Raw genomic sequence first — 222,640 nt, 5'->3', positions numbered from 1 at the left:
GAGGCATCCGTCGCCGCGCGGGAACGGGGCAGCGCGGCCTCCGTGCGGCGGATCCTCGGCGCCGAGCTGGCCGGGTCCCCGGGGCTGGTGCGCGCCGCCGACCTGACCACCAAGGCCGCGACGAGCGCGCCCACGGCGGGCCGGGTGATGTACGCCGGGATGCGCGGGCTGGCGGTGCCGAGCGACCCGGTCGCCCGGTTGTGGCACTCCGCGACGATGTTGCGCGAGCACCGCGCCGACGGACACATCGCCGCTCTCGTCGGGGCGGGCATCGGCGGCACGGAGGCACACGTGCTGTCCGCGCTGGAGATGGGCATCCACCCACCGGAGTCGTTCGGGCGCATCCACCATCTGCCGAAGGAGCGCCTGGCCGCGGTCATGGACGGCTTGCGCGAGCGCGGGCTCGTCGACACGGACGGCCGGTTCACCGACACCGGCCGCGAGACCAAGCAGCGCATCGAAGCCCTGACCGACGAACTCGCCCTGCCGCCGTACGAAGCTCTTTCGACGGCGGAACTCGGCGAACTGGTCGCCGAGCTCGAACCCATCACCGAGACGCTGGTGGCCGCAGGATCCCAGTGACGAGGAGCCACACTGCGCGGACTACGACGCGGCGCCGACAGGCACCCTTTCCAGAGCCGGACGCTCGATCTCCGTCAGAAAGTCGAGCGTGTCGATCGGCTGGTCGGTGAAGTAGTCCGCGATGAGCCGGGAGAACTCCTTGCCCCGTTCGAGGTTGGGCAGATGGTCGGACTCGCGGATCAGGGCGAACTGCCCGTGCTGAATCGTTGCGGCAACTTCGCGTACGCGGTCGGGGGTGGAGAACTCGTCGTACTCACCGGTGAAGCACAGGGCGGGTACGTCGGGAATGCCACCAGGAGGAAGACCGGGCGTGGCCAGGACACGCTCCAGGATGGCGACGTGCCGGGGCACATCGGCGTCGGTGATGGCGCTCATCGTGCACGCCAGCAGCCGGGCCGTCACGGCACGCTTGCGCACGGGACGGTCCGGGTGCGCCATGAGCGCCTCGACCGTCACCCGGCCGTAGGCGCTCGAAATGTCTCCGGAGGCGAGGCTGTCGACCATGGCCCGGAGCGCGGTCCGGCATTCCGCCGGGTACTCCATGGAAGCCCCCGCGAGGATCAGGCGCTTGACGCGCTCGGGACGCCGTTGGACCAGCCGGTACGCGATGGGAACGCCGTAGGAAGCGGCGAACAGATTTACGGAGTCCAGCTCCAGCCGCCCGAGCAGATCGCCCAGCACCTCGGCGAGGAAGTCGAAGCCGTACTCCGCCGGCAGATCGTCGGCCTTGCCCGACCCCGGCAGGTCGACGGTGATGACCGTCGCGACCTCCGTCCAGGGCTTCTCCAGTCGCCGGAAGGCGTACATGTCCTGGAAGGAGCCGCCCAGCAGAACGATGGGCTCTGTCCGAGGAGCGGGGTTCTCGACGATCCGGCAGTCATAGTCGAACCCTTTGAAATGCATCCGACGCACGAATTCCTCAGGCATGAGCAGGTGACTCCTCGTAGCAGGGCAACGGTCACCAAGCCCAACGAACATCGGCTGACGGGGTAATGGATCAGCAGGTGGATCAACAGAAGACGTACATAAGGCGGGTTGTCCGAGACGGCCCGGTCGGTCGCTCAGCGTGGTTGCTCAGGGTGTGGGAGGCGCGTCGTGGTCGCTCAGAGCGAAGTGCACCGCGGCCGGGCGCGGCAGCCCGGCGCCCTGGCGGTGCAGCGCCTCGTAGCGCTGGTCGCCGAGTGCCTGCCGCGCCGCGGCATCGAACCGGGCGTGCAACGCCCCCAGTTTCGGATTGCCGACGAACGGGGCCGAGCCCGCCAGCTCCTCCACCGCGCGCACCGCGCCGAACAGCCAGGCCGAGCGGGAGTGTCGTCCGTCCCGGGCGGCGACCCACGCCAAGAGGCTGAGGGAGGCCGCCTGGCCGAGCAAGTCGTCGCGCGTGTACTGCAGTTCAAGGGCGCGGCGCCCCGCCCGGTCCGCGGCAGCCGTGTCCCCGGTGAGAATGTGGGCGATGCCGCCGGCGATGAGGATGAACGCCGTGAAGTAGCTCTCCTCACTGCCTTCGCCGAACAGGTCGAGCGCTTCGTCGAAGTCGGCGAGCGCGGCGCCGGGGTCGCCGGCCATCGTATGGGCGACCCCACGGCGGATGGCGGCCAGACATGTGCCGGAGGCGTCGTCGACCTCGCGGAAGATCTCGGTCGCCCGACGCAGCAGATCCAGGCCCGTGCCGGGTTCACCGGAGTAGGCCAGTGCCATCCCGCGGCTCATGGCGGCGTATCCGGCGAGCCTTCGGTCGGCGAGCCGGTCGGCGTCCTCCTGCGCCGCATCCGCGAACCGCCGTGCCGCCGTGTGCTCGCCCCGGTACGTCGCGAAGGTGCAGCTCCACACCAGCGTCGTGAACCGGTCGACCGACGGCCCGGGCGCGTGCTCGAGTGCGAGCTCCATCCAGTGGCCCGCCTCGCGGGGCTGCCCGGCACACACCCAGTACGCCCACATCGCCGCCGTCACGGCCACGGCCTCATTGCCTTCGTCGGCGTCGAGGGCATAGCCGAGGGCGGCACGGAGGTTCTCCCGCTCGGGGACAAGTCCCCAGTACAACGGCACCTGTTCGGAGGTGAGGAAGCGGTCGGCGAAGTGGCGCAGCAACGCCGCGTAGTGGCCGACGTGGCGACGGCGGTGGTCCTCGCGCTCGCCGATGGCCTCCAGCCACCCGGCGCCGTACTCACGGATGGTGTCGAGCATCCGGTATCGCTCGGTGCAACCGGTCGGCTGCCAGTTCAGGATGGACTTGTCGATGAGCGCGTCCAGGAGGGCCTGGATTCCGGTGCCCGGCAGGTGCGCGTCGGTACACACCTGCCGGGCCGTCTCGGCGTCGAAGCCGCCCGCGAAGACGGAAAGGCGTGCCCAGAGCAGTCGCTCCGCCGGGGTGCACAGTTCGTGACTCCAGCCGATCGCGGTGCGCAGCGCCCGGTGCCACGGCGGGGCGGCGTCGCGCACCACCTTCTCGGCACTGCTCAAGGCCTCGTAGCGGTCCTCCAGACGTTCGGTCAGTTCCGCCAGGGACAGTTCGCGCAGTCGTGCGGCGGCCAGCTCGATGGCGAGCGGCAGACCGTCGAGGCGCCGGCACAGCCGTACCAGGTCCGGCCGGTTGGCATCGGTCATGGCGAAACCGGGGGCCACTTCGGCCGCGCGGGCGGACAGCAGGACGACCGCGTCCGTCGCCGCCCCGGTCACGTCCTCGTCGCTCTCCGGCACGGCCAGCGGCGCGACGGTCAACGTCTGCTCCGCGGCCATGCCCAGCGGGCGGCGGCTCGTCACCAGAACCCTCAGTGTCGGCGCCCCCCGCAGCAACGCCTCGACCACCAGCCCGCAAGGGCCCACCAGATGCTCGCAAGTGTCCAGTACCAGCAGCATCTCGCGTTCCGCGAGATAGTCGACCAGCACATCGAGCATCGGGCGCGTCGTCTGATCCGCCAGCGGCAGCTCCTCCGCGATGGCGAGAGCCAGCACGGATCCGTACCGCACGGGGGACAGCTCCACCCACCACGCGCCGTCCCGGAAGGACTCCTGCGCCTCGTGCGCGGCCTGCAGCGCCAGCCGCGTCTTGCCCACCCCACCGACCCCCGTCAGGGTCACCAGGCGCGCATCCCCGAACAGCCTCCGGATCTCCGCCAGTTCCGGCCGCCGCCCGACCAGCTCCGGCGTCGCCGCGGGAAGATTCCCCGTGCGCTGCTTCCGCGTGGTCACATCGTCCCTCTCCGCCCCTGCCGACCCGTCACCAGGAAATGCCGGACAGTCTGGCGGAGCTCGTCACACGGCGTGACGGCGAGCCGCAAAGCGATCGGAAATGGCCGCAACTCCCCTGAAGAACAGCGACCGACGGCCCACCTTTGCCCGAGACCGCACCGCTTCGGTGCCCGCGCCACGTCGGCCTCCGCCGCGCGGGGAGCCGCTGCTCCGCAGGCCGCCGACCAGAGCGGTCATCGGTCTACGAGAACACGATGAGGACGTACAGAAGGAACGTCATCAGGTGGGCGGCGCCGTGCACGGCGGTGATCTTCTTGCTGAAGAAGGACGTGACCGTCAGGAGCAGGGTGACGCCCAGCAGGGCGATGTTCGCGGGCGATTCGGCGAGGTGGACGGTCTGGCCGGTGATGAGTCCGATGACAAGGACGGCAGGGATGGTCAGACCGACGGTGGAGACCAGGGCGCCGTGGCACAGGTTGCTCACGCGCTGGATCTCTCCCGTGTGGGCGGCGCGGATCGTGGTGATCGTCTCGGGCAGGAAGACGATCATCGAGATCAGGATGCCGGACAGTTCCACCGGGGCGCCGATCCTGGCCACTCCTTCGTCGAGGAGGGCGGCCATGTCGTGGGACAGCAGCACGATCGGGATGACGGTCAGCACCAGCACGACCGCGCGTGACAGCACCTCGGTCCGGTGGGCCGACAGGACTTCGAGGATGCTCGACCGGGATCGGTGCCCCTCGGATGTCGTGGTCGCGCCCGGAGCGGAGGGGGCGGCGGTGACTTCTTGGAAGTCGTCGCGTTGAGGGCCCATCTGGCGGTAGAGGAAGAAGGCGTACAACACCAGGGTGGTGATCAGGATCGGCACGGCCTGGCCGGACTCGTACGCGCCCTCGGAGCCGATCAGGCCCGGCAGCACGAACGCCGCCGGGAGAAGGACGACCAGCAGGGACAGGTAGGAGGAGACGCCGGCGCTGTTGGGTTCCAGGGCACGGTGTCGCACACCGGCGACCAGCAGTGCGATGCCGATGACGAGGTTGAGAATGATCATCGACACGGCCATCACCGAGTCACGGGCGATCGTCGAGTGGTCTCCCGGCCCGAGCATGACGGCGGAGATCAGGACGACCTCGATCACCACGATCGACAGTGTCAGAACCAGAGTCCCGTAGGGGTCTCCCAGTCGGTGGGCCAGGCGCTCGGCCTGGGTGACCACCCCGAACGCGCACACCACGATCACCACGACGATCGCGGCGAGCAATGCGAACAGCGCCGGCGTCGAAAGCGGGCCCTTCAATACGGGATGCGCGATGAGCAGCACGACGAAGGCGATCCAGCCCAGCAGTAGCTGCGTCAGTGCCCGGGGAGTCAGGACGTTTCGTACACCAGAGACGACCGACACGGTCATGTCTCCCAATCCGCGGGCCGTCCCGGCGATCGCCTCTCACGCACGGGCCGTCCCGAACGCACCTTCCACATCGGATTCTACTGGCACGTGTCATGTGAAGCCTCCGGGGCGGGCTCGTGAGGCCGAGTGTCCGGTGCCGGTACGTTGGCCCGATGGACGAGGCGTGGAGCGAGTTCCGTGACCGGCTGCGGGCGGAAGTGGCCGGTATGCGCGAGAGGGACACCCTGGTGGTCTCCGAGCCCGACCCGGAGCCGCCGCCGGTGCCCGACGCCCCGGGGCGACGCTGGTGGCAGCGGCGCCCCAAGCCCCGGCAGGAGACCGGGCGATACGTGCAGTTCATGAGGTGGCACGACGGGTTCGGCGCCGAATGCGTCTCGTCGGCGTACCGGAAGACGACCGAGGCGCAGAAGCAGCGGCTGCTGTCGCTCGGCTGGTCCGACCCGGACACCCACCCGCCGCGCAGCGGGCGCTCGGAGAATCACGAGATGTGGTTCGGCCTCGACGAGGTCGACCGGCTTGCCCGGATCTCCACCGACGCGCTCCGCGTACTGGGCGAGGAGCCGCCCGACGCGCGGTGGACCTGGCGGAAGGACCCGCCGGCGTGAGCGGCCGGAGCGACCCGGGAGCTTCGCCTGGAGCACCTCGCTGACCAGCCACGCGACTGTTCGCCGACCTAGGAGTGTGTGGTCCAGTGGGGTGCGGTGCGGGCCCAGGCCGTGTCCCACTGGCCAAGGTTGTGGCGGTGGATGCGTCGGCTTGTGGCGGCGTGCGCCGCGAGGCCGGTGAGCGGCACCGAGAGGAAGGCGAGCATGGCCCAGCCCATGGTGTGGTTGCGGACCTGTTCCGCGGTCAAGGGCGGTTCGGTGAGCTTGCCGTCGGCACCGGTCCAGATCCGGACGGTGGTGCCGGCCGGCAGCGATGGTTCGACATTGGTCTTCCCGGTCCGTGTCGCGCCGCTCGGGTCGGTGTAGCGGACGGGGACGGGGTAGCGGGCCCGTTTCGCTTCCTCGGATCCGGGTTCGGGGTGGCGCGGGGCGTCGTGGGTGAGGGTGGCGGACTGCTGGGTGCGGGTGAGCGCTTCGTGCTGGGCGGTGCTGCGGTAATGGCGGTGCGCGCGGTCTCCCGCGGCGAACATCGCGGCTGGTGTGGTGATCAGTACGGCGAGTGCGAGGGTGAGGGTGACCCAGGCCTGGAGTCGGTCGCTGGGGCGCCGGAGCGGGTTGCGCCTCCACCGCCACAGAAGGCAGTGGACACGGGGCCGGCGGGCGGGTTCGGGGTCGGTGGGTGGTGGCTGGGCCGGCGGGATCTCGCGGGCCATGGTGTGCCTCCTTCCTGACGGCAGGAGCTGTCGTACGGGCACGGCAGGGCGCCCTCGCCCGTTGAACTGGGTCTCGGGCGCCGGGAGTTGGTAGGTCGGGTGTGGAGCTAGCGGGGCGGGCCCGGCCGGTGGGTGTGTGCGGTGGTGGGGTGGTTGTGCGCGGCTTTCAGGAGTTGTGCGGCGCCTCGGACGGCGGCGGTGTGGGGTGCGGGGACGGGGTGGAGCGGCGTGTGCAGCCGGTCGGCGAGGCGGTGGGTGATCTCGGGGTGCAGGGCGCCGCCGCCCGCGAGGAGGGGGCCCCGGGCGAGTGCGTCGTGGGTGAGGGAGGTGGGGTCCTGGCGCAGCATCGAGGCCGTCATGTCGGCCAGCGCCCCGCCGATCTGTGCGGGTCCGGTCGTCTGGTCACGGATGTCTTCGGTCCCCAGCGCGGTGCGGCGTGCGTCGTGCACGGCTCCGTCGACCAGGAGGACCACCTCGGTGAGGTGGGCGCCGATGTCGATGACGATCAGTGGCCGGGACAGGTCGGCGCCTGCGGAGTGGGCCACGGCGCGGGCGGCGGGAATGGTCAGCACGCTGCGCGGACGCAGGGCCTGGACGGCGACGTGGGCCTGGGAGCGGTAGGTGATCCCGTCGAGGACCGGTGCGGCCACCACGATCAGCGGGCGGGCGAGGCGGGGCAGCCGGTGGGCGAGGAGCCGCTCGAGCATCCGTGCCGTGCCGGGCGCGTCGATGATGGTGCCGCGCTGGATGGGATGGATGGCGCCGGTACCGGGGAAGGTCACGGTCGGCACGTCGAGGACGAGCCCCCGTCCTGCGATCCATGCGCGAGTGCGTGCGCTGCCCATGTCGAGGGCGATCCCGCTGCACTGCCGGGGCCAGGGCCGGAGACGGAGCGGGGTCATAGGCCGGCCTCCGGTGTTTGTGGGCAGCGGGCGCAGTAGCGGGCCTGCGGCACGATCATCAGGCGCTCGCGGTCGATGGCGCGCCGGCAGCGCCGGCAATGCCCGAAGCGGCCCTCGGCGAGGCGGTCGAGGGCCGCTTCCACGTCGATGAGGACCATGCGCGCGCAGGCCGCGAGCGTGTCGTGGACCTGAGTGTGCGCGGGGGAGCGCTGCTGGAGCGGCTGACCGGTGCGGGTGTCCGCCGCGGTGAGCCGGCGCAGCTGCTCCTCGCGGAAGCGCTGCTGCTCGTGGAGGCTCTCGCGCAGAGCCGTGAGGTCCTGGAGCGACAGCTGCGTGGTGTGGTCGCTGATGGTGTGGTGTTTCACCACTTCACCCCTTGAGGCAGGGCGGGAGGGACGGGATCGGAAGATGCGAGTGGAGAGGAGGGGGACAGTGAGGCGGTGAGTGTCAGGCGGTGGTGCGGTGTCGGCAGGTGACGCAGTAGGAGGTGTAGGGGAGGATCTCGAGGCGCTCTTCGGGGATGGAGGTCCCGCAGGTCCGACAGGTGCCGTAGGTGCCGGCCTCGAGGCGGGCGAAGGCGGTGTCGATGTCCTGGAGGGTCTGCCGGATCGCGGACGTCTGGGTGCTCATCAGCTGCTCGTTGGTGTGGGTGTTCTCGGTGAGCGCGTGGAGTTGGGTGAGACTGGTGGTGCGGGCGTGTTCGAGACGTCGGCGGGTCTCGTGGGTGGCGGCGGGTTCTGGGTGGGGTTCGGTGCGGGATGTGTCGAGGGGCATGGTGGCGGGGTCCTCTCAGGGAGCGGGTGTGCCGATGGCCGGGCCGTCGGGCCCGTGCACCGTCCACCCTCGCCGGGTCGCCAGGGCAATCCCATCGGGCGCGGGCCCCATTTCGGTGGGGCGCGGGCTCCATTCGTCGGCCGTGTGTGCCGCGCCGGGCCGGGGTGGGGGAAGCTGGACGGACGCGGGGTCGCTCATCAGGACCGCGGTTCCCGCCGGGGGCGCGCGATGACCGACAGTGGAGCCGTAGTGGGGTCGGTGCGTTGAACCGATGCGTGGAACCGATGCGTTGAATCGGTGTGTTGAACCGGTGTGTTGGCTTGGTGTGTTGAAGGAGGAGGCCTGCGGTGTCGCTGTTCTGGCGGATCTTCGGGCTCAACACGGTGGTGTTGGGCTTGGCGACGGGGTTGTTGTTGTGGGCCCCGGTGACCGTCTCCGTACCGATCCTGCTCACCGAGGCCGTCGTCCTCGTGGTCGGCATGGGCGTCATGCTGGTCACCAACGGTGCGCTGCTGCGCTGGGGGCTGGCACCGCTGGCGCGCCTCACCACTCTGATGACGACCGTCGACCTGCTGCGCCCCGGCCAGCGGCTTCCGGCGACCGGCAGCGGCGAGGTCCCCGAACTGATCCGCGGCTTCAACGCCATGCTGGAACGGCTGGAGAGCGAGCGGGCCACGAGCAGTGCCCGCGTCCTGCTCGCCCAGGAGGCGGAACGGCGCCGGATCGCCCAGGAGTTGCACGACGAGGTCGGTCAGAGCATGACCGCGATCCTTCTGGTGTTGGGACGGGCCGCGGACGAGGCCGACGGAACGCTGCGGGAGGACCTGCAGCAGGCGCAGGAGATCACCCGGGAGAGCCTGGACGAGGTCCGGCGCCTGGTGCGGCGGCTGCGCCCCGGCGTGCTGGAAGATCTCGGTCTGGTCAGTGCGCTGTCCTCGCTGACGAACGACTTCTCCACCCATACCGGGCTGCGGGTGGTACGGCGTTTCGATGCCGATCTGCCCGCCCTGGACCACGAGAGGGAGTTGGTCCTGTATCGGGTGGTGCAGGAGAGTTTGACGAATGTCGCCCGACACGCGGATGCGAAGCGTGTCGAGGTCGCTCTGGAGGATGCCGACGGCGCGGTGACACTCACCGTCACCGACGATGGGCGTGGCATGGAGTCGGCGTGCGAGGGCGCGGGCATCCGTGGCATGCGCGAGCGGGCCCTGTTGATCGGGGGCACCCTCGACATCACCTCACCGTCCGGAGCCGGCACCTGTGTCCGGCTCACCGCCCCCCTTTCCGGAAAGCAGCTGTGATCATGCACGACCCGTCCGAGGCCACCCCGAACGAGCGTCCCGAGCGTCCTGATCCCGCCGGGCCATCGGCGCCCATGGGGTCCGGGGTGTCGCCGATCCGGATCCTGCTCGCCGACGACCATGCGTTGGTACGCCGCGGGGTGCGCCTGATCCTGGACCGCGAGCCGGACCTCGAAGTGGTCGCGGAGGCGGGGGACGGGGCGGAGGCCATCGACATGGCGCGGGACCGCGAGGTGGATCTCGCCGTGCTGGACATCACGATGCCGCGTCTGACGGGGTTGCAGGCGGCCCGTGAACTGGCCGCGCGGCATCCGGGGTTGCGCATCCTGATGCTGACGATGCACGACAACGAGCAGTACCTGTTCCAGGCGTTGAAGTCGGGGGCGTGCGGGTACGTCCTGAAGTCGGTCGCCGACCGGGACCTGGTCGCCGCGTGCCGGGCGGCCATGCGGGACGAGCCGTTCCTGTATCCGGGGGCGGTGACGGCGCTCATCCGCAACTATCTGGACCGCGTGCGGCACGGCGAGGAGGCGTCCGGTGACCTTCTGACCCCGCGTGAGGAGGAGGTCCTGAAACTGGTGGCCGAGGGCCATTCCTCGAAGGCGATCGCCGAGTTGTTGTTCATCAGCATCAAGACGGTGCACCGGCACCGGGCCAACCTCCTGCAGAAGCTGGGGCTCCACGATCGTCTGGAGCTGACCCGGTACGCGATCCGGTCCGGGTTGATCGAGCCCTGACCGCCACTGGCCGGGCGTCCGACCGGAACGGTCGCGCGGTGCGGGTCCGGTCCTGGAGGGGATGGGCAGTCCGTGCCCCGGGAAATGGGTACGGGGCCCGATCGAGCGGGCGGGCCGGTGTGGGGCAGGCTGGCGGGAGCGGATGGGCCGCGCCTGATCACCGTCGTACGGCACACAGCACGGAGCACCACGCGGCACGCGATGGGGAAGGGAGGCGGCGCATGCGCCCCGCCGTCCCTGTCGTTCGGGCCGCGTCTGCTGTCGGCCGAGCCCGGGCCGCGGGGTTGCTGGTCGCGCTACTGGCTGTCGTACTGAACCTGCTCCCTTCGACGTCTGTGTCCGGCGAGCTCGGCGCATCGGTGGAGAGGGCCGGCGCCCGTTCCACGCTCGTTCCGTCCGGGGCGGCTGCCGAGGTGGCTGAGCGCCATGGGGGCTCGGGCCCAGGGGCGGTTCCCGGTGGGCTCATGGGGGTCGAGGCCTCGCCATCTGTCGCCGGTGACCGGGCTGTTGACGCCGCACCAGCTCTTGATGCTGCACCGGCCCTTGACGGTGATCCGGTGTTCTCTCTGCATGCGGATGACGCCTGCACGTTGGGTGCTGCTCAGTTGCGGGCCCGGCACGACTGCGGGGCCGAACGTCCGGTGGTGTCGGGCTCACAGGCGGGGGCCGCGGGTTCCAGCGGCCCGGCCCGGGCCGCCTTCGCCTGCGACGCCCTTTTGCCGTGCGCGCCGGCGGCCTCGCCGGGCCGCACCGGCCATGACGGCAACCGGGCTCCCCCCTCTCCCTCCGGCACCTGAGACCCGACCTGCATCACCCCCTTCTCGCACTCCAGCCGCGTTCGACGGCTGGTGTGGTGCGCCCTGCCGGAGGCCCGTGTTGACCCGCTCCCGTCCCCATTCCGATCCTGGTACCAGTGCTGGTGCCCGATCTGACGCGCGCTCGGAGGCCGGCGCGCGCTCCCGCTCTGGACCGCGTTCGCGTCCGAGGTCGCGTCCACGTCCCCGTAAGCGTGGACAGCTCGTCCGGGCGCTGGTTGCGCTGGCCGTGCTCGCCGCGTCCGTGGCGATCGCGTTGACGATGCCGGTGCGCCTCGGGCTCGATCTGCGCGGTGGTACCCAGATCGTGCTGGAGACGAAGTCCACCACCACCCGGGCCGACCGGGAGGCCACCGACCGCACCCTGGAGGTGCTGCGCGGACGCATCGACGCGCTGGGGGTCGCCGAACCGGGCATTGTCCGCTCCGGTGACAAGCGCATCGTGGTCGAACTGCCGGGAGTCCAGGACCCGAAGAAGGCAGCCGCTGTGCTGGGCCGCACCGCGCAGCTCACCGTCCACCCGGTCCTCGGCGAGGCCGACACCCCCTCCGACAAGGCCGGCACCGGCGCCGGAGGATCCCAGGACGTCTCCGACGCGCACGGCGGACAGACTCTGCCCGACGAGTCCGGACGGCCCCTGCGTCTGGCGGCCGCCGCCCTGACCGGACAGGACGTGAAGGGCGCCGACGCCCGCTTCGACCAGCAGAACGGTGCCGGCTGGCACGTGGGCGTGGACTTCAAGGACGCGGGCAGCGACCGCTGGCAACAGGTGACGGGCCGGGCGGCCTGTCACGCGCCCGGCGATGCCCAGCGCCGGGTCGCGATCGTCCTCGACAACAAGATCATCTCGTCGCCGCAGGTCGACCCCTCCGTCGCCTGCGAGACCGGCATCACCGGCGGCTCCACACAGATCACCGGCTCCTTCGACGACACCCGGGCCCGCGAACTGGCCCTGCTGATCGAGGGCGGCGCCCTGCCCGTCCCGGTCGAGACCATCGAGCAGCGCACTGTGGGCGCCACACTGGGCGATGCGGCCATCGCGGCTGCCGCGCACGCCGCCGTGATCGGAACGGTGCTGACGGCGGTGTTCATCATGGCCGTGTACCGGCTGATGGGTGTGCTGGCGACGTTCGCGCTGCTCTGTTACGGCCTGATCTCCTACGCCGCGTTGGCCGCGTTGGGGGCGACGTTGACGCTGCCGGGGTTGGCGGGGTTCGTGCTGGCGATCGGGATGGCGGTGGACGCCAATGTGCTGGTCTTCGAGCGGGCGCGGGAGGAGCGTGCCGCCCGCGCGAAGGCCGGTGGTGGGGCGGGGGTGCGCCCAGCGCTGCGGGCTGGGTTCCGGGGCGCGTTCTCCGCGATCGCGGATTCCAACATCACGACGCTGATCGCTGCGGCGCTGCTGTTCTTCCTGGCCTCGGGCCCGGTCAAGGGTTTCGGCGTCACGCTGGGCATCGGGGTGCTGGCCTCCATGGTCAGTGCCCTGGTGATCACCCGGGTGCTCGCCGAGTTCGCGGTGAACCGGCCGTCGGTGCGCCGCCGCCCGCGCCTGACCGGCGTCGGCTCGACCGGCCCGGTCCGCGATGGACTGCTGCGCCGCAACCCGTTCCTGCTGCGCCGCCCGCGCCGCTGGCTGGCCGCCGGCCTGCTCGCCGTGGTGCTGGCGGGCGCCGGGATCCTGGTGCGCGGCCTCAACGTCGGCATCGAGTTCACCGGAGGCCGCCTGATCGAGTACGCCACCGCCGCCCCCGTCGACCCGGACCGGGCCCGCGGCGCGCTCGCGGACGCAGGGCTGCCCCGCGCCGTCGTCCAGTCCTCCGGTGACAGCCGCCTCACCGTGCGCACCCAGGAACTGACCGACGCCCGGGCCGGGACGGTCGGCGACACCATCGCGCGCCTGGGCGGCGGGGCCGACAAGGTCCGCGACGAGCGGATCGGCCCGAGCCTGGGCCAGGAACTGCGCCAGGGCGCCCTGATCGCTCTCGCGCTCGCCCTGGGCGCCCAACTCCTCTACCTGGCCGCCCGGTTCCGGCTGCGTTATGCCACGGCCGCCGTCTCCGCCCTCGTCCACGACGTGATCATTCTGGTCGGGGTGTTCGCGTGGCTGGGCAAGCCGATCGACGGGGTGTTCCTGGCCTCCCTGCTCACGGTGATCGGCTACTCGGTCAACGACTCGGTGGTCCTCTTCGACCGCATCCGGGAACTGCTGCGCCGCACCCCCGAGGCACCCCTGGGCCGCCTCACCAACGACGCGGTCCTGCAGACCCTGCCCCGCACCGTCAACACCGGCATGGGCGCGCTGCTCATCCTCGCCACCCTGGCCGTGCTCGCGGACGCGTCCCTCACCGATTTCGCCCTCGCCCTGCTGATCGGCGTGGGGGTGGGCACGTACTCCTCGGTGTTCACCGCCGCCCCGTTGGCCGTCGAACTCCACGACCGCGCCGGCCGCACCGGCCGGGTGCGGAAGCTGGATCAGGTGTCGGGCACGTGTGTCTCGATTCTGCGTGAGGGAGTCAGCGGTCCTGGGCCAGGGCGACGAGTTCGGCGAACAGGCCGCCGCCGTTGACGAGTTCGTCGTATCGGCCCTGTTCGATGACGCGGCCCTTGTCCATGACGAGGATGCGGTCGGCGAGGCGGGTGTTCTCGAGTTGGTGGGTCACGACGATCGTCATGCGTTCGGCGGCGATCCTCTTGATCTCCAGGAAGATCGCGTGCTCGCCCCGGGCGTCCATCTGCGAGGTCGGCTCGTCCAGGATCAGCAGCGGCGTCCGCCGGTAGAGAGCGCGGCCGCACACGAGGCGCTGCCACTGGCCGCCGGAGAGTTCGGCGCCGCCCCAGAGTTCCTTGGCGAGGAGGGTGTCCAGTTGGTGCGGCAGCTTCTCGATCGCCTCGCGCATGCCGACGGCGTCGACGACGTCCCACACCGGGCCGTCGTCGAACGTCTTCGGCTGGCCGAGGGTGATGTTCTCGCGGGTGCGCAGGGGCCAGCACGCGAAGTTCTGCGGGACGAGCGAGGTGCGCTTCCAAACGGCGTCGGGGTCGGCCTGGGCGAGGTCGACGCCGTCCCACAGGATGCGGCCCTTGTCGGCGAGGAGAATGCCGGTGATGAGCTTGGCGAGGGTCGACTTCCCGGAGCCGTTCTCGCCGACGATCGCCAGGATCTCGCCGCGGCGCAACGTCAGGGACACCCCGGCGACCGCCGGCTCGTCCTTGCCGGGGTAGCGGTACACGACTTCGTCGAGGCGGATCTCGTCGACCCGCTCGGGGATGGTCAATCGGCCGCGTTTGGGGGCGCGTTCGGTGGCCAGGTCGAGGAAGGAGCGCATGTCGGCGAGATAGAGGGAGGTGTGGAACATCGCGGCTCCGTGGATGACGAACTGGCTGAGTGCCGCCAGGGTGGTCTGCACGGCGACCACCGCGGTCGCCGCGACCGGCAGTGCGACGCGGCCGGTGGTGGCCAGCCACGCGAGCGTGCCCCAGGTGCCCAGCAGGAAGGCGCCGCCCAGGGCGCTGGTGGCCAGGACGATGCGCAGCATCCGCGGGGCCGCGGTCAGGGTGCGTCGGTCGATGCGGTCCGACAGGGCGCGGTACCAGTAGATGAGGTAACCGGTCATTCCGTTGGCGCGGACCTCGTCGCCGTAGCGGGAGTAGGTGGCCCACCAGCGCATCATGGAGCGGACGTTGCGGTCGCCCACGTTGAGGTAATGGGTCTCGTAGTCCACGCGCGCGGACAGTACGGCTCCGGCGCCGGCGGGCAGCACGGCCAGCAGGAGGAGCGGCAGCATCAGCGGGTGCAGCGCGGTGATGACGCCGCTCGCGGCGATCATGCGGATGAGCGCGGACAGGAAACGCTGGGCGTCCTGCACCATCAAACGCGTGCGGGTGACGCCGACTTCGGCGGCCTCCTGGCGGTCGGCGAAGCCGTTCTCGCCGTAGGCGGCCGACTCCACCCGGCAGACGGCCGCGACGAGCGCGATATCCGCCTCGGTGAGCAGCAGCGGCGTGATGCGCCCGTCCGCGTAGGAGGACAGGGCGCTGCTGATCCGGCCGACGCCCGCGGCTGCCGTCACCACGATCAGGGCGGGCAGCGCCGCGTGCAGCCGTTCGGATACGGCCCCGGAGCCGAGGATGTGCGTCATGGCCCGGGCCGTGAAGGTGAGGACCACGGCGGCGGCGAGACCGGTGAGGAGCTGACAGACCAGGAGGAGCACGGCCCCGGTCCTGTCGACGCCCCACGCCTTGCGTGCGGTCTGGCCGAGGACGGCCGGCAGGCGCCTGCACATGGCGGAGAAACTGGCGTCTGCCAGCGGATTCTTGCCGTACTTGCCTTCAAAGGTAAGCACGGCCGGAGGGGGAGGAGGCGGTGTCTTCTCGTTTGCGGACGAGGCGTCAGTAACAGTCACCCGAGTTCCTCCATGAGGTCGATGCCGTGCCTGGGAGCTTCGGCGGTGCACGGCATAACGACGCGATGTTGGAATCGAACGCGCTCGATTCCGGACGCGCTGGAGGCCTTGAGTCGTCAGGGATCGAACGTGTGGGGACTGTGCTGAGGCCGTTTTCCGGGGACATCGTTTGGCCGAATCGCCGATGTCCGGGGCGCCTGACGGGCAATAGCCCGGTTCAGGCGCCCCTCACCACGTACCCAGTACCTAGAAGAACCCGAGCTTCTGCGCCGAGTAGCTCACCAGCAGGTTCTTCGTCTGCTGGTAGTGGTCCAGCATCATCTTGTGGTTCTCGCGGCCGATGCCGGACTGCTTGTAGCCGCCGAACGCCGCGTGTGCCGGGTACGCGTGGTAGCAGTTGGTCCAGACGCGGCCCGCCTGGATCGAACGGCCCGCCCGGTACGCCGTGTTGATGTCGCGGGTCCACACCCCGGCGCCGAGGCCGTACAGTGTGTCGTTGGCGATCTTGATGGCGTCGTCGTAGTCGGCGAAGGAGGCCACGGAGACGACCGGGCCGAAGATCTCCTCCTGGAAGATCCGCATGCGGTTCTGGCCCTCGAAGATGGTGGGCTGGACGTAGTAGCCGCCCGCCAACTCGCCGTCGTACTCGATGCGTTGGCCGCCCGTGAGGACCTTCGCGCCCTCCTGCTGGCCGATGTCCAGGTACGAGAGGATCTTCTGGAGCTGGTCGTTGGAGGCCTGGGCGCCGATCATCGTGTCGGTGTCCAGGGGGTGGCCGGGCTTGATGGCCTCGGTGCGGGCGACGGCCGCCTCGATGAACTCGCTGTAGTGGCCCTGCTGGATGAGCGCGCGGGACGGGCAGGTGCAGACCTCGCCCTGGTTCAGGGCGAACATCGTGAAGCCCTCGAGGGCCTTGTCGCGGAAGTCGTCGTCCTTCGCCCAGACGTCGTCGAAGAAGATGTTCGGGCTCTTGCCGCCCAACTCCAACGTCACCGGTTTGATGTTCTCCGAGGCGTACTGCATGATCAGGCGGCCCGTCGTGGTCTCGCCGGTGAACGCGACCTTCGCCACGCGGGACGACGAGGCCAGGGGCTTGCCCGCCTCCACGCCGAAGCCGTTGACGACGTTGACCACACCCGGCGGAATCAGGTCCTTGACCAGGTCCAGCCAGACGTGGATCGACGCCGGGGTCTGCTCGGCCGGCTTGATGACCACAGCGTTGCCTGCGGCGAGTGCCGGGGCGAGCTTCCATGTCGCCATCAGGATCGGGAAGTTCCACGGGATGATCTGCGCGACGACGCCCAGCGGCTCGTGGAAGTGGTACGCGACCGTGTCGTCGTCGATCTCGGAGAGGGAGCCCTCCTGCGCGCGGACCGCGCCCGCGAAGTAGCGGAAGTGGTCGATCGCCAGGGGGATGTCGGCGGCCAGGGTCTCGCGGACCGGCTTGCCGTTCTCCCAGCTCTCCGCGACGGCGAGGAGTTCGAGGTTCTGCTCCATGCGGTCGGCGATCTTGAGGAGGATGTCCGCGCGGGCCCCGGGCGCCGTGCGGCCCCAGGAGGGTGCGGCGGCGTGCGCGGCGTCGAGGGCGCGCTCGACGTCCTCGGCGGTGCCGCGGGCGATCTCGGTGAACGGCTGTCCGTTGACGGGGCTCGGGTTCTCGAAGTACTGGCCGCGGGCGGGCGGCGCGTACTCGCCGCCGATGAAGTGGTCGTAGCGGGCCTCGTAGGAGACGACGGAGCCCTGGGTGCCGGGCGCTGCGTAGCGGGTCATGGTGAGTGGCCTCCTGTGCGGCTGCCCGCCTTTGGGCAGCGTTCGCTCGGGAGGCTAGGAGCCCGGACGTTGCAGTTACGTTGCGTACGGGGCCGGGGAGCGCAGCTCGTCGTCGAGCGCGGCGAGGCGGGCAAGGACCGGCGGCGTCGGCCGGATCGCCGCGAGCGCGCGCCAGACGTCCAGGTCGTCCTCGCCCCACGGAGCGTGCACCCAGTCGGCCAGCAGGTCGGGGTCGGCGCGGGCGATGAGCGCGGCCCGGAGTTCGTCGGCGATGCGGTGCCGGATCCGGGCCACGGCGGGCGCCTGCGACATGGGGAGGAGCGGGCCGGTGTAGGCGGAGGCCGCCGCCGTGACCGCGCCGGAGGCGAGGCGGCGCTCGACCGTGGTGAGGTCCGAGTCGACCGGCGTCGACAGCCGGTAGGGGCGCGAGCGCAGCACGTCGGGGCCCAGCACCCGGCGCAGCCGGGCCAGTTCGGCGCGCAGCGTCACCGGCGTCACGGACTCGTCCTCGTACAGGAAGCAGAGGAGCTCGTCGCCGGTCAGGCCCTCCGGGTGGCGGGCGAGCAGGACGAGGAGCTCGCTGTGGCGGCGGCTGAGGCGCAACTTGTGGCCGTCCGGCGTGAGGAGAAGGGCCTCGTCGCGGCCGAGTACGGTCAGGCGCAGGGCCGGCTCGGCTGCGGGCGGCGGTGTCAGGAGGGCGAGTTGGGACTCCGCCGCGCGCGCCACGGCCTGTACGAACGCCAGGCTGTGCGGGTGCGCGAGGCGGTCGCCGCCCGTGATGTCGATGGCGCCGAGCAGCCGCCCGGTGTGCGGGTCGTGCACGGGGGCCGCCGCGCAGGTCCACGGCTGTACCTTGCGGATGAAGTGCTCGGCCGCGAAGACCTGCACCGGGCGGTCGACGGCGACGGCCGTGCCCGGCGCGTTCGTCCCCATCGCCGACTCCGACCAGCGGGCGCCCGGCACGAAGTTCATCCGGCCCGCCGCCTGCCGCGTACGCGCGTGCCCCTCCACCCACAGCAGCCTGCCGTTCGCGTCGCACACCGCGAGCAGATGCTCGCCGTCCGCTGCGAACGTGCCCATCAACTCGCGGAACAGAGGCATCACACGGGCCAGCGGATGCTCCGCCCGGTAGCTGCCGAGATCGCCCTCCGGCATCTCCACCGACGCCGACGCGTCCGGGCTGACGTGCGCGCCCGCCGAGCGGCGCCAGGACGCGGCGACGACGGGGCGCACGGGGCGGACCACGGTGCCGGCCGCGGTGAACCGGTCGTGCGCGCGGCGCAGCGCCCGGACCCGCTCGGACGGATCGGTGCCCGGCTCCAGGGCGACCCACTGTTCGGTCAACGCGGCCTCCAGGCGGGATCCTTCGCGACGGTGCGGTGGCGCGACCATCGTCACCCCGAGCGCGCGGGCCGACAAGAAGCGGAACACGGATCGGGCGATTCGGCACATGCCACTCACGGGTGTGGAGACGGCCGCGCCCCGGTATCAGGAAGCGGCGACCAGCCGCATGTACCGGTCCCAGTCCCAGTTCGGGCCCGGGTCCGTGTGATCCGCGCCGGGCACCTCCACGTGGCCGATGATCCGCTCGCGGGTCTTCGGAATGCCGTAGCGCGTGCAGATCGACGCGGTCAGCGCCGCCGACTCCCGGTACATCGCCTCGGTGAAGTACTCCGGTTTGTCGACCCACCCTTCGTGTTCGATGCCGATGCTGCGCGTGTTGTAGTCCCAGTTCCCCGCGTGCCAGGCGACGTTCTTCTCGCGCACCATCTGGGCGATGTGCCCGTCGGAGGAGCGGACGACGTAGTGCGCGGAGACCTGCTTGGCCGGGTTCTTGAAGATGTCGAGCGTCGTCGCGTACGACTCCTGCGTCACGTGGACGATCACGAACTCGACCGGGTACGACAACGGGCGCCCGGACTGTGTGTAGTTGGACTTGCTCGCCGGGACGGACTGCGCCTTCGGATAGTCCACCGTCGCCAGCGGCAGGGCGTCGGCCCGGCCCGTGGCCAGCAGTGCGGTGGGCGCCGCGGCGAGCGCGCCGAGTTGGAGCAGTCGGCGGCGGCTCGGGAATGATCCATGTGCTCGGTCCATGTCAATCCTGCCTCTCGGGTCACCGGTGGGGCGGAACTCAGTGGGGCGGGTGCGGTGCTGGTGCTGTGGGGGTGAGGGAGCGGGGGAGCGGAGGGATGGGGGGATCGCGGGATTGGTGGTTGGGGCGAGGGCTCAGAGTTCGGGGCGTGGCAGAGTCGCCGCGCTCTCGCGCAGCCGCGTGTGCAGCCCGCGGTGCGTCTCGCGTGCGGGCAGCCATTCCTTGCGGAGCTTGGCGACGCATGTGTAGTTGGTGTCGCAGACGTTCGCCAGCGGCGACTCCACGGTCTGCGTCACGAACTGGTACGCGTCCAACTCGCTGAAGCCGTAGTCCCGTACGAGCCACTGCACCAGGTCGAGCTGGGATATCCGGAAGGCGTCCTCCAGCGGGCGGGCCGAACCCGTCGAGACGATGTGCGTGTCCGACTCGATGCGCGGCCACGGCGTCGCCACGCCCTTGAGGAGCTCCACGATGACGACGGTCCGCATGGCGCACTCCACGGCCACGCCGCAGGTCTCGCCCTCGCCCTGCCGCGCGTGCCCGTCGCCGAGGCTCAGGAGCGCGCCCTCCACGTTCACGCCGAGGTAGCAGGTGACGCCCGCTCGCATCTCCGGCGTGTCCATGTTCCCGCCGTGCGCGTCCGGCACGAGCGCCGAACGGACCTCCAGATTCGCGGGCGCGACACCGACCGTGCCGTGCATCGGGTCCATCGGCAGCTCGGCGGTGAACTCGCTGTCCCGCGCCGAGAACAGGGCGGTTCGGCGCGCACGGTCGAGCTGCCATATCCAGACGGTCTCGGGGAGCGGCGGCTGAAGTGTCGCTGTGGCGTGCGTCGACGTGAGCGCCCCGAAGAGTGGCACCGTCGTGGACGCCGCCCAGTCGCGCGCGGGCTCCACCGACACGAAATGCACGGCCACGGTGTCGCCCGGTTCGGCGCCCTCGATGTGGAACGGGCCGGTCTGCGGGTTGAGGAAAGGGAACTCGCAGACCTCCGAGACCAGATCTTTCTCCGAGCGCACCCGACCCGCGAAACAGTCCTCCGTGAACAGGTCGAGTGCCGTGCCCGGAGCGATGCGTGCGACGGGCGGCGCACCGCCGAACGTCCAGGCGTACTCGCCGGGCCCCGGCCGGACGGTCAGCATCCGGAGATCGCTCATGAGGACTGCGCTCCGCTCTGTGGGCAGTGGGTGAGGGGCGTAGGGGTGCCGATGACGCCGAGCACCAGCGATATGCCCACGACGGAACACGCGTAGACCTGGCCCGGCCTCGATGGCGGCTCGATACTCTCCATGACATCCCCCGACACAGGAATCCCCCTTCCCGTGCGCGCGCCGCCACCCGTCGGACGGACGGGAGTGCGGCGCCTCGCGTGAATCACGGTACGGGCCCCGCAGGTTGGGGCGGAAGGGGGCACGGAAGATCTGTGGACAACCGGCGCAATGTGAACAACCGCATGTCACGCCGCATGCCAGAGGTCCGAACCAGTGGTGATCAGAGGTCCGAACCGGTGGTGACGGTGGCGCCCACCCGCCCTCGGCGCGCCCACCCGCCCTCAGGCGGCGACCGCTCCCACCGGATCGTCGAGTACCGCCCGCACCACCGAGTGCGCCGCCCCCAGCAGCGGCCCGTCCGAACCCAGGCCGGAGGTGATGACGCCGTCCTCCGGGGATGCCGTGCGGCGGGTCAACTCCCGCTCCAACGACGGCAGAAGCCACGGCGCGAGGCGCGACAGCGCGCCGCCGAGGACCACCGCACGCGGGTCCACGAGGTTGACCGCGCCGGTCAGCGCGATGCCGAGTGCGGTGCCCGCCGAGCGCAGCGCCCGGCGCGTCGCGGCGTCACCGTCGGCGGCCCGCTCGGCGAGCAGTGACACCCGGTCGGGGCCGGGTTCGATGCCCGCGGCGCGCAGTACCGCCTCCTCACCCGCGTACTGCTCGAGGCAGCCACGCCCGCCGCACGGGCACGCGGGCCCCTCCGGGCGCACCGGCATGTGGCCCAGCTCGCCCGCGAACCCCCGTGTGCCGCGCAGGAGTTGACCGTCCACGACGAGGGCCGCGCCGATGCCGATCTCCGCCGACACGTGGAGGAAGTCGGCGGGGGAGTCCTCGGCGAGCCACAGTTCGGCCAGGGCACCGAAGTTCGCCTCGTTCTCGACGGTGACCGGCACGTCGCCCGGGAGCAGGGCCGCGACATCCGCGTCGTGCCAGTCGAGGTTGGGGGCGCGCACGACGGTCGTGGTGTCGCGCGCGACCAGGCCCGGCACGGCGATCGCGAGCCCCGCGGGCCGCAGCCCGGCCGCCTCCGCCTCGTCGGTCACCTCCCGTACCAGTTCCGCGAGTTCGTCCAGTACGGGCTTCGGCGCGCGCTCCCGATTGCTCACCCGGCGCCGTGCCCGCGCCCGCACCTCGCCCCGCAGGTCCACCGCGCACACCGCGAGATGGTCGACGCCCACCTCGGCGCCAAGACCGGCAGGCCCCCTACCGCTGACGGCGAGCGCCGAGCCCGGCCGCCCTACGCCCCCCGGCCGCTGCGGCCCCAGCTCCTCCAGGAGCCCCGCCCGGATCAACTCGTCGACCAGCGTGGACACGGCTGCCCGGGTCAGGCCGATGTGCTGCGCCACCGCGGCCCGCGAGAGCGGCCCCTCGGCGGCGACGGCGTGCATGACGCGGGACAGGTTGCGGCGGCGCATGGCCTGCTGAGTGTCGGACGTGCCCGGTCGCGGCCGGTGCAGGGGTGCGGTCATACGCTCATGCTCCCAGGGACGGTGAGGTGGCATCTTCCGGAGGTGGGTCCACGGGGCGGCTGGCCCCAGTCGTCGGTGTGGGCCCGTTCATCGGTCGGGCTCACACCGACGAGTGGGCGGGCCCATTTGTCGGGTGGGCCCACCCGGTGGGCGGGCTCACACGACGGCGGGCGGTCCCACCTATCGGATGGGACAACTCGTCGGTGGGCGGGCCCACCCGTCGGGCGGACCCACTCATCGAGCGGACACTCATCGAGAGGCCCGCACTTGTCGACCGCCCTCACTCGTTCCCGAGCAGCGCCCCCGCCCCCGCCAGCACCCCCGAGATCCGCTCCAGCGTGGCCTCGTCCCGGCGCTCCACCGGGTCGAGGAGCGGGCCGCGTGCCGTGTCCCAGCGGCGGGCCACCGCCCCCGCGTCCTCGCCGGTCAGTACGCCCGCGGCCTGCGCCGCCGCGCCCAGCGCCACCAGTTCGCCGGCCTCGGGCACCTGCACCGCACGCCCCGAAAGCCGCCGCACCGTCTCCTGCCAGGCCGTCCCGCGCGCCCCGCCGCCGATGAGCAGCAGGGGAGCCGCGGGGTCGGCGTCCGCGTCGAGCACCCGGTCGAGCGCCCCGAGCAGCGCGTGCACCGCACCGTCGTACGCCGCCTGCAACAGCTGGCCGCCGGTCGTGTCGTGCCGCAGACCCGTCAACAGGCCTGAGGCGTCCGGGAGGTTGGGGGTCCGCTCGCCGTCCAGGTACGGCAGGATCGTCGCCGTGCCGCCCGCCTCGACGGCCTCCCGGTCCAGGCCGAGCAGCGCGGCGATCCGGTCCACCGCGAGCGTGCAGTTCAGCGTGCAGGCCAGCGGCAGCCAGTCGCCGCGCGCGTCCGCGAAACCGGCGACGGTGCCGGAGGGGTCGGCCGGCCGGTTCCGCGACACCGCGTACACCGTGCCCGATGTGCCGAGGCTCAGCACGGGTGTCCCCGGCAGCAGGCCGAGGCCGAGCGCGGCGGCCGCGTTGTCACCGGTGCCGCCCGCCACCAACGTGCCCTCCGCGAAGGGCAGGTCGGATCCCGCGCGCACCGTGCCCGCGACCTCGCCGGGTGCCACCACCCGCGGCAGCAGCGCCGGATCGAGCCCCACGCGCCCGAGCACGTCCTCGTCGTACGCCTCGGTCGCCGATGCCCACCACCCCGTACCGGACGCATCGCCCCGGTCCGTGGTGCCCTCACCGGTCAGCCTGCCGGTGAGGTAGTCGTGCGGCAGCCGGACCGCGGCCGTGGCGCGCGCCGCGTCCGGCTCATGTTCGGCCAGCCACGCCCACTTCGACACGGTGAAGGAGGCCGCCGGCACGATGCCGAACCGCTCCGCCCACGCCTTCGCCCCGCCCAGCTCGTCCACGAGGCGGCGGGCCTGCGGCGCGGAGCGCACGTCGTTCCACAGCAGCGCGGGCCGCACCGGGCGCCCCTGCGCGTCCAGCGTCACCAGACCGTGCTGCTGACCGCCCACCGACACCGCGGAGGCGCGCCGGGCCGCGTCGCCGCACTGGGCCAGCGCCGCGCGCAGGGCCCGATACCACTCCTCGGGGTCGCTCTCGCGGCCCGCGCCCGAGGTCACGGTGTGCGGTGCCTGCCCGCTCGCCACGGTCGCGCCCGTCGCGACATCGACGACCAACACCTTCGTGGACTGCGTGGAACTGTCGACTCCTACGACGAGGGGTCCATCGGCAGCTGACATGCGGCTCTCCTGAAATCTCGGGAAATCTGTGTCTGTAAGGCGGTCGGCTCTTCCCAGCGGCGTCCCCGCATACTAATTTGTAAAGCGCCATGACGAAATAGTCGGCGAGGAGCCGCAAGATGACGTACCAGCCCACCCCTGAAGACAAGTTCACCTTCGGTCTGTGGACCGTCGGCTGGCAGGGCCGTGACCCGTTCGGCGACGCCACCCGTCCGGCGCTCGACCCGGTCGAGTCCGTGCAGCGCCTGTCCGAGCTCGGCGCCCACGGTGTGACCTTCCACGACGACGACCTGATCCCCTTCGGCGCCTCCGAGACCGAGCGCGAGTCGCACATCAAGCGCTTCCGGCAGGCCCTCGACGCCGCCGGCATGGTCGTCCCGATGGCCACCACGAACCTGTTCACGCACCCGGTCTTCAAGGACGGCGGCTTCACCGCCAACGACCGTGACGTGCGCCGCTATGCCCTGCGCAAGACCATCCGCAACATCGACCTCGCCGCCGAGCTCGGCGCCAAGACCTATGTCGCGTGGGGCGGTCGCGAGGGCTCCGAGTCCGGTGGCGCCAAGGACGTCCGTGACGCGCTCGACCGCATGAAGGAGGCCTTCGACCTCCTCGGCGAGTACGTCATCGAGCAGGGCTACGACCTCAAGTTCGCCATCGAGCCCAAGCCGAACGAGCCGCGCGGCGACATCCTGCTGCCCACCGTCGGCCACGCCCTCGCGTTCATCGAGCGCCTGGAGCGGCCCGAGATGTACGGCGTGAACCCCGAGGTCGGCCACGAGCAGATGGCGGGCCTCAACTTCCCGCACGGCATCGCCCAGGCCCTGTGGGCGGGCAAGCTCTTCCACATCGACCTCAACGGCCAGTCCGGCATCAAGTACGACCAGGACCTGCGGTTCGGCGCCGGCGACCTGCGCGCCGCGTTCTGGCTCGTCGACCTGCTGGAGCAGGCCGGCTACGAGGGCCCGCGGCACTTCGACTTCAAGCCGCCGCGGACCGAGGACTTCGACGGCGTGTGGGCCTCGGCCGCCGGCTGCATGCGCAACTACCTGATCCTCAAGGACCGGGCCGCCGCCTTCCGCGACGACCCCGAGGTCCAGGCGGCCCTGGCCGCCTCCCGCCTGGACGAGCTCGCCAAGCCGACCGCCGCCGACGGCCTGTCCGCGCTGCTCGCCGACAAGAGCGCTTTCGAGGAGTTCGACGTGAACGCCGCCGCCGAGCGCGGCATGGCGTTCGAGCACCTCGACCAGCTGGCGATGGACCACCTGCTGGGCGTACGCGGCTGACGCAGCCCGTACGAAGGTGAGGTAGGACCGCGACCGACCGGACGTACGCCGTCCGGTCGGTCAACTTCCCCCAGGGGCTCGCGCGTTGGGCCCGATGCGGCAATTCTGGAGGGGTGTCCTCACCCCCGATGCCGCCGCAGCCGCCCCCGCCGCCGAACGACGCCCCGCCGCCTGGTGGCTTCGGTGCGCCGCCGCCCGACGGGCCGCGCCGTCCCGACCGGCGCAAGTCCCTGGTGATCGCGACGCTCGTCGCCCTCGTGGTGATCGTGGGCGCCGTCGTCCTGCTGACGACCCGCGGCGGCTCCTCGGGCGGCGACAAGAAGTCCCCCGACGAGAGCAGCGAACAGGCCACGCGCTCGTCCTCGCCCCGCATCCCGAGCAAGCTGCCGTCCTCGCTGCCGAGCAACCTGCCGAGCGAGCTCCCCAGCGGACTGCCGAGCGAACTGCCCTCGGACATCCCCAGCGAGCTGCCGAGCGAGTTGCCCAGCGAGCTGGGCGGCTGATTTCGCCGACCCGACGGCGGCGAGGTGCTCCTACAGGGCGCACCGATGGCCGAGAGGTGCGCCTACAGGGCGCCCTTGGGCAGCTTCACGTGTGTCACCTTCGTCTCGACGCCGCTGTCCACCAGCCGCCCGTCCGCGTCGAACGCCTTGTCGCCGTCGGTCATCCCGAAGTCGTTGTCGTTGATCAGGGCGAGGGTGTCGCGGCCCGCGAGCGCGATGCCCTCGATCTTGTCCGGGACACCGTCGACCTTGCCGAGGTCCACCACGAGGCGCTTGTCGAGGACCGGAACGCCGCTCGCCGCCGGGTCGTCGAGCTGCTCCAGGGACGGGGACGTGGCGTCGTCGTCCCAGCGCCCACCGAGGATGTCGGCGCCGCGCGTGAGCCGCACCTCCTGAAGGCGGGCCGCCTTGTCGGTGCGCTCCTCCACGAGCAGCCGGTCGTGGCCGACGGCGACGACGGAGGAGATCTTCAGCTCGGAGGGGTCGTCCTCGCCGGGATCCACCACGTCCACCGGGTCGAAGCGGTACGCGTACTCCGCCGTGACTGCCTGGCTCTTCGGTGAGAACCGCAGCAGACGCGTCGTCCGCGACGCCTCGCCCGCGTCCTCGTCAGGCAGCGACAGCGGGCTCTGCACCGCAAGCACCAGGTCCCCGCCGGGCAGTTGGGCGAGCCCCTCGAAGCCCCGGTTGACCTTGCGGTGCAGCAGCACGGCCGGCAGCGACTCGACGACCGGGTAGTCGGCGCCCTTCAGGTTCAGCCCCTTCGGCACGTGCCGGGCGAGGACCCGGCCGTCCGCGGAGACGTGCACGAGCGAGGGGCCGTACTCGTCGACGAGCCAGAAACTGCCGTCCGCCGCGCGCACGATGCCCTCAGTGTCGAGACCGTTCGGGTTGTACGAGAGCGGGGACTTGGCGTCGTACGAATACGGCTTCTCGTCGCGGCCCTCCTGGTTCGACAGGCCGGTGACGGGCTTGCCGGACCTCGTGGTGAGCGGGATCGCGTCGAGCACCTTGACCTTGTCCCCGGTCACGCGGATCTTGACGATCGCCGGGTCGAAGCCGGGCACGGGGAACGTGCGGCGCTTCGTGCCGTCGACCTTGATCTGGCCGTTCGGGCCGCGGTCGGTCACCGTCCAGAACTCGCCCTTCCTGCCGGCCGGATAGAGGTCCGAGCCGATGCCGCCGAGGTCCACGCCCCGGTCGTCGTCGACCGTGCCCGGCAGCAGGGCGTTGCTGAACTCGCCCAAGGGTACGTCGCCGAGTGTCGCGCTCCCGGTGACCTCGGCCGCCGCGGCCCCGGTGGGCGCGCCCGTCGCGGCCGGCGCCACACCGAGCGCCACGAGGGCGGCGAGCGGCACACCCGCGGCGACGGAACGGCCGAGGGTGCGGCGCTTGCCGGGGACGAGCGGGGACATGGGGCCTCCTGAGGGGCGGCTGACGTGTACAGCGCACACGTTCGGCCCCCGCCCCGAACGCGGAGTGACGCCAGGGTGAACAGGGCGGCTCAGGAAGGCGACTTGATCTCCACCGGGAAGGTCAGCCGCATCGACAGCCACGCGTACACAGGGCCGAGCGCGTTCATGGCGACCACGCACACCCAGGCCGCCCACGGGTTGCCCGCCTCGAAGCCGAACCCGCCGAAGAACGTCGCGAAGTAGCTGGCGAAACCGAAGAACATGCCGGGAACGAGCGAGAAGAACCGGACCCGGCCCGTGTACATCAGCGCGCTGTTCAGGACGAGGATGCACAGCGCCCCGAACGTGTTCCGGGCCAGCTGGCTCTCGCCGAACGCCGTGCCCGCGTGGGTCTCCAGGAGCACGATGAGCAGCGCGTACGTGGAACCCACCGGCATGGCGCACCACAGCCGTCGTGCGCCGGCCAGGTTCGGGCCGCCCATCAGGAACATGCCCGCCCACGAAATGAAGATCGCCCAAGGTGGCAGATGCAGTGCGGTCCCGCCCACGAACGCGGTCGTCGCGGCGAGCACTGACGCCACGATCTCGTGCGGAATCCGCTCCCGGACCACGGGTGTCACCGGAGCGGCCGTGCTCGTCCCTGTCGTCGCCTCGGCCATGTCAGACCACCCCGCCCGCGACGAGGGACCCGTCGAGTTCCGCGGAGACCGTCGAACGGGCCACCACCCGCCCCGACTTGACGACCGCGGTGCGCGCCGGGCGGTCCAGGAGCAGCGTGGCGTACTCGTGGGTGTCCAGGACGACCAGGTCCGCCACGGCGCCCTCGCGCACTCCATAGTCCGGTTCCGGAATGCCGATCACGCGCGCGGCGTCGTACGTCACCATGCGCAGCACCCGTCGCAGGTCGGCGGGGCCCGACAGGTGCGCGATCCGGGCGAGCAGCAGCGCGGTCTCCAGGACGTCGCCGGTGCCGTACGGGGTGAACGCGTTGCGGATGTTGTTGGTGGCGCAGGCGGTGAGGACGTCCGCGTCCCAGAGTTCGCGCACGGGGGCCAGGCCCCGGCGCGGCGCCGTGTCGTCGCCGCGACCGCCCAGGAAGAGATCCGTGGCGGGCAGCGGCACGACCGCGACCCCGGCGGCCGCGAGCGCCGCGAGGACCGCGCGCCGTTCGGCCGGCGGGCGCCCGGCGAGCGAGGTGGCGTGGCCGAGGGTCACCCGCCCCTGGAGGCCGCGCTCGGCGGTGCGGGCGGCGATGAACTCGGCGAGGGCGAAGCGGCTGTCGCCGTGGTCGTCGCCGAAGTCCGCGTGCAGATCGGCCGGGACGCCGTACTCGGCGGCGAGATCGAGGACCAGCTCCACGTGCCGGTGACAGTCGGCGAGGGAGGCCTCGTTGTAGGTGCAACCACCGACGACGTCGGCGCCCGAGTCGAGCGCCTCACGCAGCAGCTTCTCCGTGCCGGGCGCCTTGAAGATGCCCTCCTGGGGGAACGCGACGACCTGGAGGGTGACCAGGGCCGCCCACCTCTCGCGCAGTTCCAGCAGGACGTTGAGCCCGGTCAGCCCCGCCACCGGGTCGACGTCGGGATGGGCGCGGATCGCGGTGGTGCCGTTCAGGACGCACATCCTGAGCACCTGCTCGGCACGCGCGCGTACCTCGTCGTACGTGAATCCCGCCTTGAGCAGCGCGGTGATCCGGATGGCGTCCGCGAGGGAGCCGGTGCCCTCCGGCGTCAATCCGTCGAGCAGGGCCTTGTCCGGGTGCAGATGGGCCTCGATCAGACCGGGCACGACGACACGGCCCGCGCAGTCGAGGACCTCGGCGCCGATGTCGTCCGGCGGGGTGAGACCGGGGCCGATGGCCTCGATCCGTCCGCCGCGGACACGGATGTCGGTCGGGTCGGGCGAGTCCTCCACACGCGCGTGGCGCAGCAGCAGAGCGGTCACGGTGGTTCTCCTTCGGTCGAGAGATGCGTGACGGGCAAGTGCGGGTGCGGTGCGTGCGGGCGCGACCTGGGGTGGGTGGTGGATCGCTGGTTACGTCTCGGCGGGGAAGTCCGCCTTGCGGATCAGGCAGTGGACGCCCTTTATCTGGTCGACCACCTGCGAGACCTCGAAGTCGGCCGCCGCGCTGAGATACGCGTACGCGGTGGCCCGGTCCATGCCGGTGCGCCCCGTGAGGAAGCCCAGCGCGGAGCGCACGCACTGGCGCATCGCCTCGTCGAGGTCGGCGTCGAGCCCGAGCGCGATCCAGTGCGTACGTGTCTCGGCGAACGGCTCCGCGAGCAGCCCGGTCACCCGGCGTGCCGCCGCACCGCGCACCACCGACAGCTGCACCGTCGCCCGCAGCGGCGCCTCAAGCGCGGTGAGTGCCACCTCCCCGTTGCCCTGCGCGAAGTGCGGGTCACCCGCGTAGAAGCCCGCGCCGTCGGTAAGTATCGGCAGGTACAGGTTCGAGCCGCAGGTCAGGTGCTTGATGTCGAGGTTGCCGCCGAAGGAGCCCGGCGGCACCGAACTGCGCGTGTCCGCGCCGTCGTCCGTCACGCCCATGATCCCGACGAACGGGCCGAGCGGGAAGCGCGCGCTCAGCGTCGGCGTGCAGCGCAGCACGCCGAACTCGGCGCCGTCGCCGCCGCGTTCGACCGTGCAGAAGGAAGAGACCGTGCCCTCCGCGGCGCGCTTGGTGTCCGGGCTCGTGAACTCTGCTGCTGGGTCCGGGAGTTCATCGGGCAGGGAGCCACGGGTGTGCCGGTTGGAGACGATGCCGTAGTGCGTACGCCGGTGCAGACTCAGGGTACGTACGCACAGCAGATCACCGGGGCGTGCGCCGCGCACCGCGACGGGGCCTGTGACGATGTGCGGGCCGATCGGGACTTCCGGCTCGCGCCCGAGGTCGGACGCCGCGATCTCCTGTGCGTCGCGGGGCACTTGGTGGGCCGGCACTCCGTAGCCGCCGAAGAACTCCACCGGGTCGCGGCCCTGGTCGGGCAGGATTCCCTCGTGGGAGACGAGGTCGAACGTGACCGTGTCACCGTCGTCGACCTTCAGCACCGGGGCGCTGTCCGCGCGGGGGAGCACGCCCCAGCGGGCGGTGTCGGGCGTGGTGGCGAGGTGGTGGCGGCCGTCGACGGGCATGGCGTCGGGGGAGGGGGCGGCGGAGGTCAGCGTCATATGGGGTCCTTCGGGAAGCGGGGGAACCGCGACAGGAATGGTCCGGCCTTCGTCGTCGTGTTACGGCTCCGAAGCCATCGTGTTGCCGTCGGGGATTCGGGCCATCCGGGCCGTCGGGGCGATGCGCGTGCCGGTTGCGCCGCGCAGCGCCTCGCTCAGCGCGCCCGGCGACGTGATCAGCACACGGTGGCCGCCGGACGCGAGGAAGTCCAGGGCCGAGCGCACCTTCGGCCCCATGCTGCCCTCGGGGAACTGCCCCTCCGCCAGATATCGGTGGGCCTGCGTCGCGTCCATGCGGTCGAGGTCGCGGTGGCGCGGGGTGCCCCAGTCGAGGGCGATCCGCTCGACCCCGGTCGTCACGATCAACTCGTCCGCGCCGAGCGCGGATGCGAGCAGCGCGGAGGTCGCGTCCTTGTCGACGACCGCCTCCACCCCGCACAGCGCCCCGTCGGGCCCGCGGGTGACGGGGATGCCGCCGCCCCCGCCCGCCACCACGACATGCCCGGCGTCCAACAGGGCGGCGACGGCGTCGAGTTCGACTACGGCCTGCGGCGCCGGTGAGGGAACGACGCGGCGCCAGCCGCGCCCCGCGTCATCGGCGACGGTCCACCCGTGACGGGCGGCGAGCCGCTCCGCCTCGGCGCGCTCGTAGTGGGTGCCGATGGGCTTGGTGGGCCGGGCGAACGCCGGGTCGTCCGGGTCGACGACGGTGTGCGTGAGCAGCGCGACGGGCCGGGACCCGGCCGACAGCGCGTCCGACAGGCCGCGTACGAGGATGTAACCGATGCTGCCCTGCGAGTCGGCGACGCACATGTCGAGGTCGAGCAGCGGGAGTTCGGGGGCGAGCTCGGCCGCGAGATCGGCGCGCCGCTTGATGAAGCCCACTTGTGGTCCGTTGCCGTGCGTGACGACCACGCGGTGCCCCGCACGGACGAGTTCGGCCACCGGGCGCGCCAACTGCCGGGCGGCGGCGAACTGTTCCGCGATGGTGGCGCGCGGGCCGCCGCTGAGGAGTGCGTTGCCACCGATGGCGAGGACGGTGACAGGGGCGGCGGGGCGTGTCACGGCCGGCGGCCTGACGGGGGAAGCGGCTGGTGGGGGCGCGGTTCCTGGAGGCATGTCAGGACGATAGGAACGCCCGGCGCGGCGGTCATGGGCAGCCGGTGCCAGCGTGTGCGTGGGGGCGTTGACGTTCGCTGACAGTGCTTCGGGGGCGACCGGGTGGGGGCGGACGGCGGCACCGTCACAGCATCGAGGAATCGTATACAACCTCGTGTCACGAGCGTTTACAGCCCCCGCGAGGGCGCCCATAGTGAGCGGCGTGACCCTTGTTCCGCACGCCGTGACGGCACCCCGTCCCGCCGGCGCCGCGGGCCTGACCGTGGCCCAGGCGCTGGAGCTGCCCGCGCTCGCGGGCGCCCGTCTGGCGGCGGGGGAGGCGGGCGCGCGTCGCGGCATCAGGGTCGCCAACATCATGGAAGTGCCGGACATCATCCGCTGGATGCGCGGGGGCGAGTTCCTGCTCACCACCGCCTACGCCGTCCGCGACGACGAGCAGGCGCTCACCGGCCTGGTGCCCGAACTCGCCGCTCGCGGCCTCGCGGCCCTCGGCGTGAAGGTCGGCCCCTATCTGCCGAGGCTGCCCGCCCCGATGCTGCGCCGCGCCGACGAACTGGGCTTCCCCATCGTGGAGTTGCCCGGCGACGTCATGCTCAACGACATCCTCTCCGAGGTCATCGGCACCGTACTCAACCGGCAGGCGCTGAGTCTGGAGCGCTCGCAGGCGCTGCGCGACCGGCTCTCCCAGGCCGTCCTCGGGGGCGGGTCCTACGGCGAACTCGTCGTCCTGCTGGCGGGGGAGACCGGCTGCGCCGCCGCGATCCGCGGACCGGACGGGGGCCTGCTCGCGGCCGCGGGTGACGTGCCCGACGGCGTCCCCGCCTCCGTGTCCCAGCCGATCACCGTCGGGCACCGAAGCGGCGGCGAGGTCGCCCTGTGGGCGGGGCCCGGTTGCGTACCCGACGAGGAGTGGGGCACCGCCGCCGACCACGTCGCCAGCCTCGCCGGGATGCTCGCCGTACAGGAACGCGTACTGGCCGAGCGTGAACGCCGTTACCGCACCCTGTTGTTGACCGAACTCGTCTCCCACCCGCCGCGCGACCGCGCCGAATCGGCGCGCCGGGCCGCGGCCCTCGGCTGGGACCTGGAGCGGCCGCGTGCCGCGGTGGTCGTCGAAGCCGCAGCGACCCCGGACGGCGGCGGTGTTCGCCTCACCGAGGAACGCCTGCTCGCCGCCGCCCGCACCGCACTCGGCGCCGACACCCCTGCCTGGGGCACCCCCGGCGGCCTCACCGCGCTGGTGGCGCCGGGCGGCGCCGAACTGCGCAGCCGCTGCGAGGAGTTGCGCCGCGCGGTCGCCGCCGCCTGCCCAGGGCGCGCCGTGGCCGTCGCGGCGGGCACGATCCGCGCCGACTTCACCGAACTGCACCTCAGCCACAGCGAGGCGCTCAGCGCGCTCGCCCTTGGCCGTGAACTGGAGGGCCCCGCCCACTCGTTCGTCCGGCTCCACGAGGAGAGCGGGGTGTACCGGCTCCTCGACCAGCTGCCCGCGGGCGAACTCCAGGCACTGGTCGACGACGCCCTCGGCCCGCTGCTGACGTACGACGCCGGGCACGACGGCAGCCTCGTGCACAGCCTCACCGTGTATCTGCGGCACGACCGCAACGGCGTCGAGGCGGCCGAGGAACTCCACGTGCACTACAACACGCTGCGCTACCGCCTCAAGCAGATCGAACGGCTCACCGGCGCACCCGACAAGGACCCGATGCGCCGGCTCCAGACGGAACTGGCCGTCCACGCCCACCGGTTGCTCAGCGCGCGCGCTCACTGACACCGGACGCCGAGGCGAGGAGCCCCCGACCATGCTGGTGCGTGCCCGGCCGCCCGGTCACTGTCAGCCGCTGCCGGTGATCCACACCCGCGCGCTGGCACCGCTCGCCGAAGACCGCGCCCGGGGCGCGGCCGTAGCGTCGAAGCCATGGAGCCCACCCCGCCCGCCACCGACGGCCACCCCGCCCCGGACACCCTGACGTCGAACTCCGTGCGGCGCGACGCCTACGCCGACTCCGTCGCCCTGATGCGCGCGGCCCAGCACCTCACCGGACTGCCCGGCATCCTGGCCGCCAGCCTCGTCATGGCGACCGAACCCAACCTGCGGCTGCTCGCCGACGCCCGACTCCTCACCGACGAGGGCCGTGCCGCGCGCCCCGCCGACCTGATCGTCGCGCTGCGCGGCACCGCAGAGGCCATCGAACACGCTCGGGCCGAGGTGCCCGCGCTGCTGGAACAGCCCGCCGCCTCGGAGAGCTCCGAGCCCGATGCATGGGTGCCGCGCGCCCTCGGCGAGACGGACCCGGCAACGGCCCTCGCGCTGATCTCCACCCCCGGCCCGTACGCGGCGGCCGAAGCACTCAAGGCGCTCCGCCGCGGCATGCACGCCTTCGTGTTCAGCGACAACGTCCCCGTCGAGCAGGAGATCCGCATCAAGGACGAGGCCCACCGTCGGGGCCTGCTCGCCATGGGACCCGACTGCGGAACCGGCGTCCTGGACGGCGTACCGCTCGGCTTCGCCAATGTGCTCCGCCCCGGCCGCATCGGCCTGATCGGCGCCTCCGGAACGGGACTTCAGCAGGTGTCGTGCCTTCTGGACGCGGCCGGCGAAGGAGTCCGGCAAATGATCGGGACCGGCGGCCGCGACCTCAGTGTGGAGGTCGGCGCGCGCACCACGCTCGACGCGCTCGACCTGCTCGCCGCCGACGCCGGCTGCGAGTTGATCGTGCTGGTGTCGAAGCCGCCCGCGCCCGAGGTGGCCGAACGCGTCATCGCCCGCGCGGGGCGTTCCGGCAAGCCGGTCGTGGTCGCGTTCCTCGGCACCGAGAGGCCTGCCGCGCTCGGCGATCTCGCGGGCGCCGATCGGCCGGACGGGGCGGGCGGTGTCACCGTCGTCGGCACACTGCGCGACGCGGCCCGCGCGGTCGTGCGCACCCTCGGCGGTGTTCCGGCATCCCCCTGGGCGCCGCCCGCGGTGGACGCGATACCCGGCCGGTACCTCCGCGCCCTGTACGCGGGCGGAACCTTCGCGTACGAGGCACGGCAGCTGCTGCCGGGGGCGGTCACTGCGGTGGACCCCTACGTTCCCGGACGTGAAATCGCTCTGCCAGAGCGCCACTTGGTGCTCGACCTCGGCGACGACGCCTATACCGCGGGCCGCCCCCACCCGATGATCGACCCCACCGTGCGCGCCGCCCATCTGCGCGCCGCGCTGTCCGACCCGGGCACCGCGGCCGTGGTCCTGGACGTCGTCCTCGGACACGGCGCTGGCCCCGACCCGGTGGCGGCGCTCGCGACAGAGCTGGCACGGGTGGGGGAGCGGAGGCGGGCGCCCGTCATCGCCTTCGTCGTCGGCACGCCCGGCGACCCGCAGGACGTCGACGCGGTGCGGGCGCGCCTGGAGAAGGCGGGCGCCGTGCTGGCCCCCACCAGTACGGATGCGGCCGAGTGGGCGGTGTCGCTGGTGACCGGGGTCGGCGAACCCCGCCGGGATGCGGTCGAGTTGACGCCGACGGGGAGGGCGGTGCGGTGTCCGTGATGCCGCCTCCGTGGCGCACGGGGGCGCCGACATGCGCCGCCCGGTGCGACGTGCACGTCGAGGCCGTCGCACCCGCCCACCCCAACCACCGCTCAGGAGCCCGCACATGACCCCTCACCTCGTTCCCGACCTGCCCGACCTGCTCGGCGCGGGCGACGCCGCGCCGCGGATCGCCGCCGTCGGCGTGGCCGACTTCGCCGATGTGCCCCGCACCGCAGGCGCCCACGTCAGCACCCTCGACTGGCGGCCGCCCGCGGGCGGCGACCCCGACCTCGCCTGGAAGCTGGCCGAACTCACCGGCCATGACGCCGTCGAGGCCGCGAACCGCACCGCCGTCGAGCGGCTGCTCGCCGTGCGACCCGTGTGGCGCGACGTACGCGCTGCCCGGGACGTCCTGCCGGTGCTCGACGACCGGACCACCGGCGAACGCGTCCTGCTGCACGCCGGGCCGCCCGTCGACTGGGCCGACATGTGCGGCCCGATGCGCGCGGGTGTCATCGGCGCCGCACTGCTCGAGGGCTGGGCCGACACCCCGGAGCAGGCCGAACTCCTCGCTGGATCGGGCGCGTTGCGCTTCGAGCCGTGCCACCACCACGAGGCCGTCGGACCCATGGGCGGCATCACCTCCCCGTCCATGCCCGTGCTCGTCGTCGAGGACCCGGGCACCGGGCGCCGCGCCTACGCCAACCTCAACGAGGGCGCGGGACGCTGTCTGCGCTACGGGGCGCTCGGCGACGACGTGCTGGAGCGGCTGCGCTGGATGGCCGACGTACTCGCCCCCGTGCTGCGCGCCGCCCTCGCCGACCGGCCCGACGGCGTTGACCTGCGCTCCGTCGTCGCCCAGGCGCTCCAGATGGGCGACGAGTGCCACAGCCGCAACACCGCCGCCTCCGCCCTGCTGCTGCGGGAACTCGCCGCGCCGCTCGCCCGCGTACAACACGGCCCGGACGTCCTGGAGTTCCTCGCCGAGAACCACTACTGGTTCCTCAACTTCTCGATGGCGGCCGCCAAACTCGCCACTTCCGCAGCGCACGGCGTTCCCCACTCCACCCTGGTCACGGCATTCGCCCGCAACGGCGTCGAGGTCGGCATCCGCGTCAGCGGCCTCGGCGACGCCTGGTTCACGGCGCCCGCCGCCGAGGTGCGGGGACTGTACTTCGCCGGATACGGGCCCGAGGACGCCAACCCCGACATCGGCGACAGCGCCATCACCGAGACCAACGGCCTCGGCGGCTTCGCCCTCGCCGCCGCGCCCGCCATCACCGGCTTCGTCGGCGGCACCGTGCGGGAGGCGCTGCGCACCAGCCGCGACATGGCCCGCATCACGCTGGCCCGGCACGAGGCCTACCGGCTTCCGGCCCTCGGCGGCATCGGCTCCCCGGTCGGCATCGACGTGCGCGCCGTCCTCGACACCGGCATCGAACCCGTCGTCACCACGGGCATCGCCCACCGCGAACCCGGCATCGGACAGATCGGAGCGGGCCTGGCCCACGCACCACTGGAGTGCTTCCGAAAGGCGCTGGAGGCGTTCGCGGTCCCGGAGACGCCCGACGACATCGCTGCCCCCACGGCATGAGCCCCGCCCAACTTCGGTGCACGGTCAGCACCTTGGCCCACGTCCTGTTGGCCGGGCCGCCACGTCCCGCCCGCGTCGTGGCCGTCGCCCGGCAGGCGCTGTATCTGCTGCCGGGCGACAGCGGCACCCCGCTCGCGGTGGTCGTGCCGGGGGCCGTGCGCGTGCCGACCGCCGTGGTGCTGCCGCGCGCGGCGGGGGAGCGGCCGTTCGACGGTGTGGCGGTCGGGGGCGCGGGGCGGGTCGGGGGCGGGTGCGTCGCGGTCGGTCATCTGCGCCTGGCCGTCGGGGAGCTCTGGGCGCCGCCCCGCGTCCAGGACCTCCCGCGCGGCCCGGCCCTCGACCGGCTGGCGCGCCTTCGTCCGCCGCGCCCCCTGGCGGCCGAGGCACGAACCGCCGCGACCGCCCTCGTCCGCGCCCTCGCGCACGGAGCACCGAGCACGGGACGTCGCGCCGCCGAGGCCCTGGTGGGGCTCGGCCCCGGGGCCACCCCGTCCGGCGACGACTTCCTGTGCGGCCTGCTGCTCGCCGCCCGCCTGTCCCCGCTGCCACCTACCTGGCTGCCCGCTCTCGTAGCCACCGCCGAACAGGCCGGGACACGTACCCCCCCGGTCTCGGCCGCGCTCCTGCGGCACGCCGCCAACGGCCACTGCATTCCGCAGGTGGCGGCGGTACTGCACGCGGCAGCGACCTGCGCGGATCTCGCCGCACCGGTCGCCGCCCTGTTGGCCGTGGGCCACAGCTCCGGGAGCGACCTGCTGCACGGGCTGTGCGCGGGGGCGCGGATCGACCGGCCCTCGCACCGCCAAGGTCTCGCGGCTGCTGTCAGGCCCCGAACCACACCGTGGTGATGTTGCAGAACTCCTTGATGCCGTGGTCCGACAGCTCACGTCCGTAGCCGGAACGCTTCGCGCCGCCGAAGGGGAGGGCCGGGTGCGAGGCCGTCATGCCGTTGACGAAGACACCGCCCGCCTGGCTGTCGCGCACGAAGCGCTCGATCTCGTCCTCGTCGCGGGACCACAGGTTGGAACTCAGGCCGAAGGGCGTGTCGTTGGCGACGGCGACCGCCTCGTCCAGATCCGCGACCCGGTACAGGGTCGCCACCGGTCCGAACGTCTCCTCCTTGTGGATACGCATCTCGGGCGTCACATCGGCGATGACGGTCGGCTCGTAGAACCAGCCGCGGTCGGCGAAGTCCTTGGGCCGCTGCCCGCCGCACAGTACGGTCGCGCCGCTCTCCACGGCGTCGTCGACCAGCTCCTCCAGATCGCTGCGCCCCTGCTCGCTGGAGAGCGGCCCCACGTCCGTGTCCTCGTCGAGCGGATCGCCCACCCGCAGTTCCCGCATGCCGGCCACGAACGCGTCCCGGAACTCCTCGAACACCGACTCGTGCACGATGAACCGCTTGGCCGCGATGCACGACTGCCCGTTGTTCTGCACGCGCGCCGTGACGGCCGTCTTCGCCGCCTTCGCCACGTCCGCCGACGGCAGCACCACATACGGGTCGCTGCCGCCCAGCTCCAGGACCGTCTTCTTCACCTCGTCGCCCGCGATCGCCGCCACGGAACGGCCGGCCGGTTCGCTGCCGGTGAGCGTCGCCGCCTCCACCCGCTCGTCGCGCAGGATGCCCTCGACCGCGCCCGACCCGATGAGCAGCGTCTGGAAGCAGCCCTCGGGGAAACCGGCACGGCGGAAGAGATCCTCCAGGTAGAGGGCCGTCTGCGGCACGTTCGACGCGTGCTTGAGCAGGCCCACGTTCCCGGCCATCAGGGCGGGCGCCGCGAACCGGACGACCTGCCACAGCGGGAAGTTCCACGGCATCACCGCGAGCACCGGGCCGAGCGGCCGATAGCGCACATGCGCCCGCACCGCGCCCGAGTCCCGCACGTCCGACTCCGCGGGATGCTCGTCCGCGAGCAGGTCCGCGGCGTGCTCCGCGTACCAGCGCATCGTCTTCACGCACTTCAACGCCTCGGCACGGGCCGCCGCGACCGGCTTGCCCATCTCGGTCGTCATCACGCGTGCGATGTCCGGCGCGTCCGCCTCCAGCAGGTCCGCGGCCCGCTGCAGCAGCCTCGCCCGGTCGAAGAACGTCGTCGTCCGGTACGAGTCGAAGGCGCTCGCCGCGAGGGCGAGCCTGCGCTCGATCTCCTCAGGGGACAGGGCCTCGTACGTCTTGAGGGTCTCGCCGTTCGCCGGGTTGACCGTCGCGATGGGCATGCTGCCGACCTCCTCTGCGCGGTTCCTTCGACCTTCCCGCGCGCAACGAGCGTGCGCAACGCGGGCTGCGGGGCGAGCGCCGGGTACCCGCGGGGAGGTCCGTCAGACGTCGACCGGTCGGATCACTGTCCGCAGGCGCACTCCGCTTGCGCGCTCTCGCCGAGCGGGGCGGTGTCTTGTGCGCTCTTGCCGAGTGTGGCGGCGTCGGCCTTGACCACGTACACCTCCCAGGGCTCCTTGCCCGGACCGTGGACCCACACCTTGTCCTGGAGGGCGTAACAGCAGGAGGTGTCGTTCTCCTCGAACGTCGCGAGGCCCGCGTCCTTGAGCCGGCCGGTGGCGGCACCGACCTGGTCGGTGGACTCGACCTCGACGCCGAGGTGGTCGAGGCGAGTCTCCTGTCCGGGCTCGCCCTCGATGAGGACGAGCTTCAGCGGGGGCTCGGTGATGGCGAAGTTGGCGTAGCCCTCGCGGCGCTTGGCCGGTTCGGTGCCGAACAGCTTCGAGTAGAAGGTGATCGACGCTTCCAGGTCGCTGACCCGCAGGGCGAGCTGAGCACGGGACATGGCGGTCTCCCCATTCGCTTGATTCGAATTCTTGTATTGATGTCTGTCGATGCAACATTGCGCCCTGGATCGAAGGCTGTCAACATAGAAGTATGTCGAAGCAAGAACTTGTGGTGTTGGGGCAGGACGGCGCGGCCGACGCCTGCTGTCCCGGGTTGCTGACCGCCCCGTTGGACGAGGAACAAGCCGTTGACCTGGCGAAGGTCTTCAAGGCGCTGGGTGACCCGGTGCGTCTGAGGCTGCTGTCGATGATCGCTTCGCGGGACGGCGGGGACATCTGCGTCTGCGATCTGACCCCGGCCTTCGACCTGTCGCAGCCGACCATCTCGCACCACCTCAAGCTGCTGCGGCAGGCCGGACTGATCGACTGCGAGCGGCGCGGCACCTGGGTCTACTACTGGCTGCTGCCGGAGATGACCGACCGCCTGGCCGGCATCCTGACCCGCCCGGCCGGCGCGCCGGTGCGCGGCCACGACGAGACGGCCGGAGCCGCCTCGTGAGCATGGACGCACCCGAACGGAGCGTGGCCGGACGCCTTTCGTTCCTGGACCGCTACCTCGCCCTGTGGATCCTCGCCGCGATGGCGGTCGGCCTGGGTCTCGGGCGCCTGATCCCTGGCCTCGGGGACGCACTGGCCACGGTGACCGTCAGCGGGGTGTCCCTGCCGATCGCGCTGGGCCTGCTCGTGATGATGTACCCGGTACTCGCCAAGGTCCGCTACGACCGTCTCAACACCGTGACCCGCGACCGGCGCATGCTGCTGCCCTCGCTGCTGCTGAACTGGATCGTCGGCCCTGCGCTCATGTTCGCCCTGGCCTGGCTGTTCCTGCCGGACCTGCCCGAGTACCGCACAGGGCTGATCATCGTCGGTCTCGCGCGCTGCATCGCCATAGTGATCATCTGGAACGACCTGGCCTGTGGGCACCGCGAGGCCGCCGCCGTGCTCGTCGCGCTCAACTCGGTCTTCCAGGTGATCGCGTTCTCCGCGCTCGGCTGGTTCTACCTCCAGGTGCTGCCCGGCTGGCTCGGCCTGGAACAGACCAGCCTGGACGTGTCGGTGTGGGAGATCGCCCGCAGCGTGCTCATCTTCCTGGGCATCCCGCTCGCGGCCGGCTACCTGACCCGCCGCATCGGCGAGAAGGTCAAGGGCCGCACCTGGTACGAGGCGAAGCTGATCCCGCGCATCGGCCCGTTCGCCCTGTACGGGCTGCTGTTCACCATCGTCATCCTCTTCGCCCTCCAGGGCGACGCCATCACCAGCCGCCCCGTGGACGTGCTCCGTATCGCGCTGCCGCTGCTCGTCTACTTCGCGCTCATGTGGGCCGGATCGATGCTGCTGGGCAGGGCGGTCGGGCTCGACTACCCGCGTGCCACCACCCTCGCCTTCACCGCCGCGGGCAACAACTTCGAGCTGGCGATCGCCGTGTCCATCGCGACCTTCGGCGCCTCCTCCGGACAGGCGCTCGCCGGCGTCGTCGGCCCGCTCATCGAGGTGCCCGTGTTGATCGGCCTGGTCTACGTCGCCTTGTACGCGCGCCGCTACTTCCCCGCCCCCGCTGGTGCCGCCACCGGCACCGCCGTTCCGCAGGAAGAGGCAACCCGTGTCTGACACCCCGCAGCAGCCGTCGGTGCTGTTCGTCTGCGTCCACAACGCCGGGCGCTCGCAGATGGCAGCCGCCTTCCTCACCCACCTCGCGGGCGACCGCGTCCACGTACGCTCGGCGGGCTCGGCCCCGGCGGAGACCGTCAACGCGGCCGTGGTCGAAGCACTCGCCGAGGTCGGCATCGACATCTCCGCCGAGGTCCCCAAGGTCCTCACCGCCGACGCGGTCCAGGCTTCCGACGTCGTCATCACCATGGGCTGCGGCGACACCTGCCCCGTCTTCCCCGGCAAGCGCTACCTGGACTGGCAACTCCCGGACCCCGCAGGCCAGGGCGTCGCTGCCGTGCGCCCCATCCGCGACGAGATCGAACAACGCGTCCGCGCCCTGATCGACGACATCGCGGCGACGGCCGAGGCCTGAGGACCCAGCGGCTCGGCGGCTCGCGGCACGGCGAAATCGGTGACTCGGTGAATCGGTGACTCGGTGGTTCGGCGCCGGCGAAGGAGGGCCCTCGGCTCGCGGCTCAGGACAGCTGAGTCGCGAGCCGGTCGAGGAAGACCGCCTGCGCCTTCACGATCCGGTCCCGTGCCGGGGCCAGGCCGAACCAGGCCACCCGGTCCAGTTCGGGAAACTCCTGTGTGCGACCGGAACCCCGCGGCCACTCCATCGTGAACGTCCCAGGCACCATCTCCGCCGGATCCAGATCCGCCTCCACCGCCCACACGGTCACGTGCTTGCCGCCGGACTGCACCGTCTCACCCAGCGGCAACGCGGTCCCCTCCGGCGGCGGCAGCCCCAGCTCCTCCTGGAACTCGCGCCGCGCCGCCTCCCACGCCGTCTCGCCCTGCTCGTACTCGCCCTTCGGCACACCCCACGCGCCCGCGTCCCTGCGCGCCCAGAACGGGCCGCCCATGTGCCCCAGCAGCACCTCGACCCTGCCCGACGCGCGCCGGAAGAGAAGCAGGCCCGCGCTGCGCTTCGTTCGCCTCGTCCCGTCAGCCATGCGTCAAGTCTCGGTGCAGGAAGCGGATGACCGCGAGTACACGACGATTGTGATCCTCCGACGCCGGCAGCCCCAGCTTCCCGAAGACCGCTGCGACGTGCTTCTCCACCGTGCCCGCCGACACGTGCAGCGACTCGGCGATCGCCGCGTTCGACCGGCCCTCCGCCATCAGCTCCAGCACGTCCCGCTCCCGCTCCGTGAGCGAGCTCAGCTCCTCGGTCGCCCGGCCCCCACCGGCGAGCTGGGTCACCACCTCCGGGTCCAGCGCGGTGCCGCCCGCCGCGACCCGGGCGAGCGCGTCCGTGAACTCCGCGACGTTCGCCACCCGTTCCTTGAGCAGATATCCGACGCCCGCCGAGCCCTCGGCGAGCAGCCGCGTCGCGTACTTCGTCTCCACGTACTGCGAGAACAGCAGCACACCGGTCCCCGGATGCTCGCGCCGGATGTCGATCGCCGCACGCAGCCCGTCGTCGGTGTGCGTCGGAGGCATCCGGATGTCGACGACCGTCACATCGGGCCGGTGCTCCGCCACGGCCGCCCGCAGCGCATCCGCGTCGCTCACCGCGGCCACCACCTCGTGCCCCCGCATGGACAGCATCTGGGCCAGCAACTCCCGCAGCACGGCGGCGTCCTCGGCGATGACTACACGCATGGCCGGGATCGTCTCATGGGCCCTCTCCTCGTTCACTTCGCTCCCTCGCCTCCGCCCGCTTCCACCCGCGCCTACGTGTGCAGCGGCAGCGACACCGTCACCACGGTCGGTCCGCCCGGCGGACTCGTCACCTCCAACGACCCGTCCACCGTCCGCGCCCGCTGCACAAGACCCGCCAGCCCGCCACCCGGCTCCATCCGTGCACCACCCTTCCCGTCGTCCGTCACCCGCAGCCGCAACGTGCCGTCCCCCGCGGCCAGTTCCACCCCGCAGCGCCGCGCCCCGCTGTGCTTTATCGCGTTGGCCAGCAGCTCCGCCACGCAGAAGTACGCCAGGCTCTCCATCGCGGGCGCCGGCCGTTCCGGCAGATCCACGCTGACGTCCACCGGCAGCGTGCTGCGCGCCGCGAGCGTGCTCAACGCGTCGCCGAGCCCGCCGTCGAGCGCGGGCGGATGCAGGCCCCGTGAGAGGTCGCGCAGCTCCGTGAGGACCTCCGTCGCGTTGTCCCGCGCCGTCTCCACCATGCGATGCAGCTCCGGCCGGTCCCGGTCGTCCAGTTGCTCGCGCACCATGTCGAGGCTCATCGCGAGTGCCACCAGGCGGACCTGCGCCCCGTCGTGCAGATCCCGCTCGAGCCGGCGCAACCGCTCATTGGCCTCCTCCACCGCCAGCGCCCGCTTCTCCTCCAGGTCACGGACCCGGTCGGCCAGCTCACCGGGTCCGAGCAGCGCCGGCATCAGCGTGCGATCCGCCTTGACGGCGATCCGGACCAGCCATGGTGCGACCACGACGATCAGGAGCCCCCGCAGCGCGACACCGAACGCCCCGGCCGGCGAGTGCACCTGCGGCTCACCGCCCCACGGCAACGGCGTCACCAGCGTCAGATCCTCGGGCGTGAACAACCACCGCACCGGCGCCGCGATGTTCACCGCGCCGATCACCCACCACGTCACCCCGTACAGCCCCACCGTCGCCAGCGGCAGCTTCACCAGCACATACGCGACCGCCCGCCACGCAGCCCCGTCCCGCAGCCGCGCCTCCACGCGCGCGAACATCCCGCCCTCGGCCGACGGCGGGCCCGGCGCCGCCACCCGCTCACCCAGCAGCGCGCCCGCAAGGCGTCGGTGCAGGGCGCCGAGGCCGCGGGCCAGGCCGAGCCCGGCCAGCAGGAACACCGCGCCGAGAACCGCCCCGACGACCGTCAGCGTCAGCGCCGACCCCAGGGCCAGTGCGACCACGACGAGAAGGAAACCCGCGAGTGCGGGGACGTAGGAGAGCAGGCAGTACGCCGCCTCCACCCACGCCCGCCGCGTCACGCACGCCGTCAACGCCGCACGTACGCTCGGTAGGCCGGGGAGGGGGAAATCAGGCATCGCGACGCGCCAGCAGCCGGTCGCCCACGGCGAGGAACGCCGCCGTGTACAGGCACAGCACCCCGAACCCGGCCCAGGGCGACAGCATCCCGTCGACCGGCACCGTCACCGCCAGCGAATTGCCCGCGATCATCGTCGGGAAGAACTTCGCGACCACCGTCCCCGTGGTCCCGGCCAGCAGCGCGGGCAGCACATACGTGATGCCGACCAGGACACCTATCGCGCTCGCCGTGTGCCGGGTTATCGCGCCGATCCCGAGACCCATCAGGCCGACCATCGCCAGATAAGCGCCCGACATGAGCACGGCCCGCAGTACCGCGGGGTCCCCGAGCGAGGGCCGCGGCACCCCAGGGGAGAGCGCCGCGGTCCCCGCGAGGAACGTCACGAACGTGACCACCTCGCCGATGACCAGCGCGAGACCGCCGAACACCGCCGCCTTCGCCGCCAGCGCGAGCCGCCGGTCCGGCACCGCGGCCAGCGTCGAGCGGATCGTCCCCGACGAGTACTCGCCGGATATCACGAGGACACCCAGCACGCCGATGATGAGCTGCCCGAGGGCCACACCTGCCAGGACATTGTTCGTCGGGTCGAAGGAGGCCACCCTCGAAGCGCCCAGCGGCGCCTTGGTGTTGGCCATCGTCACGACCCCCATGGCGATCATGCCGACCACGGTGAGGAGCAGCGCGTACATCGTCGACCGCAGGCTCCGCAGCTTTATCCACTCCATCCGGGCGGCCTGCCGGAAGCCGTGGTGCCCCGTCAGGGCGGGCGCGTACGTCACGGTGCTCATCGGGCTCCTCCTGCCTGGTACACGGCCGCGCCCCCGGTGAGCGCGAAGAACGACTCCTCCAACGACCCTCCGCCCGCCGTGAGTTCGGCGACCGAGGTGTCCGCGAGCAGCCTGCCCTGGCCGATCACCAGGAGATGGTCGGCCGTCAGGGCCATCTCGCTGATCAAATGGCTCGACAGCAGGACCGTACGTCCCTCCGCGGCCAGCGAGCGCAGCAACTCCCGTATCCAGCGCACGCCTTCGGGGTCCAGACCGTTCACCGGCTCGTCGAACAGCAGCACCGCCGGGTCGCCCAGGAGCGCCGACGCGATCCCGAGGCGCTGCGCCATGCCGAGCGAGAACGAACCCGCCCGCTTGTGCGCGACCGACGCCAGGCCGACGGTCTCAAGGACCGCGTCCACCCGCGCCGGGTCGATGCCGCCGCCCGCGGCCAGCGCCGCGAGATGGCTGCGCGCGCTGCGACCCGGATGGAACGTGCGGGCCTCGAGGAGCGCGCCGACGCGGCGCAGTGGCCAGTCCAGCTCGGCGTACGGGCGGCCGTCGATCGTGGCGCGCCCGGCGTCCGGCCGGTCGAGGCCCATGATCATGCGCATGGTCGTGGACTTCCCCGACCCGTTCGGCCCGAGGAACCCCGTGACGCTCCCGGGGCGCACCCGAAAGCTCAGGTCCTCCACGGCGACCGTCTCGCCGTACCGCTTGGTGAGACCCCTGGCCTCGATCATCACGACTCCCTCTGCCGGCGCGCTCTGCCGTCGCGTCCTTCGTGTGACATCCACGCTATGAACCGGGACGTTCCGCCGGAACGAGGTTGTCCTCCGACCCTGCTGGGGGAAAACCCCCAGGCCGCGGATGTGGGGGAGCAGTTCCGAGCTGGAGCTGGAGCTGGAGCCGGAGCTTGGGCCGAGGCCATGGCCAGGGCTGGGCTCAGGGCCGAGCCGAAGCAGGCGTTCGTTCAGGCCCGCCCCCGCGGCACGACCCCCAACGCCGTCGCGTCCGCGAGATGCTGCCCCAGGCGCAACCGCTCCGGCCCGATCGGCCCCGACAGCTCCGACAGCAGGCTCAGCGAGCCCACCGCCCGGTCCGCGGCCCGCAACGGCACCGCCACCACACACGCGAAGCCCATACTGCGCGCCATCGCCGTGTACGACGGCCAGTTGGCGCGCGCGTACGGATGCGCGAGCGGGACGCCGCTGATGGCCGTCGCGGAGCTGCGACAGTCCACGCCGGGACCCTCGCCCCACGTCAGCGCGGCCCGCTCCAGACGCAGACCGCGTGGATCGGACGCCGCGACCTCGACCCGGGCCGCGGGCGGATTCAGCACCGCCACCGCCGATGCCACCCCGAGCAGTGACACGCAACTGCCGACGAGTGCGCCGAGGGCCTGAGTGCCACCCCGTACGGCGGCGTCGGCCACTTCCACGAACGCTGTCGCCAGCCGCTCGCTGTCCACCTGGTACGGCTCGTACGGCACGCCACGCATGACGGCCCCCTCGCCCCTGTCCTGTCCGCCCCGCACGGCGCAGCCATCCGCCCTGCCACCTGCCCGTAGGGCGGACTGTGCTCAGGGGGTATGCCCCCTGAATGGGCCGCGCGAACCACACCCACGCCGACCAGACCCGAGCCGACACAAGCCGCGCGTACCGGCTCACATGTGCACGGCCCCCTCGCCGGACATCACCTTCGGCCGCCCCGGCCGGTACAGCAGCAGCGTCACGACGAAGCCGACGCCGAAGAACGCGGCCGACCACCAGTAGGCGGTCGAATAGCTCTCGATCGCCGCCTGCGCCCGCACCAGCGGAGTGGGCCGCTTGCCGACGAGGTAGTTGGTCGCCGCGGTGGTGGCCAGGGTGTTCAGCAGCGCCGTGCCGATCGAACCACCCACCTGCTGACTGGTGTTGACCATCGCGGAGGCCACGCCCGCGTCGTGCGTCGCGATACCGGACGTGGCGAGGTTCATGGCCGTGGCGAAGATCATGCCCATGCCGATTCCCATCACCAGCGTGGGCGGCAGCACATGGGCGGCGTAACTGCTGTCGAGGTCGAGGAAGGTCAGCCAGATCATCGCCAGCACAGCCAGGGCCATGCCCAGCGGGACGATCGGCTTCGGCCCGAACTTCGGCGCGAGCACGTTCTGCGTGACGATCGACGAGAAGATCATGCAGGCGACCATCGGCAGGAACGCCACACCGGTCGACACCGGCGAGAACTCCAGGATCTGCTGCAGGTAGTACGTCAGGAAGAGGAACACGCCGAACATGCCCGCACCGGCGATGAACATCGCCAGGTACGACGCACCGCGGTCCCGGTCGAGGGGCACGCGCAGCGGCAGCAGCGGATGCGCGGCCCGCGTCTCGAACCAGGCGAACGCGGCGAGCAGGATCGCGCCGATCACCAGGAAGCCCCAGGTCGCGAACTCGCCCCAGTCGTGAGTCTCGGCGTTGGAGAACCCGTACACGATGCAGAACAGGCCCGCAGACACCAGGATCGTGCCCGGCACATCCAGCTTCGGCCGGTCCACGGGGCGCCCGCCGTGCAGCAGGCGCAGGCCACCGAGGAACGCGAAGGCGGCGAAGGCCAGGTTGACGAACAGGCACCAGCGCCAGTCCAGGTACTCGGTCAGCACACCGCCGAGCAGCAGCCCGACCGCGCCACCCGCACCGGCGATGGCGCCGTAGATGCCGAAGGCCTTGGCCCGCTCCTTGGGGTCGGTGAACGTCGTCGTCAGCAGGGAGAGCGCGGCCGGCGCGAGCAGCGCGCCGAAAGCGCCCTGCAGGGCGCGCGCCGCGACCAGCATCTCGAAGCTGCTCGCGGCGCCACCCAGCGCGGAGGCCACCGCGAAGCCGACCAGGCCCGTGAGGAAGACGGCCTTGCGGCCGACGAGGTCGGCGATCCGCCCGCCGAGCAGCAGCAGGCTGCCGAACGCGAGGGAGTAGGCGGTGACGATCCACTGCCGGTTGCCGTCGGAGAACCCGAGGTCCTGTTGGGCCGAAGGCAGCGCGATGTTCACGATGGTGGCGTCGAGGACGACCATCAGCTGTGCCAGGCCGATCACGGCGAGGATCACCCAGCGGTGCTCGTGCTTGCCCCCGCCCGCGTACGGCACGGAGCCGCCGCCTGGAGGGGAGCTCTGTATGCCGGGTTCGGCGCCTGCCGGGGTGGTGTCGGGCGAGCGATCCATCGTGGCCTCCAAACCACCAGACCCCCCGATCGACTTCGCCCACCACGCTAAGCGCCCTGGTCATCGCGGGCGACTGGAGAGAGAACGGGGCCGTTCTCCATGCCTGGAGAACGGCCCCGTCGGATGCCGGGTTCGGCGGCGTGCGCCGAGGATCGGCGCTGGATCGGCGTGCGCCGAGGATCAGCGGTGGATCGTCAGCGGCTGTGCTCGTCCACGGCGGCCGGTCGGTCGTCGGGCTTCTCGCCCGGCTTCTCGTCCGCCTGGACGGCCGGTACCGCCTCCGCGCCCTGCTCGGCCGCACGCGGCTCGGGAATCCCGCTCACGGCCGCTGCCGCGGGCTGCGGGAACAGCCGCTGTGCGAGGGGTTGCACGAACCGCGCGGTCAGCGGGCCCACGATCACCAGGATCAGCACGTACGCGGTGGCCAGCGGGCCGAGCCGGGGCTCGATGCCGGATGTCACGGCGAGGCCCGCGATCACGATGGAGAACTCTCCGCGCGCGACCAGAGCGCCACCGGCCCGCCAGCGTCCCTTGACGGAGATCCCGGCACGGCGCGCCGCCCAGTACCCCGTCGCGATCTTCGTGCAGGCCGTGACGACGGCGAGCAGGAGCGCGGGCAGCAGCACCGGCGGAATGCTCGCAGGGTCGGTGTGCAGGCCGAAGAAGACGAAGAACACGGCCGCGAACAGGTCCCGCAGCGGCGACAGCAGTGTGTGCGTGTTCTCGGCGACCTCACCGGACAGCGCGATGCCCACGAGGAACGCGCCCACGGCCGCGGACACCTGGAGCTGCTGCGCGAGTCCTGCGACCAGGATGGTCAGGCCGAGCACCACGAGGAGCAGCTTCTCCGGGTCGTCGCTCGACACGAACTTCGAGATGTGCCGCCCGAACCGCACGGCGATGAACAGCACCAGACCCGCCGCGCCGAGCGCGATGGCGAGCGTGAGCCCACCGGCCGCCCAGCCGACACCGGCGAGCAGCGCGGTGATGATGGGCAGATACACGGCCATCGCCAGGTCCTCGAGCACCAGGATGCTGAGGATCACCGGCGTCTCGCGGTTGCCGAGCCGGCCCAGGTCCCCGAGCACCTTGGCGATCACGCCCGAGGATGAGATCCAGGTGACACCGGCGAGCACCACGGCTGCCACCGGGCCCCACCCCATGAGCAGCGCGGCGACGGCACCGGGCAGCGCGTTGAACGTCATGTCGACAAGGCCGGCCGGATACTGCGTCTTCAGATTGGTGACGAGATCGCTGGCCGTGTACTCCAGGCCCAGCATCAACAGCAGCAGGATCACGCCTATTTCGGAGCCGATGGCCACGAATTCCTCGCTGGCGCCGAGCGGCAGCAGACCGCCCTCGCCGAACGCGAGCCCTGCCAGCAGATACAGCGGGATCGGTGAGAACCGCAGGCGCCCCGCGAGCCGCCCGAGCAGCCCGAGCGCCAGCGTGATGGCACCGAATTCGATCAGAAAGAGAGCACTGTGCATACGGTCACTCCCGCCCCAGAATCGCGGCCGCCGCGTCGACGCCCTCGCGGGTACCGATGACGATGACCGTGTCGCCGCCCGCGAGCCGGAAGTCCGGCGTCGGCGACGGAATCGCGTCGGCGCGGCGCAGCACGGCCACGATCGACGCGCCGGTATCGGTCCGCATCTTCGTCTCGCCGAGCAGCCGCCCGTTCCAGATCGAGGTGCCCGGCACCTCGATGCGCTCGGCGACGAGTCCCAGGTCGGTGGTGTGCAACAGGTTCGGGCTGTGGTGCGAAGGCGTCAACGCGTCGATGAGATACGCCGCTTCCCCCGACGTCAGCTTCAGCGACAGGTCGCAGGCGTCCGGGTCGTCCGCCCGGTACGCGCTGAGGGTGCGGCCCCCGTCCCGATGGGCGACGACCGAGAGCTGACGCTGCTCGCGGGTCGTGAGGTCATAGCGGTAGCCGATCCCCGGCAATGGTGTCCTGCTCAGGCGTGAAGCGGGCACGTCTCTCCCCTTGTCCGTGCGTGGCCGCTGTCCCGGCGGCCAATAGGTGGCAGATGCAACTTTAGATGGATGTCCGTCACCCTATACGCGCCAAGCTTTGGCAAAAAAACGGTCAGGCGTTGAAAAGGTCATACGTCGATCGACGGATGAGCGGCGAGCACCGCCTCCACCGTGTCCGCCTGAGCGGCCGACTTGTCCTCCCGGTACCGCACCACGCGCGCGAAGCGGAGCGTCACGCCCGCCGGGTAGCGCGTCGAGCGCTGCAACCCGTCGTAGGCGATCTCCACGACCAACTCGGGCCGCACGGTCACGACATGACCATCGTCACTGACGGCCAACTCCTGCAGACGCTCCGTCTGCCAGGTGAGCAGCGCGTCGGTGAGTCCCTTGAACGTCTTGCCGAGCATCGCGTACGTACCGTCGGGACGGCGCGCGCCCAGGTGCAGGTTGGACAGCTTGCCGGTGCGCCGCCCGTGCCCCCACTCGGCGGCGAGCACGACCAGGTCCAGCGTGTGCACGGGCTTGACCTTCAACCAGGACGCGCCGCGGCGGCCCGCGCTGTACGGAGCCTCGAGGCCCTTGAGTACGACACCTTCGTGGCCGCGCGCGAGGGTGTCGGCGAAGAACGCCTCGGCGGCGCCCCGCTGTTCGGTGGCGCCCTCGCCCTCTTCCTCATCGACCACGACGCGCCGTACCCGCATCGGCTCCGGCACGAGCCGGGACAGTTGCTCGTGCCGCCTGGCGAACGGCAGGTCCAGCAGATCCCGCCCGTCGACGTACAGCACGTCGAAGAACACGGGGGAGACCGGCAGCGCCTCCGCGGCCCGCGCGACGTCCACCCGCGAGCCGACCCGCCCCGCGACATCCTGGAACGCCCGCGGCCGCCCGTCCGCATCGAGCGCGATGACCTCCCCGTCGAGAATGAACCGCTCACCGGGGAACTCCCGTACCGCGTCGGTCACTTCGGGAAGCCGATCGGTGATGTCGTCGAGCGTCCGCGTGTAGATGTGCACGGCATCGCCGTCCCGGTGAACCTGCACGCGGATGCCGTCGAGCTTCTCCTCCACGGCGCAGGCGCCCAGCTTGTCGAGCGCCTCGCCGACACCACCCGCGCTGTGCGCGAGCATCGGCAGTACGGGCCGGCCGACGGTGAGCCGGAACTCGTCGAGCGCCTCGGTCCCGCGCGCGAGCAGCGCCTGCGCGACGTCCTGCAGCCCACCCGCCAGCATCACGGCGCGCCGTACGTCTGCGGGGGCGGCGCCCGTCGCCTGCGCGAGCCCCTCGGTCGCGACGGCGTCCAGCGCGCCCTGCCGCACCTCACCGGTCACGAGCCCGAACAGAAACCGCTGCTCGCTTTCGGTGGCCGCCCCCATCAGCTCCCCGACAAGCCGCTTCCGCTCGGCCTGGGAGCCGGCGCCGGACACATCCCCGAGCTCGGTCATCAGCGCATCGACGTCCTGCACGCTCAGCCGCGGCTCCGGCGCCGCCTCCACCTGCTCACTCAGCACCCGCCACCCGACCCCGAGCCGCCCCTGGGGCAGCCGCCCCGCCAGATACGGGATGACGATCGGCACGTCGTCCGGATCGGCATCCCGGAACAACTCGGCGAGCAACGCGATCTTCCGCGACCGCGCGGAGGCGGCGGCGACGTCCTGGGACACCTGAGCGAGCCGGGCGAACAGCATGTAGCCATGGTGCTACGGGGGGAGTGGAGGCGCAGCGGGGCGGGCGCTGGGCGCGGGGGTTGCCCAGCCCCCACCGCCCGCTCCCGGCGCTAGCTCTGCGCCGCGAGCTCCCGCTCGATGGCCGCCACGACCTCCGGGGCGTCCGGAGTCGTCTGCGGCGAGAAGCGGGCGACGACCTCGCCGGAGCGCCCCACCAGGAACTTCTCGAAGTTCCAACGGATGTCGCCGGTGTGCCCTTCCGCGTCCGCCGTGTCGACGAGGTTCGCGTACAGCGGGTGCCGCGCCTCACCGTTGACGTCGACCTTCTCGGTCATGGGGAACGTGACGCCGTACGTGGCCGAGCAGAACTCGGAGATCTCGTCGGCGGTGCCGGGCTCCTGCCCCATGAACTGATTGCACGGCACGCCGAGAACCGTGAACCCACGGTCCGCGTACTGCTTCTGGAGCTCCTCCAGGGCGGTGTACTGCGGTGTGAGCCCGCACTTCGAGGCAACGTTGACGATCAGGACGGCCTTGCCCTGGTACTGGGGCAGGTCGGCGGCGCCGCCCTGAAGGTTGTCGATCTGCACTGCGTCGTAAATGGTCATGCCGCGGAGCCTACGCCGGGGCTGTGACAGCGACGTGACCTGAGGTCTCAGGGGACGGCACGCGCACCGTGCGTTTCGCGTGTCAGCTTGCACGGAAAATCGAACATGCGATCTAATCTGTCTCATGCGGAACACGATCACTGAAGATCTCGTGCAGTCACGGCGGGGCCCCACCGGCGGGGCGAAGGCTGGGGCGGCTCGGTGGGCGTATGGCGACTGAGGTAGTCGTGCACCGTCCGTCGCCGTCGGGTGGAGGGCGGCGGGTCACGGTCGGCGGTGTGGACTTCGGTCTTGCCCGTGACGATCACGACCTGGTCGAGTTCCTGCGTCGGGCCGGGCTCGATGAGGCCGATCAACTGGTGTCCGGGGACTCGCCGATCATCCAGTGGCGCGGCGGGCCCGCGCACGAGTACGAGGCTGCCGGGGGATAACCCCACCCCGATCCGGATGACCGCCCCAGTGTGCGGCGCGTCCCGCGCGGGGATCATGCTGTGAAACCGCACTTCGCGCCCCTTAGGGGCAGCGCCCAGAGGTTTCCCCGAGATACGTCAACTCCTCTCGTTTTCTTAACCTTTGTTCCGTTATCTGTAGGTATGCCCGACTACTTGATTTACGGCCTTCTTGTTTTGTGCGTCATGCCGCCGCTGGTGCCCAATTCATGGCTGCTCGTCAGCGCCGGGGCGATGGCGGCCGATGGCCGCCTCCAACTCGCCCTTGTGCTGCTGGTGGTGTCGGGCGCGGCCATCCTCGGGGACCTGCTGGTGTACCGGTCCACGCGGCGGTTCGGCGGGCCGGTGCTGCGGCGAGTGCGACGCAAACGGCGACGTGCCGCGCTGCTCGATTGGGCTTCTGTACGGGCGCGTCGGCACGGGATCCCGTTCATCATCGGGATCCGGTTCCTGCCCACCGGGCGGTTCGTCGGCGCGGTGGCGGCCGGGCTCGCCGACTTTCGGCCGGGCCGGTTCCTTGTGGCCTCGGGCGTCGCGGAGGTGGTCTGGGCCTCGTACTCGACAGGTGTGGGCCTGCTGGGCGGGATCGCCGCCGGCGGTCCGTTCACCGGCGCGCTGCTCGGGATGGCCATCTCGGGCGCCGTCGCGGCCCTGGTCGGATGCGTGCGGTTCACATGCCGCGCAAGGACTCCGCGAGTGCCTGGTTGAAGGCCTCCGGATGCTCCATGTTCGGGTAGTGGGCGGCGTCGGGGATCGAGACCGACCGGCCGTCGGGGACGCTGCTCGTGAGGCGCTCCGCCATGCCGATGTGGTCGGGGGAGTCGAGCGCGCCGTTGATGGCGCGGACCGGGACCGTGATCTCGGCGGCGCGAGTCCAGGTGTCCTTGAGCGGGACGCTCCAGTCGGGTTCGTCCGCGGTGTGTTTCGACATCGTGCCCCACGTCATCGTCCGCAGGCGCTCGACGACTTGGGGGTCCAGGTCGTCCAGGGTGCGGTGCGGGCCCGACGCGAAAGTGGTGAACGCCTCCACCGCCGCGGTCACGTCGCCCGCGGCCATCGCCGACTGCCACGTGGTCCAGAGCCCGGTCGTCCAGGGGTCCGTGAAGTACGGCTCGCTGGTGCCGGCGCCGCTGGTCACCACGCCGCTGACCAGTTCCGGATGCTCGATCGCCGTGTCGATCGCGATGCCGGCGCCCATCGAGACGCCCACCAGGACGGCTGGGCCGGTGTCCAAGTGGCGCAGCAGCGCGGCGAGATCGTCCGTGTGCCGGAACGGCCCCGTGGCGTTGGGGGAGCGGCCGTGGCCGCGGGCGTCGGGTGCGATGACGCGGTGGTCCGACACGAGGTGCCGGATCTGGTCGTCCCACATGTGATGGTCGAGGAAGCCGCCGTGCAGCAGAACCAGGGGGCGGCCGGTGCCTTTGTCGATCCAGAAGAGGTCGGACATGACAACCAGGTTGTCATCCTCACCGTTCACTGACAAGCAGAATGACAACCCAGGTGTCATGATGGTGGGGTGAGCGAGAAGGCGGGGCGCGGTCCGGTGTCCGCAGATGTGGCAGACCGGCTCTCCGAGGTGTTCGACCTCGTGGGGCCGCTGTACCGGCGCGCGTACGTGAGAGTCGAGCGGGACGTCGCCGCCGAAGGGCTGTCGGTGGGCGTGCGGGCCGTGCTCAGCATGCTGCACGGGCGGGGGCCCATGACGGTTCCTCAGATGGGGCGGTTCCAGGCGCTCAGCCGACAGTTCGTGCAGCGCATGGTGAACGACGCCGCCGCGCGGGGACTCGTCGAGACCGCCCCCAACCCCGCCCACAAGAGGTCCTCACTGATCCGGCTGACCGAGGAGGGGCGCACCGTCATCGGCGCCGTGCTCGACCGCGAGCGCGAAACCCTGCGCGGGGTCGACGGCGATCTCACCGAGGACGACATCGACACCTGCCTGCGCGTCCTCTCCGGCCTCCTCGCGGTCATGGACGATTGAGCCGCCTTGCCCTTATGGACGACTGAGCCGCCCCCGCCCCTACGGACGACTGAGCCGCCCCCGCGCCACCAGCTCCACCGTCGTCGCCACCGCGATCGCCTGTACGGCCATCAGTGCCACCAGGACGAAGAGTTGTACCGCCCCGGCGGTCACCGGTGACGCCCCGCCCAGGAGCATGCCGACGAACGCGCCCGGAAGCGTGACCAGGCCCACCGTCCGGGTCTGGTCGAGCCCGGGGAGGAGGGCGTCGGAGGCGGACGGGCGGACGATTTCGAGGCGGGCCTCGTGGGGGAGCAGGCCGAGGGCCAGGCACGCCTCCACCTCGCCCTTGCGCGCGGTCAGCTCGTCGAGGGCGCGACGCCCCGCCAGCACGGTCGCCGTGAGCGCGCCGCCGATGAGGATGCCGGCCACCGGGATCACGGCGATGCCGCGCAGCGGGAGCAGGCCGCAGACGATGAGCGCCGCCACGAGCGGGGTCACCGGCGCCACGATCGGCAGGGCCGCCCAGATCCAGGTCCGGTTGGAGGTGAGGCGGCGGCCCGCCGTGCGCGCGGCCACCGCCAGCATGAGCAGCAGAAAGGCGAGCAGCGCCGCTCCGTGGCGCACCACCCAGCCGATCAGGAGCGACACCACGGCCAGTTGGACCGTCGCCCGGACCCCGGCGATCGCGATGTCCCGGGCCCGGCGGCGCGACCCGTCCGGGGAGAGGCGGTACACCGCCGCCACCGCTGTCGCGATCACGAGGAGAACGACGAGCACCGCCGCGAGGGTTCCGTTGACGGGGAGGAGGGTGGCCGCTGCCTGGGTTCGAACGTGCACGGGAACACAGTAGGGCGCCCCGACCTGGGCACCGGTGCTGTTCTCCGGTTGACCGGTGAGCGAGGATGGGCGGGCAACAAAGCGTGAAGTTACCGCGATTCAGAAAGAGGGCTGACCGTCATGGCACAGCAGGTGCAGGGCGTGATCGCGCGGGCCAAGGGTGCCCCCGTGGAGATCGCGACGATCACGGTGCCGGACCCGGGTCCGGGCGAGGCCGTCGTGAAGATCCAGGCGTGCGGGGTCTGCCACACCGATCTGCACTACCGGGAGGGCGGGATCAACGATGAATTCCCGTTCCTGCTCGGACACGAGGCGGCGGGTGTCGTCGAATCGGTGGGTGACGGGGTGAGCGAGGTCGCCCCCGGTGACTTCGTGATTCTCAACTGGCGTGCGGTGTGCGGGCAGTGCCGTGCCTGTCAGCGCGGGCGCGCCCAGTACTGCTTCAACACCCACAATGCCAAGCAGAAGATGACCTTGGCGGACGGCACCGAGCTGTCGCCCGCGCTGGGTATCGGGGCCTTCGCCGAAAAGACCCTGGTGGCCGCCGGCCAGTGCACCAAGGTGGACCCGGCCGCCTCGCCGGCCGCCGCGGGCCTGCTGGGCTGCGGTGTGATGGCGGGGCTCGGTGCCGCGATCAACACGGGCAATGTGGGCCGTGGCGACTCCGTGGCCGTGATCGGCTGCGGTGGCGTGGGCAATGCCTCTGTCGTCGGGGCCCGGCTCGCCGGCGCCGCGAAGATCATCGCCGTCGACATCGACGACGCGAAGCTCGCCACCGCGCGGGAGCTGGGCGCCACCCACACCGTCAACTCCCGCTCCACCGACCCGATCGAGGCCGTGCGCCAGCTGACCGGCGGCTTCGGGGCCGACGTCGTCATCGAGGCCGTCGGCCGCCCGGAGACGTACGAGCAGGCCTTCTACGCGCGCGACCTGGCCGGCACGGTCGTTCTCGTCGGAGTGCCGACGCCGGAGATGAAGATCGAGCTGCCGCTGCTCGACGTGTTCGGGCGCGGAGGCGCGCTCAAGTCGTCCTGGTACGGCGACTGCCTGCCCTCGCGCGACTTCCCGATGCTCATCGACCTGTATCTGCAGGGACGCCTCGACCTCGACGCGTTCGTGACGGAGACGATCGCGTTGGACGACGTGGAGAAGGCGTTCGAGCGGATGCACCACGGCGACGTGCTGCGTTCGGTGGTGGTGTTCTGATGACCGACTCCACCCCCACCACCGCGCGGATCGACCACCTCGTCACCTCCGGCACGTTCTCCCTCGACGGGGGCACGTGGGACGTCGACAACAATGTGTGGATCGTCGGGGACGACCGTGAGGCGATCGTGATCGACGCCGCCCACGACGCCGACGCCATCGCCGAGGCCGTCGGCGACCGGCGGCTCGTCGCGATCGTGTGCACGCACGCCCACGACGACCACATCGACGCCGCGCCCGCGCTCGCCGCGCGCACCGGCGCGCCGATCCTGCTGCACCCGGCCGACACTGAACTGTGGAAGCGCACGCACCCGGACCGCGCGCCGGACGGGGAGCTGGCCGACGGGCAGCGGATCGCCGTCGCGGGCGTGGAGCTGACCGTGCTGCACACGCCGGGGCACTGCCACGGCGCGGTCAGTCTGTACGCTCCCGCGCTCGGCACCGTGTTCACAGGGGACACCCTCTTCCAGGGCGGCCCCGGCGCCACCGGGCGGACCTTCAGCGACTTCCCGACCATCGTGGAGTCGATCAAGGACCGGCTGCTCACGCTGCCTGCCGAGACCGTCGTACGCACCGGACACGGTGACAGCACGACGATCGGCGCGGAGGCGCCGAGTCTCGACGAGTGGATCGCGCGCGGGCACTGATCCCAGGTCCCGGCCGGGGCGGCGTGACCGTCGTCCCGGCCGGGACGTGGTTCAGTTCGGCAGGGTGTCGGTACCCGGTCAGCAGGGTGTCAGCACCGCCAGCACCGTCTTGCCGCCCCTCGGATCGGTCCGCACGCTCCAGCGGCGGGCGAGCGCCTGGACCAGCGCGATGCCCCGGCCCGACTCGGCGGTCCGCGACTCGGGCGCCACGCGGGGGACCCCGGGCGCGTCGTCGTGCACGGCCACGGTCAGCTCGCCCGACTGCAGACGCAGGCTCATCCGGCAGCTGCCGCTGTGCGCCTCGGCGGCGTTGGCGACCAGCTCCGACACCACCAGCTCGGCGTCCGTCACCCCCTCGCCCGCACGTCCGGCGAGAAACCTTCGGGTCAGCCGCCGGGCCCAACGGGCGGCGCCCGATCCCTGCGGCATCAGGAATTCCACGCGCGCGGCACGCCGGTCGGCGTCCCTTGACGCACGCATGACGACCACTTCCTCTCCTGGTGGATTGTGCGCGGGTCGTGCCTCGGTGACGGTCCCCATGCCCACCGTGCCGCGGCGTCACCCTCGCTGCGGTGCACCGAGTGCCCCGCACCGGTCGGATCAGGCCGTGTCAGCCGCTTTCCGTGGGGTGCGGGTGGGCCAGCGTGTCGAGGAACCGGTCGATGGCGGGCGAAGAGGCCCCGTCGGCGCAGGGGGAGCGCTCCACCTGCGGTATCGGCAACTTGCCCAGATGCGGTGCGCGGGCCTCCAGGGCCCGCGTCAAATGGAGCCGCTCCAGGGCCCGTTCGGCGGCTGAGGAGCGTACGTACTCGACCAGGGTGACGCCCAGATGGTCCGCATGACTGCGTACCGCGGCGTACTCATCCGGCGTGAAGAGCTCCCGTAGGAGCGCAGTACTACCGTCCATGTCGGCATGATGCCGCCCGGCGTCGCGCCGCGTGGGCGGTTGGCATATTCACCCCCCGTTCGCGTGGAGTTGGCGTTGTTCGATGGCGCTCGCGGGGGAGAGCCGCACTAGGGCCCTTCTGACGGATCTTGCTGGAGTCGCGGGCCCTGGCACGCACATCTGCTGCGTTGTCGTCGGTTGCCAACGCTCCGCGTTGACGCCCTCCTCCGCCTTGCAGCTGCACGCACCAGACCCCACTCGCCTGCACCGCACATGGACGCCGCCCGCATCCAGCCTGATCCGTCAGAAGGGCCCTAGAAGCGGTCGGGGTCCGCGGCCGTCCAGTCCGCCGCCCAGGTCGCGGGCGGCTCCCCGGTCAACCGGCCCGGCTCCAGCCAGTCGTGGAGATGCGCGTAGGAGACCGGCAGGTCCGCCGTGGTGCGCCGCATGAGCTGGGTCGGGCGCAGCTCGCGCGGATCCCGCACGCCCATCGCCGCCATGATCTGCGCCGCGCCGCGCACGGTCGCCTCTTGGTAGTGGCGTACGCGTTCGGCCTTGTCGGCGACGTCCAGGGCGCGTACGCGGCGCGGATCCTGCGTCGCGACCCCGACCGGGCAGGTGTTGGTGTGGCAGCGCTGGGCCTGGATGCAGCCGACCGCGAACATCATCGCGCGGGCGGCGTTGGTGAAGTCGGCGCCCTGGACGAGGCGTTTGACGATGTCGGCGCCGGTGGCGACCTTGCCGCTGGCCCCGATCCGGATGGTCTCGCGCAGCTCCGTGCCGACGAGCGCGTTGTGGACCGTGATCAGCCCCTCGGTGAGCGGCGTGCCGAGGTGGTCGGCGAACTCCAGCGGCGCGGCGCCCGTGCCGCCCTCCGAGCCGTCCACGATCACGAAGTCCGGCGTCACGCCCTCCGCGAGCATCGCCTTGCACACGGCGAGGAACTGCGTGCGCGAGCCCAGGCACAGCTTGAACCCGACGGGCTTGCCGCCCGCGAGCCGCCGCAACTCGGCCAGGAACAGCACCAGTTGGCGCGGCGTCTCGAACTCCGGGTGGTACGGCGGCGACACCACCGTCTGCCCCTCGGGTACGTCCCGTACGCGCGCGATCTCCGCGTTGACCTTGCCGCCCGGCAGCACGCCGCCGATGCCCGGCTTCGCCCCCTGCGACAGTTTCAGGGAGACGCACTTGACGTGCTCGTGCGCCGCCTTGTCGGCGAACTCCGCGGGGTCGAAGCGGCCCTCGCGCGTGCGGCAGCCGAAGTAGCCGGTGCCGATCTCCCACACCAGGTCGCCGCCGTGCGCCAGGTGGTGGTCGGACAGGCCGCCCTCTCCGGTGTCGTGGGCGAAACCCCCGAGCGCCGCGCCCTTGTTGAGCGCGCGGATCGCGTTGCCGGACAGGGCTCCGAAGCTCATCGCCGACACGTTGAGCAGCGCCATGTCGTACGTCCGGGTGCAGTCGGGGCCGCCGATGCGGACGGCGGGCAGTTGCTCGGGCGGGTCGACCGGGCGCAGCGACGGCACCAGGAACTCGTGCCCCGAGGCGTACACGTCGCGCTCGGTGCCGAACGGCTCCTCGGCCTCCTGCTGCTTCGCCCGCTCGTAGACGATGCTGCGCACGTCCCGGTCGTAGGGCCGGCCGTCGTAGTTGCGCTCGACGAAGTACTGCTGCATTTCGGGGCGCAGGGACTCCATCAGGAAGCGCAGATGCCCGAGGACCGGATAGTTGCGCAGCACGGAGTGGCGCGACTGGACGAGGTCCCACACACCCAGCGCCGCAAGGGCGAGGAGAGGTCCGGCGGCGAACCACCACCACGGGGAGAGCAGCAGCGAGAGGGCCAGGGCGGCGACCGCTGCGGCGACGGCGACGAGGAACACGACGAATCTGCGCACCCGTCGAGTCAATCGCACCGGACCGCTCGCGGCGGCGGGCGACACAGGAAGACGGAAGGCGGGTGGGGTGGACCGCCGTCGATCATCTCGGTTAAGTTAGGCAAGGCTTACCTAATGGAGGTTCGGGATGGGTGTCCGACAGATCGCTGCCGCCGTGCCCAGCACGGCGGCCCACGCACGCTCCGTGCTCACCGCCGCATGGACCTGCGGCGTCACCACCGATGTGGGGCAGGACGACCTCGTCGGCGCGCACCGCGTCGACGACGACGGCACGGTGCGCATCTCGCCGCCGCCCGACAGTGTGCTGGCCGCCGCCGTGCTGTGCTCACCGCACGGACGGCCCACCACGCTCCTGGAGTTCGCAGACGCGGCGCCCGTCCCCGTACGCGACCGGGTGCGCGCGCGGGTGTGGCTGTCGGGCGAGCTGGTCCCGGACGGCGAGGAGTTGGTGCTGCGGCCCGAACGGGCGGTCCTGCAGACCCGCGCCGGGCGCACCGGCATCGACCTCGACGAACTCGCCGCCACCGCGCCCGACCCGCTCGCGCTCGCCGAGCCCCGGCTGCTCACCCATCTCGCCGACGCCCACCCCGAGGCCGTCGAACAGCTCACCCGGCTCATCGCCCCCGACAGCCTGCACGGCGTCGTCCGGGTCCAGCCGCTCGCCGTCGACCGGCACGGCCTGACGCTGCGTCTGGAGCGCTTGCGCGGCCAGGCCGACGTGCGGCTCGCCTTCCACCGGCCCGCCGACGACCTGGGCTCGCTCACCGAGCGCATGCACCACCTGCTGGCCTCTGCGCAGTCCGTCAGCCGCCGCCGGAGGTGACCCTCTCGCGGGCCGTCGTCTGTTCGGGCAGGGACCGTTGTCCTGTCGGCCGCCGGAACGCCCAGTCCATCCGGGGCTCGACGACGTAACGGAACACCCGCCGCACCGGTTCCGTGCACAGCACGGTGATGAGCGCGACCGCCGCAGCCGTCACGGCCAGCTCGCCGAGCGGGCTGTGCAGCCACGGGTGGTCGTACCAGCCCCAGAACCGGGAGGACTTGATGACGAAGCCGTGCAGCAGATACGCGTAGATCGTCCCCGTGCCCAGGGCCGTGAACCACAGCCTGCGGCCCGGCACCCACGCCAGGAAGCACGCGGTCAGTGCGAGCGCGAGCACGAACAGGGCGGGCGTCGCGAACAGCCCCGCCCACCCCGGCACGCCCCGCCCCTGGACGGCGCCCCGGTGGTAGAACCAGCCCGCGTCGAACCACGGCGCCACCCAGTACGCGGCGAGCAGCGCCGCGCCCGAGACCCCCAGTGCCACCCATCGCACGTTCCACGTCCGTAGCCGCGCGAAGTGCTCGGGGCGCAGCACCAGGCCCGCCACGAAGAACGGCAGGAACTGCAGCACCCGTTGGAGCGCCAGGTCGCCGCCCGCGCCCGGCCACATCGACACGGCCGTGCCCACGGCCAGCGACACGGCCACGGGGTGGCGCAACTGCAGCCACAGCGGCGTCGACAGCCGCCAGATGAACAGGGCCGCCAGGAACCACATCAGATACCAGGGGTCCAGCAGGCTGATCGGATATCCCGGGTCGTCCTGCGCCCACCGGTAGAACAGCGTGTATGCCACCTCGAAGACGAGGTACGGCACGACGACCCCGGTGACCAGGCGCCGCAGGCGGTGCGGCGCCATGTCGAAACTGCGCGAGAAATAGCCCGACACCAAGGCGAACGCCGGCATGTGGAAGGCGTAGACGGCGAGGTACACAGCCGTCACCGCACGGGAGCCGTAGGTCAGCGGCTCCCACGCGTGCCCGCAGGCCACGAGGACGATCGTCAGAAATTTGACGTTGTCGAAGTACGACTCGCGTGCCTGCCCTGCCATCGCGTTCGCTGCACCCTCCACATCGGGACGGTCCGGGTCTGCTGCCCGGTACCCCTCGCAGACCGTTCCATGAGTGGAGGTGTGACACAAGTGGCGTATGCGGCGTGGTGGGTCAGACCGCCGTGTATGCGCCATCCACGAGGTGGTAGCTGCCGGCGATGAACGAGGCGCGGTCCGAGAGCAGGAACGCGATCAGCTCGGCGACCTCCTCGGAGGTGCCCAGGCGGCCCGCCGGGTGCAGCGAGACCAGACCGTCGTAGGCGGCCTTGTCCATCTCCTTGAGGAGCGGGGTCTCGATGAAGCCCGGGCCCACCGCATTGACGCGGATGCCCTTCGCGGCGTACTCGGCGGCGGCCGTCTTCGTCAGGCCGACCACGCCGTGCTTCGCGGCGACGTACGCGGGGGAGCCGGCGAAGCCGACCGAGCCGAGGATCGAGGCGACGTTCACGATGGCGCCGCCGTTGCCCGCGGCCTGCATGGCGGGGAGTTCGTAGCGCATCGAGTAGAAGACGCCGTCGAGGTTCGTGCGGATCACACGGTTGTACGCCTCGATGTCGTACTCGCCCGTGGGCGTGCTCGGGCCGCCGATACCGGCGTTGTTCACGGCCAGGTCGAGCCCGCCGAACGTGTCGACGGCGAACCGGACGGCCGCCTCGACCGAGGCAGGCTCGGTCACGTCGACGGCGACCGCGGCGGCCTTCAGGCCCTCCGCCTTCAGCGTCTCAGCCGCTTCCTGGGCGCCCTTCTCGTTGTAGTCCGCGATGACGACGTTCGCGCCGCCGCGGCCGAGGCGGCGGGCGGTGGCCAGGCCGATGCCGGAGGCGGAGCCGGTGACGAGCGCGGTCTTCCCGGCGAACTCGGCGGCGTAGTCGGTCACGGCGGGGGTAGTGGGGGTGGTGCTCATGGTGCGATTCACTTTCTGGTAGCGACGTCGGGGGCCGCCGCGCCGGCGGCCTCCTCTATGAGGGCGTCGTAGGCCCGCGCCACCAGATCGGCGAGGTCTTCGGCGTCCGTGCCCGCGGCGCCGCGCGCCCACGTGCGCAGCGCGGCGGTCAGCACTCCGGCGGCGGCCCCGACGACGACCTCGGGACGCGGGTCCCGGGCCGGGTCGGTGCCGAGCCGGTCGGCGATGATGCGTACGGACTCGTCCTGGGCGTCGACCCGGATGCGTTCGTACGCGGCGAAGAGGGCGGGCTCCGCGTCCACGGCGGCGTACAGCTCGCGCAGCCGCGGACGGTGGTGCCAGCCGGGCGTCCGTCGGTCGGAGAGGTAGTCCGCGACCGCGCCCCGGTAGGCGAGCAGTGGTGGCTCGGCGGCGGGGCGGGCGCGCAGCGCCGCGTTGATCCCCGCGCCGTCGGCGCGAGTGAAGTCGAGCGCCGCGTCCTCCTTGCCGGCGAAGTGCCGGCTGAAGGTGCGGCGGGTGACGTCCGCGCGGTCGGCTATCGCCTCGACGGTCACGTCGCCGAGCCCGCGCTCGAGCACCAGCTCGACCGCGGCCTCCGCGAGCGCCTCACGTGTCCGGCGGGCCTTGGCCTGCCGGCGGTCGCCGGCGGGCCCGGAGCTGGTGGACTCGTTCGCCTTCATGTCTTCGACGGTACACCTTGATGTCCCAATGGGACACATGTCCCGGAGGGACATTTTTTCGGGCGGCCGTGGCCCGTCGGGTCAGGCGTGCCAGTGCCCGTGCAGCGCGGCGGTCGTGAAGCCGGGCCCGTACGCGACCATCGTCCCGCGGGCGCCCGCGGGCGGCGGCTCCTGGTGGGTGCGCTCCAGGACGCGGAGGACGCTCACGCCGCCCAGATTCCCCTCGTCGGTGAGCGTGGCCGTGGAGTGGCGGGCGTCGTGCGCTGTCAGCCCCAGGGCCGTGGCCGTGTCCGCGATGATCCGCGGGCTGCCCGGGTGGATCAGGGGGAAGTCGGTGGGGCGCGAGCCGAGCCAGCCGGTGAGACTCGGCAGGGTCACGCCGAAGGCCGCGCGGCCCTGCTTCGTGGCGTCGAAGTGCAGACCGTCGGCGGTGATCCGGCCGCCCAACTGACCGGCGGTGTCCGGAAGGACGTGCTCGAAGCTGTCCTCGTACGCGAAGCCGGGGCCGAGCGGCCGGTCACTGACCACGGCCGCGCCGGCCGAGTCGCCGAACAGCGCCTTGTAGATCATCGCGTCGATGCCGGTGTCGCTGTGGTGGTAGACGGCGGAGATCACTTCAGCGGCGACCACGAGCACCTTGCTCCCGGGGCGGGCCGCCACCATGTCCGCCGCTCTGATCAGGCACTTGGTGCCGCCGGTGCAGGCCAGCGTCGTGTGGGCGAGGGAGCGGGCGGTGGGGCGCAGGCCGAGCCGGGTCATGAGGTGGACGTCCAGGTTGGGCGCCGCCCATCCGGTGGAGTGCGTGGTGACCAGGCCGTCCAGGTCCTCCGCTCTCAGGCCCGCCGCCGCGATGGCCCCGACGGCCGCCTGCTCGGCGAGGTCGAGCGCGTCCGTGAACGCGGTACGCGCGCGCTCGGCGATGCCCGCCCCGCCCGCGACGGTGGGGGAGTCGAGCGGACGGGCGAAGTAGCGGGTGCGCACGCCGCATCCCTGAACGGCGCGCACCGCGGCGGCTATTCGCGGATGGCCCGGGTGGCGGGCGCGTATGTCGTCCGCGATCTCGTCGGTGGACACCTTGTGGGCGCCGAGGACGGTGTGCGGCATCGAGACGTAGGCAGGCATGGGTGTCTCCCACGGGGCTGAAGGGGCTGTGGGGGGCCCGCTCAATCTACGTGGCGGCGACGTGTCCGCCATGGGGAGGTGTGGTGGGAGTGGCTGAAATCAGCCCGCGCGCAGGGCGGGCTTCCTGGGGTGCGCGCGGCGCGTCCCCGGGTGGAAGACCAGGATCATCAGGCGCGCACCCGGCGTGGTGAGCGGCTGGGCCGCGCACATCGTCGCCCAGCCGGGCCCCAGGCGGGCGTGCAGCAGCGGCCGTTCGTCGCCGTCGGGGTGCATGGCGGATCCGCCCGACTCGTAGATCGGGGCGGCGTCCGGGTCGGCCAGCACCTCCTTCTCGATCTGCGCGAGCGTGTCGTCGTCGGGGCGCGCGGCGAGGGCGGCGCGCAACTGGGGGAGCAGGAGCGGCGCCCACGCGTTCTGCCAGTCCACCAGCATGTGGCGGGCGTGCGGATCCAGCAGCATCCAGCGCATCGTGTTCGCCGGGGGCCGGTGGTCGGGGAACAGCTCCGTGAACGCGCGGTTGCACGCCAGCAGGTCCCAGGACGAGTCCGAGAGGTACGCGATGTGGTCGATGCCGTCGACCGCCTCCTGCCACACGCCGGGGATCTCCTTGCCCGACGTCGGGTACAGCGGCCCCGGCGGGTCCTGGAGCAGCGCGTAGCGGCACAGCAGCACCCACTCCTGCTCATTGAGCCCGAACAGCCGCGCCACATCGCGCAGCAGTTCCGCGGGGGCGTTGGGGTACGTCCCCGACTCCAGCCGGTGGTACGTGCCGAGCGTGCGGTGCAGCAGTTGGTCGACCTGGTGCTGGGAGAGGCCGGGGGCGCGGCGGCCTTGCCCCGTCGGTCTGGTGAAGCCATGGGATTCCGGGGCTATGAGGGCGCGCCGTTCACGGAGCAGAGCGCGAAGCGCCGTCTTGTTCATGGTGGGTAATCCCTCGTTGTTCACGCCGAGTTGAGCGTGAGCAGTCTAAATAGTCCCAAGGTCTTTGGTAATAAACATTGCCCGAAGAAAACGATCAGCCGGTGCGCCATGATGGGTTGAGTTGGGTTTCCCACCTGCTGGTTTCCTCGTTCGCGCGCATGTGGGCGCGGCGTAGCGGCACCTGTGCCGGGCCACTCGAAAATGGCTGAAATTTCCCGCTGCGGGTCACCCACAAGCCTCTGCGACCGTTCAGGCAAGTGCGAGTGGGGCCGGGCCACCAATTGCGTTCGATGTGGCCGGAAAATGCGTTGCGAGACGCAAACGTCCACACTCGTCCGGGCGGCCGGTGGAGGTCACTGGCTGCGGTCGGTGCCGTCACTCGCCATCACGTAGCGGCCACGGCACCGGCCGCGCCCGGTCCCGCGCCCCGTCACCGGCCGGCCTTGTGCACATTCCGTACGTAGTCGTCGGCCGCCGCGTCGAGGCCGATGTCGTGCTGGGCGCGCTCGGACAAGTACCAGCGGTGCTCCAGGAGTTGGTGGTACAGCTCGGCCGGGTCCATCGGCGTGGGCACCCGGTCGCGGACGGCGCGCACCGTGGGGCGGAACACGTCACGGACCCAGCGGTGGGCGAGGACCTCGGGGCGGGCGTCCGCCGCGTCCTCCTGCGTCGCCATCCAGCTCTCCAGGTCGCCGAGGAGGCGACGAGCCTGGTTCTCCTCGGCGTCCATGCCGGTCAGGCGCAGGAGTTGACGCTGATGGTGGCCCGCGTCGACGACCTTCGGCACGAACGTGACGGTGTCACCGTGCGGCGAGCGGGAGATCTGCATCTCGGCCACGTCGAAGCCCAGATCGTTGAGGCGGCGGATGCGGCGCTCCATGTAGTGGTGCTTGCCGGCCGGATACACCGACGTACGGGTCAGCTCGGACCACAGGTCCGTGTACCGCTGCACGATCTCCGTACCGAACTCGATCGGGTCGATCGACGGGTGCAGCGCGCCCGACGCCTCCAGGTCGAGCATTTCGCCCGCGATGTTCACCCGCGCCAGATCGATGTCGTACTCCCGCTGCCCGTCGCTCAACTGCGGGTGCAGCTCCCCGGTCTCGGCGTCCACGAGGTAGGCGGCGTACGCGCCCGCGTCCCGGCGGAAGAGGGTGTTGGACAGCGAGCAGTCGCCCCAGGCGAAGCCGCTGAGATGCAGACGCACCAGGAGCACGGCGAGCGCGTCCATCAGCCGGTGCACGGTCGTCGGCCGCAGCGTCGTCTCGAACATCGAGCGGTACGGCAGCGAACCGCCCAGGTGCCGGGTGATGAGCACGGGTTCCAGCGGGGAACCGTCGGGCTGCTCGCGGCCCGTGACCACGGCGAGCGGATCGACCGCGGGGATCGCCAACCGGTCGAGCGTGCGCAGCAGTTCGTACTCGTTCAGCGCCGGGCGCTGGGCCAGCTCCTTCACGGCGACGACCTCGTCCCCGGCGCGCGCGTAGCGCACCACGTGCCGCGAGATGCCGCGCGGGAGCGGCACCAGGTACTCCTCGGGCCACTCCTCCAGCGGGATGTGCCAGGGCAGGGCGAGCAGGAGCACCGGGTGCTCGGGGTTGGTGGCGCTGATCTCGAGCGGCATGACCACCAGCGTAAAGGGGCCCCGGCGTCGCCTCCTCGCCTACTGACCCGGGACCGGTTCCGCCCGCCCCGACGCCAGGGAGCGTTCGGCCGCCGCGAGGGTCTCCGTGAGCCGCAGGCCGAACCGGGCGTCGCACGGGTGCGCCGTGCCGCCGCGCGCCGCCACCAGCAGCGTGTCGACGGCTGCGGCCAGCGCCTCCTGGGCCGTGCCGGTGCCCGTCGGCATCGTCGACACGCCCTGCGTGCCGCGCAGTTCGACCGTGGTGCCGGCCGCCGCCGGGGGAGTGGTCAGGCTGAGCGCCGCCGTGCTGGTGGCGCCGCCCGCGTGCGCGAGCACGAGATGCACGGTGTCGCCGGGGCCGCCGTGCGCTGCCACCGTCCGCACGTCGCCCAGGATCGGCAGCAGCACCGACAGGGCGTGCGGACCGACGTCCCACAGGGCGCCCTTCTCCGCCCGCCACGGCGTCGTGGCCCGCACGTGCACGTCGTCACCGGGCGTGTACAGCGCGCCGTACCAGTCGGCGCGGCCCGTGAACCAGCCGTCCGCCCCGGCCTGTTCGGCGATCCACGCCGCGGTGACCGGCGCGTGCCGCAGCGTGCAGAAGACGGTCGACGCGACGCCCGCGGTGTCGGCGGCCTCGACGACGGCGCGGGCCCCGTCGGGGCGGGTGGCGAGGGGTTTGTCGAGGAGCAGATGGCAGCCCGCCGCGGCGGCCCGCGCGGCGAGCGGCGCCTGGACGTCCGGCGGCACCGCGAACGCCACGACGTCGCTCGCCGCGAACAGGGCGTCCACGTCGTCGTACGCGGTCGTGCCGTGCGCGGCGGCGAGCTCGGCGGCCGCCTGTGGCCTGCGCCCCCAGATCCCGACGAGGTCCACGGACTTGTGGGCCTCGAGCGTCGGGGCGTACGTCCGCCCGGCCCAGGAGCCGGTGCCGACGAGACCGAAGCGCGCGGGGCCGGAATCGGCGGCCGGGGTGGAAGAGGTCATGAGCGGCAGTATCGGCCGGATGGATGCCCCCTGCACAGAGGGCGGGCCGAGCGGTGCAGACAGGGCGCGGAGTTAGGTGAATAATGCACCGAACCGTCGAACCGCGTTCACCCCGAACGGCACCGCCCGCCGCGACCGGAGACACATGAGCCCTGCCCCGATATCGGCGACGCCGCTGCGCGAGCGGCTCGCCGTGCCCGTGCTCGCCTTCGGCGGCATCCTCATGGCGGTCATGCAGACCGTCGTCGTCCCGCTCCTGCCCGACCTGCCGCGGCTGACCGGCGCCTCGCCCGCCGCCGTGTCGTGGATGGTCACCGCGACCCTGCTCGCCGGGGCCGTCCTCACCCCGGTCCTCGGCCGGGCAGGCGACATGTACGGCAAGCGCCGCGTGCTGCTCGGCGCGCTCGCCCTGATGACGGCCGGGTCGGTGCTGTGCGCGCTGACCTCCGACATCCATCTGCTCATCGCCGCGCGCGCGTTGCAGGGCGCCGCGGCCGCCGTCGTGCCGCTGTCCATCAGCATCCTGCGCGACGAACTCCCGCCGCACCGCACCGGATCCGCCGTCGCCCTGATGAGCTCGACGGTCGGTATCGGCGCCGGGCTCGGCCTGCCGCTCGCCGCGCTCATCGTCCAGTACGCCGACTGGCACGTCATGTTCTGGGCGACCAGCGCCCTCGGCGGGCTCGGCCTGGGACTCGCCTGGTGGGCGGTGCGCGAGTCACCGGTCCGCTCCCCGGGCCGCTTCGACGCGCTCGGCACACTGGGTCTCGCCGCCGGCCTCGTCTGCCTGCTGCTCGGCGTCTCGCAGGGCGGCCAGTGGGGCTGGGGGAGTCCGGCGGTGCTCGGCCTGTTCGCGGGCGCCGTCGTGATCCTCGGACTGTGGGCATGGCAGCAACTGCGCACCGAGGGGCCCCTCGTGGACCTGCGCCTGGCCGTCGGCCGCCGCGTCGGGCTTCCGCACCTCGCGGCGCTGCTCACCGGCTTCGCGTTCTACGCCAACTCGCTCGTCACCGCACAGCTCGTGCAGGCCCCCGTCGCCACCGGCTACGGGCTCGGCCTGTCCATCGTCGCCACCGGCCTGTGCATGCTGCCCAGCGGCGTCATCATGCTGCTGTTCTCGCCGGTCTCGGCCCGTATCTCCGCCGCGCGCGGCCCCAGGATCACGCTCGCCATCGGCGGCGTGGTGCTCGCCCTCGGCTACGTGGTCCGCATCGTCGACAGCACCGACCTGTGGGTGATCCTCGTCGGCGCCGCCGTCGTCTCCACCGGCACCACGCTCGCGTACTCGGCGCTGCCCACCCTGATCCTGCGCGCCGTCCCGGCCGGCGCGACGGCCTCCGCGAACGGCGTCAACGTCCTTATGCGCACCATCGGTCAGGCCGTCTCCAGCGCCGCCGTCGCCGCCGTGCTCGTCCACCACACGACCCGTCTCGGCGGCGCCGACGTCCCGTCCCTGCACGGCTACCAGATGGCCTTCGCCATGGCGGGTGCGGTCGCCTTGGTCGCCACGGCGGTCGCCCTGGTCGTCCCCTCCGACGGCGCGCAGGGCCGTGCCGTCACGGGCGCTCCCGCTCCGGTGACCACCGCGAAGGGAACGTGAGGCGACGGTGGCGGCCCGACCTTGCGGGCCGCCGAACGGCCCCGCTCAGCCGTGCTGAACGTGCAGCGGCTCGAACCCGACAACCGTGCGCGCGCCGTCGCTCCAGCGCACCGTCAACTCCCCGTCCAGGACCGCGACATCGGACACGGCGTCCGCGAGCGGCGTCTGCGGCGGCCGCGCGCCGAGTGAGGCCAGTGCCACGAACATTGCCGTGCCCTCCACATCCGCCGCGAGACGCGGCACCCGCACCCACGGCTCGTACGCCGTGCCCTGCGGCGCGCGCACCTCGTCCCGCAGCTCCCAGCCGTGCAGGCCGACCAGCTCCGAGTGCAACGCGTCCGTGGCCCAGCCGGTGAGCGTCACCCGCGCTCCGTGCGGGGCGCCGACCACGCGGTGCATCCGCAGCTCGTACGCGCCGCGTGCCACGGTCAGGCTCTCCACACGCAGCCCCGGCACCATCGGCGGACCCGACGTGAACACCGGCCGGTGCCAGGACGCCGCCCAGCCCCAGCCGTCGCCCTGGCCCGCCCCCAGCGGATGGATGCGGCACCGGGCGCTGCCGACGCCGTCGCGCTCGACCGACAGATGGTTGTCCGCCGGGTTGGCCTGGGACGTGGGCCCGGTGTGCGTGGAGTAGGCCTGGTGGCTGTAGAGGGCGTCGGCCCCGGCCGCGCTCTCGCCCTCGAACGGACGGACGTGGTCGCTGCCGTGGTTGTGCAGCCGTACGATCCCGTCCGCCTGCGTGGACTGCACCAGCAGGCCCGGCGCGGGCAGTGCGAGCACCCGGTCGGGGCCTTCGCTCGGCGCCGCCTCCTCGGTCGCCGTCCACAGCGGATCGTCCTCGCCCGCCAGCAGCGAGACGAAGCCCTTCGACGCCCAGTACGGGGACGCCGGGCCCGAGTAGTGCTGCAGCGTCGCGTCGTGCGGGCCATGCCAGCCGAGGCTGAGCAGACCCTCGTCCGTGACGCCGCCACGGTCCAGGAAGTAGCGCAGGTTCCCGCTGATCAGACGGCGTGACGCGCCCGGGGACAGTGGCGTGTGCCCGGTGACCGCGCCGATGCCGACGGCCGCCGAAGCCGCGAATCGGTAGGTGAGCGAACGCCCGAAGTGGATCGGTGCCCCGTCGCCGCCAAAGAGAAGTGAGAAGCCCTCGAGGTGCTCGCGCAGGCGCGGACCCACCCGCTCCGACAGGGCGGAGTCGCCCATCAGATGCGCGTGCAGCATCGGGTACAGGTGCAGTGCCCACCCGTTGTAGTGGTCGAAGGCCCGCCCGTCGCCGTCGCGGTACCAGCCGTCGCCCTCGTACCAGGTCTCCAGCAGGTCCAGCGCCCGCTGAATGGCGCGCGTCGTCGCCGCGTCGGCGCGGCCGACGGACTCCAGGAACGAGGCCACCATGAACGGGAAGAGGTACCAGTTGTTCGGCGCGGGCGTGTGCGTGATCGCGCCGCGCAGCCACTTCTCCGCACGGTCCTGCACGTCACTGTCGAGGCGGTCCCACAGCCACGGCCGGGTCAGCGACAGGCCGAGCGCCACCGAGGCGGACTCCACCATCGGCTGGCCCTGGACGTGGTGGTCGAGGATCAGCGGCCAGGACTCCGCGTCGTCGCGCCCGGGGGTCCGGGTGCCCGCCGCCAGGCCGCTCGCGTACCGGTCGAGCCAGCCGTGCGGGTCCTTGCCCTGCGCGCCCGCGACCCGGAAGCCGGCCGCGAGGAACGTACGGGCATAGCCCTCAAGGCCGTCCGAGCGGACACCGGACCCCGAGGGCCGGCCAGGCAGATCGAGCAGTGCGCCCTCGGGTGTCGCCCACCGCCAGGCCGCCCCGAGCAGCCCGTCGGCGACGGCTTCCCAGTGCGCGCGGGTGAAGCCGGTGTGCGGGCTGAGCTCCCGGTCTTCGGCGGGGAGGTCGAACGGGATCCTGTTCATGCGAGGTACGCCAGCCTTTCGCGTCGTACGGGATGGGCGAAGCCTTCGCCCGTGGACCAGCGCGCCACCTCGCCGACCGCGGTGTCGGCGAGGCGCTGCCACTCGTTGCCCTGGGAGCCGGCCAGATGGGGGGTGATCAGCGCGTTCGGGCAGTCCCACAGCGGGTGGTCCGCAGGCAGCACCTCCGGGTCCGTGACGTCGAGGACCACGCGGATGCGGCCCGCGCGGACCACGTCGGTCAGGGCGTCCTGGTCGACGACGGCACCCCGCGCGGTGTTGATGAGCGTGGCGCCCGGCCGCATCGAACTGAGCAGCTCCCTGCTGACCAGCCCGATCGTGGTGGGCAGCAGCGGCGTGTGGACGCTCAACAGGTCGCTACGGGTGAACAGTTCGGGCAGTTCGACGCGCTCCACGCCGAGCTCGGCAGCCTCCTCGTCGGAGACGTACGGGTCGTGCAGCAGCACCTCGAAGTCGAAGGGGCGCAGCAGTTCGATCACCCGGCGGCCGATGAGCGAGGCGGACAGGATGCCCACCGTGCGGCGGTAGTTGCCCACCTCGTGGGAGGTGAGCAGCCAGTCGCCGCGCTCGCGCTCGCGGTGGAACTCGCGGGCCCGTTCCAGGACGTGCTTGCCGTGCAGAAGGATCATCGCGAGGGTGTACTCGGCGACCGGCAGCGCGTTGGCCGCGGCCGCGGAGGACACCGCGATACCGCGCTTCCAGCAGGCCTCGGTGACGTGCCCGCGAACCGAACCGGCCGAGTGCACGACGGCCTTGAGGGAGGGCGCGGCCGCCAGCACGTCGGCGTCGAGCGGCGGGCAGCCCCAGCCGGTGACGAGTACCTCGACGCCTGCCAGGACCTTCTTGGCCCGGTCGGACGTGAGGTCGTCGAGCACGGGCAGCGGTGCGAGGTCGCAGACCTCCGTGAGCGCGGCCATGGACCGCGGCGTGAAGACGGCCGCCGCGGCCTGGGGGGACATGGCCAACGCCACGCGGGGCTTGCTCACTTGACCGCCCCCGCCGTGAGGCCGGAGCGCCAGAAGCGCTGAAGGAAGATGAACGCGAGGACGAGAGGGAGGACCGCGAGGAGCGAGCCCATGATCACCACCGGGTAGTACTCGGGCGAGACGGTCGCCTGGCTGTTCCATTGGAACAGGCCGAGGCTGACGGGATACAGATCCTGGTTCGACAGCATCACCATCGGCAGGAAGAAGTTGTTCCAGATCGTGGTGAGCTGGAAGAGGAAGACCGTGACCAGGCCGGGGCCCAGCATCCGCAGCGCGACCTTGAAGTACGTCGCGAGTTCGCTCGCGCCGTCGACGCGCGCGGCCTCCAGGACCTCGTTCGGCACGTAGCCCTGGGCGAAGATGCGGCCGAGGTACACGCCGAACGGGTTGAACAGGACCGGGATGAACACGGACCAGAAGGTGTTCACGACGCCGGTCGCCGACGCGATCAGGTACAGCGGCAGCGCGAGCACCGTCTGCGGCACCATGACCGCCGCGAGCACCAGGCCGAACAGCTTCTCCTTGTGCCGGAAGTGGTACTTGTCGAAGGCGTAGCCGCAAGCGACGCTGATCAGCGCGCCGATCGCCGCGCCCAGGACCGCGTACAGCAGGCTGTTGCCGTACCAGCGGCTGTAGAGGCCGCCGTCCATCGCGAACAGGTCCTTGAGGTTCTGCACGAGGGAGAAGTCACTGAACGACAGGATGCTGCTGCTGAACAGGGCGTCGCGGGACTTGGCCGAGGCGAGGACCAGCCACAGGACCGGAAGCAGCGTGTACAGAACGGAGATCGCGACGACGACGTTGACCGTCGCGCGCCCCAGCATCCGGGGGCGAAGGAGGGTGGAGTCGGTGGCGCTCATCGGGCGTCCTCCTCGGCCGAGTTGACGCGGTTGGTCCAGCGGGTGACCCCGTAGGAGACGGCGATGGTGATGATCAGCAGGATCACCGACGCGGCGGCCGCGAGGGAGTAGTTGTTGCGGCTGAAGGCCGCGTCGTAGATGTACATGCTCGGCGAGAACCGGGTGTCCACCATCTGCGAGGACTGGTGCAGCAGCATCGGCTCGGTGAACAGCTGCAGCGCCCAGATCAGCGTGAACATCGCGACCATGACCACGGAGGAGCGCACCAGCGGCGTCTTCACCTGAAGCGCGGTGCGCACCGGCCCCGCGCCGTCGACGACGGACGCCTCCAGGACCTCGCGGGGGACCGCCTGCAGGGCCGCGTAGAAGATGACCATGTTGTAGCCGAGGTTCGACCACAGGGCGATGTTCACGATCGACGGCAGCGTGGTGTGCAGACCGAGGAAGTCGATCTGGATGTCCGCCTTGCCGAGCACCTCGACGACCGGGCTGATGCCCGGCGTGTAGAGGTAAAGCCAGATCAGGGCGGCGATGATGCCCGGCACCGCGTGCGGCAGGAACAGGCCCAACTGGGCCCAGGACCGCAGCCGTACGACACCGGAGTCGAGCAGCAGCGCCAGCGTGAGCGAGCCGATCACCATCAGCGGGATGTAGATCACGCAGTACAGCGCGACCGTGCCGAGCCCGGACAGGAACGTCGGGTCGGTGAGCACGGCGGCGTACGAGCGCAGGCCCACGAACACGGTGCGCTCGGGGCCGAAGCCGAGGCCCGGCTGGTCGTCGCTGAAGAAGCTCAGCCACACCGCGGTGCCGACCGGGATGAGGAAGACCAGGGTGAGCAGGACGAAGAACGGCGCCATCAGGACGCCGGCCGCACCGCCGCGGCGGCGCTTGGCCGCCCGCTGCGCCTTGCGCGCGGAGTGGCTGCCCGCCTCCTGTGGGGCGGGCGCGGCCGTGGGGGCATGGGTTGTCGCGGTCATGGGTCACCTGCCTTTCGGGGTGCGGGCGTTCACGTGGAACGGGTGGTGGTCTTGAGGCCGAGCGCCTTCAGGTCGGGCATCGTGCCGTCCTGCGCCGCGCGCGCGGCGGACAGGAGAGTGCCGGAACCTGCGCCGGCCCGGGCGAAGGCGTCCTGCATGACATAGCCGGTCGCGGTCATGCGCGGACCCCAGACCCAGCCGTCACGGATCTTGTGCGCCTCCTCCTCGAAGAGCCGGTAGATGTCCTGCCCGCCGTAGTACGCCTTGTCGAACGCCTTGCTGCCGACCGGGACCAGATCGCCGACGGTCGGGTACTGGCTGCTCGCGCCGCTGGAAAGACGGGCCTTGAGGGCATCGGGGTGCGACACCTGCCACTCGATGAACTCCATGGCGGCCTCGGGCTTCTTGCTGTCCTTCGTCACGGCGAACGTGGAGCCGCCGTGGGTGCCGAGGGACGGCTTGTCCGGTGTCCACTGGGGAAGCGGTGCGATGCGCCACAGGCCCTTCTGCTCGGGGCGCGCGTTCATCTGCGCGCCCGCGTCCCAGGCCCCGCTGAGCCGGGTCAGGACCAGACCGTTGCCGATCTGCGCGTCGGCGATGCGGGCGCTCGAGGCGTTGGTGTAGACGAGTCCCTCGTCGATGAGGCGCTGCCAGTACGCGGCGACCTTCCGGGTCGGGGCGTCCACCATGGAGACGTTCCACGCGCCGTGCGAGGTGTCGAACCACTGGGCGCCCGCCTGGCAGGCCCAGGCGGCGAACTGCGTCATCCCGTCGGTGGGGAACAGCGTGAGCCTGCGCCCGCCGCCGGTACGCCGCACCTTCCGCGCAAGCTCCGCGAACTCGTCCCAGGTGGTGGGGGTTTCGAAGCCGTACTTGTCGAAGAGGTCCTTGCGGTAGTGCATCACCATCGGCTCGATGTCCAGCGGCACGCTGAAGGTGTGCCCCTCGAACGTGGTCAGGCCGAGCGCCTGTGGAAGCAGCTTGCGGCGCAGCTTGTCGCTGACGAGGTCGGTGATGTCGCGTGCGACACCGTCGATGGCGAAGCCCGGCAGCTGGGGGTACTCGATGGTGGCGACATCGGGGGCGTTGCCCGCGCGCGCCGCGTTGCTCAGTTTCAGATAGCCGCCCTGCGTGCCGGACGGGACCTGCTGGTAGTCGACCTGGATGTGATCGTGCGTCTTGTTGAACTCGTCCACCACCTCCTGGCTGCCCCGAAGGGCGGACCAGAAGGTGATGGTCGTCTTGCCTGTCCTGCTTGAGCTAGAGCTTGCCGACGCCGCGCTGTCGTTCCCGCTGCAGGCGCCAAGGGCGCCCGTCAGGGGCAGCGCGGTGATCGCGGCGAGCACCGATCGACGGCTCTGTCGACCAGGCATGGGCGCCTCCCGCGGCTCCTGCGTGTTCGAGTCACGGGAATCCTGATCGGTTCACGAGATGCGGTCAATAGATCGATCAGAAGAAAATGAAACGGTCAAACGCTCAGTGTGCGGCGCGGGTTGAGGGCAGCGGGTCGCGATACGGGGCGGAACGGGTGGAACCGCGCACCTTGAGCGTCGGCAGCAGCTCGACCCGGTGCGCGGGACCGGCACCCGCGCCCCGTCCCAGGCGGTGCAGCAGCAGCTCGGCCGCCGCCCGTCCGACCTCCGCCTTCGGCGGGGACACGGCCGTCAGGGGAGTGCTGCCGAGCCCGGCGACCACGTCGTCGTACGCGATCGCGGAGCAGTCCTCCGGGACGCGCACCCCCGCGTCGCGCAGCGACTGGACGAGCATCAGCGCGTCGACGTCGCCGTGCAGAAGGACGCCCGTGGCACTCAACTCCTCCAACAGTGGCGGTAGTTCGAGCGGCTTCTCGCCGGCCTCCGCCTCCGGCTCGGGAACGGCGTGGGGGGAGCTGAGGGCGACCGCCCACTTGTCCACCTGCGGGTGGTCCGCCGCGATCTCGGTGAACGCGGCACGCACCGCGCGAGCCGTCGGGCTGTCGTCGCGCGCCGCGAGCACGATACGGCGGTGGCCGAGGCCCGTGAGGTGCTCGACGGCGAGGTGCACGCCGTACCAGTGGTCGGTGCACACCGTGTCCACGGCGTGCACCGCGCTGCCCCTGCGCGGCCGGCGCTCCATCACCACCGTGGGCACGTCGACCCGAGCGAGCCAGGCGTAGTCGGCCTCCTCGGTGGCGAGGCTGCGCCAGCGCGGGGCGATGAGCAGGCCGCGCGCCCCGTCCGCCAACGCCCGCTCCACAAGGGGCTGTTCGGCGCCAGGGGCGGCTGGGGCGATGTGCAGGGCGATCCGGACCCCGGCCTCCTCGAAGGCGGTGCGGGCGCCGTGCAGCATCTCGTACAGGTACGCGTGCCGCTCGGGGACGACGACGGCGATGGGGCCGCCGTCCGGGCCGCCGTCCAGATCGACGTTCGGGGCCGTCGCCCGGGCTTCGCGCCGCTCCTGTCGCTGATCGTGTCCCTCGTCCTGCTCGGGCAAGATCGGTCGGGCGACTCCGTGTCCGCGGCGCAGCTTGCCCGCGCGTGCGAGTTCCTCCACGTCGCGGCGGAGCGTCACCACCGACACGGCGAGCTCCGTGGCCAGATCGCTGACCCGCGTCGCGCCGCGCGCCTGCACGGCGGCAAGGATTCGCTGCCGCCTGAGATCGACCGGTTCGCGCATGCTGATGGCCCCCTCGTGTCCCGCTGGTACCGCTGTTCGTTTGAGCGTTTTGCTGAACGCTTCGGCCGAGCATAACCAGCGGGCGGCGTCGGGCGTCAGCCCTCCGCCGGATTCGGCTCCGGCGGTACGTGATCGAGGAGGATGTCGAAGTGCTGGTCGTAGGCCTCGAGGACGGAGGCGTCGGTGGGGAGCTCGGTGACGGTGCGGTCGTCGCCGACGGTGGTGGTGAGCGTATGACCGCTGAGGGTGATCCGGCCGTCCTCGGTGAGCCGCGAACAGACCAGGGACTGTGTGAAGTGGGAGGCGGGTGAGGTGCGGTGGTACCAGGCGCCCGCCTCGAAGTCCCGCAGCGTGCGCGGGCGTTGCTCGAGCAGATACTGGGGCTCGCCGTCCCGCAGCACGAGGAGGTCGCCCTCGGCGGCGGTGGCATCGGCGGCGGTGTCGGTGTCCTCGATCCTGAACACGCCGCCCGGGTCCGGCTGTTCGCCCCGCTCGCCGAAGGCCAGCGGATAGTGCGTGTGCGTGCCGAACCCGACGTCCGCGAGCCACGTCGTCCCCTCGGCCGTGCGCACGCGCAGCGCCATGTGGTCGTACGGGATGCCGAGCCGGCCGTCCTGGCCCACGACCCGCGCCTGGAGCGGCGTCACCTCGAAGCCGAGGGCGGAGAGCAGGGTGCCGAACGCGCCGTTGAGTTCATAGCAGAAGCCCCCGCGACGGCGGTCCACCAGCTTCGCGACCAGCGCGTCCGCGTCGAGGACGATCTCCTCGCCCAGGTGCACGGAGAGGTTCTCGAACGGCACGGCGAGCAGATGCGCCAGGTGCAGCGTGCGCAGCGCGTCCGCGGTCGGCGCCGAGGGGCGGTCGGCGCCGATGCGGCGGAGGTAGGCATCGGTGCGGGGGCGATCCATGACGCCAGTGTCGCAGCGGTGCGGTGGGCGACCCGGCGTCGGGTGCGGGCGTCCGGCGTGGCTGTCAGGCCTGAGGGGTGGGCGTCAGCCGTGGCGGGCGTCAGGGCCCGGCCGCACCGGGAGCTCGATCACGCTGTTGCCCACGAAACTCGCGTTCACGGGCAACTCCTCCTCGCGCACGGCCAGGTCGAGCGCGGGGAACCGGGTGAAGAGGCGCTCCAGGGCCACCGTCGCCTCGAGCCGGGCAAGCGGGGCGCCCAGGCAGTAGTGCGCCCCGTGCCCGAGCGAGAGATGCCGGCCCGGCTGGGCGCGCGTGACGTCGAAGCGGTCGGCGTCCGGGCCGTGCGCCGCCGGATCGCGGCCCGCGCTCGTGTAACCGGCGAGCACGGGCGTGCCCTTCGGTATCAGCGTGCCGTCGACCGTGAGGTCCCGGGTCGGGTAGCGGAACGGGAAGTAGCTGACCGGGCTGTCCCAGCGCAGCGTCTCCTCCACGACATCCGCCCAGCTCGCCGCGCCGTCGCGCACGAGGGCCAGCTGCTCGCGGTGGGCACACAGCGCGCGCACCGCGTTCGTGATCAGGTTCAGCGTCGTCTCGTGCCCGGCGACGACGAACAGGATGAGCGTGCCGATCAACTCCTCGCGGCTGAGCCGGTCCCCGTCCGCCTCCTGGGCCGCGAGCAGGGCGCTCGTCAGATCGTCGCCCGGCTCCCGCGTGCGGGCGGCGACCACCTGGGCGAGCACCGACACCATCTCCTGGTTGGCGGCCACGGCTCTTGCCGGTGCGATGTTCGTGGCCACGACCTCGCTGGAGAGTTGGTGCAGCCTGCCCCTGAACTCCGCGTCCACGCCGAAGAGTTCGCAGATCACCCCCATGGGCAGCGGCAGCGCGAAGTGCCGTCGCAGATCGGCCACGCCGTCCCCGTCCCGCGCCGCCGCGGCCAGCCCGTCCAGCAGTTCGTCCGTCAGCGCCTCCACCCGCGGCCGCAGCGCCTCGACCCGCCGCGCCGTGAACGCCCGGCTCACCAGGGACCGCAGCCGCCGGTGGTCCTCTCCGTCGGCCGTCGTCATCCCGCGCACCGTCGCGAACGTACGCAGCGGCCACCCCTCGGGTATCCGGCCCTCGGCGAGCGCCGCGAAGTGCCGGGCATCCTTGGCGACATCGCTGTGCCCGAGGAACTCCTTCAGCGCCTCGTGGCCCAGCACGAGCATGCCCTGTACGTCATCGGGCAGCACCACGGCGGCCACCGCGCCCTCCGCGCGCAACCGGGCGTTGCGCGCGTGCGGGCAGCCGCCGGACGGGTCGATGCGGTGCGGCTGGTCCGAGGGGACAGTCGTCACGTCGAGCTCCTTGCAAGCCGGAGGAGTGGCGATGCGCCGGATCACGACCGGCGCACCGGATGTGGATCAGGGCCGATGCTAGGCCCTGTCTTCAAACTCCCGTCTGCCCGGCGGCGTCTGGCACGCACGCTCGCGGCGTTGCCGAGAAGCCCGAGTAGCTCCGCTACTAGGACTCTCCGGCGCCTTGCGATCGCACGCTTCCCCAAGCTCTCGGCTCCGCTCGAGCAGGGGAGGCCCCACTACGCCGCCGGGCCGCCCTTCGGGCGACGACGGGAGTTTGACGACAGGACCTAGGGCGCCTCGGCCTCCAGGCCCAGCCCATAGATCCGCTCGAGCAACCACGCCTCGTTTCCCGCGAGGCCCGCCCTGCTCAGCGCCTCGTCGGCCTCGGCGATCGGCACGGTGAGCACCGCGGCCGTGGCCGGTGGTTCGGATGAGGAGAGCGCCGCGCGTGCCGTGTGCATGAGGCGCAGGCAGGCCTGCGCCGCGGCCAACTCGGGGTTCATGGTCAGCTGTCCGTGATTCCTGGTCCCGTTCATGACTCCACTCTTGCGCATGGGTCTGACAATCCGGCCGAGCGGACGCGGGACTACCCTCGGGAAGATCAATCCGATGGAGAGGAGGGTCCCGCTCTTGTCGTCCTCGCTCGCGTTCTCCCTGTTCGACCCGGACGCCGGGCAAGGCCTGCGGCAGCTGGCCGAGTTGGGTCTCGCCCTGGTGCTCTCCACGCTGATCGGGGCGGAGCGCGCCGTCCAGCAGAAGAGTGCTGGGCTGCGCACGCACACCCTCGTCGGCGTGGGAAGCGCGCTGTTCATGGAGGTGTCGCAGCACGGGTTCAACTCCGTGCTCGGCATGGACAGCGTGTCCTTCGATCCGTCACGCGTCGCCGCGCAGATCGTCTCCGGTATCGGCTTCATCGGCGGCGGCCTCATCTTCGTGCGGCGCGACGCGGTGCGGGGACTGACCACCGCGGCGACCGTCTGGCTGACGTGTGCCATAGGGATGGCCTGCGGCGGCGGCCTGCCGTTGCTCGCGTTCGCCGCGACGGCCTGTCACTTCCTGGTCGTCCGCGGCTACCCCTGGCTGACGCGGCGCGTGCCGGCCCTGGCCACGGAGCGGCGCTCGGGCCTGCACCTCGCCTACCGGGTCGGCTCCAGCGTCCTCACCCGCGTCCTCGAGGAGTGCACGAGCCGCGGGTTCCGGGTCGTCGAGCTGCGCAACGACAGCGCCGACTGGGAGCCGGGCCGGGGACGGATCGGGACGATGGCCGTACGCATGGAGATCGAGGGCGCGTCCGACGTGCCGGAACTCGTGGCCGTGCTCGCGGAGTTGGACGGGGTGCTGGACGTCGCGTCGCTGGCGGCGGCGCCGGACGAGTAGCCCGGCATGCTCCATACGGTCGGCCCTACGCCCCCGTCCCGTGCCACGACCGCCACAGTGCCGCGTACGCGCCGTCCGCCGCCACCAGCTCCGCGTGCGGGCCGATTTCGGTCAGCCGGCCGTCCTCCATGACCGCGACCCGGTCCGCGTCGTGCGCCGTGTGGAGGCGGTGGGCGACGGCGATGACGGTGCGGCCATGAAGCACCGCGGCGAGGGCCCGTTCGGTGTGGCGGGCCGTCGTCGGGTCGAGCAGGGCGGTCGCCTCGTCGAGGACCACGGTGTGCGGGTCCGCCAGCACCACGCGGGCCAGCGCCAGTTGCTGCGCCTGCGGGCCTTCGAGGCGCACGCCGCCGGCGCCGAGTTCCGTGTCCAGGCCCTGGGGGAGCGCGTCCGCCCAGTGGTCGGCTCCGACCGCCGCGAGCGCCGCGCTCAGGTCCGCGTCGTCCGCCTCGGGCGCGGCGATGCGCAGGTTGTCGCGGACCGAGCCGAGGAAGACGTGGTGCTCCTGCGTGACCAGGACGATGTGCCGGCGCAGTTCTTCGGGCGCGAGCTCCGTGACCGGGACGCCGCCGACGCTGACCGTCCCGGTGTGTGGCGCGTCGATCGCCGCGAGGAGCTTGCTCAGGGTGGTCTTGCCCGCGCCGGACGGGCCGACCACGGCGAGCCGTTCGCCCGCCCGCACGGTCAGGTCCACGCCGTGGACGACATCGCCGCCGCCCTCGTACGCGTAGTGCACCGAGCGGAGTTGTATCGCGTCGCCGGACGGAACGGCCGCCTCGCGCGCGGGTGCGCGTGACGGCGCCCCGCCGATGCCTTCGACGCGGGCGAACGAGGCTCCGCTGCTCTGTAGTTGCTCCACCCAGAACAGGATCGTGTCCAGCGGCCCCGACAGCTGGCGCAGATACAGGGCGCACGTGACGATCGCGCCGAGGCTCGGGCCGCCGTGCGCGTGGAGGGTGCCGCCCACAAGGAGGACGGCGGCGACCGGCAGGGCGTACGAGAAGTCGACCGAGGGAAACAGGACGCTACGTAGGGAGAGGGTGCGCATACGGGTGCGGTAGCTGTGCCGGATGCCGCGCTCGCACGCCTCGATGCGCTGCTCCTGGAGGCGGAACGCTTCGACGGTGCGGGCACCCGACGCCGTCGCCGCGAGCTGCTCGGCGAGGTGCGAGTCGGCCTCACCTTGGGCGAGATACGCGGCGCGGGCCCGGCGCAGATACCAGCGCACCGCCACCGGGATGCCCGCCAGGCAGCACAGGGCGACCAGGCCGAGCACCGGCTCGACCACGACGACGGCGGCCGCGAGGAACACCGCCTGCGCCGCCGACACGAACACGTCGGGACCCGCGTCGCGCAGCGCGCCGGCGACGGCCGCGACGTCGTTCGTGCCCCGGTTGGTGAGGTCACCCGGCCCCGCCCTGTCGACCACGGAGGCGGGCAGCCCGAGCGCCCGGTCCACGAACCGGTCCCGCACCCGCGCGGCGGTCCGCTCCCCGAACCGGTGCCCCACCAGGCGCGCCCAGCGCAGCAGCAGGAGTTGCGCCACGGCGCAGCACAGAATCACCAGGGCCGCCCGGTCGACGTGCGCCACACTCGTGCCGCCCCGGACATCGTCGATGATCCGGCCGAGCAGCCAGGGCCCGACGATCCCGGCGCCCGCCGCGAGGCAGTTGAGAACCAGCGTCGCGCCGAAGCCACGCCGGTCCGCGCGCACGAGTTCGACCGCGGCACGACGCACGGTGGCCCGGTCGGCGACGGGCAGCGAGAAACGGGATGCACTCATGACTCGGCTCCTGCCGCGGGGACGACTCCGGTGTCCGGAACGGCGTCCGTGTCCGGGACGGCGTCCGTGTCCGGAACGGCGTCCGGGTCTGGGACGGCTTTCGGGGTTGGTCCGGCTCCCGGGGCCGGGGCCACCCCCGAGTCCGACCCGGCGGCGTCCGTGCCGCGCGCCACCAAGCGCCGGTATTCGTCGTCGTGGGCCAGCAGGTCGCGGTGGGTGCCCGTGGAGCGGAGCGTGCCGGCGTGCAGGAAGTGCACCTCGTCCGCCCGGTCGAGCAGGAGTGGGGACGTGCCCGTGACCACGGTGGTGCGCCCGCGGCGCGCCGCCCGGAGCCGGTCCGCGGCGCGGGCCTCCGTGTGGGCGTCGAGGGCCGATGTCGGTTCGACGGCGAGGAGGATCTCGGGGTCGGCGTGCAACGCACGGGCCAGGCGCACCCGTTGCCGCTGGCCGCCGGAGAGGTTGCGGCCCTGGGCCAGGAGGGTCCCGGTCGGCACGTCGTCGGCCGCCGCCGCGTGCAGGGCGGCCGCCACCGCCCCGTCGTCCGGTGCGCACCGGCCCGCGACCGCCTCCCGCACCGTCCCCGCGAACAGATCCGCCTCGGGCGCCGCGAGCAGGATCCGGCGCCGCACCTCCGCCAGGTCCACCGCTTCCAACGCGACGTCACCCCAGGTGGCCGGCGTCGGCGTGAACCGGCCCAACCGGTCGACCACGGCCTCCGCCTCCCCGGGCCGCGCCGACACCAGCGCCGTGAGCCGCCCCGGTTCGACCGTCACGCCGGACACGGGATCGTGCAGCGCCGAGCCCGGCGGGGGGCCCGGAACGGGGGAGCGGTGTCCGCCCGACTCGGGTTCCAGGGACAGGAACCGCAGCACCCGCCGCGCCGCGACGAGGCCGCGGCCCAAGTCGTAGCCGCCCTCGATGAACGCCTCGACCGGCACGACCAGCATCGCCACATACCCGTACACGGCCACCAACTCGCCGATGGACAGCTCCCCTTGGGCCGCCATCCGGGCACCCAGCCACGTCACGACGGCGAGGAAGACCGCGGGAAGGCCGACGGCGAGCGCCTGGATCCAGCTGATCACGCGCGCCACCCGGTACCCCTCCGCGCGCAGCCCGGCGGTGTCCTGCCGCAGCCGGCCCGCGTACACGTCCTTGCCGCCGAGCCCCGCGAGCACCCCGAGACCGCCGACGAGGTCGGCGAGCCGCGACGCCAGCACACCCTGCCGCTCCCGGTAGCCGGACTCGGCGCCCTGCAGCCGCGTGAGCAGCGGCCCGAGCACGCCTGCGAGCAGCGGCACGCCCAGCAGGATGACCGCGGCGAGCAGGCCAGAGATCGACAGGAGCAGCCCGGCCACCACCGCGTACGCGACGACCGCGCCGACGCCGGGGCCCGCGATCGTCAGCGTCTGGCTGATCCGCTGGACGTCGCCGACGCCGATGGTGACGACCTCGCCCGCCGCGACGCGCCGCGGCAGCGCGGCCCCGAGCACGGTGGCGTGCCGCGTGACGAGCCGGGTCGTACGGAAGGTGGCGTCGAGGCGCACCCGCGTCATCGTGCGGTGCCGCATGATCGCGAGCCACGCGTTGACCCCGCCCAGCACGACGAGGGCGCCGCACCACCCGTACAGCGCCCGGGAGTCACCGGCCCGCAGCCCGTCGTCGACGGCGCGCGACAGGACGTAGGGCGGAAGCGCGAGTCCCACCATCCACAGGCTGCCGAACAGCGCCCCGGCGGCGACCCGGCCGCGTTGGCGCGCGATGAGCCACCCCAAGTAACGAGCCGGACCGCGCAGTTCCGGTACGCCGGGATCGACCCCCGAAGGTCTGTCGTGGGGCAGGTCAGTGGTGGTGGCACTCATTGACGCACCCTATGTGGGGCGTCGGGCCTCCGGGTAGATCACCTGCGGGTCAGGTGCAGCCGCAGGCCGCGCGGCATCAGCGTGAGCCGCTCCGTGATCGCGAGCCGGTATCCGGGCTCGGGGGCCAGGTCGTAGCGGCGCAGCAGCAGGCCGAGCACCAGCGTGGCCTCGTGCAGCGCGAACTGGCGGCCGATGCAGGCGCGGGCGCCCGTGCCGAACGGCTTGAAGACATGCGCGGGCCGGGCGCGCACCGCCTGCGGGGTGAACCGCTCCGGGTCGAAGGCCTCCGGATCCTCACCCCACGCGGCCTTGTCGCGGTGCAGCATCGTCGTCAGGACCAGCGCCCACGCGCCGCGCCGCATCGGGTGCGTGCCGCCGAGCGTCGTGTCCGCGAGCGCCTCGCGGGCGAACGCCGGCGCGGTCGGCCACAGCCGCAGCGACTCGTCGAGGACCCGCCGCAGATAACGCAACTTGGCGACCTGCTCGTACACCGGGACGTCGACATCGCCCCAGACCCGGTCGACCTCGTCGCGCGCCTTGGCGAGCACCTCGGGGTTCTGCGCGAGGTAGTGCAGAGCGAACGACAGCGCGCCCGACGTCGTCTCGTGCCCGGCCACCAGGAACGTGATCACCTGGCGGCGGATGTTCTCCGGCGAGAGCCGCTCACCGGTCTCCGGGTGCGTCACCTCCAGCATCCGGTCGAGCAGGTCTCCGGGCCCGCCTTCGGAGGCACGGCGCGCCGCGACCACCTCGTCGACCGTGCGGTTCAGATACGCGCGGTCCGCCGCGTTGCGCTTCTCGGCGCCGCGCAGCAGTACGGACGACAGCAGCGGAGGCACCACGTTGCGGCGCTGCGCGAAGGTCAGGGCGCCGACCATCGCCGTGACGAACGGGTGCGGCCGCTCGCGCTCGAACGACCCGAAGTCGTGCCCGAACCCGGTCCGGGAGATCGTCTCCAGGGTCAGCTTGGTCATGTCGGCGGGCACGTCGACCGCCCGCCCCGCGGCCTCGCTCGTGTCCCAGGAGTTCATCAACTGACTCACCACGTCCAGCATCAGCGGGTGGTAGCCCGCCATCGCGTCGCGGCTGAAGCCAGGCGCCAGAATGTCGTGCGCCAGCTGCCAGTTGGGCTCGTGGTTGTACGCGGTGAACAGGCCGTCGCCCGCCACCGGGCGCAGATTCGCGACGCCGAGCCCGACGTGCTTGGCGAACCGCGACTCGTCGGCCAGCTCCGCCGCGAGGTCCGCGCCCGCGACGAACACGATCTCCTTGCCGAACCCCTTGCGCCGGAAGATCGGCCCCAGTTCGGCGGCGAGCTTCATCGAATCCTGCAGCGGGGAGCGGACGTTCGCGCCGACCACATCGCCGATGAAAGGGACCCGGCGGGACGGACGCGGGATGCGGTCCAGGCGCGGCCACCCCTGCTCGGCACTGCGAAAACCTCGCGGCAGTGGGGTTCCCGCAGTCTGCGTCACCTGCGGCGTCGTCGTCATCGTGTCCATCTCCCTTGCACCGATGCCCTGTTGGGACACCCGGACCACACTGTTAGACGTGGATTCAATAACGCGGCACAGTCTGATCCTGTTATTGAACTCACGTCAAGTAAGGAGCGGGATGTCCAGTAGGGTGCGCCCCATGACCAGGGAGCGAGGGGGAGTGTCGGCGCCGGGGGAGCGCACCCGGCGCAGACTCAGCACGCAGGAGCGTCGCGAGCAACTGCTCGCCGTGGGCGCCAGGCTGTTCGCGCAGGCCCCCTACGGCGACGTATGGATCGAGGAGGTCGCGGAGATCGCCGGCGTCTCGCGCGGGCTGCTGTACCACTACTTCCCGAACAAACGGGACTTCTTCGCCGCCGTCGTGCAGCGGGAGAGCCGGCGGATGCTGCGCCTCACGGCCGCCGAACCCGGCATCCCCGTCCACGACCAGCTGGGCACGGGCCTCGACACCTTCCTCGAGTACGTCACCACGCACGCGCACGGCTTCCGCGCCTTCCACCGCGCGGAGGCGGCGGGCGACCCGGCCGTGCGCGCGGCGTACCAGGAGGGGCTCGCCGCGCACGAGGCGCAGATCATGGCCGCCCTCGCGGCGGACCCGCACATCGCCGACCGGCTCCCCGCGCCGGACGTGCTGCGGCTCGCCGTACGCGGCTGGCTCGCGTTCCTCGTCGCCGTCTGCCTCGACTGGCTGGACGCCTCGGAACTCACGCGGGAGCAGGTACGGGATCTGTGTGCGCGGGCACTGGTGGGAGCGATCGGCCTGTGACGGGTTCAGGGTCCGTCCCTGCGCGACGCGGAGATTCATAAGGGTAACTTGCAAGGCTTCCTGTCTACCTCGTACGGTGGCGACATGTCAGGAACGCAGTCAGCAGCAGGGGACGAGCCACCCACCGAGCAGGTCGCCGCCGACCTCGCCACCGTCGTCGGCCGGCTCTCGCGCCGGCTGCGCACCGCGTCGCCGGACAGCCTGCTCACGCCCACCCAGCGCACCGTGCTCGCCCGCCTGGAGACCGAGGGCCCGGGCACGACCGCGGCGCTCGCCCGCGGCGAGTACGTACGGCCGCAGTCCATGCGGCTCACGCTCGGCGCCCTGGAGGAACAGGGCTTCGTGGCCCGTGAGCCGGACCCGAACGACGGGCGGCAGTCCGTCGTGTCCATCACCGACAGCGGCCGCGCCACCCTGGACGCCGTCCGGGCCGCCAAGCACGGCTGGCTCACGCAGGCGCTCACCGAGGAACTCGACGTCGCCGAGCGGCGCACTCTCGCCGAGGCCACCGCGCTCCTCGAACGGCTGGTGCGCAAGTGACACAAGGCGTGGGAGACGAAGCCGTCCTCACCGGCGAAGGCGAGACTCCCGCGCGGCAGGAGGGGTTCAGGGCCCGGCTGACCGCGCCCCTGCTCCTCGGCTCGGTGCTCAACCCGCTCAACACCACGATGATCTCCACCGCCCTGGTGGCCATCGGACACGACTTCGGGATCGGCGCCGCCGACACGGCCTGGCTGATCTCCGTCCTCTACCTGGCGAGCGCCGTCGCCCAGCCCGTGCTCGGCAAGCTCGCCGACACCCTCGGCCCGCGCCGCGTGTTCCTCGCGGGACTCGTCGTCGTGTGCGTCTCCGGGATCGTCGGCGCCCTCGCCCCCGCCTTCGGCTGGCTCATCGTCTCCCGGCTGCTCCTCGGCATCGGCACCTCCGCCGCCTACCCGGCCGCGATGGCCGTGCTGCGCGACGAGGGCCGCCGGGTGGGCCGCCGCCCGCCGCGCCCCGTCATGGCCCGCCTCTCCTTCGCGTCGCTCGGCAGCGCGGCGGTAGGCCCGACGCTGGGCGGACTGCTCGTCATGGTCGTCGGCTGGCGCGGCATCTTCGCGGTCAACGTGCCGGTCGCGGCGATCGCGTTCGCCTCCGCCCTGCTGTGGATCCCGCGCGACCCTCCGCGCTCCACGGACGGGGAACCGGCACCGCGCCCCGCCCTCGACCCCCTCGGCATCGGCCTGTTCACCACGGCCCTGACGGTCCTCGTCTTCTTCCTGCTCGATCTGTCCGACCCCATGTGGTGGCTGCTCGCCCCCTTCGTCGCGCTCGTCGGCGTGCTGGTGTGGTGGCAGCTGCGCAGCAGGGCGCCGTTCATCGACGTGCGCATGCTCGCCGGGAACGGCCCGCTGGCCCGCACCTACCTCCGCCACGGCCTCAGCTATCTGCTCATCTACTGCGTGATGTACGGCTTCACCCAGTGGCTGGAGGAGGGCCGCGGCTTCTCCTCCGGACACACCGGGCTTCTGATGCTGCCGATGTCGCTCACGGCGCTGGTCTGCTCGCTGCTCGGCGCCCGCACCAAGAGCATCCGCGGCCCGCTCATCACCGCGTGCGTGCTGCTCACCGCGGGCGCGGGGCTGCTCGTGTTCCTCGACGGCGACACGCCGCTGGCGCTGCTGCTGCTCGCGGGCGCGTGCTTCGGCATCCCGCAGGGCTTCGTCGGCACCTGCAACCAGGCGGCCGTGCAGGAGTACGCCCCCGCCGCCGACATCGGCTCCGCCGCGGGACTCCAGCGCACCGCCCAGTACATCGGCGCCATCACCGCCTCCAGCCTGATCGCCCTCGCGTACGGGCAGCGCGCCAGTGACAGCGGGCTGCACCTGATGGCCGGCGTCTCCGTCGTCCTCGGTGTCCTCCTGGCGGTTCTGACGGTGACGGACCGGGCGCTGCGCAGGAGTTGAGGCACGGGCTCCCGGCTTGGCGCCATAATGCGCTCATGGATCATGTGACCGCGCGGACGTTCGTCGACTCCTGGGTGACGGCGTGGAACGCGCACGACCTGGACGCCCTGCTGGCCCACTTCGCGGACGACGTGACGTTCCGCTCGCCGGTGGCCGCCCAACTGCTCGGCGGTGACGGAGTCATGCGCGGCAAGGACGCGCTGCGCGCCTACTGGACGGAGGGGCTGCGGCGCATCCCGGACCTGCGGTTCGAGGTGGTGGGCAGCTACGTCGGTGTGAACAGCCTGGTCATCAACTACCGCAACCAGAAGGGCGGTCTGGTGAACGAGGTGCTCATCTTCGACGGCCCGCTCGTCACCGACGGATACGGCACGTACCTCGGTGAGGACGTCAACCCGGCCGGGGCCCGCTGAGCCACTCATTCCGCGTCGTGGAACACGAGCCCCAGTGTGTGGCGCCGGCCCGAGCGGACCGTGCTCACGCCGTGCCGCATCGGGCCGTTCGACCAGCCGCGCACCGAGCGCACCGGCCGGTCACGCGTCGTGAACACCAGGGCGTGCCCCTGGAGGAGCGTCGTCGAGTAACCGCGGGACTGGGCGCGCGCCCGTTGCTCGGTCATCAGGAACTCGCCGCCGGTGAAGTCGCCGCCCGGCTCGTCCAGCCCGATCACGACCTGGAGCGGAAACACCAACTCTCCGTAGATGTCGCGGTGCAGCGCGTTCCAGTCGCCGGGCCCGTAGCGCAGCAGGATCGGCGTCGGCCGCTTCTGGCCCGCCGCATGGCACCGGTCGAGCCAGCCGTCGAGGGTGTCGGGCCACGGCGCGGCCCTGTCCATGCGCCGCGCCCACTCCTGGGCAACCGGCAGCAGCCGCGGATAGAAGGCCGCGCGCAGCTCCCGTACGAGCTCCGGCAGCGGGTGGTCGAAGTAGCGGTACTGTCCGCGGCCGAACCGGTAGCGCTCCATGTCGATCGTCGACCGGAACCGCTGCACGTCGTCGTAGAGCGCGGCGACGGACCGGCACTCGTCGGCGGTGAGGACCGGTCGAGGGGTGAGGGCGTGGCCGAAGGAGTCGAGCTCCGCGCCCAGGGCGGCCCAGTCGAGGGCCTCCACGCGCGCGTGCGGGGCGGTGGTGGTGCCGGTCATCGCTGTGCATCTCCGTAGGTGGGCGGTATCGGCGAGGACTCCAGCCTCGTCGGCTCCCGCGCGGTGTGCTGGCGGCAATCGGACGCGGTGTTCGGTGCGGTACTGTGTGCGATCCGTGCAGCACCGCGAGGGAACGAGGAGGTGAGTCCGATCACCGTTGTGTCAGGTCGGGAGCTCCCTTCTCGCGCCGTACGCCCCGCCCGCTCGCGCTGAGCGAGGCCCCGGCCGTCCGGTGACCGGGAGCCCGCTCGGCATCCCGAGAGGCCACCCCTTATGACGCTTTCCCCGTCGACCGGCTCCCCCCTCCCGCTCGATTCCACGTCCGTGGTCGAGTCCCTGCGCGCCGCCGGCTGTGTCTTCGCCGAGGACGAGGCGCGCATCCTGCTGTCCACCGCCCGCGACGCCGTTGAACTGGCCGCCATGGTCGAGCGCCGCGCGAGCGGGCTGCCCCTGGAACACGTCGTCGGCTGGGCCGAGTTCTGCGGGCTGCGGGTCGCCGTCGATCCCAGCGTCTTCGTGCCGCGCCGCCGCACCGAGTTCCTGGCCCGACAGGCACTCGGCCACACGCCGCCCGGCGCCGTCGTCGTCGACCTGTGCTGCGGCACGGGCGCCGTGGCCGCCGTCCTGGCCGGCCGCCGCCCCTCCCGGCTGCACGCGGCCGACCTGGACCCCGCGGCCGTGCGCTGCGCCCGCCGCAACCTCGCACCGCTCGACGGCGAGGTCCACGAAGGCGACCTGTACGCGCCGCTGCCCGCCGACCTCAAGGGCCACGTCGACACCCTGGTGGCCAACGGGCCCTACGTCCCCACCGGCGACGTCCCGCTGCTGCCGCCCGAGGCCCGCGAACACGAACGCCGCATCGCCCTCGACGGCGGGCACGACGGCCTCGACGTGCTGCGCAGGGTCGCGGGCGGGGCCCCGGAGTGGCTCGCGCCCGGCGGACACCTCTTCGTCGAGACGAGCGAGCGCCAGGCCGCCGCGGCACAGGCGGCCGTGCGCTCGGCGGGCCTGCACGCGCGCGTGGTGGCCGACGAGGACCTGTACGCCACCGTCGTCATCGGAACGCGCATCTCCTGACCTCGGGGTTTGACCCGGCGCGTCGCCGGTACCCGGAAGATCAGGACACCGGCGACGCAGAGGGAGCAGCCACCATGACCGACACGACTCCCGTCCACGGCTACGCCCCCACAGTGGTGGGCGTGGCACTCAGCGACTGCACACCACAGGACGCCGAGACGGCCCTGCGCATGCTGTCCACGGCCTTCCGCTCGGACCGCGCACCGAGCGAGCGCCCCGACGGCGACGCGACGGTCTGGCTCACCACGGTGGACACCGCGTCCCAGCCGGCGCCCAGCGAGGCGGAGCCCCTCACCGGGACGGTCACCGCGGACCTCCAGGGCGGCCACGAGGCCCTGGACCGTGTGCGCGGGGCGCTGGAGACCGCGTTCACCGTCACCGAGGCGACCGCCGCCTCCGGCGACCAGGAGGAGGAGCTTCATCTGCGGCTGACGACGCGGCACTGACCGGGGAATTCGGCGTGGGGCGACGGGCGTTCGTCAGGGAGACCGGCCCCGGACAGCACCGCCCGTGTGAAAGGCTCTGCCTCCATGACGAACACCGCGCCGACCCCGGCCTCCGAAGTGCTGCACTACACCGCGTTCTCGACGACCCCGGAGGGTGGCAACGGCGCCGGTGTCGTACTCGACGCGGCCTCGCTCGGTGACCAGGAGATGGTCGGGATCGCCGCCGAACTCGGCTATTCCGAGTCCGCGTTCCTCACGCCGGGACCCGACCCGCAGGACAAGCGGTCCTTCACGCTCCGGTACTTCAGCCCCAAGGCGGAGGTCGACTTCTGCGGCCACGCCACCGTCGCCGCCGCGGTCGCACTCGGCGAGCACTACGGCACCGGGGACTTCGACTTCCACACCGCCGCGGGACGTGTGCCGGTCGCCGTCCGCCGCGAGGACGGCATCCTCAAGGCCACGCTCACCAGCGTGGAACCACGTGTGCACGAAGTGGCCCAGGAGGACGTGCAGGAGGCGCTCGCCGCCCTGGGCTGGCAGGCCGGCGAACTGGACTCCGCGCTGCCCCCGAGGATCGCCTACGCGGGCGTGCGCCACCTCGTCCTCGCCGCCGCCACCCGCGACCGGCTGGCCGATCTGGACTATGACTTCGACGCCCTGCTGACCCTCATGCGCCGGCTCGACCTGACGACCGTGCAACTGGTGTGGCGCGAGAACGCGACCACCTTCCACGTACGCGACCCGTTCCCGGTCGGCGGCGTCGTGGAGGACGCCGCCACAGGCGCGGCGGCCGCCGCCTTCGGCGCCTACGCCCGCGAACTCGGCCTTGTCCCCGACGACGCGCACCTGACGCTGCACCAGGGCCACGACATGGGCCGCCCGTCGCTGCTGGAGGTCGACCTGCGCGCGGGGGACCGGCGGGTACGGGTGTCCGGCGCGGCGGTCCGTGTCCAGTGCTAGCCTTTCGGAGGCCGTGCGAGAGAACGAGGAGGTGGTACCCGTGAACGAATCGACATGGGTGCTCTCCTCCGGGGTCACGGTCGGGCGATAGGTCGTCGTCCGGGAGCGCCGTCTGTGAGCTCTCCCGAAAGGCACGACCATGCACTTCACCTCTGAACAACGCCTCGACGACGGTGTCGTCGAGCGCGCTTTCACCCTCGGCGACGTCCCCGGCATCCTGTGGACGCCCGCATCCGCCTCGGCCGCCGCACCGGTCCCGCTCATCCTGCTCGGCCACCCGCCGCTCGGGCTGCAGAAGATGTACCCCCGCCTCGCGGCCCGGGCCCGGCGCTCCGCGGCGGAGGGCTACGCCGCGGCCACCATCGAGCTCCCCGGGAGCGGCGACCGGCCCCGCCTGGCCGCCGTCGACGAGGCACGCGCCGACCTGCGCCGGACCTTGCAGGCCGGCGAGCCGGTCGGCGACGAGATCATCGACGCCGTCATCCTCCCGCTCGTCGAACAGTCGGTCCCGGAATGGCGGGCCGCCCTCGACGCTCTGCTGGCACTGCCCGAGATCGGCGGTCCGGTCGCGTACTCGGGAGGCGTGATCTCCATCGGCGTCCGGCTCGCGGTCGTCGAGCCGCGCATCGTGGCCGCCGGCCTCTTCGCCGGCAGCTTCGTGCCCCGCACCATGTTCGAGGAGGCCCGCCGGGTCACCATCCCGCTGCATGTCCTGCTGCAGTGGGACGACGAGGGGAACGACCGGCAGGCCGCCCTGGACCTGTTCGACGCCTTCGGCTCCAAGGAGAAGACGCTGCTCGCCAACATGGGCGGACACACGGGCGTCCCGCAGTCCGCGGGGGAGGACGCGGCCGGGTTCTTCGCCCGGCATCTGCGCTAGGGCCTGATCCAAACGACAGGCCCTAGGCGCTACGGGCTCGTCACGTCCCGTAGGTGACCTTCACGTCGCGGAACCCCAGGGACCGCAGCAGGCCGTGCAGCATCTCCGTCGTGTTCCGCTCGGCGCGGCCCGTGAGTTTGCTGTCCCGCGCGGCCTCGCCGATGTGCCGGGCGGCGAGTTGGCGTACCGCCCGCTCGTCGCCCGGGTTGTCGGAGAAGAGGTCGCCGAGCCGGTCGAGCAGTCCGCGCTGCTTCGACACGGCGTACGAGCGGTCCGTGTCGAGAGTGGGCTTGGCGAGCCGGGCGTGCGGCAGGCGCAGCGTCGCGGACGTGCGCTCGTCGTTCACCCGCACGTCGCCCGGGCCGAGCTCGCCCAGGTCCACATACGAGTTGACCGTGCCCGCGCCGATGTACAGCGTGCGCGTGCCTTGGATGGCGTCCGGCAGATACTTGGAGTCCTTGTCCAGGTCGACGACCACCTGGTAGTTGCCGGCCGCCGCCTCGTAACGGCTCAGGTCCCGCACGGACTTGAGCAGCGCCGGCCCCGAGCGGTCGTGCGTCTCGGTGCCGAACATGTCGTCAAGGCGGTGCACCAGGCCAAGTCCGGTGAGCACGACCACGAGCACGACGAACAGCGCGACCGCCGCCTTCGTCCACAGGGGTATGCGCGCGACCCTCGCCCACCGGGGCAGTGCGGTCCTCGGCGTCATGGGGACCTCCTTCCCATGACTACCAAATGCCACGGGAAGCGCTGATCACGCTTCTTTCAGGAAGTTGCGAACCGCCGTACGTACCGCTTCTGCCACGGTGTCTCAACCGCCCCACGGGCATAGTGCTCGCGTACGTAGGTGACGGCCCCGTCGGCCGGTACTCCGTCCAGCACCGCTAGACACGCGAGCGCCGTCCCCGTACGACCGCGCCCGCCCGCGCACGCCACTTCCACCCGCTCGTCCGCACAGCGCCGCCACGCCTCGGCGAGCACGGCACGCGCGCGTGCACGGTCGGCGGGCAGCCGGAAGTCCGGCCAGCGCAGCCACGTCGACTCCCAGTCCGTGGGCGGGGGTTCGGCGCCCAGGAGGTAGATGCCGTACGTCGGCGGGGGACCGGCGGGCAGGGGATTACGCAGCCCCCTGCCGCGCACGAGCCGCCCCGAAGGCAGCCGCAGCACACCCGGCGCCCCCTCCTCCCACGCCTGTGCCGTCACCGCGCGTCCTTCGCCGCCGACAGCAGGAACGCCGCCATCCTGCGCGCCCGGCCGAAGGCGTCCGGGAACACATCCAGTCCGTCCGAGACCAGCGCGCCCTCGTGCAACAGCATCAGTGAACGCCCCAACTCCCTTGCGGAGTCCGGCGCCACGCCACCCGCGAGCCGGGTGAACAGCTCCAGCATCCACCGCTTCTGGCCGGTGATCACCGCGTACGCGGGGTGCGCGGGGTCGCTGATCTCCGCGTGCGCGTTGACCATGCTGCAGCCCTTGCCGCTGTTGGCGCGCATCCACTCCTGGGAGGCGTCGAAGACAGCCAGCACCCGCTCGGTGGGGGAGAGTTCGGCATCCTCGTGGTGGCCGGCGAGGTAGGCGCGCCAGCGGGCGTCGCGGGTCGCCAGATAGTCGACGACGATCTGCTCCTTGGAGCCGAAGCGGTCGTAGAGCGTCTTCTTCGTGACACCCGACTCGGCCGCGATCAGATCCACGCCGACCGCGTGGATGCCGCGCTCGTAGAACAGTCGCGAGGCGGTCTCCAGGACCTTGCGCGCGGCCGGTGTGAGGTCGGGCCGGTCCGGGTCGACGGCCGGCGGGGCGGGGTTCGTCGTCGTACGCATGCCTCCAGGGTATACCGATCTGTATAGTGGAGCCAGGTAGACAGATCTGTATACCTCTGTTCCTGAACCCGATCACGCGAGGCGGTGGCCGCGCCATGAACGTCCTTTTGTCCATCGGATTCGTCCTGACCTGGAGCTCCGGCTTCATCGGAGCCAAGCTCGGCGCCGGCGACGCGAGCGCCGTGACCACGCTGATGTGGCGGTTCCTGCCGCTGGCGCTGGTCCTTGGCGCCGTCGCGGCGGCGGCCGGCAGGAAGCGATGGCGCGGGCTTGGCAGGCGCGCCGTCGGACGGCAGGTCGTCATCGGCGCCCTCTCGCAGAGCGGCTACCTGCTGACCGTCTACTACGCCATCCAACTCGGCGTCTCCAGCGGCACGACCGCCCTCATCGACGGCACCCAGCCCCTGGTCGCGGGCGCCCTCGCCGGACCGCTGTTGCGGCAGTACGTCACCGGGCGGCAGTGGCTCGGCCTGTGCCTGGGGCTTGCCGGGGTCGTCGTCGTCACCACGGCCGACGCCGGCGCCGTCGCGGGCGTGCCCTGGTGGGCGTACGGCGTCCCGTTCCTCGGGATGCTGTCGCTGGTCGCGGCCACCTTCGTGGAGAGCCGCTCGCGCACCCGGGTCGAGCCGATGGTCGCGCTGACCGTGCACTGCGCCACCAGCGCCGTCGTCTTCAGCGGACTCGCCGTCGCGCTCGGCGAGGCCGCGCCGCCCGCCGCGCCGTCCTTCTGGGTCTCGATCGCCTGGCTCGTCGGCCTGTCGACATTCGGCGGCTACGGCCTCTACTGGATCGTGCTGCGGCGCGGCGGCCTCACGCAGGTCAACACGTTGATGTTCCTGATGGCGCCCGTCACCGCCGTGTGGGGAGCGCTGATGTTCGGCGAACCCTTCGGGATACGCACCGCGCTGGGGCTCGTCCTCGGCCTCTCGGCCGTCGTGGTCGTGCGGCTCGGTACGCGCGCGTACCCGCTACGGAGCGGCCGCGACAAGGTGGCGGTTGGGGAGCACGGCCGCGTCGGCCAGCTCCGGGACCTCCACCACGGTGACGCCCGCTGACGCGAGCACCCCGATTCCGTCGGCGCCGGGCACGAACGTGTCCGGCTCCCGCCACGCCGTCACCACGCGGCGCACCCCCGCGTCGACGATGAGCCGGGCGCACGGCTTCGGCCGCGAGGCCCGGTGGGCGCACGGCTCCAGGCTGCTGTAGACGGTGGCCGTGGCGAGGCGCGGGTCGTCGGCGGCGAGCTTGCCGAGCGCGGACTCCTCGGCGTGCACCACCGGGTCCTCGCCCTCACGCGAGTGACCGCGCGCCAGCTCCGTGCCGTCGTCGGCGACGACCACGGCGCCGACGCTGAACGCGGTCCGCGACGGCGGGCACTCGGCGGCCAGTTCGCAGGCCAGCCGCAGCCAGTGCCGGTCCGCCGCGGTGGCCGCCGCGCCGGGGCCCGGGACGGTCGGCGCGTACCGTGTGACGATCACGTCCCCGACCCGCTCCGTGGCCAGCACCCGCATCCGGCTGCGCGGCCCGCCCGGATAGGAACCGGGCCCGAACAGGCGCGGCGCACCCGGCTCACCGACCACCAACGGGGCGACGGCGAGCCGCAGTTCGTCCGCCAGCCCCAGTTGCAACAGCTGCGTGTGCACGCGCGCGCCGCCCTCGACGAGTAGCCGCCGCACACCGCGCGCACCGAGGTCGTCGAGGAGCGCCGCCCAGTCCAGGTGCCGGCCGAGCGACACGACGTCCGCCGCGCCACCCACGCGCGTGCGGGCGCGCGTGGCACCCGATTCGGTCGTGTAGACGAGCCGTTCGCCGCCCGTCGTCCAGAAGGGGTCACCCGGATCCAGGTCCCCGGAGGCGGTGACCGCCACCTTCAACGGGTAGGCGGGCAGCCCGTCGTCGACCCGCTTGGCGCGCCGCCGCGGCGAATTGACGAGCAGCCGGGGTCGGTCCGCGCGCAGCGTCCCCGCCCCGACGAGGATCGCGTCGCTCGCCGCCCGCACCGCGTCCACGCGCTCGAAGTCCTCCGCCCCGGAGAGCAGGAGCCGCTCGGGACCGGTGTCGTCGAGGCATCCGTCGAGCGACACCGCGGCGGACAACAACACGTGGGGGCGGGGCATGGCGACTCCGTGACCGGGCGGAACGTACGCCCCGACCCTATCGAGGCGCCGGCGGCGTGCCGTCCCCGAAGGGGCGCCCGCCCAGCTTCTCGCGGCCGTGCGGGGTCAGCCAGCCGGACGGATCGGGGCCGAGCGGCACGATCCGCGTGGGGTTGATGCCGGTGTGCACCTGGTAGTAGTGCCGCTTGATGTGGTCGAAGTCGACCGTGTCCCCGAAGCCGGGCGTCTGGAACAGGTCCCGCGCGTACGCCCACAGGACCGGGTCCTCGGCCAGCTTGTTGCGGTTGCATTTGAAGTGGCCGTGGTAGACGGCGTCGAAGCGGACCAGCGTCGTGAACAGCCGGACGTCGGCCTCCGTGATCGTGTCGCCGACGAGATACCGCTGCCCGGCGAGCCGCCGCGACACCGTGTCGAGCCGCGCGAACACGTCCCCGTACGCCTCCTCGTACGCGTCCTGCTCGCTGGCGAATCCGGCCCGGTACACGCCGTTGTTCACGTCCCGGTAGATGCCCTCCATCACCTCGTCGATCTCGTCGCGCAGCGGCTCCGGATACAGGTCGGGCGCGCCGTCCCGGTGCAGCGCCGTCCACTCGGTCTCCAGGTCGAGCGTCAGCTGCTGGTAGTCGTTGGTGACGAGCTTCCCGGACGGTACGTCGACGATCGCGGGCACGCTGACACCGCCCGGATAGCCGGTCTCCCGCGCGTCGTACGCCTCACTGAGGAAGCGGATGCCGAGCACCGGGTCGCGGTCGTCCGGGTCGAGCGTGAAGCGCCAACTGCGGTCGTCCTGGATCGGATCGGCGACCGCGAGCGACAGCGCGTCCTCCAGGCCGAGGAGGCGGCGCACCACCAGGGCGCGGCTCGCCCAGGGGCAGGCCTTGCTCACGACGAGCCGGTAGCGGCCCGCCTCCACCGGCCAGCCGTCCCGGCCGTCGGCGGTGATCCGGTCGGTGAAATGACTGCGGGACCGTTTGAAGGCCTTCTTGCCGTACGAGGCGTTGCCGGGCACGTGGGTCTCCCTCCGGGGTCGGACACGATCGTGCGCCCCGAGCCTGCCCGAGGAACGGCCCGCGCACCACCGCGGCGGAGGCGGCTGTCGGTGGCCGATGAGAGGCTCGGAGTGAGCACTGACCGCGATGGCATGGAAGGCGCAGGCATGACGACCACGACCGGCAGCTACCTCACTCTGGACGACGGCCGTCCCGGCGTCCGGTTCACCCGCACGTACGAGAAGCCGATCGACCGCGTCTGGCGCTATGTCACCGACCCGGCCGACCTCGCGCACTGGTTCCCGTCCAGGTTCGAGGCGCAGGAGCTGGCCCCCGGCGCGACGATCCGCTTCTTCGGCGATCCGAACATGCCGGAGTCCGAGGGCACGGTCGTCGCCGCCGAGCCCCCACGCCACTTCTCCTTCATGTGGGGAGGCGACGAGCTGCAGTACGACCTGGAGGAGCGCGGGGACGGCGGCACGCACCTGACGCTCACCAACGTGCTGGTGACCGCGGACACCGCGGCGCGCAACGCGGCGGGCTGGGAGGTCTGCCTGCTCGCCCTCGACGCGGCCGACCGCGGCGAGCCCCTGTCCGAGGAGCACACGGGGGCGACGCCGCGCTGGAAGGAGCTGTACGACGCCTACACGGCGGCCGGCTTCCCCTCCGGCGCGCCCGTGCCCGGCCTGGACGAGGCGTCCTGAGGCCGCCGCACCGCGTGTGCGTACGGTCACAGCCTGAATAGCGGGATCCCACGAACGGGCGCAAAATCGGACACATGTCCTTTATGTCCGCGAGTGTGACGTGGCTCGGACTCGGCCTCACGGTCGGTACCGCGGGACTGGTGACCTACGGTCTTGCGGCGCTCCCGTGCGGGGCCTCGGTCCGGCAGGAGGAGGCCGAGGCGGTCTGCCGCCCGGCCAGGCGGACGGCGCTCGCCCTCGGTGCGCTCGGCATCGCGGCGTTCGTCGTCGGGACGGTGTTCCTTTTTCTGGACGTGACGAACTTCGGCTGAGCGCGGCCGGGGAACGCTTCCGGAATTTCTTCGCGGAAGCCGTCACACATCCGCCCTGGCGCGTGTCGTAGCAGTGAGAGCCACGTAACGAGTGAAGGAGTACTCCATGACCAGCGGTCAGCAAACGATCATCGCCCCCGTCCGGGACCTCGCCGCCGCCAAGGCCGTCTACACCAAGCTGCTCGGCGTGGAGCCGTCCTCCGACGAGGCGTACTACGTGGGCTACGACGTGGCGGGACAGCACTTCGGCCTGAATCCGAACGGGCACCAGCAGGGCATGACGGGACCTGTGGGCTACTGGACCGTCGACGACATCCAGGGGATGGTCAAGTCCCTGGTCGAGTCCGGTGCCGAAGTGGTCCAGGACGTCACGGAGGTCGGTCCGGGCCGCCGGATCGCTTCGCTGAAGGACGCGGACGGAAATGTCTTCGGGGTGCTGCAGGACAGCTGAGCGGACGACACGACGAGCAGTGGGGCCGCGGCCCGAAGGCCACGGCCCCACTCGATCCCGCCGCTACTGGTCACCGCCCCCGTAGGGGCGCGTGATCACTTCCATGCCGTGGTCCGCGGGGTCCATGAAGTACACGCCACGACCCCCGTCGTTGTGGTTGATCTCGCCCGGCTGCTTGCGGTGCGGATCGGCGTAGTACGTGAGCCCCGCGTCCTTGATGCGCCCGAAGATCCCGTCGAACTCCTCCTCGGTGACGAGGAAGGCGTAGTGCTGCGTGACGATGGACTCGGCGGGGATCGTCGCGAAGTCCAGGGTCACGCCGTTGCTCAGGTCGAGCGGGATGAACGGGCCCCAGGCATCGCCCACTTCGAGCCCCAGGATGTGCGCGAGGAACTCGGCGGACTCCCGGCTGTCCCGGGAGTGGACGATGGTGTGATTGAGCTGAACTGCCATGGTGGATTGCCTCCAGAAGGCAACTCCGGCACCTCCATGCCTCACCCGGTCGGTGACCGGCACGCGATGCTGTCCGGGATCTTAGACATGGGGCCGGGTCCGGGGCCAGTCCCTTTCCGGCTTCGGCTCCGGCGTCAGTCCAGGACCAGTTCCGGGTCGTACATGTCGAGCCAGAGCGCCAGGTCCAGCGTGCGCTCCAGGCCGCGCCGCGAGGCCTGCGTGATCTGCGGGGTCTCGCGGTGGGCGGCGGCACTGAGCCGCTCCCTGTCGACGATCTCGAAGACCCGGTGCGAGGGCTTCGCGAGCAGGTCCTTCGCGTGCTCCTGCAGCGCGAGCGCGTACTTCGGATCCTGTGTCGACGGGTAGGGGCTCTTGACCCGGTCGTACACCGACGTCGGCAGCACGTCCGCCGTCGCCTCGCGCAGCAGGCTCTTCTCACGCCCGTCGAACGACTTCAGCGCCCACGGTGTGTTGTAGACGTACTCGACGAGCCGGTGGTCGCAGAACGGGACCCGCACCTCGAGGCCCACCGCCATGCTCGCCCGGTCCTTGCGGTCGAGCAGGACCCGCACGAAGCGGGTCAGGTGCAGGTAGCAGATGCGGCGCATCCGGTACTCGAAGTCGCTCTCGCCCTCCAGGCGCTCGATGTCGCGCACCGCTTCGGCGTAGCTGTCGGCGGTGTACCCCTCCAGGTCGAGCCGCTTGGTGAGCTCGGGCCTGATCACGTCCGAGTCGTCACCGATGTGCTTGCCCATGCTCACCAGCCACGGGAACGCTTCCGCGCCCCGTGCCTCCTCGTCGAAGAACTGGAGGTAGCCGCCGAAGACCTCGTCCGCGGACTCGCCGGACAGGGCGACCGTCGAGTGCTCGCGGATCGCCTTGAACAGCAGGTACAGCGAGGCGTCCATGTCGCCGAGCCCCGCCGGAATGTCGCGTGCCCGGATGACGCGGGCGCGCACCTCGGGGTCGGCGAGCGCGTTCGAGTCGAGCACGATGTCCTGGTGGTCGGTCCCCGACGCCTGCGCCACGTCGTGCACGAAGGGGGTGTCGGGTGTGCCGCGCAGCTCGTCGGCGACGAAGTTCTCGGCCTGGCCGAGGAAGTCGACGGCGAAGCTGCGCACCGTCTCCTGGCCGGCCAGCTGCTCGGCGGCGATCGCCGTCATCGCGGAGGAGTCGAGGCCACCCGACAGGAGCGTGCAGCGCGGCACGTCCGAGACGAGCTGGCGGCGGACGATGTCGTCGAGCAGCTCGCGCACCTTGGCGATGGTCGTTTCCTGGTCGTCGGTGTGCGGCTTCGTCTCCAGCGTCCAGTACGCGCGCTGCCGCAGGCCTTGACGGTCGACGGTGACGATCGTGCCCGGCACCACCTCGTTCATCCCGTCCCACACGGCATGCCCCGGAGTCTTCACGAACGTGAACAACTCGCGCAGTCCGTCGAGGGTGACACGGCGCGCGGCGAGCGAGTTGGCGAGGATCGCCTTGGGCTCGGAGCCGAACAGCACACCGTCCTCGGTCTCGTAGAAGTAGAAGGGCTTGATGCCCATCCGGTCGCGGATCATGACGAGCTTGTCGGCGCGGCCGTCCCAGATGGCGAACGCGTACATGCCGTTGAGCCGCTCGGGCAGCTCCTCGCCCCACTCGAGGTAGCCGTGCAGCACTACCTCGGTGTCCGAGTCCGTGCGGAACTCGTGGCCGAGGGCCGTCAGTTCGGCGCGGAGCTCGGTGTAGTTGTACGTCTCGCCCGAGTAGACGAGGGCGACGTTCCCGTCCGGTGTCTCGACGGTCATGGGCTGCCGGCCGCCCGGCAGGTCGATGATGGCGAGCCTGCGGTGACCGAGGGCCGCGGGGCCCTCGATCCAGGTGCCGCGGTCGTCGGGACCGCGGCACTCCATGGTCTGGGTCATCGCATCCAATGTCTCGGCCGAGGCCCGCAGGTCACGGTCGAAGGAAACCCAGCCGGTGATGCCACACATAACGCTTCCTCCTGCTCGCCGTACGGCCGTGGCCAACCGGGGCAACAAGTTGTACACGGCATCTATGTTTCGAGCGTGTGACATGGAGGCGGGTCGGGTCAATGCGTCCGTAACGTGCCGGAGGGGTCCGACCGAGCGGTTTCGGCCGCCGGTCGTGACGCTAAGCGGAATGATTCCCTTCGCAAATCCCTTGTGGTGGCGGCCTCTTGAGAAAAGTTGCCCTGGGCTACCAGTGTGATCCGGCCACAGGCAAAGAATTGATCAATCCTGCGCCGGGCCCGGCACTGTCTCAGCAAGTGACCCGTCGAACGTCGCCGCCGCGAGCCCGAACGACAGCGTCATGCCGATCCCCGACGTCACCGAGAGCGCTCGGACGCCCGGAGCCACATCGCGTACGAGCAGCGGTCCGCGGGTGCTGCTCGCGTACACGCCCTGCCAGCGTTCGGTGACCCGCACCGAGGGAACGCCCAGGACGCGGGAGGCCTCGCGCAGCAGCAGCTCCGCCGTCGCCTCGTCCTGGAACGGGATCTCCGTCGCGTCGTACGCGTGCGAGTCGCCGACCAGGACCGTGCCGTCGGGCAGCCGCGTGAACATCACGTTGGCGACCACGTCCAGGAGTTCGGGGCTGTGCCCGGTGACCTCGGCGCGCAGCCGGTCGGCCGACGGCATCGCCGTGAAGCCGTCGTAGCGCAGCATCGATGTCGCGGTCAGGACCGCCGAGTCCGTGCGGAAGGAGTCGGGCGCCGCGACGCGGGCCATCGACAGGCGGCAGCGTTCGATGCCGTGTGCCTCGGCCTCCGCCGGGTACAGGCGGTCCAGGTCGTGGCCGACGCAGAGCAGGATCCGGTCCCCGCGCACCGGACCTCGACTGGTGTGCACCGTGCCGGACTCCACGCCGAGCACGTTCGTTCCCCAGGAGATCGTCACGCCGGGCTGCTCGGCCAGCCAGTCCGCGAGCCGCGGCGCCGCCTCGCGCGGGTTCACCCGCAGGTCCGCGGGCAGCAGCGCGCCGCCGGCGAGGTCCTCGTGCCCTTCCGTGGAGCGGCCGAGCGCCTCGCCCACCTGGTCGCGCGTGCGCATCCGCACCGCGTCCGTGCCGCGCTCGTCCCGCAGCTCCTCCAGGACCGCCAGCTCGGTCGCCGACCGGGCCACCACGAGCGCGCCCGCCTCCGGCGCCCACAGCCCGGCCGACTTGGCGGCGTCCACCCAGCCGGTGCGCGAGCGCAGCGCGAGACCGAGGAGTTCGCCGCGCTGCGCCGTGACGCAGCAGTGGCCGAAGTTGCGCACGGACGCGCCCACAGGCCGCCGGTCCCGCTCGACCACCGTGACGCTGAGCCCCCGGCGCACCGCCTCGAAGGCGTGGGCGAGGCCGACGATGCCGGCGCCGACCACGACGAGGTCGCTGCGGCCGGAGGGGAGTGCGGTGGAGGGCGCTGATGCGTTGTTCATGACACCAAGACTGCGGACCGCCCGCCGTCACCCGCAAGCGTTGTCTATACAAGTTTCCTCGTTGTTTACCAGCTGTGCGCCGGGCGCGCTCTTGCTCAGCTCGTGCCCGGGCTGCGAGACTCGACTTGTGAAGACAAGTAGCGAGGAGGGGCCGCTGCACCAGCGGCTCGGCGCCGAGTTCCGGCGACGTATCGAGTCGGGGGAGTGGCCCGAAGGGGTGCCCGTGCCGAGCGAGGCACAGCTGTGCGAGGAGTTCGGGACCTCGCGCGGCCCGGTGCGCCAGGCGCTCGCGCAGCTGCGGGCCGACGGCCATCTGGTCGGCGGGCGCGGCAAGCCGCCCGTCGCCCGCAGGGTCACGCCCTCGCAGCCGTTCGCCTCGCTGATGTCGTTCACGCAGTGGGCCGAGTCGATCGGTCGGACCCCGGGCCAGCACACAGTGGAGGTGGCCCGGCGCCGCGCGAGCCCCGAGGCCGCCGCGCGCCTGGGCCTCGATGAGGGTGCGCCCGGCGTCGACCTCGTCCGGCTGCGCCACCTCGACGGGGTGCCCGCGATGGTCGAGCGGTCCACGTTCGTCCTCGACGTCGGCATGCACCTGTTCGCGTTCGACCCGGACGAGGGCTCGGTCTACGACGCCCTCACCTCGTGCGGCGTGGACCTGGACCGCGCCCGGCACACCATCGACGCCGTCGCGGCGGACCCGCAGGACGCCGAGCTCCTCGGTGTCGATCCCGGCCAACCCCTGCTCCGCGTACGGAGGTTGGCGTACACCGGCGACGGCAGGCCCGTCGAGTACGCGGACGACCGCTATCTGCCGTCCATGGCCACCTTCACCATCGAGAACACCATGGACGGCCGCACCGTCGCGGCCCGCGGCGGCACCGCAGACACCCGCATCACCGTTAAGGAAACCCAGTGATCGAACTCGCCGTCTTCGACATGGCAGGCACCACCATCGACGAGCACGGGGCCGTGTACGACGCGCTGCGGCACGCCGTCGAGTCCACCGGCGTCCGTGTCGACCCGGTCGACCTGCAGACCTGGATGGGCACCGACAAACGCGAGGCCATCGCCGCGCTCGTCCGTATCGGCGGCGGCATGCCCGACGCGGACCTTGTCGAGCGGCAGTACGCGGCGTTCCGCGCCTACCTGCGCGAGAGCTACGCGAAGCAGCCGCCGGAGCCGATAGCCCACGCCGACAAGGCACTTGAGGAGCTGCGCGCCCGCGGCATCAAGGTGGCCCTCACCACCGGCTTCAGCGCGGACGTGGCACTGCCGCTGCTCGACTCGCTCGGCTGGTCCACCGAAGAGGGCGGCAACCTCGATGCGGTCGTCACCTCCGACGAGGTGCCGCGCGGGCGCCCCGCCCCATACATGATCCAGCGCGCGATGGAGAAGACGGGCGTCGTCGATGTGCGGGGCGTCCTCGTGGCCGGCGACACGGTCGTCGACATGGAGGCCGGGTTCAACGCGGGCGCGGCCGTCGTGGTGGGCGTGCTCACGGGACAGCTCACCCGTGAGCAGCTCGAACTCCACCCGCACAGCTACGTGTTGGACGGCGTCGCCGACCTCCCCGGCATTGCCGAGACCCAGAGCCCCTGAAGGTCAGCTGAGCGCCGCGTCCACGATCGCCTGCGCCTCGCTCTGCACCTGGGCGAGGTGCTCGGCGCCGTGGAACGACTCGGCGTAGATCTTGTAGACGTCCTCCGTGCCGCTGGGCCGTGCCGCGAACCATGCGTTCTCGGTGGTGACCTTGACGCCCCCGATGGCCGCGCCGTTGCCCGGCGCCTCGGACAGCCGGGCCGTGATCGGCTCGCCCGCGAGGGTGTCGGCGGTGATGGCGTCGCCGGTCAGCTTCGCGAGACGGGCCTTCTGCTCCTTCGTCGCCTTGGCGTCGATGCGGGCGTAGGCGGCGCCCGACGCGCCGTGCTCCGCGGCGAGTTCGGCGTAGTACACGGAAGGCGTCTTGCCGGTGACGGCGGTGATCTCGGCGGCCAGCAGGGCGAGCAGGATGCCGTCCTTGTCGGTGGTCCACACGCTGCCGTCCTTGCGGACGAAGCTCGCCCCGGCGCTCTCCTCGCCGCCGAACGCCACCGAGCCGTCGACCAGGCCGGGCACGAACCATTTGAATCCGACGGGGACTTCGACGAGTTCGCGGCCGAGGGTGGCGGCGATCCGGTCGATGACGGCGGACGACACGAGCGTCTTGCCGATGGCCGCGGACGCCGACCACTGGCTCCTGTGGCTGAACAGGTAGTGGATGGCGACGGCCAGATAGTGGTTGGGGTTCATCAGGCCCGCGTCCGGGGTGACGATGCCGTGCCGGTCGGCGTCCGCGTCGTTGCCGGTCAGCAGGTCGTACTCGGCACGCCGTGCGAGCACCGAGGCCATCGCGGGCGCGGACGACGGGTCCATCCGGATCTTGCCGTCCCAGTCGAGCGTCATGAAACGCCACGTGGGATCGGTGTCCGGGTTCACCACGGTCAGGTCGAGCCCGTACATCTCGGCGATGCGCGCCCAGTAGTGCACGCTCGCGCCGCCCAGCGGATCGGCGCCGACCCGCACGCCGGAGGCGCGGATGGCGTCGATGTCGATGATGTCGCCCAGGTCCTCGACGTAGCGCTCACGGAAGTCGTACGGCTCCCAGGCCGCCTCTTCGACCGTGCGCGGCGCCCAAGTGGGGTCCTCCAGAAGCTCGTTGGCGCGATCGGCGATCCACGAGGTGGTGGTGGAGTCGGCGGGGCCGCCGTGCGGAGGGTTGTACTTGAAGCCGCCGTCGCGGGGCGGGTTGTGGCTCGGCGTGATGACGATGCCGTCGGCGCGGTCGTCGCCGTCGGCGGCCTTCCCGCGGTTCCAGCGCAGGATCGCGTGGCTGAGCGCGGGCGTCGGCACGAAGTCCTCGTGCGCGTCGGCCAGCACCCGTACGCCGTGCGCGGCGAGGACACCGAGGGCGGTCTTCAGGGCGGGCTGCGACAGGGCGTGCGTGTCCGGGCCGATGAAGAGGGGGCCCGTGATGCCCTCAGCGGCGCGGTGCTCGACGATCGCCTGGGTGATCGCGGCGATGTGCTTCTCGTTGAAGGCGCCGTCGAGGCTGGAGCCGCGATGGCCACTCGTGCCGAAGACGACGCGCTGCTCGGGGCGCGTGACGTCGGGCTCGCGCGTGTAGTACGCCTCGATCAGCTCGTCGACATCGATGAGATCGCCCGGCAGGGCGGGGGTTCCTGAGCGCTCAGCAGTCATGGAAGCAGTCTCCCACCTGCGCCTATGAAGGAAAGTGGGCGGCACAGACGGGAGACAGGTTGGAGCGGCTGACTGCCAGGGAACTCTCAGTCCTCCTCGGGCTCCTGGGACTCCTGCTGGTTCTTCACGATCTCAGCGAGGGTCGCGAGAACCTGCGACTCGACCTTGCCCTTGTCGATGCCGAGCCCGGTGAGCAGCCCGGATCCGTTCTCGTGCTCCAGGAGTGCGAGCAGGATGTGCTCGGTGCCGATGTAGTTGTGGCCCAGGCGCAGTGCCTCCCGGAACGTGAGTTCCAGGGCCTTCTTGGCGTCGGCGTCGAACGGCACCAGGGCGGGCATGTCCTCGGACGCGGCCGGGAGGGCCGCCCTCGCGGCTTCGCGCACGGTGTCGAGCGGCACGTCCTGCGCCAGGATCGCCTTCGCGGCGAGGGCCTCCGGCTCCTTCAGCAGGCCGAGCACCAGATGCGCCGGGGTGATGTTCGCGTTGTTCGCGGCGCGGGCTTCGTTCTGGGCGCCCACCACGACGTTGCGGGCGCGCACCGTGTACCGGTTGAAGCCCTCGCTCGGGTCGATGGGCTTCTCGTCACTCTTGGGCACGAAGCGCTTCTGCGCCGCCTGCCGGGTGACTCCCATGCTCTTGCCGATGTCCGTCCAGGAGGCGCCGGAGCGGCGGGCCTGGTCGACGAAGTGGCCGATCAGGTGGTCGGCCACTTCGCCGAGGTGGTCCGCCGCGATGACGGCGTCCTGGAGTTGGTCGAGTGCGTCGGGGTGGACCTTCTTGATGGCTGCGATCAGGTCGTCGAGGCGGACGTTCGCGTCGGTTGGCTTCGTCATGACGCAACCGTAGGTTGACAGTGAAGTGCTGTCAACTACGAGTTGACACTCGGGTTCGTGTCTCACACGGCCGGCGGGTTCAGCTGCCGGAACCCGTCCTGGGTCCGGTACGGGTAGTACGGATAGGGGGCCTTGACCTCGCTCGCCGCGTCCAGCTTCGCCACCTGCTCCGGCGTGAGCTCCCAGCCGATGGCGCCCAGGTTCTGCGTGAGCTGCTCCTCGTTCCGCGCCCCGATCAGCACAGTGGACACGGTGGGCCGGCGCAGCAGCCAGTTGATGGCGATCTGCGGGATAGCCTTCCCGGTCTCCTCCGCGACCTCGTCGAGCGCGTCCATGACCCGGTACAGGTGCTCGTCCTCGATGGGTGGCCCGAACTGCGCCGTCTGGTGCAACCTGCTGTCGGCGGGCAGGGGCTGCCCGCGCCGGATCTTCCCGGTGAGCCGTCCCCAGCCGAGCGGGCTCCACACCACGGCGCCCACACCCTCCTCCTTGGCGAGCGGCATCAACTCCCACTCGTAGTCCCGGCCGACGAGTGAGTAGTACACCTGGTGCGCGACGAATCGCGGCCGCCCGTGCTTCTCCGCCTCGGCGAGCCCCTTCATCAACTGCCAGCCCGCATAGTTGGAGACGCCGGTGTAACGGACCTTGCCCGCGCGTACCAGGTTCTCGAGTGTTGCCAGGACCTCCTCGACCGGCGTGCTCGCGTCGTACGCGTGCAGCTGGAACAGGTCGATGTGGTCGGTGTCGAGGCGCCGCAGCGCGGCGTCTACGGATGCGATCAGCCGTGACCGCGACACTCCGGCGTCGTACGGCCCCTCGCCGGTCGGCAGTGCGGCCTTGGTCGAGATGAGTGCACGATCGCGCCGTCCCTTGAGTGCCGCGCCGAGCATGTCCTCCGACGCCCCGTCCGAATAGACGTCGGCCGTGTCGAACAAGGTCACGCCGTGCTCCAGGCTCAGATCCACCATGCGCCGCGCCTCGTCGATCCCCGCGGTACCCCACGCGGAAAACAGCGGACCACGCCCCCCGAAGGTCCCGGCCCCAAAACTCAACGCCGGAACCTTCAGGCCGGATGTTCCCAACTGGCGGTACTCCATGGCGATCTCCTCGCTAATGGGCTCAAGACCCCGTTAGTGCGTGCCGCAACAGTAGCAAGGAGTGGCGGGTAATGGAACCAGGGTCCCTTTAGCCGTGGGTCTCCGTGGCGCCCAAGAGGGGCCGGGCGTGTATGCCCGGCCCCCCCCGTTCTGGCGTGTCGACTACCGCCTACGGTAGGGAATTGATCTTGAACGTCGACGTCGTGTTGCGGATGTCCACCGCGTTGTCGGTCAACTTCAGGTTGTGGAAGGTGACTTCGCCGACGGCCGGGCCCTGGCCCGCCTCTGGGAGCTCGTTCGCCCATACGCCGAAGCCGGACTTCGCGTCGTGGGCGTCGCCGCTCTTGCGGGCGCCGGAGATCGTCACGTCCGTGAGGATCGTGTCCTTGATGGGGTACTGGGGTTGGCCTCCCACGTAGTTGGTCTGGAACATGATGCCGCTGTACGTCGGGTCGACGATGTCGACGTCGTTCACCCGGATCCCCTGGAACACCTTCGACGCCGAGAACATCCAGATGCCGGGGAAGGTCTGCCCGCCCCAGAAGTGACCGCCGGAGCGGACGATCGAGGTGTTCTCCAGCCTCGTCGGCTCCGTGCCGAAGCCGTTCATCGGGTAGCCGAAGTCGAGAGAGCTGATGGTGACTCCGGAGTAGACGAGGGTGTCCGCGATGAGGATGTTGCGGAAGGTGTTGTCGTAGCCGCCGTACACGGCGATGCCTGCCGCCCGCCAGGTGAGCAGGGAGCTCAGGTTCTCGTACACGTTGTTCTTCTCGTCCGCGCCGCCCGCGTCGATCGCCGAGAACAGCGCGAAGCTGTCGTCGCCGGTCGCCCGCGACTCGTTGTTCACGACGTGGTTGTCCGTCGACCCGTTCGTCATGTTGACGCCGTCGGCGAACGTGTCCCGGATCCGGGAGTTCTTGATGGTGACCCGGTCCGTGTTGGCGCCCCAGTACAGGCACACCGTGTGCTCGTTCCAGACGTCGTCGATGGTGATGTCGGCGACGTTCGAGAAGTCGAAGACCTTGCCGGGGCCGTCGATCCGCGACGTGTAGTTCCCGAAGAAGGAGAAGTGGGTGAACGTCGAGCCGTTCGCGCTTGCCTCCGCCCGGAAGCCCGCGTCCGTGTTCTCCTGCGACGAAGGTGTGTGGAACCGCGTGAACCACGGGCCCGCGCCGACCACCTTCACGGCCTTCCCGTACACCTGGAACTTGTTCGACGTCTCGTAGTCACCGGCCGGCAGATACACCCCGACGAGCTTGCCGCTCGTGTCCATCCGGACCTTGTCGAGCGCGTCCTGCACCGCCTGGTGCGAGAAGCCGGTCGGCACGGCGTATGCCGCAGGGTCCGGATTGGGGAGTTGCTTCGCCTCCTCCAGGTTGATGAAGTCGATCGCGTACGTGGAGTCGTTCGCGGCGTCCTTCTGGAGCCGGATCTTGCTGCCCTGCGGGACCGTGGCGCCGAGCAGCAGGTTCGCCTCGTCGTAGATGTGGCGGGGTGCCCCAGCACTTGGTGTGTTGCCGGGGCCGGTCTCGGACCCGTACAGCCATGCGTACTTCGACGTCAGGTCGGCGGCCTTCAGGAATCTGCCGTCGACGTACACGTTCAACGTGGAGTTCTTGCCCCCGCCGCCCGCCGCGTCCGGCATCGAGAAGCGGGTGACGAGTGTGTTCGTCGGCGCCTTCGTGGTGAACTCGACGTAGCTGCCGGTCGATTCGAGCGTGACCGCCTTGCGGCCCGAGGCCTCGCCGGCGACGTCGCCGACGGTCCGGTTCGGGCCGACGACCTTCGCTCCGCCGCCGACCGTGCCGTCCTCCGCCTCGTACATGTCGTACGGCATGCTGGCCCCGCGACCCACGAACAGGGGTTGCGTGGACGTGTTGTTGGCGCGCTTGACCGCGAGCTCATTGGCGTCGTCGGCGATCACCGTCTTCACCGTGAACTTTCCCTTGCCCGCGGTCCACGTGCCCAGCTTCACGGGCGGCGTCGTGTCACCGGCCGCGATCGTCCCGTCGTGGGAGCCGGTGAGTGTCTTCACCGCACTTCCGCCGGAGCCCGTGACCGTGAGGGTGATGGCGTGACCGCCGCCCGAACTCGCCTGGTTGCCCTGGTTCTTGAGGGCGACCGAGAAGGTGACCGTGTCGCCCTCGGAGGGCGCGCTCGGCGACCAAGCCACGGGCGACGCCACCAGGTCCGAACTCGTCACCGGCTTCACGACCAGATTCGTCGGGCTGATGTAGTCGTTGTTCGCCTCGTCGCGCTCCACGACCAGCTTGCTCGCGTCGACCACCGCGCCGACCTGGTACGAGCCCGCCTCGTGCGCGCCGATGTCCGCGCTCACCGTGGCCGACGCACCGGCCGCGAGGGCGCTCACCGAACCCGTACCCACCTTCTGCGAGCCGAGCTTGAAGTCGATGTCGGTGGCGTCGGCCGCCTCGGTGCCCGCGTTGCGCACCGTCGCCGACAGCGTGATCTTGTCGGACTCGACCGGCGTCTCGGGCTTCGACGTGATGCCCGTGACCACGAGATCCGGGTTCGGTGCGGGCTCGCCGAGCACCTGGAACTCGGCCAACTGGCCCGCCGAACCACCGGAGTTGGTGGTGAAGACGAGTCGCACGTCCGCGACGCGCGCGGTCAGCGGCACCGTCACCTCGTTGCCGCCCGCCGGATCGAAGCGGTACTCCTTCGGCTCGGTCAGCCTCGTGAACTCCGACGCCTTCTGCTCCCGCCCGAGCACCTCGATCTTCTGTGTACGCGCCGCCCACGCCGCGTCCGGATTCAGCTTCAGGACGAGCGAGGAGACGTCCGCGTTGGCGCCGAGCTTCACGGTGAGGTTGTTCGGGTACGAGCCGGCGGCGCCCTCCCAGTACGTGCTGGTGTCGTCGTCCACCGCGTTCTCCGCGACGTACGTCTGCGTGGTCGACGACGCGGACACGGGCTTTCCGGCCGCCAGGTTCGCGGCCTCGGTCGTGGAACCGTTGCGGGTCACCGTGTTGCTGTTCGCGGACTGGTTGCCCGCCGCGTCCTTCGCCCGCACGTAGTACGTCACCGTCGCCGACGCAGGCTGACTGTCGGTGTACGAAGTGACGTCACCGGCAACCGACTTGAGCAGCTTCCCGTTCGCGTAGATGTCGTACGCGGTGACCTTCACGTTGTCGGTCGATGCCCGCCAGTCGAGCTTGACCTCGCCCTTCGTCGCCTCGGTGAAGGAGAGGGCGCCGGGTGCGGTGGGTGCCTGCGTGTCGCCCGAATCGCCCTTGCGTGTCACGGAGTTGCTGTTCGCGGACTGGTTGCCTGCCGCGTCCTTCGCCCGCACGTAGTACGTGAGCGAGGCCGACGCGGGCTGCGTGTCCGTGTACGTGAGGGTGTCGCCGTCGACCGAGGCGCGCAGCCGCCCGTCCGCGTAGATGTCGTAGCCGGCGACCTTCGTGTCGTCCGTGGAGGCCTTCCACGTCAGCTTGATCTGACCGGACGCGGGCTCCGTGTAGGCGAGATCGCCGGGCGCTGTCGGTGCCTCGGTGTCGCCGGTCGTCGGCCCGTACACCTCCAACTCGCCCAGCTGTCCGGCCGGTTGGCGTGTGTTGGCCGTCACGAGCATGCGTACGTAGCGCGTCGTCACCGAGTCGAACGTGATGCTCTGCCGCTGTCCGTCCGCCGCGCTGAACTCGTACGGCTTCGATGCCGCCAGGTCGGTGAAGTCCGAGCCGTTGGCGCTGCCCTTCACGGCCAGTGTCTGCGTCCGGGCCTCCCAGGTGGGCGGCAGCCGCAGCTCCACACGGTTCACCCGCACCGACGCGCCGAGATCCACCTGCACCCACTGGGGCAGCGCGTCGTTCTTGCTCTCCCAGTAGCTCGACAGGTCACCGTCACCCGCGTTGGCGGCCGCGTACGTCTGCGTCACTGAACTGGCCGTGAACGTCTTGCCGCGCGCCAGGTTCACCGACGAGTCGGCGGCCCCGTGCACCTCCAGCTCCGCCAACTGGGCGGCCTTCCAGCCGGTGTTGGCGGTCACCACGACCCGTACGTACCTCGCCTGCGTGGCGGGGAAGGAGACGTCCACCGTGTTCCCCGACCCGGGCGAGAAGGCGTACGGCGCCGAGGACTTGAGGGTGTCGAACGTCGTGCCGTCGGCGCTGCCCTGCACCGAAAGCGTCTGCGTCCGGCTCTCCCACGAGGCCGGCAGGCGCAGCGTCACCTCGTCGACGCGTGCCGTGGACCCCAGGTCGACCTGCGCCCACTGCGGCCAGTCGGCACCCGAACTCTCCCAGTAGGTCGAGGGGTTGCCGTCCGAGACGTTCCCCGCCCCGTACCCCGACTTCGCACTGCTCGCCTTGGTCTGCGCCCCCGCAGCGAGATTGGGCCCGCCCGTGGCCTGCGCCGCGACGGCGGGCAGGCCGAGTAACGCCAGGGTGAGCGCGAGGAGGACCACCGAGAGGCTCCGCCACCGCCGTCTTCCGCCGGATCTGAACACGCACTGTCCGAACATGCTTCTCCTGTCCCTGCACCGTTGTTGTGGGTGAATTAAGGACGTGCATCAGGTTCTTGCGTTCAGTTGTTGGAGAATTGCAGAGCTGTGTTGCTGAGTCCACTGTTTGAACAGAGAGAGTTGCGGTGAGGGAGAATCGAACGGTCACCACCCGCCGTACCACGTCAGGGGAACCAGACCGATGCCCGCTGCCCACGTCACCCTCTCCGACGTCCTGAACGCCGCCGCACCGGAGGCGACCGGCGCCCTCTGGCGGCTCGACGGCGCGGCCCGCCAGCTCGACGCGAACGTCGTCCGCCTGCGGCCCGGTGGGGGCGGCGACGCGTACGTGGAAGCCGAGCTCGATGTGCTCCTCGTCGTCGTGGAGGGCCACGGCACGCTCCACCGGGCGGGCGTGGACGAGGAGGTGGCGCCCGGCACGCTCGCCTTCGTGCCTCGCGGCGAGCGGCGCGCGGTCAGCGCAGGCGAGGACGGACTCGTCTACCTCACGGCACACCGAAGGCGGCCGGGCATGACCATCCGCCGCGCGGAACCGCAGGTCACAGCCGAGGGTGGCGAGGCACCCTGCCTGCTGCCCCGAGTGTGCGCGTCCTGCGGCCGGGCCGCCGACGACGCAGGCGCCCTGTACTGCGCCCGGTGCGGGAAGCGCCTGGAGGGGCGGGGAGAGGCGCAGTGATCCGGCCTTCCTTGAGGCGAAGGGATCACGCCAGACGGTGCGGCCCGCGCCTCGACTCCGGCCGTATGTACGGGATGTGGCGCCACGACGCCGTAACTTCTCGCCACTGATTCAACACGTGAAGTTACCGAAATCCGGGGGTGCGGGATGAAGTCCGCCGCCGTCCCCGGCAGACTCTGACGCACGGCGGCCGCGTACTCGGGCAGCGGTCGCCAGGGGAGGGAGCACCATCGGGGAGTCCGCGGGCGTGGGGCACGCGGACTCCCCGACCCCGCCGCCCCGACACCCCGCAGGCGCTGCGCGGCACGGAGCCCGCCTCTGGTTACGGTTCCGGCATGGCCGACTACCGCATTGAGACCGTCCGCAACGGCGACCGCGACTGGACCGCCCGCAACGACCGCGGCGCCGAGGTCCGCATCGCCCCCGCCGACAGCGAGGGGGCCCAGCCGTCCTTCACCCCCGTCGAACTCCTCCTGGCCGCGCTCGGCGGCTGCGGCGGCCTCGTCGTCGACCGCACGGCCCGCACCGTGCCGCACGACGAGCTGCGCATCACCGTCGAGTCCGTGTCACGGCCGGAGGACGACGGCCGGGTCGGAGCCGTCCGTGTCTCGTACGAGATCGAGCTGCCGGAAGGGGACACGCAGGCCGCCGAGGCACTCGAACGCGGCATCCGCCTGACCCACGAGAAGTACTGCACGGTCAGCCGCACCGTCGAACACGGCGCGCGCGTCGAGGCGCTGGGCCCCGACGGCACGGTGCTCTTCATGGGCGGCTGACAAAGCTGACACGACCGGGCGCGGTCGACCGCGCCCGGCCCCATACCGCCTACGGCAGCGCGTGCACCTTCGGCCCCACCGCGTTCGACCAGGCGTTGCCCGCCGTCGCGTCCCAGTTCGTGGACCAGGTCATCGCGCCGCGCAGCCCCGGATAGGTCTTCGCGGGCTTGAACGTGCCGCAGCCGGTGCCGCGTGCCAGGCAGTCGAGCGCGTTGTTCACGACGGACGGGGCCACGTAGCCGCTGCCCGCGCCGCGCGTCGACGCCGGGACACCGAGCCCGACCTGCGAGGCGTCGAGGCCGCCCTCCAGCTGGATGCAGGCGAGCGCCGTCAGGAAGTCGACGGAGCCCTGGCTGTAGACCTTGCCGTCGCAGCCCAGCATCGAACCGCTGTTGTAGTACTGCATGTTGACGACCGTGAGGATGTCCTTCACGTTCAGCGCCGTCTTGAAGTACTCGCCGGACGTCGACTGCATGTCGATGGTCTGCGGCGCCATCGTCAGGACCAGCTTGCCGCCCGCCTTCGCCGACAGCTGGCGCAGCGCCTTCGTCATGTACGTCGAGTTGAGCCCGTTCTCCAGGTCGATGTCGACGCCGTCGAAGCCGTACTCCTGCATGAGCCGGTACGTGCTGTCCGCGAACGCGGTCGCCGACGCGTCGCTGTTGACCGAGACGCTGCCCTTCTCCCCGCCGACCGACAGGATCACGGACTTGCCCGCCGCGTGCTTGGCGGCGATGTCCGCCTTGAAGTCGGCGGCCGAGGCGTAGCCCACCGCCGGGTCGAGGTTGAAGGTGATCTGCCCGGGGGTGGTGGTGGCGTCGGCGAAGGAGACGGCGATGATGTCGTACTGCGACTGCACGTCACGGAGCTTCTGGACGGTCGCGCCGTTGTCGAAGTTCTGCCAGTACCCGGTCAGCGCGTGCTTGGGCACGGTTCCGCCGCCGGGGTTGCCGCCGGACGTGGCCGTCCTCGCGCTCACCGCCGCCGACTTCGCCGATTCGCCCGCCGCGTTCGTCGCGGTGACCTGGAAGTTGTACGAGGTGTCCGCCGCGAGCCCGGTGACGGTCGTCGAGGCACCCGTCACGGCGGCGACCTTCGTGCCGTCCCGGTAGACGTTGTAGCCGGTGGCGCCCGAGACCGGGGACCAGGAGAGGCCGATGGAGGACGAGGTGGCCGCGCCCGCCGCGAGGCCCGTGGGAGCGGCCGGGACCACGACCGGATCCGAGCCGCCGCCCCCGTCGGGTCCAAAGACGTTCACATCGTCGACGTGGTACGCGCTCTGCCCGTACCAGCCGTGCGTGTAGATGGTCACGGAGGTCGTGTTCGCGCCGGTCGTGAAGCTGGTCGTGAGCTGCTGCCAGGAGGAACTGCCGGGTGTCCACGTGGACACGTCGGTGGTGCCGGTGCCGCTCGCACCGAGATAGGCGTACCCGCCCTGCACCCAACTGCTCAGTGTGTACGTCGAGTTGGGCTTTACGGCGACGGTCTGGCTGCACTTGGCGTTGTCCTGGCCCGCCGGGGTCGCCTTCAGGGCCTTCGTGCCGCCGTGCACGGGGGAGGTCACGACGGAGCCGCTGCCCGCGGAGCACGTCCAGTTGCTCAGGTCCGACTCGAAGCCGGCGTTCTTGGCCACGTTGACGTCGGCGGCCTGCGCGGGTGCGGCGAGCGCGGTGACGCCGAGCGACGCGGCCGCCACGACGGCGAGAGCGAGGCCGGGTCTGCGTCTGCGAGGGCGTGCACGGTCCACGGGGGAGCCTCCTGGGAAGAGGTGGAGAAGCTGCGGATGTGAACGGTGGCCACCGCTGTGTGCGCCAAAGTTGGTTCAGACCAATCGAGTTGTCAAGACCTCTGGCACGCACGTCAACGACGCCGGACGGAAGGTCCGGCGCCGTTGACGAAGGCGGAAGGTCGGTGGGTTCAGCTCAGTCCGCGCAGGTAGGCGGCCTGCCCCACGTGCTGCAGATCGTCCGCGAGCACGCTGATGAGCCGGACGCCCAGCGTCACCGGCGGATCCCAGCCCTCGTCGACGACACGGTCGAGATCGGCGTCCTTCAGGCCGCCGAGGAACCCGAGCGTCTGCTCGTGCACCGCGTCGTAATAGCCCGTGAGGAGCTCGCCCGAGGCGACCCGCACCTGGCCGACCTGCTTCGGCGTGTGTCCGTACCCGGTGTCCGACTCGGCGAGCGGCAGATCGAACCGCTCCGCCCAGCCGCCCGCGAGCCATACCTGCTGGAGTCCCGCGGCATCGGCGATGTGGTCGTCCTGGACGCGGGTGAGATGCCAGATCAGCCAGGCAATGGAATTCGCCGTGTCTTCCGGTCGCTCGTGCAGCGCGTCGACGGAAAGCCCCTCGACTGCCGAGTGCACCTCTTCCTGAATACGGCTGTAACCGTCCATGAGTACGTCATGTGAGCGCATGCGTGCAGTGTCTCCGACCTGAGGGATTTCGGCCAACGGTCGCCGTGAATATGCCCGGAGACTGGCGTGAAAGCCATGGTGACACCGCCTCCCAGGTGCCGATACTTGACGAGGGAACGGTTGAACGTTGTTCGTGGGCGGCGACCCGCGGGCCAATTGCCCGGGTAATTCTCGCCGTTGCGGTGGAGCACTGATCGTTTGGCACAACTGTCAATACAGCCGGGCGCCAGGCAATGGGGGAGACCGTGCACGACGAATTCCTGTGCCACGTCACCGCGTACGGAATCTGCGGTGGCCGGCGCGTGGGTGTTCCGCTCGGCACATATCGCGCCCCCACTCTCGCGCTGGCCCTGTGGTGGCTGCGCGACCGGGCCATGTGGATGGCCGAGCGCCTCGACCCGCGCCCCGGCCTGGGCCACTTACCCGAGGGTGCGCTGACGCCCATGGCCGATGACGCACCCGATGTGCCGGAACAACTGCGGGCCTGGTGCGCCGACCCGGACCAACAGGAGAACGTCGCGGAGGAGTTGGCCTCCGGACGGCTCGTCAGGATCGTGACCCGCGACGACACCACCGAGTACGAGCTCCTCGCCGAGTCCGTCGACGCGGTCCGCATGGCCCGCACCCAGCCGCGCCGCCGCGGCCCGCGGCGCCGCATGACAGTTACCAATAGTCACTGACAAGAGTGACACGGCGCTTGATCGCGCCGACTCCGGGGCAGTCTGATCACGCTCTGTAAGAACGATCACTCCGGGGACACCGAAATGAAGCGCTTCATCAAGCACAGATCCGTGCTGCTCGCCCTCGCCCTCCCACTGCTCGGCGGCGCCACGACCGCCCTCGCACCCACCTCGGCCGCCGCACCCGGCGCCGTACCGCCCGGCCAGGTCTGCTTCTGGACCGAGATCGGCATGCACGGCCAGGCGTGGTGCTACGGACCGCCCGGCTACGCCGACGCGGAGAACGGGACGGCGCGCCACGCCGCCTCCTTCGAGTCCCGCGTCTCGGGGACCGTCTACGCCATCAGCTACACCTCGACCGGCTGCCTCTACCGGGAGATCAGGCGCGACGACTACTCCGAGAACTGGGAGTGGTCCGGAAAACTCGACGGTGTCGCCGACACCACCATGGGGTGCGAGCCGGGCTGACGCGCGCCATGAACCGCCGAACCCGCGCACTCGCCGTTCTGGCCTGCTCCCTGCTGCTCCCGCTCGCGGGCTGCACCACGGAGCACACCGACCGGCCGGCCCGCACACCCGACGACACCATCAGGGCCGCGACCCAGACGCTCACCGACCGCTGCCTGACCCGACAGGGCCTCACACCGCCCCGGCCGGGACAGCGCCCGGCCAACCGGGCGGAGGAGCAGCGTGTCGCCGCCGCCCTCTTCGGCCGGCCGCCCGCCGAACTCTCCCTGACCCTCGCGAACGGCATCCCCGTACGCGCCCACACCGACGGCTGCCTGGCCGCCGCCCAACGCACCCTCTACGGCGACCAGAAACGCTGGTTCCAGGTGTCGACCGTCGTCAACAACCTGGGGCCCGAGGCCGCCCACCGCGACCTCAGCCTCGCCTCCGTGCGCGCACGGCACCGGGCCGAACTCACCGACTGGCAGCGCCTGCGGGCCCGCGCGCTCGACGCGTCCACCCGCGTGCTGCACACCTCCACCCACTGACCCAGCAAGGAGAACAGACCTCATGAAGCACCCGATCGCCCTGGTCACCGCCGCGGTCCTCGCCCTCGGCGGCGCCGCGCTCCCCGCCACCGCCTTCGCGGCCCAATGCCCCAGCGGCGAGTTCTGCGCCTGGACCGACGCCAACTACACCGGAATGCGCTGGAACTGGTCGGGCGACGACCACGACTGGGAGGACGGCATCCAGGACGAGGACTCCTCCTGGGCCAACCACGGAATCTCAGGGCCAGGCATCAAGGACCATGTCCAGGTCTACGAGAATCCAGGCCTCGTCGGCTTCGGCACCGTCTGTCTCGCGCCCGGCCAGGAGATCGCCTCCAACGGCTGGGCCAACGACAGCGGCGACTCCCACACGTGGAAAATGGAGTGCTGAACTCGCGTGCCGGTGACATGAGTTCAGAACGTGTCGGCGGTGTGCGGCGCTAGCTCCGTGCGCAGCGCGGCGTCGAGCATCGACGCCGCGCCCTGCGTGTGCTCCACCACCAGACCGGCGCGCACCAGCGTCGCCACCGGCGTCGCCGCCATGTACGCGGTCGCCAGATCGCGGGCCTCCAGGCTCAGATCGGGCGCGTCGTCCGTGGGCGCGTACGAGAAGCCGTCCGGCGAGGCGATCAGGCGGAACGTCCCCGCGTTCGCCGGGAGCCGCGCGTCACGGACCGCGAGCACCACATCCACGGGCGCCGCCCAGGCGCGGGCCGCGAGCGCCGCGCGCACGTCCACCAGGCGCACCCACAGCGCCGGTTCGACGCTCTTGACGCTCACCTGATCGCGGTCGGCCGCGAACAGCGGCAGGGGATCGTCCAGCGGCCTGCCGTGCGCGCGCACCGTGCCCGTCAGGTCGATGTCCGCGAGATACCGCCACAGCGCCGCCGCACCCGCCGGCGTTTCGGCCTCCAGCTCCTCGACGCTCACCAGGCCCGGCACACCCCCGGACCAGTCACCCGACTTCGTGCGGTAGATCGCGTAACCGGCGAGCGGATCGCCGAGCGCCACCACGCGCGGCGGCGACAGGCTTTCGTCCTCCTCGTCCTGCCGCGCCAGCCACTGCTCGCGCCACCACGCGTGCGTACGCGCGTGGCGGCCCGCCCGCGGCCCGCGCGTCGTCTCGAAGTACGGCGCGAGCACGGCGGGCACCGAATCGGTGTCGAGCAGGCGCAGCGGACGCTCGTCGGGCGAGATGCGCAGCCCCAGTGCGCGCCGCGAGTCGATCTCCACGCTCGCCCCGTACGTGCCGGGGCCGAAGCCGAACCGGCCGTAGATCGACGCCTCCGACGCCCACAGCGCGGCCAGCGGCGCGCCCTGTTCGGCGCAGCGGGCGAACAGCTCGGCCATCATCGCCGACAGCACGCCGCGCCTGCGGTGCGTGGGCGCGACCGAGACGTACGACAGACCGGGGCAGGGGAGGTCGCCGCCGCCCGGAACGGAGACGGAGAAGGGATGCGCCGCGGCGAAGCCGACCAGTTCCTCCCCGTCGTACGCGCCGATCCGCAGGCAGCCCGACAGCATCTGCTGTCGCTGCTTGCGGCGCTCGTCGTCCGGTGACTCGTGGAAGACGAGATGGGCGAGCGCCAGGGCTCGTTCGATGTCGGACTCGGGTACCTCGCGGAGGCGGACGGAACCAATGATCATGATCATCGACTGTAGTGGCGCCCCGCCCTCGCCCACCTCAGCGGCACCGACCCCGCTGAGGTGGGCGGGCGGCGGGGTCCGGGCCGTCCGCCCGCGCGCGTGCGGCCGACGCCGGCGCGCGCACACCGGAACTTCGGCCCGAAGGGGCCGGACGGATGCACCCGGGCCCGAAAAGTCTCACCCGCGATCGCCCCGACCGCGCAACCGGTCGCCGAGGCGCCTCATGCCGCGCCGGGCATGGCTCTTGACCGTGCCCAGCGGCCAGCCGGTGCGCTCGGCGATCTGGGGCTGCGTCAGGTCCTCGTAGAACGTGAGGCGCAGCACCGTGCGCTGGGTGCTCGGCAGGCGCGCCAACTCCTGGGACAGCACGAGCCGTTCGACGACGGCGTCCATGCCGGCGTCGGTCGCGGGTTCGCGGCCTGCCGAGACGGCGTGCCGCCCGGCCACCGCCTCGAACAGTGCCGCGCGCCGGCTCCGCGCGGCGAGCGCGTCCGCGACCCGGTGCCGCGCGATGCCCGTCAACCAGGCGGACGGCGGGCCCAGTTCCGGCCGGTACCCGGACCGGCCGCGCCAAGCGGCGAGGAACACCTGCTGCATCACGTCCTCCGCCTCGGAGCGGTCGCCGAGCGCCCGCTGGGCCAGGCCCCGCACCAGCGGCGCCCACCGCCGGTACACCTCGGCGAGGCAGGCGACGTCACCCGCGGCGAGACCGTCCGCCAGGGCGGCCTCCGACACCTCGCGCGGGTCGACGTTCCGCGACAGCATCCCTGGGATCCTCAACGCCCCGTCAACTCCTCGAAACGATCCTGAACTCGACTCGTGATGGCCAGGACCGGGCGCGCGCAGCGCTCGCCGGGTCACGGCCCGGTCATCCTGGAAACGACTCCCGCCGCACGACAACCCGCATCGGTTGTGCGTCGTATCGTGGGCCGATGGACGAGGGGCAGCGGGCACGCGAAGCGTCACCATCGGAGGCGGGCGTCACCACCGGCGCCCTCGCCAGGCGGCTCGGGGTCTCGCCGACGACCCTGCGCAGCTGGGACCGCCGCTACGGGCTGGGGCCCGCGCAGCGCTCGACGGGACACCACCGGCGCTGGACCGCCGAGGACATCGCCGTCGTCGAGGAGATGTGCCGGCTGACCACGACGGGCCTGCCGCCCGCAGAGGCCGCGCGCCTCGCGGGCAAACGCCTCGCGACGGAGCCCGCAAGGCTGCCGCTCCAGCGCCCCGCACCGGCCGCGCCCGCCTCGCCTGCCACGCTGGAGCGCCAGTGCCGGGGCATCTCCCGCGCCGCGACCCGCATGGACGCGCCGACCGTGCAGAACCTGCTGACCGAGGCCGTGACGGAGCACGGCCTGGTCAACGCCTGGCAGGACGTGATGGCGCCGGTGCTGCACGCGGTGGGCCGCAAGTGGGAGGAGGCGGGCGACCGGTACGTCGAGGTCGAGCACCTGCTGTCCTGGCACGTCTCACGCACCCTGCACCGCGCCGCCGCCCCCGTCGAGTCCACCCTGGCACTGCCGCCGCTGGTCCTCGCCTGCGTCCCCGCCGAACAGCACGTGCTCGCCCTGGAGGCGCTCAGTGCCGGTCTGAGTCAACTGGGCGTACCGCAGCGGATGTTCGGGGCGGCCGTGCCGGTGGAGGCGGTGTCGGCCGCGGTGCGCAGGACCGGGCCGCGCGTCGTCGTGCTGTGGGCGCAGGCCCGCTCCACCGCGAGTCTTCCGCTGGCCAGGCACCTCGCCGAGACCCGCTGGGGGGTGCGCGGCGCCCGCGGCAAACCCGCCGTGATGCTGGCCGGGCCCGGCTGGGCTGGCAGGGGTGTGCGCGGCGCGCTGCACCCGGCGACGCTGCCGCAGGCCCTCGACCAGATCGGCCGCCACTACCCGGAGATCAGTCGAGCCCCCGGGCCCGCTTGAACCGGGCAAGACCGTCCGGCAGTTCGACGATCGGGTCCGGATAGTCGCCGAGGGCGGCCCGGTCGAGCCCGGTCGCCTTCCACGGCGTGTGCACCGCGGAGCCCTCTACGTCCGCCAACTCCGGCACCCAGCGCCGTACGTAGGAGCCGTCCGGGTCGTAGCGCTTGGCCTGGGTCACCGGATTGAGCACCCGGTTCGGGCGGCTGTCCGTGCCGGTGCCCGCCATCCACTGCCAGTTCAACTGGTTGTTCGCGACGTCCCCGTCCACCAGCAGGCTCAGGAAATGGCGCGCGCCCACCCGCCAGTCCACGTACAGCGTCTTGACGAGGAACGACGCGGTGAGCAGCCGGCCCCGGTTGTGCAGCCAGCCCTCGTGGCGCAGCTGCCGCATCGCGGCGTCCACCACCGGGTATCCCGTACGCCCCTCCTGCCACGCCTCGACCTCCCGAGGTGCCGTGCGCCAACGGTCGTGATGCGTGCGGTAGTCGGCGTGCGCGGCGTCGGGACGAGCGGCCAGCACCTGGTGGTGGAAGTCCCGCCAGGCCAGCTGCCGCAGATACGCCTCCGCGCCCGGGCCGCCCGCCGCGCGCGCCCGGTGGGCGGCCTCGACGGGACCGACCGTGCCGAAGTGCAGATGCGGCGAGAGCCGCGACGTGGCATCGCCCGCGAGGTCGTCGTGCCGGTCCTCGTACGCGGCGATCCCCGACCGCAGCCAGGAGGACAGCAGCGTCCGGCCCGCCCGTTCGCCGCCCTCGGCGAGCCCGGGCGACACCCCCGCCACATCGGCCCGCTCGGGCAGTACCTCGCCGCCGACGCCGTCGGGCACCCGGACGGTGCGCGGCGCCCGCACGACGGCCCGCGTCCCGTGCTGGGCCCAGCGCCGGTGGTAGGGCGTGAACACCGCGAAGTGGTCCCGGGCGTCGGGCGTGACGGCGCCCGGCGGAACGCAGGTGACGACGCCGTCGTGCGCCACCAGGTCGCAGCCGAGGCGGTGCAGCGTGTCCCGCAGCCGGTCCTCCCTGCGGTGCGCGTACGCGGAGACGCCGCCCGCCACGTGCACGGCGCACGCGTCCGTCTCGGTCACCACCTTCGCCACCTCGTCGACCACGTCGCCCGAGCGCACCACGAGCCGCCCGCCCCGGTCCCGCAGCGCCGCGTCCAGATCCCGCAGGCAGTCGGCGAGAAACGCCTCCCGGTTCGGGACGAGGAACCCGGCCACCCCCGTGTCCCGGACGAACAGCGGCACCACGACGTCCGCAGCGGTCGACGCCGCCCGCAGCGGCGGGTGGTCGTGCACTCGGAGGTCGGAGGTGAACAGGACGACGTGGACACGCACGGAAAGGCTCCAGGTGGAGGGGGCGGCAAGCGGGCTACGTCAGGCCTTCCCGGCCGACGGCGTACACGGATGCACGATCACCCGCACGAGGTGCTGCCGGTGGGTCCCCGCTCGGCCGTGGCCGCGATGTTGCGCGCCATCCCGCCGAACACCACGGAGTGGAACGGCGCCACGCTCCACCAGTACGCCTGGCCCGCGAGCCCGTGCGGATGGAACAGCGCCCGCTGCCGGTAGCGGGAACGCCCGCCGTCCGCCGCCTCCACGGACAGCTCCAGCCAGGCCAGGCCCGGCAACCGCATCTCGGCGCGCAGCCGCAGCAGCCGGCCCGGCTCGATCTCCTCCACGCGCCAGAAGTCCAGCGAGTCGCCGACCCGCAGCCGCGCCGCGTCCCGCCGCCCACGCCGCAACCCGACGCCGCCCACCAGCCGGTCGAGCCACCCGCGCACCGCCCACGCCAGCGGGAACGAGTACCAGCCGTGCTCCCCGCCGATGCCCTCCACCACGTCCCACAGCCGCCCCGGCGACGCCTCGACCAGCCGCTCCCGCTCGTCCGTGTAGAGGCTGCCGCCCGCCCAGTCCGGATCGGTGGGCAGCGGATCGCTGGGGGCGCCCGGCAGCGCGGCGGACGACCAGCGGGTGGCCACCTGCGCCTCCTGGACGCGGCGCAGCGCCAGCCGCACCGCCTCGTCGAACCCGATCGGGGAACCGGGCGGATAGGCCACCCACTCCTCGATGTCGTGCTCGTGGCAGACGACTTCGTGGCGCAACGACTCGGTGAGCGGGCGGGCGATGGAGGCGGGCACGGGCGTCACCAGGCCGACCCAGTGGCTCGACAGGCCGGGGCTGAGCATCGGCACCCCGACCACGACGCGCCGCGGCAGCCGCGCCACGGCCGCGTACCGGAGCATCATGTCGCGGTAGGTGAGCACGTCGGGCCCGCCGACGTCGAAGGCGCGGGACACCTCCGAGGGCATCGCCGCACTGTCCACGAGGCAGCGCAGCACGTCGCGGACCGCGATCGGCTGGATCCGGGTGTGCACCCAGCTCGGCGTCACCATCACCGGCAGCCGTTCGGTCAGATAGCGCAGCATCTCGAACGAGGCGGAGCCGGACCCGATGATCACGGCGGCCCGCAGCACCGTCGTCGGCACGCCGGAGTCGAGCAGGATGTGCCCGACCTCCGCCCGCGAGCGCAGATGCGGCGACAGCTCCGGCTCGGGCACGCCCGCGGGCGTCAGGCCGCCCAGATAAACGATCCGCCGCACACCCGCCCGGCGCGCCTCTTCGGCGAAAGCCGTCGCCATCTCGCGGTCGGTGCGCTCGAAGTCCTTGCCGGTGCCGAGCGCGTGCACCAGGTAGTAGGCGACGTCGATGCCGCTCAGCGCGGCGCCGAGCGAGTCGCGGTCCGTGAGATCGCCCCGCGCCATCTCGACATCGCCGGCCCACGGGTGATCCCGGAGCTTGGCGGGGGAGCGGGCCAGGCAGCGCACGTGATGCCCGGAGGCGAGCAGTTCCGGCACCAGGCGGCCGCCGATGTAGCCGCTCGCCCCGGTGACCAGGCACCGCTGTCCGGCACGTTCCGCGTTCATGCGTCTCCCTCGCTCGCCCCCTGTCCACCACCGTCCGCCCCGTGAGCGACTTCCGCATCAACAGGGCGGGTGGATGCAGCAGGTCGGAGGCGGTCCGTGAGCGAGGGATAATGCCTTCGCGGCGAAGCTGGGGCACGGCAGGCCTCTCCCGGAAGTCCGAAGGGACACGTGGTCGTCCTTCAGACGACGAGCCGGGGGGTCGGTCACCCCGACGAATCCGGCAGGACTGCGCGGCCTCATGCGGGGTATCAGCAGGCTGCGGGTGTCCATCGCGGAGTCCCGCAGGCGTGAAAGAGACACGAATGACCGAGTACATGGACGGGGCATTGATCCCCACAGGCTTCGACGAGGCAGTCGGGCCACTGATGCAGGCCACCCACTACGCAGGCGACGAGGGGTGCCTGGCCGACGCGCGCAGGTTCGCCGACGTGTTCCTGACGAGGCTGCGCCAGGAGTGGTGCGTCGAGCTCGACCCGCGCACGGCCGGGGACGTCCTGCTCGTCGTCAGCGAGCTGATCACGAACGCCGACCGGCACAGCGCGGGCCCGTACGTCCTGGAACTCGAAGGCACGTCGCGGCACGTCGCCGTCACCGTCTACGACAGCAGCGCCGCCGTGCCGGTGCGCTTCCCGCGCGACCCGGCACGCGTGGGCGGGCACGGCCTGGAGATCGTGGACGCGCTCGCCGTCGTCTCCGTGGAGCAGGTGCCGGTCGGCAAGCGCGTGCGCGCCGTGCTGACACTCGCCTCCTGAACGACCGCGCCGTTCGGCGGCGCACAGCGGTGTTCCAGAATGGAGCCCTGACCCGTGAACGCGCCGGTCAGGGACATCTGTTCAGGAGGACGACATCGACACCGCAGACACGAGGGGCACGGTGGGCGAACTCGCCGCCGCGCTCCCGGACAGCACCCTCGTCACCGACCCGGACGTCCTCGCGTCCCTCGGCCACGACGACGCCGAGTGGGCGCCGACGGGCCGGCCGCTCGCCGCGGTGCGCGCCACGTCCGCCGAGGAGGTCGAGTCCGTGGTGCGGGCCTGCGCGGCCCGGCGGATACCGGTCGTCACGCGGGGCGCGGGCACAGGACTCTCCGGCGGGGCCAACGCGGTCGACGGCTGCCTCGTGCTCGACGTGTCGAAGATGAACCGCATCCTCGAGATCGACACCGAGAACCTGATCGCCGTCGTCCAGCCCGGGGTCGTCAACAACGACCTCAAGGCAGCCGTCGCCGAGCACGGCCTGTGGTACCCGCCGGACCCGGCCAGCGCCCCCTGGTCCACGATCGGCGGCAACGTCTCCACGAACGCGGGCGGCCTGTGCTGCCTCAAGTACGGCGTCACCCGCGACTACGTCCTCGGCATGGAAGTCGTCATGGGCGGGCCCGCGGGGGAGTACGGCAGCCGGGTCCGGCTCGGCCGGCGCACCACGAAGGGCGTCGCGGGCTACGACCTGACGAGCCTGTTCGTGGGCTCCGAGGGCACCTTCGGCGTCATCACCGAGATCACGCTGAAGCTGCGGCCGGCGCCCGCCGCCGACCCCCGGACCGTGGTCGGCAACTTCGACAGCCTCGTCGCCGCGGGCGCCGCCGTCGCCCTCGTCACGAGCCGGGGCCTCGCGCCCGCCGCCCTCGAACTCCTCGACCGCGCCTGCATGGAGGCCGTGGAGAACTGGAAGCACCTGGGCATCGAGCCGGGTGCGGAGGCGATGCTGCTCGCCCGCATCGACGCCCCGGGCGACGCGGGCGAGGCCGAGGCGAGCGCGGTGGCGGACGCCTTCCGGGAGGCGGGGGCGCTGTGGGCCGAGCAGTCCACCGACGCCGTCGAGGCCGAGGCCCTGTTCGACGTACGGCGCCTCGCGTATCCCGCGCTGGAGCGGCTCGGCCCGGTGCTCACCGAGGACCTGTGCGTGCCGCGCTCCGCCGTGCCGCAGATGCTCGCCACCATCGAGAAGATCGGGCGCAGGCACGGCGTGCGCATCGCCACCATCGCGCACGCGGGCGACGGCAATCTGCACCCGCTCCTGATCACCGAGCCCGGTGACGAGGCGGAACGCGTCGCCGCGCAGGCCGCCTTCGAGGAACTCCTCCAGGCCGCGATCGCCGCGGGCGGCACCGTCACGGGCGAGCACGGCGTCGGCCTGCTCAAGCGCGGCGGCATGCGCAGCGAACTGGGCCCCGCTGTCTGCGCGTTGCAGCGGGCCGTGAAGGAGACCCTGGACCCGCTGGACCTCTTCAACCCCGGCAAGGTCGTCGGCGAGGACTGAGGCACGGGCTGAGGCACGGACTGAGACTCCGGCAACTCCTGGCGGCCCACCACGTGGCAGCCCGTTCCGCGGCACGCCGTCCCAAATGAGGCAATTGTCCGTTTATCCGCCCTACGGTGCGGAGGTCGGTGTCCGTGTGGGGGGACGTACAACGCCCCCGCCCGGGGCGCGGATTGGGTTGCCCATGGAGTTCGAAGAATCCGGTCGGTCCAGTGGAATCAGCCGTAGACGCGTGGCGCGCCTGGGTCTCGGCGTCGGCCTCGGCGCCGCGGCCGGAGCGCTCGCCGGATGCGGGACGAGCAGCGGTGAGAAGGAGGGCCCGCCCCCGGCAGGCCCCGCCCGCCACCCCGAGCGCCCGGCCAGGAAGAAGGCCCTGCCGCGGCTGATCGGCGACGGCTCGACCTCGTACACGGGGCGGCAGCCGAAACAGCCCGCCGCTCCCACCGCCCTGGAACCCGGCCAGACGCCGCCGCAGTTCGTCGTCTTCTCCTGGGACGGCGCGGGCGAGGTCGGCAACGGCCTGTTCCCCCGCTTCCTCGAACTGGCCCGGCAGCACGACGCCCGCATGACCTTCTTCCTGTCCGGGCTCTATCTGCTGCCCGAGGCGCAGAAACGCCGCTACCAGCCGCCGGGCAACCCCGTCGGGGCCTCCGACATCGGCTACCTCAGCGACCCGCACCTGAAGGAGACCCTGCGCTCCGTCCACCAGGCGTGGCTCGACGGGCACGAGATCGGCACCCATTTCAACGGGCACTTCTGCGGCGGAGCGGGCTCCGTCGCCAACTGGAGCCCCAAGCAGTGGCGCAGCGAGATCGAACAGGCCCGCACCTTCGTCAAGTCCTGGCGCACCCACACCGGTTGGCACGACCAGCCGGCCCTGCCCTTCGACTACGACAAGGAACTCATCGGCGGCCGCACGCCCTGCCTGCTCGGCCAGGAGAACCTGCTGCCCGTGGCCCGCGAACTCGGCTGGCGCTACGACGCCTCCTCGCCCGGCGGACTGCAACGCTGGCCGGAGAAGCGCCACGGCATCTGGGACCTGCCGCTGCAGGGCATCCCGTTTCCCGGCCACAGCTTCGAGGTCCTCTCGATGGACTACAACATCCTCGCCAACCAGTCGAAGAACTCCACCCGCGCCCCGGCGTACAACTATCCGGGCTGGCGCACCCAGGCCACCCAGGCGTATCTCACCGGCTTCCAGCGCGCGTACGAGACCAACCGGGCGCCGTTCTTCATCGGCAACCACTTCGAGGAGTGGAACGGCGGCATCTACATGGACGCCGTCGAGGAGGCGCTCAAGCGGATCGCCGACAAGGCGGGGAGCGGCGACGTCCGGCTCGTGTCCTTCCGGCAGTTCGTCGACTGGCTCGACGCGCAGGACCCGGCCGTCCTCGCGCAACTGCGCGACCTCCAGGTGGGGGAGCGCCCGGCGGGCGGCTGGAACCGGTATCTGCGAGGGTCGAAGAGCCCCGCGACGCCCGGTACGACGAGTAGAACGGGCGCTCCCGGACAGACAGCTCACTAGACGAGACCGGACGGACGACACCGGACAGACGAGGAGGCGGTGCGATGACCCGGCCCATCACCGCGGGTGTGGACGGATCCCCCGAGAGCGCGGCGGCGGCGGCCTGGGCGGCGCGTGAGGCGGTGCGGCGCGGACTTCCGCTGCGCCTGGTGCACGTGGGCGAGCCCGCCCCCGACAGCCTGGCGCTCGCCGCGGACGAGTCCGCGCTCACGCAGTGGGCGGGCGATCTGCTCGCGGACACCGAGCAGGAGATCGCCGAACACCACCCCGGTCTCGCGGTCACCACCGATGTGCTCGACGGGGACGGGGCCGCCGAGTCCCTGTTGGCGGCCGCGCGGGACGGCGAGTCCCTGGTGCTCGGCTCGCGCGGGCACGGCGTGATCGTCGGCTTCATCGTCGGCTCGGTGGGCCAGCAGGTCATCGCCAAGGCCGAGCGGCCCGTCGTCCTCGTCCGCGCGGACGACGTGGCACCGGCCGAGGCGAGCGGGCGCGACGTGATCGTCGGCCAGGAGGGCGAACCGGAGGACAGCGCCGCCGCGATGGAGTTCGCCTTCACCACCGCGCAGGCCCGCGGCGTGGCCGTGCGGGCGGTACGCGCGTGGAGCCTGCCGCCGGTGTTCTCCTACAGCCCCAGCTCGTTCGCCCTGCTCGACGACGCGGGCGGCATGGAGCCGTACGAGAAGAAGGCCCTCGGCGCCGCGCTCGCCCCCTGGCGCGAGCGTTTCCCGGATGTGCCGGTCAAGGAGCACGTCGAGATCGGCAGCGCGGGCCAGGTGCTGCTCTCGGTCGCGCCCGAGGCCCAGCTGCTCGTCGTCGGCCGCCGCGCGCGCCGCACCGCGATCGGCTCCCGTATCGGCTCGGTCGCCCACGCGGTGCTGCACCACGCGCCGTGCCCGGTGGCGGTGATCCCGCACACCGGCTGACCGGTGCGCGAATATCCGGATGCATGATCGGCGAGCGGCTTTGTAAGGTCCACGATGTGGAACCACTCAGCGACAAACAGATCCACTCGTCCTTCGTGAACTGCACCAAGGGTGAGGCCACCCGTATGCGGCTGCCCCTCGACTTCGCCGAGCTGCCCTGGCACGACCTGGACTTCCTCGGCTGGGTGGACCCGGGCGCGCCGCTGCGCGCGCACCTCGTGCGCCCCACGGACGACGGGCCGGTCGGCATCAGCCTGCGCGTGCCGCAGAGCGGGCGCACCAGCGCGATGAAGTCGAGCCTGTGCCAGATCTGCCTCACCGGACACGCCTCGTCGGGCGTGTCCCTGTTCGCCGCGCCGCTCGCCGGGGCCCGCGGCCGCGACGGGAACACGGTCGGCCTGTACGTCTGCGCCGACCTGGCCTGCTCCCTGTACCTGCGCGGCAAGAAGCAGCCGAAGCTGCGCGCGGGCCGCTACGAGGAGTCGCTCACGCTGGACGAGCGCGTGGACCGGGCGCTCGACAACCTCGACGCGTTCATCGCGCGGATCACCGGCTGACGACTCCCGGGCGCGTTCAGGCCTTGAGCGCGACCACGGCCTCGTCCGTGTACGGCAGGAACGTCAGGGTCTGGTGGAAGTACAGCTCGATGCTGTGCGCGTCGTGCGCGCTGTAGCCGATCGCCAGATCCTGGCCGAGCCGCAGCTCGAAGTCGCCGCCGCGCTTGGACAGGACGAACGCCCCGTTCAGCGCCGGCGCCCAGATCAGCTCGCCGTCGAGGATCCGGCCGAGGTGGTTGGCGATCGGGTAGCCGTGGTCGGAGGTCTCGCTGACCGCCGTGTACGCGTCGGCCCCGAGCAGCAGCGCGTACGGGCCCGCCACGCCTGCGAGGCGCAGCGCCGTGAGCGCCCGGCTGATGGTGTCCGGGTAGTCGCGGGCCTCGGCCGGCAGGCTCAGGACCGGGTTCGAGGTGCGCTCGCGCAGCCCCTCGATGCCCGCCGCCGTGTACCCGTCGAAGATCGCCTGGTCCTCCGCGTAGGCCATGGCGCGCGCCGCGTCCTTCACCGGCTGCCAGTCGGAGTCCTTGGAGCCGCGCTCCACGTCGTCCACGGCCTGTCGGCTCACCGTGAACGGCACCCGCAGCTCGACCAGCGGCTGCACGCCGCGCAGGCGCGCCGTCACGCCCGGCGCGGGCGGCGCGATCTCGGAGAGGTGCCCGGTGCCGACGGCCGAGAGCGCGGCGCCGTCCGGGCCCGTGACGTCCACGACGCGGCGGCCCGCGACATGGCGCTGGAACGTGCGCGTCGCCTCCTCCTCGATCTCGGCCCAGGCGGCGGGCGTGATCGGGGCGAGCTCGCGGTGCAGGTTGTTGCTCGGAGTGGGGTTCGGGACGGTGCTCATGGTCTTCAGGCTCCTTTGAGGCTGCCGATGCCGAGGGAACCGACCGCGGGGTCCGCGGTGGCGGCGCCTGTCGGCGGCTCGGGCAAGTCGTCGAGGAAGTCGGCGCTCGGCACGTGGAACAGGCATCCGGTGACCGCGGTCGAGAAGTCGAGGATCCGGTCGTGGGTGCCGGGCGGATCACCGAGGAACATGTTGCGCAGCATCCGCTCGGTGACGTCCGGGGTGCGCGCGTAGCCGATGAAGTACGTGCCGAACTCGCCCTGGCCGACGTTGCCGAACGGCATGTTCTCGCGCAGGATCTGCCGCTCCGTGCCGTCCTCGTCGACGATGGTGTTCAGCGCGACGTGCGAGTCGGCGGGCTTCACGTCGTCGTCCAGCTCGATGTTCGCGGTCTTCGTGCGGCCGATGACCTTCTCCTGCTCCGTCGAGGGCAGCGCTTCCCAGGCGGCCATGTCGTGCACGTACTTCTGGACGATGACGTAGGAGCCGGCGGCGAAGTCCGGGTCCTCGTCGCCCACGAACACGGATTCCGCGGCGGCGCGCCCGGTCGGGTTCTCGCTGCCGTCCACGAAGCCGAGCAGATCGCGGTCGTCGAAGTACTTGAAGCCGTGCACCTCGTCGACGACGGTGACCGCGGAGCCGAGCCGGCCGATGATCACGCGGGCCAGCTCGAAGCAGAGGTCCATGCGCCGCGAGCGCAGATGGAAGAGGAGGTCGCCGGGGGTCGCGGGGGCCAGGTGCCGGGGGCCCGCGAGGGCCTGGAACGGGTGCAGTTCGCGCGGCCTGGGGCCGCTGAAGAGGCGGTCCCAGGCGGTCGAGCCGATGCCGACGATGCAGCCGAGGGCGGCGTCGCGGTCGCGGAAGCCGACGGAGCGGCTCAGCCCCGACAGCTCCTCGAGCGTGTCGCGGACGGCGGGCTCGCCGCCCGGCGCGATCGTGACGACCAGGAAGACGGCGGCCTTCGCGGGCGGGGTGAGGAGGACGGGCTGAGGGTCGGCCACTAGTGCTCCGATGGCGAGGGAGGGCGTCAGTTGGCTGTTGACACCATATGGGCTGTGGCGGCTCGTGGCACTCGCGCCCGAAAAGAACCTTCTAAAGACCAGATGAACCCATGTGTCCGACCTCACCTCCGGCCCCCGTCGAACCGACGTCGGGCACCGGCCGAATGCTGTTAAACTTTGAACCAGGCCCCGACCGTTCTCCCCCGTACGGTCGGGGTCCTTTTTTGTGCCGTGACACATGTCCCACTGGGACATGTGTCCCATTGAGACGTGAGCGAGTTACGGTGGGGAGTGCGGGGGTCGGCGAGAGCGACGAAGGAGTCGAGCCATGAAGGCACTTCAGTACCGGACCGTCGGGGCACCGCCCGAGGTCGTCACCGTCCCCGATCCGGAGCCCGGTCCCGGGCAGGTCCTCCTGAAGGTCACCGCCGCCGGCGTGTGCCACTCCGACATCGCCGTGATGAGCTGGCCCGCCGAGGGCTTCCCCTACGAGCTGCCGCTGACCCTCGGGCACGAGGGCGTCGGCACCGTCGCCGCGCTCGGCGCCGGTGTGACGGGTTTCGAGGAGGGCGACCCCGTCGCCGTGTACGGGCCGTGGGGCTGCGGCACCTGTGCCAACTGCGCGCAGGGCAAGGAGAATTACTGCCTGCGCGCCGACGAGCTCGGCATCCGCCCGCCCGGCCTCGGCGCCCCCGGCTCGATGGCCGAGTACATGATCGTGGACGACCCGCGCCACCTCGCGCCCATCCACGGCCTCGACCCCGTCGCGACCGTGCCGCTCACCGACGCGGGCCTCACCCCGTACCACGCCATCAAGCGCTCGCTGCCCAAGCTGGTGCCCGGCTCCACCGCCGTCGTCATCGGCACCGGCGGCCTCGGTCACGTCGCCATCCAGCTGCTGCGCGCCATGACCGCCGCCCGTGTCATCGCTCTGGACGTGACCGAGGAGAAGCTCGCGCTCGCCAAGACCGTCGGCGCGCACGAGGCGATCCTGTCCAATGCGGAGGCCGTGGGGAAGGTCAAGGAGCTGACCGGTGGGCGCGGCGCCGAGGCCGTCTTCGACTTCGTCGGCGTGCAGCCCACCGTCGAGACCGCCGGCGCCGTCGCCGCCATCGAGGGCGACGTCACGATCGTCGGCATCGGCGGCGGTCTCCTGCCCGTCGGCTTCGGCGCGACGAACTTCGAGGTGAACGTCAGTGCCCCGTACTGGGGCAGCCGCGGTGAACTCATCGAGGTCCTCGACCTGGCGCGGGCCGGCGCCCTCTCCGTGCACACCGAGACGTTCTCGCTCGACGAGGCCCCCAAGGCGTACGAGCTGCTGCACGACGGCAAGATCAACGGGCGTGCGGTGATCCTCCCGAACGGCTGACACCGGGTGGGGGTGTACGGGCTGACGGTCGGTCAATAGGCTGACGCGTCCCGCCCGTTGCACCCCCACAGGGAGCCCCATGTCCACCGCACAGGTCCCCGACATCCTCTCGCCGGAGTTCGCCGCGAACCCGTATCCCGCCTACCGCGCGATGCGCGAGTCCGCTCCGCTCATCTGGCACGAGGCGACGCGGAGTTGGATCGTGTCGCGGTACGCCGACGTGGAGCGCGTCTTCAAGGACAAAGAGGCGACGTTCACCACCGACAATTACGACTGGCAGCTCGAACCCGTGCACGGCAGGACCATCCTGCAGATGAGCGGGCGGGAGCACGCGGTGCGCCGCGCGCTCGTCGCGCCCGCCTTCCGGGGCAGCGAACTGCAGGACAAGTTCCTGCCCGTCATCGAACGCAACTCCCGTGAACTCATAGACAAGTTCAGGGACGCGGGCTCGGCCGACCTCGTCGCCGACTTCGCCACCCGCCTGCCGGTCAACGTCATCGCCGACATGCTCGGCCTCGACAAGGCCGACCACGCACGCTTCCACGGCTGGTACACCGCCGTCATCAACTTCCTCGGCAATCTGGCGGGCGACCCGGACGTCGCCGCGGCGGGGGAGCGGACCCGCGTCGAGTTCGCCGAGTACATGATCCCGGTCATCCAGGAGCGCCGCGAGAACCCCGGCGACGACCTGCTCTCGGCGCTGTGCGCCGCCGAGGTCGACGGGGTGCGGATGAGCGACGAGGACATCAAGGCGTTCTGCAGCCTGTTGCTCGCGGCGGGCGGCGAGACCACGGACAAGGCGATCGCGAGCATCTTCGCCAACCTCCTTGCGCACCCGGACCAGTTGGCGGCCGTACGGGCGGATCGCTCGCTGATCGAGCGGGCCTTCGCCGAGACGCTGCGCTACACCCCGCCCGTGCACATGATCATGCGCCAGGCGGCCGTCGACGTGGAGCTCACCGGCGGCACCGTCCCCACCGGGGCCACCGTCACCTGCCTGATCGGCGCCGCCAACCGCGACGAGAACCGGTACAAGGACCCGGACCGCTTCGACCTGTTCCGCGAGGACCTGACCAGCACGACCGCGTTCTCGGCCGCCGCCGACCACCTCGCCTTCGCGCTCGGCCGGCACTTCTGCGTCGGCGCGCTGCTCGCCAAGGCGGAGGTGGAGACCGGGGTGAACCAGCTCCTCGACGCCATGCCCGATCTCCGGCTCGCCGACGGCTTCGACCCGGTCGAGCAGGGCGTCTTCACGCGTGGGCCGAAGGCGCTGCCGGTACGCTTCACACCCGTCGAGGCCTGACCGGAGCAGGCCTGCGGGTGTACGATTTCGTCATGCATCGTTCTACGTGTCTCAACTGGTGGCGCCTCGCTTAGAGGCGGCCGCACAGTCAAGCACGTACAAGGGCCGTCCCCGGACGGCCCTTTCCTCATGCCCTCCCACCGGAGGTCGCGCCGTCCCGAGGACGCCCGTGACCCAGGGGAGAGACCACCATGAACAGCAGCACCGACGCCCTCGGCACCTCCGCCGCGCAGGAACGCAGCGCCGAGCTGGAACAGCTGATCCGCAAGGATCCCGGGCGGTTCCGCATCCTCACCGGGGACCGGCCCACCGGCCGCCTGCACCTCGGGCACTACTTCGGCACCCTGCACAACCGCGTCCGGCTCCAGGACCTCGGCGTCGAGACCTTCGTCCTGATCGCCGACTACCAGGTCCTCACCGACCGCGACGTCGCCGAGAACCTCACCGAACACGTCGAGGAGCTGGTCCTCGACCACCTGGCCATCGGCATCGACCCCGAGCGCTCCACGATCTTCACGCACAGCGCCCTGCCCGCGCTGAACCAGCTGCTGCTGCCGTTCCTCAGCCTCGTCTCGGTCGCCGAACTGAGCCGCAACCCCACCGTCAAGGACGAGGTCGCCCACTCCCGGCAGTCCGCGGTGAGCGGCCTGATGTTCACCTATCCCGTGCACCAGGCGGCCGACATCCTCTTCTGCAAGGCGAACCTCGTCCCCGTGGGCCAGGACCAGCTGCCGCACCTGGAGGTCACCCGCACCGTCGCCCGCCGCTTCAACGACCGCTACGGCAACGGCACTCCGGTCTTCCCGCAGCCCGAGGCCCTGCTGTCCACGGCGCCGCTGCTGCTCGGCACCGACGGCACCAAGATGAGCAAGTCCCGCGGCAACGCCATCGCCCTGTCCGCGACACCCGACGAGACCGCGCGGCTGATCCGCGGCGCGAAAACCGACGCCGAACGCCACATCACGTACGACCCGGGGGCCCGCCCCGAGGTCTCCTCGCTCGTCCTGCTCGCCGCCCTGTGCGAAGGCGTCGACCCGTACGCGGTGGCGCAGGAGATCGGGGACGGGGGCGGCGCCGCGCTCAAGCGGCGCGTCACCGAGTCCGTGAACGAGTACCTCGCGCCGATCCGGGCCAGGCGCGAGTGCTGTGCGCAGGACCGTGGCCTGGTCAGGGACGTGCTGCGAGCCGGGAACGAGCGGGCGGGCGCGGTCGCCGACGCGACGCTCAGGGAGGTGCGGGCAGCCATGAACGCCGACTACTGACGAGGGCGTGAAAAGCCGCCGGGACGATTCTGCCTGCGGCATGCATGCCCCGCCCGATCCCGGGCAGCAGGAGAACAGACGCTCAAGCAGCCCACCCCCCCCGGGCGCTCGAGCCCGTGGCCCTGTCGCCCCCTCTCCCCCCTGGGAGGCGGCAGGGCCACCTTTTGGCAGCGGCCCCGGCTGTTTCGGCAGCGGCCCCCGGCGGCGAACTAGCCCTGGTGGTGCTGCTGTTGCTGCTGCGGCGCCCCGGCCCCTGGCCCGGCGGCCTGCGCGAGCATCCCGTCCACGTGATCCTTGGGCACCTGGTGCGCGGCGCCGCAGAACGTGCACTGCGCCTGGTACTTCGTCGAGATCGGGAACAGCGGGATGAAGAACAGCGTGAACTTCGTGACGAACTTCCGCAGCGTGTGCGCCGCGGGATTGCCGCAACTGCCGCAGACGAAGGTGAGGATCGCGAGCTGGTACGCGTAGCCCCGCGTGCCGAAGATGATCATTGGGTCCCTCCCGTTGTGTGTCCGCCGCAGAGCGTCCGGCGTCCGGCCGTCATCGTATGCGGCCCTCCCCTGAGCCTCACAAGCCGTAGCGGCGCGTGGAGTGCTCCTCCTGGGCGAGCCGGCGCAGCGCGAGCAGCAGAGGGTCGTAGAGGACCGCCGCAGCGACCGCCAGTTCGACCTTCTCGGAGTCGTCCTCGTAGGCATCGAGTTGGTCCAGGTCCAGCTGGGCCACCTTCTCCATGAGGTGCGCGTACTGCGCGAGGATCTCGGGTCCGCGCGAGTAGCCGAGGCGGGTCAGCGTGACGATCGTGGTGACCAGGGCGCGGTAAGTGGGGGAGAGGGTGCCGATCTCGCGCGCGTTGTGCCAGCCCATGTCGCCGAGGAACCGGTCGACCGCCTCGGTCACCTCCGCCGTCAGCGGGTCGTCCGCGGGCGCCTCGGGCGGCTGCGGCATGGCCCACAGGGCGGCGCCCAGCCGGAAGGTCGTCCCCAGGGACTCGTCGTCCACATGCTCGAGCACCTCCCGCACGGTGGCCACCGGGATCCGGCCGATCTGGATCATCGCCCTGATCAGGCCGAGCCGCCGCAGATGCGCCTCGCCGTACGCGGCCTGAGTGGCGCTGATCCGCTCGCCCTGCGGCAGCAGCCCCTCGCGCAGGTAGTACTTGATCGTGCCGACCGGCACCCCGCTGCGCTCGCTCAACTCTGCCAGTCGCATCCCTTGTGCACCTCCTTGGAAAGTGTCACTATCCAAACACGGGTCAGGGGATCGGGGGACCCCTGACTTCCCATCAATGTCCGACAAGAACGGGGGAGTTGTGTTCACGAAACTGGAGATGGGGCGGATGACGGCGGCCGCCGACGGCGACGTCGTGCTCTTCGTCGTCGGTATGCGGATCAACCGGTTCTGGGCGGTCCACCGCTGGCTCCCGGTGATGTACGCGATGCCGATGATGCTGCGGGAACTCGGCAAGGATCGCACGGCCGGCCTGCTCCACCATGTGCTGGGCACCTCCGACCCGCGCAACTTCTACGTGATCCAGTACTGGGAGTCGAAGGAGAAGCTGCTCGCCTACGCGGCCGCCTCCGGCAAGCGGCACCAGCCCTGGTGGGCCCGCATCAACCGCTACGCCCGCAAGAGCAAGGGGCACGTCGGCATCTGGCACGAGACCTATCTCGTGCCCGCCGGCTCGTACGAGACGATCTACGGGGACATGCCGGCCTACGGCCTCGGCAAGGCCTACGGCGTGCGGCCGCTCGGTGAGGGCGTGCGGGCGCGGGACCGGCTCGCGGTCTGAACGTATCCGCCCCGCAAGCAGATCGTCACGCAGCGTACGAATGGCGTACGAAAATGGCCATCCCGACGGGCCGAATCGGCAATCCGGGGTTCGTGATGAAAGGATTGCGTCCATGGCAATCAAGACCTACTTCGACATCACGATCAACGACGAGCCCGCCGGGCGGATCACGTTCAACCTCTTCGAGGACGTCGTCCCGAAGACCGCGGAGAACTTCCGTGCCCTGTGCACGGGCGAGAAGGGCTTCGGCTACGCCGGCTCGTCCTTCCACCGCGTCATCCCGCAGTTCATGCTGCAGGGCGGCGACTTCACCGCCGGGAACGGCACGGGCGGCAAGAGCATCTACGGCGAGAAGTTCGAGGACGAGAACTTCCAGCTCAAGCACACCAAGCCGGGCCAGCTCTCCATGGCCAACGCGGGCCCGAACACCAACGGCTCGCAGTTCTTCATCACCACCATCGTCACCGACTGGCTGGACGGCAAGCACGTCGTCTTCGGCGAGGTCGAGGACGGCATGGAGCTCGTGAAGAAGATCGAGTCCCTCGGTTCGCGCAGCGGCGGCACCTCCGCCAAGATCACGATCGCCGAGTCCGGCCAGCTCTGACCCAGGCCGATCATCCGGTGAGCGGAGCCGGGACCCCGTCGAGGGGTCCCGGCTCCGCTCATTTCCGATGCGAGCCCAACTCCTGGGCGGGCGCCGCGGGTTAGGGTCTCGGTCGGTGGATCACCGATCCGCCGCACCGTTCCCTCGACCCAGGGAGACCTTGTGCGCCTGCGCGCCATACCCACGCTGCTGCTGTCCGCCGCCCTCACCGCGGGCGCCCTCGCCGCCACCGCGGCACCGGCGACCGCCGCGCCCGCCTCGTTCGAGGACCAGTTGCGGGCCCTGCCGGGAGTGAGCGTCACCGGCGTCACCGACAAGGAGGGCTTCCCGCTCTACTCCTTGTCGATCACGCAGCCGGTCGACCACGCGAGACCCGGCCTCGGTACGTTCCAGCAGCGCTTCACGCTCTGGCACAAGTCGACGGCCAAGCCCGTCGTCGTCTACACCGGCGGCTATGAACTGTCCTCCTCGACCCGCGAGCCCACCACTCTCCTCGACGCCAACCAACTCAGCGTCGAGCACCGCTTCTTCGGTCCGTCCGTGCCCTCCGGCGGCACTCCCTGGAACAAGATGACCGTCCAGCAGGAGGCCGCCGACGAGCACGGCATCGTGGCTGCCGTGCGGCCGCTGTACGAGAAGACGTCGAAGTGGCTGGCGACCGGCGGCTCCAAGGGCGGCATGACGGCCACGTACCACTACCGCTTCCACCCGAAGGACTACGACGGCGTCGTCGCCTACGTCGCCCCCAACGACGCCAACAACAACGACGACAGCGGCTACGAGGACTTCTTCAAGCGGGTCGGCACCCAGGAGTGCCGTGACGCGCTCGCGGCCGTGCAGCGCGAGATGCTGGCGCGCCGCGACACCCTGCTGCCCAAGTTCGAGAAGACCGCGAAGGACGAGGGCTACACGTTCACCAATACCCTCGGAACGACCGACAGGGCCTACGAGTTCGCGGTTCTCGACCAGGTGTGGAACTTCTGGCAGTCCGGCTCCGTCGACAACTGCCCGACCGTGCCCGATGCCAAGAAGGTCTCCGACGACGACCTCTACAAGTGGTCCCTCGACCACGGCCTTTCCATCTACGAGGACTCCACCCTCGGCGCCAACAGCTCGGGCCCCTACTACCGGCAGGCCGCCGCCCAACTCGGCTGGGCCGACCTGAAGTTCAAGAACCTCAAGGGCGTGCGCCACTACCCGGACATCTACCAGCCGAACTCCGTGCTGCCCGCCGACATGCGCACCACCTACGACGGCACCGTCATCAAGGGCGTCGACAAATGGGTGCGTACGAAGTCCGCGCGGATGCTGTTCGTCTACGGGCAGAACGACCCGTGGAGCGCCGAGCAGTTCACGCCCAGCAGGAACGACTCGTACAAGTACGTCGTCCCGAAGTCCAACCACGGCGCCCGGATCTCCGCGCTGCCCGCGAACGAGCGGGACGCGGCGACGGCCACCATCAAGCGGTGGGCGGGCGTCCGGTAGCCGTCAGCCGAAACGCTCGATGCGGATCCGGTCCACCGGCTGACCGAGGCCGACAAGCAGCTGGGAGGCGTGCTCGGCAAAGGAGTTGGAGCCGCACACGTACGCCTCCCACTCCGGCGCACCCTCGGTGAAGTACGGCGCCAGATGATCCGCGGCCAGGCGCCGGCGCCCGCCCTCACGGGTGAGCACCGGCGTCGTCTCGGCCCCGTACTCGTCCGCGTAGATCAGGTCCGCACGCGTGCGTGCCGACACGATCAGCTTCAACGGGACCGTCAGCCGGCGCTGCCTGTGGTGGCGGATCATCGACATCAGGGGCACGACACCCGAACCCGCGCCGAGCAACAGCGCGGGCCGGTCGCCCGGCCACGCGAAGAAGCCGCTGAGCGGGCCGCGCATCTCCACCTCGTCGCCGACCCGCGCCTCGGTGTGCAGAAAGCCGGACACCTCGCCGTCCACGACGTGGTCGAGGGTCAGCTCGATGTGCCCCGAGTCGTCGGGAGCCGACGCGAGCGAGTAGTGGCGCTGGGCCTGGTACCCGTCCTCGGCGGTCAGCCGCAGCATCAGGTGCTGGCCGGGCAGATGTCCCTGCCAGCCGGGCACCGCGAAGCGGAACGTCGACGCGTTCGGTGTCTCGCGGCGGATCTCGGCGATGACGGCACGCTGCCACAGGGCGGCGCCCTGCCCGGCGGCGATCCGGCCCGGCACGGCGAACTTGGTCGGCGGCGTGAAAGTGGCGGTGTCCGGCACGGTCTCAGTCACCTGCGTATCGCTGTTCTTCCCAGGGGTTGCCCCGCGCGTGGTACCCGTTCTGCTCCCAGAAACCGGGTTCGTCGTGATCGAGGAGCCTGATGCCCGCGACCCATTTCACGCTCTTCCAGAAGTAGAGGTGCGGCACCAACAGGCGGGCGGGGCCGCCGTGTTCGGTCGGCAGAGCCTCGTCCTCGTAGGTGAAGGCGAGCCACGCCTTGCCGCCCGTCACGTCGGCGAGCGGCAGGTTCGCGGAGTACCCGGTGTGCGAGTACGCCATGATGTGCGTCGCGGTCGGGGAGGGGCGCACCGCGTCGAGGAACGTGTCGAGCGAGACACCACCGAAGCGCACCCCGAACTTCGACCACGTCGTCACGCAGTGGATGTCCCCGCTGTACGTCGCCGGGGGCAGTGCCCGCGCCTCGTCCCACGTCCAGGTGCGCTCCTCCGCGACGAGGCCGTCGATCGTGAACGTCCAGTCCTCGCGGTCGAGTCGAGGCGTCACCTCGGCGGAGAGCACCGGCCAGTCGTCGCCCGCGTCGTACTGGCCCGGCGGCAGGCCGGGGTTGTGGACGCGGGGGCGGCCGACGAAGCCTCGGGTCGCGTGGCCGGTCATGCGAGGGCCTCCAGATCGGCGAGGACCGCGCCCTCGTCGAGAGTCGTGAGCGTACGGTCGCGCATAAGGACCCTGCCATCGACGACGGTGTCCCGCACGTCGGAGGCCTGCGCCGCGTAGGCGAGCATCGCGTACGGGTCGTGGCGCGGCGTGAGGTGCGGCCGGTGCAGGTCGAGGACGGCCAGGTCGGCGCGCTTGCCGACCTCCAGCGAGCCGAGCGTGTCGCCGAGGCCCAGGGCGCGGGCGCCCTCGATGGTCGCCATACGCACGGCCTGCTCGGCGCCGACCGCCGTCGGATCGCCGTCCGCCTTGTGCACGAGAGCCGCCTGCCGCACGGCGCCGAGCACGTCGAGGGTGTTCGAGCTGACGGCGCCGTCCGTACCGAGGCCGACGGTGACACCCGCGCTCAGCAGCCGCGGAACCGGCGCGATGCCGCAGCCCAGCTTCAGGTTCGACACCGGGCAGTGGGCGACCGAGGCGCCCGCACGGGCGATCGCCGCGATCTCGCCGCCGGTCAGGTCGACGGCGTGCGCGAGCACCACGTCGGGGCCCAACAGGCCGAGGGACTCGAGGAGTTCCACCGGCCGCTTGCCGTGCGCCACCTCGACGCCCGCGACCTCGGCGGCGTTCTCCGCCGCGTGCAGGTGGATCAGCGCACCGAACTCACGGGCCAGCGCGAAGCACTCGGTGAGCTGCTCGGGGGAGAGGGTGTACGTCGAGTGCGCGAACAGCACGGGACGGGTGCCGGCGGGGCGCCCGGCCAGGTACCGGCGCGCCCACTCCATGCGCTCCTTGTACGGCCGCCCGTCCGGCGGCTCGGGGACGTCCATGAACAAGGGTCCGGTGTGCAGCCGCCAGCCCGCCGTGCGCGCGGCCTCCTCGGCGGCCTCGTGGAACCAGTACATGTCGAGCGCGGAGGTCACTCCGGCGCGCACGCTCTCGGCGACGGCCACGCGGACGGCGGCGGCGACGGTGCCGGGGTCGAGCAGGCGCGCCTCGGCGGGGACGACCCGGCCCAGGAACTCCTGGAGCGTCAAGTCGTCGGCGGTACCGCGGAGCAGTGTCATCGCGAGGTGCGTGTGCGTGTTGACCAGGCCGGGAAGCACCAGGCCGCCGGAGGCGTCGATGGTGTCGCCGGCCGTGTGGCGGGCGCGCAGTTCGTCGGCGGGTCCCACCGCCACGATCTCGCCGTCGCGCACGGCGACCGCGCCGTCGGCGAGCACGGTCGACGCGTCGTCGACGGTGAGGACGGTGCCGCCGTGCACCAGCAGATCGACGGACTCGGTCACAGTTGCTCCTCCGTAAGTATGCGCAGCGCCTCCAGGGCCACGACGCTGCCGCGCGCGACGCCCTCCGCGACGACCTCGCGGTGCGGGTCGTAGCCGCCCGTGCTCTCCTCGTCCACCAGGTCGTCCGCGTTCACGCCGTCGACGACGAGCACGGCGCCCGCGACGAGCCCGCGCAGCGATGCCGTGACGAACAGTGCGGACACCTCCATCTCGATCGCCGCGAGGCCCGCGCCGTCGTACTGGTTCAGCGGGATCAGCCCTGGTTGGAACGCCGCCCGCGTCCACACGACTCCCCGGTGGTGCGGTGCGCCCGCGTCGCGCGCCGCGCGCGTCAGGGCGAGCACGGCCTCCGGAGCGGACACCGCCGGGTACTCGGCGGGCACCAGCTGGCCGGTCACGCCGTCGTCGCGCACCGCGGCCTCCGCGACGACCAGGTCGCCGTCACCGATCCCCGGCCGCATCGCACCCGCCGTACCGAACCGTACGAACGTCCGGACGCCCGCGTCGGCCAGCTCCTGGAACAGCAGGATGGCGCCGGGCCCGCCGATGCCGTGCGAGGCGACGACGACCGGCACCCCGCGCCACGTCCCGCTGAACGTGCGGTACTCGCGGTTGTACGACACCTCCACGGCGTCGTCGAGCAGCGCGGCGACGGCCGCGGCGCGCTCCGGATCGCCCACGACGACGGCGCGCGGCGGCAGCCCCGTACGCGGTACTCGGCTCAGCGGGAGCAAGGAGTGGGGATCGGGTGCGGGGGCACTCACGAGGTGGCTCCAGTCATGCGTCGGCGCGGCATCGGATGCGGAGGCGGTACGGGGATCGTATCCGCAGGTCGGAACGGGTTCGAAGGCAGGGCCGGGCTATGTGCGCTGTCCCACAGGGACGCCGAGCGGCCGGGCCAGACCGGAGATCCCCTCGTCGAGCCGCTGAAGGTGACGCAGCACACGGAACGTCACCGTGTTCGCCGCCGGCACTCCCAGGCCGTCCGTCTCCAGCATCGCCGCGATGCTCGCGCCGGACTCGACGGTGCCCGTCGTGTCCTCGTCGTTCACCTGCGCCACCAGCACATCGATGTTGTGCGCGATACGCCGCGCCGCCCTGCCGAGCCGCGGATCGGCGGCCACATGCTTGCTGTACGGGACGAGCTCGGCGGTCGCCGCCAGGGAACGCGCGTGGTACGCCGACGTCTCCAGGAGCGCCACCAGATAGCGCACGGTCTGCCGCCGCTCGCGCTGCGGGGCGATCGCGTGGGTCAGCGGCTTGGTGGACGCGCGCAGGTCGTCCAGGGCGGTGTCGAGGTCCCGCGCCCGGTCGAGCAGGTCCGCTGCCGGGCCGCCGCTCAGCTGCTCGACCGCGCCCGCCACGACATCGCCGAGCCGCTCCAGGACGGTGGCGAGCAGCTCGTCGGTGCGACGGTCGGTGCGCACCGGAAGCACCAGCATCGCCGCGATGATGCCGCACGCCGCACCGAGCGCGGTCTCCTCGATGCGCAGCACCAGTACGTCGAGGCTGTAGGTGTTCAGGAGCGTGTACAGCAGGCCCAGCATCGCCGTCACGAAGAACGACATCAGCGCGTACGACAGCGGGGCGGTGAAGAACGCGGCGAACACGCACAGCAGCACGAGGACGAACGCCAGCCACGTGTGATTGCCGACCGCCCCCGCGAGCAGCACTCCGGCGAGCACACCGAGGATCGTGCCGAGGACACGGCGGTAGCCCTTGATGACGATCTCGCCCGTGGACGCGGTGTTGAGGAAGACGACCCAGCAGGTCAGGACGGCCCAGTACCAGCGCTGGCTGGACAGGAACTCGCCGCCGACGATCGCGAGGGCGGAGCCGACGGCGACCTGGAAGGCGGCGCGGGTGGTGGGCCGGTCCAGGCCCGAGCGGTCGTCCTCGTCCTCGCCCTCGTCGGACTCCTTCTCCGTGCCGGCCAGTTCGACGGTGCCGGTGATGGACATGTCCTCCGCCTCCAGCTCCTCACGCGAACGCGTCGTTGCGGGGGAGTCGTCCGACTCGTCCTGCGGGCCGTCGAGCGCGATCCGCAGACCCATCACCGCGCGGGCCGCCTCACCGATACCGCGGAACACGTCCTGCACGGCGAGCGTGGCGCCCGGAGGCATCCGCTCCTCGTCGCGGTAGCCGAGCAGTCGGTTGCGGATCTGGGCGACGGCCGTGCCCCGGTTGGCATCGGCGGGGCGGGACACCATCAGGTGCAGGGCGCCCAGATCGCGGCGGAGGGTGGCCGTCGACTCGTCCTCGGCATCGGGGAGCAGCAGCTTGCCCGCGGCGGGCGCGGGCGCGTGGGGGAGGTGCAGGGTGAGGGTGTCGGCACGTTCGGCGCTGCGCGCGTTCAGCAGCAGCATGCCGAGGCGCTCCGCGGAGATCTCCGCGTCGGCGATACGGCGCTGGATCAGCGAGGCGGTCGCCGCGTCCCCGGCGCCGTCCTCGAGCCGGCCCTGGATCATCAGCGCCGTCTCGTGCAGCCGCGAGGTGTGGTGGCGCAGATCGTCCAGTACGTCGTCCAGATCCTCCGGCGCGGCGTCGAGCAGCCTCGTCTGCGCGGTCACCAACTGCGCGAGCCGCGCCCGGAACGCCCCGCGCAGCCGCCCGAGCACGCGCTGCGGTGTCTCCGGCACCAGCGCGAACCGGGCCACCGCGCTGCAGGCGAACGCCACCGCCAACGTGCCCGCGAGAACCGGCAGTTGATCGGGGGTCGCGTTCACGAACAGCGACACGAAGTAGACCTGGAAACCCATCAGGCCGAGGGCCGTGCCCCGGTCGCCGAACCGGCGGAAGTAGACCGCGCCGAAGATCAGCGCGATGAAGAAGAGGTCACCCGCGATCACCTTGCTGTGCAGCAGCGCGCCGAGGGCCACGGCGGCGAGCGCCACCGGAAAGCCCCACGCGAGCGTGATCGCCTGCCCCCGCAGGTTCTTCTCACGGATCGCGAACGTGCTCACCATCGCGGCCATCGCGCCCGCGACCATGTGTGTCACGTCCGTGCCGAGGAGCGCGAGCACGGCGAGCGTCAGCCCGATGGCCGCGACGATCCGCAGCCCGGCCATCAGGCGCAGCAGCCCAGGATCGGATGCCATGAAGCGGTCCCAGGTGTCCCTCGGCCGTCGCGCCACCAGTGCTCACTCCAAGATCGGTCCGTCGGCGTCGCCCCCGAGCATACGAGGAGGTGGGCACGCTCTTGACACGAGTATCGACAGGTGGACGGCGCCCGACCTGCTCACATGGTGACTTCTGGGGGATTGCCCCCAACGAGAAGTGGGGGTGGGCCGGATGGTGCGCAGGGGACGGTTCCACGAATCTTGAGCCATGGACGATCTCGGCACGAATTCGATGGGCGGACCGGCCCGGCGGGGTGTACTCGCGGCCGGCGCGGCGCTGTTGACCCTGGGCGCGGCGCCGGCGGTGGCCGCCGCGCCGCAGCGGATGCGGCTGCGGTTACCGGCTCCGAGCGGCCCGCACCCGGTGGGCACAGTGGCGCTGCGCCTGGTGGACCGCTCCCGCCCCGACCCGTGGACGGCGGCTCCCGCACGGGAGTTGATGGTGGACGTGCGCTACCCGGCGCGCACGGTGGCCGGGCACGGGCGGGCGCGGCAGATGACGGCCCGGGAGGCGGCGGGCTTCGACCGGCTCAACAACTTCGAGGGGCTGCCCGCGGGCCGCGTCGACTGGGCGGCGACGCGGACCTTCGCCCACACCGCGGCGCCGCTCGACCGCCGCGCGGCGCATCCCGTGGTGCTGTACTCGCCGGGTGTCGTGGACCCGCGCTCGTTGGGCACGACGCTCACGGACGACCTGGCGTCCCGCGGCTACGTGGTGATCGCCATCGACCATCCCTCCGACGTGTCGGCCGTGGAGTTCCCCGGTGGGCGCGTGGCCGTCTCCCGGCTCCCGCAGGAGTTCGAGAAGGCACAGCAGTCCGGGCCGGCGGCGGTGACCGCGCTGTTGAAGAAGACGGCGGCCGTACGCGTCGCCGACGCCCGCTTCGTCCTCGATGTGGTGCGGCGGGCCTTCGACACGCAACGACTGCGCAGGGCGCCGATCGGCATGTTCGGGCAGTCCGCGGGCGGCTTCGCCGCGCTCCAGACCCTGCACGACGACGAGCGGCTCGCCGCGGCCGCGAACCTCGACGGCGTGCTCGCGTACGTCCAGGACGACCACGACGAGGGCGGCCTCTCCACGGTCGCGGACGAAGGCGTGGACCGGCCCGTGCTCCTGATGGGCAGCGAGGGCAACGACCGGAGGACCGTCCCCTCCTGGCGGGAGCTGTGGCGACACAGCGGCGGATGGCGCCGCGACCTGACCCTGCGCGGCTCCCGGCACGCCACCTACACGGACGCGACGACGCTGCTGCCACAGATAGCGGCCCGCCTCGACCTGCCGCGCGAGACGCTGACCACATGGGTGGGCACGGTGCCCACCCATCGGGCGGTCGCGGCTCAACGGGCCTGTCTCGCGGCCTTCTTCGACCGCTGGCTGCGCGGCGGGGACGGCGCGCTCCTCGACGCGCCGTCGCCGAAGTACCCGGAGATCGACTTCATATGAAGCGGACTCCGCTGGATCGGGCTCCGTTGAATCGGGCTCCGCTGAATCGGATTCCGCGGCGCGGGAATCAGTACATCCCGAGCGCGCCCATCGTGGCGTCGGCCATCGCGGACTCGCCCAGCGCGTTGGGGTGCACGGGGACGAAGTTGGTGCCGAAGAGGGCCGGCTCGACCCAGCGGGTGCCGATCGGCTGACAGGCGTCGTGGCCCTCGGAGGACTGGGAGAAGTCCACATAGGTCGAGCCGGTCTCCCCGGCCGCGCGCTGCACCGCGCGGTTGAGGTGGGACTGGATGTCGCGCACGTACGGCACGTCGCCGGACGCGATCGGCATCTTCACGAAGCAGCCCTTCTGCGCGGCCGGCGGCATGATCCACGGGTAGCCGAGGACGGCGACCTTCGCGTTCGGCGCCTTGTTCTTGACGGCCTGGAGCGCGGACTTCACCGCCGGGTACGTCTTGGCGTCGATGTCGTCGCTGAACTTGTCGCCGTACAGGGACTTGCACGGGTGGCCCTGGCCCGCGGAGGCGAGCCCGGCGGTGGCGCAGGACAGGATCGTGTTGATGAAGGTGCTGTTGTCGTTGCCGCCGATGGTGAGGGTCACCAGGTCGGTGTCCTTGCTCAGCGCGTCGAGCTGCGGCGGCACGCCCGGGTACTGGGAGCCGGCGAAGTCCTTCGTCTGCGCGGCGCCGCACGTCACGTCCTTGAGCGCGGCGCCGGTGCGCTTCGCGATGACGTGCGGGTAGTTGGCCGTGGAGCGGGCGCACAGCGGGCTGGCCTTGGGGTCGAGCGGAAGCACGCCGGAAGCGGCGCTGTAGCTGTCGCCCAGGGCGACGTAGGAGAGGGGCTCGGGGGCCGCGTGGGCGGGCGCGGCGAGCGTGACGAGGGTGGCGCCGGTCGTGGCCGCGAGGGCCGTGAGTCTGCCGCTGAACGCGCGGATCGCCATCTGATGCTCCTTCGAAGCACTCGAAACCTGCGGAACCGGGCCGAGGACTGGTCAAGTTCCGTTTGAGGCAAGGGGGTTCAGCGCGCCGGTAGTTGAAGCTACCGACGAGTTTGAATTTGAGTCAATAGGTGTGCACAGGGTCGTGACCAGGGGAGAGTCGTGCAACACGGGGTTGTCAGTGGTGCTCGATAGCCTCACAGACCGATGGCGGACCCGTCGGCAGGCCACCCCGGCGTGTTCACCGATTGCGGTGGCGGGGGCCGTGCGGACGGCGACAATCGAACACACCGAGTTGAGACAGGCGACGCCGAGCACTCCCGATGGCGGCCCCGGACGATGGAGACATGATGAGCAAGGTCGCGAGGACGGGCACTCCGTCGTCAACGTCGCACCCCGCGGACAGCCACGACCTGATCCGCGTGCACGGCGCGCGGGAGAACAATCTCAAGGACGTCAGCATCGAGCTGCCCAAGCGGCGCCTGACGGTGTTCACCGGGGTCTCGGGGTCGGGCAAGAGCTCGCTGGTGTTCGACACGATCGCCGCCGAGTCGCAGCGGATGATCAATGAGACGTACAGCGCGTTCGTCCAGGGCTTCATGCCGACGCTCGCGCGACCCGAGGTCGACGTGCTGGACGGCCTGACCACCGCGATCACCGTCGACCAGCAGCGGATGGGCTCCGACCCGCGCTCCACGGTCGGCACCGCCACCGACGCCAGCGCGATGCTGCGCATCCTCTACAGCCGGCTCGCGAAGCCGCACATCGGCGGGCCCGGCGCCTACTCCTTCAACGTCGCGTCGGTCTCGGCGCAGGGCGGGATCACGGTCGACCGGGGCTCGGACAAGACCAGGACGGAGAAGGTGTCCTTCAGCCGCACCGGCGGCATGTGCACCCACTGCGAGGGCCGGGGCACGGTCTCGGACATCGACCTGGCCCAGCTCTTCGACGACTCCAAGTCGCTCAACGAGGAGCCGTTCAGCATCCCCACCTACACCGGGGACGGCTGGGTGGTGCGGGTCATCAGGGAATCGGGCTTCTTCGACCCGGACAAGCCGATCCGCAAGTACACCAAGAAGGAGCGGTACGACTTCCTCCACCGTGAGCCCACCAAGGTCAAGATCAACGGTGTCAACCTCACCTACGAGGGGCTGATCCCCAAGATCCAGAAGACCTTCCTGTCCAAGGACCGGGAGTCGATGCAGCCGCACATCCGGGCCTTCGTGGACCGGGCGGTCACCTTCCAGACCTGTCCAGACTGCGACGGCTCGCGGCTCAGCGAGCCGGCCCGCTCCTCGAAGATCAAGCGCAAGAGCATCGCCGACCTGTGCGCGATGGAGATCAGGGACCTGGCGGAGTGGGTGCGCGCCCTCAAGGAGCCGTCCGTCGCCCCGCTGCTCGCCAAGCTGCGGCACACCCTGGAGTCGTTCGAGGAGATCGGCCTCGGCTATCTCTCCCTCGACCGGGCCGCGGGCACGCTGTCCGGCGGCGAGGCGCAGCGCGTCAAGATGATCCGCCACCTCGGCTCCTCGCTCACCGATGTCACCTACGTGTTCGACGAGCCCACCATCGGCCTGCACCCGCACGACATCCAGCGGATGAACAAGCTGCTGCTCCGGCTGCGGGACAAGGGCAACACCGTGCTGGTCGTGGAGCACAAGCCGGAGGCCATCGCCATCGCCGACCACGTCGTGGACCTCGGCCCCGGCGCCGGCACGGGCGGCGGCAGCGTCTGCTTCGAGGGCACCGTCGAGGAGCTGCGCGCCAGTGACACCATCACCGGTCGGCACCTCGACGACCGGGCGGCGGTCAAGGACACCGTGCGCGAGCCCACCGGCAAGCTCGCGATCCGCGGGGCGAACGCGCACAACCTGAGGGACGTCGACGTCGACATCCCGCTCGGCGTGCTCACGGTGGTCACCGGCGTCGCGGGTTCGGGCAAGAGCTCGCTCGTGCACGGCTCCATCCCCGCCGAGGACGGCGTGGTGGCGGTCGACCAGACCCCGATCCGCGGCTCACGGCGCAGCAACCCGGCCACGTACACCGGGCTGCTCGAGCCCATCCGCAAGGCGTTCGCGAAGGCCAACGGCGTGAAGCCCGCGCTGTTCAGCGCCAATTCGGAGGGTGCCTGCCCGACGTGCAACGGCGCGGGAGTCGTCTACACCGACCTCGGGATCATGGCGACCGCGGCCGCGACCTGCGAGGAGTGCGACGGCAAGCGGTTCGAGGCCTCGGTGCTCGACTACCACTTCGGGGGCAAGGACATCAGCGAGGTGCTCGCGATGCCGGTGACCGAGGCGCTGGAGTTCTTCGGAGCGGGGGAGGCGCGCACTCCGGCCGCGCACAAGATTCTTGAGCGGCTCCAGGACGTCGGGCTCGGCTACCTCACCCTCGGCCAGCCGCTGACGACGCTCTCCGGCGGCGAGCGGCAGCGGCTCAAGCTCGCCGTGCACATGGCCGACAAGGGGGGTGTCTACGTCCTGGACGAGCCGACCACGGGTCTGCACCTGGCGGACGTCGAGCAGCTGCTCGGGCTGCTCGACCGGCTCGTGGACTCCGGCAAGTCGGTCATCGTCATCGAGCACCACCAGGCCGTGATGGCGCACGCCGACTGGATCATCGACCTGGGGCCGGGTGCGGGGCACGAAGGCGGCAAGGTCGTCTTCGAGGGAACCCCCGCCGACCTCGTCGCCGACCGCTCCACGCTCACCGGCGAGCACCTGGCGCAGTACGTGGGGGCCTGACCGGGCGCCGCCGACCGACCGGGAGGGTCCTGGCCGGCCGCGGTCGCGGTCAGCCCTCCTGCGTCGGGTCGTGCGGCTGCTGGGCCTGCGGGGCCTGGGGGAAGTGCGGTGCCTGCTGGGCCTGCTGGCGGCCCTGCGGTGCGTGCTGGTCCTGCGGCGAGTGCTGGCCCTGGCCCTGGGGGGCCTGCGGGTTCTGCTGACCCTGCGGGGCCTGCTGATCCTGCGGCGCCTGCGCCTGCTCGGGGGCGGTGGCCTGGGGAGCCTGCTGGCCCTGGGGAGCCTGGAGGGAGTGCTGGTCCTGGAAGGACTGCGGTGCCTGCGAGGCCTGGGGCGCCTGCGAGGACTGCGGCGCCTGCTGGGTCTGGGGGGCCTCCCCGTGCCCGAAGTCGAGCACGCCTTCCGCGGTGCGCTCGGCCTTGTGCGCGGCCTCACGCGCGTCGGCGAGCACATCACCGTGCTCGTCGACGAGTCGGTCGTAGATGGGCGCCGGGGCAGTGGACGGTGCGGGCACGGGAAGAGCTCCTGGTCGTCGAGGTCTTGATGTCACCCTGCGGGTGAACAAAAGGGGACCCTACGTCGATCAGGTGACGTGGGTACATCCGGGGTGGGGTTGTGGAGCCGGAGACTTTCGCCACTCTCATGTGCCGTACCGGCTGATCGGTGTCGGCCGCCCACCTCGGCCGACACCGATCAGCCGGTATGTGCCGCGGGGAAGCCGTCAGTACTGCTCGGACTGGCCGCCGTCGATCGGGACGACCGTGGCGTTGATGAAGGACGCCTCGTCGGAGAGGAGGAAGGCCACCAGGTTCGCGACCTCCTCGGGGCGCCCGAAGCGCCTCATCGGGTTGGTGCTGACGAACTGGCGGCCGGCCTCCTCCCAGTTCACCGGGTCGAGCTGCTTGAGGGAGCCCTCGACCATGGGCGTCATGATGGCGCCGGGTGCGATGGCCTTCACCGTGATGCCGAAGCGGCCGTACTCCACGCCCGAGTTGCGGGTCAGGCCCACGACGCCGTGCTTGGCGGCCGCGTAACCGGACTGGTTGCCCACACCGCGGATGCCGCCCACGGAGGCGGTGTTCACGACGGTGCCGCTGCCCTGCTCGCGCATGACGGCGAGGACGTGCTTGAGGCCGAGGAAGACGCCCCGCAGGTTGATGTCGACGACGCGCTGGAACTCGTCGCTGCCGAACTCCTCGGTGAGGTTCTGCTTGCCCTCGATGCCCGCGTTGTTGAAGAAGGCGTCGATCCGGCCGTAGGCCCGCGTGGTCTCGGCCACGTAGCGCGCGACCTCCGCCTCGTCGCTGACATCGGCGGTGAGCGTCAGGACCTCGGCGCCCGGCGTGGCCTTCTCGATCTCGGCCGCGCTCTGCGCGAGCCCTTCCGCGTTCACGTCGACGAGCGCCAGCTTGGCGCCCTCGGCCGCGACCCGCAGTGCGGCGGACCTGCCGAGGCCGGAGCCGCCACCGGTGATGAGGACGACCTTGCCGTCGAACCTGTTGTTCATTGCGGACCTCCAAAGGGAACTGTGTCGCGGTCCGCCGTCGCCCGACGGGCCTGTCACTATTCTTAGACGATACGTACTGTCTAGAAATTCCCGTACGCGGGGATCGGAGCGAGGCATGGACGAGTCGACGGCTCCCCGGCCCAGGCGCGGGCGCTACCGGGACCCGCAGGCGCACGCGGCGGTGCTGCGCGCCGCGCGGGAACTCGTCGCCGAGCTCGGGTATCACAAGGTCACGATGGAGCGGATCGCGGCCCGCGCAGGCGTCGCCAAGATGACGCTCTACCGGTGGTGGCCGAACAAGGCGGCGGTGATCACCGAGGCCGTCACCGATCAGCTGGCGCCGGGCCCGCAGCCGGACACCGGCTCCGTGCGCGAGGACGCGCGGGCCCACGTCACCGACCTCGTCCGCACGCTGACGCTGCTCGGTGACCCCAGCGTCGTGGCCGGTGCGCTCGTCGAGCGCGGCGAGGCGGGCCGTGCGGAGCTGCGGGACCTCCTCAAGGCCTGGAGCGAGCCGGGGGCCGCGCTGCTGCGGCGTGGAATCGCGCGGGGCGAGCTGCCCGGCGGCCTCGACACCGGGGCGGTGATCGACAGCTGGCTCGGCTACGCGCTGTACCGCGTGGTCTTCCTCGAGAGCGCGCCGACCGAGGCGGATCTTGCGGGTCTCGTGGACGCGCTGCCGTACACGACGCGACAGGCTTGATCGGGCTCAACTGGCAGGCAAGATCGGGTTGTTGGGCGAGCGTGAGTCACGCATATTGGCGTATTGATCGGGCGTATACACCCGGCGTATACACCAAGGTATGACCGTTCCTCTGGCGCTCCTCGGGCTCCTCGAACGTGAGTCGAGCCACGGCTACGACCTCAAGCGGAACTACGACACCTACTTCGGCCGCGGCAAGCCACTGCCGTACGGCCAGGTCTACTCGACGCTGCGCCGCCTCGCCCGGGACGGGAAGGTGGCGGTCGGCGAGTCCGAGCCGGGGGAGGGCCCTGACCGCAAGCGGTACGTGATCACCGACAGCGGGGTCACGCAGGTGGAGGCCTGGCTCGTCGAGCCGGTCGCCCCCGAACAGCACCTGCAGACCGTGCTGTTCACCAAGGTCGTCCTCGCGCTGCTCCTGGAGCGGGACGCCCAGGCGTACCTCGACACCCAGCGGGCCGCCCACATGCAGCGGATGCGCGAGCTGACCGAGCTGCGCCGCGCCGGGGGGCTCGTCGACAGGCTGCTCGCCGACCACGGTCTCTTCCACCTCGAAGCCGACCTGCGCTGGATCGACATGACGGTGGCGCGGCTCGGTGCGCTCGCGGCGGAGGTGCGGTGATGAGTGCGGTGACAGGACTGGTGGAGGCGCGCGACGTGGTGCTCTCGTTCGGCCGCACGCCCGCACTGAGGGGCGCCGAACTGTCCGTGGCGCAGGGCGAGATCGTCGCCGTGACGGGGCCGAGCGGCTCCGGCAAGTCGACGCTGCTGCACTGCCTCGCGGGAATCCTGGTGCCCGACGAGGGCGAGATCCTCTACGACGGTCGGCGCGTCGACGCCCTGCGGGAGACCGAACGCAGCGCGCTGCGCCGGGACAGCTTCGGCTTCGTCTTCCAATTCGGCCAGCTCGTACCGGAGCTGACGGCCGAGGAGAACGTGGCGCTGCCGCTGCTCCTCGCGCGTGGCCGCCGATCCACCGCGCTGCGCGAGGCCCGCGGCTGGTTCGAGCGGCTCGGTCTGGCCGGCCTCGAAGGGCGCAGGTCCGGAGAGTTGTCGGGCGGGCAGGCCCAACGGGTCGCGCTGGCACGGGCGTTGGTCGCCCGGCCGCGCGTGCTCTTCGCCGACGAGCCGACCGGGGCCCTCGACTCGCTCACCGGTGAACAGGTGATGGACCTGCTGGTCGGCTCCGCCCGCGAGCAGGGCACCACCGTCGTCCTCGTCACCCACGAGCCGCGCGTCGCCGCCTTCGCCGACCGGGAGGTCATCGTCCGCGACGGCAAGGTGACACCGCTCTCCATCGAACGGGCCGTCTCATGATCCGGCTCGCGCTCCGCCTCACCGTCGCGGGCGGCCGCGAGGCCCTGGTGCGGCTGACCGTGATCGCCGCGGCGGTGGCGGTGGGCGTCGCGCTGCTGCTCTCCACACTCGCCGCCATCGAGGCGACGCGTACCCAGAACGACCGCAACGCCTGGCTCAACACCGGCGCCGAGTTCACCCAGAGCCGTAACGCGCGGGTCGCCGGCGCCGACCCGCTGTGGTGGCTGCTGCGGGCCGACCACTACGACGGCGGGCTCATCGGCCGCGTCGACGTGGCGGCCACCGGGCCGGACGCCCCGGTGCCGCCCGGCCTGCCCCGGCTACCGGGACCCGGCGAGTACTACGTCTCGCCGGCCCTCGCCGAGCTGCTGCGCGCCGCACCCGCGGCCGAACTGGCCGACCGCTACCCCGGTCGCCCGGCGGGCGAGGTCGGCCGGGCGGCGCTGCCCGGGCCCGACTCCCTGATCGTCGTCGTCGGGCACCGCCCGAGCGAGCTCGCGGGCAAGGACGGCGCCCGGCGCGTCACCACCATCGAGACCCGCTCGCCCAGCCGCTGCAACGGCCCGAACTGCGACATCGCCGCAGGGATCAACGCCGAAGGCATGGCGCTCATCCTCTCCGTGGTGGTCGTGGCCCTGATCTTCCCCGTGCTGATCCTGACCGGGACGGCGAGCCGCCTCGCCGCCGCCCGCCGCGAGCAGCGGTTCGCCGCGATGCGGCTGGTCGGCGCGACACCGGGTCAGGTGTCGCTGATCTCCACGGTCGAGTCCGCGGTCGCCGCCGTCGCCGGTACGGCGGTGGGTTTCGGCTTCTGGTACGCCCTGCGGCCCCTGGTGGCCCGCGCCGACCTGACCGGCACCCCGTTCTTCACCACAGACATGTCACTCGGTGTGGGCGAGATCCTGCTCGTCGCCGTGGGCGTGCCGGTGGGCGCGGCCATCGCGTCGCGCCTCGCGCTGCGCCGTGTGCGCGTCTCGCCGCTCGGCGTCACCCGCAGGACCACTCCGCGGCCGCCGCGGGCCTGGCGGCTGATCCCGCTGGCCCTCGGCATCGGGCAGCTGTGGTGGGTCATCGGGCGGGTCCCCGAGGGAAGCGGCGGCCAGATACTCGCCTTCGTCCCCGGCATCCTGCTGATCCTGATCGGCATCGTCCTCGCGGGCCCGTGGCTGACGATGGCCGGGGCGCGTCTCCTCGTCCGGTTCACCCGCCGACCGGCGCTGCTGGTCGCGGGGCGGCGCCTCGCCGACGACCCGAAGGCCGGGTTCCGCGCGGTCAGCGGACTGGTCCTGGCGCTCTGCGTCACCAGCACGGCGGTCGGGATCATCACCGCGGTCGTCGCGGAGAGCGGGATGCCCGAGGACAACGCGGCGTTCGGCAGCTCGGTGGTCGCCGATTACGACCGGCAGTTCGGGGCCCGGAGCGACCGGAAGCCGCCGCCGGCGCTCCCCGACGAGACCCGGTCAGCTCTGGAGTCCGTGCCCGGCGTCCGGGGCCTGATGGTGATCCGGACGAACCCGCTCGGCATCCCGGACCCCGTGGCCCCCCACCCGCCCAAGGGGGAGCCGCCGATCCTCGCCGGCCTGGTCTCCTGCGCCGAACTGGCGCGGATGCCCGCGCACAACGACTGCCGGGCGGGCGCCGGAGCCGCCGCGATCCCACCGGACTTCTCGCACTTCGGCATGCAGGAGGATCGGGCCTGGCCGACCGTCTGGCCCGCGGCGGACATCACCCCGCGACGCCTTGCGACACTGCCGGTGCAGGAGATCGTGGTGACGACGGACGGCTCCAACGCGGCGGTCGAGCGCGTCCGCACGCTCCTCACCACCGCGTACCCCGACGAACTGCCGCCGTACACCGTCGAGGAGGACTCCGCGCAGCGGTGGGACGACATCGCGGGATACCGGCAACTGGCCACCGTCGTCATCGTGATCAGCTTCCCGATCGCCGGATGCAGCCTCGCGGTCGCGGTCGCGGGCGGACTCAACGAACGCAAGCGCCCCTTCGCCCTCCTGCGGCTCACCGGCGTGCCGCTGCGCACGCTGCGCCGGGTGGTACTCCTGGAGAGCGCGGCGCCGCTGCTGATCGTCGCGGCGCTCGCCATCGGCTTGGGCTTCCTGACCGCGCAGCTGTTCCTCCAGGCGCAGTACGGCTACTCGATACGAGCCCCGGGAATCGGCTACTACGGACTGACCTTGGCGGGGATCGTCGTTTCGCTCGCCGTCATCGCCTCCACGCTGCCGCTGCTGCGGCGGATCACCGGACCGGAGACGGCGCGCAACGACTGACAACACGACGGCGCCCGCCCCTCAAGACGGGCGCCGTGCTTCACGCCTCCGTCGCGTCGACCAACGTGTCCCGCATGAAGTCCACCAGCCAGTGCTGCGCCGGAGTGCGGGCGTGCGCGTGCCGGGCGTAGACCGAGACCTGCGCCGGTTCGATGTCGATCGGAAGTTCAAGGAGCCGCACCCGGTGGTCGGCGGCGAACATGCGGGCCACCAGCCGGGGCGCCACCGCGACGAGTTCGCTGTCCTGGATGAGATACGGCAGGCCCGCGAACCGGGTCACGTCAAGGACCACGCGGTGCAGCAGACCGTGCGCCTCCAGGGCGCGGCGCGGCCCCTCGTGCCCGGCGGGTCCTGAGACCGTCACGTGCTGCTCGGCGCCGAGCGCGGTCAGGTCCACGGAGCGGCCGCGCAGCCGCGGGTGGTCGCGGGCCACCACGGCGACGTAACCCTCGGAGAACAGCGGGATCCGCGCCACCCGCGCCGAGCCGAGCAGCGGCGAGGCGATGAACGCGTCGATCTCCCCGCGGCCCAACTGGTCGGCGGCGCCACGGATGTCGAGCGGCCGCACCGTGAGCGTGGCGCCCGGCGCCTGTCGCGGCAGCGCGGCCATCAGGCGCGGCAGCAGGGCCACCTCGCCCAGGTCGGACAGGCACACGGTGAACGCGGGGCGCGCCGTCGCCGGGTCGAAGGAGCGGGAGCCGCTCACCGTCGTCTCGATCTCCGAGAGGGCGCGGTGCAGCGGCTCGTACAGGGCGCGCGCCGTGGTCGTCGGGGCGAGCCCCGCGCCGGTGCGGCGGAAGAGTTCGTCGTCGAAGCGGCGGCGCAGCTTCTGCAGCCCATAGCTCACGGTCGGCTGGGTGACGTGCAGGGCCTCGGCGGTCGCCGTCACGCTCCGGGTCTCGTAGAGCAGCACGAAGGTCCGTACGAGGTTGAGGTCGAAGTCCCGCATGGTCGCTCCCGTCCGCTGCCCATTCGTCTGCCGCCCCCATTATCGAATCTGTCTATGAAACGGGTAGGCAACATTGATTGGAGCACGGTCGGCTTTATTTCTAGGCTCAACCACATCACCGCCGGTCAAGGAGGACTGCGCGCATGCCGACCGCACGCCGGATCGCCCACTCGTTCCTGGAGCGACAGGGCCTGACCACGATCTTCGGGAACCCCGGATCGAACGAACTGCCCTTCCTGGCGGGACTGCCCGAGTCCTTCCGCTACGTCCTCGGCCTGCACGAAGGCGTCGTCGTCGGCATGGCCGACGGATACGCCCAGGCCACCGGACGCCCCGCGCTGGTCAATCTGCACGCGGCCGCCGGTTCCGGCAACGCGATGGGCGCGCTCACCAACGCGGTGTACGCGCGCTCGCCCCTGGTGCTCACGGCGGGCCAGCAGGTGCGCTCCGCCGTCGGCCTTGAGGCGATGCTCGCCAACGTCGACGCCCCGCAGCTGATGCGCCCGCTCGTCGGCCACTCCGCCGAACCGGCCTGCGCCGCCGACGTCCCGCGCTCGCTGGCCCAGACGGTCTTCGAGGCCGAGCTGCAGCGCCGCCCGACCTATCTGTCCGTTCCGTACGACGACTGGGACGCCGACGTCGACCCGGGGGCCTGCGAGGTTCTGGAGCGGCGGGTGCGGCGCGGGCTCGCCCCGGACGAGGCCCAACTCGACGACCTCGTAAGGGAAGTGGGTGCCGCCCGCAATCCCGTGCTCGTCCTCGGCGGTGACATCGACGCGGCCGGGTACTTCGACCGGGCCGTGGCCTGCGCCGAACACCTCGATCTGCCGGTGTGGGTGGCGCCCTCGCCGCACCGCCTCCCGTTCCCCAACCGGCACCCGCTGCTGCGCGGTGTGCTGCCCGCCGGAATCGGCTCCGTGTCGTCGGCGCTGGCCGGGCACGACCTGGTGCTCGTCGTCGGCGCGCCCGTCTTCCGCTACCACCAGCACGTGCCGGGCCCCTATCTGCCGGACGGCGCCCGGCTGATCCAGGTCACCGACGACGCGGGTGCCGCGGCCCGCGCGCCGATGGGGGAGGCGCTGGTCGCGGATCCGGGCCCCGTGCTGACGGCACTGCTGGACCGGCTGCCGCAACGCGCAAGCGGGCCAAGGGAGTTCACGCCTCCGCCCGAACCCGCCACCACCTCCGGCGACGCCCTCCACCCCGAGGAAGTCTTCGCCGCCCTCCGCGACACCCAGTCACCCGACACCCGCTACGTCGTCGAGTCGACCTCCACCAACGGCGCCTGGTGGCGGCAGATGGACCTGCGACGCCCCGGCTCCTACTTCTTCCCGGCCTCCGGCGGGCTCGGCTTCGGCCTGCCCGCCGCCGTCGGCGCGGCGATGGGCGACCCCGACCGCCCGGTCGTCGCGGTCGTCGGCGACGGCTCCGCCAACTACGGGATCACGGCGCTGTGGAGCGCCGCCCGCTACCGGGTGCCGGTCACCTTCCTCATCCTGCGCAACGGCACCTACGGTGCGCTGCGCTGGTTCGGGACGCTGCTCGACACCCCGGACGTGCCGGGCACCGAGATCCCCGGCCTCGACTTCACCGCGCTCGCCGCGGGCTACGGCGTGCCCGCCACCGCCGTGACCGAACTTGCCGACCTGCGCGAGCAGTTGAAGAAGAACGCGACCGACGGGCCCCGGCTCATCCAGGTCGACACCCACCCCACCTCACCGGAGTGAACATGACTCTCCTCGAAGACCCCGTATGGCACGAACGGATCCACCTCGACGGCTGGACCGAGGGAAGTGGGGGCACCTCCGCCGTCGTCGAACCCGCCACCGGGCAGCGGCTCGGTGCGATCGGCAACGCCACCGCCGACGACGTGACCCGTGCCGCGGCCCGCGCCGCCGAGGCGCAGCAGGAGTGGGCCCGCACCGCCCCCGCCGAGCGCGCCGCCGTGCTGCGCCGGGCCGGCGACCTGTTCGCCGAGCACGCCGAGGAGATCAAGGACTGGATCGTCCGCGAGGCAGGCTCGACGCGCGCCAAGGCCACCGTCGAGACGGACTTCGCCGCCGCCGAGTGCTACGAGGACGCGGCCCTGCCCGCACACCCGCTCGGCGACGTGCTCAGCAGCGGCGAGCCCCGCTGGTCGTTCGCGCGCCGCGTACCCGCGGGCGTCGTATCGGTCATCGCGCCGTTCAACTTCCCGCTGATCCTCGGCATCCGCTCCGTCGCGCCCGCGCTCGCCCTCGGCAACGCCGTGCTCCTCAAGCCGGACCCGCGCACCGCGGTCTGCGGCGGAGTCACCATCGTCCGCATCTTCGAGGAGGCGGGGCTTCCCGAGGGGCTGCTGCACCTGCTGCCCGGCGACGCGAGCGTCGGCGCCGCCGTCGTCGAGGCACCCGAGGTCTCCGTCGTCTCCTTCACCGGATCAACTGCCGCCGGACGCAAGGTCGGTGAGGCCGCCGCCCGCAACCTCAAGAAGGTCCACCTCGAACTCGGCGGCAACAACGCGCTCGTCGTGCTCCACGGCGCCGACCTCCCGGCGGCCGCATCGGCCGGCGCGTTCGGCTCGTACCTCCACCAGGGCCAGATCTGCATGGCGACCGGCCGCCACCTCGTCCACGAGTCGCAGGCCGAGGAGTACGTGGCGCTGCTCGCCGAGAAGGCCGCAAACCTGCCCGTCGGCGACCCCGCCGCAGGCGACGTCGCACTCGGCCCGATCATCGACAGCCGGCAACTCGCCCACATCGACAAGGTGGTGACCGACAGCGTCGCCGCGGGCGCGAAGGTCGTCGCGGGCGGCGAGGCCGACGCCCCGTACTACCCGGCGACCGTGCTCACCGGCCTCGACGACGACAGCCCGGCCTGGCGCGAGGAGATCTTCGGGCCCGTCGCACCCGTGCGCACGTACCGCGACCTCGACGAGGCGGCCCGCATCGTCGACGCGTCGCCGTACGGCCTGTCCGTCGGCATCCTCGGCGACGTCGGCACCGCGATGACCCTCGCCGACCGGATCCGCTCCGGCAAGGTGCACATCAACGAACAGACCGTCATGGACGAGCCCGCCGCGCCCTTCGGCGGTGTCGGCGACTCCGGCAACGGATCCCGGTTCGGCGGCGCGCAGGCAAACATCGAGGCGTTCACCGAGACGCAGTGGGTGACCGTGCGCCCGCAGATCGCGCCGTACCCCTTCTGATCCCCACGGAAGGTCCCGGTACCGCAGTCCCTGTCCCCTAGGAGCAGCGCGTCCCCGTCCCCATCCGCTCATCAGGCAAGGAGCACGCCAATGACGACGTCTCCCACGCGGGCAGCCGGCACGGCGGTGCTGTGCTGGCTGACCGTACTGCTCGAGGGGTACGACCTGGTGGCGCTCGGCGCCACCATCCCCACCCTGCTCAAGACGCACCACCTCGGATTCACCGCGGCCGATGCCACCGCGGTCGCCACCGTGTCCCTCGTCGGGGTCGCGGTCGGCGCCGCGGGGCTCGGACCGCTCACCGACCGCTTCGGCCGGCGCGGCATGCTCATCGGCTCGGTGCTGCTGTTCTCGGTGTTCACCCTCGTGACACCGCTCGCCCCGAACGTCGCCGTGTTCGGCGGCTTGCGCTTCCTCGCAGGGCTCGGCCTCGGCGCCTGCATGCCGGTCGCCCTGACCGTCATGTCGGAGAACCTGCCCGAACGCCGCCGCGCCAGCGCCAGTACGTTCACCATGACCGGCTACCACGTCGGCGCGGTGCTCACCTCGGTGCTCGCGCTGGCCGTGGCCGGTGACTGGCACTGGCTGTTCTACGGCGGGGGAGTCGCGGGCCTGCTCGTCGTGCCGCTGATGTGGTGGAAGCTGCCGGAGTCCGCGGCGTACCTCGCCGCCAAGCAGCAGCCCGAGGCCGAACGCATCGGCATGCGCGACCTGCTCGGCCCGCGCGTGCGCCGCACCACGCTCGCCGTGTGGGGCGGCTCCTTCATGGGGCTGCTGCTCGTCTACGGGCTCAACACCTGGCTGCCCCAACTCATGCGCAGCGCCGGCTACCCCATCTCCCGCTCCATCGCGCTGCTGCTGGTTCTCAACGTCGGCGCCGTCATCGGGCTCGTCGTCGCCGGGATCGTCGCCGACAAGTACGGCATCCGGCGTGTGGCCCGCGTCTGGTTCGCGGCGGGAGCCGTGCTGCTCGCCGTCCTGAGCCTGCGCATCGAGAGCAGCCTGCTGCTCAACGCGCTGGTGCTGCTTACCGGCGTCTTCGTGTTCTCCGCGCAGGTCCTCATCTACGGGTACGTGGCCCATGTCTTCCCGGCACGCACCCGCGGCACCGCGCTCGGCCTCGCCTCCGCGGTGGGCCGGCTCGGCTCGATCACCGGACCGTTCGTGACCGGCGCCCTGGTCACGGCGGGCATCGCCCACCCCTGGGGCTTCTGGTTCTTCGCGGGCGTCGCGGCACTCGGCCTCGGTGCGATGCTGCTGCTGGCTCCTCCGGCATCCGAGGACCGTGGGGCCAGGTCACCGAGCGCGGCGTTCACCGGCTGACCGGCCCCGAGTTCACCAACTGGGCGCCCCGGCAGAGCGGCCGGGCCCCGTGCCAGACTCGGCCCCATGAAGATCAGAGACATCCGGGACGGGGACTGGGAACGGATCTGGCCGTTCTGGCGGCGGATCGTGCGCGCGGGCGAGACCTACGCCTGGGACCCCGGCACCAGCGAGCCCGAGGCCCGCGCCCTGTGGACCGAGGGCGCGGGCAAGCGCGTCCTCGTCATGGAGGACGACGCGGGCACGCTCGTCGCGACGGCCTACGTGAAGCCCAACTACGGCGGCCCGGCGCGGGACACCGCGAACGCCGGCTTCATGGTCGACCCCGACCACGGCGGCCACGGCCATGGCCGCGCCCTCGCCGAACACGTACTGACCGTGGCGAAGGGGGACGGCTACCGCGCCATGGTCTTCAACGCCGTCGTCGAGACCAACCCGGCCGTACGGCTGTGGACTTCGCTCGGCTTCACGATCCTCGGCACGGTGCCCGAGGCGTACGACCACCCGCGGCACGGCAGGGTCGGACTGCACATCATGCACCGCGCCCTATAGGCCCAGGTGGGGTGGGGCGGACGCGGGCCATCCGTTGAGTTAGGGTTACCTAACCAGCGGGGTGGTCCCCGTGTTCTCCGCCTGCCCACCCTGCCCACAAGGAGCCCGCATGACGGCGACGCCCGCCGCCGAACAGCCGACCGCACCCGCGCCCGCCCGGCCGAGGGACCCGCGCCGCTGGCTCATCCTCGGCGTGATCTGCCTCGCCCAACTCGTCGTCATCCTCGACAACACGATCCTCAACGTCGCCGTCCCCACGCTCACCGACGACCTCGGCGCCGGCACCGCAGACGTCCAGTGGATCATCAACGCGTACGTGCTGGTGCAGGCGGGACTGCTGCTCGCGGCCGGGGCCGCCGCGGACCGCTACGGCCGCAAGAAGCTGCTCCTGACCGGTCTCCTGCTGTTCGGCGCGGGCTCGCTCGCCGCCGCGCTCTCCCACACCACCGGCCAGCTGATCGCCGCGCGCGCCGGCATGGGCGTGGGTGGCGCACTGCTGCTGACCACCACCCTCGCGGTGGCCGTGCAGGTCTTCGACGACGACGAACGCGTCCGCGCCATCGGCGTCTGGGCCGCCGTCAACGCCCTCGGCTTCGCGGCGGGACCGCTGGTCGGCGGCGTCCTCCTCGCGCACTTCTGGTGGGGCTCGCTCTTCATCGTCAACGTGCCCGTCGTGCTGCTCGGCCTGTGTGCCGTGAGCGTCCTCGTGCCGGAGAGCAGGGCCGAGCAGAGTCACCGGCCCGACGTGCTCGGCGCGCTCCTGTCGACGATCGCGATGGGATCCCTCGTCTACGCCGTCGTCTCGGGACCCGACCACGGCTGGTCCTCCCCTTACGTGCTCGCGGGCGCGGGCCTCGGGGTGTGCGCGCTGACCGGGTTCGTGCTGTGGGAGCGGCGGGTCACCGACCCGATGCTCGACATGAGTTTCTTCCGCAACCGGACGTTCACCGGGGCCGTGATCGGCGCCGTGCTGATCACCTTCGGCAGCGGGGGAGCGCTCTTCCTGCTCACGCAGCAGCTCCAATTCGTCCTGGGCTACGGCCCGTTGGAGGCCGGGCTGCGCACCGCCCCGTTCGCGCTCACCGTCGTGCTGCTCAACTTCAGTGGACTTTCGGCCCGGTTGAGCAAGCGGCTCGGCATCCCGGGGTCCGTGGCCGTCGGCATGACCCTGCTCGCCTGCGGACTCGCCGCGGTCGCCCTCGCCGGGCGCGTCGTGGACGGCTACGGGGGACTGCTCGTCGGGCTCGTCCTCATGGGCGTCGGCTGCGCGTTCGCCAACCCGGCGATGGCCGTCGCCGTGATGGGCGCGATCCCCCGCGAGAAGGCGGGGGCGGGCGCCGGAATCCAGGGCACGGTCACCGAGTTCGGCAGCGGCCTCGGCGTCGCCGTCCTCGGCGCCGTGCTCAGCGCCCGCTTCTCCGCACTCGTCCCGGTGGCCGCGGCCTCGCTGCCCGCCGCCCTCGCCGCGACCGACTCGGCGGCCGAACGCCGCACGGTGACGCGGGCGTTCGGCTCCGCCCTGGAGACCGGTCAACTCGTCGGCGCGGCCGCCGTGTTGACGGGCGGCCTGCTGGCTGCCACGCTGCTGCGCCGCGCGGAACACGAGGCGCAGTCGGAGGCCGCCACGGACGGGGCTGTCACAGATCGAGCGTGAGCCGCTCGCCCTTCGCCCGCGAGACGCACACCATCATCGTCTCGTTCGCGTCCCGCTCGGCGGCCGTGAGCACGCTGTCGCGGTGGTCGACCTCCCCGGCGAGCACGTCCGTCTCGCAGGTGCCGCACGTGCCCTCGGTGCAGGAGTACAGCACCTGGATCCCGGCCTCCTGCAACGTGGCGAGGATCGTCCGGTCCGCCGGGACCTTCAACGTCCGGCCGCAGGAGGCGAGTTCGACCTCGAAGGCCGTGTCGCCGCTGGTGTCGGCCGCCGTCGGGGTGAACCGCTCCGTGCGCAGCGCTTCGGCCGGCACCAGCTCCTCGACGGCGGCGAGGAGCGGCTCCGGTCCGCAGGCATAGACGAGTTCACCGGGCCGCCGGTCCGCGAGGACCGCGGGGAGGTCGAGCAGTCCCTCGACGAGCTCGATCCGTCCGCCGGGGTGCCGGGCGGCCAACTCCTCGGCGAACGCCATCGTCGCGCGGGAACGCCCTCCGTAATGCAGGGACCACCGCGCACCCTGGTCGGCCGCCGCGGCCAGCATCGGCAGGATCGGCGTGATGCCGATGCCGCCCGCGACGAACCGGTACGCGGGTGCCGGTTCGAGCCGGAAGTGGTTGCGCGGCCCACGGGCACGTACCGCCGCGCCTTCCCGAAGCTCGCCGTGCACATGCGCCGAGCCGCCCCGCCCGTCCCGCTCGTGCAGCACCGCGATCCGCCAGGAGTGCGCGTCTCCGCCGCACAGCGAGTACTGCCTTTCAAGACCCTCGGCCTCGGAGAGGATCAGGTCGATGTGGGCGCCCGCCTCCCAGGCGGGCAGCGGGGCGCCGTCCGGGCGGCGCAGGAGCAGGGAGACGACACCTTCGGCCTCCTGGCGGCGTTCGGCGACGACGAGGTCGTACGTGTCGAGAGGGAGGAGCGGGTCGCTCACGGGGTGCGGTCCTTCTGGTCGGGGGCCTGCGGGTGGTCCGGGTGGGCGAGCATCCACTCCCACATGGCGACCGGGTCCTCGCTGGTGTGCCGCTCACCGCAGTGGCAGTGGCCGTCGAGGATGTCGGTGCCGGGGAGCCATTCGATGCGGTAGACGGGCCGGTTCATCCGACGGCCAGCTTCCCGAGGATGCGGCGCGCGGCCAGGCCGCCCGTGTCGATGTTGATGCTGAGCTCCTGGTAGCCCTCCGGCTCCGTGTCCAGGGTGCGCTGCAGCAGATTCAGCGCGTCCACGTCCTGCATGACGACCTTGTGGTTGAACTCCCGCAGGAACGTGGTGACTTCGGCGTCCTCGGTCGCGAAGTTACGCGACACCGCCCAGAAGTCGTACACCTTGCCGGGCGAGGACGGGGTGATCGCGTACGTGATCTCCGTGCGGAACGCGGGGGTCTCCTGCCCCGACGGGCTGATGGTGCTGTGCAGCAGATACAGGCACGGCGCGTGGTACTCGATGTCCTGGCGCCGGTCGATGCGGCCCTCGATGCCGGTGGAGCGGGCGTAGAACGGCGGGCACTCGGCGTCCTTCATGTGCCGCGACACCCGCACGATCCCGGACTCCTCGTCGACCTCCGTGGTGATGGGTGTCTCGGCGACCTCGGGTGTCCCGATGTACCCGCCGTGCAGGTACGTCTCGTGGGAGAGGTCCATGAGGTTGTCGACCAGGAGCATGAAGTCCGCGTCGATCGGCTCCATGCCCTCCACGGTCACGAAACCGTCCCCGACCAGGTGCGGGGCGCGCGGGATCGCACTCGTGTCGGCCTGCTCCGGGTCACCGACCCACACCCACACCATCCCGTCGACCTCGGCGACCGGGTACGAGCTCACCCGCGCGGTCCGCGGCACCCGCTTCTGCCCCGGCACGAACACGCAGGTGCCCGTCGTGTCGTAGGTGAACCCGTGGTACCCGCACACCACCCGGTCCCCGTCGAGCCCGCTCGCCGACAGCGGGTAGCGGCGGTGCACACAGCGGTCCGCGAGCGCGACCGGCTCCCCGGCCTCCGTGCGGTAGAAGGCGATCGGCTCACCGAGGATCGTGCGGCCGAGCAGCTCCCGGCCGACCTCCTTCGACCACGCGGCGACGTACCACTGGTTGCGTGCGAAGGCCGAGTACGACGGATTTCCGGTCATGACGGGTGTCCCTCCAGTCACCGCGCGCGGCACCGTCGCCGCGCGTCACCGACCACCCTGGTGACCTGGGCCACAGCCCCACAACGCGACTTCCGTCAGACGGAAGCCGGGGGAGCGCTCGAGGCGGGTTGCCAGCCCAGAGCGCGCGAAATGCCGCGTCCGGCCAGCTGCACCGCCGGAATCAGCGCGGGCGTCCGCGCGCCCTCGACCGGTACGACGACGGACACCGCGGCGACGACATCCCCGCGCGGCCCGCGCACCGGAGCCGCCACCGAGAGTGCGTCGTCGGTGATCTGACGGTCGCTCACCGCGACGCCGCTGCGCCGCACTTCGGCCAGCATCCGGCGCAGCCGGACCGCGTCGGTGACGGTGTAGGGGGTGAACGCGTCGAGCCCGCCCTGCGGATAGCGGTCCTGCAGGTCGAGGTCGCCGTGTGCGAGCAGCACCAGACCCACGCCCGTCGCGTGCAGCGGCCAGCGCGCGCCGACCCGTGAGTGCACGCCCACCGCCGAGCGGCCCGACAGGCGCTCGATGTAGACGACCTCCAGGCCGTCGCGCACGGCGAGGTGTACGTTCTCGTGCGTGGCCTCGTACAGGTCCTCGAGGAACGGCAGGGCTGCCTGCCGCAGGCCGAGGCCGCGCGGGGCGAGCGCCGCGATCTCCCACAGGCGCAGACCCACGTGGTAGTTCCCCGCCTCGTCGCGTTCCAGGGCGCCCCAGCGGGAGAGCGCGCCGACGATCCGGTGCGCGGTGGGCAGGGGAAGCTCGGCGCGGTGCGCGAGCTGGGTCAGTGTGAGCGACGGATGGTCCTGGTCGAAGGCGCCGAGCGCGTCGAGCAGCCGGTCGCTCGCTGAACGGGTCATGACCTCGCCCTACCCGGTCGGGCAGCGGTCGCGGAGGAAGTCCAGGAGCACGGCGTTGAACAGCTCGGGCTGCTCGACGCCCGGCAGATGCCCGGCACCGTCGATCACCCGCAGCACCGAGTCCGGCACCACCTTCACGATCTCCTCGGCGTCCGAGACCGGTGTGTACACGTCGTCGGCGCCGACCACGACGAGCGCGGGAACCTTGGCCGCCGCGAGGCTGTCACGGTAATCGGGGCGCTCGGCCCGCCCCCGCAGCGCCGCCGCGGCCCCGCGCGGGTCGGTGACCTGCATCATGCCGAGGACGTGTGCGGCGACGTCCGGCAGCGCGGCCACGTTGTACCGCGCGAGCATCTTGTCGATGACCTCGTTCGCGTACCCGCCCATGCCCTCGGCGAGCAGCCGGACCGCGAGCCGATTGCGGTGCACCTTGCCCTCGGGGGTCTCGGGCGGCGCCGAGGTGTCGGACAGGACGAGCGCGCGGGTGCGGTCAGGGTGCCGCAGATGGAACTCCATGGCGATCTGGCCGCCCATGGACACACCACCGACGACGGCGGTGTCGATGTCCAGCTCGTCCAGGAGCGCGGCGACGTCGTCCGCGAACCGCGAGAGGAGCACCTGCCCCGGAGTGACATCGCTCTCGCCGTATCCGCGCAGATCGGGCAGGAGCACCCGGTACCCGGCCGCCGTGAGCGCGTCGGCCTGAGTGGCCCACAGGGTCCGGTTGAACGGATGCCCGTGGATCAGCACGATCGCGACGCCGTCCGCGGGCCCGAGGTCGTCGTACCGCAAAACGGTGCCGTCCTGCGTGAATCGGGGCATGGAGTGCTCCAGGTTGGGTCGGACCCGCGCGGGGTGAGTGCCGGAACCGTACGGCGCGGGCGTGGGCATGATCAAGAGTGTTGGCCGGTCAGAGCGGCCGGGACGGCCCTCATAGACTGGTGGTGCCGCGCCCCCGCCCCGTGGCCCGCGGCCCGCACCACCGAACCAGGAACCACCGTGAACACCCAGCACCACCAGGCGACCACCGCCACCCCGCCCGACATCCGCCTGGTCGTCACCGACATGGACGGCACGCTCCTCGACGGCGACGGGAAGATCCCGGACTCCCTCTGGCCGCTCCTGGCCGAAATGAACCGCCGCGGCATCGCCTTCTGCCCCGCCAGCGGCCGGCAGTACGCCACACTCGCCGCCCAGTTCGACGCCGTGGACGACGGCGGCATGGTGTACGTCGCGGAGAACGGCGCCTACGTCGTGCGTGGCGGCGCCGAGATCAGCTCCGATCCGCTGGAGCCGGCCGTCGTCCAGTGGATCGTCAAGGCGGTGCGCGCCCTCGTCGACGAGGGCGGGGCCGACGCGGGCGTCGTCGTCTGCGGGAAGCGGTCCGCCTACGTGGAGCGCTCCGACGAGGCGTTCATGGAGCAGGTCCGCACGTACTACGCCGCCCACGAGGTCGTCGCCGACGTCACCGCCGTCGAGGACGAGTTCGTCAAGGTCGCGCTCTTCGACTTCGGCAACGCGCAGGACACCACCGCCCCGCTCCTCGCCCCGCTCGCCGACTCGCACCAGGTCGTCGTCTCCAGCCGGCACTGGATCGACGTCATGAACCCGGCCGCGAACAAGGGCGCCGCCGTCCGCAGGCTCCAGGACGCCCTGGGAGTCACGCCCGCACAGACCATGGTGTTCGGCGACTACCGCAACGACCTGGAGATGCTGGACACCGCCGACTGGTCCTACGCCATGGCCAACGCCCACCCCGACGTCCTCGACCGCGCCCGGCTGCGCGCCCCGGCCAACACCGAGAACGGCGTCGTCCGCACCGTCAGCGACCTCCTCGGGCTCGCGGTGCAGCCGTAAATTACTGAACCGTAACCTTCCCGGTGCTACCCGCGGTAACGGTGTTCTGGATAACGTCCGGCAAGGCGTGCGGTGGCGGTGGGACGACCGCCCCGAACGCGCCGTCGGCCTGCCCGATGTTCCGGCCGACAGCCGCCAGGCGGGGGTGAACTCCCGCCCGTAGACCGGAGGTTCGCCATGCCCGCCGCCCCCACCCGCCTGCTGGCCGCTGCCGTCACCGTCGCCGCATGTGTCGGCGCCCAGGCAGTGCCCGCCGCGGCCGCCACCGGATCGGAGGCCTCCGGCGACACGGTCTCGCGCGGTGTCACGATCCCCGCGTTCTACAACCCGCCGGCCGAACTGCCCGCCGCCAACGGCTCGTTGATCCGCAGCGAGGGGCTCCCGCTCGCCCTCAGCCTGCCCGGTCTGCACGGACCGTTGCCTGGCAAGGCGACCCGCATCATGTACAAGACCACCGACTCCAACGGGAAGCCCGCGGCGTCCACGGGCGCGTACATCGAGCCCAGCGCAAAGTGGCGCGGCTCCGGGCCCCGTCCGCTCGTCGCGCTCGCCCCCGGCACGCAGGGGCAGGGTGACCAGTGCGCCGCGTCGATGGGCCTCGAGCACCCCATCGTGTTCAACGGGCAGACGCTGGTGGCCGGTTACGAGGACCTGGCGATCTACCGGCTCCTCGCCAAGGGCGTCGCCGTCGTCGTCACCGACTACATCGGCCTGGGCGCCACCGACCGCCTGCACACCTACGTGAACCGGCAGGACGAGGCGCACGCGGTGCTCGACGCCGTGCGGGCCGCCCGCGCACTCAAGGACGCCACCGTCACCACCGGCTCGCGGGTCGGTCTCTTCGGCTACAGCCAGGGCGGCGGCGCCACCGCCGCTGCCGCCGAACTCCAGCCGACGTACGCACCGGATGTCACGCTCTCCGGCACGTACGCGGGGGCACCGCCCGCCGACCTGACCGCGACCACCAAGGCCATCGACGGCACCGACCTCGTCGGTGCGCTGGGCTGGTCGCTCAACGGGTTCCTGCAGTCCGACCCGGAGCTTCGGGCGATCGCCGACAAGCACCTGAACGACAAGGGTCGGGCCGCCCTGAAGGACCTGTCCACGGCGTGCGTCGGCGACGCCATCCTCGGTTACTCGTCCAAGAAGAGCTCGGCCTGGACGAAGGACGGCAAGAGCCTCGAGGACATCATCAAGGCCGAACCGCGCCTCCAGGAGTTCCTCGCCCAGCAGCGCATCGGCACCATCGAGCCGCAGAGCCCGGTGCGCGTCGCCACGGGCGTGAGCGACAACCTCGTCCCGCACGGCCAGGCACGCCAGTTGGCCGTCGACTGGTGCGGCCGCGGCGCCCAGGTCACGTACAAGGCGGTGAACATCCCGGACGTCGGCCGCGCCCTGATCAACCACTTCGCCCCGCTGCTCACCGACCAGGGACCGGCCATCAACTGGCTCACGGACCGCCTCTCGGGAGAGCCGGCCGCTTCCACCTGTGGCGAACTCCCCGCGCAACGCTGACGGTTCGGGCGGGTGCCGTGGCACGATGACGGACCACCGCACCCGTCCGAAGGGAACCCCGTGCCCCGTGCCGTCACCCTGATCCGCTCCGACGCCCTCTCCGATGTCGCCGAGTACGCCTACGCGGCCACCGCGCCCGCCGAGGCGCGGCTCGTCTTCCTCGCCGGTTCCTGCCCGTTGGACAAGGACGGCTCGACCGTCGCGGTCGGCGACCACGCCGGTCAGGCGGCCCAGTGTGTCGCGAACATGCGCGTCGCCCTCGACGCGGCCGGCGCCGGTCTCGAGGACGTCATCAGCACCCGCGTCCTCGTCGCGTCGACGCGGCAGGAGGACCTCGTCGCAGCCTGGGAAGTGGTGCGTGACGCCTTCGGTGACCACGACGTGCCCAGCACTTTGATGGGTGTCACCGTGCTCGGCTACGCCGACCAGCTCGTCGAGGTCGAGGCGGTCGCAGCGGTGGTCGACTGAGAGCCGCAGGAGAGCCGACGTGCGAAGGCCCCGACTCCCGTGCGGAACACGGGAGCCGGGGCCGATGCGTCTCGGACCGATCAGGCCGATGTGAGCTTCACCGGCTCCGTCTCCGCCGAGCTGTGCCTTTCGGCCCAGTTCTCCAGAGCCGTGCGGCACGCGTGGTCCAGGTGGTGGACGCCGCTCAGGTTCAGTTCGACCGGGCGGTCCTGCGGGAGCGCCTCCAGGCTGTCGAGGATCTTCGGCAGCTTCAGGAAGGTCGCGTTGCCCGTCAGATGAGCCTGGATCGGGCCCGCTCCCTTGTCTATGACCTCCAGCTTGACGTGCGAGGCGTCCCAGGCGGTCTTGATGACCGACAGGGCGAGGCCGATGAGCACACCCTCGAACATGCTGATCGCCACGATCGACACCGCGGTGACGACCAGGATCAGCGCCTCACCGCGATGGTCGCGCCAGAGCTTCACCAGCGCCCGTACGGGAACCAGCTTCGCCCCGGAGTGCACCAGCACGCCCGCGAGGGCCGGGATCGGGATGTACGCGAGCAGCGCCGGCAGCAGCGCCGCGAACAGCAGCAGCCATACGCCGTGCATGACGCGCGACGCCTTCGTCTTCGCGCCCGCCTGCACATTGGCCGAGCTGCGCACGATCACCGCGGTCATCGGCAGCGCGCCGAGCACACCGCACACCGCGTTGCCCGCGCCCTGCGCGAGCAGTTCCTTGTCGTACTGGGTGCGCGGACCGTCGTGCATCCGGTCCACGGCGGCAGCGCTGAACAGCGACTCGGCGGACGCGATCAGGGTGAACGCCACGATCGTGCCGAGCACACCGACGGTGGCGAGCTCGCCGAACGCGCCGAGGGGCGGCGGCTGGATCGAGCCGATCAGGCCGTTGACCTCGACCATGGCGACAGGTGCGTTGAACACGAACGCCGCCAGCATCGCCAGGCCCACCGCGGCGAGCGGTCCCGGCACGACGCGCGCCTTGCGCGGCATGTACTTCCAGAACACCAGGACCAGGACGGTACCGGCGCCGAGGGCGAGCGAGGCCAGCGCCCGGGTGCTGCCGAGCGCGTCGATGAAGGCCTCCGGCAGTCCGGCTATCTTGCCGAGCCCCGACTCCGGGGCCTTGGCGTCGAGCACCGAGTACATCTGGCCCGCGATCAGGACCAGGCCGATGCCGGCGAGCATGCCCTCGACGACCGAGACCGAGATGGCCCGGAAGTACCGGCCCACCTTCAGGGCGCCCATGGCGATCTGCAGCACGCCGGTCGCGAGGACGATGACGCCGAGTATCGGCAGGCCGAACTCCTGCACCGCTTCGAAGACGAGGACGGTCAACCCGGCGGCCGGGCCCGACACCTGGAGGCTGCTGCCCCGCATCAGGCCGGTGACGATACCGCCGACGATGCCGGTGATCAGGCCGAGTTCGGCGGGTACACCGGAGGCGACGGCCACGCCGACGCACAGCGGAAGTGCCACGAGGAACACGACGAGCGAGGCGGTGAAGTCCGCCTTGAGATGAGGGAACTTGGGGGTGGGGGTGTGGGGGGTGGTTTCGGTCATGGTGGCGCTCACAGGGTCTCGAACGCGTCGGTCTCGACACGGTGTTCGCGGACGCCGCCGGTGTGCACCTCGTAGTACCAGCCGCGCAGCGTGAGGCGGCCGTCGGCGAGCCGGCGCTCCACACACGGGTAGGAGCGCAGCCGCAGCAGCTGGGCGAGGACGTGCTGTTGGACGGCCGAGGCGACCGTCACGTCGGTCGGATCGCAGCCTCCGGGCTCGTCCGCGGCGTGCGCGAGCCAGTCCCGGACGGCGGGCACGGCCTCGAGGTCGTCGCCGCGCACCAGCGCGCCGACCGCCCCGCAGTGCGAGTGCCCGCACACGACGATGTCCTGGACGCCGAGGACTTCCACGGCGTATTCGATGGTGGCGGTCTCCCCGCAGGGGGTGTCGCCGGAGTACGGGGGCACGATGTTGCCCGCGGTGCGGAGCTCGAAGAGCTCACCGGGGCGCGCGCCCGTGATCAGGGCCGGCACGACGCGAGAGTCGGAGCAGGTGATGAAGAGGACCTGCGGGGACTGGCCGTCGGCGTGACTGGCGAACTCCTCAGGGCGCTGGCCGAACGTGCGGGCGTTGTCGATGAGGGGCTGCATGTGTGGTGATTCCTCCTGGCGCGCCGGTGCGGCGCGTCGGACGGGCAGGACAGGTGTGAACGGCAACTGTCGGGAAATCAGCAGCGGAAGACCTGAAGGGAGGCCGCTGTCAGCTCGTCGATGGATCTGTCCGGGCGGACGTACGAGGCGTGCGGCGCGGTGGCCGACGCGGCGGTGACGTCCGGAGAGGGTGACTCGGCGTACGGACAGGGCAGTTGGGACGAGCCCGACGCCGTGCGATGACGGTCGCGGGTGCGGACCGCTTCGGCGGGCCCCTGGGGTTCCGTCCCGTCGCCGTGACAGGCCTTGGCGTCGGCCGGCGCCGAGACCGAGGCATGTGCGGACGCGAACGAATGTCCGGACGCGAGCAGGGGGAGCGACAGCAGCAGGGCGATGACAAAGGCCATCGCCGTGCGCTTCCTCCCACCTCGGGACATGTTCCCCCCTCGCGCATCTCTCACCAAGAGAACGCCAACGTAAGGTCAACTGCTGGTCAAGAGCCAGGTTAACTCTGCAAAGGTGGCTCGTGGGTTAACTGGGTGTTTCGGCTCGAAGGATGGGCGAAAGAAGGGGGTGTTTTGGCGTGAATGGCACCCCTAGACTCGCGATCATGAACCACGTCACCACAGTCACCGGGACACACCAAATCGCCGACGACACAGGCCTGTTCGACACCATGGCCACGATGCGCGCCATGCGCCGGCTGCGCCCGGAACCCATTCCCGACGAGCTGCTGGAAAGGCTGATTCAGGCAGCCGTGTGGGGGCCCAGTGGCGGCAATATGCAGCGCTACGAGTACGTCGTGGTGACCGACCCCGCAGTTATGGCGGAACTGGCACCTTTGTGGACACGGTGTGTGGACGCCTATCTGGCGACCACCGGCAAGCACGCGCCCGAGGGCATGGACGAAGCGGCGTACGGGCGCATGGTCGCAGCCATCGAGTACCAGCGCGACCACTTCGCCGAGACACCGGCCCTCGTCATCCCCTGTTACCAGTTCCCGCCGTCCCGCGTCGACGAGGAGGGTCTGCAGGCCTCGGTCACCGCGCTCGGCCCCACGGCGGCCGCCGCGCTGGCGAACACGCAGGAGCGCTTCGCCGCGCTCGCGGAGGGCTCCTGCGTCTACCCCGGCGTGCAGAACCTGCTGCTCGCCGCGCGCGGCCTCGGCCTCGCCGCCAACATCACCATCTGGCACCTGATGCTGGAGGACGAGTGGAAGGCCGCGCTCGGCATCCCCGACGACATGCGGACGTTCGCCGCCATCCCGATCGGATGGCCGCTCGGCCGCTTCGGACCGGTGCGCCGCAGGCCGGTCGCGGAGGTGCTGCACCGGAACCGCTGGTAGGCCGCCCGCTCACCCCTCGCGGGAGAGCCGGATCTCGCGGCCCTTCCAGCGCTCGCGCAGCCAGCGGTCGTGACACGCGACGACGATCGCGCCGGGGCCCGCGCCCAGTGCGTCCTCCAGCTCGTCGCACAGCGTGGGAGACAGATGGTTCGTCGGCTCGTCGAGCAGCAGCAGCTCCGGCGGTTTCGCCACGAGCAGCGCGAGCGCGAGCCGGCGCCGCTGGCCGACCGACAACTGCCCCACGGGTTGGTCGAGGTCGGCCGGGCGCAGCAGGCCGAGCCCGGCGAGCGGCACCGCCTCGGCGCGCGCGAACCCGAGTTCCTGCGCGTACGTGTCCCGGGCGGTGCGCTCGGGCCGCGCGAACACGGAGTCCTGCGCCAGCAGTCCCACCGACAGGCCCGGACGTCGATGTGTGCCGCCCCGCGCCGTCAGCTGTCCGGCGAGGACCGCCAACAGGGTCGACTTTCCGGAGCCGTTGGCGCCGGTGACCAGGAGGCGGTCCTCGGGTGTCACGTCGAGCCGGTCAAGGGTCAGCCGCCCGGGGACCTCGACCGCCCGCAGGGACACGAGCGGCTCGTCGATGTGCTCGGCGGACATGTCATCGCTGGACATGTCGGCGAGGCGGTCGGGGCGGAAGCGCAGCGGCGGCGGGGGCGCGGCGACCTGCGTGCGTTCCAGGTCATCGAGGCGGCGGGTGGCGTTGCGGACCCGCCGTGAGATCTGGCTCTGCACCCGGTTGGCACGCTTGCCGTAGCCCATCTTCTCGTTGTCGCGCGGCCCGCGGTCGGGTGCGACGCGGTGCGCCGAGACACCGGCCGAGTGCCGCAGCTCGGCCAATTCCTCCTGCTCCTCGGCGAACCGCCGCTCCCACCGCTCCCGCTCGGCCCGCTTCTCCGCGCGGTACGCGCTGTAGTTGCCGCCGAATCGCACGGGCCCTTCCACCGCCGGATCGAGGTCGACGAGGTCCGTGCAGACGGCGTCGAGGAACGCCCGGTCGTGGCTGGCGAGGACGACCACGCCCGGCAGCGCCCGCACCTGTTCCTCCACGAACAGGGCTGCGTCGTCGTCGAGATGGTTCGTCGGCTCGTCGAGCAGCAGCGCGGTGGGGCGGCGTACGAGCAGCGCCGCCAGGGCGAGCCGTCCGCGCTGGCCGCCGGAGAGCGAACCCAGGGTGCGGGTGTGCGCGAACGCCCCGAGACCGAGACCGGCGAGGGTGATCTCGGCGCGCCGGTCCGCGTCCCATGCCTCGTGCTCCCGGGCGCGTTCGAGCAACTGGCCATAGGTGTCGAGCAGTTCTGTGTAGCTGCCGGAGTCCTCCGGTGTCCGGGCGAGCTGCTCGCCGAGCTGGTCGAGTTCGGTGAGTTCGGCGCGGGTCTCGCGCAGCGCGTCGTCCAGTACGTCCGCGATCGTCGTCGCGGCGTCGTACGGCGCCTCCTGCTGGAGGAAGCCGAGGTCGGGCGGCCGGGCGACACTGCCCGAGTCGGGGGTGTCGTCGCCGGCGAGCAGGCGCAGCAGGGTCGACTTGCCGACCCCGTTCTCGCCGATCAGGCCGATACGGCGGCCGGGAGCGGCGGTGAGCGACACACCGTCGAGGACGCGGCGGGTGCCGAGGGTGCGGATCAGATCGTGCGCGATGAGGGCGGGCTGGGGCATGCGATGTGTTCCGTTCGACGTGAGCAGTGGTGGGCCCGCCGGGCCTGTGCCTCGGGACGGGCCATGTCGTCACGCCGGCGGGTCACATCTCGGGCGCCCCCACCTCGGTCAGCTCGCCGTCCGCGAGCCGCAGCCCGCGCTCCACTCCGATCCGCGCGAGGAACCGCTCGTCGTGGCTGACCACCATGAACGCGCCCTGGTAGGAGGCGAGCGCGCTCTCCAGCTGGCCGACGCCGACCAGATCGAGGTTGTTCGTCGGCTCGTCGAGGAGCAGCAGCTGCGGGGCCGGCTCCGCGCACAGCACGCAGGCGAGGGTGGCCCGCAGCAGCTCCCCGCCGGAGAGCACCCCGACCGGCAGCTGGGCGCGCGGGCCGCGGAACAGGAACCGGGCCAGCAGATTCATCCGCTCCGCCTCAAGGCGCCCCGGCGCGAACGCGGCGAAGTTCTCCGCGACGGTGCGCTCGGGGTCGAGCAGGTCCAGACGCTGCGACAGATAGGCGATCCGGCCGTCGGCCCGCTTCACGCTGCCGCCGCTCGGCCGGAGGTCACCGCTCACGAGCCGCAACAGGGTGGTCTTTCCCGCCCCGTTGGGACCCGTCAGCGCGATGCGCTCAGGCCCCCGTACCGAGAAGTCGACGCCGTCGGCGGCGAACAGGTCCTGCTCGCCCCGGCGGACCTGCGCGTGCTCGGCGAGGACGAGGGTGCGGCCCGCGGGGACCTTGGTGTCGGGCAGATCGAGGACGAGGCGCGGATCGTCGCGCACGGCGCGCTCCGCCTCGTCCAGGCGTGCCTTGGCGTCGCCGACACGGGCCGCGTGGGTCTGACCGGCCCGGCCCGCGGACTCCTGGGCGCCGCGCTTCATGGTCCCGGCGAAGATCTTGGGAAGTCCGGCGCTCTTCAGGTTGCGCGCGGCGTTGCTCGCGCGGCGCTCGGCGCGCTCGCGGGCCTGCTGCATCTCCCGCTTCTCGCGCTTCACCTCCTGCTCGGCGTTGCGGACGTTCTTCTCGGCGACGTCCTGCTCCGCCGCCACCGCCTCCTCGTAGGCGGTGAAGTTGCCTCCGTACCAGCGCAGTTCGCCGTGGTGCAGCTCGGCGATCCGCTCCATCCGGTCCAGGAGCGCGCGGTCGTGGCTGACGAGCAGCAGACAGCCGTTCCAGCGCTCCAGCACGTCGTAGAGGTGGCGGCGGGCGTCGAGGTCGAGGTTGTTGGTCGGCTCGTCGAGGAGCAGCACATCGGGCCGGCGCAGCAGCTGGGCGGCGAGGCCCAGGGAGACGATCTGCCCGCCGCTGAGCGTGTCGAGGCGCCGGTCGAGACCGAGGGCACCGAGGCCGAGGGAGTCGAGTTCGGCGCGGGTGCGCTCCTCGATGTCCCAGTCGTCGCCGATGACGGTGAAGTGCTCCTCGCTCACATCCCCCGATTCGACGGCGTCCAGCGCCCGGACGATCTCGGCGACACCGAGCACCTCGGCCACGGTGAGCGAGCCGGCCAGCGGCAGGTTCTGGGGGAGATGGCCGAGCACACCGTGCACGGTCACCGAGCCGCCGGTGGGCCGCAGCTCACCGGCGATCAGCTTGAGGAGTGTGCTCTTGCCCGCGCCGTTCGGGGCCACGAGCCCGGTGCGGCCGGACGGCGCGGAGAAGGACAGGCCGTCGAACACCGGGGTGTCGTCGGGCCAGGAGAAGGACAGGTTCGAGCAGACGACGGAAGCGTCGGACACGGAAGCAGACCTCGCGTGGGAGACGGGCAGGCCGATACGGCTGCCCGGAACAGGGAAAGGGGACGACTGAGAGGCCACCGAGGCGGTGCGTCAGCGCACCGGCCACTGGCCTGTCGGAGCCGGGTCATCACCCGGAGATGTCGTCGTCCACCGCCATGTTCGTTCTCCTCAAGAGGCGAAAGGTCCAAGAACACTAACAGCTACGGACGTCCGGTCACCAGGTCAACGGGTAACGGACCGGGTGTCCGCCGATCCGGCCGGGCAGCAGTCCGATCAGGACCAGCAGCGCGGTGCCGAGCGCGAGGAGGGAGAGGAAGGGGACGGGGTGCGGGGCCTGCAGCACGACGATCACCGAGGTGGCGGCCGCGGGGGAGTGGGAGAGGTGCGTGAGCATCATCGCCCCCAGCGAGAGCCCGGCGGCGACGGCCGCACCCCAGCCGTTGCTCCCCGTCACCGCGAGCGTCCCGAACCCGATGGCGGCGGAGATCAGCTGGCCCCCGACGAGATTGCGCGGCTGCGAGATCGGCAGCCCGGGCGCGCCGTGCACGAGGGCGGCGCTCGCGGCGAGCGGGGGTATCAGGAGCGGCTGCCGCAGCAGCACGCCGACGCCGACGAGCACCAGCAGGCCGCCGATCGCGAAGACGGTGGCCCGCAGGGCGTGCAGGGGATGGGGTCGTGGGACGGCGGACGGGGGCGTGGACATGCGATCTCCGGGCAAGGGGGGAGCGGGGCCCGGTGATCATAAACAGATTGTTGAAGCCCTGGCATTTCCCTTGCCTCTGAGGCAAGAAAGCGGCGGGCCTGCTGCCCACGAAGGCGGTGGGCCCGTTTGCCCAAGAAGGCGGTCGTCCCGCTACTGCCGCCGGTTGTCCTCCGCGATCCGTGTGGCGCGCGAGCGCACATCCGCCTCGGACAGGCCCGCGTCGCACACGATCGTCATCACACTGCCGTCGTCCAGCGACACCTGCCGCATCTCGACGCCCAACTTCCGTGTGCGCTGCGGCTCTTCGTCGGACATGAGATCGTCGGCCATGAGAGCTCCTCACGGTCGACGCGGCGCTGTGCCGCGTCGACCCAACAATTGACGAACTCCCACGGTAGGCACACCCGGTGGTGCGCGGGGTGCACCGGCGGGGCGCAGTCACACGATCGGGCCCGTGCGCCTCACCGTACGGCCTGGTGTGCCGCCTCCGTCTCGGTGTCGGCGTCACCGGTGCGCAGGGCGCCGCCCGCCGTCTCGAGGTGGGCACGGACGAACCACTGGAACTTCTCGAGCTCGCGCAGCTGTCCGATCAGCAGGTCCTGGGTGGCCAGGTCGATCCTGCCGGTCTGCTCTACCGCCTTGCGGACGTCCTCGATCAGGCCGGTGTAGACGACGTCGAGGGCGCCGAGATGGGCGATCGCGTCCGCCCGGCCGACGCTGTAGTCCTCCCAGGTCCGCGCGGCGACGAGCACGCCCGGTGTGCCGTGGCTGACGCCGCCGAGCGCCGCGGCGCGCTCCGCGACCTCGTCCGCCATCGCCCGGACCTTGTCGACCTGCGGGTCGACCATCTCGTGCACGGCGATGAAGTGTGGTCCGACGACGTTCCAGTGGATGTGCTTGAGCGTGAGGTGCAGATCGTTGAGCGCGTGAAGGCGCAACTGCAGGATGTCGATGAGCTCGCCCGCCTCACTCACGTCGAGGCCGGGGACGGTGTACTTCGGGTCGCTCCGCAGAGCCATGGTGCGTGTCTCCCTTCGGACTTCGAGCTGATGAGCTGCACTGTCCGACTACCCCGCATGCGAGATCCATTCATGATCGGCCCGGGTCGGGGAGGCGGCCCCCGGGGTTCCCCGAGGGGTAAGGTTAGGCTAACCTTCAGCAGGTGAGATCTGGTGAACGCGCAGGTAGCGCCCCTCGTCCGCGCGGTCACGAACTGTCGGCCGAGCATGTGACCGTGTCGTACGACGGAGTCGATGTCGTGCACGACGCGGCCCTCGTCCTCAGGCCCGGCGAAGTGACCGCTCTCGTCGGTCCCAACGGCAGCGGCAAGTCCACGCTGCTGCGGACCATCGCACGGCTGCAGAAGCCCCGGCACGGCACGCTGAGCCTCGACGCGGGAACAGCCGACGCCGCCGACGGCTTCGACCTCACCGCCCGCCAGTTCGCCCGCCGCGTCGCCCTGTTGACGCAGAGCCGGCCCACGCCGGGCGGACTCACCGTGCGCGACGTCGTCGAGTTCGGCCGCTACCCCTACCGCGGACGGTGGGGGCAGGCCGATGCCGACGGCGCGGAGGTCGTCGCGCGGGTCCTCGCGATGACCGGCGTCGAGACACTCGCGGACCGGGGTGTCGACCAGCTCTCCGGCGGGCAGTTGCAGCGCGTGTGGCTGGCGAGCTGCCTCGCCCAGCAGACCGGCGTGCTCCTCCTCGACGAGCCGACCACGTACCTCGACCTGCGCTACCAGATCGAACTCCTCGACCTCATGCGGGACCTGGCGGACGACGGCGGCATCGCCGTCGGCGTCGTCCTGCACGACCTCGACCAGGCAGCCGCCGTCGCCGACCGGATCGCGCTGCTCAGCGACGGCCGCGTCATCGCCGACGGCGCCCCCGAGGACGTACTGCGCTCCGAGCGCCTCACCGAGACGTACGGCATCCGCGTCGATGTCGACACCGACCCCTTCACCGGACGGCTGCGCACCCGCGCGATAGGCCGTCACCACAGCAGAAGCGAAAGGCTCCAGAGCACCTCATGAGACGCCCCCTGATCGTCGCCGCATCGGCCGCCGCGGCGGCCCTCGCCCTCTCCGCCTGTGGCACCTCCGAGCCCGCTCGGACGGATCCCAACATCAAGGCCGAGAAGATCACCCTGACCGGTGGAGACGGCTCCAAGGTGAGCCTGGACGGCCCGGCCACCAAGGTCGTCGGCACCGAGTGGAACGTCGTCGAGTCCCTCGTCACGCTCGGCGTCGACCCCGCCGGCGTCGCCGACGTCAAGGGCTACAAGGCGTGGGACACCGCCGCGCCGCTCACCAACTCGCCCAAGGACATCGGCACTCGGGGCGAGCCCAGCATGGACAGCATCGCGGGCCTCACCCCGGACCTGATCATCGCCACGAACGACCTGTCGGCGTCGGCGATCAAGCAGATGAAGAAGATCGCCCCGGTCCTCACGGTCAAGTCGGCCGACGGCGCCGACCAGGTCGGCACGATGTTCGAGACCCTCGACACCATCGCGAAGGCCACCGGCAAGGAGGACGCGGCCAAGGCCGCCAAGAAGGCGTACGAGGCGAAGCTCGCCGAGGGCAAGAAGGCGCTCAAGGACGCGGGCGCCGACGGCTCGAGGATCGCCACCGCCGACGGCTACTCCGCCTCCAACCAGGTCTCCGTGCGCGCCTTCACCGATGCCTCGCTGCTCGGCTCCGTCAACGAGGACCTCGGCCTGAAGAACGCCTGGAAGGTCAAGGGCGACAAGGACTACGGCCTGGCCACCACCGACGTCGAGGGACTCACCGGACTCGGCAAGGACGTGCAGTTCACCTACATCGGCAACAAGAAGGCCGGCGGCTCGGATGTCTTCACCAAGGACCTCGCCGACAACTCCGTGTGGACCTCGCTGCCCTTCGTGAAGGCCGGCGACGTGCACCGACTGCCCGACGGCACCTGGCTGTTCGGCGGACCGAAGTCGATGGAGCACTACATCGACGGCGTCGTCGCCGCCCTGACGAAGAAGTAGGCACGTGGCCGTCACCGCACCTCCCCGCACTCTGACGGCGCCGTCCTTCGGCACCGTCGGGGTGACGGCCGGGCTCGCGCTGCTCGTCGCCGTGCTCGCCGTCGTCGACATCACCTACGGCACGGCCGACGTCGGAGCCCGCCAGGTGTGGCAGGCCCTCACCGGGCAGGCCGAGGCGGGCGACGCCTCCGTCGTCGTCGCTTCCCGGCTGCCGCGCATGGTGGCCGGACTGCTCGTCGGCGTGGCACTCGGCGCGGCCGGCGCCGTGCTGCAGGCCGTGAGCCGCAACGTGCTCGCCTCGCCCGACACCCTCGCCGTCAACGCCGGTTCGTACCTCGCGCTCGGTGTGCTCGCGGCCACTGGCGCGACCGTCTCCGTGTTCGCGTCCTCCGCGGTCGCCCTCGTCGGCGGACTCGCCGCGGCCGCCGTCGTGCTCGGCCTCGCCGGACGCGGCGCCGCCACCGTCCGCCTGGTCCTCGCCGGCAGCGCTCTCGCGCTCGGCCTCAACGCCGTCACCGAGTCGCTGATCCTGCTCTTCCCGGAACAGACCGAGGGCCTCTACCAGTGGAACCAGGGCAGCATCGCCCAGAACGGTTTCGCCGGTGTGGCCCGCATGGCGCCCCTCGTGGTCGTCGCGCTCATCGGCCTGGTCCTCCTCGCCCGCCGCGTCGACGGTCTCGCCCTCGGGGACGACGCGGCGCGCGGCCTCGGCATCCCCGTGCGCGGCACCCGCGTGACCGCCGTCGTGCTCGCCGCGCTCCTCTCGGCGGCCGCCGTCACCCTGGCCGGACCGATCGGCTTCGTGGGCCTGTGCGCCCCGGCCCTGGTCAGGCCGGTGGCCCGCCGCGTGCGTTCGCTCGTACGGCACCGGGTGCGCATCCCCGTCGCGGGCCTCGTCGGCGCCGCCCTCGTGCTCGGCTCCGACCTGCTGCTGCGCGCCGTGACCTCCGCCCAGGTGGCGGTCACCGTGCCGACGGGCGTGGTCACCAGTGTCGTCGGCGCGGTGTTCCTGGTCGTGATGGCGCTGCGGCTGCGCGACGGGGAGGCCGCCGGGCCCCCGGAAAGGCTGCGCATCCCGAGCCGCAAGGTGTTCGCGGTCACCGTGGTCGGCCTGGCGGCGGTGCTGGTCGCCGCGGCCGTCGCGGGCGTCCTCCTCGGCGACAGCACGCTGCTCCTCGGCGACGTCGTCAACTGGGCGGGCGGGCAGGCCGGTCAGGCCATCACGTTCGTCCTCGACACCCGGGTGCCGCGCGTCCTGGCCGCCCTGTGCGCCGGCGCGGCGCTCGCCCTGTCCGGCACCCTCGTGCAGTCCGTGACCCGCAACCCTCTCGCCGAACCCGGTGTCCTCGGTGTCTCCGGCGGCGCCGCTCTCGGTGCGGTGCTGCTGGTCACCACGGTGCCCGGAGCCGGTTCGTGGACCATCGCCGCGGCGGCGTTCGCGGGCGCGTGCGTCACCTCCGCGATCGTCTTCGGCCTCGCGGCCAAGGGCGGGTTCCAGCAGAGCCGGCTCGTCCTGATCGGCATCGGCACGGCGTCGGGCACGGCGGCCCTGATCAGTCTCCTGATCGTGCTCACCGACCGGTTCAGCGCGACCAAGGCCCTGGTGTGGCTGTCCGGTTCGACGTACGGGCGCAGCCTCCCGGACGTACTGCCGGTCGCGGCCGTGCTCGTCGTCGGCGCCGTCATCGCGGTCGCCCGGCGCAAGGAGCTCGACCTCGTCTCCCTCGACGCGGACACGCCCCGCCTCCTCGGCCTCGACCTCGCGCGCGGCCGCCTCGGGTTCCTGGTGCTCAGCGTCCTGCTCAGCGCCACGGCCGTCGCCGCCGCGGGCACGATCGGCTTCGTGGGCCTCGTCGCGCCGCACGCGGCCCGCGCCCTGGTCGGGCGCAGGCACGTGCGCGTCGTGCCCGTCGCGATGCTCCTGGGCGCGGCCCTCGTCTGCGTCGCGGACCTGCTGGGCCGCTCCGTGATCGCCCCGGCGCAGCTGGGCGCGGGCCTGATGACGGCCGTCGTCGGCACGCCCTACTTCGTGTACCTGCTGGTTCGCGGACGGCGTTAGGGCCTGTCGTCGAACTCCCGCCCGCCCGGCGGCTCCGGACGCCGGGCGGACGGTCCCTCACCCCGCCTTCGTACGCAACACTTCAAGAGCCCGGTCCGCATGCGCGCTCATCCTGAACTCGCTGCGGACCACCTCGAGCACCTGCCGGTCGGTGCCGATCACGAACGTGGCGCGCTTGGTGGGCAGCGGGCCGAAGCCGCGCGCCACCCCGAACCGGCCGCGCACCTCGCCCTCGGGGTCGGACAGCAGCGGAAACCCGAGCGTGTGGCGCTGCGTGAACTCCCGCTGGCGTTCGACGGCGTCGGAGCTGATCCCCACCGGGCGCGCGCCGACCGCCGCGAACTCGGCCGCCAGATCCCGGAAGTGGCAGGCCTCCGCGGTGCAGCCGGGGGTGAGCGCGGCCGGGTAGAAGAAGAGCACGACCGGCCCCTCGGAGAGCAGGGACGACAGCGAGGTGGGCGCCCCCGTCTCGTCGGGCAGGGTGAAGTCCTCGACGACGGATCCGGCTTGGATCCGGGCGGACGTGGGCATGGGGCCTCCCAGGGCTCGGCAGTGGACGCGTGTGCCGTTCACGTATACCGGACGGTAAGTCGTACCGAACAGAATGTGCCCCAGGGATGTTGAGCCGGTGCCAGCTGGGTAGGGGCGGCTCATGGACGTGTCGCATGACCAGAACGTGGAGACGGCAGTGGCCGCTGCCGCCTTCCTCTCCGGGCAGCAGGTCACCGAGAAGCAGTGCGGTGGCTGCGGAACCGTGGTGGCGGGCATCAACGGCCGCTACGCGTGCGGCGCTTGTGGATGGATCAACCACTGGTCGGACGGTGACACCCACCTGCCCGGCGCGGAGGACGACGTCTGATCGACACCGCGCGGGAGTGGTGTGGTCGAACGTGCCTGCGGTGTCCACCCCTCACGTCGAACTGGTTGTGAAGGCCGTCGGGTCATTCGCGCATATGCCACTGGTTGTATGCCCCTTGGCCTAAGGTTTGGAATGTCGCCCTTGTCGGGCGACACAGCACAGTCCGGCGGGAGCGATGATGGGCCGGGCGACCCAGGTGTCCGGCAGTGCCGCCGGGCGCGGGGCAAGGAGTGATGAGCGCTCCCGCGCAGGTGCGACAGCAGGGATGAGGTGGGTCAGGGTGAGCCCTGACGAGCGGCACACGTATGGGCGCCTGGAGGCGCTGGCTACGGGAGTTCTCGCCTACCCGGACGGCGAGCGGCTCGCGTGCGAGGTCCAGTTGCAGTACACCGCGGACGACCCCTTGGTCGTCCGGGTGGTCGCCCCCAAGGGGCAGTCGCGCGGCGGGAGTTGGCTGCTGTCCCGCGATCTGCTCTCCGCCGGACTCACCGGCGCGGCCGGTATCGGCGACGTGACGGTGCGGCCCGTCGCGCAGGAGGGCGAGCCCCTCGGCGTGGAGATCGAGATCCGCGACGCGCGCGCCGGTGAACCGGTCCGCTTCGTGATGGGGCACCGGGCGCTGCTCACGTACCTGGAGCGCAGCCATGCCCTCGTGCCGTTCGGGGCGGAGGCTGATCAGGGCGCGATCGACCGGGAGTTGGACCTGTTCCTCGATGAAAGGGGGCGGCCCGGGGAGGCCGGGAATGCGTGATAACCCGCGTATTGCGCCCTTCGTGTGATCCTCGGTCCCGGCCGCAACCGGCGCACGGCCCCCGGTGCTCTCTGCCTTCGAGACAACGGCGTACGCCACGAAGGAGGCCGGCATGCACACCATCACGACCGGGCTGGACGAAGAGCAGATCCGCGCCATCGACTGGGCCGACGACTGGCTGCTGGCCCCGCCGAACCCGGCGCACCGCCTGCCCTCCCGGATCGACCCGAAGGACATGCGCCGCCTCGAACTGAACGCCGTGCTCACCGCGTCGGGCATCGCGCCCTCGCCGGGCGACACGGAGGCGATCGACCAGCTCAGCGCGCTCCCGGACGCCGTGCACGCCACCCTGCGCCGCTGGCTGGGATGTTGCGGTCAGTGCGGATGCGCCGCCTGAGTCCCGCCGAGGCACCGGGTGGCGACACCACCGGGACGGGCCCCTTCACACCTGGTGTGAAGGGGCCTTGGTGTGTCATCAGGGGCTTGGTCATCAGGGGCTTGGTCACAGGCGGCGGGACACGTCCTCTGCCGCCTGCCGCACCGCCGGGGCGAACCCGGCCAGTTGCTCCTCGGTGACGAGGAAGGTGAGTGAGGAGACCGAGACGGCGCCGACCGGTGTGCCGTCCGCGTCGAGGACAGGGGCCGCGATCGAGCAGATCGACGCGTCCGCCTCCTCGTAGTCGGTGGCGTATCCGGCATCGCGGATCGCGGCCAACTCCTTGACGAGGGCCGCCCGATCGGTGTGCGTGTGCGGCGTGCGGGCGGGCAGTCCGGTGCGGTCGAGGACGGCGGCGGCCTCCTCGGGCGGCAGATGCGCCAGCAGGGCCTTGCCCGCGGCGGTCGCGTGCAGCGGCAGCGGCGCCCCGACGTCGGTGGCGATGCGGTAGGCGTGCCCCGGGTCGACCTTGTGCGTGTACGTCGCGTGGTCCCCGCTCGGCACTGCCAAGTGCACGGCCTGGCCCAGGCGTTGCTGCAGCGCGCGCAGCACGGCGTCGATGCCGACCGCGTCGTCGGCCAGCACCTGCGCGGCCATCGCGCGCAGTTGGTTGCCGCAGCCGTAGCGGCCCTCGCCGTCGGCGGCGGCGTACCCCTCCTCGACGAGTGTGGCGAGGACCCGGTGCGTGCTGGCCTTGGAGACGCCGGAGCGCTCCGCGATGTCGCCGAGCCGGTGCGGTCCGTCCGCACGCGCCACCGCGTGCAGTACTCGAAGCGCCTTGACGACGGAATTCGCGGGCTTGCTCGCTTCCATTGACCCTCCGAGGAGACGCGGGCTATGTTTCCACTCGATCCGCCGAGCGGAACGCCATTCTACTCTACGGAACGAACTCGGGTCCTCAACTCGGGTGTCCAGCAGCGGTGTGCCCAGCCGCGCTCCGCTGTGCCCGTCGCACGCACCACTCTCATGCCGGGGAAAGGTCGCCGTCCATGGCTGTGCACGCAGCTCCTTCCGCAGGTCCGCAACGATTCGATCTCGTCGTCTCGGGTGGGCTGTTGGCCGACCCCCTGCGCCCGCAGCCCTTCGCCGGTGACCTCGCCGTACGGGGCGGCCGCATCGCCGCGATCGGCGAACCCGGCACGCTGGCCGGACAGGAGCGCGTCGACGCCACGGGACTGCTCGTCGCCCCCGGCCTGATCGACCTCCACTCCCACGTCTACGCGCCCCGTACCGACCTCGGTGTGCCCGCCGACACCGTCGGCGTCGAGCAGGGGGTCACCACCCTGGTGGACGCGGGCAGTTGCGGCAGCGACCACTGGGACGACTTCGCGGGCAACGTTGTCGACGCCGCCGCGACCCGCGTCCTGAGCTGGCTCAACATCTCCCGGCACGGCCTCGTCCACGGCCGCACCGAACTCGCGGGCGGCCCCGGCGACATCGACGAGGCGGCCACCGAGAAGCTGCTGCGCGAGCACTCCGGCCGGGTGCGCGGCATCAAGGTCCGGATGAGCTCCTCCGTCCTCGGTGGCAGTGGCCTCGAACCCCTGCGGGCCGCGAAGCGGGTCGCCGCGCGCGTGGGCCGGCCGGTCATGGTGCACGTCGGCAACGAGCCGCCGCGCCTCGCCGACGTACTGGACCTGCTCGGCGAGGGCGACGTCGTCACGCACGCCTTCCACGGCAAGCCCGGCGGCCTCTTCGGCAGCGAGGACGCCGCGCGCCGTGCCGTGGCGCGTGGGGTGCGGCTCGACGTCGGTCACGGCAGCGCGAGCCTCAACTTCGCCACCGCCGAACGGGCCCTCGCCGCGGGCTTCACCCCGCACACCATCAGTACCGACGTACACGTCGGCAACGTCGGGGGACCGGTCCACTCGCTCGTCACCACGCTCAACAAGCTCCTCGCGCTCGGCCTCGACCCGCACCAGGTGATCCGCTGCGCGACGCTGCACCCCGCCCAAGTCCTCGGGCTCGACCATGAGTTGGGCAGCCTGCGCGTCGGGGGCGCCGCCGACCTGACGCTGCTGCGCCTCGCCGAGCGCACCACCGTGCTGACCGACGCCGACGGCGACACACGTACCACCCACACCCAGCTGGAGGCGGCCCGGACGGTGCGCGCCGGACGCCTCCACACCCCCGGGACCGCCACCGGCTGAGTCCCACCCACCGACCGCTCCACCGAACCACCGAGAGGCCCGTGAATGAGCACGCCCCTGATCGAACGGCTCGCGACGGCCGTCCAGGACACCACGCAGCCCGTCACCGACGAGGACCGGGCCGACCTGGCGGAGTTCCTGCCGATCGCGCTGGCCCACGCGCAGGTCGCCGGGATCGTCTTCGACGAGACACGGGTGCTCGCCCTCGCCGTGCACGCGCTCGCCTTCGTGCGCCGGGTGCGCACCGCCGAACACCTCGACCCGCTCGACCCGGAACTCGCCTCCGAACTGCCCGCCGAGCGCATCGCGTCCGCCCGCACCCTCATCGACACCTACTGCGCCCCACGCGAGTTCCTCGCGGGAGACACCGAAGTCCTGCTGCTCGCCCTGCACTTCGAGGCGGCGGCTCAGCTCCAGACCCAGTCCACCTCTCAGGCCTGACCCCACCCACCAAGGAGCACCGCCATGACAGTCAAGATCGTGATCGGACACCGGCTCGGCAAGGGCCAGGCCGTCGCCGACGGCGTACGGGCCGCGGGCGGCGAACCCGTCCTCATCGCGGGCCCCGGCGCCGACATGAAGGTCGGCGACGTGATGGCCGCGGAGGGCGCCGCGCTCGGCATCTCCTTCTGCGGCAGCGGTGGCGCGGGAGCGGTCACCGCCAAGGCCAAGTACGGCCACGACATCGAGTTCGGCATGCGCTCGGCGCAGGCCGGGGTGACCGCGGTGGAACAGGGCCGCACCGTCCTCGGCTTTGGTTTCCTCGACAGCGAGGAGCTGGGCTTCAAGGTCACCCAGGCGCTCCTCAAGAAGCTGGGGGAGGACGCCTCGTGAAGCAGACCCGCCACACCCTGCGGCTCACCGGCTCCGGGCCCACCAGGGACAAGGCGTTCGCCACCGCCATCGGGCAGGTGCAGTCCGCGGTCGACAAGGTGACCGACGGCGTGTGCTTCCGCGTCGAGCCCCTCGAACTCGAGGTCGTCTCGGCCGTGGAACACCGCTGGACGGAGCGCTTCCTCGGGCTCCTCTTCCCCCGCACCCGGCAGCGCTTCGAACTCACCCTGCGCGTCGAGGTGCAGGTGGCCTCGCTCGACCTGGAAACCGTCGACTTCACGGTGCGCGAGGAGCGGCTCTCGCCGGTCCAGCACGCCCTGCACATGAGGTGACCCGATGAACGAGACCCTCACCGTCCTGCTGGAATCCCTCGTCATCGGCGGACTCATCGGCTTCGGCGCCTCCGCGGGCGTGGCCCGAATGTTCCACGCGCCGAAGGTCCAGGGCATGGGCGCCTTCCGCACGCTCGGCGAACTGAACGCGTGTCAGAACGACCCGGTCGCGCACTTCTCGTTCGGCCTCGGCTTCCTGTTCAACGCCTGGTCGAGTGCGGTCGGCACCGGTGCGCTCACCTCCGACGTGGACCACCGCATCGTGCCGCACTGGACCGCGTCCGTCGCGATGATCAAAAACCGCAGGCTCGCCGAGACCCTGCACAACCCGCGGCGCATGGCCATCACCGGCACGGCCGTCGGTATGGTCCTGGTCACCCTCCTCAACACCACTGCCGCCTCGATCCCGCACTCCCTGCAGGAGGTCGCGGCCAAGGTGCTGGGGCCCGCGTCCGAGTGGCTGATCAACCCCGTGATGCCGATCATCTTCTGGATGGCCGCCGTCGACGCGGGCCGGCGGGCCGGCGCCTGGGGCACCGTCCTCGGCGGCCTCGGCCACCTCGTGATGGGCAACGCCGTGCCCGGCATCGTGCTCGGCATCGTCATCGGCAAGGGCGTCGACGACCTGGGCTGGACGAAGGTCACCAAGTCCCTCGCGGCCGTGGTGCTCACGCTCTTCGCGGCCAGCACCTTCCTGCGCGGGGCCGACCTCACCCTGCTCCAGCAGCTGAACGTCGACATCCCGCACTGGCTCACGCACCTCCACGACGTGACCGGCACCAAGCCCGAGTGAGGCAGGCACCGACATGACCGACACATCAACCTCCGCCACGGGCGGCATACCGGCGCAGAACCCCGGCTCCGGATCCGACTCCGGTTCCGGCGAGCAGCGGGCCAAGGGCGGCTTCCTGACCAAGGTGCCGGGCGAGGGCAGCTTCTGGCTCTCCGAATGGGCCTTCCCCGTCTTCGTGGCCTGCCTCGCCGCCGGCATCTTCACCGGCACGCAGCTCTACTACACGTACGGGACCGGCGTGTTCAGCGACGTCGCGGTCGCCTCCATGCTCAAGGCTGGTATGGAGAACGGCAGTTACGGCGCCGCGGCCGCCTTCGGCGCCGGGTTCCTGTTCGCCCGCGTCATCGAGGGGCCCATGGTCGGCATCCTCGACATCGGCGGCTCCCTCCAGACCGGCGTCGGCATCGGCATCCCCGCCATGCTGCTCGGCGCCGGATTCACCGCCCCCCTCGAACACTTCTGGCTCGCCATCCCGGTGGGCGCACTCCTCGGTGCCATCATCGGCGCCGCGATCCTCGCGATCCGGCGCGCCACCGTGAACTCGACGGGCGGCACCTCCACCTTCGGCGCCGACGTGATGATGGGCGCGGGCAACTCCGCAGGACGCTATCTGGGCCCGCTCGTCATCATCTCCGCCGCCACCGCGTCGCTGCCCGTCGGCATCGGCTCGACCATCGGCGCCGCCCTCTTCTACAAGTGGCAGAAGCCGCTGACCGGCGGCGCCATCATCGGCGCGATGATCGCGGGCCTCTTCTTCCCGATCCCCGGCAAGTGACTCCTCCCTGCCCTTAGGACGTACCGTGCACTCTCTCCACCACGACCTCGGCACACCACCCGCCATCAACGCCAGCGGCAAGATGACGGCCCTCGGCGGCAGCGTCCTCAGCGACGGCGTCGTCGCCGCGATGGGCGAGGCCGCCCGCCACCACGTCGTCATGGACGACCTGATGGCCGCCGTCGGCCGCGAGATCGGCCGCGCCACCGGCACCGAGGACGGCTGCCCCACCACCGGCGCCGCCTCCGGCATCGCCATCGCGGTCGCCGCCGTCATCGCGGGCACCGACCTGTCCCGCATCGAAGCCCTGCCCGACGCGGGCGACGCCCCCTGCGAGGTGATCCTGCCGCGCGGCCACTCCGTCCACTTCGGCGCGCCCGTACGGCAGATGGTCGCGCTCGGCGGCGGCCGCCCCGTCGAGGTCGGCTCCGCGAACAAGGTGAGCGCCGACCACCTGGCCGGCGCGATCGGCCCGCGCACCGCCGCCCTGCTGTACGTCCAGTCCCACCACGCCGTGCAGAAGGGCATGGTGTCCCTGGCTCAGACCATTGAGGTGGCCCGCGCCCACGACCTCCCGGTCATCGTCGACGCCGCGGCCGAGGGGGAACTGCGCCGCTGGCCCGCCACCGGCGCCGACCTCGTGATCTACAGCGGCGGCAAGGCCGTGGGCGGGCCCACCTCCGGGATGATCTGCGGCAGCGCCGCGCACATGGCGGCGTGCCGCGCCCAGTACGGCGGTATCGCCCGCCCGATGAAGGTCGGCAAGGAGACCCTCTTCGGCCTCGTGCAGGCCCTGCGCGAGTACGGCAACGCCCAGAGTGGCGGGCACCGGCCCCGCATGGAGAAGCTCGCCGCGCGCCTCGCGGACCTGCCGGGCCTCACCACACGCGTCGTCAGCGACGAGGCGGGCCGCGACATCCACCGCACCGAACTCACCGTGGACCCCGATGCGGCGGGCCGCGACGCGGCGACCCTCGCCACCGAACTCGCCGCGGTCGGCGTGTACTTGAGGGATCATCACGCCGCCACGGGACGCCTCGCGATCGACCCGCGCCCCATGAACCCCGACGAAGAGGAACAGCTGGTGCACCGGCTGACCGCACTGCTGGACGGAGAGAACAACCGATGACCGTCGTCGAACGCCGCCTGGTGGTCACCGAGGAGGCCGGCCTGCACGCCCGCCCCGCCGCCGCCTTCGCCCAGACCGCCGCTCGCGCCACCTCCGACGTGACCGTCGCGCGGGAGGACGGCCACGAGGTCCCCGCCCGCAGCGTCCTGTCGCTGATGACACTCAACATCCGCTGCGGCGACGCCATCGTGCTGCGCGCCCGCGGGGCCGACGCCGAGTCGACCCTGGACGCCCTCGCCGAGATCGCGGCCCCGGCATGACCACAGCCCGTACCCGACCGGAGTTCACCATGTACGCCGAAGTCATCGACGCCCTGCACGCCGCGCGCGTCACCCCGACCGTGCGCGAGGCCGACGCCGACACCGCGGACGCGGTGGCCCGCACCCTCGTGAACTGCGGCCTCACCGCCTTCGAGTTCACCGCCACCACACCCGGCTGGGAGGGCCTGGTCGCGGCCTGGGGGAAGGAGTTCCCCGAGGTGACACTCGGGCTCGGCACCGTCACCTCGCCCGAGATCGCCGAACGCGCCCTGGCGGCCGGTGCGAACTTCCTGGTGAGTCCCTTCCAGGTGCCCGAGGTACGTCCCGTCGCCGACGCCGCGGGCCGGCTGCTGGTCGAGGGCGGCCTGACCCCGAGCGAGCTGCGCGTCGCGGCGGACCGGGGCGTCGCCAAGCTGTTTCCGGCGCACGTCGGAGGCATCGCCTACCTGAAGTCGGTGCTCTCCGTGCTGCCCGGTGCCCGGATCATGGCGACCGGAGGTGTGAGCGTCGACGACGCCGACAAGTGGCTCGCCGCGGGCGCCTTCTCGGTGAGCATCGGCAGCGACCTCACACGCGGCGACGTGGCCGCCAACGTGGCCCGGCTGAAAGAGCGGGTCGGCTGACGGGAGTTCGGAGAGCCACGCCTCGGCTGACGTGGGTTCGGAGGGCCACGCGTCGGCATAACGGAGCGATCTCGGCGCTGGAAACCGGGCGAGCGCATCCGTTCTAGTGTCTCCATGACATCCGAGCCGACAGCACCTCCGCTTCGCGGGCCGTGGTGGCGACGGGGCGCCGCCCTCCTCGCCACCGCGCTGGTCCTGGGCACCGCCACGGGCGCCCGTCACCAGGAGGGGTACCCGCGGATCCCGGACAGCGCCTGCGAAGCGTCGGCCGCGAAGGCGAAGAACGCGGGCACACCCGCCCCCGACCTCGACGGCGACGGCCGCCCGGATCTGGTGCTCGGTGTCCCGGCGAGCAACGGTGACGTGTATCAGACCGGCCGCATCGCCCTGCTGCACGGTGCCCGGGCCGGCGACCGGGCGGTGTTCACCCCCGACGACTTCGCCCTGCCTGAGCACGACTCCATGACCGACGGGGAGAGCGCTCCGCTCCTCGCCGACCTGGACGGCGACGGCCACCTCGACCTCGTGGCGGGCGGCAGCGCCCATGTGCAGTGGGGCGGCGCCCACGGCCCGGCCCCCGGGCGCGAGGCCGTGCGCGTCCCGCTGCCGCACATGGGCAAGGGTCAGCCGGTGCACAGCAGCATCGGCAACGACGTCTACGAGGACCCGCCGGTCGCCGGGGACTTCGACGGCGACGGCCACATCGACCTGGCCACCTACCGCACCGGTCTGAACACACGTCAACTCGTGGTGCTGCTGGGCCCGTTCACCCGCACCGGGAAGCCGGCGGGGATCACCGAACGCGCCGACCCCTACAGCGACTCGCCCGACTCCGTGACCGGCCTTCGGCTGATCGCGGCGGAGATGACGGGTGACCGGGCCACCGACCTGCTGATGTACAAGCCCGGAGCACCTGACGGGCCCCAGCTGTTGACCGGGGGAGCGGACACCGCGAGCGGCCTCACCGCGCGGCCCGCACCGCTCCCGCGCGGCGAGAACGTCGCCGTCGGTGACTTCGACGGCGACGGACGGCCCGACATCGCCCTCGGCGACAGCGGCGTCCCCATGGACGACGAGTTCGCGCCGCGCGACCGCAAGGGCAAGGTGACCATCCGTTACGGCAAGGCGCCCGAGGCCCCGGTCGTCATCGACGGCGGCGTGCGCAGGGGCGGCTTCGGCATCGACCTGATGGCCGCGGACGTCAACGGCGACGGCTGCGACGACCTCGCCGTACGCAGCGACGACGACCGGGTGGGCGGGCACGACCGGATCGACATCCTGCGGGGCGGTTCATCGCCGGGCCTGGGCTCCGAGCCGTGGCACTCACTGCCGCGGCCTTCGGGCCGGATCGAGGACGCCGCCGATGTCGACGGCGACGGCCGCGACGAACTCGTCCTGGCCTCGGGCCACACCTGGCGGGTGGTCGACGGCTCGGGGAACCAGTTGGAGTCGTTCGACGTCCGGAAGGTGGCACGGAAGCCTTAGGCGGCAGGTGTGCACCCGCTGCGCCCCGTACGGGACCCGGTCGTGGCGCTGAACTCGCGGCGGGTCGGGTACAGGCTGTACGCCGCCAGGGGGCGCACCTCGGCCGAACACACCACCTCGGCACCGGCGCCCGCGCCCACGTGCTCCAGGAGCAGCGCCAGAATCCGCTGCGACAGACGCGTCATGGTCCGCTCGCTGCGCCCCGGGAGCAGCGCCACCTCCACGTGCACGACCGGCACGTCGTCGTGCTCGCTGCCGACGACATACGTCTCCGTGGCGGCACGGAAGAACGTCTTGCAGGTGCCGCGCGAGCCCGATCCCTCGACGACCAGGGCGTGCAACGCGGTGGCGAGGGCGGCCCGGTCGAGGGTGTCGGTGAGGGTGGGCGAGTAGTCGACGGTGATCTGAGGCACGGCGCCTCCGCGGCGGACAAGGTGGGTGGTTTTTACATCTACCTGTCGACCACTTTATCCCGTCGCACGTCACGCCTTGAACGCGCGGGTACGGGTGAGCGGAACACGCGGGCGGGTACGGGTGAGGGCCCGGCCGGACTCGGCCGGGCCCTCACGCGTCATGTCACGCCTCGCTGGCGTCGAGCATCTCCGCGCGCTCCACGATCTTCACGCGCTCACGGCCGTGCGGCTCGCCGAGCGCCTTCTCGGCGGCGTCGAGCTTGTACCAGCCGTCCCAGGTCGTGTACCGGATGCCGCGCTCGCCGAGGAACTCCTCGACGGACTCCGGGGTGGGCGAGACAGGCGTCTGCAGGCGGCCCTCAGCGTGGTCGGCGAGCAGGTTCGCGATCGTCTCGTTGGCGTCGCCCTTGGTGTGCCCGATGAGGCCCACGGGGCCGCGCCGGATCCAGCCGGTCACGTACGTCGACTGGAGGTGCTCGCCGTTCTCCTGGATGACACGGCCGCCCTCGTCCGGGACGGTGCCGGACTTGATGTCCCAGGGGAGCTTGGGCAGTTCGTCGGAGAGGTAGCCCACCGCGCGGTAGACGGCGCCGAGGTCCCAGTCGGTGAACTTGCCGGTGCCCTTGACGTTGCCGGTGCCGTCCAGCTCGGTGCGCTCGGTGCGCAGGCCGACGACCTTGCCGTCCTCGCCGAGGATCTCGGTCGGCGACTCGAAGAAGTGCAGGAACAGCTTGTGCGGGCGGTCGCCCTCGTCGCGGATCGCCCAGTTCTCCAGCGTCTTGGCGACCATGTCGGTCTGCTTCTCGCTGCGGCGGGCGGCGATCGAGCCCTCGTCGTAGTCGATGTCCTCGGGGTTGACGATGACCTCGATGGACGGGGAGTGGTCCAGCTCGCGCAGCTCCATCGGGCTGAACTTGGCCTGCGCGGGGCCGCGACGGCCGAAGACGTGGACCTCCAGGGCCTTGTTCGCCTTCAGGCCCTCGTAGACATTGGCCGGGATCTCGGTCGGCAGCAGCTCGTCCGCCGTCTTCGCGAGCACGCGCGCGACGTCGAGCGCGACGTTGCCGACGCCGAGGACGGCGACCTTCTCGGCCTCCAGCGGCCAGGTGCGCGGGACGTCGGGGTGGCCGTCGTACCAGGACACGAAGTCCGCGGCGCCGTACGAGCCCTCGAGCTCGATGCCCGGGATGTCGAGCGCCCGGTCCGCCGTCGCGCCGGTGGAGAAGACGACCGCGTCGTAGAAGGCGCGCAGGTCGTCGAGGTCGATGTCGCGCGGGTAGTCGACGTTGCCGAACAGCCGGATCTGCGGCTTGTCGAGCACCTGGTGGAGGGCCTTCACGATGCCCTTGATGCGCGGGTGGTCCGGCGCGACGCCGTAGCGGATCAGGCCGAACGGCGCCGGCATGCGCTCGAAGAGGTCGATGGACACCCCCGGCTCGGAGGCCGCTTCGGACTTGAGCAGGGCGTCGGCGGCGTAGATGCCGGCGGGGCCGGCTCCGACGATGGCGACCCTCAGGGGGCGAGGCATGGTTCAGGTTCCCTTCGAGGTGGTTCCCGTGGTCCGTACGCGCAGGTCGGGCCACGAGTGCTTGAAGGGAAGCCTAAAGTAAGGCAAGCCTTAGAAAGTAGGCGGGTCCGGTCTATGGGCACATAAGGCTGCCTTATGGGGGGCGATAGCTTCGCTTTAGGGGCTCGGCCTAAGCTGGAAGATCCGTGGGTCGCGGACTGTTGGACTCATTGGATCTGTTTCGTCGTGTCAGGTAGTGCAGGGAGTGGCGTATGTCAGAGGTAACCGAGAGGGCAGTGCTGGCGGGTGGCTGCTTCTGGGGCATGCAGGACCTGATCCGCAAGCGGCCCGGCGTCCTGTCGACGCGTGTGGGGTACTCGGGCGGTGACACGCCCAATGCCACGTACCGTAACCACGGCGACCACGCCGAGGCCATCGAGATCGTCTATGACCCCTCCGTGATCACCTACCGGGACCTGCTGGAGTTCTTCTTCCAGGTCCACGACCCGACCACGAAGGACCGCCAGGGCAACGACCTGGGGCGGAGCTACCGGTCCGCGATCTACTACGTGGACGACGCGCAGCGCCAGGTCGCCGTCGACACCATCGCGGACGTCGAGGCGAGCGGCCTGTGGCCCGGGAAGGTCGTGACCGAGGTCGAGCCGGTCGGCGACTTCTGGGAGGCCGAGCCGGAGCACCAGGACTACCTGGAGCGCTACCCGGAGGGCTACACCTGCCACTTCCCGCGGCCGAACTGGAAGCTGCCGCAGCGCGCCGCCTGAGTTCGGGGCCGGGTGCCGCTCGTCCCCGAGCGGCACCCGCACACATCTTGTTTCCATGTACACGTAAATGCATGATGGCGGCATGCAGCAGCGGGTAACGACGAAATCGAGCCCCTTCAAGCAGCCGAAGGCCGTCTGGGCCGTCGCGTTCGCCTGCGTCATCTCCTTCATGGGCATCGGTCTCGTGGACCCGATCCTGCCCGCCCTGGCGATAAGCCTGCATGCCACGCCCAGCCAGGTGTCACTGCTGTTCAGCAGCTACCTCATCGTCACCGCGGTCGCGATGCTCGTCGTCGGCTGGTTCTCGAGCCGCTTCGGCGCCAAACGCACCCTCGTCATCGGCCTGAGCGTCATCGTCGTCTTCTCGGCGCTCGCCGGAGCCACCGGCTCCATCAACGGCATCGTGGGCTTCCGCGCCGGCTGGGGGCTCGGCAACGCGCTGTTCATCGCCACCTCCCTGGCCGTCATCGTCGCCTCGGCGAGCGGCGGGTTCGGCGGCGCGATCATCCTCTACGAGACCGCGCTCGGCCTCGGGATCGCCGTCGGGCCGCTGCTCGGCGGCGAGTTGGGGGCGATCAGCTGGCGCGGCCCCTTCTTCGGCGTCGCCGTCCTGATGGCCGTCGCGCTGATCGCCACCATCGCCTTCGTCCCCGATCTGCCCAGGCCGAAGAAGATCACGTCGCCGATCGCACCGCTCAAGGCGCTGCGCCACCGCGGCCTGCTGACCATGGGCATCATGGCGCTGCTCTACAACTGGGGCTTCTTCACGATGCTCGGGTACGCGCCGTACCCCATGGAGCTGGACGCCCATGAACTCGGCCTCGTCTTCACCGGCTGGGGGCTCCTCGTCGCCCTGTTCAGCGTGTACTTCGCCCCACGCCTCCAGGCGCGCTACGGCACCGCGGCCGTCCTGTACGCGAATCTCTTCTGCCTCGGTGTCGTGATGGCGGTCATCGCCGCTGGGGTCTCGACGCCGACCGTCGTGATCGTCGCGGTCATCGTCAGCGGCGCCTTCATCGGCATCAACAACACGCTCACCACACAGGCCGTCATGCTGGTCTCGCCGGTGGAACGCCCCGTCGCGTCGTCCGCGTACGGCTTCCTGCGGTTCATCGGCGGCGGCCTCGCGCCCTACGTCGCAGGCAAGTTGGCCGATGCCATGGACCTGAGCGTGCCCTTCTACCTGGCCGCGCTCACCTTCGTCCTCGCCATCCCGGTCCTCGCCAGCGGGCACCGGCTGCTGCGGCAGGCCGAGGCGGACCCGGGCGGGAGCGAGCCGGTGCGGCCGTCGCTCACGCCTGTGGGAGCCGTGGCCCCGAGCGCCGACCCGCGCGTCGTCGTCGCCGTAGGGGACCACGACCGGGCGCCCGCCATCGTCGACGCGGCCGCGCGCCTCGCCCGGGACACCGGGAGCCCGCTGGAGGTCGTGCACGTCCGGCAGACCGCCGTGGTCGACGACCAGGCCGCCGACGCCGAGGACCTCGCCCAGGCCCGGGCCGCCGTGCGGGACCACCTCGACCGGCTCACGGGTCGGGGGACGGCCGCCACCGGGCAGGTGCTGAACAGCGTCGGGGACCACGCCGCCGCCGGCCGTGTGCTGGCCCGGCACGCGGCGGACGTCGGCGCCCGCGTCGTGGCCGTCGGGCACTCGCCGCGCGGCCCGCTCACCCAGTTCGCCGACGGCAGCTTCACCACCGCCCTCACCCACGCCTGCGCGTGCACGGTCGTCCTCGTCGGCACCGGCACGGACTCCGCGCCGCGCCCGCTGAACGCGGCCGCGCTCGCCGAACTGCGCGGCGCCGGGGCCTGACGCGCGCGTGGACGTTTGCCCGAGCCGCTTTCGGTAAGGAGCAAGATCAGTCGACTACGGGGAGGTACGGGGGAATGTTCGCTCCTGGGAACGGGTGGGTGCGCACACGCACCGAGGAGGACACCAAGGCCTTCATCAAGGAGAAGGAGCTCGAGCGCTCCATGGAGCCGGGGAAGGGCACCGCGATCCTGACAGGAATCGTGGTGCTTTTCCTCCTCGGCTGGCTGGTGTACGCCCTCGTCCGCTGACCCGACCTTCAGCGGACCGCGCGTACGCCGTCGATGAGGGCGCTCATCCCGCGCTCCACCTTCGAGCGCGGGCAGCCCACATTGAGCCGCACATGACCGGCCGCGCCGTACGCCGTGCCCGGCATGATCGCCACCCGCTGCCGCTCGACCAGCTCGCGCTGGAGCGCCTCCTCGTCCACACCGAGGGGGCGCAGGTCGATCCAGGCGAGATACCCGGCCTCGGGCGGAGTCCAGCCGAGTTCGGGGAACGCCTCCGCAAGGCGCTCGGCCACGTAGGACAGATTGCCGCGCAGATACGTGCCGAGCGCGTCCAGCCAGGGTCCGCCCTCGCGGTAGGCCGCGATATGGCCGACCACGGACAGCACCGCGGGGGACGACAGGCCGTCGGCCTCCTTGAGGCGGCGCAGGTACGCGTCCCGGGACTCGGGGTCCCCGACGATGCCGTAACTACCGGTCAGCGCCGGGATGTTGAAGGACTTCGACGCGGACGTGACGACCGCCCACCGGGTGCCGGAGCCCGCGTGCAGAGCCCACGGCCGGTGCACGGCCGGCGGGTGGGCGAGGTCGGAGTGGATCTCGTCGCTGATGACCGCCACGTCGTGGCGGGCGCACAGTTCGGCCATGCGGTCGAGCTCCGCCGCCGTCCATACGTGACCGGTGGGATTGTGCGGGGAGCACAGCAGCAGCACCGAGGTGTCCGGCAGCGACAGCAGCCGCTCAAGCTCCGCCCAGTCGTCAACCGCGCAGGTGAGCAGCCGCCGTTCGTGCGCGGCCACCGTCTTCGGGAAGGCGTCGTACGTCGGTGCGTGCGCCACGACGCCGTCGCCGGGCCGTGACCACAGCCGCAGCAGCTGGCCGACCTGGTAGATCACGGACGGGCCGTAGACGATCGACCGCGGGTCCACGGGGGTGTCGTGCCGGGCGGCGTACCAGTCGACGATCGCGGACAGGAAGTCGTCGTGGCGCCAGCGGGAGTAGCCGAGCACGCCGTGGTCGAGCCGGGCGCGCAGCGCCGTCAGGACCTCGGGGGCCGTCTCGAAGTCCATGTCGGAGATCGTGAACGGCAGCAGGTCCGGCACGCCGAAGCGGTCCTCGACGTAGTCCCACTGCGTGCACCAGGTGCCGTGCCGGTCGACGACGGTGTCGAAGTCGTAGACGGGGGCGAGGGAGTCGGGGGAGGTGTGTCGCACGGCTCAGCCCACCGGGACCATCGTGGCGATGGCGTCCTTCACGGACTGCACCTGCGGGCCGATGACCACCTGCACGGTGTGCGCGTCGAGCTTCACGACGCCGACGGCGCCCAGCTTCTTCAGGCGTGGCTCGTCCACGCGCTCCGCGTCCTCGACCGTCAGCCGGAGCCGGGTGATGCAGTTGTCGAGGGACGTGATGTTGTCCGCGCCGCCGATCGCGTCGAGGATCGCCACCGCGTCGTACTTCCCGGCGACCAGCTCACGCGGAGCCCCGGACGCGTCCGCCTCTTCCTCGGACTTCTCCGCCGCCTCTTCTTCGCGCCCCGGCGTCTTGAGGTCGAAGCGCTTGATGGCCCAGCGGAACAGGAAGTAGTAGACCGCGAACCACACGGCGGCGATGACCGGCACCAGATACCACTTGGTGGTCGTGCCCTGAAGGACTCCAAAGACGAGCCAGTCGATGACATTGCCGTCCGTGTTGCCGATGAACACCCCGAGGACGGCGGCGGCGAGGAAGCCGAGACCGACGAGGACGGCGTGCAGGAAGTACAGCCACGGAGCGATGAACAGGAACAGGAACTCCAGCGGCTCGGTGATGCCGCCGACGACACAGGCCACGACACCGGAGACCAGGAGCGCCTTGATCTCCGGGCGCATGGACTTGCGGGCGCAGTGGTACATCGCGAGCGCGGCGCCCGGCAGTCCGCCGAGGTAGGCCGCCATCTTGCCCTGCGAGAGGAAGTGGGTGGCGTCGGTGACGGCGGCCGTGGGCGGCTTGGAGCAGTTCAGCTGCGCGTAGAACATGTTCAGCGCACCGGAGACCTGGTCCCCGCACACCGCGCCGGAGCCGCCGACGTCCGTGAAGCGGAACATCGCGACGAGGATGTGGTGCAGGCCCACCGGACGCAGCAGCACCTCGCCCATGCCGAAGAAGAACGGTCCGAAGACACCCGCGTGACCGATCGCGCGGCCCAGGTCGGTGATCCAGCCGTTGAACGTCGGCCACACCAGCGGGATGAGCAGACCGAGCACGCTCAGCGTGAGCGCGGAGATGATCGGCACGAAGCGCAGGCCACCGAAGAAGGCCAGCGCGTCGGGCATCCGCTGCGTACGGAACCGCTGGTGGAGCAGGCTGACAACGATGCCAACGGCGACCGCGCCGAGGAGCCCCGTATCGATGGACTGGATGCCGATGACATCGGCGATGCCGTAGTGGGCGATCGCCTTCTCGTCGTCGAAGTCCACGCCCTTCGCGGTGAGGTAGAAGTTCACCGCCAGGTTCATCGCGGCATAGCCGACGAAGCCGGAGAAGGCGGCCACGCCCTTGTCCTCGCGGGCGAGCCCGAGCGGAATGGCCATCGCGAACATCACGGGCAGGAACTGGAAGGCGACCTGGCCGGTGTTGGCCATCCACGTGAAGACCAGGTGGAAGCCCTGGCCCTGAAGGAAGGTCAGGTTGCCGGTGACGGCGTCGCTGGAGAGCGAGGAGCCGATGCCCAGCATGATGCCGCAGAACGCGAGCAGTGCCACGGGGAGCATGAACGTCTTGCCGAGGCTCTGGAGGAACTCCCAGAGCGCGGCCTTGGTCTTCTGCATGGGGGGTCTATCGTCTTTCGGACCTGGACGGAGGCTGGCACGAGTCGGCCACCTGGCGGATGAGATCACAGCAGGTCGCGCCATGTCCATGGCCCATCTCGCGCCCCTTCGGCCCTGGTGCGCGAAGACCACCTCAGCCCTGGTCCGTGAACGTCACCTCCGAGGCCGCGGCGATGCGTGCGCCCATGTTGCGCCGCATCATCTCCAGCGCGGCGTCGGCGAGCTCCGGGTGGATGGCGGCCACCGCGTCGTGCGGCACCGTGGTCCGCAGATGACGGATGTGCGCGTCGAGCGCGGAGTAGAGCACGCACTGCTCGGTGACCTGGCCGCACAACACGATGTGTCCGACGCCCAGTTCCCACAGCAGATACGAGAGCGGTGTCTCGTAGAAGATCGAGTGGCGGGCCTTCACGACGAAGAGGGAATCGGCGTCGGGCCGCAGCGGCTCCACCAGCTCGGCGTGCGGTCCTGCCAGCGCCGTGTCCACCAACTCGCCGTGGTGCGAGCGCCATTCGCCGAAGTTGTCGTTGGCGTAGATCACCGGGACCCCGGCCGCGCGTGCCCGGTCGAGCAGGTCCACGATGGCCGGGACGACGGCGCGGGACGCGGGCAGCAGCAGCTCCGCGTCGTCGTGGTCGTACGTGTTGATCATGTCGATCACGACGAGCGCCGAGCGATCGGCCGACGGTGCGGCGGCGGGGGTGGGCGCGGGCTCGGAAGCGGGCTCGGTCATCGTTCGGTCACCCGAAGGCGTCGCGCAGGGCGGGCAGCAGCTTCTTGGTCGACCACTCCTGGAAAGCGTGCTGTTGGTCGCCGCCGATCTGGACCAGGGCGAGACCGGTGAACCCGGCCTCGGCGAAGGGGCGCGCCGCCTTCACGAACGTGTCCACGTCGGCGCCGCACGGAATCGAGTCCGCGACGTCGTCGGGCCGCACGAACTGGGTCGCGCCCTGGAACGAGTCGGGGTGCGGAAGCTCGGAATTGACCTTCCAGCCGCCGCCGAACCAGCGGAACTGCTCGTGCGCGCGGGCGACGGCGGCCCCGCGGTCGGGGTCGTAGGAGACCGGCAGCTGTCCGATGCGCGGCTTGCCCTCGCCGCCGTGCCGGTCGAAGGCGGACAGCAGCTCCGCCTTGGGCTCGGTGGCGATGAGCAGATCGGCGAGGCGGCCCGCCAGGTCACAGGACTGCTCGCCCGATACGGCGATACCGATCGGTGGGGCGCTCTCCGGCAGATCCCACAGGCGGGCCGAATCGACGTCGTAGTGCTTGCCGTGGTGGGTGACGTGCCCGCCCTCGAACAGGGCGCGGATGATCGTGACGGCTTCCTCGAGCATCTCGTGCCGCACGTCCACCGCCGGCCAGCCTCGGCCGACCACGTGTTCGTTGAGGTTCTCCCCGGAGCCGAGCCCGAGGCGGAAGCGGCCCTGGGACAGAAGCTGCAGGGTCGCCGCCTTCTGGGCCACCACCGCGGGGTGGTAGCGGAAGGTCGGGCAGGTCACGTACGTCATCAGCGGCAGCCGCGACGTCGCCTGCGCGACGGCTCCGAGCACGCTCCAGGCATACGGGGAGTGGCCCTGGGAACGCAGCCAGGGGAAGTAGTGGTCGCTGGTCACCGAGAAGTCGAACCCCGCCTCCTCGGCCCCGACCGCGTGGTCCACCAGCTCGCGGGGGCCGGCCTGCTCGGTCATCAATGTGTATCCGATGTCCATGTCCACTGCGTCCCCGATCATCCGCAGTTCTAACAATTTCAGTGGATGTGTTCGGCATTGCCGACTGCGGGGCACGGCCTGTGACCACACCGAAGCTCCCCGGTGCGGCCCCTGTCGCATGTGGGACCGCCGCGTCGGGTAGGGGCATGGGCGCCGGATCGGATGTATCTGTCACCGAGTCGAAACTCGTCGTGGGGGAGAGCGCGCATGCCGGACATCGGGATCGTGGGAACCGGAGTGGCGGGCCTGCATCTGGGGCTGCTGTTACGCGCACAGGGCATCGACGTCACCCTCTACACGGACCGGCCTGCCGAAGCCGCCGCGTCCGGGCGGCTCCCGGCCACCGTGGCCCACCACGCGCCGACCCTGCTGCGGGAGGCGGCGCTCGGCGTGCAGCACTGGCCCGGGGACACGTACGGCTATGGCTGTCACCACCACCATGTGGGCGGGCCCACCCCGCTGATCTTCCGCGGCGACTTCGTCGCGCCCTCGCGCGCCGTCGACAACCGGCTCTATCTGCCCGCGCTCGCCGCGGACCTCCAGGAGCGCGGCGGCCGGCTGGTGGTGCGGGAGGTGACACCGGCCGACCTGGAGCATGTCGCGGCCCGGCACGACCTGCTGGTCGTGGCATCGGGGCGCGGTCCCCTCGCGGGCCTCTTCCCGACGGTGGCCGACCCCGCGACGCTGGATGCGCCTCGCCGCCTCCTGTGCGCCGGCCTCTACCACGGTGTGGCCCCGAGTGAACCGAAGGGCGTGACACTGTCGATCGCGCCGGGCCGGGGCGAGGTCATCGAGATCCCGCTCTACTCCGCCGCCGGGCACGTCACCGCGCTGCTCTTCGAATGCGTGCCGGGCGGTGGGGCCGACGGCCTGTGCGGGGCGGACGCAGGCGAGGACCAGGGGCGCTTCCTGCGCGGGGCGCTCGACGAACTCGCCCACCACCACCCGACGATCTTCGAGCGCGTCGACCCCGCCGCCTTCGGGCTGACAGGGCCCCTCGACGTCGTGCGGACGGCGATCGTGCCGACCGTGCGTGCCGACTACGCGCCGCTGCCAGGAGGCCGGTACGCGCTCGCCCTCGGCGACGCGCACACCACGGTCGACCCGATCGTCGGCCAGGGCGCCAACGCGGCCTCGCACTCCGCCCAGGTCGTCGCCGACGCGATCGCCGGCGACCTGGCCTTCGACGAGCTGTTCTGCCGGCGCGTCGCCCGGCGCAGAGCCGACGTCGTCCTCGGCGCCGCCCGCTGGTCCGCCCTCATGGTCCATCCGCCCGCCGAGCACATCCTGCGACTGCTCGGCGCGATGAGCACGCACAAGAGCGCGGCCGACGAGTTCACCGACAACTTCGGCCACCCCGACCGGCAGTGGCGCATCGTGGCGACCGCTGAGCGCACCGCCGAGTTCTTGCGCCGGCACGGGGTCGCGTAGCCGGCCGGGGGAGTCGGAACCACCTCTCCGCAGGGCCAACTCGCCCTCGGTGAGGGAAGTTTCCCTCACTGATTGAAAAGTGTGCCGCGCCGTGCTGTCCTGTGGCCCCGGACGCCGCACGGCCGCATGCTGCCGTACCTGCTCGCCCGCGTCGTGCTGGGCCGCCGTGAACTCCCCTTCGATGAACGGTGGTTCGGGCCCCGGCCTCCGGCGGTTGCGGTGATCGCCTTCGTCGCGGGGGGCCTGAACGCCCTGCCATGAAACGACAGTTGAGGAGTTGCACAGCCATGAGCACAGCAGACTCCACCCGCGACACCACCGGGTCCGCGCCCGACCTGCTCGCCCCCGCGCGGCTCGGCCCCCTCACCCTCCGCAACCGCGTGATCAAGGCGGCCACCTTCGAAGGTGTCACCCGCGACGCGCTGGTCAGCGACCGGCTCATCGAGTACCACCGGCGACCCGCGGCCGGCGGCGTCGGCATGACGACCGTCGCGTACTGCGCCGTCGCCCCCGAAGGACGTACCGAACGCGACCAGATCCACATGCGACCCGAGGCCGTTCCCGGCCTGCGCCGGCTCGCCGAGGCCGTCCACGCGGAGGGCGCCGCGATCTCGGCGCAGATCGGCCACGCGGGACCCGTCGCCGACCCCGTCTCCAACGGGCTGCCCGCGCTCGCGCCCAGCCGCTTCCTGAACCTGCAGTCCTTCCGCTTCGCCCGCCCGGCCACCCGCGAGGACATCGCGCGTGTCACCCGCGCCCACGCCCGCGCGGCGCGGACCGCAGTGGAGGCCGGATTCGACGCGGTGGAGATCCACCTCGGCCACAACTACTTCGCGAGCTCCTTCCTCAGCCCGCGGCTCAACAAGCGGAAGGACGAGTACGGCGGCACCCTCGCGAACCGGGCCAGGGTCGCCCGCGGCGTGGCCCGCGCGGTCCGCGACGAGGTCGGCGACGAGATCGCGATCACCGCCAAGCTCAACATGGACGACGGCGTGTCCGGCGGCATCTGGCTCGACGAGAGCCTGCGCACCGCCGCCTGGCTGGAGGCCGACGGCAGCGTCGACGCCCTCGAACTCACCGCGGGCAGCTCCCTGCTGAACCCCATGTACCTGTTCCGCGGCGGCGCGCCCGTGCGCCAATTCGCGGCGACGTTCCCCCAGCCCCAGCGGTTCGGCATCGAGCGCGTCGGAAAGAAGTTCATCCGCGCCTACCCCTACGAGGAGGCGTTCCTCCTCCCCTCGGCACGGCAGTTCCGGGCCGCGCTGAAACTGCCGCTGATCCTGCTCGGCGGCATCGCGGACCGCGAGACCGCCGAAGCGGCCATGACCGAGGGCTTCGAGTTCGTGGCGATGGGCCGCGCGCTACTGCGGGAACCCGACCTCATCAACCGCTTCGCCGAGGACCGCGCGGCGGACCGGCCCACACACTCGCTGTGCATCCACTGCAACCGCTGCATGCCCACCATCTACACCGGTACGCGCTGTGTCCTGATCGAGCCGGAGCCCTTCCACGCGCGCGGCCACTGAGTACAGGACCCGTGAGTACGTGACCCCACGCGCGCCGGGTGTCACTTCCGCCAGAACAGATGGTGTCGCACCGTGCCCGTCGGGCTCGGCACGACATCGAGGTGGAAGCGGTCGAGCAGGTCGTCGGGGGAGTCCCAGAGCTTGGAGCCGGAGCCGAGCTCGACACCGTCCGCGACCGCCACGTGCAGGGTGTCGACGAGGTCCGCCTCGAGGAACTCGCGAACGGTGGTGGCCCCACCGCCCAGCCGGATGTCCTTGCCCTGCGCGGCCACCCTGGCCTGCTTGAGGACGGTGCCGGGGTCGGCGTCGACGAAGTGGAACGTGGTGTCCGAGAGCGTGATCGACGGGCGCGTGTAGTGGGTCATGACGAACACCGGGGTGTGGAACGGCGGCTCCTCACCCCACCACCCGCGCCACTCGTGGTCCTGCCAGGGCCCGTGCTGCGGCCCGAACTTGCCCCGGCCCATGATCTCGGCACCGATGTTGTGGTGGAAATCCCGCGTCAGATAGTCGTCGATGCCGCGGGAGCCCCCCGGTTCCGTGCGATTGGGCCAGCTCGCCGTGGCCCCGGCCCAGGCGAACATGTTCCCCGGGTCGGCGTGTCCGAACGGCCGCTCAAGGCTCTGACCCTGACCGGCGCCGAAACCGTCCGCGGACACGTTGAAGTTCTGGACCTTCAGCAGTTGCTGTTTCACGAGGCTCCTTCTGCGTGATCGACAACTGTGAGACTGCCACGGCGAACGAGACTCATCGCGCAGGCGACGAGCGGGGTGTCACGCGGCGCCGTCCTTCGCCCCCGCCTTGCTCTCCACCGCCTTGTCCTGTCCGGCCTTGGTGTCCGCCGCGGCCTTGCTGTCCGTGGCTCCCTTCGAGGGCGTGCCGGTGGCGGGCACGGCTACGTAGAACACCGAACGCTGCTGCCGGGTGCGCTCGGCGCGGGCCTTGGCGACCAGGGCCTCCAGCGTGTTGCGGACGACCTTGGTGCTGAACTCCCGCTTGGGGTGCTTCTTTTCCAGCGTCGCGGTGATCTCGGCGGCCGAGCGCGGGCTGGTCTCGGCGCCCAGCTGGGACACGATGAGCTCGACGAGCGTGGAGCCCTGGGGCTCGGTCTTCTCGGCGGCGGGCGTCGCGGGCGCGCTGGGCTTGGTGGCTGGCGCGGCCTTGGCGGGCTTCGCGGCCTTGGCCGCCTTCGCGGGGGCCCCGGCCGTCTTCTTGGCCTGCGCGGGCTTCGCCGCCGTCGTGTCCCGTGCCTTCTGGCGCGGAACCTTGCCCGTGGCCTTGCCGGCCGGCTTCTCGGCGACGGGCGCCGGGAGGGGCGGGAGGTTTCCGCTGCCGAGGGACTTCAGCATGCTCTCCAGCAGCGTGCGGTTCTCCTCGAGGGTGCCCAACTGGGCCTGCAGTGCGGCGATTTCCTCGCTGACCCGCTTCAACTCGCTCTCGTTGTTCGCGATGTCGTCCTGGATCCGGTCGGCGTAACGGGACTTGAGCTCGGTCTGGTTCGTGGTGTCCGCCATGATGGCTCGCTTTCGTGGAAAGGAGTGATCTGTCGGTGTGTGCACATGTGTGCTGTAGGGCCGGATGGTACTCACCCGGGTGCCCATCGTGTGGCACGTCAGCGCAGATCGGTCTCCTTTTACGGTACGGGAGTTGGCGTGTTGACGACGACTAGGGCTTGCGTCCGATGCCGCCGAAGCTGCTGACGGGCTCCGGGAGTTCACCCTCGACGTCATCGGGTCGCCACTGGGACACCGAGGTCAGACCCGGTTCGACCAGCTCGAATCCCTCGAAGAAGCGGCCGATCTGCTCGGGGGTGCGATTGGTGCGCGGGTTGTCACTGGTGCTGTTCCACTGCTCGACCATCGCACGGGTGGCTTCGGGGTGGTACACCTCGGTGCTGTCGCACAGGACCAGGTGACTGCCGCTGGGCAGCGCGCTCTTGAGTTCCTCGACGATCGTGTAGGCGCGGTCGTCGGTGACATGGGCGACGACCCCGAGCAGCATCAGGGCGACGGGACGGGTGAAGTCCAGCGTGTCCGCGGCCTGCCGGAGGATGTCGGCGGGGTCGGTCAGATCGGCCTCGATGTAGTCGGTGGCTCCCTGCGGAGTGCTGGTCAGCAGGGCCTCCGCGTGCCGCAGCACGACCGGGTCGTGGTCGACGTAGACGATGCGCGCCGTGGGGTCGTGGCGCTGTGCCACGTCGTGGGTGTTGTCGATGGTGGGCAGCCCGGTGCCGATGTCGAGGAACTGGTCGATGCCCACGTCCCGTACGAGGTGGGAGACGGTACGGGCGAGGAAGGCGCGCTGCGCGCGGGCCACGTGCACGATCTCCGCGTTGACCTGTTGAATGGCATCGCCGACCTGCCGGTCGACCTCGTAGCAGTCCTTGCCGCCGAGCCAGTAGTTCCAGATGCGGGCCGAATGCGGTGAGTCACTGTCGATCAGCGGACGGTCCTGGGGCACGAGTCGCTCCGAAAGGTCGATGGGTCGCCGTGGATCATGCGTCAACCAGGGTATTCCATGCGGGAGTTGATACGTCTCCGTGGTGCCGGGCGGCCCGGTGTGCGCGGCGGTGGCAGGGGTGGCGGGTGCCCGGTGAGCGCGTGGTGGGTGTGACGCCGGTGACCGGCGTTGCCCCAGATGGCCGCCGCTCCGTCGCAGGTCAGACGTTTGTGCAGGTCGGAGGGGGTGGCGTAACACCCGCGAAACATCGGAAGGCGTACGGTCTGCCGTCACACGCACCACGGAGAAGGGACGGGCATGGAAGACCGTGACGGATCGCGGGCCGACCGGGCACGCCGCGTCGCCGACGTGCTGCGCCAGCGCATCGTCGACGGCGCGTACGAGGGTGTGCTGCCGGACGAGCGCGCCCTCGGCCGGTCCCTCGGAGCCACCCGCAATGCCGTGCGCGAGGCCCTGAACATGCTGCGGGACGAGGGTGTCGTGACCCGGCGGCGAGGCATCGGCACCCTCGTGACCGGCCACAAGGCCGGGCACGGCCTCTCGCGACTGGTCGGCCTTGCCGAGGAGTTGACCGCGTACGGCACGGTCACCAACGAGGTCCGCGAGGCACGCGTCGTGCCGCACGCCCCGCCCGCGATCACGCAACGCCTCGGCCTCCCGGAACGCTCGGAGGCGGTCTACATCGAGCGCCTGAGATCACTCGACGCGGATCCGCTCTCCCTGGACTCGACCTGGCTCGCCCCCGACATCGGCCGCCCGCTGCTCGACCGCCACCTGGCGGGCCGCGATCTGTTCGCGCTCATCGAGGAGACCAGCGGCACGCGGCTCGGCAGCGCCGAAGTCACCGTGCACGCTGTCACCGCGGACCCGGACACGGCACGCCTGCTGGGCGTGGCGGAGGGCGCCGCGCTGTTCACCATCGACCGGCTGACCCGGCTCGCGGACGGCCGCCCGGTCGACGCCGAGTCGCTGCGGGTGCGCGCGGACCGTTTCGCCCTGCGGGCCGTCCTGCCGAGGGACTGATGGAGCTGAAGGGGGCGAGGAACTGATGGAGCTGAAGGGGGCGAGGAACTGAAGGAGCCGACCATGCGAAGCGAACAACGAAGAGCACGGCAGAGCGGGTGGGAGCGCACATGACCCTCGACACGGCACACCTGGTCCTCCTCGCGGTGGCCGGGCTGCTCGGCGGCATCGGGATCACCGCCATCGGACCCGGCGGAGTGCTGCCCACCATCGGCCTGTTCCTGTTCTCCGGCCTCACGCCCTCGGGCGTGGCGGGCACCGCGATCGTCACCCACGTCGCCACGGGCCTGCTCGGCACGGCGGCGTACGCCCGGTCGGGACAGCTCCGCGACCCGGGAACCCGGCGCTGCGCCGCCGCACTCGCCGGCGCCGCCGTCGTGGGCGCGCCGCTCGGCGTGCTGTGCAACACCCTGGTCGCGGGACGCGGCTTCGGCATCCTGCTGGCCTGCGCGGTCGTCGTCACCGGCATCCTGGTGTGGGTGCGCGACCGGCGCGCCCAGGACGGCGCCGAGCGCGCGGAGATCCCGCTGGGCCGCACGGTCCTGATCGGCGGGGTCGTCGCGGTCGTCGCGGGCCTCTTCGGGCTCGGTGGACCCATGCTGAGCGTGCCCCTGCTCGTGGTGGCCGGGCTGCCGGTCCTGTCGTCGCTGGCCGCCGCCCAGGCCCAGTCGATCGTGATCGCGAGCGTGGGCACGGTGGCGTATGTGCTGCACGGAGCCGTCGACTGGCGGCTCGCGGCCCTGGTGGGCATCCCGGAGCTGGCCGGCGTGCTCATCGGCTGGCGCATCGCACACGCCATCCCGGCCCGACGCCTGAAGTACGCGATGGTGGCGTTCCTCCTGGCGTCGGCGCCGTTCCTGGCACTGCACTGAATGGGGCCCAGCGCGCCTCGGATCGCACGAGGTCCGGCCCCGCGTCAGATCTGCTTGACCGTCACCTCGTCGACCCCGTGCCCCTCCACGACCGCCGCCTCCCCGGTCGCACCGTCCCGCACCACCCGGTACGTCGCGGCCACACCGCCGTGCGTATCGGGCACGGTCACGGTCACATCCTGCGCGTCCGGAGCGACGAGCAGGGTGAGCCCGGTGAGCCAGTCGCCGTCCGGGCGTGACGCGTCCGCGCCCATCGGCAGGACCGCGCCAGGACGCACGTACAGCGGCAGGCTGTCGAAGCCGTGCCTCTCGCGCCGCCAGACCGGGCCCTCGACCCGCTCGCCGGTGAGGAGATGGGTCCACGTGCCCTCGGGGACGTAGAACTCGACATCGCCGTCCGCGGAGAACACCGGCGCCACCAAGAGGTCGGGGCCGAGCATGTACTGGCGGTCCAGGGCGCGCGCCGTGGGATCGTCGGGGAAGTCGAGCAGCATCGGGCGCATCAGTGGCACGCCCGTCGTGTGCGCCTCGACCGCGGCGCCGTACAGGTACGGCATCAGGCGGTGCTTGAGCTTCGTGAACTGCCGTGCAACGTCGACCGCTTCGTCGCCGAACTCCCACGGCACCCGGTACGAGGACGAACCGTGCAGGCGGCTGTGGGAGGACAGGAGGCCGAAGGCCAGCCAGCGCTTGAAGACCGCCGCGTCGGGGGTGCCCTCGAAGCCGCCGATGTCGTGCGACCAGAAGCCGAAGCCGGACAGGGAGAGGGACAGGCCGCCGCGCAGTGACTCCGCCATCGCACCGAACGACGACCAGCAGTCGCCGCCCCAGTGCACCGGGAACTGCTGCCCGCCCGCTGTCGCCGAACGCGCGAAGAGGACGGACTCGCCGCGGCCGCGCTCCTTCCCCAGGAGGTCGAAGACGACCTGGTTGTACAGGTGCGTGTAGTAGTTGTGCATGCGCTCCGGGTCGGAGCCGTCGTGCCAGACGACATCCGTGGGGATGCGCTCGCCGAAGTCCGTCTTGAAGCAGTCGACACCCTGGTCGAGCAGCACCTTGAGCTTCGCGCGGAACCAGGCGCGGGCCTCCGGGTTCGTGAAGTCGACGAGCGCCATGCCCGCTTGCCACAGGTCCCACTGCCAGATGTCACCGCTGCGCCGCTTCACCAAGTAGCCCTGCGCCGCCGCCTCTTCGAACAGGGCCGACTTCTGCGCGATGTACGGATTGATCCACACGGAGATGCGCAGGCCACGCTCCTTGAGGCGGGCCAGCATGCCCTCCGGGTCGGGGAAGACCGCGGGGTCCCACTCGAAGTCCGACCACTGGTATTCCCGCATCCAGAAGCAGTCGAAGTGGAAGACACTCAGCGGGATGTCACGCTCCGCCATGCCGTCGACGAACGACGTCACGGTCTCCTCGTCGTACTGCGTGGTGAACGACGTCGTCAGCCACAGGCCGAACGACCACGCGGGCGGCAGCGCGGGGCGGCCGGTGAGCGCGGTGTAGCGGCGCAGCACGTCCTTCGGGGTCGGGCCGGCGAGCACGTAGTACTCGATGGACTGGTCCTCGACGCTGAACTGCATCTGGCCGACCGACTCCGAGCCGATCTCGTAGCTGACCCTCCCGGGGTGCGCGACGAACACGCCGTAGGCGCCCGAGGGGGAGACGTGCAGGCTGAACGGGACGTTCTTGTACGCCTGTTCGCTGCTCGTGCCGCCGTCGGCCTGCCACATGTCGACGACCTGGCCGTTCCTGACGAACGGGGTGAAGCGCTCGCCGAGGCCGTAGACCTGCTCCCCGACGCCGAGCGACAGCTGCGCGGCCATGTGGTGCGCCCCGTCGCCCGTCCGGAAGAAGGCGGTGCCCTTGCGGTCCGAGGAGGTCACCTCGCGGCCGTCGGCGGCACGGAAGGACAACTGCCAGGGCGCCGCCTCGTCGAGGCACACGGACAGCGCCCCGCTGGACAGTTCGACCGTTGTGCCGTCGCGGCGCACCGTACCCGCCCCGGCGTCTTCGCCGGGCAGCCGGAAGTCCGGCCCCGGGTGCCGCTTTCCCGCGTGGTGGGTGACCCGGACGCCGATGACGCCCTCGGCGGGAGTGAAGCAATCGACGGTCAGCAGAGGGGAGTTGAGGGTGTCGCCGCGCCGTTCGATCCGCTTGACCGCCGCGAACGCGGTGAAGCGGTCGGCGTCGACGCGGACGTCACGGACCTCGGTGGCGTACGAGGCCTCGACCCCGTCGCGCATCAGCCAGAAGCCGTCGGTGAACTTCATCATCTTCCTCGGGGTGGGCAATGTGCGTGGGCAAGGCGCCGCTACACCGCATTTGAGCCCACGCGCATCGAAAGATCAAGAGGTCGGGGCGAGGAATCGTCGAAGCGCTTCGATTCGATCGCAACCGGGCGTCGCAACGGGCTGTAGCGGGCTGTGCGCGAGCGATGAAGTCGGCCCCAAGGTCTGGTGTCGAAGCGCTTGATGACGTATTAGTCATGGCGGAAAACAAAAACGCGCTCTGCGTGTGCGGCGCGGGCCGGAGCCGCAGCGCGCGATGCGAACACCTCGTCGGGACACGGGAGTTCCGTCGGGGCCGGCCACCCCTCCAAGGCTTGGGTATCCACCGTGACAGCAGCACTTCCACCGGATGTGCCGCGCCCCCGGCGCGGCCGCCGCGGCCGAAGCACCACCGCGGCACTCACCGCCGCTTCCGCACTCGTCGCAGGTGCGGCGCTCACCGGCTGCGGCGCGGGGCGCGACCCCGGTGTGTTCACCGTTCTCAACTCCTCGACCGACGCCTCGTACCACGGCTGGGACGCCGCCACGCTGAAGCGGTGCAGCACAAAGCTGGGCCTCACCATCGAGCAGCAGAGCGTGCCCGCCGCGCAGGTCATGCAGAAGTCGCTGCGCATGGCGTCGTCGAAGTCGCTCCCGGACGTCATCCAGTTCGACGCCTCCGAGGTGCCGACGTTCGCGGAGGCCGGCGGCCTCGTCGACCTGCGTTCCCTCGGCCTGTCCACGAAGGACATCCCGAAGGGCATCGTCGACTTCGGCTCGTACAAGGGGACGTACTACGGGGCCGCGCGCACGGTGAACACCCTCGCCCTCTTCTACAACAAGGACATCCTGAAGAAGGCCGGGCTCGACGTGCCCACCACCTGGGACGAGATGAGGGAGACCGCGAAGAAGCTCACCCAGGGCAGCCAGTACGGCATCGCGCTGAGCGCGGGCGGCGCGGAGGACGGTGTCTTCCAGTTCGCGCCGTTCATGTGGTCCAACGGCGGCGACGAGACGAACCTCGCCTCGGACAAGGTCGCGGGCGCCCTCGACTACTGGAAGGGCCTCATCAAGGACGGCTCGCTGTCCAGGTCTACCGTCAACTGGACGCAGGCCGACGTCAACGACCAGTTCATGGCCGGCAACGCCGCGATGATGATCAACGGCCCGTGGCAGGTGGAGACGCTGAACACCAAGAAGAACCTGCACTGGGAGATCGCGCAGATCCCGGTACCCCGCAGCGGCGAGAAGTCCGTGGGACCGCTCGGCGGCGCCGTCCTCACCGTCCCGAAGACCGAGGACACCGGCCGCCAGAAGACCGCCGCGAAGATCATCCGCTGTATGTCCTCCGAGCGCGAGCAGATCACCTACGCCCGCAACAGCTGGATGGTCCCGGCCAACGAGAAGGCCGCCGCCACCTGGCGCAAGGAAGTGCCCGAACTCGACGCGCTCGCCGACCAGGTGGCCACCGCCCGCTCCCGCACCGCGAAGGTCGGAGCCCGCTGGTCGTCCGTGTCGCTCGCCCTGCAGAGCGCCTTCCAGTCGGCGCTGACCGGGCAGTCCAGCGAGGCCGCGCTGAAGAAGGCGCAGACCCGCGCCACGAGCGGGAACTGAGGGGGACACACCGACATGTCGACCACCACGGCCACCGCGCCCTCCGTCCGGCACACGGCAGTTCAGAAGAAGACCGACCCGGCACGCGCGAGGCGCCGCCGCAGGCTCAGCCAGTGGGGATTCATCGCCCCCGCCGTCGTCTTCATGCTGCTGTTCTTCGGCTACCCGCTCGTCCGCAACGCCGTGATGAGCTTCCAGGACTTCTCGCCGTCCACGTTCTTCGACGGCAAGTCCCCTTTCAACGGTGCCGACAACTGGAGCAAGGTCTTCCAGGACGACCTCTTCGGCAAGGCGCTGTGGCACACCATCGTCTTCACGATCGGCTCGCTGATCGGCCAGTTCGGCATCGGCCTCGCGCTCGCCGTCTTCTTCACCAAGCGGTTCCCGCTGAACGGCTTTCTGCGCTCACTGATCCTGCTGCCCTGGCTCGTCCCGATGGTCGTCTCCGGCATCGTGTGGCGCCGGATCCTCGACCAGGACACCGGAGTCCTCAACTCCTTCGCCGAGACCATCGGCCTCGGCGGCGCCACCCCGTGGCTGACCAGCCCCGGCATGGCCCTGTTCTCCGTGGTCATGGTGAACATCTGGATCGGCATCCCGTTCAACATGGTGATCCTCTACGGCGGGCTCCAGGAGATCCCCAAGGAGCTGTACGAAGCCTCGTCCCTGGACGGCGCGTCCGCCTGGCGCACCTTCCGCTCGATCACATTGCCGCTGCTCAAGCCCGTCATCACGGTGGTACTCGTCCTGGGCTTCATGTCGACGGTCAAGATCCTGGACCTGATCCTCGCCCTCACCGACGGCGGCCCCGCCGACGCCACCCAGACGCTCGGCACCCTCACGTACCAGAACTCCTTCGTCCAGCTCGACTTCGGCGCGGGAGCCGTCGTCGGCAACGTCCTCATCCTCATCTCCGCCGTCTTCGCGGTGTTCTACCTGCGGGCCAACCGCTCCGAGGGGAAGTGACCGGCATGGCGAACGCCACCACCACGTCCGGGCGGCGCTGGGGCGCCACCGTCGCCGGGATCGTCATCCTCGGCGTGATGCTGTTCCCGCTCTACTGGATGATCAACACGGCGCTCCAGCCGGAGTCCGGGCTCCTCGAGGTCTCACCCGTCCCCGACTCGCTCGACCTGTCCGGCTTCACATCGGCCATCACCGAGCAGGGCGGCCACCTGCTCACCTCGCTCGCGGTCGCGCTCGGCGCCGTCATCATCTGCCTGGCGATCGCCGCCCCCGCCGCGTACGGGCTCGCCCAGTTCCGGCTGCGCGGCTCCCGCACCATCGTCTTCGGCACACTCATCACGCAGATGGTGCCGGGCATCGTCATCGCCAACGCCCTCTACAGCGCGTACGTCGATCTGGACCTGGTCAACTCCTACTTCGGCCTCATGCTCGCCGACGCCTCGCTCGGCATCCCCTTCGCCATCGTCCTCATGCGCTCCTTCATGGTGGCGATCCCGAAGGAGGTCATCGAGGCGGCCGAGGCGGACGGCGCCGGCAAGCTGCGCACCTTCGTCCAGGTCGTCCTGCCGATGAGCCGCAACTCCCTGATCACGGCGGGCCTCTTCTCCTTCCTGTACGCGTGGAGCGACTTCATGTTCGCGCTCACCCTGAACACGACGGACGACGTCAAGCCCGTCACGCTCGGCATCTACCAGTACATCGGCGCGCACGTCGGCGACTGGGGCTCCGTGATGGCCGCGTCCGTCCTGTCCGCGATACCGGCCGCCGTGCTGCTCGTCCTCGCCCAGAAGTACATCGCTGCCGGGATCACCGGCGGATCCATCAAGTAGACGTTCACGTAAGGCTGTTCATGACCGACCTGCCCCTGTTCCCGGAAGGCTTCGTCTTCGGCGCGGCCACCGCCTCGTACCAGATCGAGGGAGCCGCGAAGGAGGACGGCCGCGGCCCCTCCATCTGGGACACCTACAGTCACACCCCCGGCCGCACCCACGAGGGCGACACCGGCGACGTGGCCTGCGACCACTACCACCGCTACCCTGAGGACGTGGCGCTGCTGCGCGACCTCGGCGTCGACTCGTACCGCTTCTCGATCGCCTGGCCGCGCATCCAGCCGACGGGTTCGGGCCCCGCGAACCAGAAGGGCCTGGACTTCTACTCCCGCCTGGTCGACGAGCTGTTGGCGGCCGGCATCGAGCCTGCCGCCACTCTCTACCACTGGGACCTCCCGCAGGCCCTCGAAGCCCGCGGCGGCTGGCGGGTCCGTGAGACGGCCGAACGCTTCGGCGAGTACGCCGCGCTCGTCGCCGAGCACCTCGCGGACCGCGTCCCGCGCTGGATCACCCTCAACGAGCCCTGGTGCAGCGCCTTCCTCGGCTACTCGGTGGGCCGCCACGCACCCGGCGCACAGGAGGGCACCGGCGCCCTCGCGGCCGCCCACCACCTGCTCGTCGGCCACGGCCTGGCAATGAAGGCACTACGGGCGGCGGGCGTACGGGAGGCGGGCATCACGCTCAACCTCGACCGCAACGTCCCCGCGACCGGCACGGACGCCGACCGCGCGGCCGTCGCCCGTGCCGACACCCAGCACAACCTCGTCTGGACGGAACCGATCCTCGCCGGCCGCTACCCGACGACCGAGGACGACACCTGGGGCGAACTCATCGCGGCGCAGGACTTCCGCCGCGACGGCGACCTCGACCTCATCGGGCAGCCGCTCGATTTCCTCGGCGTCAACTACTACCGCCCGATCGTGGTCGCCGACGCCCCGCACCGCGAGCCGGACCCGGCGCGGCGCGTCGCCACCGACAACCGGTACGAGGAGCGCCCCTACCCCGACGTGCGGCGCACGGCGATGGGCTGGCCCGTCGTCCCGGAGTCCTTCACCGACCTACTGACCACGCTGAAGGCCCGGTACGGCGACGCCCTCCCGCCGATCCACATCACGGAGAACGGCACCGCCGAACACGACGAGGTCACCTCCGACGGCGCCGTCCACGACACCGACCGCATCGCCTACCTGCACAGCCACCTCACGGCGCTGCGCGCGGCGATGGACGCGGGCGTCGACGTCCGCGGCTACTACGTGTGGTCACTGCTCGACAACTTCGAGTGGGCCCTCGGATACGCGAAGCGGTTCGGCATCGTCCGCGTCGACTACGCCACCCAGGAACGCACACCGAAGGACAGCTACCACTGGTACCGGAAGCTGATCGCGGCGCACCGGGGCTGACGCCCGCGCCGGGCTTCAGGCGGTGATGTCCTCCAGGCTCCGGTCTCGCGTCGACGTACCGAACACGGCGACCGCCACCACCGCGATCACGATCACGGCGCACAGCAGCAGGAACACGCCGACGAATGTGAGCGAGGTATAGGCGGCGCCGAGGACGATCGGTGCCAGGGCCGCGCCGACCCGGCTGAAGACGGCGGACGCGCCGACGCCCGTGCCACGGATCCACGTCGGGTAGACCTCGGGCGTGTACGTGTACAGGGGCGCGTAGGCGCCGTTGAGGAAGAACGCGAGCGCCACGCTGCAGACAATCACGACGGCGTCGCTGTGGGTCGTCGCCGCACCGAGCGCCGCGAGGGCACCCGCCAGCAGGAAGATGACGATGCTCCACTTGCGGTCGAGGCGCTCGGACAGGACGGCGGCCGGGTAGTAGCCGACGACCTGGGCGACCTCGATGAGGATGGAGTAGCCGAAGCTCTCGCTGATGGAGAAGCCCCGGTCGACCAGGAGCGTCGGCAGGAAGACCAGGAAGCCGTAGTAGACGAAGCTGAAGCAGAACCAGAGCACCCAGACGAGTCCGGTCTGGCGCAGCAGCGGCGGACGCCACAGGGCCAGGAAGCGGGCGAGGCCCGTCGGTTGGTCGGTCGGCGGGGCCGAAGCCACCGCGTGACCCGTGGGGGCGGGCTCGGGCAGCGGCGCGCCGGTGGCCTTGCGGACCTTGTCCTCCAGGCGCTCCACCTCCGCCATCGCCTCGTCCACCCGACCGCGCGAGACCAGATAGCGGGGTGACTCGGGCAGACTGCGCCGCCAGAACACGGCCAGGATGATAGGGAGGCCGACGACGATCTGCGCGATGCGCCAGCCGCCGTCGAAGGCCTGGATGATGAAGTAGCCGATCAGCGCGGCCAGTACGTAGCCGAACGCGAAGAACCCGGCGAGCGAGCCGACGAAGTGACCGCGCCGGGACGGCGGCGAGAACTCCGCCAGGTACGGCATCACGATGTTGGCGTTGATGCCGATGGCGACGCCGCCGACGATGCGGGTGGCGACGAGCACGAAGGCGTCGGGGGAGAACGCGCCGAGGATCATCGCGGCGCTGTAGCAGGTCATCGACCAGACGAGGAGATTGCGCCGGCCGGTGCGGTCGCCGATGAAGCCGACGAGCAGCGCGCCGAGCACGGCGCCGATGAGGGACGAGCTGCCGAGCAGCCCCTGTTCCAGGCCGGAGAGCGCGAAGACACCGGCCACGATGGGCAGCAGGAACGAGACGATCCCGTTGTCCATGCCGTCGAACGTGGTACTCAGGCCGCCCTTGAGGAGGATGCCGCGCTGGACGCGGGTGAACGGCAGCCGGTCGAGCCGGGCCGCCACCTCGCGGGCGGCGCCGGTCAGTTGCTGGGGTGGGGTGGAGGTCTGTGGGGTCACGATGACCGCCCTTCGGGCCACGCCGGGGGGACGTGGTGGGGTCGGGGAGAGGGGGCTCCTTGAGGTGGTGCGGGGACACCGGGGCATGGCGGACCACGCCCCGGCGGGTGGGGCGGTGGGGACTACAGGGTGGGTACGACAGCGGGAGGGGTCAGGCCGGCTTGAGGACCTGCCGGTAGAAGCGCAGCCAGTTGCCGCCCATGATCTTGGCGACCTCGTCCTCGTCGAATCCGGCGTGCTCCGACAGGCATTGGGCCAGCGCCGGGAAGTCGGCGGTGGATTCCATCCAGGTGATCGGTGGAGCCTTGGTCTGAGTGCCGGAGAGGGAGGCGCCGCGCTGCTCGGTGCGGGTCCAGCGGCCCTTGCGCATCCACTGGAGTTCCGGCTCGCCGCTCTTGCGGCTGAGGTCGGTGCCGATGCCGACGTGGTCGATGCCGACCAGGTCGACGGTGCGGCGCACCATGTCGCACCACTCCTCGCGGCTGCCCGCCCACGGCCCGCTGATGTTGCGGTACGTGGCGAGGCCGAGCATGCCGTCGCCCGCCGCGAGCGCCTTGAGCAGCTCGTCGCCCTTGTTGCGCGGGTGGTCGTACAGGGAGCGCGGGTTGGCGTGGGTGACGGCGACCGGCCGCTCGGAGGTCCTGATGGCGTCGAGCCCGGTGCGCTCGCCGACGTGGCTGAGGTCCACGACCATGCCCAGCCGGTTCATCTCCTGGACGACCTCGCGACCGAACCGGGACAGGCCGCTGTCCTCGGGTTCGTAGCAGGAACCGCCGATGGCATTCTGGTTGTTGTACGTGAGCTGCATGACCCGCAGGCCCATGTCGTGGAACAGTTCCAGGAACCGGATGCGGTCTTCGATCGGCGAGGAGTTCTGCGTGCCGAGGAGGATGGCGGTGCGTCCGTCGCGGTGGGCCTGCTCGATGTCGTCGGCGGTGCGGGCGATGCGGATCAGGTCGGCGTTCTCGCGTTCCATGTCGCGCCAGCGGCCGATCTCGTCCATCGTCTCCGTGGCGTTCTCCCAGAACGCCAACGTGGGTGTCACACAAGCGAGTTGACCCGCACGGAGTTCCTGGAAGACCTCGCGGTCGTACAGGCTGCATTCGAGGCCGTCGATGTAGAGCACGCCGTCACCTTCCGTCGCTGAGTATGGGGTCCTGCGCCTGGCCTGCCGCCTTGTGGCCCGCCGGTTTGTCGGCCCAGTCCTCGCCGACCTCGCCCACGATCCGGCCGCTCTCGTCGAACACCGAACGTCCGGTGTGCTGCCGCGACAGGTCCGAGTCCGGGGTCAGGGCCTCGTTGCCGAGGTGGAACAGGCTCCACCACAGGTCGGTGGACACGTCGAGGCCGTGGCGCAGTACGTGGTCCAAGGGGGACTCCGGGGCGGGCGCCGGGTCCGGCAGCGGGGCGCAGTCCAGCACCAGGCCGCCACCGCTGACCGTGAGCGCCACACCGAACTCGGCAGCCTGCACAGGCAGTACGTCGAGCAGCTCCGGTCGTGCGACATCCGTCACGGTGACGCGTGCCTTCACATGGCGGTGGGTCAGTGCCACGGCCAGGTCGAGGAGGTCGGGCGCGGCGACCAGTGCGTGGCGGCCGCGAGCGTCGACGACCGTGTCGGGGCCGTCCGTGCGCCGGTGGCTCCGCAGTACGGCGGTCGCGCGGAGGGCGTCCGCGTCTTCGCGCAGCCGGCGCAGCGCGTCGAGGCCGAGGGCCTGCGCGACGACGGTCGTGTCGCGGGCGGCGGGCACCGCGCCGCGCGGCACACCGAGGGTGCGTAGCACGCGGCCGGTCACCAGGCGGCACTCGCGCAGTGAGACATTGACCGCCGAAGTGGGCTTACGTGTATGGGGAGTTGAGGTCACGATCAGTCACGCTCCTCGGGGCGGCGGGGGTAGATCCAGTCGAAGGCGCGCCCCTCGGCCAGATCCGCGCGGGTCGGCGCTCCGTGGAAGAGAAGGCCGAGCACGCTGCGGCCGAAGGCGTCCACGGTCTTGTCCAGGCCGTGGAACGCGGCGTTCATCAACCGCACGACGTGCACCGGGACGAAGTCCTTCGCCAGCATGTTCATGTGCGGCGAGTGGTGGTGGCGGCCCGCGAGTCCCTGGGCCCGGGTCACCGTCCAGCGCTCCTCGGGATGTGCGGCGAGGAATTCGCCGACGAGGGTGTCACCGGGCACCGCGTCGAGGGCGGCGGCGAGCCGCTGGATGTCGCCGGGCAGATCCAGCGCCCACTCGAAGCCGCCGGGCACCTCCTCGACCGGGCCGCGGCGCGGCTCCTCGGCATCCCGCGACTTGTACCAGCGGAAGTGCCGCTGGTCCGGGTCGTCGAGGTCGTGGGCGAGGGCCCACGCGTACTCACGGGTGAGGAGGTCCCGCAGTTGCGTGACGGTCTCCCGCGGGCGGTGGCGCAGCGTCTCGTCCGCGGGCTGGTGGCGCAGCAGGGCGTCGGTGTGCTCCGGGCGCAGTTCGAGCAGGACGGCGTCGAACACCTCGACGGCCTCCTGGCACACCCGGTCGTCCGGAAGCCCGCCGAGCAGATCACCGAAGACGGCGTCGGGGTCGGCGCCCGCCAGCCGCTCGACGAGGACGCGCAGCCCGTCGGCCACCACGGACGGGGCCGTGAAGTCGTGGTACGTGAGCGGATCCTGGTCGTGGAAGTCGACCGCGCGCGCGAGGAGTTCGGCGGCCCGGTCCGCCTCCGCCGAGCCCGGCACCACCGGGATCCGGCGGGCCTCGGCGACCGCCGTGCGGCGCAGGGTGAGCCAGCGGTCGAGCAGCACCGGATGGTTGTTGGCGAAGAAGACGAGGCCGAGCGCGGAGCCGTTGCCCAGGCCCAGGAAGCGGCGCAGTTCCGGGTCGAGCCGCGCGGCGCGCGGATCGCGGCAGCGTGCGAGGTGCTCGACGAGGTCCACGGAGAACTCGCGCATCAGATACGCGGCGAGCATCTGCGCGTGGTACGGCAGGCGCAGCGGATGGTCGGCCTCCAGGGCTCCGTAGGAGCGGGTGCCGAAGGTGCCGTTGCCGTCCAGACCGGTGTTGCGCATCAGATAGCCGACCGGCCACAGCTCCGCGACGCGCGGCTGGCGGCCGGCCGCGAGGTGCTCGATGACATGGTCGAACAGGCGCAGGCTGCGGTTGGAGCGGCACCACACGAGACTGCCGGGCGTGGCCCGCCCCGCGTACAGCTTCGGCATCTCCTCGCGGGTGGCCCGCAGGTCCTCGTCGGTGGTCTCGCCCTCGACGAGCGCCCCCATCATGTCCCAGTCGGTGCCGATGATGCGGCCCGTACGCCCCTCGAGCTTGGGCTCGAAGGAGAACACCATGAAGTCGAAGACGGCACCGGGAGTGCGCACGCGGTACACCGCCTCGCCCCTGGCGCGCTCGTCGATGTCGAAGCGCACGAGGTCGACCGTCCACCGCTCCCGCGTCATCAGGTGCATGAGCGAGCGGCTGGCGCT

Annotated in this window: 213 protein-coding genes (2 of these 213 running past the window's edge); 96 read left to right on the top strand and 117 right to left on the bottom strand. The window is 71.4% G+C overall.

The features are described from left to right. A protein-coding gene (locus ACOKM3_RS01340; RefSeq protein WP_426896012.1) for an SCO6745 family protein crosses the window boundary here: on the top strand, window positions 1–582 show its 3' portion. 246 nt of this gene lie to the left of the window's left edge; only the last 582 of its 828 coding nucleotides appear in the window; its start codon lies beyond the left edge, outside the window; its stop codon occupies window positions 580–582. A gap of 21 nt (window positions 583–603) precedes the next feature. Here the strand turns inward: ACOKM3_RS01340 and ACOKM3_RS01335 are convergent, their stop codons facing one another. The 3 genes from ACOKM3_RS01335 to ACOKM3_RS01325 all read right to left on the bottom strand — a co-directional run bounded on the left by ACOKM3_RS01335 (window position 604) and on the right by ACOKM3_RS01325 (window position 5,179). Further along, entirely contained in the window at window positions 604–1,509 is a 906-nt protein-coding gene (locus ACOKM3_RS01335) for an alpha/beta fold hydrolase (RefSeq protein ID WP_426896010.1), read from the bottom strand. Window positions 1,510–1,656: 147 nt separating this feature from the next. After that, on the bottom strand, window positions 1,657–3,771 hold the full coding sequence (locus ACOKM3_RS01330) for an ATP-binding protein (protein ID WP_426896008.1): 2,115 nt from the start codon (window positions 3,769–3,771) through the stop codon (window positions 1,657–1,659). 241 nt (window positions 3,772–4,012) lie between these two features. Continuing rightward, window positions 4,013–5,179 (bottom strand): calcium:cation antiporter, encoded by a 1,167-nt coding sequence (locus tag ACOKM3_RS01325; protein ID WP_426896006.1) that lies wholly within the window; start codon window positions 5,177–5,179, stop codon window positions 4,013–4,015. Between the two features lie 152 nt (window positions 5,180–5,331). On the opposite strand from ACOKM3_RS01325, the gene ACOKM3_RS01320 reads away from it, so the two are divergent. Continuing rightward, window positions 5,332–5,784 carry a TY-Chap domain-containing protein gene (locus ACOKM3_RS01320; protein WP_426896004.1) on the top strand — a complete coding sequence of 151 codons (453 nt, stop codon included), beginning with the start codon at window positions 5,332–5,334 and terminating at the stop codon, window positions 5,782–5,784. Between the two features lie 68 nt (window positions 5,785–5,852). Here the strand turns inward: ACOKM3_RS01320 and ACOKM3_RS01315 are convergent, their stop codons facing one another. The 4 genes from ACOKM3_RS01315 to ACOKM3_RS01300 form a co-directional block, all read right to left on the bottom strand. Further along, window positions 5,853–6,497: an Rv1733c family protein gene (locus ACOKM3_RS01315; protein ID WP_426896002.1), complete on the bottom strand. Its 645-nt coding sequence runs from the start codon at window positions 6,495–6,497 to the stop codon at window positions 5,853–5,855. 107 nt (window positions 6,498–6,604) lie between these two features. Then, complete coding sequence (locus tag ACOKM3_RS01310) at window positions 6,605–7,399, bottom strand: rod shape-determining protein (RefSeq protein WP_426896001.1); 795 nt, start codon at window positions 7,397–7,399, stop codon at window positions 6,605–6,607. Next, window positions 7,396–7,767, bottom strand: a complete 372-nt coding sequence (locus ACOKM3_RS01305) for a TraR/DksA family transcriptional regulator (RefSeq protein WP_426896000.1) — start codon at window positions 7,765–7,767, stop codon at window positions 7,396–7,398. The genes ACOKM3_RS01310 and ACOKM3_RS01305 overlap by 4 nt, the downstream gene beginning before the upstream one ends. A gap of 79 nt (window positions 7,768–7,846) precedes the next feature. Next, entirely contained in the window at window positions 7,847–8,173 is a 327-nt protein-coding gene (locus tag ACOKM3_RS01300) for a TraR/DksA family transcriptional regulator (protein WP_426895999.1), read from the bottom strand. Between the two features lie 347 nt (window positions 8,174–8,520). On the opposite strand from ACOKM3_RS01300, the gene ACOKM3_RS01295 reads away from it, so the two are divergent. The 3 genes from ACOKM3_RS01295 (at window position 8,521) to secD (ending at window position 13,592) form a co-directional block, all read left to right on the top strand. Next, on the top strand, window positions 8,521–9,474 hold the full coding sequence (locus ACOKM3_RS01295; RefSeq protein ID WP_426895997.1) for a HAMP domain-containing sensor histidine kinase: 954 nt from the start codon (window positions 8,521–8,523) through the stop codon (window positions 9,472–9,474). Between the two features lie 74 nt (window positions 9,475–9,548). Next, window positions 9,549–10,211 (top strand): response regulator, encoded by a 663-nt coding sequence (locus ACOKM3_RS01290; protein WP_426906657.1) that lies wholly within the window; start codon window positions 9,549–9,551, stop codon window positions 10,209–10,211. A 1,044-nt stretch (window positions 10,212–11,255) separates the two neighbouring features. Further along, window positions 11,256–13,592, top strand: a complete 2,337-nt coding sequence (gene secD, locus ACOKM3_RS01285) for a protein translocase subunit SecD (protein WP_426895995.1) — start codon at window positions 11,256–11,258, stop codon at window positions 13,590–13,592. On the opposite strand, the gene ACOKM3_RS01280 is transcribed toward secD, so the two are convergent. The 7 genes from ACOKM3_RS01280 to xylB form a co-directional block, all read right to left on the bottom strand. Beyond that, window positions 13,540–15,309, bottom strand: a complete 1,770-nt coding sequence (locus ACOKM3_RS01280) for an ATP-binding cassette domain-containing protein (RefSeq protein ID WP_426895993.1) — start codon at window positions 15,307–15,309, stop codon at window positions 13,540–13,542. The genes secD and ACOKM3_RS01280 overlap by 53 nt on opposite strands. Before the next feature lie 366 nt (window positions 15,310–15,675). After that, the gene (gene exaC / locus ACOKM3_RS01275) at window positions 15,676–17,199 is read right to left on the bottom strand and encodes an acetaldehyde dehydrogenase ExaC (protein ID WP_426895991.1); all 1,524 of its coding nucleotides are present in this window, start codon (window positions 17,197–17,199) and stop codon (window positions 15,676–15,678) included. 75 nt (window positions 17,200–17,274) lie between these two features. After that, entirely contained in the window at window positions 17,275–18,543 is a 1,269-nt protein-coding gene (locus ACOKM3_RS01270; protein ID WP_426906656.1) for a GAF domain-containing protein, read from the bottom strand. 144 nt (window positions 18,544–18,687) lie between these two features. Further along, window positions 18,688–19,293, bottom strand: a complete 606-nt coding sequence (locus ACOKM3_RS01265) for an N-acetylmuramoyl-L-alanine amidase (protein WP_426895989.1) — start codon at window positions 19,291–19,293, stop codon at window positions 18,688–18,690. Between the two features lie 132 nt (window positions 19,294–19,425). Continuing rightward, a complete protein-coding gene (locus ACOKM3_RS01260) occupies window positions 19,426–20,448 on the bottom strand; it encodes an acetamidase/formamidase family protein (protein WP_426895987.1) in 1,023 nt (340 codons plus the stop codon). Window positions 20,449–20,843: 395 nt separating this feature from the next. After that, complete coding sequence (locus ACOKM3_RS01255; protein WP_426895985.1) at window positions 20,844–22,034, bottom strand: ROK family protein; 1,191 nt, start codon at window positions 22,032–22,034, stop codon at window positions 20,844–20,846. A gap of 280 nt (window positions 22,035–22,314) precedes the next feature. Continuing rightward, a complete protein-coding gene (gene xylB / locus ACOKM3_RS01250; protein ID WP_426895983.1) occupies window positions 22,315–23,751 on the bottom strand; it encodes a xylulokinase in 1,437 nt (478 codons plus the stop codon). A gap of 119 nt (window positions 23,752–23,870) precedes the next feature. Between xylB and xylA the strand changes: the two genes are divergently transcribed. Together xylA and ACOKM3_RS01240 are read left to right on the top strand one after the other, a co-directional pair. Beyond that, window positions 23,871–25,037, top strand: coding sequence for a xylose isomerase (gene xylA / locus ACOKM3_RS01245; protein WP_426895981.1), 1,167 nt, complete (start codon window positions 23,871–23,873; stop codon window positions 25,035–25,037). 113 nt (window positions 25,038–25,150) lie between these two features. After that, complete coding sequence (locus tag ACOKM3_RS01240; RefSeq protein WP_426895979.1) at window positions 25,151–25,540, top strand: hypothetical protein; 390 nt, start codon at window positions 25,151–25,153, stop codon at window positions 25,538–25,540. Between the two features lie 62 nt (window positions 25,541–25,602). Here ACOKM3_RS01240 and ACOKM3_RS01235 read toward each other — a convergent pair whose 3' ends face one another. From ACOKM3_RS01235 to ACOKM3_RS01215, 5 genes are all read right to left on the bottom strand, one after another. Then, window positions 25,603–26,955, bottom strand: a complete 1,353-nt coding sequence (locus tag ACOKM3_RS01235) for an esterase-like activity of phytase family protein (RefSeq protein ID WP_426895977.1) — start codon at window positions 26,953–26,955, stop codon at window positions 25,603–25,605. A gap of 89 nt (window positions 26,956–27,044) precedes the next feature. Continuing rightward, window positions 27,045–27,614 (bottom strand): DUF1097 domain-containing protein, encoded by a 570-nt coding sequence (locus ACOKM3_RS01230; protein WP_426895976.1) that lies wholly within the window; start codon window positions 27,612–27,614, stop codon window positions 27,045–27,047. A gap of 1 nt (window position 27,615) precedes the next feature. Next, window positions 27,616–28,899: an amidohydrolase family protein gene (locus ACOKM3_RS01225; protein WP_426895975.1), complete on the bottom strand. Its 1,284-nt coding sequence runs from the start codon at window positions 28,897–28,899 to the stop codon at window positions 27,616–27,618. Between the two features lie 90 nt (window positions 28,900–28,989). Then, window positions 28,990–30,123 carry an acetamidase/formamidase family protein gene (locus ACOKM3_RS01220; RefSeq protein WP_426895973.1) on the bottom strand — a complete coding sequence of 378 codons (1,134 nt, stop codon included), beginning with the start codon at window positions 30,121–30,123 and terminating at the stop codon, window positions 28,990–28,992. Between the two features lie 60 nt (window positions 30,124–30,183). Continuing rightward, complete coding sequence (locus ACOKM3_RS01215) at window positions 30,184–31,188, bottom strand: carbamate kinase (protein WP_426895972.1); 1,005 nt, start codon at window positions 31,186–31,188, stop codon at window positions 30,184–30,186. A 256-nt stretch (window positions 31,189–31,444) separates the two neighbouring features. Here ACOKM3_RS01215 and ACOKM3_RS01210 point away from each other — a divergent pair, with 256 nt between their 5' ends. From ACOKM3_RS01210 to ACOKM3_RS01195, 4 genes are all read left to right on the top strand, one after another. Further along, window positions 31,445–33,013 (top strand): PucR family transcriptional regulator, encoded by a 1,569-nt coding sequence (locus tag ACOKM3_RS01210; RefSeq protein ID WP_426895970.1) that lies wholly within the window; start codon window positions 31,445–31,447, stop codon window positions 33,011–33,013. Window positions 33,014–33,160: 147 nt separating this feature from the next. Then, window positions 33,161–34,771 carry an acyl-CoA synthetase FdrA gene (locus ACOKM3_RS01205; protein ID WP_426895968.1) on the top strand — a complete coding sequence of 537 codons (1,611 nt, stop codon included), beginning with the start codon at window positions 33,161–33,163 and terminating at the stop codon, window positions 34,769–34,771. Between the two features lie 106 nt (window positions 34,772–34,877). Then, on the top strand, window positions 34,878–36,347 hold the full coding sequence (locus tag ACOKM3_RS01200; protein ID WP_426895966.1) for a YlbE family protein: 1,470 nt from the start codon (window positions 34,878–34,880) through the stop codon (window positions 36,345–36,347). Between the two features lie 32 nt (window positions 36,348–36,379). Then, window positions 36,380–37,195, top strand: a complete 816-nt coding sequence (locus tag ACOKM3_RS01195) for an oxamate carbamoyltransferase subunit AllH family protein (RefSeq protein WP_426895964.1) — start codon at window positions 36,380–36,382, stop codon at window positions 37,193–37,195. Here the strand turns inward: ACOKM3_RS01195 and ACOKM3_RS01190 are convergent. Both ACOKM3_RS01190 and ACOKM3_RS01185 read right to left on the bottom strand, forming a co-directional pair. Then, the gene (locus ACOKM3_RS01190; RefSeq protein WP_426895962.1) at window positions 37,170–38,564 is read right to left on the bottom strand and encodes an NADP-dependent succinic semialdehyde dehydrogenase; all 1,395 of its coding nucleotides are present in this window, start codon (window positions 38,562–38,564) and stop codon (window positions 37,170–37,172) included. The genes ACOKM3_RS01195 and ACOKM3_RS01190 overlap by 26 nt on opposite strands. Window positions 38,565–38,686: 122 nt before the next feature. Beyond that, window positions 38,687–39,130, bottom strand: coding sequence for an ArsI/CadI family heavy metal resistance metalloenzyme (locus ACOKM3_RS01185; RefSeq protein ID WP_426895960.1), 444 nt, complete (start codon window positions 39,128–39,130; stop codon window positions 38,687–38,689). A 92-nt stretch (window positions 39,131–39,222) separates the two neighbouring features. Between ACOKM3_RS01185 and ACOKM3_RS01180 the strand changes: the two genes are divergently transcribed. Genes ACOKM3_RS01180 through ACOKM3_RS01170 form a run of 3 tightly spaced genes read left to right on the top strand, consistent with a single transcriptional unit; the run spans window position 39,223 to window position 41,154 of the window. Beyond that, on the top strand, window positions 39,223–39,630 hold the full coding sequence (locus ACOKM3_RS01180; protein ID WP_426895958.1) for an ArsR/SmtB family transcription factor: 408 nt from the start codon (window positions 39,223–39,225) through the stop codon (window positions 39,628–39,630). Window positions 39,631–39,632: 2 nt separating this feature from the next. Then, on the top strand, window positions 39,633–40,739 hold the full coding sequence (gene arsB / locus ACOKM3_RS01175; RefSeq protein WP_426895956.1) for an ACR3 family arsenite efflux transporter: 1,107 nt from the start codon (window positions 39,633–39,635) through the stop codon (window positions 40,737–40,739). After that, window positions 40,732–41,154 carry an arsenate reductase ArsC gene (locus ACOKM3_RS01170; protein ID WP_426895954.1) on the top strand — a complete coding sequence of 141 codons (423 nt, stop codon included), beginning with the start codon at window positions 40,732–40,734 and terminating at the stop codon, window positions 41,152–41,154. The genes arsB and ACOKM3_RS01170 overlap by 8 nt, the downstream gene beginning before the upstream one ends. Window positions 41,155–41,257: 103 nt before the next feature. On the opposite strand, the gene ACOKM3_RS01165 is transcribed toward ACOKM3_RS01170, so the two are convergent. From ACOKM3_RS01165 to ACOKM3_RS01115, 11 genes are all read right to left on the bottom strand, one after another. Continuing rightward, on the bottom strand, window positions 41,258–41,737 hold the full coding sequence (locus ACOKM3_RS01165; RefSeq protein ID WP_426895952.1) for an NUDIX domain-containing protein: 480 nt from the start codon (window positions 41,735–41,737) through the stop codon (window positions 41,258–41,260). Next, the gene (locus tag ACOKM3_RS01160; RefSeq protein ID WP_426895950.1) at window positions 41,730–42,389 is read right to left on the bottom strand and encodes a response regulator; all 660 of its coding nucleotides are present in this window, start codon (window positions 42,387–42,389) and stop codon (window positions 41,730–41,732) included. Before ACOKM3_RS01160 ends, ACOKM3_RS01165 begins: the two co-directional genes overlap by 8 nt. Before the next feature lie 71 nt (window positions 42,390–42,460). Next, window positions 42,461–43,705: a sensor histidine kinase gene (locus ACOKM3_RS01155; protein WP_426895948.1), complete on the bottom strand. Its 1,245-nt coding sequence runs from the start codon at window positions 43,703–43,705 to the stop codon at window positions 42,461–42,463. Window positions 43,706–43,754: 49 nt separating this feature from the next. Then, complete coding sequence (locus ACOKM3_RS01150; RefSeq protein ID WP_426895946.1) at window positions 43,755–44,552, bottom strand: ABC transporter permease; 798 nt, start codon at window positions 44,550–44,552, stop codon at window positions 43,755–43,757. After that, the gene (locus ACOKM3_RS01145) at window positions 44,549–45,274 is read right to left on the bottom strand and encodes an ABC transporter ATP-binding protein (protein ID WP_426895944.1); all 726 of its coding nucleotides are present in this window, start codon (window positions 45,272–45,274) and stop codon (window positions 44,549–44,551) included. Before ACOKM3_RS01145 ends, ACOKM3_RS01150 begins: the two co-directional genes overlap by 4 nt. Window positions 45,275–45,504: 230 nt before the next feature. Next, window positions 45,505–46,032: a GAF domain-containing protein gene (locus tag ACOKM3_RS01140; RefSeq protein ID WP_426895942.1), complete on the bottom strand. Its 528-nt coding sequence runs from the start codon at window positions 46,030–46,032 to the stop codon at window positions 45,505–45,507. Between the two features lie 165 nt (window positions 46,033–46,197). Beyond that, window positions 46,198–47,730: an MFS transporter gene (locus tag ACOKM3_RS01135; protein WP_426895940.1), complete on the bottom strand. Its 1,533-nt coding sequence runs from the start codon at window positions 47,728–47,730 to the stop codon at window positions 46,198–46,200. 194 nt (window positions 47,731–47,924) lie between these two features. Beyond that, the gene (locus ACOKM3_RS01130) at window positions 47,925–49,220 is read right to left on the bottom strand and encodes a cation:proton antiporter (RefSeq protein ID WP_426895938.1); all 1,296 of its coding nucleotides are present in this window, start codon (window positions 49,218–49,220) and stop codon (window positions 47,925–47,927) included. A 4-nt stretch (window positions 49,221–49,224) separates the two neighbouring features. Further along, window positions 49,225–49,710, bottom strand: a complete 486-nt coding sequence (locus ACOKM3_RS01125; protein ID WP_266718184.1) for a cation:proton antiporter regulatory subunit — start codon at window positions 49,708–49,710, stop codon at window positions 49,225–49,227. Between the two features lie 128 nt (window positions 49,711–49,838). Then, on the bottom strand, window positions 49,839–51,395 hold the full coding sequence (locus ACOKM3_RS01120; RefSeq protein WP_426895935.1) for an ATP-dependent DNA ligase: 1,557 nt from the start codon (window positions 51,393–51,395) through the stop codon (window positions 49,839–49,841). An 89-nt stretch (window positions 51,396–51,484) separates the two neighbouring features. Then, on the bottom strand, window positions 51,485–51,982 hold the full coding sequence (locus tag ACOKM3_RS01115; RefSeq protein WP_426895933.1) for a glutathione peroxidase: 498 nt from the start codon (window positions 51,980–51,982) through the stop codon (window positions 51,485–51,487). 209 nt (window positions 51,983–52,191) lie between these two features. On the opposite strand from ACOKM3_RS01115, the gene ACOKM3_RS01110 reads away from it, so the two are divergent. Together ACOKM3_RS01110 and ACOKM3_RS01105 are read left to right on the top strand one after the other, a co-directional pair. Continuing rightward, entirely contained in the window at window positions 52,192–52,413 is a 222-nt protein-coding gene (locus ACOKM3_RS01110) for a hypothetical protein (RefSeq protein ID WP_426895931.1), read from the top strand. 204 nt (window positions 52,414–52,617) lie between these two features. Next, window positions 52,618–53,139 carry a DedA family protein gene (locus ACOKM3_RS01105; protein ID WP_426895929.1) on the top strand — a complete coding sequence of 174 codons (522 nt, stop codon included), beginning with the start codon at window positions 52,618–52,620 and terminating at the stop codon, window positions 53,137–53,139. On the opposite strand, the gene ACOKM3_RS01100 is transcribed toward ACOKM3_RS01105, so the two are convergent. Beyond that, window positions 53,102–53,878 carry an alpha/beta fold hydrolase gene (locus ACOKM3_RS01100; protein WP_426895927.1) on the bottom strand — a complete coding sequence of 259 codons (777 nt, stop codon included), beginning with the start codon at window positions 53,876–53,878 and terminating at the stop codon, window positions 53,102–53,104. The genes ACOKM3_RS01105 and ACOKM3_RS01100 overlap by 38 nt on opposite strands. A gap of 69 nt (window positions 53,879–53,947) precedes the next feature. On the opposite strand from ACOKM3_RS01100, the gene ACOKM3_RS01095 reads away from it, so the two are divergent. Beyond that, window positions 53,948–54,412: a MarR family winged helix-turn-helix transcriptional regulator gene (locus tag ACOKM3_RS01095; RefSeq protein WP_426895925.1), complete on the top strand. Its 465-nt coding sequence runs from the start codon at window positions 53,948–53,950 to the stop codon at window positions 54,410–54,412. Between the two features lie 39 nt (window positions 54,413–54,451). Here ACOKM3_RS01095 and ACOKM3_RS01090 read toward each other — a convergent pair whose 3' ends face one another. Next, window positions 54,452–55,231 carry an ABC transporter permease gene (locus ACOKM3_RS01090; RefSeq protein WP_426895923.1) on the bottom strand — a complete coding sequence of 260 codons (780 nt, stop codon included), beginning with the start codon at window positions 55,229–55,231 and terminating at the stop codon, window positions 54,452–54,454. A 120-nt stretch (window positions 55,232–55,351) separates the two neighbouring features. Here ACOKM3_RS01090 and ACOKM3_RS01085 point away from each other — a divergent pair, with 120 nt between their 5' ends. Both ACOKM3_RS01085 and ACOKM3_RS01080 read left to right on the top strand, forming a co-directional pair. Beyond that, window positions 55,352–56,437 carry an S-(hydroxymethyl)mycothiol dehydrogenase gene (locus ACOKM3_RS01085; protein WP_426895921.1) on the top strand — a complete coding sequence of 362 codons (1,086 nt, stop codon included), beginning with the start codon at window positions 55,352–55,354 and terminating at the stop codon, window positions 56,435–56,437. Next, window positions 56,437–57,084: an MBL fold metallo-hydrolase gene (locus ACOKM3_RS01080; protein WP_426895919.1), complete on the top strand. Its 648-nt coding sequence runs from the start codon at window positions 56,437–56,439 to the stop codon at window positions 57,082–57,084. Before ACOKM3_RS01085 ends, ACOKM3_RS01080 begins: the two co-directional genes overlap by 1 nt. A 78-nt stretch (window positions 57,085–57,162) precedes the next feature. Here ACOKM3_RS01080 and ACOKM3_RS01075 read toward each other — a convergent pair whose 3' ends face one another. The 3 genes from ACOKM3_RS01075 to ACOKM3_RS01065 form a co-directional block, all read right to left on the bottom strand. Next, window positions 57,163–57,564: an ATP-binding protein gene (locus ACOKM3_RS01075; protein ID WP_426895917.1), complete on the bottom strand. Its 402-nt coding sequence runs from the start codon at window positions 57,562–57,564 to the stop codon at window positions 57,163–57,165. Between the two features lie 130 nt (window positions 57,565–57,694). Continuing rightward, window positions 57,695–57,991: a hypothetical protein gene (locus tag ACOKM3_RS01070; protein ID WP_426895915.1), complete on the bottom strand. Its 297-nt coding sequence runs from the start codon at window positions 57,989–57,991 to the stop codon at window positions 57,695–57,697. 293 nt (window positions 57,992–58,284) lie between these two features. Beyond that, window positions 58,285–59,847: an FMN-binding glutamate synthase family protein gene (locus tag ACOKM3_RS01065; RefSeq protein ID WP_426906655.1), complete on the bottom strand. Its 1,563-nt coding sequence runs from the start codon at window positions 59,845–59,847 to the stop codon at window positions 58,285–58,287. Between the two features lie 142 nt (window positions 59,848–59,989). On the opposite strand from ACOKM3_RS01065, the gene ACOKM3_RS01060 reads away from it, so the two are divergent. Beyond that, on the top strand, window positions 59,990–60,685 hold the full coding sequence (locus ACOKM3_RS01060; protein ID WP_426895913.1) for a DUF2470 domain-containing protein: 696 nt from the start codon (window positions 59,990–59,992) through the stop codon (window positions 60,683–60,685). Here the strand turns inward: ACOKM3_RS01060 and ACOKM3_RS01055 are convergent. The 7 genes from ACOKM3_RS01055 to ACOKM3_RS01025 all read right to left on the bottom strand — a co-directional run bounded on the left by ACOKM3_RS01055 (window position 60,666) and on the right by ACOKM3_RS01025 (window position 67,971). Further along, entirely contained in the window at window positions 60,666–61,733 is a 1,068-nt protein-coding gene (locus ACOKM3_RS01055) for an acyltransferase family protein (RefSeq protein ID WP_426895912.1), read from the bottom strand. The two genes, ACOKM3_RS01060 and ACOKM3_RS01055, sit on opposite strands and share 20 nt — an antisense overlap. Before the next feature lie 112 nt (window positions 61,734–61,845). Beyond that, the gene (locus ACOKM3_RS01050; protein ID WP_426895910.1) at window positions 61,846–62,637 is read right to left on the bottom strand and encodes an SDR family NAD(P)-dependent oxidoreductase; all 792 of its coding nucleotides are present in this window, start codon (window positions 62,635–62,637) and stop codon (window positions 61,846–61,848) included. An 8-nt stretch (window positions 62,638–62,645) separates the two neighbouring features. Beyond that, entirely contained in the window at window positions 62,646–63,317 is a 672-nt protein-coding gene (locus tag ACOKM3_RS01045; RefSeq protein WP_426895908.1) for a TetR/AcrR family transcriptional regulator, read from the bottom strand. An 81-nt stretch (window positions 63,318–63,398) separates the two neighbouring features. Beyond that, window positions 63,399–64,439 (bottom strand): beta-ketoacyl-[acyl-carrier-protein] synthase family protein, encoded by a 1,041-nt coding sequence (locus tag ACOKM3_RS01040; protein ID WP_426895906.1) that lies wholly within the window; start codon window positions 64,437–64,439, stop codon window positions 63,399–63,401. Between the two features lie 99 nt (window positions 64,440–64,538). Further along, on the bottom strand, window positions 64,539–65,360 hold the full coding sequence (locus ACOKM3_RS01035) for a helix-turn-helix transcriptional regulator (protein WP_426895904.1): 822 nt from the start codon (window positions 65,358–65,360) through the stop codon (window positions 64,539–64,541). Between the two features lie 430 nt (window positions 65,361–65,790). Beyond that, window positions 65,791–66,984 carry a DUF4032 domain-containing protein gene (locus ACOKM3_RS01030; protein ID WP_426895902.1) on the bottom strand — a complete coding sequence of 398 codons (1,194 nt, stop codon included), beginning with the start codon at window positions 66,982–66,984 and terminating at the stop codon, window positions 65,791–65,793. A 39-nt stretch (window positions 66,985–67,023) separates the two neighbouring features. Continuing rightward, window positions 67,024–67,971 (bottom strand): Gfo/Idh/MocA family protein, encoded by a 948-nt coding sequence (locus tag ACOKM3_RS01025; RefSeq protein ID WP_426895900.1) that lies wholly within the window; start codon window positions 67,969–67,971, stop codon window positions 67,024–67,026. A gap of 145 nt (window positions 67,972–68,116) precedes the next feature. Between ACOKM3_RS01025 and ACOKM3_RS01020 the strand changes: the two genes are divergently transcribed. Further along, complete coding sequence (locus ACOKM3_RS01020) at window positions 68,117–69,571, top strand: MFS transporter (RefSeq protein ID WP_426895898.1); 1,455 nt, start codon at window positions 68,117–68,119, stop codon at window positions 69,569–69,571. A gap of 45 nt (window positions 69,572–69,616) precedes the next feature. Here the strand turns inward: ACOKM3_RS01020 and ACOKM3_RS01015 are convergent, their stop codons facing one another. From ACOKM3_RS01015 to ACOKM3_RS00975, 9 genes are all read right to left on the bottom strand, one after another. After that, window positions 69,617–71,494 carry a DUF2264 domain-containing protein gene (locus tag ACOKM3_RS01015; RefSeq protein WP_426895896.1) on the bottom strand — a complete coding sequence of 626 codons (1,878 nt, stop codon included), beginning with the start codon at window positions 71,492–71,494 and terminating at the stop codon, window positions 69,617–69,619. Beyond that, window positions 71,491–72,471: a hydroxyacid dehydrogenase gene (locus ACOKM3_RS01010; RefSeq protein ID WP_426906654.1), complete on the bottom strand. Its 981-nt coding sequence runs from the start codon at window positions 72,469–72,471 to the stop codon at window positions 71,491–71,493. Before ACOKM3_RS01010 ends, ACOKM3_RS01015 begins: the two co-directional genes overlap by 4 nt. A 23-nt stretch (window positions 72,472–72,494) precedes the next feature. Beyond that, complete coding sequence (locus tag ACOKM3_RS01005) at window positions 72,495–73,358, bottom strand: carbohydrate ABC transporter permease (RefSeq protein ID WP_426895894.1); 864 nt, start codon at window positions 73,356–73,358, stop codon at window positions 72,495–72,497. Then, window positions 73,355–74,338, bottom strand: coding sequence for a carbohydrate ABC transporter permease (locus ACOKM3_RS01000; RefSeq protein ID WP_426895892.1), 984 nt, complete (start codon window positions 74,336–74,338; stop codon window positions 73,355–73,357). The genes ACOKM3_RS01005 and ACOKM3_RS01000 overlap by 4 nt, the downstream gene beginning before the upstream one ends. Window positions 74,339–74,367: 29 nt before the next feature. After that, window positions 74,368–75,711, bottom strand: coding sequence for an ABC transporter substrate-binding protein (locus ACOKM3_RS00995; RefSeq protein WP_426895890.1), 1,344 nt, complete (start codon window positions 75,709–75,711; stop codon window positions 74,368–74,370). Between the two features lie 103 nt (window positions 75,712–75,814). Beyond that, window positions 75,815–76,993: a substrate-binding domain-containing protein gene (locus ACOKM3_RS00990; protein WP_426895888.1), complete on the bottom strand. Its 1,179-nt coding sequence runs from the start codon at window positions 76,991–76,993 to the stop codon at window positions 75,815–75,817. A 95-nt stretch (window positions 76,994–77,088) separates the two neighbouring features. Continuing rightward, window positions 77,089–77,901, bottom strand: a complete 813-nt coding sequence (locus ACOKM3_RS00985) for an arylamine N-acetyltransferase family protein (protein ID WP_426895886.1) — start codon at window positions 77,899–77,901, stop codon at window positions 77,089–77,091. 84 nt (window positions 77,902–77,985) lie between these two features. Beyond that, entirely contained in the window at window positions 77,986–79,239 is a 1,254-nt protein-coding gene (locus ACOKM3_RS00980) for a cytochrome P450 family protein (protein WP_426895884.1), read from the bottom strand. Window positions 79,240–79,529: 290 nt separating this feature from the next. Beyond that, on the bottom strand, window positions 79,530–79,778 hold the full coding sequence (locus tag ACOKM3_RS00975; protein ID WP_426895882.1) for a hypothetical protein: 249 nt from the start codon (window positions 79,776–79,778) through the stop codon (window positions 79,530–79,532). Between the two features lie 73 nt (window positions 79,779–79,851). Between ACOKM3_RS00975 and ACOKM3_RS00970 the strand changes: the two genes are divergently transcribed. After that, window positions 79,852–80,619, top strand: a complete 768-nt coding sequence (locus ACOKM3_RS00970) for an MgtC/SapB family protein (protein ID WP_426895880.1) — start codon at window positions 79,852–79,854, stop codon at window positions 80,617–80,619. 25 nt (window positions 80,620–80,644) lie between these two features. On the opposite strand, the gene ACOKM3_RS00965 is transcribed toward ACOKM3_RS00970, so the two are convergent. The 3 genes from ACOKM3_RS00965 to ACOKM3_RS00955 are packed head-to-tail and all read right to left on the bottom strand — an operon-like array spanning window position 80,645 to window position 85,757. Beyond that, complete coding sequence (locus ACOKM3_RS00965) at window positions 80,645–82,402, bottom strand: ABC transporter ATP-binding protein (protein WP_426895878.1); 1,758 nt, start codon at window positions 82,400–82,402, stop codon at window positions 80,645–80,647. After that, the gene (locus ACOKM3_RS00960; protein ID WP_426895876.1) at window positions 82,399–84,264 is read right to left on the bottom strand and encodes an ABC transporter transmembrane domain-containing protein; all 1,866 of its coding nucleotides are present in this window, start codon (window positions 84,262–84,264) and stop codon (window positions 82,399–82,401) included. The genes ACOKM3_RS00965 and ACOKM3_RS00960 overlap by 4 nt, the downstream gene beginning before the upstream one ends. A gap of 38 nt (window positions 84,265–84,302) precedes the next feature. Then, window positions 84,303–85,757: a cytochrome P450 gene (locus ACOKM3_RS00955; RefSeq protein WP_426895874.1), complete on the bottom strand. Its 1,455-nt coding sequence runs from the start codon at window positions 85,755–85,757 to the stop codon at window positions 84,303–84,305. Between the two features lie 142 nt (window positions 85,758–85,899). Between ACOKM3_RS00955 and ACOKM3_RS00950 the strand changes: the two genes are divergently transcribed. The 4 genes from ACOKM3_RS00950 (at window position 85,900) to ACOKM3_RS00935 (ending at window position 88,885) form a co-directional block, all read left to right on the top strand. Next, window positions 85,900–86,526 (top strand): TetR/AcrR family transcriptional regulator, encoded by a 627-nt coding sequence (locus ACOKM3_RS00950; protein WP_426895872.1) that lies wholly within the window; start codon window positions 85,900–85,902, stop codon window positions 86,524–86,526. An 84-nt stretch (window positions 86,527–86,610) separates the two neighbouring features. Further along, window positions 86,611–87,066: a MarR family winged helix-turn-helix transcriptional regulator gene (locus tag ACOKM3_RS00945; protein ID WP_426895870.1), complete on the top strand. Its 456-nt coding sequence runs from the start codon at window positions 86,611–86,613 to the stop codon at window positions 87,064–87,066. An 8-nt stretch (window positions 87,067–87,074) separates the two neighbouring features. Next, window positions 87,075–88,472, top strand: coding sequence for an MFS transporter (locus tag ACOKM3_RS00940; protein WP_426895868.1), 1,398 nt, complete (start codon window positions 87,075–87,077; stop codon window positions 88,470–88,472). A 35-nt stretch (window positions 88,473–88,507) separates the two neighbouring features. After that, on the top strand, window positions 88,508–88,885 hold the full coding sequence (locus ACOKM3_RS00935) for a nuclear transport factor 2 family protein (RefSeq protein ID WP_266718250.1): 378 nt from the start codon (window positions 88,508–88,510) through the stop codon (window positions 88,883–88,885). Between the two features lie 5 nt (window positions 88,886–88,890). Here the strand turns inward: ACOKM3_RS00935 and ACOKM3_RS00930 are convergent, their stop codons facing one another. Further along, window positions 88,891–89,616, bottom strand: a complete 726-nt coding sequence (locus ACOKM3_RS00930; RefSeq protein WP_426895866.1) for a 2OG-Fe(II) oxygenase — start codon at window positions 89,614–89,616, stop codon at window positions 88,891–88,893. Between the two features lie 273 nt (window positions 89,617–89,889). On the opposite strand from ACOKM3_RS00930, the gene ACOKM3_RS00925 reads away from it, so the two are divergent. The 4 genes from ACOKM3_RS00925 to ACOKM3_RS00910 all read left to right on the top strand — a co-directional run bounded on the left by ACOKM3_RS00925 (window position 89,890) and on the right by ACOKM3_RS00910 (window position 92,979). Next, a complete protein-coding gene (locus ACOKM3_RS00925) occupies window positions 89,890–90,693 on the top strand; it encodes a putative protein N(5)-glutamine methyltransferase (RefSeq protein WP_426895864.1) in 804 nt (267 codons plus the stop codon). 74 nt (window positions 90,694–90,767) lie between these two features. Continuing rightward, the gene (locus ACOKM3_RS00920; RefSeq protein WP_426895862.1) at window positions 90,768–91,139 is read left to right on the top strand and encodes a hypothetical protein; all 372 of its coding nucleotides are present in this window, start codon (window positions 90,768–90,770) and stop codon (window positions 91,137–91,139) included. Between the two features lie 84 nt (window positions 91,140–91,223). Continuing rightward, window positions 91,224–92,099, top strand: coding sequence for a PhzF family phenazine biosynthesis protein (locus ACOKM3_RS00915; protein WP_426895860.1), 876 nt, complete (start codon window positions 91,224–91,226; stop codon window positions 92,097–92,099). Window positions 92,100–92,238: 139 nt separating this feature from the next. Beyond that, window positions 92,239–92,979 carry an alpha/beta hydrolase gene (locus ACOKM3_RS00910; RefSeq protein WP_426895858.1) on the top strand — a complete coding sequence of 247 codons (741 nt, stop codon included), beginning with the start codon at window positions 92,239–92,241 and terminating at the stop codon, window positions 92,977–92,979. Window positions 92,980–93,019: 40 nt separating this feature from the next. Here the strand turns inward: ACOKM3_RS00910 and ACOKM3_RS00905 are convergent, their stop codons facing one another. From ACOKM3_RS00905 to ACOKM3_RS00895, 3 genes are read right to left on the bottom strand one after another with little or no spacing between them, the layout of a single operon-like run. Next, window positions 93,020–93,688, bottom strand: a complete 669-nt coding sequence (locus ACOKM3_RS00905; protein WP_426895856.1) for a DUF4230 domain-containing protein — start codon at window positions 93,686–93,688, stop codon at window positions 93,020–93,022. Between the two features lie 56 nt (window positions 93,689–93,744). Beyond that, a complete protein-coding gene (locus tag ACOKM3_RS00900; protein ID WP_426895855.1) occupies window positions 93,745–94,182 on the bottom strand; it encodes a protein-tyrosine phosphatase family protein in 438 nt (145 codons plus the stop codon). Further along, complete coding sequence (locus tag ACOKM3_RS00895) at window positions 94,179–94,799, bottom strand: TetR/AcrR family transcriptional regulator (RefSeq protein WP_426895853.1); 621 nt, start codon at window positions 94,797–94,799, stop codon at window positions 94,179–94,181. The genes ACOKM3_RS00900 and ACOKM3_RS00895 overlap by 4 nt, the downstream gene beginning before the upstream one ends. A 95-nt stretch (window positions 94,800–94,894) precedes the next feature. Here ACOKM3_RS00895 and ACOKM3_RS00890 point away from each other — a divergent pair, with 95 nt between their 5' ends. After that, a complete protein-coding gene (locus ACOKM3_RS00890) occupies window positions 94,895–95,854 on the top strand; it encodes a DMT family transporter (protein WP_426895851.1) in 960 nt (319 codons plus the stop codon). Here the strand turns inward: ACOKM3_RS00890 and ACOKM3_RS00885 are convergent. Beyond that, window positions 95,768–96,916: a dihydrofolate reductase family protein gene (locus tag ACOKM3_RS00885; RefSeq protein ID WP_426895849.1), complete on the bottom strand. Its 1,149-nt coding sequence runs from the start codon at window positions 96,914–96,916 to the stop codon at window positions 95,768–95,770. The two genes, ACOKM3_RS00890 and ACOKM3_RS00885, sit on opposite strands and share 87 nt — an antisense overlap. Before the next feature lie 37 nt (window positions 96,917–96,953). Continuing rightward, entirely contained in the window at window positions 96,954–97,925 is a 972-nt protein-coding gene (locus ACOKM3_RS00880) for a glutathione S-transferase family protein (protein ID WP_426895847.1), read from the bottom strand. Between the two features lie 147 nt (window positions 97,926–98,072). On the opposite strand from ACOKM3_RS00880, the gene ACOKM3_RS00875 reads away from it, so the two are divergent. The 3 genes from ACOKM3_RS00875 to ACOKM3_RS00865 all read left to right on the top strand — a co-directional run bounded on the left by ACOKM3_RS00875 (window position 98,073) and on the right by ACOKM3_RS00865 (window position 99,371). Beyond that, window positions 98,073–98,609, top strand: a complete 537-nt coding sequence (locus tag ACOKM3_RS00875) for an SRPBCC family protein (RefSeq protein WP_426895845.1) — start codon at window positions 98,073–98,075, stop codon at window positions 98,607–98,609. A gap of 74 nt (window positions 98,610–98,683) precedes the next feature. Then, complete coding sequence (locus tag ACOKM3_RS00870; protein WP_426895843.1) at window positions 98,684–98,920, top strand: hypothetical protein; 237 nt, start codon at window positions 98,684–98,686, stop codon at window positions 98,918–98,920. A gap of 106 nt (window positions 98,921–99,026) precedes the next feature. Next, a complete protein-coding gene (locus ACOKM3_RS00865; protein ID WP_426895841.1) occupies window positions 99,027–99,371 on the top strand; it encodes a VOC family protein in 345 nt (114 codons plus the stop codon). Between the two features lie 63 nt (window positions 99,372–99,434). Here the strand turns inward: ACOKM3_RS00865 and ACOKM3_RS00860 are convergent, their stop codons facing one another. From ACOKM3_RS00860 to ACOKM3_RS00850, 3 genes are all read right to left on the bottom strand, one after another. Continuing rightward, window positions 99,435–99,824 (bottom strand): VOC family protein, encoded by a 390-nt coding sequence (locus ACOKM3_RS00860; RefSeq protein WP_426895839.1) that lies wholly within the window; start codon window positions 99,822–99,824, stop codon window positions 99,435–99,437. Window positions 99,825–99,958: 134 nt separating this feature from the next. Beyond that, a complete protein-coding gene (gene asnB / locus ACOKM3_RS00855) occupies window positions 99,959–101,797 on the bottom strand; it encodes an asparagine synthase (glutamine-hydrolyzing) (RefSeq protein ID WP_426895838.1) in 1,839 nt (612 codons plus the stop codon). Between the two features lie 261 nt (window positions 101,798–102,058). Continuing rightward, window positions 102,059–103,246 (bottom strand): TIGR03364 family FAD-dependent oxidoreductase, encoded by a 1,188-nt coding sequence (locus ACOKM3_RS00850; protein ID WP_426895836.1) that lies wholly within the window; start codon window positions 103,244–103,246, stop codon window positions 102,059–102,061. A 127-nt stretch (window positions 103,247–103,373) separates the two neighbouring features. On the opposite strand from ACOKM3_RS00850, the gene ACOKM3_RS00845 reads away from it, so the two are divergent. Then, complete coding sequence (locus ACOKM3_RS00845; protein WP_426895834.1) at window positions 103,374–104,162, top strand: GntR family transcriptional regulator; 789 nt, start codon at window positions 103,374–103,376, stop codon at window positions 104,160–104,162. Continuing rightward, the gene (locus tag ACOKM3_RS00840; protein WP_426895832.1) at window positions 104,159–104,845 is read left to right on the top strand and encodes a phosphonatase-like hydrolase; all 687 of its coding nucleotides are present in this window, start codon (window positions 104,159–104,161) and stop codon (window positions 104,843–104,845) included. Before ACOKM3_RS00845 ends, ACOKM3_RS00840 begins: the two co-directional genes overlap by 4 nt. A 3-nt stretch (window positions 104,846–104,848) precedes the next feature. Here the strand turns inward: ACOKM3_RS00840 and pgm are convergent, their stop codons facing one another. The 4 genes from pgm to ACOKM3_RS00820 form a co-directional block, all read right to left on the bottom strand. Next, the gene (gene pgm / locus ACOKM3_RS00835; protein ID WP_426895830.1) at window positions 104,849–106,483 is read right to left on the bottom strand and encodes a phosphoglucomutase (alpha-D-glucose-1,6-bisphosphate-dependent); all 1,635 of its coding nucleotides are present in this window, start codon (window positions 106,481–106,483) and stop codon (window positions 104,849–104,851) included. A gap of 86 nt (window positions 106,484–106,569) precedes the next feature. Beyond that, on the bottom strand, window positions 106,570–107,316 hold the full coding sequence (locus ACOKM3_RS00830; protein WP_426895828.1) for a Clp protease N-terminal domain-containing protein: 747 nt from the start codon (window positions 107,314–107,316) through the stop codon (window positions 106,570–106,572). A gap of 62 nt (window positions 107,317–107,378) precedes the next feature. Further along, the gene (locus ACOKM3_RS00825) at window positions 107,379–108,413 is read right to left on the bottom strand and encodes an aldo/keto reductase (RefSeq protein WP_426895826.1); all 1,035 of its coding nucleotides are present in this window, start codon (window positions 108,411–108,413) and stop codon (window positions 107,379–107,381) included. 169 nt (window positions 108,414–108,582) lie between these two features. Then, a complete protein-coding gene (locus ACOKM3_RS00820; RefSeq protein WP_426895824.1) occupies window positions 108,583–112,896 on the bottom strand; it encodes a discoidin domain-containing protein in 4,314 nt (1,437 codons plus the stop codon). A gap of 181 nt (window positions 112,897–113,077) precedes the next feature. Here ACOKM3_RS00820 and ACOKM3_RS00815 point away from each other — a divergent pair, with 181 nt between their 5' ends. Continuing rightward, window positions 113,078–113,572, top strand: coding sequence for a cupin domain-containing protein (locus tag ACOKM3_RS00815; protein WP_426895822.1), 495 nt, complete (start codon window positions 113,078–113,080; stop codon window positions 113,570–113,572). Window positions 113,573–113,907: 335 nt separating this feature from the next. Then, on the top strand, window positions 113,908–114,348 hold the full coding sequence (locus ACOKM3_RS00810) for an OsmC family protein (RefSeq protein WP_426895820.1): 441 nt from the start codon (window positions 113,908–113,910) through the stop codon (window positions 114,346–114,348). Between the two features lie 49 nt (window positions 114,349–114,397). Here the strand turns inward: ACOKM3_RS00810 and ACOKM3_RS00805 are convergent, their stop codons facing one another. Both ACOKM3_RS00805 and ACOKM3_RS00800 read right to left on the bottom strand, forming a co-directional pair. After that, entirely contained in the window at window positions 114,398–116,095 is a 1,698-nt protein-coding gene (locus ACOKM3_RS00805; protein ID WP_426895818.1) for a chitinase, read from the bottom strand. A gap of 170 nt (window positions 116,096–116,265) precedes the next feature. Beyond that, window positions 116,266–116,766, bottom strand: coding sequence for a mycothiol transferase (locus ACOKM3_RS00800; RefSeq protein WP_426895816.1), 501 nt, complete (start codon window positions 116,764–116,766; stop codon window positions 116,266–116,268). A 245-nt stretch (window positions 116,767–117,011) separates the two neighbouring features. Between ACOKM3_RS00800 and ACOKM3_RS00795 the strand changes: the two genes are divergently transcribed. The 4 genes from ACOKM3_RS00795 to ACOKM3_RS00780 all read left to right on the top strand — a co-directional run bounded on the left by ACOKM3_RS00795 (window position 117,012) and on the right by ACOKM3_RS00780 (window position 118,832). Then, on the top strand, window positions 117,012–117,446 hold the full coding sequence (locus ACOKM3_RS00795) for a hypothetical protein (protein WP_426895814.1): 435 nt from the start codon (window positions 117,012–117,014) through the stop codon (window positions 117,444–117,446). A gap of 84 nt (window positions 117,447–117,530) precedes the next feature. Beyond that, window positions 117,531–117,914 carry a hypothetical protein gene (locus ACOKM3_RS00790; protein WP_426895812.1) on the top strand — a complete coding sequence of 128 codons (384 nt, stop codon included), beginning with the start codon at window positions 117,531–117,533 and terminating at the stop codon, window positions 117,912–117,914. 8 nt (window positions 117,915–117,922) lie between these two features. Continuing rightward, the gene (locus ACOKM3_RS00785; RefSeq protein WP_426895811.1) at window positions 117,923–118,441 is read left to right on the top strand and encodes a hypothetical protein; all 519 of its coding nucleotides are present in this window, start codon (window positions 117,923–117,925) and stop codon (window positions 118,439–118,441) included. Between the two features lie 22 nt (window positions 118,442–118,463). After that, window positions 118,464–118,832, top strand: coding sequence for a peptidase inhibitor family I36 protein (locus tag ACOKM3_RS00780; RefSeq protein WP_399234371.1), 369 nt, complete (start codon window positions 118,464–118,466; stop codon window positions 118,830–118,832). Between the two features lie 23 nt (window positions 118,833–118,855). Here the strand turns inward: ACOKM3_RS00780 and ACOKM3_RS00775 are convergent, their stop codons facing one another. Both ACOKM3_RS00775 and ACOKM3_RS00770 read right to left on the bottom strand, forming a co-directional pair. Beyond that, window positions 118,856–120,088: a GNAT family N-acetyltransferase gene (locus tag ACOKM3_RS00775; RefSeq protein ID WP_426895809.1), complete on the bottom strand. Its 1,233-nt coding sequence runs from the start codon at window positions 120,086–120,088 to the stop codon at window positions 118,856–118,858. A gap of 177 nt (window positions 120,089–120,265) precedes the next feature. Beyond that, on the bottom strand, window positions 120,266–120,853 hold the full coding sequence (locus ACOKM3_RS00770; protein ID WP_426895807.1) for an RNA polymerase sigma factor: 588 nt from the start codon (window positions 120,851–120,853) through the stop codon (window positions 120,266–120,268). Between the two features lie 167 nt (window positions 120,854–121,020). Here ACOKM3_RS00770 and ACOKM3_RS00765 point away from each other — a divergent pair, with 167 nt between their 5' ends. After that, window positions 121,021–122,004: a MerR family transcriptional regulator gene (locus tag ACOKM3_RS00765; protein WP_426895805.1), complete on the top strand. Its 984-nt coding sequence runs from the start codon at window positions 121,021–121,023 to the stop codon at window positions 122,002–122,004. Here the strand turns inward: ACOKM3_RS00765 and ACOKM3_RS00760 are convergent. Together ACOKM3_RS00760 and ACOKM3_RS00755 are read right to left on the bottom strand one after the other, a co-directional pair. Then, window positions 121,979–123,340 (bottom strand): cryptochrome/photolyase family protein, encoded by a 1,362-nt coding sequence (locus ACOKM3_RS00760; protein WP_426895804.1) that lies wholly within the window; start codon window positions 123,338–123,340, stop codon window positions 121,979–121,981. The two genes, ACOKM3_RS00765 and ACOKM3_RS00760, sit on opposite strands and share 26 nt — an antisense overlap. Window positions 123,341–123,417: 77 nt before the next feature. Next, window positions 123,418–124,929: an SDR family oxidoreductase gene (locus ACOKM3_RS00755; protein ID WP_426895802.1), complete on the bottom strand. Its 1,512-nt coding sequence runs from the start codon at window positions 124,927–124,929 to the stop codon at window positions 123,418–123,420. Window positions 124,930–125,231: 302 nt separating this feature from the next. On the opposite strand from ACOKM3_RS00755, the gene ACOKM3_RS00750 reads away from it, so the two are divergent. From ACOKM3_RS00750 to ACOKM3_RS00730, 5 genes are all read left to right on the top strand, one after another. Continuing rightward, on the top strand, window positions 125,232–125,681 hold the full coding sequence (locus tag ACOKM3_RS00750; RefSeq protein WP_266718314.1) for an ATP-binding protein: 450 nt from the start codon (window positions 125,232–125,234) through the stop codon (window positions 125,679–125,681). A gap of 121 nt (window positions 125,682–125,802) precedes the next feature. Continuing rightward, window positions 125,803–127,188 carry an FAD-binding oxidoreductase gene (locus ACOKM3_RS00745; protein WP_426895800.1) on the top strand — a complete coding sequence of 462 codons (1,386 nt, stop codon included), beginning with the start codon at window positions 125,803–125,805 and terminating at the stop codon, window positions 127,186–127,188. Window positions 127,189–127,420: 232 nt separating this feature from the next. Beyond that, window positions 127,421–128,713, top strand: coding sequence for a polysaccharide deacetylase family protein (locus ACOKM3_RS00740; RefSeq protein WP_426895798.1), 1,293 nt, complete (start codon window positions 127,421–127,423; stop codon window positions 128,711–128,713). 44 nt (window positions 128,714–128,757) lie between these two features. Beyond that, entirely contained in the window at window positions 128,758–129,636 is an 879-nt protein-coding gene (locus tag ACOKM3_RS00735) for a universal stress protein (protein WP_426895796.1), read from the top strand. A 56-nt stretch (window positions 129,637–129,692) separates the two neighbouring features. Continuing rightward, window positions 129,693–130,193, top strand: a complete 501-nt coding sequence (locus ACOKM3_RS00730; protein ID WP_426895794.1) for an FBP domain-containing protein — start codon at window positions 129,693–129,695, stop codon at window positions 130,191–130,193. A 16-nt stretch (window positions 130,194–130,209) separates the two neighbouring features. Here the strand turns inward: ACOKM3_RS00730 and ACOKM3_RS00725 are convergent, their stop codons facing one another. Both ACOKM3_RS00725 and ACOKM3_RS00720 read right to left on the bottom strand, forming a co-directional pair. Then, window positions 130,210–131,034 carry a family 1 encapsulin nanocompartment shell protein gene (locus ACOKM3_RS00725; protein ID WP_426895792.1) on the bottom strand — a complete coding sequence of 275 codons (825 nt, stop codon included), beginning with the start codon at window positions 131,032–131,034 and terminating at the stop codon, window positions 130,210–130,212. A 5-nt stretch (window positions 131,035–131,039) separates the two neighbouring features. Then, window positions 131,040–132,035, bottom strand: a complete 996-nt coding sequence (locus ACOKM3_RS00720) for a Dyp-type peroxidase (protein WP_426895790.1) — start codon at window positions 132,033–132,035, stop codon at window positions 131,040–131,042. 328 nt (window positions 132,036–132,363) lie between these two features. On the opposite strand from ACOKM3_RS00720, the gene ACOKM3_RS00715 reads away from it, so the two are divergent. From ACOKM3_RS00715 to trpS, 3 genes are all read left to right on the top strand, one after another. After that, on the top strand, window positions 132,364–133,404 hold the full coding sequence (locus ACOKM3_RS00715) for an NAD(P)-dependent alcohol dehydrogenase (RefSeq protein WP_426895788.1): 1,041 nt from the start codon (window positions 132,364–132,366) through the stop codon (window positions 133,402–133,404). Window positions 133,405–133,483: 79 nt separating this feature from the next. After that, window positions 133,484–134,707 carry a cytochrome P450 gene (locus tag ACOKM3_RS00710; RefSeq protein ID WP_426895786.1) on the top strand — a complete coding sequence of 408 codons (1,224 nt, stop codon included), beginning with the start codon at window positions 133,484–133,486 and terminating at the stop codon, window positions 134,705–134,707. Between the two features lie 191 nt (window positions 134,708–134,898). Beyond that, the gene (trpS, locus tag ACOKM3_RS00705; RefSeq protein WP_426895784.1) at window positions 134,899–135,969 is read left to right on the top strand and encodes a tryptophan--tRNA ligase; all 1,071 of its coding nucleotides are present in this window, start codon (window positions 134,899–134,901) and stop codon (window positions 135,967–135,969) included. A gap of 209 nt (window positions 135,970–136,178) precedes the next feature. On the opposite strand, the gene ACOKM3_RS00700 is transcribed toward trpS, so the two are convergent. Both ACOKM3_RS00700 and ACOKM3_RS00695 read right to left on the bottom strand, forming a co-directional pair. Beyond that, window positions 136,179–136,463, bottom strand: a complete 285-nt coding sequence (locus tag ACOKM3_RS00700) for a zinc-ribbon domain-containing protein (protein ID WP_266718334.1) — start codon at window positions 136,461–136,463, stop codon at window positions 136,179–136,181. Between the two features lie 76 nt (window positions 136,464–136,539). After that, the gene (locus ACOKM3_RS00695) at window positions 136,540–137,181 is read right to left on the bottom strand and encodes a MerR family transcriptional regulator (RefSeq protein WP_426895782.1); all 642 of its coding nucleotides are present in this window, start codon (window positions 137,179–137,181) and stop codon (window positions 136,540–136,542) included. A gap of 76 nt (window positions 137,182–137,257) precedes the next feature. Between ACOKM3_RS00695 and ACOKM3_RS00690 the strand changes: the two genes are divergently transcribed. The 3 genes from ACOKM3_RS00690 to ACOKM3_RS00680 all read left to right on the top strand — a co-directional run bounded on the left by ACOKM3_RS00690 (window position 137,258) and on the right by ACOKM3_RS00680 (window position 139,850). After that, window positions 137,258–137,761, top strand: a complete 504-nt coding sequence (locus ACOKM3_RS00690) for a DUF4188 domain-containing protein (RefSeq protein WP_426895780.1) — start codon at window positions 137,258–137,260, stop codon at window positions 137,759–137,761. Window positions 137,762–137,873: 112 nt separating this feature from the next. After that, the gene (locus ACOKM3_RS00685; RefSeq protein ID WP_385761538.1) at window positions 137,874–138,365 is read left to right on the top strand and encodes a peptidylprolyl isomerase; all 492 of its coding nucleotides are present in this window, start codon (window positions 137,874–137,876) and stop codon (window positions 138,363–138,365) included. Window positions 138,366–138,527: 162 nt separating this feature from the next. Further along, window positions 138,528–139,850 (top strand): S28 family serine protease, encoded by a 1,323-nt coding sequence (locus ACOKM3_RS00680; RefSeq protein WP_426895778.1) that lies wholly within the window; start codon window positions 138,528–138,530, stop codon window positions 139,848–139,850. Window positions 139,851–139,853: 3 nt separating this feature from the next. Here ACOKM3_RS00680 and ACOKM3_RS00675 read toward each other — a convergent pair whose 3' ends face one another. The 5 genes from ACOKM3_RS00675 to ACOKM3_RS00655 all read right to left on the bottom strand — a co-directional run bounded on the left by ACOKM3_RS00675 (window position 139,854) and on the right by ACOKM3_RS00655 (window position 145,600). Next, window positions 139,854–140,609 carry a ferredoxin reductase gene (locus ACOKM3_RS00675; RefSeq protein ID WP_426895776.1) on the bottom strand — a complete coding sequence of 252 codons (756 nt, stop codon included), beginning with the start codon at window positions 140,607–140,609 and terminating at the stop codon, window positions 139,854–139,856. Beyond that, window positions 140,602–141,213 (bottom strand): sulfite oxidase-like oxidoreductase, encoded by a 612-nt coding sequence (locus ACOKM3_RS00670; protein WP_426895774.1) that lies wholly within the window; start codon window positions 141,211–141,213, stop codon window positions 140,602–140,604. The genes ACOKM3_RS00675 and ACOKM3_RS00670 overlap by 8 nt, the downstream gene beginning before the upstream one ends. Further along, window positions 141,210–142,502 (bottom strand): amidohydrolase, encoded by a 1,293-nt coding sequence (locus ACOKM3_RS00665; protein WP_426895773.1) that lies wholly within the window; start codon window positions 142,500–142,502, stop codon window positions 141,210–141,212. Before ACOKM3_RS00665 ends, ACOKM3_RS00670 begins: the two co-directional genes overlap by 4 nt. Continuing rightward, the gene (locus tag ACOKM3_RS00660) at window positions 142,499–143,266 is read right to left on the bottom strand and encodes a nucleoside phosphorylase (RefSeq protein ID WP_426895771.1); all 768 of its coding nucleotides are present in this window, start codon (window positions 143,264–143,266) and stop codon (window positions 142,499–142,501) included. Before ACOKM3_RS00660 ends, ACOKM3_RS00665 begins: the two co-directional genes overlap by 4 nt. 96 nt (window positions 143,267–143,362) lie before the next feature. Next, window positions 143,363–145,600 carry an FUSC family protein gene (locus ACOKM3_RS00655; RefSeq protein WP_426895770.1) on the bottom strand — a complete coding sequence of 746 codons (2,238 nt, stop codon included), beginning with the start codon at window positions 145,598–145,600 and terminating at the stop codon, window positions 143,363–143,365. 229 nt (window positions 145,601–145,829) lie between these two features. Between ACOKM3_RS00655 and ACOKM3_RS00650 the strand changes: the two genes are divergently transcribed. Continuing rightward, entirely contained in the window at window positions 145,830–147,065 is a 1,236-nt protein-coding gene (locus ACOKM3_RS00650; RefSeq protein ID WP_426895768.1) for an alpha/beta hydrolase, read from the top strand. Between the two features lie 67 nt (window positions 147,066–147,132). Here ACOKM3_RS00650 and ACOKM3_RS00645 read toward each other — a convergent pair whose 3' ends face one another. Further along, window positions 147,133–148,008 (bottom strand): SGNH/GDSL hydrolase family protein, encoded by an 876-nt coding sequence (locus ACOKM3_RS00645; protein WP_426895766.1) that lies wholly within the window; start codon window positions 148,006–148,008, stop codon window positions 147,133–147,135. A gap of 347 nt (window positions 148,009–148,355) precedes the next feature. Between ACOKM3_RS00645 and ACOKM3_RS00640 the strand changes: the two genes are divergently transcribed. Continuing rightward, window positions 148,356–150,749 carry an ATP-binding cassette domain-containing protein gene (locus ACOKM3_RS00640; RefSeq protein WP_426895764.1) on the top strand — a complete coding sequence of 798 codons (2,394 nt, stop codon included), beginning with the start codon at window positions 148,356–148,358 and terminating at the stop codon, window positions 150,747–150,749. Window positions 150,750–150,798: 49 nt separating this feature from the next. On the opposite strand, the gene ACOKM3_RS00635 is transcribed toward ACOKM3_RS00640, so the two are convergent. Together ACOKM3_RS00635 and ACOKM3_RS00630 are read right to left on the bottom strand one after the other, a co-directional pair. Continuing rightward, window positions 150,799–151,260 carry a hypothetical protein gene (locus ACOKM3_RS00635; protein WP_426895763.1) on the bottom strand — a complete coding sequence of 154 codons (462 nt, stop codon included), beginning with the start codon at window positions 151,258–151,260 and terminating at the stop codon, window positions 150,799–150,801. A gap of 207 nt (window positions 151,261–151,467) precedes the next feature. Next, window positions 151,468–152,253 carry a glucose 1-dehydrogenase gene (locus tag ACOKM3_RS00630; protein ID WP_426895761.1) on the bottom strand — a complete coding sequence of 262 codons (786 nt, stop codon included), beginning with the start codon at window positions 152,251–152,253 and terminating at the stop codon, window positions 151,468–151,470. Window positions 152,254–152,368: 115 nt separating this feature from the next. On the opposite strand from ACOKM3_RS00630, the gene ACOKM3_RS00625 reads away from it, so the two are divergent. From ACOKM3_RS00625 to ACOKM3_RS00610, 4 genes are all read left to right on the top strand, one after another. Continuing rightward, window positions 152,369–152,956, top strand: a complete 588-nt coding sequence (locus ACOKM3_RS00625) for a TetR/AcrR family transcriptional regulator (protein ID WP_426895760.1) — start codon at window positions 152,369–152,371, stop codon at window positions 152,954–152,956. Window positions 152,957–153,056: 100 nt separating this feature from the next. After that, window positions 153,057–153,578 carry a PadR family transcriptional regulator gene (locus tag ACOKM3_RS00620; RefSeq protein WP_426895758.1) on the top strand — a complete coding sequence of 174 codons (522 nt, stop codon included), beginning with the start codon at window positions 153,057–153,059 and terminating at the stop codon, window positions 153,576–153,578. Further along, complete coding sequence (locus ACOKM3_RS00615) at window positions 153,578–154,273, top strand: ABC transporter ATP-binding protein (RefSeq protein WP_426895756.1); 696 nt, start codon at window positions 153,578–153,580, stop codon at window positions 154,271–154,273. The genes ACOKM3_RS00620 and ACOKM3_RS00615 overlap by 1 nt, the downstream gene beginning before the upstream one ends. Then, a complete protein-coding gene (locus ACOKM3_RS00610; RefSeq protein WP_426895755.1) occupies window positions 154,270–156,558 on the top strand; it encodes an FtsX-like permease family protein in 2,289 nt (762 codons plus the stop codon). Before ACOKM3_RS00615 ends, ACOKM3_RS00610 begins: the two co-directional genes overlap by 4 nt. A 40-nt stretch (window positions 156,559–156,598) precedes the next feature. On the opposite strand, the gene ACOKM3_RS00605 is transcribed toward ACOKM3_RS00610, so the two are convergent. Beyond that, the gene (locus ACOKM3_RS00605) at window positions 156,599–157,507 is read right to left on the bottom strand and encodes a LysR family transcriptional regulator (RefSeq protein WP_426895753.1); all 909 of its coding nucleotides are present in this window, start codon (window positions 157,505–157,507) and stop codon (window positions 156,599–156,601) included. A gap of 143 nt (window positions 157,508–157,650) precedes the next feature. Here ACOKM3_RS00605 and mdlC point away from each other — a divergent pair, with 143 nt between their 5' ends. From mdlC to ACOKM3_RS00580, 5 genes are all read left to right on the top strand, one after another. Next, window positions 157,651–159,234 (top strand): benzoylformate decarboxylase, encoded by a 1,584-nt coding sequence (gene mdlC / locus ACOKM3_RS00600; protein ID WP_426895751.1) that lies wholly within the window; start codon window positions 157,651–157,653, stop codon window positions 159,232–159,234. 2 nt (window positions 159,235–159,236) lie between these two features. Beyond that, entirely contained in the window at window positions 159,237–160,694 is a 1,458-nt protein-coding gene (locus ACOKM3_RS00595; RefSeq protein WP_426895749.1) for a benzaldehyde dehydrogenase, read from the top strand. Window positions 160,695–160,784: 90 nt separating this feature from the next. Beyond that, complete coding sequence (locus ACOKM3_RS00590; protein ID WP_426895747.1) at window positions 160,785–162,017, top strand: MFS transporter; 1,233 nt, start codon at window positions 160,785–160,787, stop codon at window positions 162,015–162,017. 66 nt (window positions 162,018–162,083) lie between these two features. Next, window positions 162,084–162,569 (top strand): GNAT family N-acetyltransferase, encoded by a 486-nt coding sequence (locus ACOKM3_RS00585; protein ID WP_426895746.1) that lies wholly within the window; start codon window positions 162,084–162,086, stop codon window positions 162,567–162,569. A 109-nt stretch (window positions 162,570–162,678) separates the two neighbouring features. Next, complete coding sequence (locus tag ACOKM3_RS00580; RefSeq protein ID WP_426895745.1) at window positions 162,679–164,223, top strand: MFS transporter; 1,545 nt, start codon at window positions 162,679–162,681, stop codon at window positions 164,221–164,223. On the opposite strand, the gene ACOKM3_RS00575 is transcribed toward ACOKM3_RS00580, so the two are convergent. From ACOKM3_RS00575 to ACOKM3_RS00555, 5 genes are all read right to left on the bottom strand, one after another. Next, the gene (locus ACOKM3_RS00575; protein ID WP_426895743.1) at window positions 164,207–165,151 is read right to left on the bottom strand and encodes a PDR/VanB family oxidoreductase; all 945 of its coding nucleotides are present in this window, start codon (window positions 165,149–165,151) and stop codon (window positions 164,207–164,209) included. The genes ACOKM3_RS00580 and ACOKM3_RS00575 overlap by 17 nt on opposite strands. Next, entirely contained in the window at window positions 165,148–165,318 is a 171-nt protein-coding gene (locus tag ACOKM3_RS00570) for a hypothetical protein (RefSeq protein ID WP_426895741.1), read from the bottom strand. The genes ACOKM3_RS00575 and ACOKM3_RS00570 overlap by 4 nt, the downstream gene beginning before the upstream one ends. Next, on the bottom strand, window positions 165,315–166,337 hold the full coding sequence (locus ACOKM3_RS00565; RefSeq protein ID WP_426895739.1) for an aromatic ring-hydroxylating dioxygenase subunit alpha: 1,023 nt from the start codon (window positions 166,335–166,337) through the stop codon (window positions 165,315–165,317). The genes ACOKM3_RS00570 and ACOKM3_RS00565 overlap by 4 nt, the downstream gene beginning before the upstream one ends. Before the next feature lie 95 nt (window positions 166,338–166,432). Then, window positions 166,433–167,200: an IclR family transcriptional regulator gene (locus ACOKM3_RS00560; RefSeq protein WP_426895737.1), complete on the bottom strand. Its 768-nt coding sequence runs from the start codon at window positions 167,198–167,200 to the stop codon at window positions 166,433–166,435. 9 nt (window positions 167,201–167,209) lie between these two features. Beyond that, window positions 167,210–168,022: an alpha/beta fold hydrolase gene (locus ACOKM3_RS00555; protein WP_426895735.1), complete on the bottom strand. Its 813-nt coding sequence runs from the start codon at window positions 168,020–168,022 to the stop codon at window positions 167,210–167,212. 177 nt (window positions 168,023–168,199) lie between these two features. On the opposite strand from ACOKM3_RS00555, the gene ACOKM3_RS00550 reads away from it, so the two are divergent. The 3 genes from ACOKM3_RS00550 (at window position 168,200) to ACOKM3_RS00540 (ending at window position 171,040) form a co-directional block, all read left to right on the top strand. Further along, the gene (locus ACOKM3_RS00550) at window positions 168,200–169,057 is read left to right on the top strand and encodes a Cof-type HAD-IIB family hydrolase (RefSeq protein WP_426895734.1); all 858 of its coding nucleotides are present in this window, start codon (window positions 168,200–168,202) and stop codon (window positions 169,055–169,057) included. Window positions 169,058–169,234: 177 nt separating this feature from the next. Further along, window positions 169,235–170,572, top strand: a complete 1,338-nt coding sequence (locus ACOKM3_RS00545; RefSeq protein WP_426895732.1) for a lipase family protein — start codon at window positions 169,235–169,237, stop codon at window positions 170,570–170,572. Between the two features lie 60 nt (window positions 170,573–170,632). Next, window positions 170,633–171,040, top strand: a complete 408-nt coding sequence (locus tag ACOKM3_RS00540) for a RidA family protein (RefSeq protein ID WP_426895731.1) — start codon at window positions 170,633–170,635, stop codon at window positions 171,038–171,040. Window positions 171,041–171,120: 80 nt separating this feature from the next. Here the strand turns inward: ACOKM3_RS00540 and ACOKM3_RS00535 are convergent, their stop codons facing one another. The 3 genes from ACOKM3_RS00535 to ACOKM3_RS00525 all read right to left on the bottom strand — a co-directional run bounded on the left by ACOKM3_RS00535 (window position 171,121) and on the right by ACOKM3_RS00525 (window position 173,599). After that, on the bottom strand, window positions 171,121–172,602 hold the full coding sequence (locus ACOKM3_RS00535; protein WP_426895729.1) for a SulP family inorganic anion transporter: 1,482 nt from the start codon (window positions 172,600–172,602) through the stop codon (window positions 171,121–171,123). An 8-nt stretch (window positions 172,603–172,610) separates the two neighbouring features. After that, window positions 172,611–173,192 (bottom strand): carbonic anhydrase, encoded by a 582-nt coding sequence (locus ACOKM3_RS00530; RefSeq protein WP_426895727.1) that lies wholly within the window; start codon window positions 173,190–173,192, stop codon window positions 172,611–172,613. A 77-nt stretch (window positions 173,193–173,269) separates the two neighbouring features. Next, window positions 173,270–173,599, bottom strand: coding sequence for a hypothetical protein (locus tag ACOKM3_RS00525; RefSeq protein WP_426895725.1), 330 nt, complete (start codon window positions 173,597–173,599; stop codon window positions 173,270–173,272). 203 nt (window positions 173,600–173,802) lie between these two features. On the opposite strand from ACOKM3_RS00525, the gene ACOKM3_RS00520 reads away from it, so the two are divergent. Continuing rightward, window positions 173,803–174,537 (top strand): nitroreductase family protein, encoded by a 735-nt coding sequence (locus tag ACOKM3_RS00520; RefSeq protein WP_426895723.1) that lies wholly within the window; start codon window positions 173,803–173,805, stop codon window positions 174,535–174,537. 9 nt (window positions 174,538–174,546) lie between these two features. Here ACOKM3_RS00520 and ACOKM3_RS00515 read toward each other — a convergent pair whose 3' ends face one another. The 5 genes from ACOKM3_RS00515 to ACOKM3_RS00495 form a co-directional block, all read right to left on the bottom strand. After that, window positions 174,547–176,190 (bottom strand): ABC-F family ATP-binding cassette domain-containing protein, encoded by a 1,644-nt coding sequence (locus tag ACOKM3_RS00515; protein WP_426895722.1) that lies wholly within the window; start codon window positions 176,188–176,190, stop codon window positions 174,547–174,549. An 82-nt stretch (window positions 176,191–176,272) separates the two neighbouring features. Then, window positions 176,273–177,907 carry a ribosomal protection-like ABC-F family protein gene (gene abc-f / locus ACOKM3_RS00510; RefSeq protein WP_426895721.1) on the bottom strand — a complete coding sequence of 545 codons (1,635 nt, stop codon included), beginning with the start codon at window positions 177,905–177,907 and terminating at the stop codon, window positions 176,273–176,275. A gap of 214 nt (window positions 177,908–178,121) precedes the next feature. Next, window positions 178,122–178,610 (bottom strand): HPP family protein, encoded by a 489-nt coding sequence (locus ACOKM3_RS00505; protein WP_426895719.1) that lies wholly within the window; start codon window positions 178,608–178,610, stop codon window positions 178,122–178,124. 150 nt (window positions 178,611–178,760) lie between these two features. Next, window positions 178,761–178,940, bottom strand: a complete 180-nt coding sequence (locus ACOKM3_RS00500) for a hypothetical protein (RefSeq protein WP_426895717.1) — start codon at window positions 178,938–178,940, stop codon at window positions 178,761–178,763. Window positions 178,941–179,071: 131 nt separating this feature from the next. After that, the gene (locus tag ACOKM3_RS00495) at window positions 179,072–179,629 is read right to left on the bottom strand and encodes a Dps family protein (protein WP_426895715.1); all 558 of its coding nucleotides are present in this window, start codon (window positions 179,627–179,629) and stop codon (window positions 179,072–179,074) included. 143 nt (window positions 179,630–179,772) lie between these two features. Between ACOKM3_RS00495 and ACOKM3_RS00490 the strand changes: the two genes are divergently transcribed. Genes ACOKM3_RS00490 through ACOKM3_RS00480 form a run of 3 tightly spaced genes read left to right on the top strand, consistent with a single transcriptional unit; the run spans window position 179,773 to window position 183,684 of the window. Then, window positions 179,773–180,645 carry an ABC transporter ATP-binding protein gene (locus ACOKM3_RS00490; protein WP_426895713.1) on the top strand — a complete coding sequence of 291 codons (873 nt, stop codon included), beginning with the start codon at window positions 179,773–179,775 and terminating at the stop codon, window positions 180,643–180,645. Further along, window positions 180,642–181,625, top strand: coding sequence for an ABC transporter substrate-binding protein (locus ACOKM3_RS00485; protein ID WP_426895711.1), 984 nt, complete (start codon window positions 180,642–180,644; stop codon window positions 181,623–181,625). Before ACOKM3_RS00490 ends, ACOKM3_RS00485 begins: the two co-directional genes overlap by 4 nt. 4 nt (window positions 181,626–181,629) lie before the next feature. Beyond that, window positions 181,630–183,684: an iron ABC transporter permease gene (locus ACOKM3_RS00480; RefSeq protein WP_426895710.1), complete on the top strand. Its 2,055-nt coding sequence runs from the start codon at window positions 181,630–181,632 to the stop codon at window positions 183,682–183,684. Window positions 183,685–183,741: 57 nt separating this feature from the next. Here the strand turns inward: ACOKM3_RS00480 and ACOKM3_RS00475 are convergent, their stop codons facing one another. After that, the gene (locus ACOKM3_RS00475) at window positions 183,742–184,215 is read right to left on the bottom strand and encodes a peroxiredoxin (RefSeq protein ID WP_327665890.1); all 474 of its coding nucleotides are present in this window, start codon (window positions 184,213–184,215) and stop codon (window positions 183,742–183,744) included. A gap of 121 nt (window positions 184,216–184,336) precedes the next feature. On the opposite strand from ACOKM3_RS00475, the gene ACOKM3_RS00470 reads away from it, so the two are divergent. The 3 genes from ACOKM3_RS00470 to ACOKM3_RS00460 all read left to right on the top strand — a co-directional run bounded on the left by ACOKM3_RS00470 (window position 184,337) and on the right by ACOKM3_RS00460 (window position 185,691). Then, window positions 184,337–184,543, top strand: a complete 207-nt coding sequence (locus ACOKM3_RS00470; protein WP_306321985.1) for a hypothetical protein — start codon at window positions 184,337–184,339, stop codon at window positions 184,541–184,543. A gap of 280 nt (window positions 184,544–184,823) precedes the next feature. Continuing rightward, complete coding sequence (locus ACOKM3_RS00465; RefSeq protein ID WP_426895708.1) at window positions 184,824–185,294, top strand: SsgA family sporulation/cell division regulator; 471 nt, start codon at window positions 184,824–184,826, stop codon at window positions 185,292–185,294. Window positions 185,295–185,406: 112 nt separating this feature from the next. Then, complete coding sequence (locus ACOKM3_RS00460) at window positions 185,407–185,691, top strand: hypothetical protein (protein WP_426895706.1); 285 nt, start codon at window positions 185,407–185,409, stop codon at window positions 185,689–185,691. A 105-nt stretch (window positions 185,692–185,796) separates the two neighbouring features. Here the strand turns inward: ACOKM3_RS00460 and ACOKM3_RS00455 are convergent, their stop codons facing one another. Beyond that, a complete protein-coding gene (locus tag ACOKM3_RS00455; RefSeq protein ID WP_426895704.1) occupies window positions 185,797–186,543 on the bottom strand; it encodes an IclR family transcriptional regulator in 747 nt (248 codons plus the stop codon). Window positions 186,544–186,719: 176 nt separating this feature from the next. On the opposite strand from ACOKM3_RS00455, the gene ACOKM3_RS00450 reads away from it, so the two are divergent. The 10 genes from ACOKM3_RS00450 (at window position 186,720) to ACOKM3_RS00405 (ending at window position 194,111) form a co-directional block, all read left to right on the top strand. Then, complete coding sequence (locus tag ACOKM3_RS00450; protein ID WP_426895702.1) at window positions 186,720–187,880, top strand: amidohydrolase/deacetylase family metallohydrolase; 1,161 nt, start codon at window positions 186,720–186,722, stop codon at window positions 187,878–187,880. Window positions 187,881–187,925: 45 nt separating this feature from the next. After that, on the top strand, window positions 187,926–188,321 hold the full coding sequence (locus ACOKM3_RS00445) for a hypothetical protein (protein ID WP_426895700.1): 396 nt from the start codon (window positions 187,926–187,928) through the stop codon (window positions 188,319–188,321). 24 nt (window positions 188,322–188,345) lie between these two features. Next, complete coding sequence (locus tag ACOKM3_RS00440; RefSeq protein WP_266718416.1) at window positions 188,346–188,714, top strand: SFCGS family glycine-rich protein; 369 nt, start codon at window positions 188,346–188,348, stop codon at window positions 188,712–188,714. Next, entirely contained in the window at window positions 188,711–189,046 is a 336-nt protein-coding gene (locus ACOKM3_RS00435; protein WP_426895697.1) for a DUF4312 family protein, read from the top strand. Before ACOKM3_RS00440 ends, ACOKM3_RS00435 begins: the two co-directional genes overlap by 4 nt. Before the next feature lie 4 nt (window positions 189,047–189,050). Continuing rightward, a complete protein-coding gene (locus tag ACOKM3_RS00430; protein ID WP_426895695.1) occupies window positions 189,051–189,839 on the top strand; it encodes a DUF4311 domain-containing protein in 789 nt (262 codons plus the stop codon). Between the two features lie 13 nt (window positions 189,840–189,852). Beyond that, on the top strand, window positions 189,853–190,614 hold the full coding sequence (locus tag ACOKM3_RS00425; RefSeq protein WP_426895693.1) for a DUF4310 family protein: 762 nt from the start codon (window positions 189,853–189,855) through the stop codon (window positions 190,612–190,614). 25 nt (window positions 190,615–190,639) lie between these two features. Further along, window positions 190,640–191,743, top strand: coding sequence for a DgaE family pyridoxal phosphate-dependent ammonia lyase (locus tag ACOKM3_RS00420; protein WP_426895691.1), 1,104 nt, complete (start codon window positions 190,640–190,642; stop codon window positions 191,741–191,743). Next, window positions 191,740–192,003 (top strand): HPr family phosphocarrier protein, encoded by a 264-nt coding sequence (locus ACOKM3_RS00415; protein ID WP_426895689.1) that lies wholly within the window; start codon window positions 191,740–191,742, stop codon window positions 192,001–192,003. Before ACOKM3_RS00420 ends, ACOKM3_RS00415 begins: the two co-directional genes overlap by 4 nt. After that, entirely contained in the window at window positions 192,000–192,626 is a 627-nt protein-coding gene (locus tag ACOKM3_RS00410) for a bifunctional 4-hydroxy-2-oxoglutarate aldolase/2-dehydro-3-deoxy-phosphogluconate aldolase (protein WP_426895687.1), read from the top strand. Before ACOKM3_RS00415 ends, ACOKM3_RS00410 begins: the two co-directional genes overlap by 4 nt. Window positions 192,627–192,740: 114 nt before the next feature. Next, window positions 192,741–194,111, top strand: coding sequence for an FG-GAP repeat domain-containing protein (locus tag ACOKM3_RS00405; protein WP_426895685.1), 1,371 nt, complete (start codon window positions 192,741–192,743; stop codon window positions 194,109–194,111). On the opposite strand, the gene ACOKM3_RS00400 is transcribed toward ACOKM3_RS00405, so the two are convergent. Both ACOKM3_RS00400 and ACOKM3_RS00395 read right to left on the bottom strand, forming a co-directional pair. Beyond that, a complete protein-coding gene (locus tag ACOKM3_RS00400) occupies window positions 194,108–194,524 on the bottom strand; it encodes a 5-carboxymethyl-2-hydroxymuconate Delta-isomerase (protein ID WP_426895683.1) in 417 nt (138 codons plus the stop codon). The two genes, ACOKM3_RS00405 and ACOKM3_RS00400, sit on opposite strands and share 4 nt — an antisense overlap. A 163-nt stretch (window positions 194,525–194,687) precedes the next feature. Beyond that, the gene (locus ACOKM3_RS00395; protein ID WP_426895681.1) at window positions 194,688–196,052 is read right to left on the bottom strand and encodes an FAD-dependent oxidoreductase; all 1,365 of its coding nucleotides are present in this window, start codon (window positions 196,050–196,052) and stop codon (window positions 194,688–194,690) included. Window positions 196,053–196,303: 251 nt separating this feature from the next. Here ACOKM3_RS00395 and msrA point away from each other — a divergent pair, with 251 nt between their 5' ends. The 3 genes from msrA to ACOKM3_RS00380 all read left to right on the top strand — a co-directional run bounded on the left by msrA (window position 196,304) and on the right by ACOKM3_RS00380 (window position 198,871). Beyond that, a complete protein-coding gene (msrA, locus tag ACOKM3_RS00390) occupies window positions 196,304–196,813 on the top strand; it encodes a peptide-methionine (S)-S-oxide reductase MsrA (protein WP_426895679.1) in 510 nt (169 codons plus the stop codon). 82 nt (window positions 196,814–196,895) lie between these two features. Continuing rightward, window positions 196,896–198,623 (top strand): MFS transporter, encoded by a 1,728-nt coding sequence (locus ACOKM3_RS00385; RefSeq protein WP_426895677.1) that lies wholly within the window; start codon window positions 196,896–196,898, stop codon window positions 198,621–198,623. Between the two features lie 98 nt (window positions 198,624–198,721). Next, a complete protein-coding gene (locus ACOKM3_RS00380; RefSeq protein WP_266718429.1) occupies window positions 198,722–198,871 on the top strand; it encodes a hypothetical protein in 150 nt (49 codons plus the stop codon). Window positions 198,872–198,879: 8 nt separating this feature from the next. Here ACOKM3_RS00380 and ACOKM3_RS00375 read toward each other — a convergent pair whose 3' ends face one another. The 4 genes from ACOKM3_RS00375 to ACOKM3_RS00360 form a co-directional block, all read right to left on the bottom strand. Continuing rightward, window positions 198,880–200,061, bottom strand: coding sequence for a MalY/PatB family protein (locus ACOKM3_RS00375; RefSeq protein ID WP_426895675.1), 1,182 nt, complete (start codon window positions 200,059–200,061; stop codon window positions 198,880–198,882). A gap of 3 nt (window positions 200,062–200,064) precedes the next feature. Beyond that, the gene (malX, locus tag ACOKM3_RS00370; protein WP_426895673.1) at window positions 200,065–201,657 is read right to left on the bottom strand and encodes a maltose/glucose-specific PTS transporter subunit IIBC; all 1,593 of its coding nucleotides are present in this window, start codon (window positions 201,655–201,657) and stop codon (window positions 200,065–200,067) included. A gap of 133 nt (window positions 201,658–201,790) precedes the next feature. After that, on the bottom strand, window positions 201,791–202,390 hold the full coding sequence (locus ACOKM3_RS00365) for a cysteine hydrolase family protein (protein ID WP_426895671.1): 600 nt from the start codon (window positions 202,388–202,390) through the stop codon (window positions 201,791–201,793). A gap of 7 nt (window positions 202,391–202,397) precedes the next feature. After that, a complete protein-coding gene (locus ACOKM3_RS00360) occupies window positions 202,398–203,366 on the bottom strand; it encodes an LLM class F420-dependent oxidoreductase (protein ID WP_426895669.1) in 969 nt (322 codons plus the stop codon). A 207-nt stretch (window positions 203,367–203,573) separates the two neighbouring features. Here ACOKM3_RS00360 and ACOKM3_RS00355 point away from each other — a divergent pair, with 207 nt between their 5' ends. Together ACOKM3_RS00355 and ACOKM3_RS00350 are read left to right on the top strand one after the other, a co-directional pair. Beyond that, window positions 203,574–204,797, top strand: a complete 1,224-nt coding sequence (locus ACOKM3_RS00355) for a styrene monooxygenase/indole monooxygenase family protein (RefSeq protein ID WP_426895667.1) — start codon at window positions 203,574–203,576, stop codon at window positions 204,795–204,797. A 287-nt stretch (window positions 204,798–205,084) separates the two neighbouring features. Beyond that, the gene (locus ACOKM3_RS00350) at window positions 205,085–206,323 is read left to right on the top strand and encodes an NADH:flavin oxidoreductase (protein WP_426895665.1); all 1,239 of its coding nucleotides are present in this window, start codon (window positions 205,085–205,087) and stop codon (window positions 206,321–206,323) included. Window positions 206,324–206,364: 41 nt separating this feature from the next. Here ACOKM3_RS00350 and ACOKM3_RS00345 read toward each other — a convergent pair whose 3' ends face one another. From ACOKM3_RS00345 to ACOKM3_RS00335, 3 genes are all read right to left on the bottom strand, one after another. Then, on the bottom strand, window positions 206,365–207,018 hold the full coding sequence (locus ACOKM3_RS00345; protein WP_426895664.1) for a dihydrofolate reductase family protein: 654 nt from the start codon (window positions 207,016–207,018) through the stop codon (window positions 206,365–206,367). Between the two features lie 78 nt (window positions 207,019–207,096). After that, on the bottom strand, window positions 207,097–207,837 hold the full coding sequence (locus tag ACOKM3_RS00340; RefSeq protein WP_426895662.1) for a hypothetical protein: 741 nt from the start codon (window positions 207,835–207,837) through the stop codon (window positions 207,097–207,099). 151 nt (window positions 207,838–207,988) lie between these two features. Then, on the bottom strand, window positions 207,989–208,783 hold the full coding sequence (locus ACOKM3_RS00335; protein ID WP_426895660.1) for an SAM-dependent methyltransferase: 795 nt from the start codon (window positions 208,781–208,783) through the stop codon (window positions 207,989–207,991). Window positions 208,784–209,080: 297 nt separating this feature from the next. Here ACOKM3_RS00335 and ACOKM3_RS00330 point away from each other — a divergent pair, with 297 nt between their 5' ends. After that, window positions 209,081–209,806 (top strand): GntR family transcriptional regulator, encoded by a 726-nt coding sequence (locus ACOKM3_RS00330; protein ID WP_426895658.1) that lies wholly within the window; start codon window positions 209,081–209,083, stop codon window positions 209,804–209,806. A gap of 110 nt (window positions 209,807–209,916) precedes the next feature. Further along, entirely contained in the window at window positions 209,917–210,678 is a 762-nt protein-coding gene (locus tag ACOKM3_RS00325) for a sulfite exporter TauE/SafE family protein (protein ID WP_426895656.1), read from the top strand. Between the two features lie 44 nt (window positions 210,679–210,722). Here the strand turns inward: ACOKM3_RS00325 and yicI are convergent, their stop codons facing one another. Then, a complete protein-coding gene (gene yicI / locus ACOKM3_RS00320) occupies window positions 210,723–212,951 on the bottom strand; it encodes an alpha-xylosidase (protein ID WP_426895654.1) in 2,229 nt (742 codons plus the stop codon). A gap of 369 nt (window positions 212,952–213,320) precedes the next feature. On the opposite strand from yicI, the gene ACOKM3_RS00315 reads away from it, so the two are divergent. From ACOKM3_RS00315 to ACOKM3_RS00300, 4 genes are read left to right on the top strand one after another with little or no spacing between them, the layout of a single operon-like run. Then, window positions 213,321–214,562, top strand: a complete 1,242-nt coding sequence (locus ACOKM3_RS00315; protein WP_426906653.1) for an ABC transporter substrate-binding protein — start codon at window positions 213,321–213,323, stop codon at window positions 214,560–214,562. A 15-nt stretch (window positions 214,563–214,577) separates the two neighbouring features. Further along, a complete protein-coding gene (locus ACOKM3_RS00310; RefSeq protein ID WP_426895652.1) occupies window positions 214,578–215,528 on the top strand; it encodes a carbohydrate ABC transporter permease in 951 nt (316 codons plus the stop codon). A 5-nt stretch (window positions 215,529–215,533) separates the two neighbouring features. Next, window positions 215,534–216,358 (top strand): carbohydrate ABC transporter permease, encoded by an 825-nt coding sequence (locus ACOKM3_RS00305; protein ID WP_426895651.1) that lies wholly within the window; start codon window positions 215,534–215,536, stop codon window positions 216,356–216,358. Window positions 216,359–216,378: 20 nt separating this feature from the next. After that, window positions 216,379–217,758, top strand: coding sequence for a GH1 family beta-glucosidase (locus tag ACOKM3_RS00300; protein WP_426895649.1), 1,380 nt, complete (start codon window positions 216,379–216,381; stop codon window positions 217,756–217,758). A 15-nt stretch (window positions 217,759–217,773) separates the two neighbouring features. On the opposite strand, the gene ACOKM3_RS00295 is transcribed toward ACOKM3_RS00300, so the two are convergent. The 4 genes from ACOKM3_RS00295 to ACOKM3_RS00280 all read right to left on the bottom strand — a co-directional run. Continuing rightward, window positions 217,774–219,180, bottom strand: coding sequence for an MFS transporter (locus ACOKM3_RS00295; RefSeq protein ID WP_426895647.1), 1,407 nt, complete (start codon window positions 219,178–219,180; stop codon window positions 217,774–217,776). A 151-nt stretch (window positions 219,181–219,331) separates the two neighbouring features. Beyond that, window positions 219,332–220,306 carry a dipeptidase gene (locus ACOKM3_RS00290; protein WP_426895646.1) on the bottom strand — a complete coding sequence of 325 codons (975 nt, stop codon included), beginning with the start codon at window positions 220,304–220,306 and terminating at the stop codon, window positions 219,332–219,334. 4 nt (window positions 220,307–220,310) lie between these two features. Further along, entirely contained in the window at window positions 220,311–221,045 is a 735-nt protein-coding gene (locus ACOKM3_RS00285; RefSeq protein ID WP_426895645.1) for a hypothetical protein, read from the bottom strand. Between the two features lie 2 nt (window positions 221,046–221,047). After that, window positions 221,048–222,640, bottom strand: the 3' portion of a protein-coding gene (locus ACOKM3_RS00280; RefSeq protein WP_426895643.1) for a hypothetical protein. 102 nt of this gene lie beyond the right edge of the window; the window shows 1,593 of its 1,695 coding nt (coding positions 103–1,695); the start codon falls outside the window, past its right edge — the gene reads right to left on this strand; its stop codon occupies window positions 221,048–221,050.

This window comes from Streptomyces nidicola (assembly GCF_050106155.1).
GTDB lineage: Bacteria > Actinomycetota > Actinomycetes > Streptomycetales > Streptomycetaceae > Streptomyces.
Note: the sequence above shows the minus strand (reverse complement) of the source record. Positions and strands in the feature narration are given on the sequence as shown.

What these genes read in the sequence shown, in the direction of transcription:
- ACOKM3_RS01335 (WP_426896010.1), bottom strand. Translation starts at nt 1,509, where the DNA reads ATGCCTGAGGAATTCGTGCGTCGGATGCATTTCAAAGGGTTCGACTAT.
- ACOKM3_RS01325 (WP_426896006.1), bottom strand. Translation starts at nt 5,179, where the DNA reads ATGACCGTGTCGGTCGTCTCTGGTGTACGAAACGTCCTGACTCCCCGG.
- ACOKM3_RS01320 (WP_426896004.1), top strand. Translation starts at nt 5,332, where the DNA reads ATGGACGAGGCGTGGAGCGAGTTCCGTGACCGGCTGCGGGCGGAAGTG.
- ACOKM3_RS01315 (WP_426896002.1), bottom strand. Translation starts at nt 6,497, where the DNA reads ATGGCCCGCGAGATCCCGCCGGCCCAGCCACCACCCACCGACCCCGAA.
- ACOKM3_RS01310 (WP_426896001.1), bottom strand. Translation starts at nt 7,399, where the DNA reads ATGACCCCGCTCCGTCTCCGGCCCTGGCCCCGGCAGTGCAGCGGGATC.
- ACOKM3_RS01300 (WP_426895999.1), bottom strand. Translation starts at nt 8,173, where the DNA reads ATGCCCCTCGACACATCCCGCACCGAACCCCACCCAGAACCCGCCGCC.
- ACOKM3_RS01290 (WP_426906657.1), top strand. Translation starts at nt 9,549, where the DNA reads ATGGGGTCCGGGGTGTCGCCGATCCGGATCCTGCTCGCCGACGACCAT.
- ACOKM3_RS01280 (WP_426895993.1), bottom strand. Translation starts at nt 15,309, where the DNA reads ATGTGCAGGCGCCTGCCGGCCGTCCTCGGCCAGACCGCACGCAAGGCG.
- exaC (WP_426895991.1), bottom strand. Translation starts at nt 17,199, where the DNA reads ATGACCCGCTACGCAGCGCCCGGCACCCAGGGCTCCGTCGTCTCCTAC.
- ACOKM3_RS01265 (WP_426895989.1), bottom strand. Translation starts at nt 19,293, where the DNA reads ATGGACCGAGCACATGGATCATTCCCGAGCCGCCGCCGACTGCTCCAA.
- ACOKM3_RS01260 (WP_426895987.1), bottom strand. Translation starts at nt 20,448, where the DNA reads ATGAGCGATCTCCGGATGCTGACCGTCCGGCCGGGGCCCGGCGAGTAC.
- ACOKM3_RS01255 (WP_426895985.1), bottom strand. Translation starts at nt 22,034, where the DNA reads ATGACCGCACCCCTGCACCGGCCGCGACCGGGCACGTCCGACACTCAG.
- xylB (WP_426895983.1), bottom strand. Translation starts at nt 23,751, where the DNA reads ATGTCAGCTGCCGATGGACCCCTCGTCGTAGGAGTCGACAGTTCCACG.
- xylA (WP_426895981.1), top strand. Translation starts at nt 23,871, where the DNA reads ATGACGTACCAGCCCACCCCTGAAGACAAGTTCACCTTCGGTCTGTGG.
- ACOKM3_RS01235 (WP_426895977.1), bottom strand. Translation starts at nt 26,955, where the DNA reads ATGTCCCCGCTCGTCCCCGGCAAGCGCCGCACCCTCGGCCGTTCCGTC.
- ACOKM3_RS01230 (WP_426895976.1), bottom strand. Translation starts at nt 27,614, where the DNA reads ATGGCCGAGGCGACGACAGGGACGAGCACGGCCGCTCCGGTGACACCC.
- ACOKM3_RS01220 (WP_426895973.1), bottom strand. Translation starts at nt 30,123, where the DNA reads ATGACGCTGACCTCCGCCGCCCCCTCCCCCGACGCCATGCCCGTCGAC.
- ACOKM3_RS01205 (WP_426895968.1), top strand. Translation starts at nt 33,161, where the DNA reads ATGGAGCCCACCCCGCCCGCCACCGACGGCCACCCCGCCCCGGACACC.
- ACOKM3_RS01200 (WP_426895966.1), top strand. Translation starts at nt 34,878, where the DNA reads ATGACCCCTCACCTCGTTCCCGACCTGCCCGACCTGCTCGGCGCGGGC.
- ACOKM3_RS01190 (WP_426895962.1), bottom strand. Translation starts at nt 38,564, where the DNA reads ATGCCCATCGCGACGGTCAACCCGGCGAACGGCGAGACCCTCAAGACG.
- ACOKM3_RS01185 (WP_426895960.1), bottom strand. Translation starts at nt 39,130, where the DNA reads ATGTCCCGTGCTCAGCTCGCCCTGCGGGTCAGCGACCTGGAAGCGTCG.
- ACOKM3_RS01180 (WP_426895958.1), top strand. Translation starts at nt 39,223, where the DNA reads ATGTCGAAGCAAGAACTTGTGGTGTTGGGGCAGGACGGCGCGGCCGAC.
- arsB (WP_426895956.1), top strand. Translation starts at nt 39,633, where the DNA reads ATGGACGCACCCGAACGGAGCGTGGCCGGACGCCTTTCGTTCCTGGAC.
- ACOKM3_RS01165 (WP_426895952.1), bottom strand. Translation starts at nt 41,737, where the DNA reads ATGGCTGACGGGACGAGGCGAACGAAGCGCAGCGCGGGCCTGCTTCTC.
- ACOKM3_RS01160 (WP_426895950.1), bottom strand. Translation starts at nt 42,389, where the DNA reads ATGCGTGTAGTCATCGCCGAGGACGCCGCCGTGCTGCGGGAGTTGCTG.
- ACOKM3_RS01150 (WP_426895946.1), bottom strand. Translation starts at nt 44,552, where the DNA reads ATGAGCACCGTGACGTACGCGCCCGCCCTGACGGGGCACCACGGCTTC.
- ACOKM3_RS01145 (WP_426895944.1), bottom strand. Translation starts at nt 45,274, where the DNA reads ATGATCGAGGCCAGGGGTCTCACCAAGCGGTACGGCGAGACGGTCGCC.
- ACOKM3_RS01140 (WP_426895942.1), bottom strand. Translation starts at nt 46,032, where the DNA reads ATGCGTGGCGTGCCGTACGAGCCGTACCAGGTGGACAGCGAGCGGCTG.
- ACOKM3_RS01135 (WP_426895940.1), bottom strand. Translation starts at nt 47,730, where the DNA reads ATGGATCGCTCGCCCGACACCACCCCGGCAGGCGCCGAACCCGGCATA.
- ACOKM3_RS01130 (WP_426895938.1), bottom strand. Translation starts at nt 49,220, where the DNA reads ATGCACAGTGCTCTCTTTCTGATCGAATTCGGTGCCATCACGCTGGCG.
- ACOKM3_RS01120 (WP_426895935.1), bottom strand. Translation starts at nt 51,395, where the DNA reads ATGCTGTTCGCCCGGCTCGCTCAGGTGTCCCAGGACGTCGCCGCCGCC.
- ACOKM3_RS01115 (WP_426895933.1), bottom strand. Translation starts at nt 51,982, where the DNA reads ATGACCATTTACGACGCAGTGCAGATCGACAACCTTCAGGGCGGCGCC.
- ACOKM3_RS01110 (WP_426895931.1), top strand. Translation starts at nt 52,192, where the DNA reads ATGGCGACTGAGGTAGTCGTGCACCGTCCGTCGCCGTCGGGTGGAGGG.
- ACOKM3_RS01105 (WP_426895929.1), top strand. Translation starts at nt 52,618, where the DNA reads ATGCCGCCGCTGGTGCCCAATTCATGGCTGCTCGTCAGCGCCGGGGCG.
- ACOKM3_RS01100 (WP_426895927.1), bottom strand. Translation starts at nt 53,878, where the DNA reads ATGTCCGACCTCTTCTGGATCGACAAAGGCACCGGCCGCCCCCTGGTT.
- ACOKM3_RS01085 (WP_426895921.1), top strand. Translation starts at nt 55,352, where the DNA reads ATGGCACAGCAGGTGCAGGGCGTGATCGCGCGGGCCAAGGGTGCCCCC.
- ACOKM3_RS01080 (WP_426895919.1), top strand. Translation starts at nt 56,437, where the DNA reads ATGACCGACTCCACCCCCACCACCGCGCGGATCGACCACCTCGTCACC.
- ACOKM3_RS01075 (WP_426895917.1), bottom strand. Translation starts at nt 57,564, where the DNA reads ATGCGTGCGTCAAGGGACGCCGACCGGCGTGCCGCGCGCGTGGAATTC.
- ACOKM3_RS01070 (WP_426895915.1), bottom strand. Translation starts at nt 57,991, where the DNA reads ATGGACGGTAGTACTGCGCTCCTACGGGAGCTCTTCACGCCGGATGAG.
- ACOKM3_RS01060 (WP_426895913.1), top strand. Translation starts at nt 59,990, where the DNA reads ATGGGTGTCCGACAGATCGCTGCCGCCGTGCCCAGCACGGCGGCCCAC.
- ACOKM3_RS01055 (WP_426895912.1), bottom strand. Translation starts at nt 61,733, where the DNA reads ATGGCAGGGCAGGCACGCGAGTCGTACTTCGACAACGTCAAATTTCTG.
- ACOKM3_RS01050 (WP_426895910.1), bottom strand. Translation starts at nt 62,637, where the DNA reads ATGAGCACCACCCCCACTACCCCCGCCGTGACCGACTACGCCGCCGAG.
- ACOKM3_RS01045 (WP_426895908.1), bottom strand. Translation starts at nt 63,317, where the DNA reads ATGAAGGCGAACGAGTCCACCAGCTCCGGGCCCGCCGGCGACCGCCGG.
- ACOKM3_RS01040 (WP_426895906.1), bottom strand. Translation starts at nt 64,439, where the DNA reads ATGCCTGCCTACGTCTCGATGCCGCACACCGTCCTCGGCGCCCACAAG.
- ACOKM3_RS01035 (WP_426895904.1), bottom strand. Translation starts at nt 65,360, where the DNA reads ATGAACAAGACGGCGCTTCGCGCTCTGCTCCGTGAACGGCGCGCCCTC.
- ACOKM3_RS01030 (WP_426895902.1), bottom strand. Translation starts at nt 66,984, where the DNA reads ATGCCGCTCGAGATCAGCGCCACCAACCCCGAGCACCCGGTGCTCCTG.
- ACOKM3_RS01025 (WP_426895900.1), bottom strand. Translation starts at nt 67,971, where the DNA reads ATGACCTCTTCCACCCCGGCCGCCGATTCCGGCCCCGCGCGCTTCGGT.
- ACOKM3_RS01020 (WP_426895898.1), top strand. Translation starts at nt 68,117, where the DNA reads ATGAGCCCTGCCCCGATATCGGCGACGCCGCTGCGCGAGCGGCTCGCC.
- ACOKM3_RS01015 (WP_426895896.1), bottom strand. Translation starts at nt 71,494, where the DNA reads ATGAACAGGATCCCGTTCGACCTCCCCGCCGAAGACCGGGAGCTCAGC.
- ACOKM3_RS01010 (WP_426906654.1), bottom strand. Translation starts at nt 72,471, where the DNA reads ATGTCCCCCCAGGCCGCGGCGGCCGTCTTCACGCCGCGGTCCATGGCC.
- ACOKM3_RS01005 (WP_426895894.1), bottom strand. Translation starts at nt 73,358, where the DNA reads ATGAGCGCCACCGACTCCACCCTCCTTCGCCCCCGGATGCTGGGGCGC.
- ACOKM3_RS01000 (WP_426895892.1), bottom strand. Translation starts at nt 74,338, where the DNA reads ATGACCGCGACAACCCATGCCCCCACGGCCGCGCCCGCCCCACAGGAG.
- ACOKM3_RS00995 (WP_426895890.1), bottom strand. Translation starts at nt 75,711, where the DNA reads ATGCCTGGTCGACAGAGCCGTCGATCGGTGCTCGCCGCGATCACCGCG.
- ACOKM3_RS00990 (WP_426895888.1), bottom strand. Translation starts at nt 76,993, where the DNA reads ATGCGCGAACCGGTCGATCTCAGGCGGCAGCGAATCCTTGCCGCCGTG.
- ACOKM3_RS00985 (WP_426895886.1), bottom strand. Translation starts at nt 77,901, where the DNA reads ATGGATCGCCCCCGCACCGATGCCTACCTCCGCCGCATCGGCGCCGAC.
- ACOKM3_RS00975 (WP_426895882.1), bottom strand. Translation starts at nt 79,778, where the DNA reads ATGAACGGGACCAGGAATCACGGACAGCTGACCATGAACCCCGAGTTG.
- ACOKM3_RS00970 (WP_426895880.1), top strand. Translation starts at nt 79,852, where the DNA reads ATGGAGAGGAGGGTCCCGCTCTTGTCGTCCTCGCTCGCGTTCTCCCTG.
- ACOKM3_RS00965 (WP_426895878.1), bottom strand. Translation starts at nt 82,402, where the DNA reads ATGAGTGCATCCCGTTTCTCGCTGCCCGTCGCCGACCGGGCCACCGTG.
- ACOKM3_RS00960 (WP_426895876.1), bottom strand. Translation starts at nt 84,264, where the DNA reads ATGAGTGCCACCACCACTGACCTGCCCCACGACAGACCTTCGGGGGTC.
- ACOKM3_RS00955 (WP_426895874.1), bottom strand. Translation starts at nt 85,757, where the DNA reads ATGACGACGACGCCGCAGGTGACGCAGACTGCGGGAACCCCACTGCCG.
- ACOKM3_RS00950 (WP_426895872.1), top strand. Translation starts at nt 85,900, where the DNA reads ATGACCAGGGAGCGAGGGGGAGTGTCGGCGCCGGGGGAGCGCACCCGG.
- ACOKM3_RS00945 (WP_426895870.1), top strand. Translation starts at nt 86,611, where the DNA reads ATGTCAGGAACGCAGTCAGCAGCAGGGGACGAGCCACCCACCGAGCAG.
- ACOKM3_RS00935 (WP_266718250.1), top strand. Translation starts at nt 88,508, where the DNA reads ATGGATCATGTGACCGCGCGGACGTTCGTCGACTCCTGGGTGACGGCG.
- ACOKM3_RS00930 (WP_426895866.1), bottom strand. Translation starts at nt 89,616, where the DNA reads ATGACCGGCACCACCACCGCCCCGCACGCGCGCGTGGAGGCCCTCGAC.
- ACOKM3_RS00925 (WP_426895864.1), top strand. Translation starts at nt 89,890, where the DNA reads ATGACGCTTTCCCCGTCGACCGGCTCCCCCCTCCCGCTCGATTCCACG.
- ACOKM3_RS00920 (WP_426895862.1), top strand. Translation starts at nt 90,768, where the DNA reads ATGACCGACACGACTCCCGTCCACGGCTACGCCCCCACAGTGGTGGGC.
- ACOKM3_RS00915 (WP_426895860.1), top strand. Translation starts at nt 91,224, where the DNA reads ATGACGAACACCGCGCCGACCCCGGCCTCCGAAGTGCTGCACTACACC.
- ACOKM3_RS00910 (WP_426895858.1), top strand. Translation starts at nt 92,239, where the DNA reads ATGCACTTCACCTCTGAACAACGCCTCGACGACGGTGTCGTCGAGCGC.
- ACOKM3_RS00905 (WP_426895856.1), bottom strand. Translation starts at nt 93,688, where the DNA reads ATGACGCCGAGGACCGCACTGCCCCGGTGGGCGAGGGTCGCGCGCATA.
- ACOKM3_RS00895 (WP_426895853.1), bottom strand. Translation starts at nt 94,799, where the DNA reads ATGCGTACGACGACGAACCCCGCCCCGCCGGCCGTCGACCCGGACCGG.
- ACOKM3_RS00890 (WP_426895851.1), top strand. Translation starts at nt 94,895, where the DNA reads ATGAACGTCCTTTTGTCCATCGGATTCGTCCTGACCTGGAGCTCCGGC.
- ACOKM3_RS00885 (WP_426895849.1), bottom strand. Translation starts at nt 96,916, where the DNA reads ATGCCCCGCCCCCACGTGTTGTTGTCCGCCGCGGTGTCGCTCGACGGA.
- ACOKM3_RS00875 (WP_426895845.1), top strand. Translation starts at nt 98,073, where the DNA reads ATGACGACCACGACCGGCAGCTACCTCACTCTGGACGACGGCCGTCCC.
- ACOKM3_RS00870 (WP_426895843.1), top strand. Translation starts at nt 98,684, where the DNA reads ATGTCCTTTATGTCCGCGAGTGTGACGTGGCTCGGACTCGGCCTCACG.
- ACOKM3_RS00865 (WP_426895841.1), top strand. Translation starts at nt 99,027, where the DNA reads ATGACCAGCGGTCAGCAAACGATCATCGCCCCCGTCCGGGACCTCGCC.
- ACOKM3_RS00860 (WP_426895839.1), bottom strand. Translation starts at nt 99,824, where the DNA reads ATGGCAGTTCAGCTCAATCACACCATCGTCCACTCCCGGGACAGCCGG.
- asnB (WP_426895838.1), bottom strand. Translation starts at nt 101,797, where the DNA reads ATGTGTGGCATCACCGGCTGGGTTTCCTTCGACCGTGACCTGCGGGCC.
- ACOKM3_RS00850 (WP_426895836.1), bottom strand. Translation starts at nt 103,246, where the DNA reads ATGAACAACGCATCAGCGCCCTCCACCGCACTCCCCTCCGGCCGCAGC.
- pgm (WP_426895830.1), bottom strand. Translation starts at nt 106,483, where the DNA reads ATGACTGCTGAGCGCTCAGGAACCCCCGCCCTGCCGGGCGATCTCATC.
- ACOKM3_RS00830 (WP_426895828.1), bottom strand. Translation starts at nt 107,316, where the DNA reads ATGACGAAGCCAACCGACGCGAACGTCCGCCTCGACGACCTGATCGCA.
- ACOKM3_RS00825 (WP_426895826.1), bottom strand. Translation starts at nt 108,413, where the DNA reads ATGGAGTACCGCCAGTTGGGAACATCCGGCCTGAAGGTTCCGGCGTTG.
- ACOKM3_RS00820 (WP_426895824.1), bottom strand. Translation starts at nt 112,896, where the DNA reads ATGTTCGGACAGTGCGTGTTCAGATCCGGCGGAAGACGGCGGTGGCGG.
- ACOKM3_RS00815 (WP_426895822.1), top strand. Translation starts at nt 113,078, where the DNA reads ATGCCCGCTGCCCACGTCACCCTCTCCGACGTCCTGAACGCCGCCGCA.
- ACOKM3_RS00810 (WP_426895820.1), top strand. Translation starts at nt 113,908, where the DNA reads ATGGCCGACTACCGCATTGAGACCGTCCGCAACGGCGACCGCGACTGG.
- ACOKM3_RS00800 (WP_426895816.1), bottom strand. Translation starts at nt 116,766, where the DNA reads ATGCGCTCACATGACGTACTCATGGACGGTTACAGCCGTATTCAGGAA.
- ACOKM3_RS00790 (WP_426895812.1), top strand. Translation starts at nt 117,531, where the DNA reads ATGAAGCGCTTCATCAAGCACAGATCCGTGCTGCTCGCCCTCGCCCTC.
- ACOKM3_RS00785 (WP_426895811.1), top strand. Translation starts at nt 117,923, where the DNA reads ATGAACCGCCGAACCCGCGCACTCGCCGTTCTGGCCTGCTCCCTGCTG.
- ACOKM3_RS00780 (WP_399234371.1), top strand. Translation starts at nt 118,464, where the DNA reads ATGAAGCACCCGATCGCCCTGGTCACCGCCGCGGTCCTCGCCCTCGGC.
- ACOKM3_RS00775 (WP_426895809.1), bottom strand. Translation starts at nt 120,088, where the DNA reads ATGATCATTGGTTCCGTCCGCCTCCGCGAGGTACCCGAGTCCGACATC.
- ACOKM3_RS00770 (WP_426895807.1), bottom strand. Translation starts at nt 120,853, where the DNA reads ATGCTGTCGCGGAACGTCGACCCGCGCGAGGTGTCGGAGGCCGCCCTG.
- ACOKM3_RS00765 (WP_426895805.1), top strand. Translation starts at nt 121,021, where the DNA reads ATGGACGAGGGGCAGCGGGCACGCGAAGCGTCACCATCGGAGGCGGGC.
- ACOKM3_RS00755 (WP_426895802.1), bottom strand. Translation starts at nt 124,929, where the DNA reads ATGAACGCGGAACGTGCCGGACAGCGGTGCCTGGTCACCGGGGCGAGC.
- ACOKM3_RS00750 (WP_266718314.1), top strand. Translation starts at nt 125,232, where the DNA reads ATGACCGAGTACATGGACGGGGCATTGATCCCCACAGGCTTCGACGAG.
- ACOKM3_RS00735 (WP_426895796.1), top strand. Translation starts at nt 128,758, where the DNA reads ATGACCCGGCCCATCACCGCGGGTGTGGACGGATCCCCCGAGAGCGCG.
- ACOKM3_RS00725 (WP_426895792.1), bottom strand. Translation starts at nt 131,034, where the DNA reads ATGAGCACCGTCCCGAACCCCACTCCGAGCAACAACCTGCACCGCGAG.
- ACOKM3_RS00715 (WP_426895788.1), top strand. Translation starts at nt 132,364, where the DNA reads ATGAAGGCACTTCAGTACCGGACCGTCGGGGCACCGCCCGAGGTCGTC.
- ACOKM3_RS00710 (WP_426895786.1), top strand. Translation starts at nt 133,484, where the DNA reads ATGTCCACCGCACAGGTCCCCGACATCCTCTCGCCGGAGTTCGCCGCG.
- trpS (WP_426895784.1), top strand. Translation starts at nt 134,899, where the DNA reads ATGAACAGCAGCACCGACGCCCTCGGCACCTCCGCCGCGCAGGAACGC.
- ACOKM3_RS00700 (WP_266718334.1), bottom strand. Translation starts at nt 136,463, where the DNA reads ATGATCATCTTCGGCACGCGGGGCTACGCGTACCAGCTCGCGATCCTC.
- ACOKM3_RS00695 (WP_426895782.1), bottom strand. Translation starts at nt 137,181, where the DNA reads ATGCGACTGGCAGAGTTGAGCGAGCGCAGCGGGGTGCCGGTCGGCACG.
- ACOKM3_RS00690 (WP_426895780.1), top strand. Translation starts at nt 137,258, where the DNA reads ATGTCCGACAAGAACGGGGGAGTTGTGTTCACGAAACTGGAGATGGGG.
- ACOKM3_RS00685 (WP_385761538.1), top strand. Translation starts at nt 137,874, where the DNA reads ATGGCAATCAAGACCTACTTCGACATCACGATCAACGACGAGCCCGCC.
- ACOKM3_RS00670 (WP_426895774.1), bottom strand. Translation starts at nt 141,213, where the DNA reads ATGACCGGCCACGCGACCCGAGGCTTCGTCGGCCGCCCCCGCGTCCAC.
- ACOKM3_RS00655 (WP_426895770.1), bottom strand. Translation starts at nt 145,600, where the DNA reads ATGGCATCCGATCCTGGGCTGCTGCGCCTGATGGCCGGGCTGCGGATC.
- ACOKM3_RS00650 (WP_426895768.1), top strand. Translation starts at nt 145,830, where the DNA reads ATGGACGATCTCGGCACGAATTCGATGGGCGGACCGGCCCGGCGGGGT.
- ACOKM3_RS00645 (WP_426895766.1), bottom strand. Translation starts at nt 148,008, where the DNA reads ATGGCGATCCGCGCGTTCAGCGGCAGACTCACGGCCCTCGCGGCCACG.
- ACOKM3_RS00640 (WP_426895764.1), top strand. Translation starts at nt 148,356, where the DNA reads ATGAGCAAGGTCGCGAGGACGGGCACTCCGTCGTCAACGTCGCACCCC.
- ACOKM3_RS00630 (WP_426895761.1), bottom strand. Translation starts at nt 152,253, where the DNA reads ATGAACAACAGGTTCGACGGCAAGGTCGTCCTCATCACCGGTGGCGGC.
- ACOKM3_RS00625 (WP_426895760.1), top strand. Translation starts at nt 152,369, where the DNA reads ATGGACGAGTCGACGGCTCCCCGGCCCAGGCGCGGGCGCTACCGGGAC.
- ACOKM3_RS00620 (WP_426895758.1), top strand. Translation starts at nt 153,057, where the DNA reads ATGACCGTTCCTCTGGCGCTCCTCGGGCTCCTCGAACGTGAGTCGAGC.
- ACOKM3_RS00615 (WP_426895756.1), top strand. Translation starts at nt 153,578, where the DNA reads ATGAGTGCGGTGACAGGACTGGTGGAGGCGCGCGACGTGGTGCTCTCG.
- ACOKM3_RS00610 (WP_426895755.1), top strand. Translation starts at nt 154,270, where the DNA reads ATGATCCGGCTCGCGCTCCGCCTCACCGTCGCGGGCGGCCGCGAGGCC.
- ACOKM3_RS00605 (WP_426895753.1), bottom strand. Translation starts at nt 157,507, where the DNA reads ATGCGGGACTTCGACCTCAACCTCGTACGGACCTTCGTGCTGCTCTAC.
- mdlC (WP_426895751.1), top strand. Translation starts at nt 157,651, where the DNA reads ATGCCGACCGCACGCCGGATCGCCCACTCGTTCCTGGAGCGACAGGGC.
- ACOKM3_RS00595 (WP_426895749.1), top strand. Translation starts at nt 159,237, where the DNA reads ATGACTCTCCTCGAAGACCCCGTATGGCACGAACGGATCCACCTCGAC.
- ACOKM3_RS00590 (WP_426895747.1), top strand. Translation starts at nt 160,785, where the DNA reads ATGACGACGTCTCCCACGCGGGCAGCCGGCACGGCGGTGCTGTGCTGG.
- ACOKM3_RS00585 (WP_426895746.1), top strand. Translation starts at nt 162,084, where the DNA reads ATGAAGATCAGAGACATCCGGGACGGGGACTGGGAACGGATCTGGCCG.
- ACOKM3_RS00580 (WP_426895745.1), top strand. Translation starts at nt 162,679, where the DNA reads ATGACGGCGACGCCCGCCGCCGAACAGCCGACCGCACCCGCGCCCGCC.
- ACOKM3_RS00570 (WP_426895741.1), bottom strand. Translation starts at nt 165,318, where the DNA reads ATGAACCGGCCCGTCTACCGCATCGAATGGCTCCCCGGCACCGACATC.
- ACOKM3_RS00565 (WP_426895739.1), bottom strand. Translation starts at nt 166,337, where the DNA reads ATGACCGGAAATCCGTCGTACTCGGCCTTCGCACGCAACCAGTGGTAC.
- ACOKM3_RS00560 (WP_426895737.1), bottom strand. Translation starts at nt 167,200, where the DNA reads ATGACCCGTTCAGCGAGCGACCGGCTGCTCGACGCGCTCGGCGCCTTC.
- ACOKM3_RS00555 (WP_426895735.1), bottom strand. Translation starts at nt 168,022, where the DNA reads ATGCCCCGATTCACGCAGGACGGCACCGTTTTGCGGTACGACGACCTC.
- ACOKM3_RS00545 (WP_426895732.1), top strand. Translation starts at nt 169,235, where the DNA reads ATGCCCGCCGCCCCCACCCGCCTGCTGGCCGCTGCCGTCACCGTCGCC.
- ACOKM3_RS00535 (WP_426895729.1), bottom strand. Translation starts at nt 172,602, where the DNA reads ATGACCGAAACCACCCCCCACACCCCCACCCCCAAGTTCCCTCATCTC.
- ACOKM3_RS00530 (WP_426895727.1), bottom strand. Translation starts at nt 173,192, where the DNA reads ATGCAGCCCCTCATCGACAACGCCCGCACGTTCGGCCAGCGCCCTGAG.
- ACOKM3_RS00525 (WP_426895725.1), bottom strand. Translation starts at nt 173,599, where the DNA reads ATGGCCTTTGTCATCGCCCTGCTGCTGTCGCTCCCCCTGCTCGCGTCC.
- ACOKM3_RS00520 (WP_426895723.1), top strand. Translation starts at nt 173,803, where the DNA reads ATGAACCACGTCACCACAGTCACCGGGACACACCAAATCGCCGACGAC.
- ACOKM3_RS00515 (WP_426895722.1), bottom strand. Translation starts at nt 176,190, where the DNA reads ATGCCCCAGCCCGCCCTCATCGCGCACGATCTGATCCGCACCCTCGGC.
- ACOKM3_RS00505 (WP_426895719.1), bottom strand. Translation starts at nt 178,610, where the DNA reads ATGTCCACGCCCCCGTCCGCCGTCCCACGACCCCATCCCCTGCACGCC.
- ACOKM3_RS00500 (WP_426895717.1), bottom strand. Translation starts at nt 178,940, where the DNA reads ATGGCCGACGATCTCATGTCCGACGAAGAGCCGCAGCGCACACGGAAG.
- ACOKM3_RS00495 (WP_426895715.1), bottom strand. Translation starts at nt 179,629, where the DNA reads ATGGCTCTGCGGAGCGACCCGAAGTACACCGTCCCCGGCCTCGACGTG.
- ACOKM3_RS00485 (WP_426895711.1), top strand. Translation starts at nt 180,642, where the DNA reads ATGAGACGCCCCCTGATCGTCGCCGCATCGGCCGCCGCGGCGGCCCTC.
- ACOKM3_RS00475 (WP_327665890.1), bottom strand. Translation starts at nt 184,215, where the DNA reads ATGCCCACGTCCGCCCGGATCCAAGCCGGATCCGTCGTCGAGGACTTC.
- ACOKM3_RS00470 (WP_306321985.1), top strand. Translation starts at nt 184,337, where the DNA reads ATGGACGTGTCGCATGACCAGAACGTGGAGACGGCAGTGGCCGCTGCC.
- ACOKM3_RS00460 (WP_426895706.1), top strand. Translation starts at nt 185,407, where the DNA reads ATGCACACCATCACGACCGGGCTGGACGAAGAGCAGATCCGCGCCATC.
- ACOKM3_RS00455 (WP_426895704.1), bottom strand. Translation starts at nt 186,543, where the DNA reads ATGGAAGCGAGCAAGCCCGCGAATTCCGTCGTCAAGGCGCTTCGAGTA.
- ACOKM3_RS00450 (WP_426895702.1), top strand. Translation starts at nt 186,720, where the DNA reads ATGGCTGTGCACGCAGCTCCTTCCGCAGGTCCGCAACGATTCGATCTC.
- ACOKM3_RS00445 (WP_426895700.1), top strand. Translation starts at nt 187,926, where the DNA reads ATGAGCACGCCCCTGATCGAACGGCTCGCGACGGCCGTCCAGGACACC.
- ACOKM3_RS00440 (WP_266718416.1), top strand. Translation starts at nt 188,346, where the DNA reads ATGACAGTCAAGATCGTGATCGGACACCGGCTCGGCAAGGGCCAGGCC.
- ACOKM3_RS00430 (WP_426895695.1), top strand. Translation starts at nt 189,051, where the DNA reads ATGAACGAGACCCTCACCGTCCTGCTGGAATCCCTCGTCATCGGCGGA.
- ACOKM3_RS00425 (WP_426895693.1), top strand. Translation starts at nt 189,853, where the DNA reads ATGACCGACACATCAACCTCCGCCACGGGCGGCATACCGGCGCAGAAC.
- ACOKM3_RS00415 (WP_426895689.1), top strand. Translation starts at nt 191,740, where the DNA reads ATGACCGTCGTCGAACGCCGCCTGGTGGTCACCGAGGAGGCCGGCCTG.
- ACOKM3_RS00410 (WP_426895687.1), top strand. Translation starts at nt 192,000, where the DNA reads ATGACCACAGCCCGTACCCGACCGGAGTTCACCATGTACGCCGAAGTC.
- ACOKM3_RS00405 (WP_426895685.1), top strand. Translation starts at nt 192,741, where the DNA reads ATGACATCCGAGCCGACAGCACCTCCGCTTCGCGGGCCGTGGTGGCGA.
- ACOKM3_RS00395 (WP_426895681.1), bottom strand. Translation starts at nt 196,052, where the DNA reads ATGCCTCGCCCCCTGAGGGTCGCCATCGTCGGAGCCGGCCCCGCCGGC.
- msrA (WP_426895679.1), top strand. Translation starts at nt 196,304, where the DNA reads ATGTCAGAGGTAACCGAGAGGGCAGTGCTGGCGGGTGGCTGCTTCTGG.
- ACOKM3_RS00385 (WP_426895677.1), top strand. Translation starts at nt 196,896, where the DNA reads ATGCAGCAGCGGGTAACGACGAAATCGAGCCCCTTCAAGCAGCCGAAG.
- malX (WP_426895673.1), bottom strand. Translation starts at nt 201,657, where the DNA reads ATGCAGAAGACCAAGGCCGCGCTCTGGGAGTTCCTCCAGAGCCTCGGC.
- ACOKM3_RS00365 (WP_426895671.1), bottom strand. Translation starts at nt 202,390, where the DNA reads ATGACCGAGCCCGCTTCCGAGCCCGCGCCCACCCCCGCCGCCGCACCG.
- ACOKM3_RS00360 (WP_426895669.1), bottom strand. Translation starts at nt 203,366, where the DNA reads ATGGACATCGGATACACATTGATGACCGAGCAGGCCGGCCCCCGCGAG.
- ACOKM3_RS00355 (WP_426895667.1), top strand. Translation starts at nt 203,574, where the DNA reads ATGCCGGACATCGGGATCGTGGGAACCGGAGTGGCGGGCCTGCATCTG.
- ACOKM3_RS00350 (WP_426895665.1), top strand. Translation starts at nt 205,085, where the DNA reads ATGAGCACAGCAGACTCCACCCGCGACACCACCGGGTCCGCGCCCGAC.
- ACOKM3_RS00340 (WP_426895662.1), bottom strand. Translation starts at nt 207,837, where the DNA reads ATGGCGGACACCACGAACCAGACCGAGCTCAAGTCCCGTTACGCCGAC.
- ACOKM3_RS00330 (WP_426895658.1), top strand. Translation starts at nt 209,081, where the DNA reads ATGGAAGACCGTGACGGATCGCGGGCCGACCGGGCACGCCGCGTCGCC.
- ACOKM3_RS00325 (WP_426895656.1), top strand. Translation starts at nt 209,917, where the DNA reads ATGACCCTCGACACGGCACACCTGGTCCTCCTCGCGGTGGCCGGGCTG.
- yicI (WP_426895654.1), bottom strand. Translation starts at nt 212,951, where the DNA reads ATGAAGTTCACCGACGGCTTCTGGCTGATGCGCGACGGGGTCGAGGCC.
- ACOKM3_RS00310 (WP_426895652.1), top strand. Translation starts at nt 214,578, where the DNA reads ATGTCGACCACCACGGCCACCGCGCCCTCCGTCCGGCACACGGCAGTT.
- ACOKM3_RS00305 (WP_426895651.1), top strand. Translation starts at nt 215,534, where the DNA reads ATGGCGAACGCCACCACCACGTCCGGGCGGCGCTGGGGCGCCACCGTC.
- ACOKM3_RS00300 (WP_426895649.1), top strand. Translation starts at nt 216,379, where the DNA reads ATGACCGACCTGCCCCTGTTCCCGGAAGGCTTCGTCTTCGGCGCGGCC.